Source organism: Pseudomonas sp. UV AK001, assembly GCF_046097675.1.
Lineage (GTDB): Bacteria > Pseudomonadota > Gammaproteobacteria > Pseudomonadales > Pseudomonadaceae > Aquipseudomonas > Aquipseudomonas kribbensis.
In genome coordinates this window covers 338,784-566,408 of sequence record NZ_JBJUVZ010000002.1, presented here as the reverse complement: position 1 = coordinate 566,408, position 227,625 = coordinate 338,784, and the positions used below count along the sequence as shown (strand labels likewise).

Sequence of the window (227,625 nt, the reverse complement as noted above, 5' to 3'; positions counted from 1 at the left end):
ACGCCAGCGCATCGGAATTGCGCAAACCTCTGGGCGTCACCACACAACCGGACGCCACCGGTTTGCCCGCCGCCGTACTCAGCCCCGCCGAGCGCGCAGCGTGCAGCAACCCGGCGGCGACGGTGGTCTTGCCAACGTCAGTGTCGGTTCCGGTGATGAAATAGGCTGCGCTCATAAGGGTTTCTCCAACACGGCGTAGACCACCTGATAAGTCGCCGGCAATCCCGCAAGCTGACGGAACTGCTCGTAGGCTTCGACCAGCTCCAGAATCCGCGCCCGACCGGTCAATCCGCCCGGTCGGCCAGGGTTCAGGTTATGCGCGCCCAAGGCCTTGAGTTCATGGGTCAGGCTGCGCACATCCGGGTAATGCAGCACATGCGGCCGGTTCTCCAGACAAACACTGCGCAAGCCACTGGTCGCACACAATTGCTCGTAGCGAGCGAACTCGCGGAAGCGGTTGACGTGCACCAGGCCATCGACCTGGCGCCAGCTGTCGCGCAGTTCGAACAGCGTCCCTACACAAAGACTAGCAAACGCGAAAATCCCCCCCGGTTTCAGCACCCGAAACGCTTCGCCGAGCACCGATTCGAAGTCCGCACACCACTGCACGGCGAGGCTGGAGAAGATCAGATCACACGTCGAATCCTGCAACGGCAAACGTTCGGCGTCGCCAGCAATGAAGTGTGTGGCCCCGCCCAACGGCCGCGCGTGATTGAGCATGCCCTCCGCGATATCGAGCGCCAGCCCCTCACCAAATCGCTCGGCCAGCGCCCGTGTGAAATACCCGGTGCCGCAGCCCAGATCCAGCCAGCGTGCCGGCCGAAAATCCACCGGCAAGCGATTCATCAACTGCGTACCGACATCGCGCTGCAACTCGGCGACGCTGTCATAGCTGGCCGCTGCGCGAGAAAAAGAAGCCGCGACCTGGCGCTTGTCAGGCAAGCCGCCCGGCAACGCCGCAACAGACGAATCAGTCATCACCGCACTCACTTAAAAACGCTTGGATCGCACCCGCTACACCGTGGGGGTCTTCCAGAAGAAACGCATGGCTGGCCTGCTCGATCAGACCCACTTCGACATCTGCCAGCAACGCGAACAATTCGCCCGCGGCCTCTGCCGGCACCAACCCGTCCAGCCCGCCGAACAGATGCAATTGCGGGCCACGAAACGCCTGCAAGGCTTCACGCGTATCGATCTGCGCCAACAATTCCAGACCGGCCATCAACGCGGCCGGCGAGGTATTCGGCGCGCCGCCGAGCAACAGCCGCGACAAGCCACGCGCATCTTGCGCGCCTTGGGCACAGAGCAGAGAGAATCGCTTGAGAGTCGTGTGCGGGTCGGCGCTGCAGCCGGCCAGAAACGCATCGAAGGTCTCGCCGGGCATCGCGCTCGGCCACTGTTCATGGGCGACAAACGAAGGATTGCTCGCCAGGGTCAGCAAGCCGCAGCAATGTTCGCCACGCCGCGCCGCCAGCTCGGAAGCAAGCATCCCGCCCAACGACCAGCCGCCGAGCCAGGCATCTTCAGGGATGCGCTCATCGAGTTCGTCGAGCCAGTCGTTCAGATCGCTGGAGTCCAGCTCCGGCAACGGCTCGATGTCGACCTGCAGGTGCTCGTCGAGTCCGTGCAACGCAGCGGCCAACGGCTCCAGCGGAGAAACTCCGAGGCCCCAGCCGGGGAGCAGAATCAGTCGATCACGCATGGCTTGGCTCCGACTTGAGTTGGGCAAAGCAATCGGCCAGTCCTTCTAACAATAGTTGCACCTGCGCCTCGCTGTGGGCGGCGGTCAAGGTGACCCGCAGCCGCGCACTGCCGGCAGGCACGGTCGGCGGGCGGATCGCGGTGACCATCAGCCCCCGCTCGCGCAGCATCTGCGACAAACGCACGGCACGGCCGGCATCGCCAATCATGATCGGCTGGATCGGTGTGAAGCTGTCCATCAGTTCCAGTCCGATCTGTTTGGCACCGTGGCGGAACTGGCGGATCAGCGTCTGCAGATACTCGCGGCGCCAGTGTTCGCTGCGCAGCAACTCCAGACTTTTCAGCGTCGCGCAGGCCAGCGCCGGCGGCTGGCTGGTGGTGTAGATGTACGGGCGGGCGAACTGGATCAGGCTTTCGATCAACTCTTCACTGCCGGCCACGAACGCGCCAGCCGTGCCGAATGCTTTGCCGAGCGTGCCGACCAGCACCGGCACGTCCTCCTGGCTCAAACCGAAATGCTCGACGATCCCGCCACCGTTCGCTCCCAGCGGACCGAAACCGTGGGCGTCATCGACCATCAACCAAGCGCCTTTGGCCTTGGCCTCTCGGGCCAGCGCCGGCAGGTCGGCAAGATCACCGTCCATGCTGAACACGCCGTCGGTGACCACCAGCGTATTGCCGGTAGCTTTCTCCAGACGCTTGGCCAGGCTGTCGGCGTCGTTGTGCAGATAGCGATTGAAGCGCGCGCCGGACAACAATCCGGCATCCAGCAACGACGCATGATTGAGCCGGTCTTCCAGCACCGTGTCGCCCTGCCCGACCAGCGCCGTGACCGCCCCGAGGTTGGCCATGTAGCCGGTGGTGAACAACAGCGCACGTGGCCGTCCGGTAAGGTCGGCCAGGGCTTCCTCCAACTCATGATGCGGGCCACTGTGGCCGATCACCAGATGCGAAGCACCGCCGCCAACGCCCCACTTGGAGGCAGCGGCGCGCCAGGCCTCGATCACTTGCGGGTGATTGGCCAGGCCCAGGTAATCGTTGTTGCAGAACGCCAGCAACGGCTGACCGTCGACCACCACTTCCGGCCCTTGTGGGCTTTCGAGCAGCGGTCGCTGGCGATAGAGATTTTCGGCACGACGGGCAGCAAGGCGTGCGGCGAGATCGAAAGACATGCAAGCCTCACGGGTAGCAAATGAATCAGCAGGCGCCACCCGAGGCAGCGCCTGAAAGAACGGGCGATCAGACCGCCGCGTTGTAGAACTGCTCGCTGCTCTTCTGCTCCACCAGCGCCTGCTCGATGGCGGCCTGATGCACTTCATCGGCATGTTCTTCACAGGCTTCCGGCTGAATGCCCAGACGTGCAAACAGTTGCATGTCCTTGTCGGCCTGCGGGTTGGCGGTGGTCAGCAGTTTGTCGCCGTAGAAGATCGAGTTGGCGCCAGCGAAGAACGCCAGGGCCTGCATCTGCTCGTTCATCGCCTCGCGGCCGGCGGACAGGCGCACGTGGGATTGCGGCATCAGGATCCGCGCCACGGCGAGCATGCGGATGAAGTCGAACGGATCGACGTCGTCAGCGTTTTCCAGCGGCGTGCCGGCCACTTTCACCAGCATGTTGATCGGCACCGACTCCGGATGCTCCGGCAGGTTGGCCAGCTGGATCAGCAGGTTCGCGCGGTCATCGAGGGACTCGCCCATGCCGAGGATGCCGCCGGAGCAGATTTTCATACCGGCATCACGTACGTAGGCCAGGGTCTGCAGACGCTCGCTGTAAGTGCGGGTAGTGATGATGCTGCCGTAGAACTCCGGCGATGTATCGAGGTTGTGGTTGTAGTAGTCGAGGCCGGCCTTGGCCAGCGCTTCGGTCTGGTCCTGATCGAGACGACCGAGGGTCATGCAGGTTTCCAGGCCCATGGCTTTCACACCTTCGACCATCTTCAAGACGTAGGGCATGTCCTTGGCCGACGGGTGCTTCCACGCCGCGCCCATGCAGAAACGGGTCGAGCCGATGGCCTTGGCGCGTGCAGCCTCTTCGAGGACTTTCTGCACTTCCATCAGCTTTTCTTTTTCCAGGCCGGTGTTGTAGTGACCGGACTGCGGACAATATTTGCAATCTTCCGGGCAGGCGCCGGTCTTGATCGACAGCAGGGTGGAAACCTGGACGCGGTTGGCGTCGAAATGCGCGCGGTGCACCGTCTGCGCCTGGAACAGCAAGTCGTTGAAAGGCTGAACGAAGAGTGCTTTGACTTCGGCCAAAGTCCAGTCGTGACGCAGGGTGGCAGTGGTGCTGGCGCTCATGGGCGATTCCTTGGTTATGCTTGGCTTGCGCCTGGGGAAACGGAATACCCACAGGCACGACACGGATGTTCGGCATATTTAAGGAAGAGCCATGCACTGTCAACCACATCAAGATAGACCGGTTTACATCTGGTTAAATAACAACCAGCACTGTTTGATTTGCGATGAGCCGGGGGAAACCGAAACACCGCTCTGCGTAGCCTGCGAAACCGACCTGCCCTGGCTTGCCGATCAATGCATGACTTGCGCATTGCCGCTGCCCGCAGCAGGCCTGACATGCGGTGGCTGCCTGAAAGATCCGCCCGCCTTCGAGCAGGTGGTAGCACCCTGGTCCTACGGCTTCCCGGTGGACAGCCTGATCACCCGGTTCAAGCACAACGCAAAATGGCCGTTTGGCCGCCTGTTGGGCGAGGTTCTCGGGCAATTCCTGCAACATCGCTTCGACGAGGGCCTGCCACGCCCGGACGCCCTGCTGCCGGTGCCGTTGGCGAACAAGCGTCTGCGGCAGCGCGGATTCAATCAGGCAGCCATGCTGGCGCAATGGCTCGGCAAACAACTGGATCTGCCCTGTGAAGAAAATGCCCTGCGTCGTATCCAGGACACCAGTGCCCAGCAGGCACTCGACGCCAAGGCGCGCAAACGCAATCTGTGCAACGCCTTCGATCTTTTGCCAGACGCTCATGTACAAGGTCGGCATCTGGCCTTGGTCGATGATGTGTTGACCACCGGTGCCACCGCCCAGGCGTTGGCCCGGCTGCTGGTGGACGCGGGCGCCACGCGGGTCGACGTCTACTGCCTGGCCCGAACACCGAAACCTGGCGACGCGGCTTGACTCACACGCGCCAAGCGGCCAACTTCCTCCTTCATCAACCCAGCACAAAGCACCCGACATGTCCTTGCCTTCCCTGTTGTCCCAGCACATCGTCCGCCGCCCGCAGCGCATCGCCCTGCTGCAACACATCGCCGAACAGGGCTCGATCACCCGCGCCGCGAAAAGCGCGGGCCTGAGTTACAAAGCGGCGTGGGATGCCATCGATGAGCTGAACAATCTGGCGCAAAAACCCTTGGTCGAACGGGCTGTCGGCGGCAAGGGCGGCGGTGGCGCAAAACTGTCCAGCGAAGGCGAACGGGTGCTGCGTCTTTATCAGAAGCTGCAGGCCTTGCAGGCGCAGGTGCTGGAAGCCGCCGAAGACGCCAGCGATCTGGATCTGCTCGGTCGCTTGATGCTCCGGACCAGCGCCCGCAACCAATTGCACGGCAAGGTCGTCAGCATCGAGCATCAGGGCCGCAATGACCTGATCCGCCTCGAACTGGCCGAAGGCCTGTGCATCGACGCGCAGATCACCCACGACAGCACCGTGCATCTGGAGCTGCAACCGGGCACCGAAGTGGTGGCACTGATCAAGGCTGGCTGGCTTGAATTGTTGGGCAACGGACAGGCCGCAACATCTGGTCACAATCTTCTCGAAGGCACACTCGAGGCGATTCTCGACGCCGAAGACGGCCCCAGCGAAGTACGCATCGCCCTGCCCAATGGCCAGACACTCTGCGCCCTGGCTGAGCCGCTGCACCTGCGCACCCACAAACTGACCGTCGACCAGCCGGTACAAGTGCAGTTCTCGCCGTCCAATGTGCTGATCGGCACACCGCTCTAGCCCGGTTCCCTGCAACAAAAGCTTCATCGCCTCTCATTAAGGTGGCTGCCAAAACCAAGCAGGGAGCCTGATGTGAGCCTATTAGAAGAAAACCAATCCACTGACCTGGAAAAAATGGTCGGCATGAGCCGTCGTGGTTTCATCGGTGCCGGCGCACTGTGCGGCGCGGCGATGTTCCTCGGTGGCAGCCTGTTGAGCCGCAGCGCCTTGGCCACCGGTATCAGCGCCGGCAACAGCCGCCTGCTGGGCTTCGACAGCATTCCGGCCGCCACCACCGACGTCATCAGCCTGCCCAAGGGCTACAAGTCGTCGGTGCTGATCAGCTGGGGCCAGCCCCTGCACAAGAACGGCCCGGCCTTCGACCCGAGCGGCAACGGCACCGCGGCTGCACAGGAAGTGCAGTTCGGCGACAACAACGACGGCATGAGCCTGTTCGCCTTCCCGGACGACAAGAATCGCGCGCTGATGGCGATCAACAACGAATACACCAACTACCGCTACCTCTACCCCCACGGCGGCCTGCCGCAGTCGGCGGAAGACGTGCGCAAGGCGCTCGCCTGCGAGGGTGTGTCGGTGATCGAAGTGGCACGCAAGAACGGCCAGTGGCAGTTCGTCCAGGGCTCGCGCTACAACCGCCGCATCCACGGCAACTCGCCGCTGCGCATCAGCGGCCCGGCGGCCGGCCATGAGCTGATGAAAACCAGCGCCGACAAGCACGGCAAGAAAGTCCTCGGCACCTTCCAGAACTGCGCCAACGGCAAGACTCCGTGGGGCACTTACCTGACCTGCGAAGAGAACTTCACCGACTGCTTCGGCAGCAGCAACGCCCAACAGCAATTCGACCCGGCGCAGAAACGCTACGGCGTGACAGCCGCCAGCCGCGAGATCAACTGGCATCCGTTCGATCCGCGCTTCGACATGGCGAAGAATCCGAACGAACTCAACCGTCACGGCTGGGTGGTGGAAATCGACCCGTTCGACCCGCAATCGACGCCGGTCAAACGTACCGCCCTCGGTCGCTTCAAGCACGAAAACGCTGCCCTGGCCGAGACCGACGACGGTCGTGCCGTGGTGTACATGGGCGACGACGAACGTGGCGAGTTCATCTACAAGTTCGTCAGCCGCGACCGCATCAACCACCGCAACGCCAAGGCCAACCGCGACATCCTCGATCACGGCACCCTGTACGTGGCGAAGTTCGACGCCGGCGACGGCAACCCCGATCACCCGAAAGGCCAGGGCCAGTGGATCGAACTGACCCACGGCAAGAACGGCATCGACGCCAGCAGTGGTTTCGCCGATCAGGCCGAAGTGCTGATTCACGCGCGCCTCGCCGCCAGTGTGGTCGGCGCCACGCGCATGGACCGCCCGGAATGGATCGTGGTCAGCCCGAAGGACGGCCAGGTTTATTGCACCCTGACCAACAACGCCAAGCGCGGCGAAGACGGTCAACCGGTGGGCGGCCCGAACCCGCGCGAGAAGAACGTCTACGGGCAGATTCTGCGCTGGCGTACCGACCGCGACGATCACGGTTCGAAGACCTTCGGCTGGGATCTGTTCGTGGTGGCCGGCAACCCGAGCGTGCACGCCGGGACGCCGAAGGGCGGTTCGTCCAACATCACCCCGCAGAACATGTTCAACAGCCCGGACGGCCTCGGTTTCGACAAGGCTGGCCGACTGTGGATTCTCACCGACGGTGATTCGAGCAACGCCGGAGACTTTGCCGGGATGGGCAACAACCAGATGCTCTGCGCCGACCCCAAGACCGGCGAGATTCGCCGGTTCATGGTCGGGCCGATCGGTTGCGAAGTCACCGGGATCAGCTTCTCGCCGGACCAGAAAACCCTGTTTGTCGGGATTCAGCACCCGGGCGAGAACGGCGGCTCGACCTTCCCCGAGCATTTGCCGAACGGCAAGCCGCGCTCTTCGGTGATGGCGATTACCCGTGAGGATGGCGGGATCGTAGGCGCCTGATTCGGCGACGCGCTGATCGTTCCCGTGCCTTGCACGGGAACGATCCCCCTCAAGACAGCCCGTCTGCGCTACCATGCTGGGCCGGACGCGGCAGCCTGCCGCGCGCAGGAGTCAGCATGGCCCACCCGTTTGAAACCCTCACCCCAGACCTCGTGCTCGATGCCGTCGAAAGCATCGGCTTTCTGAGCGACGCGCGCATCCTGGCGCTCAACAGTTACGAAAACCGCGTCTATCAGGTCGGCATCGAAGACTCCGAGCCGCTGATCGCCAAGTTCTATCGCCCGCAGCGCTGGACCAACGAAGCGATTCTCGAAGAACACCAGTTCACCTTCGAACTGGCCGACGTCGAGATCCCGGTGGTGGCGCCACTGGTCCACAACGGCCAGACCCTGCACGAACACGCCGGTTTCCGTTTCACCCTGTTTCCCCGTCGAGGTGGCCGGGCGCCGGAGCCGGGCAATCTCGATCAGTTGTATCGCCTCGGCCAGTTGCTCGGGCGCATGCACGCGGTCGGCGAAACCAAACCGTTCGAACACCGCGAAGCATTGGCTGTGCAGAACTTCGGCCACGCGTCGCTGACCACACTGCTGGAAGGCAACTTCATTCCGAAAAGCTTGCTGCCGGCCTACGAGTCCGTCGCCCGCGACCTGCTCAAGCGTGTGGAAGACGTCTACGCCGCCACGCCGCACCAAAACATCCGCATGCACGGCGACTGCCACCCCGGCAACATGATGTGCCGCGACGAGATGTTCCACATCGTCGACCTCGACGACTGCCGCATGGGCCCGGCGGTGCAGGACATCTGGATGATGCTCGCCGGCGACCGTCAGGATTGTCTCGGACAGCTGTCGGAATTGATGGACGGCTACAACGAATTCCACGATTTCGACCCGCGGGAGCTGGCATTGATCGAACCGCTGCGCGCCCTGCGTCTGATGCACTACAGCGCCTGGCTGGCGCGACGCTGGGACGATCCGGCGTTTCCTCGCAGTTTTCCGTGGTTCGGCAGCGAACGGTATTGGGGCGATCAGGTGCTGGCGTTGCGTGAGCAACTGTCGGCGTTGAATGAAGAGCCGTTGAAGCTTTTCTGACACGACACGTCTATACAACTGCCCGTACAATCGCTGCTTTGTTAGCTGCCTAAGCAAGGATTCTGCATGCAAGCCGCCAACCCGCGTCGCGGGTACATTCTGGGCCTGAGTGCCTACATCATCTGGGGACTGTTCCCGCTCTACTTCAAAGCCATCGCCGAAGTCCCGGCGGTGGAAATCATCATCCACCGGGTGCTGTGGTCGGCACTGTTCGGCGGGCTGTTGTTGCTGGTCTGGAAGCATCCGGGCTGGTGGCAGGAGCTGCGCGACAACCCGAAACGCCTGGCGATTCTGGCACTGAGCGGCACCTTGATCGCGGCCAACTGGCTGACTTACGTCTGGTCGGTGAACAACGGGCGGATGCTGGAAGCGAGCCTCGGTTACTACATCAACCCGCTGGTGAACGTGCTGCTGGGCATGCTGATCCTCGGCGAACGCCTGCGGCGCATGCAGTGGCTGGCGGTCGGTCTGGCGGCGGTCGGCGTTGCGCAGCAGGTCTGGCAGGTGGGCAGTCTGCCGTGGGTGTCGCTGGTGCTGGCACTGACCTTCGGCTTCTACGGGCTGATCCGCAAGCAGGCGCCGGTCAAGGCACTGCCGGGGCTGGTGGTGGAAACCTGGATGCTGGTGCCGATCGCCCTCGCGTGGCTGCTGTTCAATCCGACCGCCACCAGTGCACAGGCCGCGTTCTGGACTACCTCTGAAGCCTGGTGGCTGGTGGCGGCCGGTCCGGTGACGCTGGTGCCGCTGGTGTGCTTCAACGCCGCCGCGCGGCATCTGCCTTACACCACCCTCGGATTCCTGCAATACCTGGCGCCGACCCTGGTGCTGCTGCAAGCCGTGCTGTTGTTCGGCGAGCATTTGTCGTCCAGCACGCTGATCGCCTTCATGTTTATCTGGGCCGGTCTGGCGGTTTACAGCGTCGATGCGTGGATAAGTCTGCGTCGGCGCAGCTGATCAAAAAACGCACAAACCTCCACAGGCCACGATTCTCGTGGCCTGCATCGTTCCTTCCCAAGGTTATCCACAGCGTGATCCCCGCCGTTTGTGCGCAAGTCACTGAATGCTGGCGGTTTTTTGATCAATCATCGCCAAGCCACGGTGGACGTGGCCTGGAAGGCAGTCTCTACAGGTTATCCACAGGCAGGTGCACGTTTAAACTGGATAACCCGATCCGTCTTCACAGGTCGGTGCGCAGCACCAATTCCACCATTAAGTCATCGGCCAGGGTTTCCAGGCGCGATTGCAGCACATCCAGTGAAAGAGTCAGGGGCACCGCCAGAATCGCCTCGGCATGAAACAGCGGCTCGCTGCTCATCGGCGCCGGACGTACTTCGGTCACCAGCCGTTCGAGGTTGACGCCCTGCTCGCTCAATAAGCGGGTGATATCACGCACGATGCCCGGACGATCATTACCTACCAGTTCCATGGCAATCGGCTTCCAGGTGCAGGCCTGCTCGATGCCGCTTTCGGCCACCAGCACGCGAATGCCCTGCGCCGACAGCGCTTGTAAGGCATCGACTAATTCGTCGTAAGCCTCCGCCGGCACACCGACTCGCAGAATCCCGGCGAACTGCCCGGCCATTCGCGACATGCGGCTTTCCAGCCAGTTGCCGCCGTGCTCGGCGATGCATTGGGCGATGCGCTCGACCTGCCCGGGCTTGTCCGGCGCGAAGACGGTGAGTACGAGGTGATCCATGGCGCAGCCCTCTTGTCATGACTTTTGTTATAGAAAAGCAAGTATAGGCAAGCCGGCCGGCACTGCCGTGATGACGGCAAACGAGGTGCCATAGCAGACGCATAGTATTTATGTGTACAACTTTTGATATTTAGCTGGAACAATCCATTGGTTTTTTGAGAACATCCCGTTCCGCGCCGTGACCGCAATGCGTCATGGGGTCGCAGAACGACGTAATTAGTCTGATTTTCACAACCGCAAGTCATCATGTAGTATGCCGCAGCGCGCACTACATAACGTTGGATCGATGTCTGCCCAAGGCACGTTCGCAACCCTGAAAGCCCCGTCAGCAAGGCCCCCAAGCCGTTGATTGGTCCCAGCCCAGCCGCCAGCGATGGCATGTACTGGTCGAGGGGTTTGTGGTTTAAATGGCCAGAGGCTTCATTGTTAAATTGAAGAGCTGAAAAGCGAAATAGCTGAGCAGAGTGAGGCAAGCAATGACTGAACACGTTCAAGTCGGTGGCCTGCAGGTCGCCAAAGTCCTGTTCGACTTCGTGAACAACGAAGCCATTCCCGGTACCGGCCTCACCGCCGACAAATTCTGGGAAGGTGCCGACAAGGTCATTCACGACCTGGCGCCGAAGAACAAAGCCCTACTCGCCAAACGCGATGACTTCCAGGCCCGTATCGATGGCTGGCACCAGACCCGTGCCGGTCAGCCGCACGACGCCGTGGCCTATAAAGCCTTCCTGCAAGAGATCGGTTATCTGCTGCCAGAAGCGGCTGATTTCCAGGCAACGACGCAAAACGTCGATGACGAAATCGCCCGTACCGCTGGCCCGCAACTCGTGGTTCCGGTGATGAACGCCCGCTTCGCCCTCAACGCCTCGAACGCCCGCTGGGGCTCGCTGTACGACGCCCTGTATGGCACCGACGCCATCAGCGAAGCCGGCGGCGCGGAAAAAGGCAAAGGCTACAACAAGGTGCGCGGCGACAAAGTCATCGCCTTCGCTCGTGCATTCCTCGACGAAGCGGCGCCACTGGCGGCCGGCTCCCACGTCGACTCCACCGGCTACAAGATCGCTGACGGCAAACTGGTCGTCACCCTCAAGGGCGGCAGCAACAGCGGTCTGCGCAATGATGCGCAACTGATCGGCTTCCAGGGCGATGCGTCGGCACCGATCGCGATCCTGCTGAAGAACAACGGTCTGCATTTCGAAATCCAGATCGACGCCAGCACCCCGGTCGGCCAGACCGACGCCGCCGGCGTCAAAGACATCCTGATGGAAGCGGCACTGACCACCATCATGGACTGCGAAGACTCCGTGGCCGCCGTCGATGCCGACGACAAGGTGGTGATCTACCGCAACTGGCTGGGCCTGATGAAAGGCGACCTGGCGGAATCCGTGTCCAAGGGCGGCCAGACCTTCACCCGCACCATGAACCCGGATCGCACCTACACCAAGGTCGACGGCAGCGAACTGACCCTGCACGGCCGCTCGCTGCTGTTCGTGCGTAACGTCGGTCACCTGATGACCATCGACGCGATCCTCGACAAGCACGGCAACGAAGTGCCGGAAGGCATCCTCGACGGTCTGGTGACTTGCCTGGCGGCGATGCACAACCTGAGCGGCAACACTTCGCGCAAGAACACCCGCACCGGTTCCGTCTACATCGTTAAACCGAAGATGCACGGCCCGGAAGAAGCGGCGTTCACCAACGAGCTGTTCGGTCGCATCGAAGACGTGCTGGGCCTCAAGCGCAACACCCTGAAAGTCGGGATCATGGACGAGGAGCGCCGCACCACGGTCAACCTCAAGGCCTGCATCCAGGCCGCCAGCGAGCGCGTGGTGTTCATCAACACCGGTTTCCTCGACCGCACCGGCGACGAAATCCACACCTCCATGGAAGCCGGCCCGATGGTACGCAAGGCAGACATGAAGGCTGAAAAGTGGATCGGCGCCTACGAGAACTGGAACGTCGATATCGGTCTGAGCACCGGCCTGCAGGGTCGTGCGCAAATCGGTAAAGGCATGTGGGCGATGCCCGACCTGATGGCAGCGATGCTCGAACAGAAAATCGCTCACCCGCTGGCCGGCGCCAACACTGCCTGGGTTCCATCGCCGACGGCTGCCGCGCTGCACGCGCTGCACTACCACAAGGTCGACGTGTTCGCCCGTCAGGCCGAGCTGGCCAAGCGTGCCCGTGCTTCGGTCGATGACATCCTGACCATCCCGCTGGCGGTCAATCCGAACTGGACGCCTGAGCAGATCAAGAACGAACTGGACAACAACGCCCAGGGCATTCTCGGTTACGTGGTGCGCTGGATCGACCAGGGCGTGGGCTGTTCGAAAGTGCCGGACATCAACGACGTCGGCCTGATGGAAGACCGTGCGACGCTGCGTATTTCCAGCCAGCACATCGCCAACTGGCTGCGCCACGGCATCGTGACCGAAGCGCAAGTGATGGAAAGCCTCAAGCGCATGGCGCCGGTGGTGGACCGTCAGAACGCCAACGACCCGCTGTACCGTCCGCTGGCGCCGAACTTCGACAGCAACATCGCCTTCCAGGCGGCGGTCGAGCTGGTGATCGAAGGCACCAAACAGCCGAACGGCTACACCGAGCCGGTCCTGCACCGTCGTCGTCGCGAGTTCAAGGCTGCCAACGGCCTGTAACCTGCGGTTGATGCCGGACATGAAAAAGCCCTGATCTTTCGATCAGGGCTTTTTTGTTTGTACCGGAACAACTAAGGCTCTATGCCGAGCTCATGTTTGACCAACCCCAGCAACTTCGCCGTATCAATCGGCTTGAGCAGAAAATCCACCACGCTCAAATGCATCGCCGCAATCGCATCCTTCACGTCCGCATCGCCCGACACAATGATGATCGGCATCGCCGCCCGCGCCGACTCTCGCACCTGGCGAATCAGGTCCAGCCCGTCGACATGGCCCATCCGCAGATCGGTGATCACCAGGCCGATTGAAGGTTTTTCCTCGATCATCTTCAGCGCGGATTCGCCGCTGGCCGCGGTCATGCAACGAATGCCGTCCAGGGCCAGGATCTCCGACAGCAGCTCGCGGGCGTCCTTGTCGTCATCAACGATCAGTACCCGCTGCGGCGGCAGGTCGGGTTCCAGCATGACGGCGCTGAGCGCTTCCCGCTCGGCGTCGCTCAAAATATCGTGGTCGGACATGGCATTCTCTACGTTTTCAAAATCGATCCCCTGGCACAGTGGTCAGACATCGCTGGGCAGAGCTTCAATGTGCACTTCGTCGGATTTTTTTCCAAGGGGCGAATCCGAGAATTTCCGACTGTTTGTGTAGGGCATATCCGAAAACTACCCAACGGCATGCCAAACCTAGACTTACGTCCAATGGGCACCCTGCGCGCCGGGGTCGACCATGGCTGCAACGATCCAATAACAACAATTCGAAAAAGACTGCGGTAATGGTTATGAGTAAAGCGGACGCCTTCACCCAGGCAGGGAAAACCGCGGTGTTGCAGAACATTCAGGGCACATTGCAATTCCTCCAGCGCTTCCCCCCTTTCAATCAGATGGAACACGCCCACCTCGCCTATCTGGTGGAACAATGCCAGCTGCGTTTCTACGGTCAGGGCGAGAGCATCATCAAACCCGCCGACGGGCCGGTTGAACACTTCTACATCGTCAAGCAGGGCCGGGTGGTCGGCGAGCGTCCGCACACGGCCAAGGGCGGCACCGAAACCACGTTTGAAATCACTACCGGCGAGTGTTTCCCCCTCGCCGCGCTGCTTGGCGAACGGGCGACCCGCACCGAACACCTGGCCGGCGAAGACACCTTCTGCCTGCAACTGAACAAACTGGCGTTCATCAAGCTGTTCGCCCTCTCCAACACTTTCCGCGACTTCGCCCTGCGCGGGGTGAGCAGCCTGCTCGATCAGGTCAACCAGCAAGTCCAGCAGAAAGCCGTGGAAACCCTCGGCACTCAGTATTCGCTGAACGCCCGCCTCGGCGAATTGGCCATGCGCCATCCAGTCACCTGCAGCCCGACCACACCGTTGCGCGAAGCGGTGAAGCTGATGCACGAACAACAGGTCGGCAGCATCGTCGCTGTGGATGAACACAAGTCACCGCTTGGGATTTTCACCCTGCGCGACCTGCGTCATGTGGTGGCTGAAGGTGTCGGCGATTTCAACGAACCCATCGAACGACACATGACGCTCTCGCCGTTTTATCTGTCGCCGGATCACAGCGCCTTCGACGCGGCAATCGCCATGACCGAGCGGCACATCGCCCACGTCTGCCTGGTCAAGGATCAGCGATTGTGCGGCGTGGTTTCCGAACGCGATCTGTTTTCGCTGCAACGGGTCGATCTGGTGCACCTGGCGCGGACCATCCGCAGTGCCCAGCGGGTGGAGCAACTGGTAACCCTGCGCGGCGAGATCGGCCAACTGGTGGAGCGCATGCTCGCTCACGGTGCATCGTCGACCCAGATCACCCACATCATCACCCTGCTCAACGATCACACCGTGTGCCGGGTGATCGAGCTGACCCTCGCCGAGAAAGGCGACCCCGGCGTGCCGTTCAGTTGGCTGTGCTTCGGCAGCGAAGGCCGGCGCGAGCAGACCCTGCACACCGATCAGGACAACGGCATTCTGTTCGAAGCCCGGGATGCGGCCCATGCGGCGGAGATTCGCGGCAAGTTGCTGCCCATCGCCCAGCAGATCAATAACAGCCTGGCGCTATGCGGCTTCACCCTGTGCAAGGGCAACGTCATGGCCGGCAATCCGCAGCTGTGTTTGTCCCGTGCAGAATGGGCCCGGCGCTTTGCCGCGTTCATCCGCGAGGCAACGCCGGAGAACCTGCTGGGCTCAAGCATCTATTTCGACCTGCGGGTAGTCTGGGGCGATGAACAGGGTTGCGAGCAATTGCGCCGGGGGATTCTCGATCAGGTCGGCGACAATCGACTGTTCCAGCGCATGATGGCCGAGAACGCCCTGCGCAACCGCCCGCCAGTGGGGCGTTTCCGTGAATTCGTACTGACGAAAAAGAACGGCGAGAAAGCCTCGCTGGACCTGAAGATCCAGGGCCTGACGCCGTTTGTCGATGGCGCACGTCTGTTGGCACTGGCCAACGGCATCGATGCGAACAACACCCTCGAACGTTTCCGCCAGTTGGTCGATAAAGAAGTCATCGAGCGGCTGGATGGCGCCGCGTACGAAGAGGCCTATCACTTCATCCAGCAGACGCGCATGCAGCAGCATCAACTGCAGACCCGGGAAAACCTGCCGTACTCCAACCGGGTCGATCCGGACAGCCTCAATCATCTGGACCGGCGCATCCTGCGTGAATCCCTGCGCCAGGCCCAACGCCTGCAAAGCAGCCTGACCCTGCGGTATCAGCTATGAGCCTGTTCTCGTGGCTGCGTCCGGCCAGCCCCGTTCTGCCGGACGATTTGCGACAACGCCTGGCGCAACTGCCGGCGGTCCGCGAACTGAGCGAGTGCAGCCTGCGGGAACAGCGCTGGGTGGTGCTGGATCTGGAAACCACCGGGCTCAACCTGAACAAGGACCGGGTGCTGTCGATTGGCGCGGTGGTGATCGAAGACGGCGCCATCGACTTCAGCCAGCAGTTCGAGCGCACGCTGCAATGTCGTGAACTCAAACTCGGCCCCAGCGTGTTGATCCATGGGTTGGGGCCGAATGCGATTGCCGCCGGCAGCGAGCCGGCCGAGGCATTGCTCGAGCTGCTGGAGTTCATTGGCGACAGTCCGGTGCTGGCATTCCACGCGCCATTCGATCAACACATGCTTGGCCGGGCGGTGAAAGAACACCTGGGGCACAAATTGCAGCAAGTGTTTCTCGATGTCGCCGACATTGCACCGCTGGTTTGCCCGCAGGCGCACATTCGCGAAGCAGGTCTGGACGAGTGGATCAACTGGTTCAAGCTCGAAGTGTTCGAGCGTCACCACGCCAGCGCCGACGCACTGGCAACGGCGGAACTGGCGTTGATTCTGTTCAGCCGGGCACGGCAGCAGCAGATTCACAGCCCACTGAATTTGCAGCAACGCCTGAGCCAGTGGAAGCGCCGCCAGCAGACGCATTCGTTCTGAGCCCCGGGTTGTCGCCCGACAACCCGACCGGTGGCCAATTGCTAACCATTCCCACCTCTGCCACAATCGCGAACAATTCTCGTTGGTTAACATTTCCCAGTCGGTGTCTTCGTGTCGTCAGCCCAAAGCCCTCACAGTGAGCTCGTCGGTGCGTTGTATCGCGACCATCGCCGCTGGCTGCTGGCCTGGCTGCGGCGCAACGTGGCTTGTCCGCAACGCGCCGAAGACCTGAGTCAGGACACCTTTGTCCGCCTGCTCGGTCGCGAGGAACTGTTGACACCCCGCGAGCCTCGGGCCTTTCTGGTGGCCATCGCCAAAGGCCTGCTGTTCGACTACTTCCGTCGCGCCGCACTGGAGCAGGCCTATCTCGCCGAACTGATGCTGATCCCCGAAGGCGAGCAGCCGTCGGTCGAAGAGCAACAACTGATTCTCGAAGACCTCAAGGCCATCGACCGAATGCTCGGCCAGTTATCGACCAAGGCTCGCGCCGCTTTTCTCTATAACCGTCTCGACGGTCTGACCCACGCAGAGATCGCCGACAAACTCGGCGTGTCGGTGCCGCGCGTACGCCAGTATCTGGCCCAGGGCATCCGCCAGTGCTACATCGCCCTGTACGGTGAGCCGACATGAATCCGGCCAGTTCCAGACCGGTGCCAGCCCACGTGCTGGACGCGGCAATTGCCTGGCAATTGACCCTCGATTCCAGCACGCCACTGGAGCGCGAAGAATTCGCCAAATGGCATGCGGCCAACGAAGAACATGCCCGGGCCTGGCGCCAGTTGGGCATGCTCGACCAGCGTTTCAGCGTGGCCAGCGGCCCGGCCCGCGCCGCGCTGCTGCAGTCGCGCGAAGGCATTCGCCGGCGTGTACGCAAGCTTGGCAGTGGTCTGGCCAGTGTTGTCGCGGTGATTGGCCTGTCGCTGTTTGCCGCAGAACACTATCTGCCGCTGGATTACTGGCTCGCCGACCAGCGCACCGCCACTGGCGAACAACGCACCGTGCGGCTGGCGGACGGCACCGTGATCAATCTCAACACCCACAGCGCCATGGACGTGCGGTTCGATGACAAGCAGCGGCTGGTGGTGTTGCAGGAAGGCGAAATCCTCATCGAGACCGGCCATGGCGATGCGCGACCGTTCATCGTGGAAACCCGCGAAGGCCGCATGCGTGCGCTGGGCACGCGGTTTCTGGTCAAACGCGAAGAACAGGGCACGCGCCTGAGTGTGCTGCAGTCTGCCGTCGCGGCGCATCCGCAATCCGATCCGCAGGAACAGATCCTGCGTGAAGGCCAGCAGGTACTGATCCGCAATAACGGCCTGGACGCAGTCGTCGCGCTCAACCCAGGCGCCGATGCCTGGACCCGCGGCATGCTGGTGGTAGACAACGCCCGTCTGGAAGACCTGGTGCACGAGCTCGGCCGCTATCGTCGCGGCCATCTGGGCATTGCGCCGGAAGTCGCCGACCTGCGCATCACCGGCAGCTTCCCGCTGCACGATACCGACAAAGCGCTGAGCGCCCTGCTCCCGACCCTGCCGGTGCAGATCGAGCAGCACACGCCGTGGTGGGTCACCGTGGCCAAGGCTGATCCGAAGCCCTGACACACCGCGTTACCTGCTCGCCCCCCATGAAAACGGACTTTCTGCTGACTTCAGCCGCCACGCCGTCCGTTAATCGAAATTATTTTCATCCAGCCCTATCACTTTTCGAATCTCGTCCGGCACACAGGCAATTGAGAAATATTTCCATTCAGGAGCCGCCGTATGTCCCGTTCGCTAGACACCTTGTTGCGCCCCAGTTTGCTGGCGGTCGCCATTGCCCTCTGCACCCCGCTGGCCAGCAGCCAGTTGATCGCCGCTGAACAGGCGTCGAGCGTACGCGCCTACAACCTGCCGGCCGCGCCGCTGTCCACCACCCTGAACCAGATCGCCAGCCAGGGCGGCCTCACGCTGTCGCTGAACCCGTCGCTGGCAGCCGGCAAGACCTCGGCACCGGTCAACGGCCAATATGACGCCGCTGGAGCCCTGCGCGCAGCCCTGCATGGCACCGGCCTGCAACTGCAACAGAGCGATACCGGGACTTACACCCTGGTCGCCGTGCCGGATGGTGTGGTGGCGTTGCCGGAAACTTCGGTGATCGGTGTGGAAAACACTGAAAGTGCCTGGGGCCCGGTCGAAGGCTACACCGCTACCCGCACCGCTGCCGGCACCAAGACCGACACCGCGCTGGTCGAAGCGCCGCGCTCGATCTCCGTCGCCACCCGCCAGCAGATGGACGACCGCAGCGTGCACAGTCTCGATGACGCCGTGCGCTATATGCCGGGCATCACCGCCAGCAGCTATGGCAGCGATACCCGCGCCGATTGGCTGCGCGTTCGTGGCTTCGAACCGACCCAGTTCCTCGACGGCCTGCCGCTGCCAAAAGGCGTGTACGCCAACCCGAAACAGGAAACCTGGAACCTCGACCGCCTCGCCCTGCTGCGCGGCCCGGCCTCGTCGGTTTACGGCCAGACCCCACCGGGCGGCTTGCTGGACATGGTCAGCCGTCGCCCGAGCGATGTGCAGAGCAGTGAAATCCAGCTGCAATACGGCAGCGACAACCACCGTCAGATCAACTTCGCCAGCACCGGCAAGATCGACGACGCCGGGCAATTCCTCTACGGCCTCAGCGGCGTGGTACGTGACAGCGGCACGCAGGTCGATCACGTCGACAACAAGCGCTACAACATCGCGCCGAGCCTGACCTGGAACATCGATGACGACACCAAATTCACCCTGCTGACCCAGTTCACCCGAGACGATACCGGCATCACCAGCCAGTTCCTGCCGGTGCAGGGCACCAAGATCGACATGCCGTTCGGCAAGGTTTCCCATCACAAGAACCTCGGCGATCCGGACTGGGAATACTACGACCGCACCTACTACGCGCTCGGTTACGCCTTCGAACATCGCCTGAACGATGTGTGGCAGTTCAAGCAGAATCTGCGCTACACCAAGTCGGAGCTGTCGTTCCAGAGCCTGACCCCGGGTTCGTACCCGTACACCCAGGTGGACAACGCCGGTAACGTCGGCCGCACCAGCACCAGTGTCAATGAAGACATCAGCCAGTTCGCCGTGGACAACAACTTCCAGGCCGACTTCGCCACCGGTGACATCCGCCACACCCTGCTGCTGGGTCTGGATCACCAGCGCAGCAACAACAACTACACCTCGATCTTCGGTGACGGCCTGACCACCAACGTGCTCAACCCGATCTACGGTCAGCCGATCGTGCGTCCGGCGCGCTCCACCGCCTTCTACGACTATGAGCAGAAGACCAACCAGACCGGCCTGTACGTGCAGGACCAGATGGCCCTCGACCAATGGCGCCTGACCCTCGGTGGCCGTGAAGACTGGGTGCACACCGGTACGAAGTTCATCAACAAGGCCGACGCGACCAACACCGACCGCGACAAGGCCTTCAGCGGCAACGCGGCACTGAGCTACGTGTTCGACTCGGGTTTCGTGCCGTACATTTCCTACGCCGAATCCTTCCAGCCCACCAGTGGCGCCGACGCCTCCTCCACGGAATCGCTCAAGCCGACCGAAGGCAAGCAGTGGGAGCTGGGCATCAAGTACCAGCCGCCCGGCAGCAAGACCCTGCTGTCCGCCGCCGTGTATGACCTGACCCAGAAAAACGTTTCGGTAAGCTCTTTCGTCAACGGCGTATCGATCACCAGCCAGACCGGCGAAGTGAAAGTCAAAGGCCTGGAGCTGGAAGCCACCTCCGATGTCACCGAAAACCTGAAAGTCATCGCCGCCTACACCCTGGCCAAGTCCGAAGTACAGAACGGCGTCGACAAGGGCAACCGCCTGCAACTGATGCCGAACCAGCAAGCCTCGCTGTGGACCGATTACACCTGGCACAGCGGCGTGCTCGACGGCTTCGGTATCGGTGGCGGTGTGCGCTACACCGGCAACACCTACGGCGACAAGGCCAACACCTGGCTGGGCAAGGCTGACGCCTACACCGTGTTCGATGCCAGCGTGCATTACGACCTCGGTCGCCTGGACAACAGCCTCAAAGGTGCATCGGTGGCAGTCAACGCCACCAACCTGTTCGACAAGGACTACATTTCCACCTGCGACAGCTTCTACTGCTACTACGGCGACCAGCGCAGCGTCGTCGCCAGCGCCACCTACAAGTGGTAATTGCTTGAGCTGAAACAGGCCCTGCAACCAGGCCGTCCCTCGTGGACGGCTTTGGTGTTTTTGAAGGTCATGAAATGAAAAGTAAAACAATCCGTCGCTGGTCGTTCATCCACACCTGGACCAGCCTGATCTGCACCGTGTTTTTGCTGCTGCTGGCCCTGACCGGCCTGCCGCTGATTTTCCATCACGAAATCGAGCACCTGCTCGGTGACGCCCCGGTGGTGCGCGAGATGCCGGCCGACACGCCGCACCTGAATCTGGCGCAACTGGTACAAGCCGCCGAGGCCCATCGCCCCGGCGAAGTCGTGCAGTACTTCGGCTTCGAAGACGACGAGCCGAACACCGTGCTGACGATCATGGCGAAGACCGCCGGCACCGAGCCGAATTCATCGCACACCTTCATGCTCGACGCGCGCACCGGCGAAGCCCTGGAAACACCGTCGGCCAATGGCGGCCTGATGCTGTTCATCCTGCGCCTGCACGTCGACATGTTTGCCGGTCTGCCGGGCAAGTTGCTGCTGGCGTTCATGGGTGTGCTGTTCGTGGTGGCGATCGTGTCCGGGACGGTGTTGTACCTGCCGTTCATGCGCCGTCTCGATTTCGGCACCGTGCGCCGGGACAAATCCACTCGCCTGCGCTGGCTCGACCTGCACAACCTGATCGGCGTGGTGACCCTGACCTGGGCGCTGGTGGTGGGAGTCACCGGAGTAATCAGCGCCTGTGCCGATCTGATCATCGCAGCCTGGCGCAACGATTCACTCAACGCCATGATCGCGCCCTACCGCGATGCACCACCGCTGACGCACCTGGCCCCGGCCACCCGCCTGCTGGATATCGCCGGCGAAGTCGCGCCGGGAATGAAACCGGACTTCATCGCCTTCCCCGGCACCCGGTTTTCCAGCGAGCACCATTATTCGGTATTCATGAAGGGCGGCACCCATCTGACTTCGCACCTGCTGACGCCGGTGCTGATAGACGCCAGCACCCTGCAGGTTACGGCGGTCGCTGAACGGCCGTGGTACATGGACGCCATGGGCATGTCGCAGCCGCTGCACTTTGGCGACTACGGCGGCATGCCGATGAAAATCCTCTGGGCCACTCTCGATGTACTGACCATCATTGTCCTCGGCAGCGGCGTGTACTTGTGGGTGGTGCGGCGCAAGGCCGCGAAACCGGTGCTGGAAACGGCGGAGGCTTCGGCATGAAACCGCGTCAGTCGAACTTCTGGAAAGTCTTCAGCACGCCGCTGGTGATCGCGTTGCTCAGTGCGGCGGGGCTGTTCGCCGCGCTGCTGGGCGACGGGATCTGGGACGGGTTGAGCTGGATCGGTCTGGGTGTGCCGGCCGCCCTCGCCTTGCGCGGTCTGTTGCAACGGCGCTGATTGGCTTGAGCCTGACGGGCAACGCGCTATGCTGCCCGTTCATTGCCCTTGACCGAGACCCTGCCGATGTCCGCTCCCAGCATGACCCTGTTCCACAACACCCTGTCCCCGTTCGTGCGCAAAGTCATGGTGCTGCTGCACGAGACCGGCCAGCAGGATCGCGTCGCCCTGCAGGACTGCGTCCTGACACCGGTCAGTCCCAACGCCGCGCTGAACGAAGACAACCCGCTGGGCAAGATCCCGGCCCTGCGCCTGGCCGACGGCAACGTCATCCATGACAGCCGGGTGATCCTCGACTATCTCGACCACCAGCATGTCGGCAACCCGCTGATCCCTCGCGACGGCTCGGCCCGCTGGCGGCGCCTGACCCTGGCCTCGATGGCCGACGGGATCATGGACGCCTCGGTGATGGTGCGTTACGAGCAAGTGCTGCGCGCCCCGGAGAAGCACTGGGACGAGTGGCTCGAGGCCCAGCGCGACAAGATCCGCCGCACCCTCGCGCTGCTGGAACACGACGCCATCGCCGAACTGACCAGCCATTTCGACGTCGCCGCGATCAGCGTGGCCTGCGCCCTGGGTTATCTGGATCTGCGCTTCCCGGATCTGGGCTGGCGCGAAGCCAACCCGCAACTGGCCAACTGGTTCTTTGAAGTGAGCCAGCGCCCGTCGATGATTGCGACGATGCCGAAGGTTTGACGCTCGGGGCGGGAGGCAACGACGCAAAGATCAGCGTCATCAACACCTCGGCCTCCCGCTGCTCCTCACGCAACCCCACGAACCGGCTCATTGCACTGCTCCGAGATCAAACTCCAGGGGCTTGGCCGGTTTCTGCCCGACGCCATACCAGTCCAGATTACGGGTCAGCACCATGAACACACCCAGCAGACCGAACAGCAGCAGCGAGCCCATCAGCAGCGCGTAATCTTCGGCGCTCAGCAAGCCGAAGAGCAGGCCATACAACGCCGCCAGCCCCGCGGAAAAACTCAAGCCGTGACGCACACTGCGCAACACATGGCAGACATAAAAACCAATCAGCAACACACAACCACTGGCCGACAGCAGATACGCCAGGGCAAACCCGATGTGTTCCGACAGCGACAGCAACAACAGGTAGAAAAACGCCAGCGCCACACCCACCAGCGCGTATTGCACCGGGTGCACCGCCAGGCTTTTCAGCACTTCGAACAGGAAGAAACCGGCAAACGTCAGGACGATGAACAGCAGCGCATATTTGATCGCTCTGTCACTTTTCAGGTACTGATCCACCGGATCGATGAAACTCACCCCGAAACTACGCCCGTTGAACGCCTCGCAATCGTTACCCGAAGCGCAGCGGTTCATGGCCTCTTGCAGGTTGGTGGAGAAAAACGAGGTCTGCCAATCCGCGGTGAAACCCTGATCGGTGACTTCACGCTTGGCCGGCAGGAAGTTGCCGATGAAGCTCGGGTGCGGCCAGTTGGCAGCCAGGTTCACGCGACTGGTCTTGCCCACCGGCAGCACCTGTAACGAGCCGGTGCCCTGCAAGCGCAGGTCGAAACCGAAGGCCAGTTCCGTGGGCTGATGGGTATCGAGTGCCGGCAGCGTTGCTCGCACGCCTTCGCCGAGCCAGCCCACTTGCGTGCCGGGCACGAAGTCCAGGCGTTGCGAACCGAGTTCCAGTTTCAGGGCATTTTCGATCCCGCGAATGTCGCTGATACCGATCGCCAGAAACGGTGCATCGAAGTGGTAATCGGTGAAGTCTTCGGTGATGCCCAACTGCGCCGGCAGCGAGAAATGCCCGCTGATGCGGTTTTCTGCATGGAACAGCCGCGCCTCGTAGATGCCCCGGGAGCGCAGCTCGGTCTGCACCTGGCCGTCGAGTTCGAAGCGCTCCGGCAGGAAGTACAGGCGGCCACGTTCTTCGCTGACTTCCTGATAACGCTCGTCACTCTTCTCTTTGGTCTTCCAGGTGCGTACCACTTTGCGGTACGGCACCACCATCACCGGCCCGCTGATCTGCTGGCTGTAGCTGGAGCTGCGGGCAATATCTTCAAGTACGCCGTCGCGCCGCTGCTGGCGATCGTCGATGATGCCGTCGATCATCAACAGCGGCACCAGCAGTAACAGGATCAACAGGGCAATCGCCCCGAGCTTGAATGTCAGATTACGGTTCATCGGAACGCTCCCTTTTTGGAATGGAGCAAGTCTGCGAACGCTGTGTGGGTTTGTGATGGAGGTTTTGTGGGCTTTGTGTGGAAATACCTGTAAAACGCTTTTCCCGTCATCGAGTACAGGAACATTCCGAGCCGTACGGGCCGGATTTGAACAAGGATTACTCCGTTGAGAAACAACTCATTCGACTTGATCAGGCATTTTGCCGCGCTGATGGTGCTGATCAGTCACCACTTCGTACTTTCGGGCCAGGAAGAGCCAGGCATCGCCGGCTACAACTCATTGGGGGGCATCGCCGTCATCGCCTTCTTCTCGATCTCCGGCCTGCTGATCACCCACAGTTTCCTCAATGCCAACAGCCTCCCCGACTATCTGGCCAAACGTGTCGCGCGAATTTTCCCGGCACTGATCGCCTGCGCCTTCATCATGACGTTTGTGGCGGGGGGGATATTCGCGCAGGGTTACATCACAAGCCCTTCGGCGCTGTTCGACTTCCTGCGCATATCCTTGTTCGGCCGCGCGGAAATCGATGAAATCACCAATGGCTTTATCTTCAGCGAGTCGTTCAATGGCAGCCTGTGGACGCTGAAGATCGAATTCGCCTTTTATCTGCTGGTGGCGGCCGCACTGACTCTGTACCGCCATGCTGCGACAGCCGTTGCAATGCTTGTCGCGTTCTGCATTGCGACCTTCGTGCTGGGCAACGCTCCCGCCACGGCGCTGACGCAGAAGCTGGCCGTTTACGGCGGTGCCGGTATCGCCTTTTTTGCCGGATCGCTCCTGGCTTTCTACAAGCAATACCTGGGCGCCAGACATCGATTGGCAATGACGCTGGTGGCCTGCCTCGGCCTGATTCCGTTTGCAACGGGAACACCAGTGGCCGGCGTCATCATCACGCTGTGCATCTGCCTGGCGACGCTGAGCCTGGGCCTGCTGTATGTCGATCACACCATCCGGGGCCGGTTCGATCTGTCATACGGGATCTACCTGTATGCGTTTCCCGTACAGCAATTGGTGATCAACAAAACGTCGCTGGCATTCGTGCCGTCCATGATCGTGTCGGCGCTGATAGTGATCGTGCTGGCCGCTGCCTCCTGGATCTGGATTGAACGGCCAGCGCTGCAGTGGGTGCACCGTCGCAGCAAGGCCAGAATCAACCAGGTGACGACGCCGTCCTGAGCAGGAGGCGGCTCGCTCGTGTGTTCATGGCAGGTGCAATTGCACCTGTACGCCACCTTCAAGGTTGTCGATGCGCAGAGAACCACCGTGCAACTTGACTACTTCTTCGACGAAATTAAGCCCAAGCCCGGTGCTTTTGCGACCACTGTCCGGGCGCGGCAATGAGTAAAAACGCTCGGTCAGACGCGCCAGCGCGTAATCGGGAATCGGCGCCGCTTCGTTGAACAGCCGAAACTCGATCTGTTCGCCAACCCGCTCGGCGTCAAATCGCAACACTCCCCGTTGCGGCGTGAAATCCAGGGCGTTCTCCAGCAGATTGCCCAAGGCCTGACGCAGCAGGAACGGCTCGCCGATCAACGACAGGTCGGCCGCGATGGTGCACTCGATCCGCAGCTGTTTACCTTCAGTGCGTGCGGCCTGTGCCTGCAACACTTCCTCGACCAGCGCCGCAAGCGGCACGGCGACGCGTTCCTCAAGCGCCTGACGCTGCTCCACCTGGGCCAGATCGAGCAGTCGTTCGATCAACTGCTGCATGCGCGCACTTTCGCTGTCGATGTTGCCGACGAAACGCTGGCGTTGCGCCAATGGCATTTCGCTCTGCAACAGCTCGGCGGCACCGCGAATCGCCGCCAGCGGGCTTTTCAATTCATGGGTCAAGGTGTGGACGTAGCGTTCGACGTAGGCCTTGCCTTCAAGCTGGGTACGCATCTGTTCCACGGCGCTCGCCAGTTGTTCCAGCTCGCCACCGCGATAATGCGGCACTTCCACCCGGCGCCCTTCGCTCACGGCCTCGGCATAGCGGGTCAAACGGTGCAGTGCCCGGCTCAGCCACCATGACAACAGCGCACCGAACAGCAAACCCAGAATGATCAGTCCGGCGCCATACCCCAGCAAGCGGCGCTCGGTACGGTCGACATAGGGTTGCAGCGAGCTGTTGGGTTTGGCCACGGTGACCACGCCGATGATCTGGCCATCGTCGCGGATCGGCGCACCGACGTGCATGACCGAAGAGTTCGGATCATTCGGATCGCTGCGGCTGGAGCGCGCGCCGTATTCGCCGCGCAGGGTCAGGTAGACGTCGTTCCAGCGCGAGTAGTCCTGACCAACCGCGAGGCCACTGGAATCAAGCACCACGATGCCCTTGGCATCGGTGACGTAGATGCGGTGGTTGACCTGGTTTTTCGGCAGGCCCCAGATCGTCGCTTTCGGCTGGCGCTCGCCATAGGCGCGGAGCAGTTCCGGCCAGCGATTCTGGCTGAGGGTGCCGGCCTTGAAATCATCTTTGAGGATTTCCGCCATCAGGTTGGCGGTATCGACCAGGGTCTCCTCGGTGGACTGGCGCACACCGGGGCGGATTTCCTCCATCACGGTGTTGAGCACGAAATAACCGGTGAGGCCGATAAACAGCACGTACACCAGGAAAATTCGTAGCCCCAGTGACATCAGCTGTGCCCCGGACTGTAGCTGTAGCCGAGGCCGCGATGGGTCTGGATCGGCTCGGCCTCGGCGCGAATCAGGCGCAACTTGGCGCGCACACTCTTGATGTGGCTGTCGATGCTGCGCTCGTAGCCGGCGTCGGCTGCCACACCCAGCGCATCGAGCAGTTGCTCGCGACTGAACACCCGCTCGGGTTGTTCGAGCAGGCATTGCAGCAAACGGAATTCGTGACGGGTCAGGCTCAAGGCCTGGCCGCGATAGCTGATCTGCACGCGTTCGGGGTCGATGCGAAACACCCCCGACCAGGCTTCGGCCGGTGGGCGCGGGGCCATGCGCTTGAGAATCGCCCGGACCCGTGCAGCCACTTCCCGTGGGCTGAACGGTTTGACCACGTAATCGTCGGCGCCGATTTCCAGGCCCACCACCCGGTCGATCTCCGCATCCCGGGCGCTGAGGAACAGCACCGGCACTTCGCTGAACCGGCGCAGTTGCTTGCAGGTTTCAAAGCCGCTGATGTCCGGCAGGCCGATGTCGAGGATGATCAGGTCGGCCGGTGTCTGGCGCTGATGCTCCAGCGCTTGCGCGCCGAGGCTCAGCCAGGTCGTGGTGAAGCCCTCGCCCTGCAAGGCAAAAATCAGCGTGTCGGCAATCGCCGCTTCGTCTTCGACAATCAGGATATGAGGCATGGCGTCCGAGCCTGTGGATTAAGTGCGCGAACGGTGCCCCAAGCCTGACGTTACGTCAATGAGACCACCAGCGTCGCGTCTCACAAATGCGTTCCTTTTTTGACGAGTGACTGTTGTCGTCAGGCAAGGCGCCGCGACGAGCCATAGCTGGCTATGGGGAGGAGCGGCAACGCAGCATGACGGCAACAGGCACCGTCAAAAAGGAACAGCATTTGCGAGACGCGACGCTCGATCAGCAGTCCGGTTTATCCGCAGTAAAGCGACGCGCCGGGTTTACCGCTGCGCCGAACTCACGCAAGGCCTTGGCACCGATCAGCAGCGGGTAGTTGAAATGGCTGCGGTCGGTCAGGTTGACCTCGACGGTACGCTTGACGTTGCCCAGGCACAGCTCCAGATCGACCACCGGACGCTTGGCAACTTCCGTGGTGTCGCGATCCTCGTCGTCCTCGTCGGAGCGGCTCTTGATCTTGCTGATTCGCGCAATCTTGTGTTCGAACACCTTGTTGCTGGCGTCCTTGGTGGCGAGGCGGAAACGCACCCAGTCTTCACCGTCGCGGGTGAAGGTCTCGATGTCCTTGGCCGACAGCGAGGCGGTCAGCGCACCGGTGTCCATTTTCGCCTTGAGCACTTGCCCGCCGATTTCCGGCAGCGCGATGTATTCGTAGCGCCCGTACAGGGTCGGCTCGGCGGCCAGCACCGGCAGGGCAACGAGGGAAAGCAATGCAAGGAGGGATTTCACGTAATGGGCTTCCTTGGGAAATGGGGGCGTCTGACGCGAGATTTTAGACCGCTGTTCGCTTGATCGTTCCCGCAAGGCTAACGCGCCAAAGGTGAAACATTCGTAACCCATGATTTGGCCTGTCGCCCGAAGCCACTTATCATGGCGCGCCCATCCGCTTTCAAGAGTTGCTTATGCGCCGCCTGCTCACCGGCTGTCTCGTCACCCTGCTGCTGTTGCTCAACACCCTGATGCTGTTCGGCCCGCTGATGGTGTTCGCCCTGCTCAAGCTGATCCTGCCGGGACGCTTTCGCGATTACGCCTCGTGGGCGGTGATGTGGATCGCCGAGACCTGGGCGGAGATCGACAAACTGATCTTCCGCCTGTGCATCCCGACGCAATGGGACATCCGGGGCGGCGATGATCTGCGTGGCGACACGTCGTATCTGGTGATCAGCAACCATCAGTCCTGGGTCGACATCCCGGCGCTGATCCAGACCCTCAACCGGCGTACGCCGTTCTTCAAGTTCTTCCTCAAGAAGGAACTGATCTGGGTACCGTTCCTCGGCCTGGCCTGGTGGGCGCTGGATTACCCGTTCATGAAACGCTACACCAAGGCGTTCCTGGCGAAGCACCCGGAACTGGCGGGCAAGGATCTGGAAATCACCAAAGCCGCGTGCGAGCTGTTCAAGCGTCAGCCGGTGACGGTGGTGAATTATCTGGAAGGCACCCGCTACACCACGGCCAAAAGCAAGCAGCAACAGTCACCGTTCAGCCATCTGCTCAAGCCCAAGGCCGGCGGCGTGGCGTTTGTACTGGCGGCGATGGGTGAACAGCTGGACGCGATTCTCGATGTGACCGTGGTTTATCCACAGCCGAAGATTCCGGGGTTCTGGGACCTGATCAGCGGCAACGTGCCGCGGGTGATCATCGATATCCGTACTCGTGAACTGGACCCGGCACTGTGGCAGGGCGACTACGAAAACGATCCGGTATTTCGCGAGAAGGTCCAGAGCTGGGTCAACCAGCTCTGGACCGAGAAAGACCAGCGCATCGCCGAACTGCGCGGCGAGCGCGGCTGATCAACGGGGGTCGGTCAACCGCCGACGCCCCAGACACCGCCGAGGGTTTTCAGCAGCGAACCGCCGACGCCCTGGTCACCGAGGTATTTAAGAATGACCGGGGCGAACTGGCCGACCATGCTGTCATTCATCCCCAGCGCACCGAACGCACTGTTCAGGTCACTGGTGCTCTTCACATTGCCCAGTGCGTTATCCAGTCCCGCCGACTTGCCGGAAGAACCGAGCACGCTGCTCAGCGCGCCCAACTGACCGGCACCGCCCGACAGCTTGTCGAGACCCGGCACGCTCTTGGCCAGTTCCGAATAGTCGCTGCCGCTGAGCTTGTTCTTCGCCAGGCCGAACATTGCACTGGTGCCACCGACGGCTTGTTGTGGTGTAACCCCAAGACCGGTGACCGCTTGCAGCAGACCGGCCGTTTCCGAGGTCGGCGCCGCGGCGGTGGCGGCGTTGCCGCCCTGCATGCTTGAGGCTGCCTTGGTCACGTCATCCAGGCTGAAACCTGCGAAAACCGGGCTCGCCACAACCGTCATCAGCGAAGCCAGTGCGAAACCGCGTGAAATCTTCATCCAGACATCCTCTTTCGTCATGAAAACCGCCCGTCACGGGTGGCAAAACTGTCGGTTTGACCGGCAATTCGCCAGCCTGTTCCGAGCGTAGTGCATCCATCTTGAGCCGGCTCGCGTATAGGAAATGTGAAACCCCGGAAATCGAACCATGAATGGCACGAGCGCTGTCGCTGAACTAGCCTGTGAACTACCCGAAACCAGCGCCCGTCCTGTCTGGAGACTTGCCATCACCCTCGCCGACACCGATCAGCTCCGGCAATTGCTGGCCCAGTGTTCACTGGGCGACCGCCGTGCCTTCGAAACGCTGTACCGCAGCGTGGGCCCGCGCCTGCATGGCGTGGCCCTGCGGTTCATGGGCCGCCCGGATCTGGCCGAAGAAGTGTTGCAGGAGAGCTTCGTGCGGATCTGGAACAACGCCTCGCGCTACGAATCGCACCTGTCGGCACCGATGACCTGGATGATCAACATCACCCGCAATCAGGCCATCGATCAACTTCGCAAGCATCGCGACCGGCCTTTGACTGATTTCGAGCAGGAAGCCCTGGTGGATGAAAATCCTTCGGCCCATGACCTGTTGAACAGCGCCCGCGAAGCCACAGCCCTGAACCGCTGCCTGGAAACCCTCGAAGGCATGCAGCGCCAGTCGATCACCGTGGCCTACTTTCAGGGTTTGTCCTGCTCTGAACTGGCCGAACATCTGGCGGCGCCGCTGGGCTCGGTCAAGTCGTGGATTCGCCGTGGAATGGAACGCCTGCGCCGGTGCCTTGAATCATGAACTACCAGACCCCCGCCCTGCGCCGCGCCCTCGCCGCCGATTACGCCATCGGCTTGATGGCTGCGCCGGCCCGTCGGCGTTTCGAGCAATTGCTGCTGGAAGACGCCGCTCTGCGTGCCGAACTGGCGCACTGGCAGGAAAGCCTCGCCAGCCTCACCGGAACACTGCCGGAGGTTCCGGTGCCGGAGCGCGTGTGGCATGGCGTTACCGCGCGGATCGAACCGCAAGAACTGCATGTGCCGGAGAAACGTCCGTTCTGGAACTGGCTGCGGGTGACAGCAGCACTGGCCTCCATCGTGGTGCTGGTCTTCCTCGGCTCGCTGTACACCCACGACGACGCCCGCCACCGCGCCACCCTGCTGAGCGCCGATGCGCAACCGGCGCTGAAGGTCGAGGCCCATGACGATTACCTGCAAGTCGAGCCACTGACACTGGCGGCGGTCGATCCTCAGCGCAGTCTGGAACTGTGGGCGATTCCGGTCGATGGCAAACCGGTCTCGCTAGGTGTGATCCCGGCGGGCGGCAAAGGCAAGGTTGAATTGAGTGAGGCGCAGAAGGCGCTGATCGGCAAGCCGATTGCGCTGGCGGTGAGTCTTGAGCCAAGGGGTGGGTCGCCGACCGGGCAGCCGACGGGGCCGGTTCTTTATCAAGGGGCGTTGGCGAAGTTGTAGTTTGCCTGAATCACCTGACTCAGAAATCGATAAGCAACCGCCCGTCTATTCCAAATTGATTTAAAAAACTGTCAGATATGACAGTGGTGCAAAACAGCCAATGGAATGAACATTGATGCTCCATTCAAGTCAGGGAGTATGCAAAATGCTGAAAAAAGCTGCCTTTGGAGTTCTAACCACCATGATTCTTGTAAGCACTGCTTATGCAGAAACATGCCCTTCCGCTTCTTCATTTCATAAACTTGGGGACGGCGATTACATCGTATCCGGCCCGACAGGTGCGAATTTAAAAGTTAATGTCGATCCCGATGTCGACGATGCCACGCTTAAAAGCCTCCAGTTCACGTCTGCACGACTTCAAGACAAAGACTCCAGTAATGCCAAGGTCATCTGCCGCTATGAAAACTCTACTGCAGGCGGGTCATTGGGCTGGCCGACAGGAAAACCCGTTCAAGGTGCAGGCAATAACTGGAAGGGCGATGATTGTGTAGGCAATGACCCTTCCAAATGCCCGTTCAATTAATCATTTCTGAATGCTTTGAGTACAAATACAAGTTCAATGAAATAGGGCAACCCGACGAGTTGCCCTTTTTCATTGTGGAATTTACGCCGCACTACACAACTCAGGCGAATCAGTCACAAACTTCTTCGGCACACCCGCATCGAACTCGGCATAACCTTCCGGCGCCTGGTCGAGGCTAATGACCTGCACGCCCACCACGTCGGCGATGTTGAGTAAGTCGCCAGGATTTTGTTATCCACAAGGTCAAGTCAAGTGAATCGAAAGCCGATTGCACTGGCAGTGAGTCTTGACCCGGAGAGTGGGGCGCCGAACGGGAAACCGGCGTATCAAGGGGCTTTGGCGGAGTTATGAACACTGCCCCGCTTGAAAAACGTTGCTTATTCCCAGACTTTATAAACATCCCACCCGTTAATTCAAACAAATCCAAAAAACTGTCAGATCTGACAGTTACCCGAAAACTCCATGTGGAATACGGTGGTGTTGCGTCAACGATTCGGAAACAGCGAGGTGCAAACGCCGGCCATTTCAATGGGAGATACGGTGATGGAAAAGCAATGCGTTCAGCGCAATGAAATACCAGACTCAAAAGTCTCGCCGATCATCTTCTGCATCGACCGGGGCCATCCGGACTTCAAAAATATCAAAGCGGGGCGGAAGGTCACTTATGACCTTGTGCGTAGTGATAAAGGTCAGCTATATGCAATCAATATCAGGCTGGCTCAAGACGAGGGTCTGGCCGAACTTCCCAATACACTGACTCAATGAAGCGTTAACCAATCAATTAATCGAAGCAGGAAGTACGAACATGTCGAATCGTCAAATGGGCACAGTCAAATGGTTTAACGAAGAAAAAGGCTTTGGGTTCATTACTCCAGAAGGTGGAGGTGAAGACCTTTTTGTTCATTACAAAGCCATTGAGTCGGATGGATACAAAAATTTAAAAGAAGGACAGACTGTTAGTTTCGTAGCAGAAAAAGGACAAAAGGGAATGCAGGCAGCGCAAGTTCGTGTTGAGTAGCTGTTACCCCGACTGACGTCCCTGATTAAAACCGATAAAAAACGGCGCTCGAAAGCGCCGTTTTTTTTACTTGCGAGCGCTTACGCCGCACTAAACAACTTATGCGGATCAATCACAAACTTCTTCGGCACGCCCGCATCGAACTCGCCGTAGCCTTCCGGTGCCTGGTCGAGGCTGATGACCTGCACACCCACCACTTCGGCGATGTTGATGCGGTCCCACATGATCGCCTGCATCAGCTGGCGGTTGTACTTCATCACCGGGGTTTGCCCTGTGTGGAAGCTGTGGGATTTCGCCCAGCCTAGACCGAAGCGAATGCTCAGGCTGCCCATTTTTGCGGCTGCGTCCACGGCACCCGGGTCCTCGGTCACGTACAGGCCCGGGATACCGATCTTGCCGGCGACGCGCACCACGCCCATCAGCGAGTTGAGCACGGTGGCCGGGGCTTCGGATTTGACGCCGTCGTGACCATGGCCGCGAGCTTCGAAGCCCACGCAGTCCACCGCACAATCCACTTCAGGCTCGCCCAGCAGCGCGGCGATCTGTTCGTGCAGCGGGGTGTCTTTCGACAGGTCGACGATTTCAAACCCCTGAGCCTTGGCGTGGGCCAGGCGGATGGTGTTGACGTCACCAACGATCACCACCGCCGCGCCGAGCAGACGGGCGGATGCTGCAGCCGCCAGACCGACAGGACCTGCGCCCGCGATGTAAACGGTGCTGCCCGGGCCAACGCCAGCAGTGACGGCGCCGTGGTAACCGGTCGGCAGAATGTCGGAGAGGCAGGTCAGGTCACGGATTTTCTCCATGGCCTTGTCGCGGTCCGGCAGTTTCAGCAGGTTGAAGTCGGCATACGGCACCAGCACGTATTCGGCCTGGCCGCCGGTCCAGTCACCCATGTCTACGTAACCGTAGGCACCGCCGGCGCGGGCCGGGTTGACGGTCAGGCAGACGCCGGTGTGTTGCTCCTTGCAGGAACGGCAGCGCCCGCAAGCCACGTTGAACGGAACGGACACCAGGTCGCCGATTTTCAGGCTTTCGACGTCGCTACCCTTCTCGATCACTTCACCGGTGATCTCGTGACCCAGCACCAGACCGACCTGGGCGGTGGTACGGCCGCGCACCATGTGCTGGTCGGAGCCGCAAATGTTGGTTGAAACCACACGCAGGATGACACCGTGCTCGATCTTCCTGCCGCGCGGATCCTGCATTTTCGGATAGTCGATTTTCTGTACTTCGACCTTGCCAGCGCCGAGATACACCACACCACGATTGCCAGACATGCTTTCACCTCGCTGTTGTTTTTATGGAACCGCGCCGCCCAGGCAGGCAGCGCGTTAAGTGCTCGGGTTATTGCTTGTTGGTTTTGCGTTGCTTGTGAATCAAAGAACGACGGTGCGGTTGGCGTTCAGGAACACCCTCCGCTCAATGTGATACCCAACGGCCCGAGCCAGGGTCAGGCCTTCGATGTCGCGGCCCTTGGCAATCAGGTCTTCGGGGTAATGACTGTGATCCACCGCCTCGACGCCCTGGGCAATGATCGGCCCCTCGTCGAGGTCGTTGTTGATGTAGTGCGCGGTCGCGCCCACCAGTTTTACGCCCTTGTTGTAGGCCTGGTGATATGGCTTGGCGCCCTTGAAGCCCGGCAGCAGCGAGTGATGAATGTTGATCGCCTTGCCATCGAGCTTGCGGCACAGCTCCGGCGACAGCACCTGCATATAGCGGGCGAGGATCACCAGTTCGGCGCCTGCTTCCTCGATCACCTGCCACACCTGCCGCTCCTGGGCCGGTTTGTCGTTGGGGTCGAGGGGGAAATGGTAGTAGGGAATCTGGTGCCAGTCGGCCAGCGGCTTGAGGTCCGGGTGGTTCGATACCACCGCCGCCACGTCCATCGACAACTGGCCGATGCGCTGGCGGTAGAGCAAGTCGTTGAGGCAGTGATCGGCCTTGGAGACCATGATCACCACTTTCGGCCGGTAGTTCGGCGCGGTCAGCTCGAAGATCATGCCGAACGCCTGACCGCGTTCGGCGAGGCCGGCGCGGAAGGATTGCTCGTCAAATCCGTCGGGCTGACGGAATTCCACACGAATGAAAAAACGGCCCGAGAGTCGGTCGTCGAACGAGTGGTGTTCGGTGACGTAACAGCCCTGCTCGAACAGAAAACGCGTCACCGCGTCCACCGTGCCGAGAACGCTGGGGCAGTCGGCGGTCAGAATCCATGTATCCGGGGCGCGGCTCATTGTTGTTTTTCTCCTCTACTCGTCCCCACGCACAGCGTGGGAACGATCATTACGCCTGAACGCTAAGGCCGTATTCGGCGGACGCATCCTGCAACCACAACCACCAGTAATCCGAGAAGCTGCGACGAATCAGCAGTTCCCAGGTGTCTTCGGCGGTATGGCGAATCATCAGCTGCGACTTGGCGAACACCGTGCCCACGGCCTTGCCGACCGGGAAGTTGTTCGGGTGCACGTCGTAGCTGGTGGACTTCATCAGCACCTGACGTACGTTCGGGCCGCTCAGTTCGAGCACCTGCTGGCCGCCGCTGACGTTGACGACTGCGATGTGCAGATCGCCCAGCGCTTCGCGCAGTTTCTGCTCGGCGGCGAACTCTTCGCCGCTCGGCACGATCAGCAGCCACTCGTCCGGGCCCATCCACTGCAAGCTGGTTTCGCCTTTGACGATCACGCTCAGGGCACCCGGCAACTCGATGCCCAGGGCCTTGTGCACCCCGGCGGCGAACGCGGCATCGTGGCCGTCACCACGAATGGTCAGATGGCCGAGGAGTTTCTTTTCACGCACGATCACGCCGGCGCTTTTGCGGCCCTTGCCGACCAGGCTGGCGAGGTCGGCGTGATGCAGCGACGACTCGGCCTTGGCCCCGGTGGTCGGGCGTTGTTGGTAAACATTGGCTGCGGTCATAAAGCACCCTTCCTGAATTCGGTGTCGCTCCCGCGCCAGGCACGGGAGCGATCAATTAGATGTTCTGGCGATCGCCTTTCGGATCGAAGAACACCGAAGAAACGATTTCCGCCTCGATCACGCTGCCGTCCGCCAGCGGTGCGAACACCCGCTCGCCCAGACGCTTCAGACCGCCCTTCACCACGCCCATGGCAAACGAATAGCCGAGGGAGTTGTGCGCGTAGCTGGAGGTCACGTGGCCGACCATGGTCATCGGGATCGTCTGCTTGGTGTTGAACACCAGCTGCGCGCCTTCCGGCAGCCAGACGTTCGGATCGATCGGCTTCAGGCCCACCAGCTGTTTACGCTGGTCACGCACGCAGTCTTCACGGTTCATGCCGCGCTGGCCGATCCACGAGAACGGTTTGGTGCGACCGACACACCAGCCCATGTTCAGGTCGTCCGGCGTCATCGAGCCGTCGGTGTCCTGACCGACGATGATGAAACCCTTCTCGGCCCGCAGGACGTGCATGGTTTCGGTGCCGTACGGAGTCAGGTTGTACTGCTTGCCGGCCTCGACGATTTTTTCCAGCACACCCATCGCATAGTCGGCCTGGACGTTGACTTCGTACGACAGTTCACCGGTGAACGAGATGCGGAACACCCGCGCCGGCACACCGCCGACCAGACCTTCTTTCCAGGTCATGAACGGGAAGGCTTCGTTGGCCAGATCAATGTCGGTCACGGCGCTGAGCAGCTTGCGGCTGTTCGGGCCGGACAGGGTCATGGTCGCCCAGTGGTCGGTGACGGAGGTGAAGTACACCTTCATTTCCGGCCATTCGGTCTGGTGGTACAGCTCCAGCCACTGCAGTACGCGAGCCGCGCCGCCGGTGGTGGTGGTCATGACGAAATGGTTGTCGGCCAGACACGCCGTCACACCGTCGTCGAAGACCATGCCGTCTTCCTTGCACATCAGGCCGTAGCGGGCCTTGCCCACGTCGAGCTTGGTCCAGGCGTTGGTGTACACGCGGTTGAGGAATTCACGGGCGTCCGGGCCCTGGATGTCGATCTTGCCCAGGGTCGAAGCGTCCAGCAGACCGACGCTGTCGCGCACAGCCTTGCACTCGCGTTTGACCGCGGCATGCATGTCTTCGCCGTTTTTCGGGAAGTACCACGGACGTTTCCACTGCCCGACGTCTTCGAACTCGGCGCCGTTTTTCAGGTGCCATTGATGCAGTGCGGTGTAACGCACAGGTTCGAAGATGTGCCCGCAGTGACGGCCGGCGACCGCGCCGAATGTCACCGGCGTGTAGTTCGGACGGAACATCGTGGTGCCCATCTGCGGGATGGTCACGTTCAGCGAACGGGCGGCGATGGCCAGACCGTTGACGTTGCCGAGCTTGCCCTGATCGGTGCCGAAGCCCAGTGCGGTGTAGCGTTTGACGTGCTCGACCGACTCGAAACCTTCGCGGGTCGCCAGTTCGATGGCGGCGGCGGTGACGTCGTTCTGCAGGTCGACGAATTGCTTCGGCGCCCGGGAAGTGCCCTTCTCGTGCGGCACCTGGAACAGCGCCAGCGTTGGTTCTTCGTGGCGGCTCAGAGCCTTCGGCAATACACCTTCGACGGTCTGGAAACCAGCTTCAGCTGCGGCGCGCACGCCACCTTCAAAACCGTCGGCCAGGGAATCGCCGAGACCGTAGACGCCGTTGATGCCGCCGACGCACACGCGTTTCTGCGGTGCTTCGCCCGGTACGAAACCGAGGATGTCTTCACGCCAGATCGGCTTGCCGCCCAGGTGCGAAGCCAGGTGCACCACCGGGCTGTAGCCGCCGGAGCTGGCAATCACGTCGCAGTCCAGCCATTCGCCGGGACTGGTCACGGCATGGCCTTTCACATCGATGGCGGCCACACGGGCAGCGGTCACACGCTTGCTGCCACGGGCCTCGATCACGGCGCTGCCGGTGAGGATACGAATGCCTTTGGCGCGGGCTTCTTCAACCAATGCGCCACGCGGATTGCTGCGGGCATCAGCGATGGCCACCACTTGCAGGCTGGCGTCGAGCCAGTCCAGCGCCACGCGATAGGCGTGATCGTTGTTGGTGGTCAGCACCAGTTTCTTGCCCGGCGCCACGCCGTAACGGCGCACGTAGGTCGAAACCGCACCGGCCAGCATGTTGCCCGGCACGTCGTTGTTGCCGTAGACCAGCGGACGCTCGTGAGCGCCGGTGGCCAGCACCACACGCTTGGCGCGGACGCGGTGGATGCGCTGACGCACCTGGCCGATCGGCGCGCGGTCGCCGAGGTGATCGGTGAGACGCTCGTGAATGGTCAGGAAGTTGTGGTCGTGGTAACCGTTGACCGTGGCGCGCGGCAACAGCAGCACGTCCGGGGTGTTCTTCAATTCGGCAACCACACTGGCGACCCACTCCACGGCAGGCTTGCCGTCGAGGCTTTCGCGGGAGTCGAGCAGGCTGCCGCCGAACTCTTCCTGTTCATCAGCGATGATCACCCGGGCACCGCTGCGCGCAGCGGCAAGGGCTGCAGCCAGACCGGCCGGGCCGGCGCCGACGATCAGTACGTCGCAGTGCTGGTTCATGTAGTCGTAGGTGTCCGGATCGACTTCGGTCGGCGAACGGCCAAGACCTGCGGCCTTGCGAATGTACTTCTCGTAGGTCATCCAGAACGATTGCGGGTACATGAAGGTTTTGTAGTAGAAACCCGGCGGCATCAGCTTGCCGCCGACCTTGCCGAGAATCCCCATCATGTCGTTGTTGACGCTCGGCCAGCCGTTGGTGCTGGTGGCGACCAGGCCCTGATACAGCGCCTGTTGCGTGGCCCGCACGTTAGGAATCTGGGTGGCTTCGGTGGCACCGATCTGCAGCACCGCGTTCGGCTCTTCGGCACCGGCGGCGAAGATGCCGCGAGGGCGCGAATACTTGAAGCTGCGGCCGATGATGTCGACGCCGTTGGCGATCAGCGCCGAGGCCAGCGAATCGCCCTCGAAGCCTTTGTAGCTCTGACCGTTGAAGGTGAAGCTCAGCACTTTGTTGCGGTCGATCCGTCCACCGTTGGACAGGCGATTGGTCTGGCTCATACCTTCTCTCCCAGCGCCGGCGTGGCTGTTTTCGCAGGGTCAGCCTTGTCGGTGAATTGCGGCTTGGTGCCGATCTTGTAGGTTTCGAGAATCTCGTAGGTCACGGTGTCGCGAGTGACGTTGAAGTACTGGCGGCAACCGGCGACGTGATCCCACAACTCGTGGTGCAGGCCGCGAGGGTTGTCGCGGAAGAACATGTAGTCGCCCCACTCCTCGTCGGTGCAGCTGTTCGGATCCAGCGGACGCGGGATGTGCGCCTGGCCGGATGCGTGGAATTCCTCTTCGGAGCGCAGTTCGCCGCAGTGAGGACAGAAGATATGCAACATGGAATTTCTCCTGTTAGTGGGCGACAGCCGCAGCGCCGTGTTCGTCGATCAACGCACCGTTGTGGAAACGGTCGATGGAGAAAGGTGCGGCCAGCGGGTGCATTTCACCCTTGGCCAGGCTCGCGGCAAACACGTTGCCCGAGCCCGGCGTGGCCTTGAAGCCGCCGGTGCCCCAACCGCAGTTGAAGAACATGTTCGGCACCGGGGTTTTCGAGATGATCGGGCAGGCGTCCGGCGTGGTGTCGACGATGCCGCCCCACTGACGGTTCATGCGTACCCGCGACAGCACCGGGAACATCTCGACGATGGCCTGGATGGTGTGCTCGATCACCGGGTACGAACCGCGCTGGCCGTAGCCGTTGTAGCCGTCGATACCGGCGCCGATCACCAGGTCGCCCTTGTCGGACTGGCTGATGTAACCGTGCACGGCGTTGGACATGATCACGCTGTCGATGATCGGCTTGATCGGCTCGGATACCAGCGCCTGCAGCGGATGGGATTCGATCGGCAGACGGAAACCGGCAAGCTTGGCCATGTGCCCGGAGTTACCGGCGGTGACCACACCGACGCGCTTGGCGCCGATGAAGCCCTTGTTGGTTTCGACGCCGATGCACACGCCGTTTTCCTTGCGGAAACCGATCACTTCGGTCTGCTGGATCAAGTCCACGCCGAGTGCGTCGGCGGCACGTGCAAAGCCCCAGGCCACGGCATCGTGACGGGCCACGCCGCCGCGACGCTGAACGGTTGCGCCCATCACCGGGTAGCGGGTGTTTTTCGAGCAGTCGAGGTACGGAATTTCGTCCGCGACTTGCTTGGCGTTGAGCAGTTCGCCGTCGACGCCGTTGAGGCGGTTGGCGCTGACCCGACGCTCGGAATCACGAATGTCCTGCAGGGTGTGGCACAGGTTGTAGACGCCGCGCTGGGAGAACATGACGTTGTAGTTCAGGTCTTGCGAAAGGCCTTCCCACAGTTTCATCGCGTGTTCGTACAGGTGCGCCGACTCGTCCCACAGGTAGTTGGAGCGAACGATGGTGGTGTTGCGCGCGGTGTTACCGCCGCCCAGCCAGCCCTTCTCGACCACAGCCACGTTGGTGATGCCGTGCTCTTTCGCCAGATAGTAGGCAGTCGCCAGACCGTGCCCGCCACCGCCGACGATGACCACGTCGTAGACCTTTTTCGGGGTCGGCGTGCGCCACATGCGCTGCCAGTTTTCGTGGTGGCTGAGGGAGTGCTTGAAGAGGCCGAAGCCCGAATAGCGTTGCATAGTCATTTACTCCAGAACGCTCAGCGATAAACCGGGAAGTCTGCGCACAGGGCCGCAACCTGCTGGGCGACGTTGGCCTCGACATCGGCATCGCCGAGGTTGTCGAGGATGTCGCAGATCCAGCCGGCCAGCGTCACGCACTGCGCCACCTTGAAGCCGCGGGTGGTCACCGCCGGGGTGCCGATGCGCAGGCCGGAGGTGACGAACGGCGACTGCGGGTCGTTCGGTACGGCGTTCTTGTTGACGGTGATGTGGGCGCGACCGAGGGCGGCGTCCGCGTCTTTACCGGTGAGGCCCTGACGGATCAGGCTGACCAGGAACAGATGGTTGTCGGTGCCGCCGGACACTACATCGTAGCCACGTTTGATAAAGACGCTCGCCATCGCCTGGGCGTTGTCGATTACCTGTTGCTGATAAGCCTTGAAGCCAGGCTCCAGCGCTTCCTTGAAGCACACGGCCTTGCCGGCGATGACGTGCATCAGCGGGCCGCCCTGGGCGCCGGGGAATACCGCCGCGTTGAGCTTCTTCTCGATCTCTTCGTTGGCCTTGGCCAGGATCAGCCCGCCACGGGGACCGCGCAGGGTCTTGTGGGTGGTGGTGGTGACCACGTCGGCGTACGGCAGCGGGTTCGGGTACAGGCCGGCAGCCACCAGACCGGCGACGTGGGCCATGTCGACGAACAGCAGCGCACCGACCTTGTCGGCGATCTGACGGAAGCGCGGGAAGTCGAGGGTTTTCGAGTAGGCCGAGAAACCGGCGACGATCATTTTCGGTTTGTGCTCGACGGCCAGGCGCTCGACTTCGTCGTAATCGATCAGACCGGTGTTGGTGTCGATGCCGTACTGCACGGCGTTGTACAGCTTGCCCGAAGACGAGACCTTGGCGCCGTGGGTCAGGTGACCGCCGTGGGCCAGGCTCATGCCGAGAATGGTGTCGCCAGCCTGGATCAGTGCCAGATAAACCGCGCTGTTGGCCGAAGATCCGGAGTGCGGCTGGACGTTGGCGTAATCGGCGCCGAACAGTTGCTTGGCGCGTTCGATGGCCAGCGCTTCAACCTTGTCGACGTGCTCGCAGCCACCGTAGTAGCGCTTGCCTGTATAACCTTCGGCGTACTTGTTGGTCAGGCCGCTGCCTTGCGCTTCCATGACGCGTTTGCTGGTGTAGTTCTCCGACGCGATCAGCTCGATGTGATCTTCCTGACGTTGCTCCTCGGCATTCATCGCCGCCAGCAGTGCATCGTCGTAACCCTGGATCCGGTCTTGCTTGCTGAACATCGCGTCTCTCCCAGCGGCATCTGTGCGCCATTCGTCTCGGTAAGGCACTGGCAATGATGGCAGTGCCCTTTGATGCCGATGGTATGGCCGGCGCAGGGAGGTCAAATGCCTACGGACGCCACGCAAAGGTGCGTTTACGACATGGCGACAGCGACGGACTCAAACAAGCAGCTGGCGCAAGGCCAGAAGAACGAGGAAATGCGCGGGATAGAGCGCATACGCCCAGCGCCGCAGGGGTGGCGCATGGAGGTAAGTGGCATGTCGCAACAGGAACATTCCGGCCACTGGCGCGATCAGGCAGGTCGCAATGCCGAGGACCGCCACGCGGTTGCCGAACTGCGCGGATTCGAAGAGCACCTGCCACTGATTCGCCGCCAGACACACCAGCCCCGGCAGCAGGCTGAAATACCAGGGTTTGCGAAACACCAGCAACGTCGCCAGCGGCAGCAGGACGCCGAACACACCGAACATCAGTCGCTCCGGGAACAGCGCGGCCACCAGCAAGGCAACTATGCCCAGCAGTCGCGAAATCGCTGTTCGATCCTGCCAGCCCCGCGCCACCAGCAAGCCCAGCGCCAGCGTGGGCATCACGTTCAGGGTGTCGGGATCGGGGATGTACAAACGGTAGGGAATCTCGCTGAACAGACTGAACAGCAGCAACCAGCCCAGATAACGCCATTCGGTCTTGCGCGCACCGTCCCGCGTCAGGTTCGCCGCCATCGCCAGACAGAACCACGGGAACGCCAGCCGCCCCGGTACATACAGCCAATCGGCGCTGATCCCGACATATCGCAGGTGATCGAGCAGCATGCTCAGCAGCGCCAGCCACTTGAGCAGATCGAGTGCGCCGTCGCGCCGGCTCAGGTGCATAATCGGCTCGCATCCTTGTAAAGTTCTGACAGCGACATCCCGTGTGCTCCCCGGATGATCTTCGGTACAGTGCGCACCATCATTGACCCCACGAAGCGCCACAAGCGCCTCGATCACGGAAGCCGGCCATGACCGACAAGAGCCAACAATTCGCCAGCGACAACTACTCCGGTATCTGCCCTGAAGCCTGGGCTGCCATGGAACAGGCCAACCACGGCCACCAGCGCGCCTATGGCGACGATGAGTGGACAGCACGCGCCTCGGATTATTTCCGCAAGCTGTTCGAAACCGACTGCGAAGTGTTCTTCGCTTTCAACGGCACCGCCGCCAACTCCCTCGCCCTGTCGTCGCTGTGCCAGAGTTACCACAGCGTGATCTGCTCGGAAACCGCCCACGTCGAAACCGACGAATGCGGCGCACCGGAGTTCTTCTCCAACGGCTCGAAACTGCTGATCGCCGGCACCGAAAACGGCAAGATTACCCCGGCCTCGATCCGCGAAGTCGCCCTCAAGCGCCAGGACATCCACTACCCGAAACCGCGCGTCGTGACTCTGACCCAGGCCACCGAAGTCGGCAGCGTCTACACCCCGGAAGAAGTCCGCGCCATCAGCGACACCTGCAAGGAACTGGGCCTGAACCTGCACATGGACGGCGCGCGTTTCTCCAACGCCTGTGCATTTCTCGGCTGCTCGCCGGCGGACCTGACCTGGAAGGCCGGCGTCGACGTGCTGTGCTTCGGCGGCACGAAAAACGGCATGGCGGTGGGTGAAGCGATCCTGTTCTTCAACCACAAACTGGCCGAAGACTTCGACTACCGCTGCAAACAGGCCGGGCAACTGGCCTCGAAGATGCGCTTCCTGTCGGCGCCGTGGGTCGGCATCCTGGAAAACGACGCCTGGCTCAAATACGCCCGCCACGCCAACCACTGCGCGCAATTGCTGGCCGAACTGGTCAGCGACATCCCGGGCGTGGAACTGATGTTCCCGGTCCAGGCCAACGGCGTGTTCCTGCAACTCTCGGAACCGGCCATCGCCGCCCTGACCGCTCGCGGCTGGCGCTTCTACACTTTCATCGGCAAGGGCGGCGCGCGCTTCATGTGCTCGTGGGACACAGAAGAAGAACGCGTGCGTGAACTGGCCCGCGACATCCGCGAAGTCATGTCGGCCTGATCGCCTCCCCGTGGCGCGGGAGCCTGCTCCCCGCCACAGCTCGTCCCCTCCCGTATCAGCTCCATCGTCTACATTGTCTGTCGAGCCATCGCTCACATAACAATAAGCAGGAGCTTGCGCATGTCGCTAAAAGGCAAAACCTTGTTCATCACCGGCGCCAGCCGTGGCATCGGGCGCGAGATTGCGCTGCGGGCTGCGCGGGACGGGGCCAACATCGTGATCGCCGCCAAGAGCGCCGAACCCCACGCCAAGTTGCCCGGCACCATCCACAGCGTCGCGGCGGAAGTCGAAGCCGCTGGCGGCAAGTCTTTGGCGCTGCAACTGGATGTGCGTGATGAGGACGCAGTGCGTCAGGCACTGGCCCAGGCCAACGAACACTTCGGCGGGATCGATGCGCTGGTGAACAACGCCGGGGCGATCAAGTTGACCGGTGTGCAACACATCGAGCTCAAGCGCTTCGACCTGATGCACCAGATCAACACCCGCGCGGTGTTGCTGTGCAGCCAGGCAGCCCTGCCCTATCTGAAAAAGTCAGGCGGGCACATTCTCAACCTGTCACCGCCGCTGAACATGGCCAGTAAATGGTTCGCCCAGTACAGCCCCTACACCGTGACCAAATACGGCATGAGCATGCTGACCGTCGGGATGAGCGAGGAATTCGCCAACTACGGGATCAGTGTGAATTCGCTGTGGCCGCAAACCATGATCGCCACCGCCGCCATCGAGTTTCAGCTGGGCAACCGGGAGTCGTTCAAACATGCGAGGACGCCGGCGATCATGGCGGATGCGGCGCATGTGATCCTGAGCAGCAGCGGACGGCGGATTACCGGGCGGTTGTTGATTGATGAGGAGATCTTGCGGGAGAGCGGCGTGACCGGGTTTGATCATTACCGTTTTGAGCCGGGGAGTGATGCAAAGTTGATGACAGACCTGTTTATCGACTGAGCATTTTCAGAAACGACCTACGCCAGGTCCTACATAACTCAAACAAACCTCGCCATAGACTGCCGACTCCATTTTCGAGGAGCGCAGACTATGGCGAACCCTGCCTACATGACCATCACCGGCAAGATCCAGGGCCTTATTTCAGCCGGATGTTCGACGCCAGAATCGGTCGGCAACAAATACCAGACGGCCCATACCGATGAAATCATGGTGTTCGCCCTGAGCCATGAAATGCGCCGCGACGCCAACCTCGGCAAACCCGTCCACCAGCCGGTCATCATCACCAAAGCGGTCGACAAATCTTCCCCATTGCTGGCTCAGGCGCATTCGAACAGTGAAGAACTGGACTGTACGATCAGCCTCTACCGCACTTCGCCCCAGGGGCAGCAGGAAAAATTCTATTCGATCACCCTCGACGGGGCGGTTCTCGCTGAACTGTCGCAGGATGTGCCCCACGTGATCCTGCAAAACGATGCCCAGCCTCAAGAACAACTGGCCATTCGTTACCGCGGCATCGGTTGGGTACACCACATTGCAGGCACCACTGGCTATACCTCGTGGGGCGAAGCGGGTTGAGTTCACGGCAGCATGATCTGTGCGATGTGCAGGACGCCGCCGGCAATCTGCTTGGACAGGCACTGACCATCGGAAACCGTCATCTGGCATATGGCATTGCACGTGTGCAATTCCATCAACAAGTCGCGCACTTCGCCAAGCGAATTACCGAGGAGGTAGCGGACGGACGCCTGACGCCGCAGCAAGGGATCAATGCGCTTGCGCAGGAACAACGAAACTTGTTGAACCAGTCCCGGGCCCTGCAGCAAAACAGACACGGCACGCTCACCGGCGCGGCCAGGACACCACGCCTGTCGATGCTTCCACAGGCCGCAGCGAACCCCGATCCGCAACGTTTACTGCGGGCCGTTCGCCAGCAGAATCTGAGAGTGACACGCCTGAACTCAGCCCCGCTCTCTTCTGCGCATCCGGTCAACGACTTGCGATTTTTCCCCCGCGAACACTGGCCCCAGGAATTGCCGGCACCGGAGGAGCCAGGGTTCTACATCGTGCCGAAAAGTCTGTCCGCCGAGAAACTGCAGGCGCAACTGTTTCCGTCGCCCAACGCGAATGTCATCGCCAAATTCAAAAGCCTCAATCCGCTGGAAGACGTGGTGAAAGCCGGAACGCTGATTGTCCTGAGCGACCCGGACAATCAGCAATGCACCTATGAAGAATCACTGCTGATGGAAACCGCGCACATCGTCAGCATGGCGCTGGCGCCGTTGACGCTGGAAGAGGCGGACTTTTTTGCGCAGCACTATGAGGTCATCAGAAGGACGCTTTCAGATGGCTCGAAAGTTATTGGGGTTGGGACTGCCATGGCGGCTAATCATCTGGATGGCATAAAAGCCGCTTTGAAAGACATTGAGGCATTACATATCAGCACTATCGAGACCAATGGCAGCCTGAACTCAAAGGCATTCAAAAAGCGGCGCGCCGAATTACTTCAACGGCTGGACGGACAACTCACCGGACTGACGAAGAAAGTCATTGGCCTCCCTGATCACCCAAACCTCAAGATCGCTCTAGGGATCGAGCATCCGCACCTGGTGCACCGCTGGAGGAAGGCTGGCGGCATCGGCCAGGCACCCGGATACGCCACTCACATTCAAGGCGTGGTGAAAGCCTCGCAATACGTAAAATATGGCGGATGGATTGGTACGGCCGTGGGCGGCGGAGCCTCGGTAATGAAGGTTCAGGATGTCTGTACGAACGAGAACGCCGAGGCGTGCGAAAAGATTAAATTCACCGAAACCGGAAGTTTTCTGGGTGGAGCTGTCGGTTCTGCTGTAGGTGCAAGCACGGCCTCCACCATTTGCGTAGCACTCGGGGTAACCAGTGCAGGAATCGGTGGGGCACTGTGCGGGATCGTGGTTGCGGGAGCCGGATCCTTTGCGGTCGGCTATATGGGCGAAAAAGGCGGCGAAATCGCCGGTGAATTGATTTACGAGAAAACCCGATGAGTTATGAAACTGCAAGAGATGCTTTTATCATTCTAAACATCATAAACTTCGCCGCACTCATAATTATCAACTGCATCGTTTTATATATCGCAAAAACAAAAATAGAACTAATAATGAACAGCCTTAAAAACAGCTTGATCGCCGGAGGCCTTATGATGCTATGGCACGGAGGCGTGCGGGGGCGGATCTACATGATGGGGGAAATCTTTAGCTTCCTGAAACGTCCAGAAATCTACCTTTATCAAGGAAAACTGAGCGCAAAAGATATTAAAAATTTTCCGCCAGACTTCAAGCGCACGCTACTTACACTATATAAATACCAGAGAATTACCGGCTTGACTTTTTTGTTCTTTGGACTTCTCGCCGCATTGGAAGTTATTTAAAAACAGCAACTAATGACTTCATACGATCTCCCCTACGAGAGATCGCCCCCAAGCCTGCAAACTGAATTCAATATTCGATACGAACATCCCCCTTCGGCACACTGCAGCAAGAAAGAATGTACCCCTCCGCCTCGTCGTCCTCGGTAATCCCGCCGTTGTGATCCATCTCCACTTCGCCACCGAGCTTGAGCACCTTGCACGTCCCGCAGATCCCCATCCCGCAGGCTTTCGGAATCATCAGGCCGACTTTCGCAGCCGCCGCATGCACGGTCTCGCCCGGGGCCACGCGGATGCTCTTGTCCGATGAGGTGAATTCCACCAGATGCAGATCCGCCGCCGGGATTTCCGGTGCTTCGGCGGCTTGTTCAGCCTGTTCCACTGCGTCGGCGCGGGCTTCCGGTGGCGTGGCGCCGAAGGATTCCTCGTGGTAGCGCTTCATGTCGTAGCCGGCGTTTTCCAGCAGGCGCTTGACCGCCGTCATGTACGGCGTCGGGCCGCAGCAGAAGACTTCGCGCTCGAGGAAGTCCGGTACCATCAGCTCCAGCATTTTGTGGTTGAGGTAACCGCGATAGCCGGCCCACGGCTCGCCCAGCCCGTGTTTCTCGCAGATCAGGTGCAGGCTGAAGTTGTCGATCCGCGACGCCATGTGTTCCAGCTCGCGGTGGTAAATGATGTCTTTCGGCGAGCGGGCGCTGTGGATGAACGTCATGTCGACGTTGCCGTTGGTGTCGTAGAACCAGCGCGCCATGGACATGCATGGCGTAATGCCGACGCCGCCGCTGAGGTACAGCACTTTCGGGCTCGGAAAGTCGATGGCGTTGAACAGCCCGACCGGGCCGTGCACCGCCAGCTCCTGGCCTTCGTGCAGCGTGTCGTGCAGCCAGTTGGACACCTTGCCCCCCGGCACGCGTTTGATGGTCACCGAAAAGCTGTACGGCACCGACGGCGAGCTGGAGATGGTGTACGAACGCATGATCGGCTGGCCTTCGATCTCCAGCTCCAGGGTCACGAACTGCCCGGGCTTGAAGAAGAACAGGATCGGCTGGTCGGCCATGAAACAGAAGGTGCGCACGTCCCAGGTTTCCTGGATGACTTTGACGCAACGGACGATGTGTCGGCCATTGGCCCAGGTCTGGGTGGTGACCGGATTCAGGAAGCTGTTCGACATGCTGTTCTCCACGGCCGACTGTCGGCCTTCATGTGGCGATTCTGCGTATAGCGCGATCGGCCCGTTTACCTATCCGCGACATTCACATACTTATCGCGACCAGCCCCCAACCACCGGGGGTTGCGCGTCGGGAACAGATTGCACCATGTCGCCCATGGATAAGGTTCCGGGCAGCGCCGGCCCCACACTCGCCCCCAACACAAACAGATTCTTTACACCTTGCGCTGCAACCCTGATCAGCCACTTTCGCGGCCACGCAGATGGCCTTGAGGAATTCATCGATGGACACCGCAAAACTCAGCCTGGGCGACACGCTGGAACCCGCACGCAAGGCCACCGCACAAATGCTGCAGGAACGCGAGCGCACCTATTCGCTGCCGCAACCGTTCTACAGTGACGAGCGCCTGTTCGATATCGACATGCAGGAGATCTTCCAGAAAGAGTGGTTGATCGCCGGCATGACCTGCGAGATCCCGGCCAAGGGCAACTACATCACTCTGCAGATCGGCAAGAACCCGATCATCGTCATTCGTGGCGCCGAAGGCGTGGTGCATGCGTTCCACAACGTCTGCCGCCACCGTGGCTCGCGCCTGTGCACCAGCGACAAGGGCAAGGTCGCCAAACTGGTCTGCCACTACCACCAGTGGACGTACGAACTGGACGGTCGCCTGCTGTTCGCCGGCACTGAAATGGGCGCTGATTTCGACATGAAGCAGTACGGCCTCAAACCGGTGAACGTGAAGACCGCCGGCGGCTATATCTTCATCAGCCTGGCGGAGAACCCGCCGGCCATCGATGACTTCCTGTCGACCCTGAACCACTACATGGAACCCTACGACATGGAGAACACCAAGGTGGCGATCACCACCACCTTGATGGAAAAGGCCAACTGGAAACTGGTGCTGGAAAACAACCGCGAGTGCTACCACTGCAACGGTTCGCACCCCGAGTTGCTGAAAACCCTGCTGGAGTGGGACGACGTCACCGACCCGCGCGCCGACCAGGCGTTCAAGGATCATGTCGCCGCCTCTGCTGCCGCGTGGGAAGCCGAAAAGATCCCTTACGCCCACGCCAGTTTCGGCCTGCGCAACCGCATCGTGCGCATGCCGCTGCTCAAGGGCACCGTGTCGATGACCATGGACGGCAAACAGGGCTGCGCCAAACTGATGGGCCGGATCAAGAACCCGGACCTGGGCTCGATGCGCATCCTGCACCTGCCCCACTCGTGGAACCACTGCATGGGCGATCACATCATCGTGTTCACCGTGTGGCCGATCAGCGCCCAGGAAACCATGGTCACCACCAAATGGATCGTGCACAAGGATGCCGTGGAAGGCGTGGATTACGACGTCGAGCGCATGCGCAAAGTGTGGGACGCGACCAACGACCAGGACCGCCGCCTGGCCGAAGAGAACCAGCGCGGGATCAACTCCACCGCGTACCAGCCGGGGCCGTACTCCAAGACTTATGAGTTCGGCGTGGTCAACTTCGTCGACTGGTACAGCGAGCGGATGCTGAGCAACCTGGGGGCCGAGCCTGCGCCGTACCTCAAGGGTGTTCCGGTTCAGGGCTGATTCGCGTCATTGATCGTTCCCGCGTCCTGAGCGGGAACGATCAAACGGATCACTTCGATGACCACCTCACACTGCCATCCTCACCAATAAACTCCTCGAAAATCTCCTCCCCCACCAACCTGATCTTCGCGTAGCCATTCAACACCCGCAGCGGATAGTCCGGATCCTTCGCATCCTGGGTCTCGGAAAACAGTATCCGCGAATGCCCGTTCAGCTCGCTGGTGGTGCCATAGGGAATCGCCCCGTGCCCGGCGCAGCGCGCATGCAGTCCGCCCTGGGTGGCGTAGACGATGCCGTTGTGCAGATGCCCCCAATACCAGTAATCCGGCTCCCGCCCCAGTGCATCGCACACCGGTTGATACAGCGCGGTCTTGTTGTGCCCGGTGATATCGAAACCCTGATGGTGACTGAGCACCATGAGCTTCTTGCGTTTGGGCAGCGCCTTCATCCAGGCGATCTGCGGCTCGTTCAGCGTGCCGTCCATGTACAGGTTCAACACGTCCGAGGCATAGGCCGTATCCAGCCCGACAATCAGCCAGTCGTCGTTGATCAAGGCAAAGTAGCTGGTGCCCTGCTGCCCCGGAAAACGCGCGGCCAGTTCCTTGAAATAGCCGTGGGCGCCGCTGTACATCTCGTGGTTGGAATTGAGGGTAAACGAACCGTGGGTGCCCATCGGCCAGCCGGACATGTCGGTGTCTTCCTGGGAGTGAGTGCCCGCGTAATAGACATCCCCCAGGTGAATGGTGAAGTCGGCATTGGCCAGTTGCATCTGGTTGGCCACCGACACTGCCGGCGCATGGCTGTTGAACGGTCCGGTGCCCCAGTCGCCGGCAATCGCCAGCGTGACTTCGCGCTCCATGGTCACCAGCGCCGGGTCGGTGCCGAAGGTCGCGTGATGGCGCAGGTTTTCGATCCACTTGAGCAGCGCCTCGCTCCACAGCAGATCCAGCAGTTCCCACTTGCGGCAGCCGAGCAGCGTGCCGTCCTTGAGCACTTTGGTTTGCAGTTGATCAGGGGACTGCGGCAACGGCGTTGCATTGCCGATGCGCAGGATCGACAACCCGTGGGACAACTCCCAGGGCACGGCCGGCTCATCATCCGGCAACTCGCCGTTTTTCAGCACGTACTGCGCCTGATCGTGACCACGCTGGAGCAGCTTGATGATGGCCTGGAACTCTTCGGGTTCCAGTTCGCTGATGAGCTTCATCCAGGCCATTTCCACCCGCGTGACCAGACCGTGCAGACGCACTTTGACCTTGTCGTATTCGTGCTTCAGGTTACCGACCGCTGACATGGCGTAATCCTCTATCCGTAAGGGTTCACAGGGTTTTCATGAATTCGATCAGCGCGCGTTTGTCGTCGTCCGACAGCGTCGTGCCGTACAGGTGGCCGGTGTTGTGATTGCCCTCCAGGCGCGTGTCGTACTTGAAGTCCGCCGAGGCTTTCGCCTGCGCGCCGCTGGTCACGAAGCCGACGTTGACCGGGTCGTACACATCGGAGCCGGTGATGAACACCTGCGGACGTTTTTCCGGTGGTTGCAGCAAGTCCCACAGGGTCGGCACCGAGCCGTTGTGCAGATACGGGGCCCGCAGCCAGATGCCGTCGGTGGGCGTGTTGCTGTAGCTCTGGGTCTTGCGGTAGGCGCCGAAATCGAACGGCGGTTTCTTGAAGGTGTGGAACGCCGCCACCAGCCCGGTGGTGAACGAGTCGAGGCGATGCGGATCGGTGCCGAGCTGGTCGATGTTGGTGGTGACCTGCCCGGTGTCGGCGCGCCCGAAGTCGTGGCAACCGGCGCAATTGGCTTCCCAGATAGGTTTGCCCTGGGCGACTTTGGCCTGATCCAGCGCCCAAGGCCACGCGGGTGCCTTGTGCCCGAGCAGCCAGTTGGTCACGCGGTTGAAACTCGGCGGCAGCACCGATTCCGGCGTTGCACCCACGGCCATCGCGGCGGCGTAATTGCGCTCGTGGATCTTGTTGTTATTGCCGTCCCAGTGCAGGTACATCGATTCCCGGGGTTTCTGGTTCCACACTTGCGGCAGGTCGACGGTGCCGATGGTCGAGTCATCCGGGAAGCCGAACACCACCATTTTCGTCGGGTTGAAGGTGTCGGTACGCCCCGGCCCCTGCGGCGGACGCAGCTTTTGCCAGGCGTAGGCCTGCTTCTGTTTGAGCAGCGCGGTCTTGGCCATCGGGATGATCAGGTAACGGTTGTAGAGCCGCTCGAAGAAGCCGAGCTGGAACTTGCTGTTGATCGCCGCCATCACCGCGTCGGTGGTGAATTTCGGGTCGCTGGCGCAATCGTAGGCGAACCACTGGAAGGCTTGCAGTTGCAGGGTGTTGGCCGGTGCGCTCGGCACATTGACCGCAACGTCGCTGGCATTCGCCCGGTAGGAACCGGTGTGACACAAAGCGCAGTTCGGCTCGACAGTCGGGTAACCGATCTGCCGCTTGGCCATGCCGATGGGCAGATCCTTGCCGTTCTCGAACAGGAATCCGAAAACCTCCCAGCCGCCGGGCTTCGGCATCTTCTCGGGGCATATCTGCGGCAGCACGGAGAACAGGTAATACGGGATCCGCGCTTCGATGCCGAGGCCAATGGCGGCGTATTTGTAGTGATCTTCGTCGGAGGCATATTCCTGCTCCGGTACCACACGCAGCATCTGATACCAGGTCTGGTAGCCGATGAACGCCAGCAGCGCGACCACCACCAGCGTACCGACCTTGAACCCGTGACCCTGCCAATGCCGCGCCCACGCCGCCCGCCATTCGCGCCAGCCGTCACAGAGGAGCGCCAGCGGACGGTTTTCCGGGGTGGTGCCGAGGTACAGCAGGATGCCGAGGATCAGGAAAAAGCTCAGGTCGCCCATCAGCATCGGCACGAACACCGAGCCCTGGCTGCTGGTGTTGATCAGGTAGATCCAGAACGCCACGGCGATCAGCCGCGTCAGCACGCACAGCCAGGAATGCACCACGTAGCGCGGCGCGTTGAAGCCCGACGGCATGTAGAACACGCTGATGCCCACCAGCAGCATCCCGGCGTTTTCCAGCCACGGGTCGGAGAGTTGCGGCGGCAGGCCGACCACCGATGTCAGCAACCCCGGCGCGAACAGCGCCGGGATCGCGAACACCATGTTCATCGCAATGCCGAGCCAGATGAAGCGTTGAAACCAGCGGATGTAGCTGTCCATGTCATCCATTTCCTTGTGCAACCCGAGAGATGTATTGCCTGACCTGTCGCCATCGCGAGCAAGCTCGCTCCCACAGAGAGCGCAGCCATGCTCAGAATTTGTGCTCGACACAGTCCCCTGTGGGAGCGAGCTTGCTCGCGATGGCAGTCGACTCGGTCCGAAATCAACCGAGGGCCGTTTTCTCCAGATGTTCAAGGATGATCGGATACACATCGACCACCGCGTTTTTGCCGAACATGCAATCGATGTGGCCATAGCCCGGCACCACATGCCGGCTGTAGCGCTCCGGCCCGTGTTTATCGCAGACCCGCTGGTAGGTCTTGAGTGTGCTCTCCGGCAGGTAGCACTGGTTTTCCGCGCCGCTGATGAAACAGATCGGCATGGTCAGCCGGTCGAAGTGCGGCATGTAGACATCGTTGCCCTTGAAGTCCACCAAGTGCCCTTTGCGTACGATCAGCGCGAGGTGTTCGAAGGTCTCGATGTTCGACTCGCCGAACAGTTCGTGCAGGTTGTCGTGCAGCGTCTCGTTGAGGGTGTCGTGGCGGTACAGCGAGGCGTACATGAAGGTGATGCGGTGGCACACCGGGTTGGTGCAATAGCCCTGGGCTTCGATCCGCGCGTAGCCGTTGAGGGCTTTGTCGTAGAGGCGGTTGAACCAGTTCTCCTTGCTGTCGGCGTAGGCGGTCATGGATTTGATGCCGATGGCGTCGAGCATCCCCGGCAAGTGCAGACCAGCCTTCAGCCCCGTCGCCGTCGCAACCACCGTGTCCGCGGCAATCTGCGAGCAGACCACCGAACGCACGCCCTGCAAACCGGCGAGCAACGACATGAAGAACGTGGTCGCGCCGTAGCAATGCACCACGCACTGCACGTCCTTCGCGCCGGTGTTTTGCTGGATCTGCCCGATGGCAGCCTTGAAGTCGTACTGGGCGATCTGGTCGCCATTCCATTCCTTCTTGCTCGCCGGCAGCAGGATGCTCACGCGGAAATCCAGCAGCCACACGTCGTAGTCGTGCTTGCACAAAAATTCGAGCAGGTTGGTCTGGATGGTGTCGGTGGAGAAAATATTCGAGCCCACACCCAACCCGTGCACCAGCATCACCGGGCCTTTGCTGCCGGCCTGATAGCGGCTCAGGCGCAATTCCACGCCATCCTCGGTGGGGAAGAAATGCACCTCCGGCGTCGGCGCATCCAGCGGCCGTTTCAAGCGTGGCGGTGCGTCGGGGTTGAAGTATTTGTCACCGGCAAACACCCCGCCGTAACTCTCCCAGAGAATCCCGGCGAAGAACTTGCCGAACCGCGCCAGCCCTTCGATGCGCTCACGCTCGTTGCGCGCATTGAGGACTTTCATGGTGGTCATCTGCTTGGCGAAATCCGCCGGTTTGATGTGCATCACACCCGAGCCGATCACCTCGCCGGATTTGTCCGGGCCGCGATACAGCGTGACGTAGAGGGTGCTGGTGTCATGCCAGATGTTCAGCACGCCGTTGTCTTCCGGCACGGTTTTGAAGGCGCTGAAGAAATAGTCGTTGCCGTCCTCGGCGGTCAGTTTCATGTCGTATTTCATGTGGCGTGTGTCGACCTGCTGCTCGAATTGCTCGAACAGGTTGAACACACCATTGCTGGCAGTCAGCGGCTGCGGCGACAGCGCCGGGGCGATCACCGTGCCGACGATGGTCGCGGCGTGCTCCGGCTCCTTGATCATCCGGTTGAGGTCGTTGGCGGTGATGGTCAGGGTGAAGTCGATCGGCGAGTTGTCCGCTTCGCCGCGTTTGGCCGCCGCTTCGTAAACCTTCAGATCCGTACTCTGCGCAGCGGTAAAGGCCCGGGAGAAGTAGCCCTTCATGGTCTCGGTGAATTGCACGCCGAGGGTCGGTGGCACCGGTTGTTTGCGCGGTGCCGAGGGCAACGTGTAATCGATTTTCCAGCCCCGGTCGGCGGCCAGCAGGCCCATGTTGCGCTCGCTGACGGCGGAGATGGTCAGCAGCGGGTTGACCGCCAGTGAGGTCGGAATCACCGCGCCGTCGGTCACGTAAAGGTTGGCGTAGACATCGCTGCCGCTCGCGCCGCTGAACACCTGGCCCTTGTGGTTGACCACGCCTTGCGCGGCGTCTTCACCCATCACGCAACCGCCCAGCGGATGCACCGAGACGATGCTGTGCCTGAGCAATTTGGTCCAGATCGGGTTCTCGACCCAGATCCCGCCCAATGCCTTGGTGCTCTGGTGCAGGCGTTCGTTACCGATCTTGAAGTTTTCCTGCTCGCCGACGCCCGGCCAGTCGATGCGCAGTTGATCCTTGCTGTCGAGGACCATGCGTCCCTGGCCGCTGTCGTGGCTCATGATCAGGTAGGTCTGCATATTGTGCAGGGCGCCGTAGTAAGGGCCGCGCAGGAAGCTTTCGGCTTCGCGCTCCTTGGACTTCACCTTGCCGCTGAAGCTGTCATCGGTGGGCACCCCGATCATCTCGGCGAACCCGGCCATCGCCGGCACCATCGGCCGCCCGAGGGCGCCGGGAATCGAGCCCTCCTCGATGACCATGCGACTGCTGCGATCACCCTCGTTGCGCATGTCGATGATCGACGTGATGCACGGGCCGACCGGTTTCATCTCCTTGGCCGAGTGCGTGCCGAAACCGATGCCGTTGATGGTCTGCTCGCAGTTGTGGCCAAAGCCGAGGATGTCGCCGTTGCCGCTCATGTTCTCGCCGAGCTGGCCGGACATCGCCAGGCCCTTGTCCCGCGAGCGCAGCAGAATCTCTGTGGAGCCGAGGGTGCCGGCAGACACCACGACGATGTCGGCTTTCACGAACAGCGTCGGCGCGTCGAACTTCTCGCGGCCGCTGTCCAGGTACTGAAAGTGCACGATCCAGCCATTGCCATCGCGCTCCAGATGTCGCACCTGGGCCTGGCAGAAAATCTCCGCGCCGTGATTGGTGGCGTCCGGCAGATAGTTCATCAGCGTGGTGTTCTTGGCCTTGTTGTTACAGCCCGACACGCAGTCGCCGCAGTGGTTGCACGGCAGTTGCTCGACGCCGACGTGGTTGAGGTTGTTGGGCAGTTTGTCGAAGGTCACGTTGATCGGCGGCTTGTAGAAGTTCACGCCTTGCTTGAGGAAGTCCGCGGACTTTTTGTTGGCATCGAGCTTGGGCAGGTTCGGTGCGTTGTCCGGATAAGCGTTGGGTTTGAGCATCTCCCGGGTCTTTCTGTAGCCCTCCTTGAGCAAGCCATCCTGGTCCTCACGCACCGCCAACGGCCAGCGTGGATCCTTGAACACATCGGCTGTCGGTTCCAGCGAAACGTTGGCATTGATCAACGACGTGCCACCGAGGCCACAGCCGACCACCACGTTCTGCTGCGCGTTGACGTGCAGATCGAACAACCCGGTGCGCGAGCCGATGTGGCCGTCCGGGTCGTGCACCTGCAACTCTTCGGTCGCGGCGATCATGGTGTTGGGGTATTCGCCGGGCTGGATTTCCCGACCGCGCTCCAGCAGGCACACCTTTTTACCGGCCCGGGACAGGCGCGAAGCGGCAATGCCGCCGCCGTACCCGGAGCCGATGACGATCACGTCGTAGTGTTCCTTGATGTCGCTGATGGGCGTTGCGATCCGTGTCATGAGGTGGTTCCTCTCTCAGGCAGATGGGGCAACTCTGCGGTTGCCTGCAATCAATGGGCGAACGGGCACCTGGCCCCCGGGCAGGCCCGGCGGCAGTACAACGGCGTGGCAGGATTCAGGCGCTACAGACGGGCATGCTGATTGGCGGCACGGCGCAAGGTGCGCGTGCGCGGCTTCGGGGCTGACAGCAAGCGGGGATTGAGGGGTGAGCGATGTGGCTGGGTATCCATCACGCGTTCTCCCTGAACCAGATGTGGATAAGTGACGGCGGTCCTTGTGCCATTGGAGTGAAGACAGCGGCCGGTTTGAAGTCAAGGCACGCTCTTAGAACTGTATGAAATCTGATCAATTGCCATTTGGACTATAGCCGGCGGGCCTTGCAGGGTTTGGCGAACAAGTTATCCACACAGCCACCCACAGCAAATGGGGACAACTGTGGATGACGCGGAAAAATAAACGGGCTTTTGTGAAGAAAAACCGTGACTTATCCAGAAGCACGGTTTTCGCTGATGATTGTCTGTTTTTTGATCAAAGCCTTGAAGAGCACGGAATACATGACCTGCAGAGGATGGCGAACACCTTATCCACAGAAGCGCCAACAGAGTTCGGGGGTAACTTGGCGGGTGCTGTGGAAAAGCGCTGGAGGGCTTGATAAATCGCGGTTTGCGTGGGGTCTGGTGGGTTAAAACGCTGAACTGATCGTTTTTTGACCAATCCTGCGCGAGCCACGTTTTATATGGCTCTCAGCGGATAGCAAACATCTTATCCACAGAAGGGCCAACAGAGATTGGGGGCAACTTGAGGAGTTATCCTTGGGAAAAAGCCCGAAAAAACCGCGAGTTAGGCTGATCGTTTTTTGACCTGAGGGCTGGAGGGCTTGATTTGCGTGGGCTTCAGAGAGGGGCGAACACGTTATCCACAGATCAGCCAACAGGGATTGTGGGTAATTAACAAATTGGGAATGGCCAACGATCGCTACCCTCACCCCAGCCCTCTCCCGGGGGGAGAGGGAGCCGACCGAGTTGCCCTCCTGAACTACTTCGACCTGAACGATCATCGCAACCTCAGGTTCGATAAAACCAAGGCGAGATACTATTTAATGCTTGGCGAACCAAGGCCACCGCTGAAGTCGCAGGTCGATGTAAATAGCCAGTTCAACTCGGTCAGTCCCCTCTCCCTCCGGGAGAGGGCTAGGGTGAGGGGCTTCTAGCGGACAACACCTTCTTCGATCAGCAGCTTGAGAATGGCTTCAGCACCAGCCTGCGCCGTCACACCTTTAAGCACCTGCCCCCCACCCCCACTGGCCTTGGCCGTCGCCGCCTTCATCCGGTCCGCCCCGCTCTTGGCCTTGATCACCTTCAAGCGTTTCGGCCGGGGCTTGGCCGGTTGCAGGGTCGCTACCGCAAGCAATTCGTCATCCACCACTTCCACATCTTTTGCCTGAAGAACGCCACGCCGCGCCGGGCCGTAAGCACTTTGCCGAGGCTTGGGCGCGGCGTTATCCACAGTCGCGAGAAACGGCAGGCGCACCTTCAGCCGGCGCCGCTGGCCACGGGGCAACGCTTGCAGCACCAGCGCCGAGCCATCGTTGATCGATTCGACCTGCGCCAGCCCCACCACCAGCGGCCAGCCCAGCCCTTCGGCCAGCAGGAACGGCAGCATCCCCGAACCCTCACCGGTTTCCGCCTGACTGCCGGTCAACACCACCTGAGCCCCGGCATCCCGCAAATAGTCGGTCAACGCCGGCAACGCATCCGCACCGGCCGGTTGTTCCAGCACATGCATCTGTTCCAGGCCCATACCCAGATAGGCGCGCAACGCAGGTTCTGCAATGTCGCCGGCGTGCAGCACTTGCAGGTTATCCCCAGCCAGTTGCAAGCCGAGTTCCACCGCGCGTGCATCCTGTTCGGCACGACGCGGGCGGCCCGAGGTCGGGTGGGCGCCGATTGAAACCAGACTGATGATCTTTGTGCTCATAACCGTTCCTTAAGCCGCATCGCGCTTGGCTTCGTTGCGGTAGGCCTCTACCGCCGCGATCAAGGCCTGAAGAATTTCCGCGCTTTCGCCGATCACCGACAGGTCGGCACGCTTGATCATGTCACAGCCCGGATCGAGGTTGATCGCCACCACCTTGTCGCAGGCGCCGATGCCCTGCAGATGCTGGATCGCCCCGGAAATCCCCACGGCCACGTATACCCGCGCGGTGACCCAGGTGCCGGATGCGCCGACCTGGCGGTCGCGGGTCATGAAGCCGTCGTCCACGGCCACCCGCGAGGCGCCTTCGGTGGCGCCGAGAGCGGCGGCGGTCCTGTGGAAAAGCTCCCAGTCCTTGACGCCGTTGCCGCCGGAGAAGATGAACTCGGCTTCGGCCATCGGAATCGCTGCCGGGTCCACTGCCACCGCGCCCAGATCCTCGATCCGCGACAGGCTGCGCGCCACGGGTGTGGATAACTCCACCGGCAGCGCTTCGTGACGGGTTTCGCTGACCGGTTCGGCGCATTCGGCCGAGGCCAGAATCAGCCGTGCGACCGGACGGGCAAGATCCTGCAACCCGGCACCGGCGCGGCCGATGCACTCCTGATCCTTGACCTGCCACACCCGTGTGGCCGGGCGTTCGCCCAGTGCAGCAGCAAAACGCCGACCGAGTTCGCCGCCACCGCTGCGGCTGTCCGGCAACAACCAGTGACGCGGGTTGAACTGGTTATCCACAGCCCGCAGGCCCTGGATGCGTTGCTCCGGTGCATAACCGCTGAATTCTTCACCTTCGAGCACCAGCAAGCGGTCAACGCCCGCCGTGGCGAAAGCGTTTTCCTTGTGCTCGCCGAACACCACCGCCAGCACCGCGCCGTCGCTGCCGGCCAGTTGATGAGCCAGTCCGAGCAGGTCGCGGTCGTGGCTGCTCAAGCGGCCGCCGACCATGTCGGGCACCACGCTGATGTAGAACGCCGGGGCCGGCACCTGATGCAGCGGCAATTGCACTTCGACCGCGGCCGAACGCTTGACCGCCCCACCCTGCTGGGCACCGCTGCGGTCGATGCGCTTGATGCCGTTCGGCCCGATGAAGCCGATGCCGTGCAGGTTCTTGCGGACGATCCCGTTGGGGCCCATCCAGCTGTGTTGCGCCGGTTGCATGGCCGCGTGCAGCGGGTGCAGGCGGTTGCGTGCGATCCATTCGGCGCGGGGGTCGCGGCGGATAATGTCGCTCATCAGTGGGCCTCCGCAGGTTCACGTTTGGCCGGGGTGGCAGGCTTGTTCGGCGCGGCGTCTTCGAGCAGCGCGTCGGCCACCAGTTCGGCGATGTCCTTGATCAATGGACGCGGTTCGACCACACCTTCGAGCATCGCCGTGCACTGTGGACAACCCACCGCCACCAGTTCGGCGCCGGTCTCGCGAATGTCTTCCATGCGCATGTCGGGGATCCGCTGCTTGCCCGGAATGTCGGTGATCGGCGCCCCGCCACCACCGCCGCAGCAGCGCGAACGGAAGCCGGAACGTTGCATCTCTTTCACCTCAATGCCGAGGGCTCGCAGCACTTCGCGCGGCGCCTCGTACTCGCCGTTGTAACGGCCGAGGTAGCACGGATCGTGATAGGTCACGCGGTTGCCCTTGTGCTGACCGAGATTCAGCGCGCCAGCCTGGATGATTTCCGCCAGATAAGTGCTGTGGTGCTGCACGAGGTAGTTGCCGTCGAACGCGCCGTACTCGTTTTTCAGCACATGGAAGCTGTGCGGATCGCAGGTGACGATGCGGTTGAAGCTGTATTTGGCCAGGGTCTGGATGTTGCGCTTGGCGAGCAACTGGAATGTCGCTTCGTCACCCAAACGTCGGGCTACGTCGCCGCTGTCGCGCTCTTCCAGCCCCAGCACCGCGAAGTCGACCTTGGCCGCTTTCAGCACTTTGACGAAGGCACGCAGGGTGCGCTGGTTGCGCATGTCGAAAGCACCATCGCCAACCCAGAACAGCACGTCGGTGGATTTCTTCTCGCTGAGCAGATTGAGGTTCAGGTCCGCCGCCCAGTTCATCCGCCCGCCCGGGGCAAAACCGCCCGGGTTGTCGGTGGCGATCAGGTTTTCCAGGACTTCGGCGCCCTTGTTCGGGGTCGCGCCTTTTTCCAGGGTCAGGTGACGACGCATGTCGACGATGGCATCGACGTGCTCGATCATCATCGGGCATTCCTCGACGCAGGCACGGCAGGTGGTGCACGACCACAGGGTTTCGGCATCCACCAGACCGTTGACGATCGGTTGATGCGGATTGCCTGAGTGTTCGCCCACCGCTTTGCCCGGATAAGGGCTGCCGGCGAACTGGGCATCGGTGCCGCCGGCAAGGCCGACGACCATGTCCTGAATCAGTTTTTTCGGGTTCAGCGGCTGGCCGGCGGCGAACGCCGGGCATGCCGCTTCGCACTTGCCGCACTGCACGCAGGCGTCAAAACCGAGCAATTGGTTCCAGGTGAAATCCTTGGGTTTTTCCACACCCAGCGGCGCGGTCGGATCATTCAGATCCAGCGGTTTCAAACCGGTGGAACGACCGCCACCAAAACGTTCCGCGCGACGGTGCCAAGCCAGGTGCAGGGCACCGGCGAAGGCGTGCTTCATCGGGCCGCCCCAGGTCATGCCGAAGAACAGTTCCGACACGCCCCACAACACACCGACCCCGAGAATCGCCGCCAGCACCCAGCCGCCGAAGTTCTCCGGCAGGATCCCCGCCACCGGCAAGGTCACCAGAAAGAACGACGCCGAGAATGCCAGCAGGCTTTTCGGCAGGCGCATCCACGGGCCTTTCGACAGCCGCGACGGCGGGTTGAGCCGACGCCGATAAACGAAGATCGCCCCGACGAACATCACCGCCGTCATCAGCAGCAACGCGTAGCCGAGGATGCGGTTATGCAGGCCGAAACCGTGGACCAGAATCGCCAGCACGATAGACGCCACCGCCCCGCCCGCCGTGGCGACGTGGGTGTTGGCGATGTATTTGTCCCGCGCCACCACATGGTGCAGATCGACCATGTAACGCTTGGGCATGGCGAACAGGCCGCCGATCAGATCGACCTTCGAGGCCCGGCCCCGACGCCACATGGCCACCCGCCGCAACGCCCCCAGCACCGCGAGGGCCAGGGCTGCGAACAACAGGATTGGAAGAAGGGTGTTCAACATGGTGAAGCTCCCACCAGTACAGCCTGGAGAAACACGTTCGGCGTGTTCCTGTGGGAGCGAGCTTGCTCGCGAAAGCGCCGGGTCAGTCGATGCAGCAGTGACCGACAGAATGCATTCGCGGGCAAGCCCGCTCCCACAGGGTCATGTGCAAACCTTTAGAAGTCTTTGCACAACCGCAGGGCGTCATAGATCGCAGCATGGGTATTACGCTGCGCCACGCAGTCACCGATGCGGAACAGCAGGTAACCGTCGCCGTTGCTGCTCAACGAAGGTTGCGGCTGGATCGCGAACAGCGCCTCGACATCGATCTGGCCCTTGTTGCGCGAGCCGTCCTTGAGCGCGTAGTAGATTTCTTCGTCCGGGCGCACGCCGTTCTCGACGACCACCTGATCCACCACCCGCTCCTCTTTGGCGCCGGTGTATTCGTTCTCCAGCACGGCGACGAGTTTGTCGCCTTCGCGGTAGACCTTCTCCAGCATCATGTCGCCGGTCATGATCACTTCTTTCGGGTACATGCTGCGGTAGTAAGTCGGGAACGACGTACCGCCGATGGCCACGCCCGGCTTGATGTCGTCGGTGACGATCTCGACCTGGCTGCCCTTGTCGGCAAGGAAGTCGGCCACCGACATCCCGGTGAACTCGCAAATGGTGTCGTAGACCAGCACGTTCTTGCCCGGCGCCACTTTGCCGTCGAGCACGTCCCAACTGCTGACCACCAGCCCTTCGGCGGCGCCCCAGTGTTCGTTCTGTTCCAGGTACGGATGCCCGCCAACCGCCAGCACCACGATGTCCGGACGCAGGTCCATGATGGTGTCGGCATATGCGGCAGTGCCCAGACGCAGGTCGACTTTCAGCCGCGCCAGTTCCAGCTGGAACCAGCGGGTGATGCCGGCGATCTGGTCACGCTGCGGCGCTTTCGAAGCCGTGGTGATCTGCCCGCCGATGAATTCCTTCTTCTCGAACAGGGTCACGTCGTGGCCACGTTCGGCTGCCACGCGCGCAGCTTCCATCCCCGCCGGGCCGGCACCAACGATCACCACCTTGCGTTTCGGCCCGGTGGATTTCTCGATGATGTGCGGCACGCCCATGTACTCACGGGAAGTCGCGGCGTTCTGGATGCACAGCACATCCAGCCCCTGATATTGGCGGTCGATGCAATAGTTGGCGCCGACACACTGCTTGATCTGGTCAATCTGGCCCATCTTGATCTTGGCGATCAGGTGCGGGTCGGCGATGTGGGCGCGTGTCATACCGACCATGTCGACGTAACCGCCCTCCAGAATCCGCGTGGCCTGGTTCGGGTCCTTGATGTTCTGCGCGTGCAGCACCGGAACCTTGACCACTTCCTTGATCCCGGCCGCCAGGTGCAGGAACGGCTCCGGCGGGTAACTCATGTTCGGAATCACGTTGGCCAGGGTGTTGTGGGTGTCGCAACCCGAGCCGACGACGCCGATGAAATCGAGCATGCCGGTGTCGTCGTAATACTTGGCGATCTGCTTCATGTCTTCGTGAGACAGACCGTCCGGGTGGAACTCGTCACCGCAGATGCGCATGCCGACGCAGAAGTCGTCACCGACCTCGGCACGTACGGCTTTCAGGACTTCCAGACCGAACTTCATCCGGCCCTCGAAAGTGCCACCCCATTCGTCGGTACGCTTGTTGACGCGAGGGCTCCAGAACTGGTCGATCATGTGCTGGTGCACGGCTGACAGTTCGACGCCGTCCAGACCACCGGCCTTGGCGCGGCGCGCCGCTTGCGCGTAGTTGCCGATCACCCGCCAGATTTCTTCCGGCTCGATGGTCTTGCAGGTGGCGCGGTGCACCGGTTCGCGGATGCCCGACGGCGACATCAGGGTCGGCCAGTGGAAACCGTCCCAACGGGAGCGACGGCCCATGTGGGTAATCTGGATCATGATCTTGGCGCCGTGCTTGTGCATGGCGTCGGCGAGATTCTGGAAGTGCGGGATGATCCGGTCGGTGGACAGGTTCACCGAACTCCACCACTGCTGCGGGCTGTCGATCGCCACCACGGACGAACCGCCACAGATCGCCAGGCCGATGCCGCCCTTGGCTTTCTCTTCGTAGTATTTGACGTACCGTTCGGTGGTCATGCCGCCGTCGGTCGCGTAGACCTCGGCGTGCGCGGTGCTGAGCACGCGGTTGCGGATGGTCAGTTTGCCAATTTGAATTGGCTGAAACATTGCTTCGAAAGCCATGGCGGGTTCCTCGACTTACAACGGCTTGACGGTGAACAGGCCGTCGTCGTGGCCTTCTTCGGAGCCACCGTAGACCTGCTCGGCCACGGTGCGGATCTTGCTGCCGCGAGCGGCGAGGATCTGGTCCATGGCACCGGCGAACCAGCCGGTGAACATGTAGTCGACCTTGCGTCCGACCTTGCCGTAGACGTAGACGAACGCCGAGTGTTCGAGCTTGACGCTGGCGGTGCCTTTGTCGAGGTCGATGTCCTGGATCTTGAACAGGCCCCAGCCGCGCTGCGACAGGCGCTTCATGTAGTGCTCGAACACCGCGACGCCTTCCAGGCCGTGGCACTCGGCTTCTTTTTCACACCAGTGCCAGGCGGACTTGTAGCCGGCCTTGTAGAGGATTTCGGCATAGGCGTCGGCGCCCAGCACTTCCTCGATGCCCATGTGGTTGTTGACGAAGAAATGCCGCGGCACGTACAGCATCGGCAGGGCGTCGGAGGTCCAGACACCGGTCTCGCTGTCGACTTCGATTGGCAATTGCGGGGCGATCTTGGCCATGGAAACTTAACTCCAGAAAAATTTGGGTGTTGCCCCCGGCGCGGACGGCCGGGGGAAAGTATTCGGGAAGCGGCGGCTTATTCGCCCCAGACGTCCTTGAGGACGTTGACCCAGTTTTCGCCCATGATCTTGCGCACGACTCGCTCGGAGTGGCCGCGCTTGAGCAGGGTTTCGGTCAGGTTCGGGAACTCGCCGACGGTGCGGATGCCCAGCGGGTTGATGATCTTGCCGAAGTTGGTCAGACGGCGGGCGTAGCCCTTGTCGTGGGTCAGGTATTCGAAAAAGTCCTGACCGTGACCCTGGGTGAAGTCGGTGCCGATGCCGATGGCGTCTTCGCCGACGATGTTCATGGTGTATTCGATGGCTTCGGCGTAATCGTCGATGGTCGAATAGATGCCCTTGGCGAGGAACGGCGCGAACATGGTCACGCCGACGAAACCGCCGTGGTCGGCAATGAACTTAAGCTCTTCATCGGACTTGTTGCGCGGGTGCTCCTTGAGCCCCGACGGCAGGCAGTGGGAATAGCAGACCGGTTTTTTCGATTCGAGGATGACTTCCTCGGAAGTCTTGGAGCCGACGTGGGACAGGTCGCACATGACGCCGACGCGGTTCATCTCGGCGACGATTTCGCGACCGAAGCCCGACAGGCCGCCGTCACGTTCGTAGCAACCGGTGCCCACCAGGTTCTGGGTGTTGTAGCACATCTGCACGATGCCGACGCCGAGCTGCTTGAACACCTCGACATAGCCGATCTGGTCTTCGAACGCATGGGCGTTCTGGAAGCCGAAGAGGATGCCGGTCTTGCCCTGCTCCTTGGCCTTGCGGATGTCGGCGGTGGTGCGGACGGGGATCACCAGATCGCTGTTTTCGCGGATCAGTTTCTGGCTGGCGGCGATGTTGTTGACCGTGGCCTGAAAGCCCTCCCACACCGACACGGTGCAGTTGGCCGCCGTCAGACCGCCCTTGCGCATGTCTTCGAACAGCTCGCGGTTCCATTTGGCAATGATCAGACCGTCGATAACGATGCTGTCGGCGTGTAATTCGGCTGGGCTCATCAGGCGTCCCCTTATTGGCGATTCATGCGCCGAATCGTCTGCCGGCGCTTTGGGGCCAGCATATGCCTCGGTGCGCGACCAGCCGGGTGCAAAAACGACAGGGGAATTGCCGAAAGCGTCAATCCGCGACAAAGCGTCGCCAACCGGTCCGACCAGCCACCTGTTCAAGCCCGCGAGCTTGAGCCAGAATCTGGCGCATCTCGGAAACACCACTGGATTAGAGCGGCGACATCAATGAAATCGATCTTCCTGGCTTTGGCACTGATTGCGACCGGCGTACACGCCGCCGAAGAGTCCGACAACAACCCGTGCGACGCGGTGGAAAACGACGTCCAGACCCTGGAATGCTCGACCTACAGCCGCACCACCGCCGAAGACCTGCTCAAGGACAACTACAAAAGCCTGAACGAGCGCATGCAGGCGACCTACGGCAAGAACCCTGCGCAACTGGCCGACATCACCGCCAAACTCAAGACCGCCCAGCAACAATGGCTGAAAACCCGCGACGCCGACTGCGCCGTCGAAGCCTTCCCGGCGACGGATGGCAGCAAGGCGTTCAAGATTGCGCAGAACGATTGCGTGGCGCGGATGAGCGATGAGCGGTCGGAGTTTTTGGAGTCGATCGGACAGGAGTGAGGAGTGTTCCTGCACGAGTCGTGCAGGAACGTTGACGCGTCATGACGCCGTGAAGGGCGACTTGAATGGACTCTTCTGCAACGGCTGGATGGGTGCGTATTCATAGCCCAATGCACGGATATCCATGACATCTCTGATGGTTCTCGTCCACGGCGCTAGCGCATCATCAAAGTTATGACCGGGCGGCCCGCCACGGATCGGCGTGTAATGCGGAGCCCATTGCGGATTGTCCAGAGCCATTTGTGCCTGCCACTGCGCCCAGATCCTGTCGATATTGCAGTGGTGCAGGAAGAACACCGGGTCTTCGGGGGAGGTCATTGCCAGCATGTTGCCCCCTATCCACAGATGGACGCGGTTGTGTAGCTGCGAACCCGGGGTGGTGACTTGAGGATCACCTCGTTGTGTGATCCAACCCTCCAGTCGATTGCGAAATCCCCTGGTGTATGGACCGGAATCGTAAGGCGGCGTGTCGTACAACCACTCTCGCATCGCCATGCCTACATCTGCCGACGTCGGAAGCGAGGTCACAAGAACGCCGAACTGACGCTTGAGACCGGGTTCCGTCTCACCGTTTTCCGGGTAGGCCGGAACCGGCCAGTTTCCGTACTGGTGAGCAAAAGGTCCGGTCTGTACTCGGTCATGATCACCTTGACTGCCATTGCCGCCCATCCATTGATCCGTCCAGACGGGTGAGCTTGTCGGATCCGACGCATCTTCAGTCCAGTCCCAATATGGCAGAGTTACTTGTGGATCAATCGTGCGCAAATCCGTTTCGAACTGCATCAGCATTTCTCGGTGCCATGGCAGAAATGCCGGACCAAGGTGGGCCCCGTTTCGATACTCAGGATCTTGCGGCTCCCAGGGATGCGTAGTGGGCACCATCACTTGGTGATGCCAGTGCACATATTTGTCGTACCCCCCCTTACGCTTGAGAGCAAGCAGACAGTTGATGAACGCTGCCCGCTCGACAGCCGTATGCGAGCGAATGTTTTTCCTGACGATCATTGTGCGACTCCTTTGCCGGAACAGTCGTTCTTGGGTTCAGAGCCGGTGATGGCCCTCGCATCAATCTTCGAGGCAATGTCGATAAGGGTCTACTGTCAGAAATAACAGGTTGCCTGCGGTTTCGGATGAACGGTATATCGACTGCGTGTCGGTAATTACCGAGTCATGTTCGACTGGGATGGCGCGATCAAAGTGGTCAGTATTCAAGAGGTAAAAACGCGATGAACGCACTTACTGACATCCAAATCATCAATCATTCCGAGGGCAAGCCCGCTTTCGTGGTCATTCCCTACGCACAGTATGTCGCGCAGAAAATGGCGCCTGACCTGATTCCCCATGAGGTGGTCAGTCGCATTGTCGACGGGGCAACTCCGATCAGGGCCTGGCGCGAACATCTCAACCTGACCCACGAAGAAGTGGCGAAACGCATGGGCATTTCGCAGCCAGCCTTCGCCCAGCAGGAAACGGTTGCAAAGCCGCGCAAGGCCACTCGCGAGAAGATTGCAGCGGCATTTGGCATCACCGCCAACCAGCTTGGGCTGTAAGCTGCACCTCTCCAACCAATCAAGGGATTCACATGAACATCTGCGGTATCGAAATCAAAGGCAGTGAAGCGATCATCGCCGTGGCGTACCTCGACGGTTCGGCGCTGGGCCATGTCGCTCTGAGCACCAAGAAAATCGCGCTGGACGATGACGACGAGGCGGCCAACGTCAAACTGTTCGCGGCTCAGGTGGCGTCGTTCGTGCGCGAGAACTCTATCGATCGCATCGCGATCAAGAAGCGCAGCAAGAAGGGCGAATTTGCCGGTGGGCCGACCACGTTCAAGATCGAGGGCGTGTTTCAGTTGCTGGACGGTTGCGAGGTAACGCTGCTGTCGCCGCAGACGATCAATGCCCAGACCAAGAAGCACAATTTCGAGCTGCCGGGCACGCTGAACAAGTATCAGCATGAAGCCTACAAGGCAGCGTGCTCGGCATTGGTTAAGAAGTAACTAGCCCGCTTTGCGCGCGCTCAGCCAGTCGCCGAAGGACTTGTCTTCCAGCGCATAGCCACCACGGCTCGACTTCCACACCAGCTCCTTGTCCCGCAGGGCATCGATGCAGGCCTGAATGGTCTGGGTGCCCGGCACCACGTCGCTGCCCAGATTTTCCAGTGCCTTGCTGACGGCCATAAGCGTGCTGTCGGTGAACGGCGCAAAAGGCTCGTTGTTCTGTGAGCGCGCCACCATCACTTCCAGCACGGCGCGCTGAGGGATGGTCAGTGCGTTCCAGGCGCTCTCGAACTCGCTCCACACACCTGCGCGCAACAATTCGGCGCGGCTCTGCAGCAACTGCCCCAGATTGCTGGCCTCGCCCAGCTCCAGCGCGACTTCGCCAATGATGGTGCGCAACATTTCCGGGCGCCGCCCCACCAACTCAAAGGCATCGTCAATATCAGCCGCACTGAACTGGTTGGTCTCGGCCAGATGGGCGTTGAGGTGCAAGGTGTACGCCTGGGTGAACTCTTTTCCCAACAACGGAAAGGGTGTGATGCTCGAACCGAAGAACGGTTGGCTCTTGCCCAGCACCAGGTGGGCGAGTTTGTCGCGATTGGAACCGGTGAACACCAGATGCAAACCGCTGCCCTCGCCTTCGCGCCCCTGATTGAGCTGATCACGCGCAGCTTTCAGGGCAAACATCGCGTTGATGCCCGCTGCAGTGGTGAGGGCATGCTGGGCCTCGTCGATCACCAGCACCACGGGTTTCTCGGCGGCGCTGTGGAGCAGTTCCAGTGCTTGAGTCAGGGTAGCGCCCGCCGGCAGTTGCGGCTTGGTGAAATCCCAGGACAAGGTGCGCAGAAAGCTGAGTTTTTCGATGCCGATGTTCTTCGCCAGTTTGCGGATGCCCTTTTCGAAGGGGACCAACGCGCCTGCAATGGCACTGGCGATCAAGTCAGCGGGGTCTTTTTCCTTGTCGGCCCACAGGTCGACGTAAACCGTCAGCCAGCCTCGGGCCTGGCATTCCGGGATCAGGTCCTCGCGCAGAAAGGTACTTTTGCCTGTGCGACGCGGCGCTGCCAGAAAAAGGCCGGAGGTGAAATCCTGCAGACCTGCACCCACCAGACCATCGGCAACGCTGCGTGCCAGAGCGGGGCGGCGGAAGACGAAGCCGTTGTTTCTGGACATGGTTTTACACTCAATTATTCAAACGACTGTAATTTATACCTGAAAGTATAATTAACTATAATCGCTCGTCAAACAGCCTCCCGTCGTCGGTCCTCTCGTGGACACCGGGCAAACTTCGCCCGGTAGCTGCGGGTGAAATACGACGGTGATTCAAACCCGCAGGCGATGCTGACTTCCAGCACGCTCATGTCGGTCTGGCGCAACAGTTGCCGGGCCTTTTCCAGTCTTAAGCGCAGATAGAAGTTGCTCGGCGTGTCGTTCAGGTGCAGGCGGAACAACCGCTCCAGTTGCCGGCGCGTCACCTTGATCGATTCCGCCAGCTCCAGCGTGGTCAGCGGCGGTTCGCTGTGCTGCTCCATCTCGCCGATCACATGCACCAGTTTCTTGTTGCTGATGCCATAGCGCGTGGCGACTTCCATGCGCTGGTGGTCTTTGCGCGGACGAATCCTGCCCAATACAAACTGCTCGCTGACCTGGATCGCCAGTTGCGGGCCGTGGGCCTGGGCGATCAGGTCGAGCATCAGGTCGATGGAGGCGGTGCCGCCAGCGGAGGTGATGCGCCGGCGGTCGATCTCGAACAGTTCCTGGGTGACGCTGAGCTGTGGATAGGATTCCTTGAAAGCGTCGATGGCTTCCCAGTGCAGGGTCAGGCGATGACCATCGAGCAGACCGGCCTCGCCGAGGACGAAGCTGCCGGTGTCGATGGCGCCGAGGGTCACGCCTTCGTTGTCCAGGCGTCGCAGCCAATGCTCCAGCGCCGGGGTGGCGAATTTCAGTGGCTCGAACCCGGCGACCACCAGCAGCGTCGCCCCTTTCTTCAGCGGTTCCAGCGCCGCATCGGCGTTGACCGACATCCCGTTGCTCGCCAGCACCGCCCCGCCGTCGGCGCTCAACACGTGCCAGCGGTACAGCTCGCCGCGAAAGCGGTTGGCCACCCGCAGCGGTTCGATCGCGGAGATGAAACCGATGGCGGAAAAACCCGGCATCAACAGAAAGTAGAAATCCTGGGACATGGTGCGCACTCGGTCAGCGGGTAGCGTGCAACGTTGATACGCCGTTTGCCGTCGGCGTTCAAGAGCACAGGTCGCTACAGTGCAAGAGCCAGTCGCCGCAGTGCGTTTTCACAGGGGCATTGCTGCGTAACTTGGCATCACCGGCGCGACAGACGCCGGGACCCACAATAACGACCTGCCGAGGAACCCGACATGAAACGACTGATCAGCAGCTGTGTTCTCGCACTCAGCGGTACCGCGTTTTTAAGCGCCAGTGTCATGGCGGCCGAACCTGCGTCGTGCCAGAACGTGCGCATGGGCGTGGTGAACTGGACCGACGTGATCGCCACCAGCGCCATGACCCAGGTTCTGCTCGACGGCCTCGGCTACAGCACCAAACAGACCAGCGCGTCCCAGCAAATCATCTTCGCCGGGATCCGCGACCAGCGTCTGGACCTGTTCCTCGGCTACTGGAACCCGTTGATGACCCAGACCATCACCCCGTTCGTCGACGCCAATCAGGTCAAAGTCCTTCAGGCCCCGAGCCTCAAGGACGCCCGCGCCACCCTCGCCGTACCGACGTATCTGGCGAACAAGGGCCTGAAAACCTTCGCCGACATCGCCAAGTTCGAGAAAGAACTGGGCGGCAAGATCTACGGCATCGAGCCAGGCTCCGGCGCCAACACCCAGATCAAGGCGATGATTGCCAAGAATCAATTTGGCCTCGGCAAGTTCCAGCTCGTGGAATCCAGCGAGGCCGGCATGCTCGCCGCCGTCGATCGCGCCGTGCGCCGCAAGGAAGCCGTGGTGTTCTTCGGCTGGGCGCCGCACCCGATGAACGTCAACGTGCAGATGACTTATCTGACCGGTAGCGACGATGCCCTCGGCCCGAACGAAGGCATGGCCACCGTGTGGACCGTCACCGCGCCGAAATACGCCGAGCAATGCCCGAACGTCGGCCGCCTGCTGAGCAACCTGACGTTCACCGCCGAAGACGAGAGCCGGATGATGCAGCCGCTGCTCGATCACAAGGACGCTTTCGAATCGGCCAAGCAATGGCTCAAGGATCACCCGCAGGACAAACAGCGCTGGCTCGAAGGTGTCACCACTTTCGATGGCAAACCGGCGGCTGAAAACCTCCAGCTCACCAGCAAATAAACCGCAACGAACGAACCACTTCGCAGCCCGCCCCGGGCTGCGAACAGACCCATCACGCCTGAAGGAAAACGCACCATGAACCACGACGTCATCATCACCTGCGCACTCACCGGTGCTGGCGACACGACCGCCAAGAGCCCTCACGTGCCGGTCACCCCGAAACAGATCGCCGCCGCCGCGGTGGAAGCGGCCAAGGCCGGCGCCACGGTCGTGCACTGCCATGTTCGCGACCCGCAGACCGGCAAGTTCAGCCGTGACGTGGCGCTGTACCGCGAAGTCATGGAGCGCATCCGTGAAGCCGACGTCGACATCATCGTCAACCTCACCGCCGGCATGGGCGGCGACCTGGAAATCGGCCCGGGCGAGAGCCCGATGGAGTTCGGCCCGAACACCGATCTGGTCGGCCCGCTGACCCGTCTGGCTCACGTCGAAGAACTGTTGCCGGAAATCTGCACGCTGGATTGCGGCACCCTGAACTTCGGCGACGGCGACACCATTTATGTCTCGACTCCTGCGCAATTGCGCGCCGGCGCCAAACGCATTACCGAGCTGGGCGTGAAGGCGGAGCTGGAGATTTTCGACACCGGTCACCTGTGGTTCGCCAAACAGATGATCAAGGAAGGCCTGCTCGACAACCCGCTGTTCCAGCTGTGCCTGGGCATCCCTTGGGGCGCGCCGGCCGACACCACCACCATGAAAGCCATGGTCGACAACCTCCCCGCCGACGCCGTGTGGGCAGGCTTCGGCATCGGCCGGATGCAGATGCCGATGGCCGCACAAGCGGTGCTGCTTGGCGGCAACGTGCGGGTCGGTCTGGAAGACAACCTGTGGCTGGACAAAGGCGTACTGGCGACCAATGGCCAACTGGTCGAACGCGCCACCGAAATCCTCAGCCGCCTCGGCGCCCGGGTGCTGACCCCGGCGGAAGGTCGCAAGAAAATGGGCCTGACCCAGCGCGGCTGAAATCACCCTTTCCCCCGGTAGGCGGGCCATTGGCGCCCACCGTTTTTTTGCCTCATTCCAGGAAGTGACCATGAGCTTTATCACCGAAATCAAAACCTTCGCAGCACTGGGCAGCGGCGTCATCGGCAGCGGCTGGGTCGCCCGCGCCCTTGCCCATGGCCTCGACGTGGTGGCCTGGGACCCGGCGCCAGGTGCCGAAGCGGCCTTGCGCAAACGCGTGGCCAACGCCTGGGGCGCACTGGAGAAAAACGGTCTGGCGCCGGGTGCTTCGCAGGATCGCCTGCGCTTTGTCGCGACCATTGAAGAATGCGTGCGCGATGCGGATTTCATCCAGGAAAGCGCCCCGGAACGCCTCGAACTGAAACTCGAGCTGCACAGCAAGATCAGCGCGGCGGCCAAGCCCAATGCCCTGATCGGCTCCAGTACCTCGGGCCTGTTGCCGAGCGAGTTCTACGAGAGCTCGACCCACCCGGAACGTTGCGTGGTCGGTCACCCGTTCAACCCGGTTTACCTGCTGCCGCTGGTGGAAGTGGTCGGCGGCAAGAACACCGCGCCGGAAGCGGTTCAAGCGGCAATGAAAGTCTACGAATCCCTCGGCATGCGCCCGCTGCATGTGCGCAAGGAAGTGCCGGGCTTCATCGCCGACCGCCTGCTCGAAGCGCTGTGGCGCGAGGCGCTGCATCTGGTCAACGACGGTGTGGCGACCACCGGGGAAATCGACGACGCGATCCGCTTTGGCGCGGGCCTGCGCTGGTCCTTCATGGGTACGTTTTTGACCTACACCCTGGCCGGTGGCGATGCCGGCATGCGCCACTTCATGTCGCAGTTCGGCCCGGCGTTGCAGTTGCCGTGGACGTATCTGCCGGCACCGGAACTGACGGACAAGCTGATCGACGATGTGGTGGATGGCACCAGCGATCAGCTGGGCCGCCACAGTATTTCGGCGCTGGAGCGCTATCGTGATGATTGCTTGCTGGCGGTGCTTGAGGCGGTGAAGACCACCAAAGAGAAGCATGGAATGAGTTTCAGCGAGTGATGTGTCTGGCTTGAGACCGCTGCCCTCACCCTAGCCCTCTCCCAGTGGGAGAGGGGACTGACCGAGGTGAATGTACGAGCTACACCGACCTGAACGACCGAGCCGAACACAAGCTTTGAAAAGCCCCCGATCTGCTCCCTTTCCCCTCTCCCCCTTGGGGAGAGGGCTGGGGTGAGGGGTGGCTTTTGATCTTGATGACCATTCAACTGCCGGAACCAACATCATGCCCACCCTCACCACCTACCAGACCCGCATCATCCCCGACTGGGTCGACTACAACGGCCACCTGCGCGACGCCTTCTACCTGCTGATTTTCAGCTACGCCACCGACGCCCTGATGGATCGCCTCGGCATGGACAGCAACAACCGCGAAGCCAGCGGAAACTCGCTGTTCACCCTCGAACTGCACCTCAACTACCTGCACGAAGTGAAGCTCGATGCCGAAGTGGAAGTGCGCACGCAGATCATCGGCCACGACCAGAAACGCCTGCACCTCTATCACAGCCTGCACCTGGCCGGTGGTGACAAGGAACTGGCCGGCAACGAACAGATGCTGCTGCACGTCGAACTCGCCGGGCCGCGTTCCGCACCGTTCACCTCGGACACTCTGAGCCGCCTGCAAGCCATCGTCGCCGAGCAGGCCGACCTGCCCGCCCCGGCTTACATCGGCCGGGTCATCGCCCTGCCCCCAGCCCGGTAAATCCATCCATCGCAAGGAGCCGCCATGCAAACCGCCGCCGCAGTTGCCGATTTCCGTACTTATCCGTTGATCAGCGCGCTGAACGGCGTGCAGAGCCTGGCGGATCGCGTCCTGATCGAATGGGCCGACGGGCGCGTCAGCCCGTTCCACCACGTGTGGTTGCGGGACAACTGCCCGTGTCCGCAGTGCGTCTACAACGTTACCCGCGAGCAAGTGTTCGAGATCGTCGATGCGGCGCCGGACCTGTCGCCCTCCGCCGCGCATATCGACACCGATGGCTGCCTGCGCATCGACTGGCAGGACGGTCACCTCAGCCGCTTCGATGCCGGATGGCTGCGGGCCCACGCCTATGACGATGAATCCCGCGCCGAGCGCCTCGCCACCAAGCCAAAACCGTTTCTGTGGCGCAGCGATCTGCAACTGCCGGTTTTCGACTACGCGGCGCTGATGAACGACAACGCGGCACTGCTGCAATGGCTGCTGGCGGTACGCGACATCGGCCTGACTCAGGTCTGCGGCGTGCCCACCGAACCCGGCTCGCTGAAGCTGATCGCCCAACGCATTTCGTTCATCCGCGAGAGCAATTTCGGCGTACTGTTCAACGTGCAATCCAAGGCCGACGCCGACAGCAATGCCTACACCGCATTCAACCTGCCGTTGCACACCGACCTGCCGACCCGCGAGCTGCAACCGGGGCTGCAATTTCTGCATTGCCTGGTGAACGATGCCGAGGGCGGCGAGAGCATTTTCGTCGACGGTTTTGCGATTGCCGAAGCGTTGCGCCTGGAAGATCCCGCGTCGTTCAAGGCGCTGTGCGAGATCCCGGTAGAGTTTCGCAACAAGGACCGCCACAGCGACTATCGCTGCCTCGCGCCGATCATCGCCCTGGATGCATTGGGCCGGGTTGCGGAAATCCGCATGGCCAACTTTCTGCGCGGCGCATTCGACACGTCCGTGGAGCAAATGCCAGTGCTGTATCGCGCGTATCGGCGCTTCATCGCCATGACCCGCGAGCCGCGATTCCGGGTGTTGCAGCGGCTCAATCCGGGCGAGCTGTGGTGCTTCGACAACCGCCGCACCCTGCATGCCCGCAATGCCTTCGACCCGACCACCGGGGCCCGGCATTTCCAGGGCTGCTACATCGACCGGGATGAATTGCTGTCACGGATTCTGGTGTTGCAGCGCTAGACCGCGCCAGCGTTATTGCAGGCAAAAAAAGCCCCGATGCAAGCCGTGACAGGATCGGGGCGAGGGTACTGTTGAGGAGCTGCCATGCCGAGGGTGACCAAACCTTCGTGAAGCGAGCTGAGGCCAGTGTGCCCACTCCCCTGGCCGGCGAGTTAGCCGAAAACGACCTGTTCATAGTCGTCGCGGCCACTGCGACAAATCGCCCTTGCCGTGCCTGTACGGGCCTACCAGAATCGAGTCACGACCTCCGTTGCCAAAGAAGGATTCGCGTCATGATGTATGCCGATTTGATCGATCAGGAAGACCTGTTGGGCCAACTCAAGTCGTTGGGATTCGAAGTACCGTCGGGCTCCACGGCCCAGCAGGCCTGCGAGTGCGCCGTGCGCGGTCTGGACGATGTGCGGGCCAACACGCTGCGCACCATGGTCAAGCAGATGTACACCAGCAGCGCGAGCATCCAGCCGATCGTGCGTGAAGCCATCGACAAGCAGTTGCTGCCGGCCCTGGCGCAGTACCAGCAGACCCGCGTCTGATATCTGACCGAAGAAAAAGATCGCAGCCTGCGACAGTGCCTTTTCTGAAGGCGCTGTCGCAGGCTGCGATCTTTCGTTTTAGAGACGCACGCTGGCGAAGGTCGACTCGTTGCGCGCCTGGCTCAGCGCCGACATCGGCCCGGACAGCGGCGACATCACGATGGCCTGCGGCAGCGGCAGCATCGCCACCTGCTGGGTGGTGTTGGAGCCGACGCGCTCGTCACGCGGCGGAATGCCGAAGTATTCGCGGTAGCACTTGGAGAAGTGCGGCGTTGACACGAAGCCGCAGACCGACGCCACTTCGATGATCGACATCGGCGTCTGCTTGAGCAGTTGCCGGGCGCGGATCAAACGCAGCTTGAGGTAGTAGCGCGACGGCGAGCAGTGCAGGTATTTCTGGAACAGGCGCTCGAGCTGGCGACGGGACACGGCGACGTACACCGCCAGTTCGTCGAGGTCGATCGGCTCTTCCAGGTTGGCTTCCATCAGCGCGACGATTTCCTGCAGTTTCGGCTGGTTGGTGCCGAGCATGTGCTTGAGTGGCACGCGCTGGTGATCCTGCTCGTTGCGGATGCGCTCGTAGACGAACATTTCCGAGATCGCGGCGGACAGTTCACGGCCGTGATCGCGGCTGATCAGGTGCAGCATCATGTCCAATGGCGCGGTGCCGCCGGAGCTGGTGAAACGGTTGCGGTCGAGGGTGAACAGGCGGGTGCTCATCGCCACGCGCGGGAAAGCTTCCTGCATCGCCGCCAGACATTCCCAGTGCACGCTGCAATCGAAGCCGTCGAGCAGGCCGGCGCAGGCCAGGGCCCAACTGCCGGTGCACACGGCGCCGAGGCGACGGGACTGGCGTGCCTGGCTTTGCAGCCACGAGACGTGTTCACGGGTAACGGTGCGTTGAATGCCGATCCCGCCGCACACGATGATCGTGTCGAGGGCCGGGGCTTTGTGCATGGAGGCGTCGGGGGTGATCTGCAGACCGTCACTGGCCCAGACCTGGCCACCGTCGACGGTGAGGGTGGTCCAGCGATACAGCTCGCGACCGGACAACTGGTTGGCCATACGCAGCGGTTCGACTGCGGAAGCCAGGGAAATCAGCGTGAAATTGTCCAGCAGCAGAAAGCCGATGGATTGAGGCGCACGGTTCTGGGGTTGAGCCCCGGAGTTGAACGACGTCATCGCGGTATCTCCTCACACAAAGCAGGTGATGGCCTCAGGCGGAGGCTCTTGTTATTGCCATCGTTCTCTTGCGTGAGACGGGGCTTTGTTATGACAGAGCAATTGCCATGCCTAAAATTGAATGGCTGTTCAATAACTCCTGAAAACGACGTCGCGACGCGTCTATACAAGCCGTCCGACGAAAGGTTGTTCGAAGTGCCATCAACGGCGGTGAAAGCCCTGCCCCGGCGTGCGTGAGCAGATCGGTAGCACTTGTGGGAACAGGGCTGCGGGGGATTGTCCTATAGTGTCACCGCTGGCACGGATGACGGACGGTAGCCGGCGCGAATCCGGCCATGCGGGTGGGAAACACTCTTATCTGATTGCGACGCGCCAAAAGGTGGCGCGTTTTATTGTCGATGCTCACTTGGTGCGCAGTTTTGACTGGTCTGGCGCTGTCGGCGTATCAGCACTCGACCGCACTGACCGCCAATCCACCGCGCGATGTCTCTTTATATTTGTCATGCATGTCGGCGCCGGTATCCCGCATGGTGCGGATCACCCGGTCCAGCGAAATGAAATGCTGACCATCGCCGCGCAAGGCCATCTGCGCGGCGTTGATCGCTTTCACCGCCGCAATCGCATTGCGCTCGATGCACGGCACCTGGACCAGACCGCCCACCGGATCGCAGGTCAGGCCGAGGTTGTGCTCCAGGCCGATTTCCGCCGCGTTGCACAATTGCTCCGGGCTCGCGCCGAGGATTTCCGCCAACCCCGCCGCCGCCATTGCACAGGCCGAACCGACCTCACCCTGACAACCGACTTCGGCGCCGGAGATCGAAGCGTTCTTCTTGCACAGAATCCCCACCGCCGCCGCGCCGAGGAAATAGTCGACCACGTTGGCGTCGGTCACCGCTTCGCTGAACTTCATGAAGTAGTGCAGCACCGCCGGAATGATCCCGGCCGCGCCGTTGGTCGGCGCCGTGACCATGCGCCCGCCGGCCGCGTTCTCTTCGTTCACCGCCAGGGCGAACAGGTTGACCCACTCCATGGCGCTGAGGGTCGAGCCGATCACGTTGGGCTTGTTCAATTCCTGAAGACTGCGGTGCAACTTGGCCGCACGCCGACGCACATTGAGGCCGCCGGGCAGGATGCCTTCGTGCTTGAGGCCCTGCTCGACACAATCCTGCATCGCCCGCCAGAGCTTCATCAGCCCGGCGCGGATTTCCTCTTCGCTGCGCCAGACTTTCTCGTTGGCCATCATCAGTTCGGCCACGCGCAGGTTGTTCTGCTTGCATAGCTCCAGCAGTTCGACGGCGCTGGAGAAGTCATAGGGCAATTCGGTGCGATCCAGATCCACCACACCGCTGGACGCCTGCGCCTCATCGACGACAAAACCGCCGCCAACCGAATAGTAGGTATCGCGATGAATCTCGCCGTGATCGCCTTCGGCAACCAGGGTCATGGCGTTGGGGTGGAACGGCAGGTTCTCGTCGATCAGGCGCATGTCGCGGGCCCATATAAAAGGCACCGACAAACGACCATCCAGTAAAAGGGTGTGGGTTTCGCGCAGGGCCTGGATCCGCGGGCCGATCTGCGACGGGTCGATTGCGTCCGGCCACTCGCCCATCAGGCCCATGATTACCGCGTTGTCGCTGCCGTGACCGACACCGGTGGCCGACAACGAACCGAACAGCTGCACTTCGATCCGCCGAACCTGCTCCAGCAGGAATCTGTCGCGCAGCGACTCGACGAACAGCGCCGCGGCGCGCATCGGCCCGACGGTGTGAGAACTGGAGGGACCAATGCCGATTTTGAACAGGTCGAAAACGCTGATAGCCATTGATGCAGAGCTCCTGAGAGTGCCGGTCCGGGGCGTGAAGCGCCCGCTGGCGGAGCTGCTACGCTCAAGCTGCGATCCGCCGGAATGCCCGCATCATCAGGCTTTTCCCGGGTCGCACGGCGTCTGACACCGACGCACTCATGCCCACGAACGCCGTGCCGGTTTTCGCCCGTGTTTTCGCCGTTTTTATGCGGTTCAGATGGCCAAACAGGGCTGAAAAAAGCTGTAAACGACGTCACTGACACTGGATGCGACCATCCCTGTACTGGATACGACGCACCCTGTAGGCGTCAGATTTTCACTGGTACATGATCGTATCGACTCGATTGCAAGGCGCCGTGACAGAGCTGTCTCCAGAACGCCATCCAACCGCAACCTATAAGTGCGGTGGTCCAGTCGGAACACTGCCAAAAAAAACACCAAGGAGTCCATCCATGAAAGGTTCCCCGTCGTTGTTGTTGGCCGCCATGCTGAGTCTGCCGTTACTGGCTCAAGCCGCAGAACCGGCGCAGTGCAGTACCGTTAACTTCTCCGATGTCGGCTGGACCGACATCACCGCAACAACCGCGACCACCAGCGTGGTGCTCGACGCCCTCGGCTACAAGACCAAGACCACCATGATCTCCGTGCCCGTGACCTACAAGTCGCTGGCCGACGGCAAGAACATGGACGTGTTCCTCGGCAACTGGATGCCGACCATGGAAAACGACATCAAGGCCTACCGTGATGCCGGCACCGTGGAAGTGGTGCGCACCAACCTCAAGGGCGCCAAATACACCCTCGCCGTACCGCAGGCGCTGTACGACAAGGGCCTGCATGACTTCGCCGACATCGCCAAATTCAAGAAAGAGCTCGACGGCAAGATCTACGGCATCGAGCCTGGCAACGACGGTAACCGCCTGATCCAGAGCATGATCGACAAGAACGCCTTCGGCCTGAAAGACGCCGGTTTCAAGGTCGTCGAATCGTCCGAGGCGGGCATGCTCTCGCAGGTCGACCGCGCGCAGAAACGCGACACCGCCGTGGTCTTCCTCGGCTGGGCGCCGCACCCGATGAACAAGCGCTTCAAGATTCAATACCTGACCGGCGGCGACGACTTCTTCGGCCCGGATTTCGGCGCCGCCACCGTCGCGACCAACACTCGCAAGGGCTACGTCGAGGAATGCAGCAACGTCGGTCAGTTGCTGAAAAATCTGGAGTTCACCGTCGACATGGAAAGCACCCTGATGGGCAACATCCTCGACGACAAGATGAAGCCTGAAGCGGCCGCCAAGGCCTGGCTGAAAAAGAATCCACAGGTGCTCGATACCTGGCTCGCTGGCGTGACCACCATTGACGGTAAACCTGGCCTGGAGGCCGTGAAAGCCAAACTTGCTCAGTAATCGCTTATGCCGGGCGGGCCAGTCCCGCCCGGGCTGTTATTTCCTTGCATGCGGACGTTCACTACCATGCTGATTGATCAGAAAATCCCTTTAGGCCAGTACATCGCGGGCTTCGTTGAATGGTTGACGCAACACGGCGCCAGCACCTTCGACGCAATCGCCGTGACCCTGGAAACGATGATCCACGGCGTGACGTTTGCGCTGACCTGGTTCAACCCGCTGGTGTTGATCGGCCTCATCGCTCTGCTCGCGCACTTCATTCAACGCAAATGGGGCCTCACCGCCTTCGTGATCGCCTCCTTTCTGCTGATCCTCAACCTGGGGTACTGGCAGGAAACCATGGAAACCCTCGCCCAGGTCATGTTCGCGACCCTGGTCTGCGTGGTCATCGGCGTGCCGCTGGGCATCGTCGCCGCGCACAAACCGATGTTCTACACTTTGATGAGGCCGGTGCTCGATCTGATGCAGACCGTACCGACCTTCGTTTACCTCATTCCTACCCTGACCCTCTTCGGGCTGGGCGTGGTCCCGGGCCTGATCTCCACGGTGGTGTTCGCCATCGCTGCGCCGATCCGCCTGACCTACCTGGGCATCCGCGATGTCCCGGAAGAACTGATGGACGCCGGCAAGGCCTTCGGCTGCTCGCGTCGCCAACTGCTTTCACGGATCGAACTGCCCCACGCCATGCCGAGCATCGCAGCCGGCATCACCCAGTGCATCATGCTGTCGCTGTCGATGGTGGTGATCGCGGCACTGGTGGGCGCCGACGGACTCGGCAAACCGGTGGTCAACGCACTGAACACTGCTGATATCGCCCTGGGCTTCGAAGCGGGCCTGGCGATCGTACTGCTGGCGATCATGCTCGACCGTATCTGCAAACAACCCGACGCCAAAGTAGGGGGTGACGCATGAGCATAATCCGCTTCGACAACGTAGACGTTATCTTCGCCAAGGATCCGCGCGAGGCACTCAAGCTGCTGGATCAGGGCATGACCCGTAACGAGATCCTGAAAAAGACCGGGCAGATTGTCGGCGTTGAAAAAGCCAGCCTGGACATCGAGAAAGGCGAAATCTGTGTACTGATGGGCCTGTCCGGCTCCGGCAAGTCCAGCCTGTTGCGCTGCATCAACGGCCTCAACACCGTGAGCCGTGGCAAGCTGTTCGTCGAGCACGAAGGCAAGCAGATCGACATCGCCTCCTGCAGCCCGGCCGAACTGAAAATGATGCGCACCAAGCGCATTGCGATGGTGTTCCAGAAGTTCGCCCTGATGCCCTGGCTGACCGTGCGCGAGAACATCAGCTTCGGTCTGGAAATGCAGGGCCGTCCCGAGAAAGAACGGCGCAAACTGGTGGATGACAAACTTGAGCTGGTGGGTCTGACCCAGTGGCGCAACAAGAAACCCAACGAACTGTCCGGCGGCATGCAGCAGCGTGTGGGCCTGGCCCGCGCCCTGGCGATGGACGCCGACATTCTGCTGATGGACGAACCGTTCTCGGCCCTCGACCCGCTGATCCGTCAGGGCCTGCAGGATGAACTGCTGGAACTGCAACGCAAGCTGAGCAAGACCATTGTGTTCGTGAGCCACGACCTCGACGAGGCGCTGAAACTGGGTAGCCGCATCGCGATCATGAAAGATGGCCGGATCATCCAGTACAGCGTGCCGGAAGAGATCGTGCTCAACCCTGCGGACGACTACGTGCGCACCTTCGTCGCCCACACCAATCCGCTCAACGTGCTCTGCGGTCGCAGCCTGATGCGCACCCTGGACAACTGCAAACGCATCAACGGCTCGGTATGCCTCGATCCGGGCGGCGACTCATGGCTGGACCTGGCCGAAGGCAACACCATCAAGGGTGCACGCAAGAACGGCTCGGTACTCGACTTGCAGAACTGGGTACCGGGGCAAGCGGTGGAAGGTCTGGATCGCCGTCCGACGCTGGTGGACTCGAACATCGGCATGCGTGACGCGCTGCAGATCCGTTACCAGACCGGCAACAAACTGGTGCTGCACGACAACAACCATGTGGTGGGGATTCTCGGGGACAGCGAGCTGTATCACGCGCTGCTCGGGAAGAACCTGGGGTAAAGAGAGCAGACACAAAAACGCCGCGAGAGGATCGCGGCGTTTTTGTTTTCATCATTCCCACGCAGAGCGTGGGAATGAACAATCGCTTTTAGCTGTACACCCGGCCAAGGAGCTGCCGATGGCTTTCAAACTGATCGAGCACATCGCGTGTGATCTGATCCTGCGTGAAGCCCATCAGGTCGTAATCCTGGCTGCCGTTGTGCAGGTACACCTCGGCGCGGTAGTAACGCTGGCGCGCTTCATCGGACTGGGCCGATTCGGTCGGGGTCGCCAGATAGCCGTCGAGGCTCACTTCGTAGACAAAAGGGTTGCCCTCTTCCATCTCGACGCGCACGCCCATGCAACGCTTGGATTTACCCAGCAGCGTCTGCACTTCCAGGCCCTGGGCACGCAACTGGGCAGCCGCATCGTCCAGCGCCGGCGTGACGTGTTTGTCCATGAAGCGCTGCACCACCGACTGGCTCGGTTGCAGATCCAGTTGAGTCAGGCGCTCGCTGAAACCACGACGACCGCGCTCAGCCAGTTGCGCTTGCTCCTGTTCGATCTGCATGTCCTGACGCATCGCCTTGTGCAGGCCGAACATGAAGCACACCAGCACCACCGAGAACGGCAGACCGGCCAGCACCACCATGGTCTGCATGGCTTCGAAGTTGCCGGCGAACAGCAGGCCGATGGTCACCAGGGTGATCACGACCGACCAGAAGATTCGCAGCCAGTGCGGCGCGTCTTCGTCGACGGTGCCGCCCTTGCAGGAAAGGTTGGCCATCATCACCGCGCCAGAGTCGGCCGGAGTCAGGAACAGCACGAAACCAACAAAGATCGACACACCGATGACGACTTTCGACGCCGGGTAGTGTTCCAGCAACTGATAGATCGCCATCGACGGCTGTTCCAGCGCCGTCTTGCCGAGTTCCACCGCACCGTGGTTCATCACCAGGTCCAGTGCCGAGTTACCGAAGATCGACAGCCACGCCAGGGTGAAGCCCAGCGGAATCAGCAGCACGCCGGCAACCAGTTCACGCACGGTACGGCCACGGGAAATACGCGCGATGAACATGCCTACGAATGGCGCCCAGGAAATCCACCAGGCCCAGTAGAACAGAGTCCACAGGCCCAGCCAGCGGTCGGACTTGGCACTGTCGCCTTCATAGACGTACAGGTCGAAGGTCTTCATGACCACACCGTTGAGATAGTCGCCGATGTTCTGCACGAAGCCGTTGAGCAGGTGCAGGGTCGGGCCGAACAGCAGCACGAAAATCAGCAGGCCGCTGAACAGGATGATGTTGAGGTTGGACAGACGACGGATGCCGTTTTCCACACCGGACACGGCAGCGATGGTCGCCACGGTGCTCATCACGATGATCACGATCAGCAGGTTGGTGTTGCTGTGTTCCATGCCGAACAGGTTTTCCAGGCCCGAGGACACTTGCAGCGAGCCGATCCCCAGGTTGGTCACCAGACCCAGCAGGGTCACGAACATGCCGAAGCCGTCTACCGCATGACCGGCAGCGCCCTTGACCCAACGCTCGCCCACCAGCGGGTACAGCGCCGAACGCAGTGCCAGCGGCTGGTTGTGACGGTAAGCGAAATAAGCCACGGCCAGACCGACCAGTGCGTAGATCGCCCAGCCGTGCAGGCCCCAGTGCAGGAAGGTCAGTTGAACAGCCTGACGCGCCGCCAGGTTGGTGGCCGATGCGCCTTCCGGCGGATTGAAGTAGTGATCCAGCGGCTCGGACGCGCCGAAGTACAGCAGCGAAATACCGATACCCGACGAGAACAGCATCCCCGCCCAGGCGCCATAGCTGAAATCAGGGGTGTCGTCCTTGCTACCCAGTTTGAGTTTGCCGTAGGAGGAAAACGCCAGGCCCACCACGAAAACCAGGTAAGCGGCGATCACCACCATGTAGTACCAGCCGAAGCTGCGGGACAACCAGGCCTGAGCCACTCCCAACATTCTGCCGGCCTCTTGCGGGGCGATGATCAGAATGGCGGTCAACAACAGAATCAGCACGGTAGAGGTGTAGAACACCCAACCGTTGACCGTCACCTTCTCGGGCGGGGTCTTTATAAGCGAGGCAGAACTCATGGCACAAATGCTCCAGGCAGTGCGAGAGAAGAACACAAGGCAACACGGAACCCGACCAATCGGTTAGTTGGCAGCCGACCGGCGGGTGATATAAAGACACCCCGAAAAAAGCCCGAACCTGCAGAGATGGCACCGCGAATCGCCGTCGTGGCCGAGGTCCGGACGTTCATCCGAAACCTGGCCTCGAGCGTCTTGCCCATTCAACACGTCCATCGAACGTCGAACCGCGCCTTGCCCCGCGCAGGTTTCGAGCATTTTCGGATGTCGGTTTATCGCCACTTACTCGTAGGAAAAATCTGTAGGCAGCGACGATTTGTCGCAGATCTTATTCTTTGTTGATTGAACGTTCAATCAAAACAAAATAGACTGGCCCTCAATCCGATCGGCGTTCATCGCCCGTCGGAAGGCCTAAGGAGATGTGCAAGATGCCCAAGGTCGGTATGCAACCCATCCGCCGCCAACAACTGATCGAAGCCACTTTGCAGGCCGTCGATCAGGTCGGAATGGGGGACGCCAGCATTGCGCTGATCGCCCGTCTGGCCGGTGTCTCGAATGGCATCATCAGTCACTATTTTCAGGACAAGAACGGCCTGATTGCCGCCACGATGCGGTATCTGATGAGCGTCCTCAGCGAGAACGTCACCGCGCGCCGTCAGGCGCTGGCAGACAGCAGCCCCCGGGCGCATCTGCAGGTGATCATCGAAGGCAACTTCGACGCCAGCCAGGTCAATGGCCCGGCAATGAAAACCTGGCTGGCCTTCTGGGCCACCAGCATGCACCAGCCGTCTTTGCACAGGTTGCAGCGGATCAACGATCACCGTCTGTATTCCAACCTGTGCTGCGAGTTCCGCCGTGTGTTGCCGCTCGAAGATGCGCGCACCGCCGCCCGTGGACTGGCAGCTCTCATCGACGGCTTGTGGTTGCGCGGCGCACTGTCGGGAGACGCTTTCGACACTGCGCAGGCGCAACAGATCGCTTACGAATACATGGATTTCCAATTGGCCAAGAAGGTGAGCTAGAGCACACAGAAAACGCTCGGCCCCTGAACGCCACCGCAGCCTGATCGCGGTGGTCAACGCCAACCACTTATGCACTTGCGAGGACACTATGGCCCGTTTCGAACTGCAAAAACTCTACATCGATGGCGCGTACTCCGACGCCGGCAGCGATGCCACCTTCGAAGCCATCAACCCGGCTAACGGTGAAGTCCTCGCACAAGTGCAACGTGCGACCAAGGAAGACGTCGAGCGCGCAGTAGTCAGCGCCGAAAAAGGCCAGAAAATCTGGGCTGCGATGACCGCCATGGAGCGTTCGCGCATCCTGCGTCGCGCCGTCGACATCCTGCGCGAGCGCAACGATGAACTGGCTGCCCTGGAAACCCTGGACACCGGTAAAGCCTTCTCCGAAACCAAATACGTCGACATCGTCACCGGCGCCGACGTGCTGGAATACTACGCAGGCCTGGTACCCGCCATCGAAGGCGAGCAGATCCCGCTGCGTGACACTGCATTCGTCTACACCCGTCGCGAGCCGCTGGGCGTTGTCGCTGGTATCGGCGCGTGGAACTACCCGATCCAGATCGCGTTGTGGAAATCCGCTCCAGCCCTGGCGGCCGGTAACGCGATGATCTTCAAGCCAAGCGAAGTCACCTCGCTGACCACCCTGAAACTGGCCGAGATCTACACCGAAGCCGGCGTTCCAAACGGCGTGTTCAACGTACTGACCGGCAGCGGCCGTGAAGTCGGCACCTGGCTGACCGAGCACCCGCGCATCGAAAAAATCTCCTTCACCGGCGGCACCGACACCGGTAAGAAGGTAATGGCCAGCGCTTCGGCTTCGTCGCTCAAAGACGTGACCATGGAACTGGGCGGCAAATCCCCGCTGATCATCTGCGACGACGCCGACCTGGATCGCGCCGCCGACACCGCCATGATGGCCAACTTCTACAGCTCCGGTCAGGTCTGCACCAACGGCACTCGCGTATTCGTGCCGAGCCACCTGAAAGCCGCTTTCGAAGCCAAGATCGTCGAGCGCGTTGCCCGCATCCGCGTTGGCAACCCGGAAGACGAAAACACCAACTTCGGCCCGCTGGTCAGCTTCGCGCACATGGAAAACGTGCTGGGCTACATCGCCAAGGGTAAAGAAGAAGGCGCCCGCGTTCTGTGCGGCGGCGAGCGCATGACCGACGGCGAATTCGCCAAGGGCGCGTTCGTGGCTCCGACCGTGTTCACCGACTGCACCGACGACATGACCATCGTTCGTGAAGAAATCTTCGGCCCGGTCATGGCGATCCTGACCTACGAAACCGAAGAAGAAGTGATCCGCCGCGCCAACGACACCGACTTCGGCCTGGCCGCCGGTATCGTCACCCGCGACCTGAACCGCGCCCACCGCGTGATTCATCAACTGGAAGCCGGTATCTGCTGGATCAACGCCTGGGGCGAGTCCGACGCGAAAATGCCGGTTGGCGGTTACAAGCAGTCGGGCGTTGGCCGTGAGAACGGCATCAGCTCGCTGAACAACTTCACTCGCATCAAATCGGTACAGGTCGAGCTGGGCGATTACGTCTCGGTGTTCTAAGGCCCGCCATCGTGCGCTGCCCGCGAAGCCGCCTTCGCGGGCATGTCTGATCGCCGCTCCCGCAAGGGAAGCGCCGGCTGTCTGACCTGACCAACTTTCAAAGAGGGTGCATTCAATGTCCCAGGAATTCGATTACATCATTGTGGGTGCCGGTTCTGCCGGTAACACCCTGGCGACCCGTCTGACTGAAGACGAAGGCGTCACCGTCCTGCTGCTCGAAGCGGGCGGCCCGGACTACCGCATGGACTTCCGCACGCAGATGCCGGCCGCGCTGGCCTTCCCGCTGCAGGGTCGTCGCTACAACTGGGCGTACGAAACCGATCCGGAACCGTACATGGACGGTCGTCGCATGGAATGCGGTCGCGGCAAGGGCCTCGGCGGTTCCTCGCTGATCAACGGCATGTGCTACATCCGCGGCAACGCAATGGACTACGACGGCTGGGCAAAACTGCCAGGCCTGGAAGACTGGACCTACCTCGACTGCCTGCCGTACTTCCGTAAAGCGGAAACCCGCGACATCGGTCCGAACGACTACCACGGTGGCGAAGGCCCGGTCAGCGTGACCACGCCGAAGGCAGGCAACAACCCGCTGTTCCACGCCATGGTTGAAGCCGGCGTGCAGGCCGGTTACCCGCGCACCGAAGACTTGAACGGCTACCAGCAGGAAGGCTTTGGCCCGATGGACCGCACCGTGACGCCGAAAGGCCGTCGTGCTTCCACCGCCCGTGGTTACCTGGACGTGGCCAAGAAGCGTTCGACCCTGACCATCGTCACACACGCCCTGACTGACAAGGTTCTGTTCGAAGGCAAGCGCGCCATCGGCGTGCGTTACCTGGTCGGCGCGGCCGAAGAGCGCGTTGAAGCCCGCGCCCGCAAAGAAGTCATCGTCTGCTCCGGCGCAATCGCCTCGCCGCAACTGCTGCAACGCTCCGGCGTCGGCCCGGCGAAACTGCTGGAAAGCCTCGACATCCCGGTCGTTCACGATCTGCCGGGCGTCGGCGAAAACCTGCAGGATCACCTTGAGCTGTACCTGCAATTCGCCTGCACCCAACCGGTCTCGCTGTACCCGTCGCTGCTCTGGTACAACCAGCCGGCCATCGGTGCCGAGTGGCTGTTCAACGGCACCGGCATCGGCGCCAGCAACCAGTTCGAAGCCGGCGGTTTCATCCGCACCCGTCCGGAATTCGAATGGCCGAACATCCAGTACCACTTCCTGCCGGTAGCGATTAACTACAACGGCAGCAACGGTGTGAAAGAGCACGGTTTCCAGGCGCACATGGGTTCCATGCGTTCGCCGAGCCGTGGTCGCATCCAGGTCAAGTCGAAAGACCCGCGCCAGCACCCGAGCATCCTGTTCAACTACATGGCCACCGAGCAGGACTGGCAGGAATTCCGCGACGGCATCCGCCTGACCCGTGAAATCATGCAACAGCCTGCACTGGACGCCTTCCGTGGCCGCGAAATCAGCCCGGGCATCGAAGTGCAAACCGATGAGCAACTGGACAAGTTCATCCGCGAGCACGCCGAAACCGCGTTCCACCCGTCCTGCTCGTGCAAGATGGGCACCGACGAGATGGCGGTCGTGGACGGTCAGGGCCGCGTGCATGGCATGCAGGGTCTGCGCGTGGTCGATGCCTCGATCATGCCGATCATCACCACCGGCAACCTGAACGCGCCGACGATCATGATGGCCGAGAAAATCGCCGACAAGATCCGTGGTCGTCAGCCACTGCCACGCAGCAAGGCGCCGTACTACGTCGCCGGCGATGCGCCGGTGAAAGGCAAGGCACTGCGTGATGTGAGTGCGGTTGCTCAGTAAGTCGTAATACCGGGCGGTGATCGTTCCCACGCAATGTGGGAACGATCAGCCGACTCAAAGCAGTAAATCCTCCTACACCCCCTCTTCACTTGATCCTACCCCCACGCAGGCCTACTCTAGTCCTCGCGCAATCGTTTCACCCCTCCCCGCCGAATCCGCTTCGCCGCTACTCCCATAACAAGGAGGTTTCCTGATGTTCGATTTCCACCCCCAGCTCAAGCAGCGCTTCGCTGCCTTGCGCACGGGCGCCGAGTTTTTTTCCCTGCGGTATGTACGCGAATCCGGCCAGTACCTGTCGGTGCGCAAAAACGTCGCCGAGCCGCCGAGTCTGAGCCGCGACGAAGGCGCGATGCTCACCGTTCGCGTCAACGGCGTCGAAGCCTACGCCGCGACCAATGACCTGTCGCAACAAGGCCTGCAAGCCGCCCTCGAGCGCGCCGAACAGCAAGCCCGGCGGATCAAGCCCCACGCCCTGCTCGACCTGAGCCAGCAGCCGGTGTCCAGCGACCGCGCCGACTACTTTTCACCCAATCTCGAACAACCCTTCCCGTCCCTGAGCGAATGCTTCGAGCTGCTCGGCGCGGAATCCGCCTCGGTGCCAAAGGATGAGCGCCTGGTGAATTGGGAAGTGAGCATCGGCATCACCCACGTCGAACAGATCTACCTGAGCAGCGCCGGGGCCGAATTGCGCCAGGTCCAGCGCTTCGTCTATCCGGGCCTGGACGTCACCGCCTACGACGGCAACGACAGCCAGACCCGCAGTCTCGGCCGCGAGAACTTCGGCCAGCAGGGCGGCGCCGACGTGATCAGCCGTTGCGGCCTGATCGGCGCTGGCCCGCAAGTCGCCGATCATGCGCTGCAACTGCTGCTCGCGCCGAACACCCCGCAAGGCCCGCGAGACCTGCTGCTGATGCCCGACCAGATGATGCTGCAGATCCACGAATCCATCGGCCACCCGCTGGAACTGGACCGGATTCTCGGCGACGAGCGCAATTACGCTGGCACCAGTTTCGTCAAAGCCTCGGATTTCGGCAGCCTGCAATACGGCTCGAAACTGCTCAACGTGACCTTCGATCCGGACATTCCCGAAGAGCTGGCGAGTTACGGCCACGATGACGACGGCTCCATGGCCAGCAAACAATTCCTGATTCGCGAAGGTCTGCTGGTGCGGCCGTTGGGCGGTGCGTTGTCGCAGTTCCGCGCGGGGCTCGACGGCGTCGCCAACAGCCGTGCCTGCGGCTGGAACCGACCACCGATCGACCGTATGGCCAACCTCAACATCGAGCCGGGCGACCAGTCGCTGGAGCAACTGATCGGCGGCATCGAAAACGGCATCCTGATGAGCACCAACCGTTCGTGGTCGATCGACGACGCGCGGAACAAATTCCAGTTCGGCTGTGAGTGGGGCCAGTTGATTGAAAACGGCGAACTCAAAGGTGTGGTGAAAAACCCCAACTACCGGGGCATTTCCGCGCACTTCTGGAAGAGCCTGCGCGCGGTCGGCAACGCCGGCACCACCCGGGTGCTGGGCACGCCGAACTGCGGCAAGGGCGAACCGAACCAGGTGATCCGCGTCGGCCACGCTTCACCGGCCTGCGTGTTCAGCAATGTTGATGTGTTTGGGGGAGACGCCTGATGAGTATTTCCAAGAGCCAGGTCGAGGCCTTCAAGGTGCTGGTCAACTGGCTGCGCGATGCCGTGCGCGAGCCGGAACAGTTCACGCTGAGTTACGACGCCGAATCGTCGGCCTTCGTGCGCTTCAACCACGCCAAGGTGCGTCAGGCCGGGCAAGTGCAACAAGCCGGTATCGGTCTGAAACTGATCGACGACGGGCGCCATGCCGACCTGCACATCACCCTTTCCGGCGAACAGGCTACCGACCTGCAACGCCTCGCCGAAGGCCTGCAACAACTGCGCGAAACCCTGCCGCTGCTGCCGCAGGATCCGTACCTGCTTCTCAACCACAACGGCTGGCAGAGCCAGAATGTGCAGGAACATCCGCTGCCGGACACCGAGCAGGTGGTGGCTGAAATCGCCGAGGCGGCCGAAGGTCTGGATCTGGTCGGTTTCTATGCCGCCGGCCCGATCAGCCGTGGTTTCGCCAGTTCTTCCGGCGCGTTCGGCTGGCATCAGGCCAACAGTTTCAACTTCGACTTCAGCCTGTTCCACGCGAACGGCGAAGCGGTGAAAGCCAGCTATGCCGGACACGAGTGGAGCAGCGAAGGTTTCGCCAAGCGTTTCCAGCAGGCTCGCGAGCAACTCGAGTTTCTCGGTCGACCGTTGCGCACCCTGCCACCGGGACAATACCGCGCCTATCTGGCACCGGCAGCCCTGGAAGAAATCATGGGCATGCTGTGCTGGGGCGGTTTCTCGGCGCAGTCGATTGCCAGCAAGAGCAGCCCGTTGCAGAAACTGTATGCCGGCGATCAGACGTTCAGCCCGCTGGTGTCCCTCGACGAGAAAGTCAGCGGTTCGCTGAGCCCGGCGTTTTCCGGTGAAGGTTATCCGCGCAGCGATTTGCGGTTGATCATCGAAGGCAAAGCGGGTGACCAGTTGGTAGGTTCGCGCAGTGCTGCCGAATACGGCCTGACGGCCAACGGTGCCGGCGGTGGCGAATCGCCGAGCGCGCTGAACATGGGCGCCGGTGATCTTCCACAAGCGGAGATTCTCAAGCAACTGGGCACCGGCCTGTACATCAGCAACCTGTGGTACCTGAACTTCTCCGATCAACCGGCGGCGCGCCTGACCGGCATGACCCGGTTTGCCACGTTCTGGGTCGAGAACGGCGAGATCCAGGCGCCGGTCAGCACCATGCGTTTCGACGACAGTGCCTACAGCCTGCTGGGTTCGCAGCTGGAAGCGTTGACTGCCGAGCGTGAGTTGCTGCTGTCGGCAAGCACCTACAGCCAGCGCAATACCTCGTCGGCGCTGTTGCCGGGAGCGTTAGTGAGCCGTCTGACCCTGACCCTCTGATACAAATCGTTCCCGCGCCTGGCGCGGGAACGATTATTCAAAGCCCCACACCACAAGAGGTTCCATGCCCAACCGCCCGCCTCTCGACGCCATCACCGCCCGCTGGTTGCCGTGGGTCGTCGCCATCGCTTTCTTCATGCAGTCCCTCGACGGGACCATCCTCAACACCGCCCTGCCGGCCATGGCCCGGGATCTGGCCGAAGACCCGTTGCGCATGCAGGGTGTAGTCATCGCCTACATGCTCACCGTGGCGTTGCTGATTCCGGCCTCGGGCTGGATCGCCGACCGCTTCGGCACCAAGAAGATCTTCTTCGGCGCGATCCTGCTGTTCAGCATCGGTTCGCTGCTCTGCGCCCTGTCCAGCAGCCTGACCATGCTGGTCGGAGCCCGGGTGATTCAAGGCCTCGGCGGTGCACTGATGCTGCCGGTCGGGCGATTGGTGGTACTGCGCGCCTACCCGCGTTCGGAGCTGGTGCGGATCATGGGTTTCATCACCATTCCCGGCCTGCTCGGCCCGCTGATCGGCCCGACCATGGGCGGCTGGATGGTGCAGTACCTGACGTGGCACTGGATCTTTCTGATCAACCTGCCGGTCGGCGTCATCGGCTGCTACGCGGTGTGGAAGTTCATTCCCGACCTGCGCGGCACCGAGCGCACGCGTTTCGATAGCCTGGGTTTTCTGCTGTTCGGCGCGGCGATGATTCTGATCACCATTGCCATGGAAGGCCTTGGCGAATTGCATCTGCCGCACTTGCGGGTGATGTTGCTGCTGTTCGGCGGCATGGCCTGTCTGGCCGCGTACTGGTTACGCGCCGGGCGGGTCGAGAATCCGCTGTTCGCGCCTTCGCTGTTCAAGACCCGGACGTTTGCGGTGGGGATCATCGGTAACCTGTTCGCCCGTCTGGGCAGCGGCGCGTTGCCGTTTCTGGTGCCGTTGCTGCTGCAAGTGGCGCTGGGTTATTCACCGTCGCAGGCCGGGATGAGCATGCTGCCGCTCGCTGCTGCAGCGATGTTTGCCAAGTGGATGGCGCGGCCGCTGATCGAACGTCTCGGTTATCGCATCGTGCTCACCGGCAACACGCTGGCGTTGGGGATCATGCTGGCGAGCATGGGCCTGGTCAGCGAGCAGACGCCGTATTGGCTGCTGTTGTGCCTGCTGGCGATTCTCGGCGCGATCAACTCGCTGCAATTCACCGCGATGAACACCGTGACCCTGATCGACCTCGACGACGCCAGCGCCAGCAGCGGCAACAGTCTCCTGTCGGTAGTCGCACAGTTGTCGCTGAGTCTCGGGGTAGCCTGCGCCGGTGCCTTGCTCGGTGGTTTCACGGCGGAAATCGGCAATGATGGCGTTGAAACCGTGCTGGGCGCGTTCCAGCTGACGTTCGTGACCGTGGGTGTCATGGCGATGCTGGCGGCGACCATCTTCTCGCAACTCTCGAAAGAAGACGGGCGACGCGTCAAACGTCCCGATGAACATCCGGACGAACACATCGAACATTAACCACTGTTCGTCCAGAACTTTCGAGGAAAGTGGCACGGGGCTGCTACACTGCGCGACATTTTGTTTTGCAGGCCAGTCCCGTGACCACCATCGCCACCGCTTTTAATACTTTGCCGCTGTCCGCCGCCATGCTGGCTAACCTCGAATCTCTCGGTTATGCCCAGATGACGCCGATCCAGGCGCAGAGCTTGCCGGTGATCCTCAAGGGGATGGACCTGATCGCCCAGGCCAAGACCGGCAGCGGCAAGACCGCCGCGTTCGGCATCGGCCTGCTGAACCCGATCAATCCGCGCTACTTCGGTTGCCAGGCACTGGTCATCTGCCCGACCCGCGAGCTGGCCGACCAGGTCGCCAAGGAAATCCGTCGTCTGGCCCGCGCCGAAGACAACATCAAGGTCCTGACCCTGTGCGGCGGCGTGTCGTTCGGCCCGCAGATCGCCTCGCTGGAGCACGGCGCGCACATCATCGTCGGCACCCCGGGGCGCATCCAGCAGCACCTGCGCAAGGGTTCGCTGGTGCTCGACGGCCTGAACACGCTGATCCTCGACGAAGCCGACCGCATGCTCGACATGGGTTTCTACGACGCCATCGAAGACATCATCGAGCAGACCCCGACCCGCCGTCAGACCCTGCTGTTCTCGGCCACCTACCCGGTGGGCATCAAGCAACTCGCTTCGAAGTTCATGCGCGATCCGCAGACGGTCAAAGCCGAAGCATTCCACGACGACACCCAGATCGAACAACGCTTCTACGAGATCTCCCCGGAAGAGCGCATGAGCGCGGTGACCAAGGTCCTGCACCACTTCCGTCCGGCCTCCACCGTGGCGTTCTGCTTCACCAAGCAGCAAGTGCAGGAAACCGTCGATCACCTGACCTCCAAAGGCATTTCCGCCGTCGGCCTGCACGGCGATCTGGAACAGCGTGACCGCGACCAGGTACTGGCGATGTTCGCCAACCGCAGCACTTCGGTGCTGGTGGCCACTGACGTCGCGGCCCGTGGCCTGGACATCGACTCGCTGGACATGGTGATCAACGTCGAGCTGGCCCGGGATTCGGAAATCCACATTCACCGCGTCGGCCGTACCGGTCGTGCCGGCGAGAAAGGCATCGCGGTCAGCCTGGTGGCGCCGTCGGAAGCGCATCGCGCCCAAGCCATCGAACAACTGCAGAAAACCCCGCTGAACTGGGATCAGGTGGACAACCTGAAATCCCAGGGCGGTGCTCCGCTGCAACCGCCGATGAGCACGCTGTGCATCGCCGGCGGGCGCAAGGACAAGGTGCGTCCGGGTGACATTCTCGGTGCACTGACCGGTGAAGCCGGGATTCCGGGCACCCAGGTCGGCAAGATCGCGATCTTCGACTTTCAGTCCTACGTGGCCGTCGAGCGCACCGTGGTCATGCAGGCGCTGCAGCGCTTGAACAACGGCAAGATCAAGGGTCGTTCGCTGCGCGTTCGCGTCCTCTGACCTGAGCGTTACCGAAACCGATACTGATCGTTGTGTGAGGACACCGTTTTGCGCTCTACCGAAGTCGTGATCATTGGCGCTGGCGCCGCAGGGTTGATGTGTGCACTGACCGCCGCCGGGCGCGGGCGCCAGGTGTTGCTGCTCGACCACGCGAACAAGGCCGGCAAGAAAATCCTGATGTCCGGCGGTGGGCGCTGCAACTTCACCAACATGTACACCGAACCGAGCAATTTCCTCTCGCAGAATCCGCACTTCTGCAAATCCGCGCTGGCCCGCTACACCCAGTGGGATTTCATCGGCATGGTCGCCAAGCATGGCGTGCCGTATCACGAGAAGAAACTCGGCCAGTTGTTCTGCGATAACAAATCCAGCGACATCCTCGGTATGCTGCTGGACGAGTGCGATCAGGCCGGCGTCAACCTGCATCTGGACACCTCGATCCAGACCATCGAGAAAGTCGAGGGCGGTTACCTGCTCGACACCACCCTTGGCCAGATCCAGTGCCAGTCGCTGGTGATCGCCACCGGTGGCCTGTCGATCCCGACGCTGGGCGCCACCGGTTTCGGTTATCAGGTCGCCAAGCAATTCGGCCACGACCTGCTGCCGACCCGCGCCGGTCTGGTGCCGTTCACCATCACCGATCAGCTCAAGGATTTGTGCACCGAACTGTCCGGCACCTCGGTGGATTGCCTGGTCAGCTGCAACGACCAGAGCTTTCGCGAGAACATCCTGTTCACTCACCGCGGCCTCAGCGGCCCGGCGATCCTGCAGATTTCCTCGTTCTGGGAGCCGGGCGATACCGTCGAGATTAACCTGCTGCCCGATCACGATGCCGCAAGCTGGCTGCAACAGCAGACCGCCGAGCGCCCGAACAGCGAACTGAAAACCCTGCTCGGGGAAATTTTCACCAAGAAGATGGCCAACCTGCTGGCGGACAACTGGTTCGTCTCCAAACCGATGAAGCAGTACACCCACGCCGAACTGGCGGACATCGCCGAAAAGCTCGGCAGCTGGAAAGTCGTCCCGGCCGGCACCGAAGGCTACCGCACTGCCGAGGTAACGCTCGGTGGCGTCGACACCCGCGAAGTGTCGTCCAAGACCATGGAATCGCTGAAAAGCCCGGGCCTCTACTTCGTCGGCGAAGTGCTGGATGTCACCGGGCATCTGGGCGGCTTCAACTTTCAGTGGGCCTGGGCATCGGGTTACGCGGCGGCGCAATACGTCTGACCTGAAGGCCGTGCGGAACACTTTTTGCTGTCAGATGTGATCGGCGCCATTGCGTCGGCGTCATTACTGGCTCAATTTAGCGGCATCGCCTCGGAAGGCCTTCGCACTTCATGTCCTCGACCTCGTTTCGTCAGTCTTTGCGGCGCCTGTGGGCGCTGGATAAATTCAGCTACAGCGTGCGGGTGTTCATCGCCCTGACCGGCAGCATGGCGCTGTGCTGGTATCAGGATGAAATGGGGCTGCTGATCCCGCTGTTCCTCGGGATCATCGCCAGCGCCCTGGCCGAGACCGACGACAGTTGGCAGGGCCGTCTCAACGCGCTGGCGGTGACGCTGGTGTGTTTCAGCGTTGCGGCGCTGTCGGTGGAATTGCTGTTCCCCTACCCCATCGTGTTCGTCATCGCTCTGGCGCTGGCCAGTTTCGGCCTGACCATGCTCGGTGCGCTCGGCGAGCGTTACGGGGCGATTGCTTCGGCGACGCTGATTCTTTCCGTCTACACCATGATCGGCGTGGACCAGCGCGGTGGCGCGGTCACGGATTTCTGGCACGAACCGATGCTGCTGGTGGCCGGTGCCGCGTGGTACGGCTTGCTGTCGGTGCTGTGGCAGGCGATGTTTTCCAACCAGCCGGTGCAGCAGAGTCTGGCGCGGCTGTTCCGAGAACTGGGTTATTACCTGAAGCTGAAAGCCTCGCTGTTCGAGCCGATCCGTCAGCTGGACGTCGAAGCGCGGCGCCTGGAACTGGCCCAACAAAACGGCCGGGTCGTCGCAGCCCTGAACAGCGCCAAGGAAATCATCCTGCACCGCGTCGGCAACGGGCGCCCCGGCTCGAAAGTCAGCCGCTACCTGAAGCTTTACTTCCTCGCCCAGGACATTCACGAACGCGCCAGTTCTTCGCACTACCCCTACAACGCGCTGGCCGAGGCGTTTTTCCATAGCGACGTGCTGTTCCGCTGTCAGCGCCTGCTGCGCCAGCAAGGCAAGGCCTGCCGGGCGCTGGCCGAATCGATCCAGATGCGCCAGCCGTTCATCTACGACGCGACATTCGCCGAAGCCCTGAGCGATCTGCACGCCTCCCTCGAACACCTGCGCATCCAGAGCAACCCGGCCTGGCGCGGGCTGCTGCGTTCGCTGCGGGCACTGGCGGCCAACCTCGGCACTCTTGACCGCTTGCTCAGCGACGCCAGTAACCCCGACGCGCTGGCCGATGCCACCGACAGCAGCCTGCTCGACCGTTCGCCGCGCAACTTCAAGGATGTCTTGACCCGTCTGCGCACGCAGCTGACGCCAACCTCATTGCTGTTCCGCCATGCCCTGCGCCTGCCGCTGGCGCTGAGTATCGGTTACGGCATGGTGCATCTGATTCACCCGTCGCAGGGTTACTGGATCATCCTCACCACGCTGTTCGTCTGTCAGCCGAACTACGGCGCCACACGGCGCAAACTCGGCCAGCGGATTCTCGGCACCGCCATCGGCCTGACCATCGCCTGGGCGCTGTTCGATCTGTTCCCGAGCCCGCTGGTGCAGTCGTGCTTCGCCATCGCCGCCGGCGTGGTGTTCTTTACCAACCGCACCACCCGCTACACCGTGGCGACCGCCGCGATCACGATCATGGTGCTGTTCTGCTTCAACCAGGTCGGCGACGGCTACGGGCTGTTCGTGCCGCGCCTGTTCGATACCCTGCTCGGCAGCCTGATCGCAGGCCTGACGGTGATCCTGTTCCTGCCGGACTGGCAGGGTCGGCGCCTGAACAAAGTGCTGGCCAACACCCTGACCTGCAACAGCATCTACCTGCGCCAGATCATGCAGCAATACGCTGCCGGCAAGAGCGACGACCTCGCCTATCGCCTCGCCCGGCGCAACGCGCACAACGCCGACGCGGCGCTGTCGACCACGCTGGCGAACATGCTGATGGAGCCGGGGCATTTCCGCAAAGAGGCCGATGTCGGTTTCCGCTTCCTGGTGCTGTCGCACACCTTGCTCAGTTATCTGTCGGGCCTTGGCGCACACCGGGAAACCCAGCTGCCGGCCGAAGTGCGTGAACATCTGATCGATGGTGCCGGGGTGAAACTGGCCAGCAGCATCGACGAGATCGCCCAGGGCCTGGCGAGCAAACAGCCGATTGCGATCCAGAGCGATGAGGAAGAGGCGCTGGCCAATGAACTTGAGCAAATGGCGGACGAGATCGATGAAGGCCAGCGGCTGGTGCAGACACAACTGGCGCTGATCTGCCGTCAGCTAGGCCCGTTGCGGACGCTGGCGGCGCACTTGATCAAGGACACCGCCGAGGATTGAGCCGCTTCACATGCCATGCTGCCTGAGCAACTTGTCATAGCTGCCATCGGCCTTCATCGCCGCAATCGCCTTGTCGAACCCGGCCACGATCTGTTCGTGCTCCGGGTTCTTCAGGCTGACCAGAATATGCAGGCTGTTTTCGCTCAGGGGCTTGGGCAGGAACTCCACGGCGTTGCGCACTTTCGGTGATTCACGGGCCAGGTAATAGCGGGCGACAAACTCGTCTTCCAGGGTCAGCTTGACCCGGTCCGCCGCCAGCATGCGCACGGCCATGGCGAAGTTATGCACAGGGACTTTCTGCAGCGCGGTGTCAGCATCGAACGGCGCCGAATAGGCGTAGCCGCGCACCACTGCAATCGGATAGGTGTGCAGTTCCTGCAGGTTGTTGTATTCGATGGGCGTGTCTTTGCGCTTGAGAAAACGCACGCGGTTGAGCAGGTACTCGTCGGAAAACTGCCCCAGCTTCGTACGCTCGTCGTTGTACCAGGCGTTGACCAGCACGTCGTAACGCCCCTCGCCAACCCCGAGCAACGCCCGCGCCCACGGTACCTGTTCGTAATCGCTGGCATAACCGGCCCGGGCCAGGGCCGTGCTGACGATGTCCGTGGCCAACCCGCCGTTGACCAGTGTGTCATCGGTAAAGGGTGGCCAGACATCGAAGACCAGACGCAGTTTCTCCGCTGCAGCGCTTTGACCCAGCAACAGCAATCCGATCAAAGCCAACGCTCGATGCAATCGCGGCATGCTTGAAAATCCTTAGCGGGCGGGCCGCCCGGCGTGTTTTCAGTCAAAACCCCAAGGCCCCGTACCGGCGAATCCCAGGCCCTAACATTAGCTCATTGAAGCCGTTGCACAGCGCTTCTCAGCAGATTACACAAAGATGTCGGCGCCGCCAGAAGGGAATGATGGCATTTTGGCCTTTGTCACAGATTTCTCAGCCATACAGACATATTTCGACGTGGCGCTTAGTATCGGGCGACGTAGTTCAAGGAATCGGAAGATGACAATCGAGTGGGTCTGCAAACATCACAGCGATCTGGGACTGGAGCAGCTGTACGCCATTTTGAAATTGCGCTCGGAAGTGTTCGTGGTTGAACAGCGCTGCGCGTACCTGGACCCGGACGGGCAGGATCTGGACGGGGACACCTGCCATTTGATGGGCTGGGACGGTGATCAACTGGTGGCTTACCTGCGTCTGCTGGACCCGGAATCCCAGGGCGGCGACGTGGTGATCGGCCGTGTACTGACGGCGCCGGCCGGGCGTGGCAAAGGGCTGGGGCATGAAATGATGGAGCAGGCGCTGAAACAGGCCGGGAAGCGTTGGCCAGAAGTGCCGATCTATCTGTCGGCCCAGGCGCATTTGCAGGGGTATTACGGGCGGTACGGGTTTGTGGTGGCGGGTGAGGAATATCTGGAGGATGACATTCCGCATATCGGGATGCGTCGGTCTTGAGACTTCCCCTTCGCGGGCGTGCCCGCGAAGGGACTACATCGGTCAGGGATACTCAAGCACAGCCTTGATCTGCCGCAAATTGCGCTCGATCCAACCCCGATCAATCGCCCCCCACTCGCGAATCCGATAGCGCCCCGCATGGTTGCGCGCGCCCTCTTCCTGTTCGAACTCGCAGACGATATCCAGATCCGCCAACGCCGCAATGGTGTCCTGCGCCGTGCGCCGGGGCATGCCGGTGACGTCGGTCAGCGCCGGTACGCTGCTGGCCAGGCCGCTGTCGATCAGATACGCCACGTACAAGCGCCGGTAGAAACTGCTCTTGGTCTTGCTCACGTCCATGCATGCGCTCCGTTGTTTGATGTCTTATTGCATGTCCCGCCACGTCAGGTACACCCGCAGATCGAACTCGATCTGGTGATAGCCCGGCAGCATGTGCTCACATAATTTATAGAACGCCTTGTTGTGATCCGACTCCTTGAAGTGCGCCAGTTCATGCACGACGATCATCTTCAAGAACTCGGGCGCGGCCTCCTTGAACAGCGAGGCGATGCGAATCTCTTTCTTGGCCTTGAGCTTGCCGCCCTGCACTCGCGACACCGTGGTGTGCAGGCCGAGGGCGCGGTGGGTCAGGTCGAGGCGGTTGTCGAACAAGACCTTGTCGATGGCCGGGGCGTTGCGCAGGTATTCCTGTTTCAGGTCCAGCGCGTAGCCGTACAACGCCTTGTCGCTCTGCACATCGTGGCGGCCCGGATAACGTTGGCTCAGGTAATCACCGAGGCGATCGTCGGCAATCAATTGGCGCACCTGATCCTGCAATTGCGCGGGATAGGCCTGGAGGTATTTCAACGCGGTCATGGGCGGCACGGGTCATGAAAAGGCCGCCAGTGTAGCGAATTCAACCGGCCAACGCGCTCCAGTCGAACGGCTCGGCAAAGCGCGTCGCGTCCTCGGCGACCAACGGCCGCGCCACCAGGAAGCCTTGCACATACTCACAGCCATGGGCTTGCAGCCATTGATATTGCTCGACGGTTTCCACGCCTTCGGCAATCACCAGCAAGCCGTATTCCTTGCACAGCTCGATGACCGTGCGCACCAGCGAAGCATCACGCGACGAGTCCGGCAATCGGGCGATCAGGTGGCGATCGAGTTTGAGCGTATCCAGCTCCAGATCCCGCAGATGCGACAGCGAGCAGGACCCGGAGCCAAAATCGTCCAACGCTACCCGCACCCCGAGATTGCGCAGCAGCTTCAGTTGTTTGCGGGTTTCGTCCGGGTTGATCGTCAGCGCCTCTTCGGTCACTTCCACTTCCATCTGATGCGGTTGCAAGCCATGGCGCTCCAGCACCTGGCGCAACTCGGTGACCAGATTTGGCAGGCCGAACTGGGTGTTGCTCAGGCTCACCCCAAGCACCAGATCCCTGGAAAACTCGGACTCCCAGGCCTTACGCTGCCCGGCGCTGCGGTGATAGATCCAGCTGCCGAGCCGACTGATCAGCGTCGCCTCCTCCAGCAACGGCAGGAACAGCCCCGGCGGTACATCACCGACACTCGGATGCTGCCAGCGCAGCAACGCCTCGAAACCACGAATCCGGCCGTCACCAATTGCCACTTGCGGCTGATACACCAGATTGAAATCGCGATTCTCGATGGCGTTGCGCACGCTCTCTTCCAGCATCAGTCGCGAGCGTGCGCGGCCATTCATTTCATGATCGTAGAAGCGATATTGCTGACGCCCGGCGCGCTTGGCTTCGTACATGGCGATGTCCGAAGCACGCATCAAACCGTCGAGGTTGTTGCCGCAATCCGGGTACGTGGCGATGCCGATACTGGCGCCAAGGGCGATGTCCATGCCTTCGATCTGCTGACAGATCGACACGCGCTCGATGAGCTTCTCGGCGATCTTCGCCGCTTGTTCGGGGAATTCCAGATCCAGCAACGCGGTGAACTCGTCACCGCCCATCCGCGCCAGAATGTCGAACGGCCGCAGGCAGGCTTTCAGTTGTTCGGAGACCCAGCGCAACACCCGGTCGCCGGCATCATGCCCGAGGGAGTCGTTGACCCGTTTGAAGCCGTCGAGATCGAGGTACATCAACACCCAACTGCTGTCACTGCGTTCACCGCGCAACAGCAAGTTTTCCACAGTCTGGTAAAAGCCACGACGATTGAGCAGCCCGGTCAACGGATCGGTGACAGCCTGAAATTCCAGCTGCTGATGCAGATGCCGAACCACCGACATGTCCAGCACCGTCACCACCATCGCGTGCTGTTCGCTCGGCAGCGGCGCGCAGGACAAGGCCACCGGCACTTGCTGGCCCGGCGCGGTACGCAGCAACGCATCGTGTAAGCGCAGCGTCTCGCCGCGTTTGTAACTGGCATAAAACTCGGAATCGGCCCACAGCGGAATGTGCGGTTTCTGCAGGAAATCGAGAAACTCCTGCCCTTCCAGTTCCTTCACCGGCGCGTTGAGCAATCGGGAAATCGCCGGGTTGGCGAAGCGGATCAAGCCATCCTCGGCCAATACCAGAATCCCTTCGGCGGCGTTATCCAGCACCGATGCATTGAAGGCCCGCGCCGATTCCAGATCCTGACTCAAGCGCTGCAAGGCCCGACGATTGCGCTGGTGTTCCAGCAACGCCTGGACCTTGGGCTTGAGAATCTGCGGGTCGAACGGTTTGAACAGGTAATCCACCGCACCACTGGCATAGCCCTTGATCACGGCGTCCTGGGACTGTTCGTTGGCGGTGAGGAAAATGATGGGGGTCAGCCGCGTTCGCTGGCTGCCGCGCATCAGGCGTGCGACTTCGAAACCGTCCATGCCCGGCATCTGCACATCCAGCAGCACCAGATCGATGTCGTGTTCAAGCAACAGGCTGAGGGCTTCGAAACCGGAAGCCGCGGTCATGACCTGCCAGTCCTGGCGCTGCAGCAACGCGCGCATGCTGATCAGATTTTCAGGGTAATCATCAACGATCAAAAGGACGGAGCTGCCTTCACCTGGCTGGGTTTGCGCGCATTCCATGCTGCTTCTCTTGTCGGGACATCCAATCGGGACGCGGCCGGTTTCTCGTGAAAACCGTACTGTTTCTGAGCCTTCACTCTAGTCCTGGATCCGAAAAAGCAGTAGCTGTCATCAGGCCATCATTTAACCAAACCGGTAAGTAGCCGACTAACGGTCATCGCTGCAGCCCCCGAAAACCGGGAAACATGGCATTTCGACAGGATGTTGGCGCCAATCATCCGCCAGACGGCCGTTAACAAAAAATCCCTCTACGCTTATAAAGGCCGCCCCCAAGAGGCGCGGGCTAGAGCTTCTGGCACGCGCGTGCAGCAGAAACAGAGTGGAAGAACCGACATGATCGACCTCGCAACCTGGAACCTCAGCGTTCCCGTTGGCAGCCCGCCACACACCGTCGAAACCTCCAGACTGGTGAACGGCTTCAAGGATCAGTACTTCCATTCCGACACCGGCACCCTGTTCTTCTGGTCCCCGGTGACCGGTTCGAAAACCGAAAACGCGATCTACCCGCGCACTGAACTGCGCGAAACCTACAGCAACGGCACCCTGCGCAACTGGTACTACCCCGACGCCGACAACCTGCTGCGCGCGACTCTTTCGGTCAACAAGGTGCCCAGCTCCGGGAAGATCGTTATCGGGCAGATTCATGCCTATGAAAGCCAGAAGCCGATGCTCAAGCTTGAGTACCAATACAAAGAAAAAACCGAGACCGGCAACCTGGTAATCAAACTGCGCACCCATCCGGATCAGGACGAAAGCCGCGTCATCACCCTCGCCACCGGAATCAAACTGAATAGCGAATTCAATTACCTCATTCACCTGAGCCCCGGCGGTGCGCTGGGTGTTAGTGCGGCCGGGTATCAGTGGGACTCGCAGATCAGCGCGACCTGGCGCAACAAGCCGCTGTATTTCAAGGCCGGCGTGTATGTGCAGGACAACACCGGATACACCAGCGAGGGTGGGCAGGTGACGTTCAGCAAGCTGGATATTGATCACGATAAATAACGGTGACGCGCACGTTTAAGGCTGCTGTTTAAAGGCAGTGCGCGTAACGTCCCGAAGCCTACAACGGCTTGCGTCGCTGCCTACCACTACGCCAGAATCCGCCGGCTTGTGCGCCTGGAGGGCCATCGGTAACTTGATTCGGGTCACTGATTCGCAGTGATCGGGTTTAGTAGCCTGTGGTGTTTTCAGCTAGGTGCAACGCGCTGTCCATCAGACATTCCAGTCTGACTGCGATGGTGGCTGTGCGCAGGGCGCTTCGGCGCGCCGGTCAATGCTGAATACTCCCCGGTCTACTAACCTGCGCACAGCTGCCACCCTTCTTTTAGTAGGGAAGGACCGGCAGCTCCTTACAGGAGTTTTCAGCATATGTTCAAACCTACGCCTAACTCGCCAGAAACAGATCTGGCCTCCCCCTACGATTCCCTCGACCCCAAAAAACTCAACGAAGCCGCCGAACGCGCCCTCGACCACTACCTCTGCCCCGGCGCCCGCATCATGGCCACGGTCAACGAACCCGACCCCATGTACTTCGCCAACCCCGCCTGCAACACCGAGTCCCTGCTGGCCAACGCCAGCGAAACCCTCAGCTCCGCCAGCGAAATGCTCAACAACTTCGCCGCGATACTCCCGACATCCCACCGCAAAACCGCGCTGGGTATTGCACAAGTGGTGATGCTTGGTGAATTGGCGGTGAATCAGGCGCTGGATAATGTCGAGCCGAAAAACTAATCGACGGCTGGGACGCGCAACCTTAAGAAAGAGGAACCCGCCAAAGGCGGGTTCTTTGGCAATATCCGCAAAGGGTTAGAATATGCCTTCACGAAGCGCAATAAACTGACATAGCCTCCTAGCAACTAAAAAACTGATCTTTTAAGAGCCCATCGAAATAAAACCTAAAGCTACAAACCATAAAAAACTGTCAACTTTGACAGTTGCCACCAATCTAAAAAAAAACAAACCATAGACTCATATCCAGATGGAGAGTCTTGAAATGCCAACTACTATCACACCCGTGGGATCCCAAAGCCCTATACCTACAAACGGCCCAGTCAACAGCTTACCTTTACCGACCTCCATCGTTAGTAGCGCAGCAGTCGCGCCCGCCCCTCATCTTGAAGCTTATATAGAAAACGGCCAGGAATGCTTCAGAGCCATAGCAGTATTGCCAAAAAACACAAGACCACTCGACACTATTTGCTTTTCATTGAAGAGTAACACCCAGCCCACAAAAAATTTTAACTTTGGAGGCGGATTAGTCGACGGCTACTTCGAGACCAGGGAAATCATTAACAACAAAGGCCTGTGCATTTCATCCTACTCCATAGACAACATGAAAAACATGGGCGTCACAAACGGAACTTATAGACTAACTTTCACACAAAAAAACTCTACCGGAACCACGGTAGTTTCATCCTTAGCCAATAGCTATTCGATCACTGTATAACTTAAAAATCAAAAACCTGGGAAATCTACGACCACGTCTTGTCAATGCATCCAGCTCTGGGAGCAAAAACACCTGACAACCCAGCATAATCACGAGCAAACCAAATAAAACTTCCACTTAACTCAATAAATAACTACACCAGCGAAAGGAATTACGAAATGAAATCTTTTATCGAAGAGAACGACTTAGCATGGATTGAGCTAGACCAGTATATTATTTCCGGAACAGTAAAAAAAATATCCAATGAAGGCATAATTATACAAACCGCCTCTGATGAGACTGAGGCAGTTTCTTCAGACACCATAATCCGCATGCATTCAATACACAAAGAACCTTTCGAAATCATAACCAAATATCCCTACGAAGAATTTATCGATATAGATGGATTTTTTTCTAGCGATACTAATAAAGCCATTCCCATCGGACACTTACTAACGAAAAAACCTGGGTACCCCGACTCCATCCCACCGACATGGAATGATAATATTAAATTATGGTTCCACTCATCCGGAGGCAAATGCCCATGCGGATGCGGAGGAGGTCTTAGTTCATCAGCAGACTCTCTACAAAAATAATTCTAAAAAACCTTAAAGGGAAGGAGTTGTGAATTAATTGAATCAATTGGGAACTGCAAAAAAACGGGACAAATCCTGGAAACTTAAGGGGACAACTTAAGGGGACAGATTTATTTATCTGCTGATCGATTAAATTAACCTGCCCCCCGCTTTACTTTAGTTTCAACTCAGCCGACAGCTATCAAATAAGGGTCGTGCCGATTGGCTTTCGCTTCATTCCTGTGCCAACGGAGTCATTCAGCGCCACTACCCGACCCGCATCCCATTCCCGCTTCATATCAGTAAACAACTCACCGTTCACTCGCGCCTGATGATTCGCCAACGCTTGAGTCATCGCCTCGGCAATACGCTCGATAATCAAGGATGGCTTTTCCACTAAATAAAAACGGGACAATAAAAACGGGACAGATTTATTTATAATCAAAGGGGACAGATTTTATTTAACCGCCACCTCACTCCGAAACTGCTACAAGCTGCGCAGTTCATGGAAATGTCACCCATATCGGACTTCGGCCAAGCCAATCCGGATTTTGTCCGTTATAGGTGACATTTCATGCAGCAGAAATATGAGCTCGCCATGAAAACTCAGGCAAAAAGAAACCCGCCTCTCGGCGGGCTTCTTTTAAATCATCTCAATACCCAGTCTCAATTGACCTTGGCGTTCAACTCCCCCTTCAAATAACGCTGATACATACTTTCCAGCGAGATCGGCTTGATCTTCGAAGCGTTGCCGGCAGTACCAAAAGCTTCGTTAGGTTTCTTTGATGTCACCGCCGTACTGGTTGATGATCGCCAGCCACTCTTGTGGAGCCGACGAGAAACCGTGCATCACCAGGTGGGTGTTCGGGATGCGTTTGTGGATTTCATTGATGCAGTCGTTGCCACACGTCTACGTTAGGCCCACGAAACAACACGATCACTAGAATGTTGTGCTAACGTAACATCTATCTATTTATGTTCCGGTAAAAGCACATGGATTATTTTCTGCTGATCGCTCGCCTTGGCAGCCAGTTGCGCGAAAAACGCATCGGCCGAGGCCTGACCCAAGCTCAGCTTGCCGACCTCGCCGGGCTGACACGTTACAAGGTCATCGCCGTAGAAAAAGGCACCCTTTCTGTCGGCATGATCGCCTATGCGCGCGTCCTGGGTGCTCTGGATTGCGAACTCGCTGTCGTTCCTGCCGCCATGCCGACCCTTGAAGAACTTGGGGACTTATTCGAATGAAAATGACCTCTCTCAAAGTCAGCACACCTGAGGGGCATAGCGGCAGGCTTTTCAGCGACAAAGAGGACTTCACGTTCCGTTATCACGAAGACGCATCGCCAGAAATGGCGATCAGCCTGTCGATGCCGGTACGTCATGACGAGTTTCGCCGGCGCGAGCTCCATCCTGTTTTTCAGATGAACCTGCCGGAAGGCTACGTGCTGGAGCAGTTGCGCAATCGCTTGGCCAAGACTGTGAATGTCGACCCGATGCTGTTATTGGCGCTTTCCGGCAGCACTTCGCCCATCGGCAGGGTTCAAGTGCGCTCTGAAACGGTTGATGCCTTGCTGGAAGAGCAACAATTTCCAGGAGAGAAACTTGAGGAGATTCTGACGTGGGACGGCACGGAGGATATCTTCGCCGGCCTTATGGATCGCTACATCCTGCGGGCGGGTATCTCAGGTGTTCAGCCAAAATTACTGGTTCCGGAACAACAAGAAACCGCGTTACCCCGCGTGACCTCGAAAACTTCGGACTTGATTATCAAAAGTGGCCGAGACGAGTTTCCGGGTCTGGCGGTCAACGAATTCCTTTGCATGTCCATGGCAAAGGAGGCGGGTATTCCTGTTCCGCCGTTTTACCTTTCCGACAATGCCAAGCTGTTTGTCATGCGCCGCTTCGACCGCGACGATCAGCTCAACCCGATCGGGTTTGAAGACATGGCGGTGTTGATGGGGTTGTCGGCCAGCCAGAAGTACAGCAAAAGCTATGCGGCCATTGCCAAGGCCATCCGCGTGTACTGCCCGGCCGAGCATGTACGCGCATCACTCGATCAACTTTTCGATAGCGTTGCCCTGAGCTGCATTGTCGGGAATGGCGACGCTCATTTGAAAAACTTTGGATTGCTTTACTCCGAACCGACTCAGCGCGACGCGCGCCTGGCGCCGGCTTACGACATCGTCAACACCACGGCTTATATTCCGGAGGATGTATTGGCTCTGGATCTGGCGGGCAACAAATCGATGTTTGCCTCGCGACAGGGTTTGCTGGAGTTTGCCCACACTTGTGAGATCGAGCGGCCTCGGGAGCGAATTCAGCGATTGCTTGCCTCGGTTGAAGCCGTGCTTGCGCGCTATCCCCAGTATCGGGAACAGGCGCCTCATGTGGTCAGTGCCATTGAGCAGGCAGCAGCGCCGTTTGCTCTGATTTTTGAATAACCTCGAAGATATCGTCACTCATAAAAAATCCGCCTCTCGGCGGATTTTTTATTCAATCAGCTCAACACCCAGTCTCAATTGACCTTGGCGTTCAACTCACCCTTCAGATAACGCTGATACATGCTTTCCAGCGAGATCGGCTTGATCTTCGAAGCGTTGCCGGCAGTGCCGAAAGCTTCGTAACGAGCGATACATACATCGCGCATCGCCTTGACGGTTTCGCCGAAGAATTTACGCGGGTCGAATTCGCTCGGGTTGGTGGCCATCAGGCGACGCATGGCGCCGGTGGAAGCCAGACGCAGGTCGGTGTCGATGTTGACCTTGCGCACGCCGTGCTTGATGCCTTCGACGATTTCTTCAACCGGTACGCCGTAGGTTTCTTTGATGTCGCCGCCGTACTGGTTGATGATCGCCAGCCACTCTTGTGGAACCGACGAGGAACCGTGCATCACCAGGTGGGTGTTCGGGATGCGTTTGTGGATTTCCTTGATGCGGTCGATGGCCAGCACGTCACCGGTAGGTGGCTTGGTGAACTTGTAGGCACCGTGGCTGGTGCCGATGGCGATGGCCAGGGCGTCGACCTGAGTCTTCTTGACGAAGTCAGCGGCTTCTTCCGGGTCGGTCAGCATCTGGCTATGGTCCAGAACGCCTTCGGCACCGATGCCGTCTTCTTCACCGGCCATGCCGGTTTCCAGCGAACCCAGGCAACCCAGCTCGCCTTCAACCGAAACGCCGCAGGCGTGAGCCATGGCGACGGTTTGTTGGGTTACGCGGACGTTGTATTCGTAGTCGGTCGGGGTCTTGCCGTCTTCGCCGAGGGAGCCGTCCATCATCACCGAGCTGAAGCCCAGTTGAATGGAGCGCTGGCAGACGTCAGGGCTGGTGCCGTGGTCCTGGTGCATGCACACCGGGATGTGCGGGAATTCTTCGATCGCGGCCAGGATCAGGTGACGCAGGAACGGCGCGCCGGCGTATTTGCGGGCGCCGGCCGAAGCCTGAACGATCACCGGGGAGTCAGTCTTGTCAGCGGCTTCCATGATGGCGCGCATCTGCTCAAGGTTGTTGACGTTGAAGGCTGGAACGCCGTAGCCGAACTCGGCTGCGTGGTCCAGCATCTGGCGCATGCTGATAAGTGCCATTGTGTGTGTCTCTCCCGGTTTGGGTCGTTAATCGTGCCAGCCTGCCGGAGCGGCGGCGGCTATTCAAGTGATTGCAGATCGGGGGTTGAGGCCCGGCCTGGTGATTCGATAAAGCAAATTCTGTTTTATTCGGCTTTGCAGCCCCGGCCGATCAGATCATTGGTTGCGACCCAGTAAACCAGTCCTTCATTACCTTTGATGTGAAACGCCAGCATGTCGTCGCTGTACAACGTGCCCGAGGCGCCCGGCTCTTCTTTCAGGCGATAGACCTGATCGCCACCGCCCAGTCGCACATCGACTGCCTTCTGGCCGGCGTCGGTGTAGCGCCACAGCACCTTGGCCTGACTGTCGCAGGTCCAGGTGGTCCAGTTATCCACAGGGGCGGACGACTGGAACGGGTTCCACTGCGCGCAACCACCCAACAATCCCAGTGCCGCAACGGCGATCAAGCCTTTCATCCGTGTTCCTCGACCGGCAGCGCACGCCGCCGGCCCTGAGTTAAAGAGTCAGACCGGTCAAGGGCAACCATGTTCCTTGGCCGGGGTTTGCGTCTCGTATTTGTCCAGGCCTTCCGGCCCCGAGCGCTTGTTCAGCACCGGGTTGGTTTCGGCCTGCCAGTCGGCCTGGTAGCAGCCTTTCTGTGCCTCGCCGGGGGCCGGCTCCGGCGCAGCCTTCGGGTTACTCCCGCAGGCTGCCAATGTACCGGTCAGCAACAACAGCGCTAACGACTTGACCATCTGAACACTCCTTTGCCTGGCCAATCGGGCGGCCTCAGGCCTTGGCCCGGCTTTCCAGGACTTCAACGGCCGGCAGCACCTTGCCTTCGACGAATTCGAGGAACGCGCCACCGCCGGTGGAAATGTAGGAGATCTTTTCCGCCACGCCATATTTATCGATGGCCGCCAGGGTGTCGCCACCGCCGGCAATCGAGAACGCCGCGCTATCAGCGATGGCCTGGGCCAGCACTTTGGTGCCGTTGCCGAACTGGTCGAATTCGAACACCCCGACCGGGCCGTTCCACAGAATGGTTTTCGAGGACTTCAGCAGTTCGGCGAAGTTGGCGGCGGTTTGCGGGCCGATGTCGAGGATCATGTCGTCAGCAGCCACATCAGCGATCAGCTTCACGGTCGCTTCAGCGCTTTCAGCGAATTCCTTGGCAACCACCACGTCCACCGGCAACGGCACGCTGACCTTGGCGGCAATGGCGCGCGCGGTGTCCAGCAGGTCTGGCTCGTACAGTGACTTGCCGACCGGGTGACCGGCAGCGGCCAGGAAGGTGTTGGCGATGCCGCCGCCGACGATCAGTTGATCGCAGATCTGGCTCAGGCTGTTCAGCACGTCGAGTTTGGTCGAGACCTTGGAACCGGCAACGATGGCCGCCATCGGCTTGGCCGGTGCGCCCAGAGCCTTGCCCAGTGCGTCGAGTTCAGCGGCCAGCAGCGGGCCGGCAGCGGCGACCTTGGCGAACTTCGCTACGCCGTGGGTCGAACCTTCGGCGCGGTGAGCAGTACCGAAAGCGTCCATCACGAACACGTCGCACAGGGCAGCGTATTGCTGGGCCAGTTCGTCGGCGTTCTTTTTCTCGCCCTTGTTGAAGCGCACGTTTTCGAACAGCACGATGTCGCCGGCCTTGACGTCAACGCCGCCCAGGTAATCGGCCACCAGCGGCACTTCGCGGCCCAGGGCCTTGCTCAGGTAGTCGGCGACAGGCTTGAGGCTGTTCTCGGCGGAGAATTCGCCTTCGGTCGGACGACCCAGGTGCGAGCAGACCATCACGGCCGCGCCTTTTTCCAGGGCCAGCTTGATGGTCGGCAGCGAAGCCAGGATACGCGCATCGCTGGTGACAACACCGTCCTTGACTGGGACGTTGAGGTCTTCGCGGATCAATACGCGCTTACCTTGCAGATCGAGGTCGGACATCTTCAACACGGTCATGGGTCGCACTTCCTACGGTTTTTTTGAAGTCGCTGTCTGCAGATAGTGTTCTGCAACATCCAGCATTCGGTTGGCAAAACCCCATTCGTTGTCGAACCAGGCCAGGATGTTCACCAGCCGAGGGCCGGAAACGCGGGTCTGACTGGCATCGACGATGGCCGAATGTGGGTCATGGTTGAAATCACAACTTGCGTGGGGCAGCTCGGTGTAGGCCAGCAGACCTTTGAGCGGGCCGCTGGTGGCAGCCTCGCGCAGGATCCGGTTGACCTCGCCGGCGTCGGTGTCGCTCGCGGTCTGCATCGTGATGTCGAGGCAGGACACGTTGACCGTCGGCACGCGTACGGCTTTGGCTTGGATTCGCCCGGCAAGTTCCGGCAGCAGGCGCTCGATACCACGAGCCAGACCGGTGGACACCGGGATCACCGACTGGAACGCCGAACGGGTGCGGCGCAGGTCTTCGTGGTGATAGGCGTCGATCACCGGCTGATCGTTCATCGCCGAGTGAATCGTGGTGATCGACACAAATTCCAGGCCGATCGCCTTGTCCAGCAGACGCAACAGCGGCACGCCGCAGTTGGTGGTGCAGGAGGCGTTGGACACCAGCAGTTCGTCGCCGGTCAGGCAATCCTGATTGACGCCGTAGACGATGGTGGCGTCGACATCCGCCTCGCTGGCCATCGGCTGCGAAAACAGCACCCGCGGCGCGCCGGCGTCGAGGAAACGCTGGCCGTCTTCACGCGTGTGGTAGGCGCCGGAGCATTCGAGCACCAGATCGACGCCAAGGGACGCCCAATCGATGCCTTCGGGGGTGGAACTGCGCAGGACTTTCACGCAGTTGCCATTGATATGCAGACAATCGCCGTCGACCTTCACCTCGCCCGGGAACCGGCCGTGGGTGGAGTCGAAGCGTGTCAGGTATTCGATGCTGGCCATGTCGGCCAGATCGTTGATCGCGACAATTTCAAACCCGGCCTTATCGCCTCGCTCGAACAACGCACGCAAGACGCAACGACCAATCCGGCCGTAGCCGTTGAGTGCAACTTTGTAGGGACGCGGTTGAGGCATGGGGTTCTCGATTACCGTGCAGATTCAGTTACAGCATTGCCTGAACCTCCGCTTTCGCGAGCAAGCCCGCTCCCACAGGGGAATGCATTCCAATGTGGGAGCGGGCTTGCCCGCGAAGACGTCAGTTCAGACGACATCCTTTCTGGATCAGTCTCAGTCTTCCAGCAGCTCTTCAGCCTGACCCAGGATGTTTTCCAGGGTGAAGCCGAACTCTTCGAACAGTGCCGAAGCCGGAGCCGATTCGCCGTAGGTGGTCATGCCGATCACGCGACCTTCCAGACCCACGTACTTGAACCAGAAGTCGGCGTGGGCCGCTTCGATCGCGATACGTGCGCCAACCTGCAACGGCAGGACCGATTGCTTGTAGCTGGCGTCCTGAGCGTCGAACGCGCTGGTGCACGGCATGGAAACCACGCGCACCTTGCGGCCCTGCTCGGTCAGTTTGTCGTAGGCCTGAACGGCCAGACCGACTTCCGAACCGGTGGCGATCAGGATCAGCTCAGGCTCGCCTGCGCAGTCCTTCAGCACGTAACCACCACGGCGGATGTCGGCGATCTGGCCGGCATCACGGGTTTGATGCTGCAGGTTCTGACGGGAGAAGATCAGCGCCGACGGGCCGTCCTTGCGCTCCAGAGCGTTTTTCCAGGCCACGGCCGATTCAACGGCATCGGCTGGACGCCAGGTGTCGAGGTTCGGCGTGCTGCGCAGGCTGGTCAGTTGCTCGATCGGCTGGTGCGTCGGGCCGTCTTCGCCCAGACCGATGGAGTCGTGGGTGTAGACGTGGATCACACGCTGCTTCATCAGAGCGGACATGCGCACCGCGTTGCGGGCGTATTCCATGAACATCAGGAAGGTCGCGCCGTAAGGCACCAGACCGCCGTGCAGGGCAACGCCGTTCATGATCGCGGTCATGCCGAATTCGCGCACGCCGTAGTACATGTAGTTGCCGCTGGCGTCTTCGGCGCTGACGCCTTTGCAGCCTTTCCACAGAGTCAGGTTGGAACCGGCCAGGTCAGCCGAACCGCCCAGCACTTCCGGCAGCAGCGGGCCGAACGCGTTCAGGGCGTTCTGGCTGGCTTTACGGCTGGCGATTGTTTCGCCCTTGGCCGCGACTTCGGCGATGTAGGCATCGGCCTTCTCGGAGAAGTCAGCCGGCAGTTCGCCGCTCAGGCGACGGATCAGTTCGTTGGCTTCGGTCGGGAATGCGGCGGAGTAGGCAGCAAAACGCTGGTCCCACTCGGACTCGACGGCGCGGCCCTTTTCCTTGGCATCCCACTCGGCATAGATGTCGGCCGGGATTTCGAACGGACCGTGGTTCCAGTTCAGCGCCTGACGGGTCAGGGCGATTTCCGCGTCACCCAGCGGGGCGCCGTGGCAATCTTCCTTGCCCTGCTTGTTCGGCGAACCGAAACCGATGGTGGTCTTGCAGCAGATCAGGGTCGGCAGCGGGCTCTTGCGAGCGGTCTCGATGGCGGTCTTGATCTCTTCCGGGTCGTGACCGTCGACGTTGCGGATCACCTGCCAGTTGTAGGCTTCGAAACGCTTCGGCGTGTCATCGGTGAACCAGCCTTCGACTTCGCCGTCGATGGAGATGCCGTTGTCATCGTAGAAGGCGATCAGCTTGCCCAGGCCCAGGGTACCGGCCAGGGAAGCGACTTCGTGGGAAATGCCTTCCATCATGCAGCCATCACCCAGGAACACGTAGGTGTGGTGGTCGACGATGTTGTGGCCAGGACGGTTGAACTGCGCGCCCAGTACCTTTTCAGCCAGGGCGAAGCCCACGGCGTTGGCCAGACCCTGACCCAGCGGGCCGGTAGTGGTTTCAACGCCCGGGGTGTAACCGAATTCCGGGTGGCCCGGGGTGCGGCTGTGCAGTTGACGGAACTGTTTCAGGTCGTCGATCGACAGGTCGTAGCCGGTCAGGTGCAGCAGCGAGTAGATCAACATCGAGCCGTGGCCGTTGGACAGCACGAAGCGGTCACGGTCGGCGAAGGATGGATTGCTCGGGTTGTGCTTGAGGTAGTCGCGCCAAAGCACTTCGGCAATATCTGCCATACCCATAGGGGCACCGGGATGGCCGCTGTTGGCTTTTTGCACGGCATCCATGCTGAGGGCACGAATGGCGTTGGCACGCTCACGACGGCTAGGCATCGCTGATCTCCTGGGTGTGAATAGATTGAAACGGAAAAAAGGAGGGCATTTTCCCTCACCCGAGCGCCTCGGGGCAATGACAGATAGTCATCCGGAGGCGTTTTTCCAATGGATAACATCGGTTTCGGCTGGTGAAACCTTTCCGCTGTTCGTCTGTAGAGTTAACCGGTCAGTGAGAAGTGCAATAAAAAGTGCCACCCATCGAGCAATATCAAAACTTTTTGATATTGGCCTTGCGGTGTTTTCCGGCCGTCTCTAGACTGCTGGCCCTATGAACTTACGCGTGCCTTCCATTCGCCATGACGATTGCGACGAGCTGGCGGCCCTGTGCAAGGCCGGCGGTGATCCGCTGCGGCTGAATGTATTGCGCGCCCTGGCCAACGATTCGTTCGGCGTTCTGGAACTGGCGCAGATTTTCGATATCGGCCAGTCCGGCATGAGCCATCACCTCAAGGTGTTGGCACAGGCGGATCTGGTGGCGACTCGCCGCGAAGGCAATGCGGTTTTCTATCGCCGCGCCCTGCCCCACACCGAGTTGCTGGGCGGCAAGTTGCACGCGGCGTTGTTAGAAGAAGTCGACAATCTGGCGCTGCCGGCCGACGTGGAAACACGAATCGCACAGGTCCATGGGCAGCGTGCTGCCAACAGCCAGGACTTTTTCGCTCGGGTCGCGGAGAAATTCCGCGCCCAGCAGGATTTGATTGCCGGCCTGCCGCAGTACCGTGAAAGCGTGCTGGCCCTGCTCGACAAACTGAACTTCAATGGCGCTGCCACGGCCATTGAAGTCGGCCCCGGCGATGGTGCATTCCTGCCGGAACTGGCGCGTCGCTTCGGCACCGTAACCGCACTGGACAACAGCGCGGCGATGCTCGAACTGGCCCGCCAGGTATGTGAACGTGAAACGCTGACTAACGTCAGCCTGCAATTGGCCGATGCATTGAATGGCGTGAGCCTTCAGGCCGATTGCGTGGTGTTGAACATGGTGTTGCACCATTTCGCCGCGCCGGCCGAAGCGCTCAAGCACATGGCCAGCCTGCTGCAACCGGGCGGTAGCCTGCTCGTGACAGAGTTATGTAGCCACAACCAGAGTTGGGCCAGGGAGGCCTGCGGTGATCTGTGGTTGGGGTTTGAACAGGACGATCTGGCCCGTTGGGCCACCGCTGCGGGACTCGTTCCCGGGGAAAGCCTCTATGTAGGCTTACGTAATGGTTTCCAGATCCAGGTCCGCCACTTTCAGCGGCCGGCTGGCGACACTCACCATCGGTAAATTCAGGAAAACATCGAGATGAGCGAATACTCCCTCTTCACCTCCGAGTCCGTGTCTGAAGGACACCCGGACAAAATCGCCGACCAGATTTCCGATGCAGTGCTGGACGCCATCATCGCCCAGGACAAACACGCACGCGTTGCGGTGGAAACCCTGGTCAAGACCGGCGTGGCCATCGTTGCCGGTGAAGTGACCACCAGCGCCTGGGTCGACCTGGAGCAGATCGTTCGTGACGTGATCTGCGACATCGGCTACACCAGCTCCGACGTCGGCTTCGACGGCGCTACCTGCGGCGTGATGAACATCATCGGCAAGCAGTCCCCTGACATCAACCAGGGCGTTGACCGTGCCAAGCCTGAAGATCAGGGCGCCGGCGACCAGGGCCTGATGTTCGGCTACGCCAGCAACGAAACCGACGTGCTGATGCCAGCACCGATCACCTTCTCGCACCAGCTGGTGCAGCGTCAGGCCGAAGCCCGTAAATCGGGTCTGCTGCCTTGGCTGCGTCCGGACGCCAAGTCGCAAGTGACCTGCCGTTACGAAGGCGGCAAGGTTGTGGGTATCGACGCTGTTGTTCTGTCGACCCAGCACAACCCTGAAGTGTCGTACAACGACCTGCGCGAAGGCGTGATGGAGCTGATCGTCAAGCACGTACTGCCTGCCGAACTGCTGAGCAAGGACACCCAGTTCCACATCAACCCGACCGGCCAGTTCATCATCGGCGGCCCGGTGGGTGACTGCGGTCTGACCGGTCGCAAGATCATCGTCGACAGCTACGGCGGCATGGCCCGTCACGGCGGTGGCGCGTTCTCCGGCAAGGATCCATCGAAGGTTGACCGTTCGGCTGCCTACGCTGGCCGTTACGTTGCCAAGAACATCGTGGCTGCCGGCCTGGCCGAGCGTTGCGAGATCCAGGTTTCCTACGCGATCGGTGTGGCTCAGCCTACTTCGATCTCGCTGAACACCTTCGGCACCGGCAAGATCAGCGATGACAAGATCATCAAGCTGGTCCGCGAAGTGTTCGACCTGCGTCCATACGCAATCACTACCATGCTCGACCTGCTGCACCCGATGTACCAGGAAACCGCAGCCTACGGCCACTTCGGCCGTGCTCCGCAGACCAAGACTGTTGGCGAAGACACCTTCTCCACTTTCACCTGGGAAAAAACCGACCGCGCCGACGCTCTGCGTTCCGCTGCCGGCCTGTAATTTTCCTGTCGGTACAAAAAGCCCCGCACGGTTCGCCGTGCGGGGCTTTTTCATGGCCGCGAAACACCCGGCAAAACAGCCGACCGGCCCGCCGGAAAATCCCGGCTAGCCTTCAGGTATCTCCCTGAGCAAGGACGCTCACGATGCTTGCCACACTGCGCCTGTTTTGCATTTTCCTGCTGCTCTGCGCCCACCTCAGCGCCTTCGCTGGCGATTGCCCCACTTGGCCAGCCGACCGGGCCCAAAGCGAAATCACTGCCCTGCAACAGCAGATCGATCAATGGGACGACGCCTATCACCGCGAAGGCCGGTCACTGATCGCTGATGAACTCTACGATCAGTCCCGCACCCGGCTCGGCGAATGGCGCCAGTGCTTCAAACTTCCATCACCGGCCAAGCCGTTACGCACCGCATCAGGCCCGGTCGCGCACCCGATCGTCCACACCGGCCTCGACAAACTTCACGAGGCTACAGACATCGAAGCCTGGCTGCGCGACCGCAAGGACGTCTGGGCACAACCCAAGGTCGATGGCGTGGCCGTCACGCTGATCTATCGCGCCGGGCGGTTGCAGCAGGCGATCAGTCGCGGCGACGGCATTCGCGGGCAGGACTGGACCGCATCGGCACAGAAGATCAACGCCATTCCCCGGCAACTGTCCCAACCGCTGGATCTGTCGGTGCAGGGCGAACTCTATTGGCGACTGAACGACCATATCCAGGCCCGAGCAGGCAGCGCCAACGCCCGCGCAACAATTGCAGGCCTGATGGGGCGCAAGGATCTCAGTATCGAACAGGCAGCGGGCATCGGGCTGTTTGTCTGGGACTGGCCGCTGGGGCCGAACAGCCTGACAGAGCGAATCACGGGGCTGGCAACACTGGGCTTCACCACGACAGAACCTTACAGCCAACCCGTCAGTGGCCTTGCCGATGCGCAGCAGTGGCGCGACCACTGGTATCGCTCGCCACTGCCTTTCGCCAGTGACGGTGTCGTATTGCGTCAGAGCCAGCGTCCTGCTGCCGAACGCTGGCAGGCGCGCTCGCCTTACTGGGCCGTGGCCTGGAAGTATCCGTTCGCCCAGGCGCTTGCCGATGTGCGGAAGGTCGATTTCAAGGTCGGCCGCACCGGACGTATCACCCCCGTACTGGAACTGGCGCCGGTCATGCTCGATGACCGCCAGATCAGACGGGTCAGCGTCAGCTCGCTCAAACGCTGGCAGGAACTGGACATTCGTCCCGGCGATCAAGTGGCGATCAGCCTGGCCGGTCTGACGATTCCGCGACTCGACAGCGTCGTGCTGCGCAGCACGGAACGCGTCGAATTGAACGTTCCTCTCGCCAGCGACTTTCACCCGCTAAGCTGCTGGCAACCGACGCCCGGGTGCGAAAGTCAGTTCCTCGCGCGCCTGACCTGGCTTGGCGGCAAGCAAGGGCTGGCACTGCCCCATGTCGGTCGCGGTACGTGGGAGAAACTTCTGGATACAGGCCGCCTGAACAACCTGCTGGATTGGTTGGCCCTCGACGAGCCAGAGCTTGCTAAGATTGCCGGCCTCGGCGAGCGCAGCAGCGCCCGCCTGCTCCACAGTTTTCACAGCGCTCGCCAGCGGCCGTTCACCCAGTGGCTCAAGGCCCTCGGGCTGCCGCCGACCGGTCAGGCCTCTTTGGCTGATTCATGGCAAGCGCTGGCACAACGAAATACCGAACAATGGCAGGCAGAACCCGGAATCGGCCCCGGTCGCGCGGCGCAATTGAGCGCTTTTTTCCGCGACCCGCAGGTGCTGGCCCTGAGTGAAACCTTACGCGCCGCCGGAATCGACGGTTTCTGAACATGCATCCCGGCAAGCCGGGAACCCAACGGTCGCCGAAGCGCTCCAACAGCGCAGTGCTTTCCCGACCCGATTGCCTTTGCACATGGAGCTTTTATGAAATTTCTCGCACCGCTCGCCATGCTGACTCTTTGCGCCGTAATGGCCACCCCCGCAATGGCTGGCGAAGACGCCCCGGGCCTGACCGGCTGTGCCGCCAAGAAGCAAGGCATCATCAATCAGATCGAACAGGCCAAATCCCGTGGCAACGCCGACCAGCAGGCCGGCCTCGAAACGGCCCTGCGCGAAGTCACCGAACACTGCACCGACGCCGGCCTGAAGAAGGAACGTGAAAACAAGGTGCTCGACGCCAAGCACGAAGTGAGCAAGCGCCAGGCCGATCTCGACAAGGCCATGAAGAAAGGCGACCCGGAGAAGATCGACAAGCGCAAGAACAAGCTCGCCGAGTCGCGCAAGGAATTGCAGGACGCGCTGGACGAACTGGACAAGTAATCCGGCAGGCAATGTGCGGTGAAAGAGTCCTCTCCGTCACCGCACCTGAGGATCAATGATCCCGAAACTCTTTATGACAGGCACTGCAGGCATCTTCGACCTTCTGCACCGCCGGCCCCAGGTTGCTGGCCTTGTACGGTTGAACCTTGCTGGCGACTACCAGTTCACCGGTGGCCGCCTCGAGGGTACGGGCCATTTCCTGGAAACGTGCCTGTCGCTGCCAGACATCGTCCTTGGCGCTGGTGTGATCTTCTTCGCGCACCGACGGGAAATGCTTCCACGGCTCATGGGACAGCGCATCGAGCTTGACCGCGCCTTCCGTGAATTTCGGCCCGTCGAAGGGGATGCGCCCGCGCAGCATGCCGCCCAGGTCTTCGCCGGTCTTGAGCATCTGTTTGAAGATCGCCTTGCGCTGACCCAGTGGGGAATTCGGGTCGACACCGCCGCAGGCGGACAAGGTCAGACAGGCCAGCAATACAACAGAAAGTCTTTTAAGAGTCATGGTGGCTTCAGGTCACGGAATTCGGCGGCCAGTATCCTCGCGTCACCGCCAAACACCAATAGCCCTATTAATAATATGGGTTGCTGGCGCGCATGGAGCACGCCTGCAACCGACACAGGAAATTCTCCATGAACAGCCGTTTCAAGGCCTGGCGTCACCCACTCATCGCAACCCTGCCGCTGCTGGCGATCCTTGCCGGCTGCACCGGGGGCGACAGTGCCAAGCCGAAAACCCACGCCCTGGCCACTTACTCCAGCGCCACCTGGGAAGCCCTGCCTGCGGTTTCCGACAACGATCTGGTGGCCGGATTCGGTTCATGGCGCAGCGCCTGCACCCGGCTCAAGGCTGACCCGGTCTGGGGCGCCACCTGTGCGGCGGCGGCCAATGTGCCGCAAAGCGCCGGCGACATCCGCAGCTTCCTCAAGCAGCACCTCGACGTCTTCGGTCTGCGCGCCGAGCACGACAATCCCAACGGTCTGATCACCGGTTACTACGAACCGGTCTACCCCGGCAGCCTGACGCAAACCGCGACCGCCAACGTGCCGGTGTACGGCGTGCCTGAAGACATGATCATCGTCTCCCTGGACAGCATTTACCCGGAGCTGAAAGGCAAGCGCCTGCGCGGACGCCTTGAGGGTCGCGTACTGAAACCTTACGACGACGCCGCGACCATCGAGAGCAAAGGCGTCAAGGCACCCGTGGTGGCGTGGCTGACCGACCCGATGAACCTGCAATTCCTGCAAATCCAGGGTTCAGGGCGGATTCAGACCGATGACGGCCGGCAACTGCGCATCGCCTACGCCGACCAGAACGGCCACCCGTACCGGCCGATCGGCCGCTGGCTGGTAGAACAGGGCGAGCTGAAGAAAGAAGACGTGACCATGGGCGCGATCAGCAACTGGGCCAAGGCCAACCCGTCGCGCATTCCGGAATTGCTCGGCAGCAACCCGAGCTATGTGTTCTTCACCCGCAACCCGGACAGCAACGAAGGCCCGCGCGGCTCGTTGAATGTGCCGCTGACCGCCGGTTACAGCGCGGCGGTGGATCGCAAGGTGATTCCGTTGGGCAGCCTGTTGTGGCTGTCGACCACTCGCCCTGACGGTACGGCACTGGTACGCCCGGTGGCTGCGCAGGACACCGGCGGCGCGATTGCCGGCGAAGTTCGTGCGGATCTGTTCTGGGGCACCGGCGATGCCGCCGGGCAATTGGCCGGCGACATGAAGCAGCAAGGGCAGATCTGGATGCTCTGGCCAAAAGGCGCAGCATTGCCGCAAGTACCGCAGGTGGCCGACAAGCAGTAAGCGAAACGCAAAGGATCGCAGGCCTCGTCAGCCTGCGATCCTTTCAGCGTCAGATTGAAACGAAGAAGAAACTGGCAATCAGCCCCATCCCGACAAACCACACCAGCGACCGCAGAATCGCCCAGTCCGCCAGATAGCAGATGATGTACAGCAGGCGACTGGTGATAAACAGCACTGCCAGCACATTGACCGTCACCAGCTGCGCCGTGCCCACCAGGTGCGCGACGATCACCGCCGCCGCAAAGGCCGGCGTCACTTCAAAACTGTTCAGTTGCGCCGCATGAGCCCGCCGGGCCACACCGTTCAGGCTTTCAAGAAAATCCCGGGGATCGTGATTGTCGCTGAGCCGGTAACCACCGACAGCCTTGGCCACGCCCGTGCACACATAGGGCAGAAAGATCGCAATGAAAACGCACCACAGAGCCACCGTCATAACGCCGTCCTTTTTCAGTTTTTAGAGTTGGCGGGTCAGAACTTCATCACCAGCATGCCGATCAGCACCAGCCCACAGGCTAAGAGCCGTGGCCGGCCGAAAGGTTCTTTCAGGTAGCGCATGCCGAACAGCACCACCAGAATCACGCTGATCTCGCGCAACGCCGCAGCCTCGGCAATCGAGCCCAACTGCATCGCCCACAGCACCAGAGCGTAGCTGAACAACACGCAGAACCCGACCGCCAGCCCCAGCTTCCATTGTTCGCGCCAGAACTGCAGGAACGCCGGCCGTTTGGCCACCCACGCCAGCAGCGGGAACGGCCAGGCGCTGAGCAGCGTGACCCAGACCAGGTAATCCAGCGGATGCGACCAGCGCCGCAACGCCTGGCCATCGATGTAGGTGTAGCAGCCGATGCACAGCCCGATCAGCGCCACCACCGGCAACATCGACCACGGCAGGTGTTTTCCGCCGCCGCCCTGCCAGAGCAGACAGGCCATGCCCAGCGGAATCAGCATGATCCCGAAGATCTGCTGGGTGGTCAGCACTTCGCCGGCGAAGATCAGGGTCAGCGCCAGTACCACCAGTGGCGACAAGCCGCGCATCAACGGATAGACCAGCCCCAGGTCGCCGACCCGATAGGCCTGGATCAACAGGTAGCGATAGAGCAACTCGAACGCCGCCGACGCCAGAATCCACGGCCAGATTTCCTGCGGCGGCAGGCTGATGAAAGGAAACGCCAGCGCGACGAACAACAGCGCCACGGTGTCCATGCAGGCCACCACCAGCAACCGCTCGGCGCTGAATTTGATCAGGGTATTCCACGCGGCGTGCAACAGCGCCGCCACCAACACCAGAGCTGTCGCCAGCACGTGTCACTCCTTCATTCTTGTTTTTGAACCCGAGCCATTTGATCAGGTCTTTGATTCGCGATGTGTCAGGCGCTGTTTATACGTCAAGCGACCTCACCGCACCCGGTTGCGCACAGACAAATGCCAAAAAAATCCTGCCCGGGCCACACAATTGTGCCCCCACCCGGTGTCTACCCATCCAACCCTTGCGCCCATGAACAGGCGCGCTGTCTTTTCACCCCCATCCAAAGGACCCCGGATGCTTGAACTTGTCGCCGCTTTCATCTGCCTCACCACCCTCCTCACTTTCGTGAATTTCCGCTTCATCGGTTTGCCTCCGACCATCGGCGTGATGGTTACCGCACTGATGTTTTCCCTGTTGCTGCAAGGCCTGAGCCTGCTGGGTTATCCCGGCCTCGAAGAGCGCGTGCAGCAACTGATCGGCCAGATCGACTTCGGTGATCTGCTGATGAACTGGATGCTGTCGTTCCTGCTGTTCGCCGGCGCCTTGCACGTCAACCTGAATGACCTGCGCAGCTATCGCTGGCCCATCGGCCTGCTGGCGACCTTCGGCGTACTGATCGCCACCGCCGTGATCGGCAGCCTCGCCTACTACATCTTCGCCCTGTTCGGCTGGCACGTGAGCTTCCTGTACTGCCTGTTGTTCGGCGCACTGATTTCCCCGACCGACCCGATCGCGGTGCTCGGCGTGTTGCGGACGGCCAACGCCTCGAAGCCGTTGAAGACCACCATCGTCGGCGAGTCGCTGTTCAACGACGGCACCGCCGTGGTGGTGTTCACCGTGTTGCTGGGCATCGCGCAACTGGGTGAGACCCCGACCGTCGGCGCCACCGCCATGCTGTTTGCCCATGAAGCCATCGGCGGCGTGCTGTTCGGCGGGCTGATCGGTTATCTGGTGTACCTGATGATCAAGAGCATCGAGCAACACCAGATCGAAGTCATGCTTACCCTGGCGCTGGTCATCGGCGGCTCGGCGATGGCCACCGAACTGCACGTCTCGGCGCCGATTGCGATGGTGGTCGCCGGTCTGATCATCGGTAACCTCGGTCGCAACCTGGCGATGAACGACATGACGCGCAAATACCTGGACGGTTTCTGGGAGTTGCTCGACGACATGCTCAACGCCCTGCTGTTCGCGCTGATCGGCATGGAGCTGTTGCTGCTGCCGTTCAACTGGCTGCACGTGGCGGCGGCAAGCCTGCTGGCGCTGGCGATTCTGCTGTCGCGCCTGCTCACCGTGGCCCCGGCCATTGTCCTGCTGCGGCGCTGGCGAACGGTGCCGCGCGGCACCATCCGCATCCTGACCTGGGGTGGCTTGCGTGGCGGGGTTTCGGTGGCGTTGGCGCTGGCCCTGCCGCTGGGCCCGGAGCGCGATCTGCTGCTGAGCATCACCTACATCGTGGTGCTGTCGTCGATCCTGCTGCAGGGGCTGACCATCGGCAAACTGGTCAAGCATGCGACTCGCAACGAGCCGGCCAACGTGGCCGAGCCCGCGCACCACTGATCATTTCCTGATCCGCTGCGGGTCGGGCTTTTCCGCCTGATCCGCAGACTCTTTCGGTTTGCCACTTTCGCTGCGGATCTGCGCATGGCTGATCAGGGCGAAGATGAAACTGCCTCCGATGATGTTCCCCGCCAGAGTCGGCCCGGCAAACACCGCCCAGAAATCACTCCACGGCAACTCGCCGGCAAACACCAGATACGACACCTCCGCCGAACCCACCACGATGTGGGTGAAGTCACCCAGCGCCATGAGGTAGGTGATGAGGATGATGATCCACATCTTCGCGCTCTCCATGGACGGGATCATCCAGACCATGGTGGCGATCATCCAGCCTGAAACGATGCCCTTGGCGAACATCTGGCTGGCGTGGTTTTCCATGACCTTGCGGCCGATTTCGAGGAAGGCGGCGTCGGTCTTGCTGTCGAAAATCGGCAGTTCGAGCATCACGTAGGCCACCAGAATCGTCCCGCACAGATTGCCGAACAGCACCACCGTCCAGAGTCGGATCAAGCGGCCGAAATTGCCGAGCGTCGGTTTGGTCATGACCGGCAGCACGGCGGTCAGGGTGTTTTCGGTGAACAGTTGCTGGCGAGCCAGAATCACCGCGAGGAAACCTGCGCAGTAGCCAAAACTGGCAATCACCTTGAATTCGTCGCCCTCGGGCAGACGGGAATTGAGCAGGCCCATGCCCATCAGTGACAAGCCCATGGTCAGCCCGGCTGCCAGCGCCGACCACCACAGCGCGGCGATGCTGCGCTCCAGTTCCTGATCACCCTGTTTGCGGATGATTTCATGCAGGACCGCCGCCCGGGGCGGCTGGTTTTTTTCGACTTCGTGTTGTTCCTTGGCCGAGAGGTCGGGGGTCTTGCCGTCTGTTGGCGTGGTCATGGCGGGAAACCGGTGGCGGGGTCATAAAGCTACGACACGCGCCGCTCGGCTTCCGTTCTGTGGGGTGCGCCGATTACTCGGTAACGGGCACGTCATCCTTGAACTGGTCTTTGACGTATTTGATCTCGGTCCGCCCGTGCGGTGCCGGCAGGCCGTCTTCGCCGAGGTTGACGAAGACCATCTTCTCGACGGTCAGGATGCTCTTGCGGGTGATCTTGTTGCGCACCTCACAGGTCAGGGTGATCGAGGTGCGGCCGAACTCGGTGGCGGTGATGCCCAGTTCGATGATGTCGCCCTGACGCGAGGCGCTGACGAAGTTGATCTCGGAAATGTACTTGGTCACCACGCGCTGGTTGCCCAGTTGAACGATGGCGTAGATCGCCGCTTCTTCGTCGATCCAGCGCAGCAGGCTGCCGCCGAACAGGGTGCCGTTGGGGTTGAGGTCTTCAGGTTTTACCCACTTGCGGGTGTGGAAATTCATCTTCACTCCTGAGCGTCTTGCCGAATGATGGCGCCATCTTGGCAGACTGAGCGGTCATGCTCCATGAGGCTTCTACTATGGTCGCGATTGGCGATCTTCATTTGGCCGACAGAAACCCTTTGGAAGATCAGTCTAGACGGCTATAATCGCCCCCGTTTCAAAACGGTAACGTTCACTTGATACCGTTTTCCCGCCACCTGTCCGAGGGGCGCTGCAGCAGGTTCAACCTGTCAGGCTCGGATGGGGCGTTGACTGGCTCAGGCCGGACACTAAACGCACAACGGCGCCCATTCGCATACATTACGAATGGAGGCTCTCATGAGCGCTGTTATCACGCCTGCAGATTTTAACGATTACAAAGTTGCCGACATGTCCCTGGCTGCCTGGGGCCGTCGCGAAACCATCATCGCCGAGTCGGAAATGCCGGCCCTGATGGGTCTGCGCCGCAAGTACGCTTCCGAGCAGCCGCTGAAAGGCGCAAAAATCCTCGGCTGCATCCACATGACCATTCAGACCGCCGTGCTGATCGAAACCCTGGTTGCCCTGGGTGCCGAAGTTCGCTGGTCGTCCTGCAACATCTTCTCGACTCAGGATCAGGCCGCCGCTTCCATCGCCGCTGCCGGCATCCCGGTTTTCGCCTGGAAAGGCGAGACTGAAGAAGAGTACGAGTGGTGCCTGGAGCAGACCATCCTGAAGGATGGCCAGCCATGGGACGCCAACATGATCCTCGACGACGGCGGCGACCTGACCGAGCTGCTGCACAAGAAATACCCACAGGTTCTGGACCGCGTTCACGGCGTGACCGAAGAAACCACCACCGGCGTACACCGTCTGCTGGACATGCTGGCCAAGGGCGAACTGCGCATCCCGGCCATCAACGTCAACGACTCGGTGACCAAGTCCAAGAACGACAACAAGTACGGCTGCCGTCACAGCCTGAACGACGCCATCAAGCGTGGTACCGACCACCTGCTGTCCGGCAAGCAAGCGCTGGTCATCGGCTACGGTGACGTGGGCAAGGGCTCGGCTCAGTCCCTGCGTCAGGAAGGCATGATCGTTAAAGTGTCCGAAGTCGACCCGATCTGCGCCATGCAGGCCTGCATGGACGGTTTCGAACTGGTTTCGCCGTTCATCGAAGGTATCAACGACGGCACCGAAGCGAGCATCGACAAAGCGCTGCTGGGCAAGATCGACCTGATCGTGACCACCACCGGTAACGTCAACGTTTGCGACGCAAACATGCTCAAAGCCCTGAAGAAGCGCGCCGTTGTCTGCAACATCGGTCACTTCGACAACGAAATCGACACCGCTTTCATGCGCAAGAACTGGGCATGGGAAGAAGTGAAGCCACAGGTACACAAGATCCACCGTACCGGCCCGGGCGCTTTCGACGCTCAGAACGACGACTACCTGATCCTGCTGGCCGAAGGCCGTCTGGTGAACCTGGGCAACGCCACTGGTCACCCGAGCCGCATCATGGACGGTTCGTTCGCCAACCAGGTTCTGGCGCAGATCTTCCTGTTCGGCCAGAAGTACGCCGACCTGTCGCCAGCCCAGAAAGCCGAGCGCCTGACCGTTGAAGTACTGCCGAAGAAACTCGACGAAGAAGTGGCCCTGGAAATGGTTCGCGGCTTCGGTGGCGTGGTCACTCAACTGACCAAGCAACAGGCTGACTACATCGGCGTGACCGTCGAAGGCCCGTTCAAGCCGCACGCTTACCGCTACTAAGAGCAGCTGCGAGCTTCAAGCTTCAAGCGGCAAGCAAGGCCACAAGCCGGGCTTGCCGCGCGAAGCTTGAGAGCTCTGCCCCTATTTCAAAACAGTTTCAGGCAGCAGGAATCACGCACGAGAGATCAGCGCACCTCCGCTTCTCTCGAAGCTTGTAGCTTGCCGCTCGTGACTGGAGGTCCCCCGATGTCCCAAGACCGTCGCTACAGCTTCGAGTTCTTCCCGACCAAGACCGATGCTGGGCATGAAAAACTGCTCGCCACTGCCCGTCAGTTGGCCACCTACAACCCTGACTTCTTTTCCTGCACCTACGGCGCGGGCGGCTCGACCCGTGACCGCACGCTGAACACAGTGTTGCAGCTGGAAAGCGAAGTCAAAGTACCCGCCGCCCCGCACCTGTCGTGCGTCGGCGACAGCAAGGACGACCTGCGCGGCCTGCTGAACGAGTACAAGGCTGCCGGCATCAAGCGCATCGTCGCTTTGCGTGGCGACCTGCCGTCCGGCATGGGCATGACCAGCGGCGAGCTGCGTCACGCCAATGAGCTGGTTGAGTTCATTCGTGAAGAAACCGGCAATCATTTCCACATCGAAGTCGCCGCTTACCCGGAGATGCATCCGCAAGCGCGCAACTACGAAGACGATCTCGCCAACTTCGTGCGCAAGGCCCGTGCCGGCGCCGACAGCGCGATCACCCAGTACTTCTTCAACGCCGACAGCTACTTCTACTTCGTCGACCGTTTGCAGGCGCTGGGCGTGGACATTCCGGTGGTGCCGGGGATCATGCCGATCACCAACTACAGCAAACTCGCGCGCTTCTCCGATGCCTGCGGTGCGGAAATCCCGCGCTGGATCCGCAAGCAACTGGAAGCCTACGGCGATGACAGCCAGAGCATTCAGCGCTTCGGCGAACAAGTCGTCACCGAAATGTGCGAACGCCTGCTGCAAGGCGGCGCGCCTGGCCTGCACTTCTATTCCATGAACCAGGCCGAACCTAGCCTGGCAATCTGGAACAACCTGAAGTTGCCACGCTGAGACCGCTGTACGCTTCAAGCTGAAGGCTTCATGCAACAACAGAAGATCGCAAGTTTCGACAGCTCCCGCGGGGGTGTCGCAACTGCGATCTTTTGCTTTTAAGGCCCGATACAGAGCTTCTGCAGCCAGTTTCTGGCTCTTTGGCGTTTCTCGTCGTAATCTCAAGTCATGCCTTTGATCACGCAGTTATTCGCCGTGCTGGTTTTTGCTTGCCTGAGCTTTGCGGCTCGAGGCGAGAAGCTGCGTATCGTCACCGAACCGTGGGCGCCGTACGTTTACGAAGAGAACGGAAAGAACCTCGGGCTGGACTACGAAACCACTGCCATTGTGTTCAAACGTCTGGGCATCGATGTCGAGTGGCAGTTCCTGCCGTGGAAGCGTTGTCTGTCGATGCTCGAAACCGGCCAGGCCGACGGCGCGCTGGACATTTTTCACAGCGATGAACGCGACGCCACCCTGCTCTACCCGAGCGAACCGCTGTCGGACGTCGAGTTCGTGATGTTCTACGCCAACGACCGACCGCACCCTTTTCGCAGCCTTGAAGACCTCAAAGGCCTGACCATCGGTACCTCGCCGGGTTATCTGTACAGCCCGGATTTCAGTGAATCGACCCTGTTCAACCGGGAACCGGCCCCGACCCATGAAGCCAACTTCGGCAAACTGGTGCGCGGGCGCATCGACCTGCTGATCACCGATCGCCGCGTGGGTCAGCATTTGCTCGATGAACTGAATATCCGCGATCAGATCACCGAGAACCCCACGGTCATTAGCCGCCAGAGCCAGTTTCTGGCCGTGCGGCGCAATGCGGGGATGGATTTGCTGGTGCAACGCTTCGGCGCCGAGCTCAAGCGTTTCAAGCGTGAGCCGGCCTATGCCGAGTTGAGCGCGCGCTATGGTGCGGCCCCGGTTTCGGAAAAACCCTTGAGCAGCGCCACCGCCAGCGGCAAAACCGTTGAGCAGCAGGAAAGCGGCGCGCGGTGATTGCTCTGTTATACTCCGGCGTTCCCGCCAGGCTCACGCCCGGACGCCCGGAACCGTTACAGGCCTCCCGACCCGCTACAGCGCAGCTTTTCAGCCCGCGCGAGCGCTCCGGACGTGCCTTCGGAACCGCAGCAGGACCGGACGGGATTGCGTCCTCTTAAACGCCATTCGCGCCAGGCAAGACTCCCATTGGGCCAAGCCCTAACTAAAACAGGATTACTCATGTCCTTTGCTTCCCTCGGTCTCTCCGAGGCTTTGGTCCGCGCTATCGAAGACGCGGGCTATACCGAGCCTACTCCGGTGCAACAGCGGGCCATTCCCGCCGTGTTGCAAGGTCGCGACCTGATGGTTGCGGCACAGACAGGTACCGGTAAAACCGGCGGTTTCGCCCTTCCGATCCTGGAGCGGCTGTTCCCCAACGGTCACCCGGACAAATCCCAGCGCCACGGCCCGCGCCAGCCGCGCGTCCTGGTCCTGACCCCGACCCGCGAACTCGCGGCCCAGGTACACGACAGCTTCAAGATCTACGCCCGTGACCTGAAATTCGTCAGCGCCTGCATCTTCGGCGGCGTCGGCATGAACCCGCAGGTTCAGGCCATGTCCCGTGGTGTGGACGTACTGGTTGCCTGCCCGGGTCGTCTGCTCGACCTGTGCGGCCAGGGCAGCATCGATCTGTCCCACGTTGAAATCCTCGTGCTGGACGAAGCCGACCGCATGCTCGACATGGGCTTCGTCCATGACGTGAAGAAAGTCCTCGCGCGCCTGCCGGCCAAACGCCAGAACCTGCTGTTCTCGGCGACCTTCTCCAAAGACATCACCGACCTCGCCGGCAAGCTGCTGCACAACCCGGAACGCATCGAAGTGACGCCGCCGAACACCACGGTCGAGCGCATCGAACAACGCGTCTTCCGTCTGCCGGCCAGCCACAAGCGTGCGCTGCTGGCCCACCTGATCACCGCCGGCGCGTGGGAACAGGTGCTGGTGTTCACCCGTACCAAGCACGGCGCCAACCGTCTGGCCGAGTACCTGGACAAACACGGCCTGCCGGCTGTGGCGATCCACGGCAACAAGAGCCAGAACGCCCGGACCAAAGCCCTGGCCGACTTCAAGGCCAACCAGGTACGCATCCTGGTTGCCACCGACATCGCGGCGCGCGGCCTGGACATCGACCAGTTGCCACACGTGGTCAACTTCGAACTGCCGAACGTCGATGAAGACTACGTGCACCGCATCGGCCGTACCGGCCGCGCCGGTCGTTCGGGCGAGGCGATCTCGCTGGTCGCGCCGGACGAAGAGAAACTGCTGAAAAGCATCGAACGCATGACCAAGCAGAAAATCGCCGACGGCGACCTGATGGGCTTCGACGCCAGCACCATCGAGGCCGAAAAGCCTGAAGTGCGCGAGCGTCCGGACATGCGCAACCCGCGCAATTCCCGTGGCCCACGCGGCGACGGCCCGAATGGCGGCGGCGGTGGCGGCGGACGTAAAGACAAAGGCAAAGACAAAGGCAAAGAAAAACCTGCCGGCGAACGCGGTGAGCGTGGCGAGCGTCCAGCTCGTCAACAGAAGCCGCGCGAAGGCACCCCGGCCCGCGAACAGCGCCAGCCAAGCCAGCCGCCACGTGCTGCGGCTGATCGTGCACCGGACGAGTTCCTCGACGACGATATCGATAACTTCGGTAACCGCGTTGACTACGTGCCGAAGCAGGCACCTGCAGGTGGTCGCAACCGTCGCCCGGGCGCTCCGGCGCAAGGCGCAGGTTCGGGCGCTCCACGCGGCGGTCAGTCGCAAGGTCGTCAGAACGGCCCGCGCAACAGCAACGGTTCGAGCACCGGCACCCCGCCGGGCAAACGCAACGGCCCGCGCAACGGTGCCCCGCGTGACGGTCAGGGTCGTCGCGACGAAAACTCGCGCAACCGCCGTCCGGCCCGTGACGATCAGCAACGTGCCGAACCGGCCGTGCAGAATCCGCGCAGCAGCGGCCCGAAGATCATGCACAAGGAATCGAAAGCCGACCGCTTCCCGACGCCTGAGCAGCTCGATCAACTGCCAAGCCGCCCACGCGGTGAGAAACCGGCCTTGCTGACCCGCAATCGCTGAGTTTCGACAAGGCAATAAAAAACGCCCCCGGTCGCAAGACCGGGGGCGTTTTTGTATGTCTGGCGAAAATTACTTCGCTTTGACACCTTCGAACGAGATGTACAGGTCGACTTTGTCGGACTGTGGACCCAGGTCCATCATCTTGCCGAAATCAGAACGCTTGATGCTGGTGGTGCCTTCGAAGCCGGCACGGTAGCCGCCCCATGGATCCTTGCCTTCACCCAGGAAAGTGGCCTTGACCACGATCGGCTTGGTCACGCCGTGCAGAGTCAGGTCGCCGGTCACGTCGGCAGTGTCTTTGCCATCGGCGTTCTTGCCGGTGGATTTGACGCTGGTGGAGACGAACTTGGCGTCAGCGAATTTGCCCACGTCCAGGAAGTCTTTGCTGGCGATGTGCTTGTCACGCTCGGCGTGGTTGGTGAACACGCTGGCGGTCTTCACGTCGAACTCGATCTTGCTGTCTTCAGGCTTGGCAGCATCGAAGCTGAACTTGCCGCTGATGTCCTTGAAGGTACCGGTGATGTAGCTGTAGCCCAGGTGGCTGATCTTGAAGTCGACGAAGGCGTGCTGACCTTCCTTGTCGACGGTGTAGTCAGCAGCCATTACGTTGGCGGACAGCACGGCAGAACCGATTGCCAGAGCGGCCAGAGTCTTTTTCAACATGCTTTCTTTTCCTTTGAGTCGAGGTTGAGCTTCAGGCTTTGCGACCGAGCATTCGAGTGAGGGTCGCATCACGATCGATAAAGTGGTGCTTCAATGCTGCCAACGCATGGAGGCCGGAAAAAATTACCAGCGCCCACGCCAGGTACAAATGAATCACCCCGGCGGTATCTGCCTGATCCGGTAGTCCGGAAACCAGTGCAGGAACTTCAAACAGGCCAAACACCGGAATCCCGACACCGTCTGCGGTGGAAATCAGGTAACCGGCAATCATCACGGCGAACAGCGCGAGGTACAGAAACCCGTGGCCGAACCTGGCGCCGATGCGGGTCATGCGGCTGTAGCTCTGCAGCGTTGGCGGCGGTGGGCTGACAAAGCGCCACAGCACCCGCAACACCATCACAGCCAGCAGCACCAGACCGATGCTCTTGTGCAGATCCGGCGCGTCTTTGCGCCAGGTGCTGTAGTAATCCAGCCCCACCATCCACAGACCGAGCGCGAACAGCCCGAAGACCGCCAGCGCCACACCCCAGTGCATGAAGATGCTGACCCAACCGTAGCGCGAAGAAGAATTACGTAGCTGCATTGCCCAAATCCTGTGAGAACTGCGAACCAAGACTAGCGAGTTATCTATCGAATTAAAGCGGAAAATTTCGCTTTGAAATATCGAGAAATACGATCAAGAGTCTTGAACAAGGGAGTTAAGGAAAGATTAAAGGGAAAAGTGTGACGGGAGATTAGCTGGCGAACGAGCAAACACAGGATGCTCGCTGTTCCACAGGCAATAAAAAAGCGCGGCCTGAAAGCCGCGCTTTTTCATTCACCGCAAAGCCTTACTGCGCTTTGGTATCGGTCGCTGCTGCCGGGGCCGCAGCCGGTTTTGCGGCTGGCTTCTTCGCCGGTTCAGCCTTTTTCGCTGCCGGTTTGGCCGGGGCTTTTTTCGCCTCGGTTTTGGCTGCAGGTTTCTTCGCTGCTGGCTTGGCCGGCGCTTTCTTGGCTGGCTCGGCTTTCACCGGAGTCGCTGGCTTCGGCGCTTCCACCGGGGCTGGCGCAGGTGCCGGAGTCGGTGCAGGCGCCGGAGCGGCTGGAGCTGGTGCCGGCTCTGGGGCTTTTACTGGCTCCGGTTTCTTCTCGTCATCCGAACCACCGAACAGATTGGTGAAGAAATTGCCTTTCTTCGCCGCCGTTGCCGCACCCGCTGCACCCGCTGCCGCTGCTGCGGTGGCCGCCGCCGGGCCGACCTTGATCGGTTCGAAGGATTTGCCTGCCGCCAGGTCTTCAACCTGACTGGCTGCACGCTGACCGGTGCGCAGCGCGCCTTCCAGGGTTCCCGGATAAAGGGTGTCGGTGTGCTCGCCGGCAAACGCTACGCGCTGCAGCGGACGCTCCCACAGGCGCCAGTATTTGCTGATCTGGCCCGGGCCGAAGGCCAGGTACGAACCACCGGTCGACGGGTCGGTGCTGTAGCGACGGATTTCATAACCGGTGAACGCGCCACGGGCCTGTGGATAAAACGCGTGCAGACGGATCAGCACCTGATCGACCATCTGCTTGTCGCCGAAGGCCTGCATGACGCGGGCGTTGTCGCCGGACAGGTTGATCACCACGTTGGCGCCGCCCTTCAGGGCCGGCTCGATCCACAACATGCCCAGGCCGGTGTTGCTGTAGATCTCACCGGACATCCGCGCCTTGCTTTCCCAGACCGGCGTCTTGAACTTCAGCATGATCTGGTCGCGCCAGCCGTAGTTGGTGCCCTTGATCGCGGCCAGGTGCTGGGCATCCAGGGCCGGGGTCAGCTGGATCTTGTCGAGGGCGCGCAATGGCACCGCCAGCACGACGTAGTCTGCCTGGTAGCCCACGCTGCCGACCTTGACGGTCACACCGTCCTTGTCCTGAACGATCGCGGAAACCGGCGAGCTGGTCTTGATGGTTTTCAGCTGTTTGACGAAGGCCTGAGCCAGCACCGGGCTGCCACCGACCAGACGCGAAGCGCGCATGTCACGGTCGGACACACCGCGATAAACGCGGCTCTGCTGTGCGTAGTACAGCAGCGACAGACGCGACGGTTCGTCGTAATGGGTGCGGATATCCTGGTTGATCAGCTGACGCGCGGTGGCAGGCAGGTTCTGCTTGTCGAGCCAGCTCGACACGTTGATCTGGTCCAGCGCGTGCAGGGTGTTGGTCGCCGCCGGGTTTTGCGGATCGTCGATCGAACGCGCCAGATCGTCACGGGTTTTCTCGAAGGTTTTCAACGCCTGGGCGGTGGCCGGTTGCTTGGTGGCCAGGTCGGCGGCGGAGAAATACTCGCCATCGATCAGATAACCAGGGGTACGCACGAATTCAGGGGCCGGCGTGGTGCTCAGCTTGAAAGTCGAGACGTACTTGTTCAGCACCGGCTGCGACTTGTCGTTGCCGATCCACTCGCTGGTGGCCATGCCCGAGCGGCCGCCCAGGCTCGGCTTGGCTTCCAGCAGCGTGACCTGCCAGCCCTTGTTCTGCAGTTCGTAAGCCGCGGTCAGGCCTGACAGGCCGCCGCCGATCACGATCGCGGTTTTTTCCTTGGCCAGCGCCGTAACGCTGAAAAGCCCCAACACCACAAGCGCACAGGCGCGCAGCCAACCGACAGACATTCAGCGAACTCCGGAAAAACACGTAGGAAAAAGCAGTTTTGCGGGTCAGACGACCCAAAGAACCGCGAAGAATACGTCAGCCATCAAAACGCCGCCAGCGACGTCTATCGGCCCATACAAAGTAGCTCAATCGACGCAATGGGTTGTCCCGGCGCGACGCATTGCATAGGCTTGCGCGATTGTTTGCCCGCGCCTGACGCGAGCCGCCTCGAGGAGACTGAACATGGGCCTGAACAACCAGTGGATGCAACGCGATCTCGCGGTGCTGTGGCATCCCTGCACCCAGATGAAAGACCACGAACAGCTGCCGCTGATCCCGATCAAGCGCGGTGAAGGCATCTGGCTGGAAGACTTCGAAGGCAAGCGCTACCTGGATGCCGTCAGTTCCTGGTGGGTCAACGTATTCGGCCACGCCAACCCGCGCATCAACCAGCGCATCAAGGATCAGGTCGATCAGCTGGAACACGTGATTCTGGCCGGTTTCAGCCATCAGCCGGTGATCGAGCTGTCCGAGCGTCTGGTGAAGATGACGCCGGAAGGCCTGAACCGGGTGTTCTACGCCGATAACGGTTCATCCTGCATCGAAGTCGCGCTGAAAATGAGCTTTCACTACTGGCTCAACCGCGGCCAGCCGAACAAGAAACGCTTCGTCACCCTGACCAACAGCTACCACGGCGAGACCATGGCGGCGATGGCGGTAGGCGACGTGCCGCTGTTCACCGAAACCTACAAAGCCCTGCTGATGGACACCATCAAAGTGCCGAGCCCGGATTGCTACCTGCGCCCGCAAGGCATGAGCTGGGAAGAGCATTCGCGCAACATGTTCGCCGCCATGGAACAGACACTGGCGGAAAATCATGACAGCGTCGCGGCCGTGATCGTCGAACCGCTGATCCAGGGCGCCGGCGGCATGCGCATGTATCACCCGGTGTACCTCAAACTGTTGCGCGAAGCCTGCGACCGCTACGGCGTGCATCTGATCCACGACGAAATCGCCGTCGGCTTCGGCCGTACCGGGACGATGTTTGCCTGCGAACAGGCCGGCATCCGCCCGGACTTCCTGTGCCTGTCGAAAGCCCTGACCGGCGGTTATCTGCCGCTGGCGGCGTGCCTGACCACCGACGAGGTGTACAGCGCGTTCTACGACGATTACCCGACCCTGCGCGCCTTCCTCCACTCGCACAGCTACACCGGCAACCCGCTGGCCTGCGCGGCGGCATTGGCGACCCTGGATATTTTCGAGCAAGACAACGTGATCGAGAACAACCGGGCGCTGGCGCAACGCATGGCGTCTGCGACTGCGCATTTGGTGGATCATCCGAACGTCTCCGAAGTCCGTCAGACCGGCATGGTGCTGGCCATCGAGATGGTCAAGGACAAGGCCACGAAAGAGGCCTACCCGTGGCAAGAACGTCGCGGCCTGAAAGTGTTCCAGCATGCTCTGGAGCGTGGCGCGCTGCTGCGTCCGCTGGGCAGCGTGGTGTATTTCCTGCCGCCGTACGTGATCACCCCGGAGCAGATCGACTTCCTCGCCGAAGTCGCCAGCGAAGGCATCGACATCGCCACTCGTGACAGCGTCAGCGTGACGGTGCCGAAGGATTTCCATCCCGGGTTCCGTGATCCGGGCTAAGCGTCACTCGCCGCAACAGCGATCCTGATTCAATTTTCTAGAGAACCACCATGAGACTGTCCCGCTTCTTTATCGACGCCCCGCTCAGCACCGGCGAACACGAACTGCCGGAAGCCCAGGCGCATTACATCAGCCGCGTGCTGCGCATGGCCGAGGGCGATGCGGTGCAGTTGTTCGACGGTTCCGGCCACGAGTTTCGCGGATCGCTGGTGGAAGTCGGCAAGAAGCGTGTCGTGGTGCAGATCGACGAGCAGTTCGCCGGTCAGGTTGAATCGCCGTTGCACATCCATCTCGGCCAGGGTCTGTCCCGGGGCGAGCGGATGGACTGGGCGATCCAGAAAGCCACCGAACTGGGCGTGAATGAAATCACCCCGATCTTCAGCGAACGCTGCGAAGTCCGCCTCAAGGACGAACGCGCCGACAAACGCCTGCTGCATTGGCGTCAGGTAGCGATCAGCGCCTGCGAGCAATGCGGTCGCTCGCGCGTACCGGTGATTCATCCACCGGTGCTGCTGGCCGACTGGCTGAAACAGACCGAAGCCGAACTGAAACTGGTCCTGCACCCAGTGGCTGAGCCTTTGGTCAGCCATGCCAAGCCATCGACCCTGGCGTTCCTGATCGGCCCTGAAGGCGGTTTGTCCGACGCCGAAGTCGAGCAGGCCAAGGGCAACGGCTTCCACGCCGCCCGCCTCGGCCCGCGCGTGCTGCGTACCGAGACCGCGCCGGTTGTGGCGCTGGCAGTGGCGCAGCAACTGTGGGGTGATTTCTAAGCCGTCACTGCACCGGATCACTGATCGGTCTGGCAATGATTGCCTTGAGTTCGCTGGTCATCGGGAACTCAAGGTTCAAGCCCTTCGGCGGGATCGGTTGTTCGAACCACTTGCGGTAGATCCCGTTGATCTCCCCCGAGCTGTACAGATCGGCCAGCGCGCCGTTCACCAGCGCGAGGAATTGCGGATCATCCTTGCGCACCATGCAGCTGTAGATTTCCCGCGATTGCTCCTCCCCCACCACGACCCAGTTGTGCGGGTCGCGCGCCTTGGCCCGCTCGCCGTAGAGCAATGCGTCGTCCATGTAGAACGCTGCCGCGCGCCCCGATTGCAGCATCTGGAACGCCTCGCCGTGATCCTTGGCGCTGATCACGAACATGTTCAATTTGTGGTCGAGGTTGTAGCTCTTCAGATAGCGCTCGTTGGTAGTGCCGGCGGTGGTCACCACGTTCTTGCCGCGCAGATCGTCGAAGCTGTGGATGCCGCTGTCCTTGGCGGTCAGCAACTGCCCTTTGACGTAGATGAAACCGTAGGAGAACGCGACCTGTTTCTGCCGCTCGGCCGTCACCCCGGTGGAGCCACACTCAAGATCAACCGTGCCGTTCTGCACCAGCGGAATCCGAGTCTGCGACGTCACCAGGTTGTACTTCACCTTCAGATCCGGCAACGCCAGTTGCTGCTTGATGCGCTCGACAATCTTGCCCGCCAGCTCCACCGAATACCCCATCGGCTGCCCGGTGTGATCACCGACATACGAGAACGGCACCGACGCATCGCGATAACCCAGGGTGATGCTGTTGGCGCTGGCGATCTTGCCAAGCGCGCCGGTCAGCGGCACTTCATTGGCCTGAGCCTGAGCACCGAAAACCAGCGCCAGTGTGCAGCCGAGCAACGTGATTTTTTGCATTGTTATTCTCCGTTGTGGGTGGGGTGTTTTAGCAGAAACCGTCACGCCGCACGGGGATTGAACCCGTGTAGATCAATGGATGTGCGCTGCTGGCCGATCAGCTCGCTGAGCAACTGCCCGCTGCCGCAGGCCAGGGTGAAACCGAGCGCGCCGTGGCCGAGGTTGAGCCACAGATTGCGGTAGGCCGTGGCGCCCAGCAGTGGTACGCCGGTGGGGGTGGCCGGGCGCATGCCGGCCCACTCCACGGCCTCGTCGTAGTTGCCAGCGTCGGGAAAGGTGTCGCGGGCCTGACGTTTGATCAGCGCCAGTCGCTCGGGGTCCACCGCCGGGTCGAAACCGACGATGTCGACCATTGCCGCCACGCGTAATTGTTCGCCGATGCGGGCGTAGACGATCTTGCGGTCGTAGTCGGTGATGCTCACGTCCGGCGCCCGATGCTCGCTGCCGATCGGCACGGTCAGGCTGTAGCCCTTCAGCGGATACAGCGGCAGGCGCAGGCCGGGCAGCGCCAGCGACGGGCTGCGATGGCCGGCGGCGATCACCAGTTGCTCGACCGGCAGAGTTTCGTCGCCAAGCTCAATCGCTGTGACGGTGCCGACGTTGTGGCGAATGCCGGTGACTGCCTGACCGAGGCGAAACGCGCAGCGGCCCGAAGCCTTCAATCGCGCCGCCAACTGTTGGCAAAAACCGTGGCAGTCGCCGACTTCTTCATCCGGCGTGTAGATCGCGCCCACAAACGGCGCATCGGCCAGTGCCGGCTCCAGTTGCGCACATTCGGTGGCGGACAACACCTGCTGTTGCTGCGGATCGGCCAGGCCCTTGCGCGCATGATCGAAGCTGGCGGCGTTACGGAAGGTCACCAGTTTGCCGTTACGCCGCCAGTTGAAACCGACGAGCCCGTCGTCCTCGCGCCAGCGTTTCAGCGTGCTCTGGCTGAACAGCGCCAGACGCAACAGATGCGCCGCGTTTTCCCGGTTGACCGAGGTGCGGCACGCAGCAAGAAACGACGCCATCCAGCGCCACTGCGCCGGGTCCAGACGCGGGCGCAGCTTCAGCGGTGAATCGCCGCGCAACATCCAGCCGATTGCCTGCAACGGCACGCCGGCATCGGCCAGCGGCGCCACATAGCGGTAGGACAACTGGCCGCCGTTGGCGAAACTGGTTTCGCTGCCCAGCGACTGCCGCGCCTCGACCACCGTCACCTCGAAGCCGTCGCGCACCAGCGCCCAGGCCGTTGCCAACCCGATCACGCCGCCGCCGATGATGCACACACGCTGAGCCATGTCCGTCCTTAACCGTTCTTGAAGACGAGGCCGAGGTTAGGGTGAGGTGACAGGCGCCGAACAATGAATAAAGATGCCAAACCTATAAACAAAGGTTATGGGATCGTCATGCGCCTTCGTCATATCGAGATTTTCCAGGCCATTCGCCAGACCGGCTCGGTCAGCGCCGCTGCGCAATTGCTGCACGTCTCGCAACCGGCGGTGACCAAAGTGCTGCAGCACGCCGAGCAGCAGTTGGGCTTTCCGTTGTTTCTGCGGGTGCGCGGCAAATTGCAGGCGACCCCGGAAGCGCTGGAGCTGGAACGCGAAGTCGACAAGGTCACCGAAAGCCTGCAAGGCGTGCGACGCCTGGCCCAGAGCCTGCGTCGCGAGCCCGGCCACAGTCTGCGTGTCGGTGCGACCCCTGCGCTGGCGCTGTCGTTGCTGCCGCCGGCGATCCGGCAATGGACGGCGCAGTTCCCGGACATCGCCTGCGAACTGTCGAGCGCCCACAGCCGCGAGCTGATGCAGAACCTGCTGATGCGCGAAGTGGACGTGGCCCTGACGTTGCAGCTGCCGGATCATCCGGGGCTGAAGGCGCAGGCATTGGCTTCGGGGGTTCTGGTGGCGCTGGCGCCGAAAGATTACTGGCCCGAGGAAGACGCCGGTCAGCCGTTGTCGTTGATGGCGTTGGCCGGAGCGCCGCTGATCGGGCTGTCCAGCGCCGATCCGCTGGCCGCCCGCCTCGACAGTTATTTGGAAGCGGTCGAGCCGCCACCTCGCGTGCGGATCGCCGTGCAGACGTATTCGCTGGCGCGGGCGATGGTTGAATCCGGAGCTGGGGTGGCGGTGATTGATCCGTTCACTGCGCTCGGTGCCTCATCGACCACCACCACTATCCGCCCGCTCGCCCCGCCGCTGCCGATCACTCTGTACGCCGTGACCCGCGCCACCGAGCCACCGCCCCACACCCTGAATGATTTGCTGCAGATCTTCAGTCAGCGCGCCCGGGAACAACTCGAACGATTGATGCGCCCTTAAAGGACGTAAAACAGAATTGCCACAAAATGCAGCAGGCTCCCGGCAATCACGAACAGATGCCAGATCCCGTGGGCATGTCGCAACCGATGGTCGAGGGCAAAAAAGATGATCCCCACGGTGTACAGCACGCCGCCCGACGCCAGCCAGGCAAACCCCGCCGTCCCCAGCGCGTCGATCAGCGGCTTGACCGCCACCAGCACGATCCAGCCCATCACCGCGTAGATCACGATCGACAGGATCCGCGCCTCGGAGCGCGGCTTGATCTCTTGCAGGATGCCGATCAGCGCCAGGCCCCAGACAATCCCGAACAGCGTCCAGCCCCACGGCCCGCGCAGGGTCACCAGACAAAATGGCGTGTAACTGCCGGCGATCAGCAGGTAGATCGAAAAGTGATCGACCTTCTTCATGATCGCTTTCTTGCGCCCGCGCACGCTGTGGTACACGGTCGATGCGCTGTAAAGCACCAGCAACGTAAAGGCGTAAATCGCCACGCTGACGATCTTCCAAGGGCTGCCGTCGAGACTGGCGATCACCAGCATCCAGACGCCCCCGACAAACGCCGCTACCGCCCCGACCAGATGCGTCCAGGCGTTCAGTTTTTCTCCGTGATACATGTGTCGCACACCTCGATTTCATTACCGCAGCGCGCAAGGCTCGGGCCTTGAGCGTAAAAGCGCAATGTTTCCGTTCAACGCGGGCCTGCACCTGTCCTGATATTTGGGCACAATCGAGCGATACCAAGAAGAGTCCGCGCCATGCTGATCGACGAAGAATTGACCCTGAAGAAACTCGAGGTGTTCCTCGCCTTCATGCGCACCGGCAACCTTGCCCGCGCCGCCGCCGAATTGCAGACCAGCAACGTCAGCGTGCACCGCGCGATCCATTCGCTGGAAAGCGCCCTGCGCTGCCCGCTGTTCAAGCACGAAGGCCGCAACCTGACGCCGCTGGAGAGCGCCTACGTACTCGAAGAACGCGCACAGAAGCTGATTCAGGATGTGGTCGAAAGCGTACGCCTGACCCGCGAAGCCGCCGGGTTCTCGGCCGAGCGCTTCAAGCTCGGCTCGCTGTATTCGCTGACGGTGAAGACCGTGCCGCAGCTGATCATGGGTTTGAAGATCCGCCGCAGCGAACTCAACATCGACCTGATCCTCGGCTCGAACATCGACCTGCTCTACAAGCTGAAAAACATGGAAGTCGACGCGATCCTGGTGTCGCTGGACGACAGCGTCAACGACCCGGACTGCGAGCAGATTCCACTGTTTTCCGACGACATCTTCCTCGCCACCCCGGCCGATTCCCGCTTCGCCCAACGCAGCGAAGTGGATCTGGCGGAGGTGCGCGATGAGACCTTCATCACCCTCACCCAAGGCTTCGCCACCCATCAGGATGGCATCCGGGTGTTCAGGCAGGCGGGGTTCGAGCCGAAGGTGGCGATGCAGGTCAACGACATCTTCACCCTGTTGAGCATGGTCAGCTCCGGGGTCGGTTATGCGTTGCTGCCGGGGAGGATTGCAGCGGTGTACGAGAACCGGGTGAAGCTGATTCCGTTGCAGGAAAAGTACCGGTTGCAACAACACATTGGCGTGGTGTTTTTGAAGGCCAAGGAGCGGGATCCGAATTTGCTGGCGTTGTTGGCGGAGTGTCGGATGTATGCGAATCGCCAGTTGGCGGTGTGATTAAAAGCAGATCAACAGCAAATCAAAAGCCTACCCCCTCATCGGAACGCCGCCCGCCCAGCCCTCTCCCCCAAGGGGGCGAGGGGGAAAGGGAGCAGATCGGGGGCTTTTCAAGACCTGAGTTCGACTCGGAACTATCAGGTCGGCGTACCTCCAACATCCAACTCGGTCAGTTCCCTCTCCCTCCGGGAGAGGGCTAGGGTGAGGGGCTTTTGATCTTTAACCCACAATCCCGCGAACAATGAAGAACAGCAGCGAAGGCCCCAACAAGCACCCAAGCCCGGTGTGGAAAGTAGCGGTCAACGCCCCATAAGGCACCAGCCGCCGATCCGTGGCCGCCAGCCCCGCCGTCACGCCACTCACGGTCCCGGCCAACCCGCCAAACACCATCGCCGAGCGCGGGTTATCCAGGCCCATCCAGCGCGCCGCCACCGGGGTGCCGACCATCACCAGAATCGCCTTGATCAACCCGGTGGCAATCGACAGCGCCATCACATCCGACGTCGCGCCAATCGCCGCCCCAGTCACCGGCCCGACGATGTACGTCACCGCGCCCGCGCCGATGGTGGTCATGCTCACGGCATCGCGATAACCGAACGCGTAAGCCATGCACGCGCCAACAATGAACGGCAGGATCGTGCCCAGCAGCAGCGCAATCACGCCAATCAACCCGGCCTTCTTCGCCTCGGTCGCCTGCACTTCAAACGCGGTAGCAACAATGGCGAAATCCCGCAGCATCGCGCCACCCATCAAACCGATGCCGGAGAACAGCGACAGATCCGCCAGGCCTTTCTGGCCACCGGTCATGGTCCCGCCGACCCACGCCAGCACCAGGCCAATGACGATGGCAATCGCCGAGCCGTGAATGCGCCCGAACGTCAGGCGTTTCGAGAGAATCACCGAGACCCACATGATCACGCCGACGAAGGCGAATGCGGTGATAAGACCGTTGTGTTCCAGACCCTTTTCAATGAGATCCCACATGTCAGCGACCTCCTACGGGTGTGCCGACCGGGGAGATTTCCGCCGGTTCATCGGGCAACGGCTCGCCCTTGTGGGTGCGGCTGATCAGGGCAATGGTGCAGCCACAGACCACCACCGAACCGATTGCCGCCAGCACCGCCACCGGGCCGCCGTGCAGGGCGGTGACGACGTTCTGTTGCGCGGCCATCGCCACCACCACCGGAATGTACATGGCGCCCCAGAAGCCGACGCCCATCTCGCAATCCTTGGTCATGCCGCCGCGTTTTTGCATCCACAGCCGCGCGCAGATCAACAGGATCATGGCGATGCCGACCCCGCCGACGTTGGATTTGACCCCCAGCAACACGCCGAGCAGGTCACCCATGATCACCCCTGCCAGCGTACAGATCGCCAGCAGCGCCACACCGTAAATAATCATTGTTGTAGTCCTCAAAGTGCATCGTCGAATGTTGTTTTTGTTGTTCGAAGCCTGAGTCGCGGCGGTCTAGAGTCGGCGGCCCTCCTCTTCACGCAACAGCGCCTGCAAGGTGTCGAGCCGGGCACTGTCGAAGGCAGTGACAGTCCCCTGCTCGAACACCCGGCGCGCCAGCCCGGTCAGCACCGCACCGGGCGGCAGTTCGATCTGTAGTCGCACGCCGCGCTCGTAGGCGCTTTGCACGGTGCCGCGCCAGTCCACCACGCGGCACATATTGAAGGCGAGGTCGTCGCGCAGCGCTTCTACCTTGGTCACAGGCCTCGCGCGACTGCCGCTCAGGTAAGCGATTTTTGGTGATTTCAGTTCTACCTTGGCGAAGGCTTCGACGAGTGTTTGCGCAGGTTCATCCAGCAACGGGCAGTGCGACGGCACGCTGACCGCCAGACGTTTTGCCAGCCCGGCGCCACGACTGCGGGCCAGCTCGGCGACCGCTTGCATCGCCTTGTCGCTACCGGCAATCACCACCTGGTTATCGGCGTTGATATTGGCCAGGTACACCGGTGTTTCTGCGCCGTGCACCTGCGCCAGCAGCGTTTCGACTGTGGATAATTGCAGACCGATGATCGCGGTCATGCCGAAGCCCTGTGGATAAGCCTGCTGCATCAACTCGCCGCGCAGGCTGACCAGATGCAACGCATCGCTGAAACTCAACGCGCCGGCGACCACCGCTGCCGGGTAGGCACCGATGGACAGGCCGGCGACGTAATCGGCGGTGAGTCCGTCCCTCAGCAACTGCCGCGAGGCCGCGACGCCGGCGATCAGCAAGCAAAGCTGAACCGCCCGGGTGCTGCGCAAGGCTTCGCTGGAATCCAGGCGCAAGACATCCTCACCGAGGCTATCGCAGGCCTCGATCAACGTTTCCCGAGGCAAACGCTGGAGCATGCCGGGCTGCTGCGCGCCCTGGCCGGGAAACACCAGCAGGCTGCTCACGCTGCCTGCTCCTGCGGATTCCACGGATCGCTGACCAGACAGGCTTCATGGGCGTTTTTCAGCAGCACCCGCGAAGCGTTCCCGGCCCATTCGCGCAGGGCGACGGCACCCAACGGCGTCTGCAATTGCAGGTCGACCCGGCAGATCGCCTGATCGAAAACCGCGACCAGTTTGCGTGCCTGATTACGGGTGATGAGTTGCGGTGTACGCAGGATCAGATCGAGATCGCTGGTCTCGTGCATCGCTTTAAAACCGCTGGCCAATTCAAACCCGACACTGCCACTGACGCCCCAGATCCAACCACAATCATCGAGCACCGGCCGCAGTTGTCGGAGCGCCTGCATGACTGGCAGATCACGCTCGCTGTCAACATGACAAAGCGCTTCGGGACTGACCCGACAAGTAATCGAATCGGCAGACATGAACGCCGCCAGCCGCTGCTCGCGCAACCGACCGCGCACGCCCATCGCCACGAAACCGTCTTCACTCACCGCCCGCCGCACCACCACCGGTTGCCCGGCCGCCAGCGAATCAATTGCCCACTGCGGCGCATCCGCCGGCAACTGCGCTGGCGTCATGCCCCACAGCAAATCGTGGGCGAGAACGCTGTTCACCACTGCGCCCTCAGCAGTTCACGCACGCGGCTTGAGGCTTCGCGATTTTTAGCGCCGAGACGGTTGCTCAAATCCGTCGCGCCAATATCGCCGATGGCCTGCTTCAGGCATTCGCCGACTCGCGCCAGATCCTCCGCTGTCGGCTGTTCGATCTGCTGCACCGACAGGGTTTCCCAGAGCAATCCGAGGCTGGCATAACTGTCGATGTCATAGGCCATCGGCGGCACGCTGGAGGCCAGGGCTTCCAGCTCTTCGACGCTGCGCAAGGTCACCCGCGCCGCCGACGCCTTGCCCATCGCATGCACCATCACCCCCGGATCACGCAGGGCGATCAAGCGGTTGGCCTGATAACCATGAGCCAGAAACGCCCCCGACATGGCCTTGCCCACCAGCAGTGCAATCACCGGATGCCCGGCCAGGCGAGCGCGGGCATAAGCGTCCGCCGAACCAGCCAGAGCCTGATGAATGCCGAGGGCTTCTTCGCGGCGGCCATAGGCCTGGCTCGGCACATCGACGATGGCGATCAGTGGGCGCTTTTGCGTTTTGTCCTGGTCGGCGGTGATCGCATCATCCACAGCCTTGGCCAGGCCCCAGCCTTCGAGCAAACCGACTTCGCCGTTGCGAGCGCGAGGGAAACGGTTTTGCGGATCGGCGACCACGGCGATAAAACGCCCGAGTGCCCCGTCAGCGACCTTCAGCGATGGCGGCAAACCCTCAACGGCATTCGCCCCGGCACTCAAGGCGTTGAACCAGTTCAAACCGCGCATGGAATAACCGCTCATGAGCGCTCTCCTTGATACAGATCGCGAACCACCGAAGGCTCGATTTGCTTGTCAGTGTCCAGGCTCGTCAGGCGTTGCAGAAACCACTCGGCCCGCTGACTGCGCGGTTGCGCCGGTAGGCCTTGTTGCAACAACTCGCCGACCTGCTGGCGAATCTGCGCCACGTCATCGGCGACATAACGGTCCACCAGACCGCTGGCGAAACGTTGCTCGCCGCCGGTCAGGCTCCAGATGAACGGCCGGTCGCGGGAGTCGTATTCCTCGATCCCGGCTTCCTGCTCGATCACCTGCGGGCCGTTCAGGCCGAGGCGTGCTTCCTGGGTCACCAGCAAGTAGCTGCACAGGGCGGCGGCAATCGACATGCCGCCAAAGCAACCGACGCTGCCGGCGACCACGCCGACCACCGGTTGGTACTGCTGCAGATCGACAATCGCTGCGTGGATGTCGGCAATCGCCGCCAGCCCGAGGTTGGCTTCCTGCAAGCGCACGCCGCCGGTTTCCAGCAGCAGGATGGCGCGGGTCGGGATGCCTTTGCGGTTGTCTTCAGCGGCCAGTTCCAGCGCGCCGGCGATTTTGGCGCCGCCGACTTCACCGAGGCTGCCACCCTGAAACGCGCCTTCAATCGCGGCGATCACCACCGGCAAACCGTCGAGGCTGCCTTTGGCGATCACCACACCGTCATCGGCCTGCGGCACCACGCCTTGGCGTTCCAGCCATGGCGACATGACGCGTTGGAACGGGTCGAGCAGTTCGCGAAAGGTGCCGGCGTCGAGCAAGGCTTTCGCCCGCTGCCGTGCGCCGAGTTCGACGAAGCTGTGTTTGTGCAAAAGTGCCGAGGTGTCAGTCATGGCCGATCTCCTCGAAACCTTGTTCCAGACGCAGACGAACCACACCGGGGGTCGCGCCGAAATCATGAATATCGATGGCCATCGCCGGTGGCGTGGTGCCGTCGAACATCCGCGCAAACAGATGCTGCCAGCGCTGCTGCGCGCCGTTGACCGAGGTCTGCACATTGATGGTCAGCTTGCCGGCCAGGCCCGGTTCGATCAGCACTTCCAGATCGCCCGAGCCGACACAACCGACCAGCGCCCGACCGCGTGGCGGCTGCCCGGCGGGGAATTCAAAGGATAAGGTTTCCATCAAAACGCTCCCTGAAGGATGCCGTCGCGCTCGATACGGTCGAGCAGCAGCGTGGCGGCGAGCAAGTCGGCGGCGCCACCGGGCGAGGCATTCAATGCGATGAGTTGTTGATCCAGTTCGTGCAGGCGGCGGCGACCGGTAAGGCTGGCACTGCCCCCGGAGTCGAGCACCGCTCGGGCGCCGTGCTGCATGGCGTGCAGACCCGGTTCGCCGGCGCGGTACAGCACGCAGGTGTCGGCGAGGTCGGTCATGATCGCCAGCAAGGCATCGAGCCGGGCGTTCTGTTCGCCATGGCCGGCGGCGCGGCTACGTTTGAGCTGTGGCAGGCCACGTTGCACCACGGACGGGAAGCCGAGTTGCGCTTCTTCCCGGGCACCGCGAGCGCCGTAGCGTTGGGCGACTTGCGCGCCATGGCTCAGTGGACGCGGTGCATCACGGTCATCGAGCAACGCCAGACGTGCGGCGCGCAGAGCAACGGCGCCAGCGCTGGTGGATTTCGTGTCCAGCGCAGCGGCCGTGACCAGCAGGCCCAAGGCCCAGATCGCCCCGCGATGGGTGTTCACGCCGTGGGTGGTGGCGAGCATCGCTTGTTCGCCTTCCCGGCCGATGCGGCCAATGGCTTCGCGCAGCGGCAAGCCGACCTCGCCAAACTCCAGCGCGGCCTCGGCCATTTCCTTGAACGCCGGCCACAACGCCAGCGCCGAGGCGTGCATCAATCCCAGGTGGAGGTCGGTGTGCGCACCGTTGCCGCGACGGTCGACCAGCGCCGGTTTCGGCGACAGGTCGGCCTCGTCGATCAGCGCATCCACGGCCAGGTCCGCTAACCGGTCAGCCAAGGAAACAGGTTTCGCTTTCAGGTTGAGTGCGTGCATTACCAGCTCCTGAACTTGGCGGGCGGGTTGTAGAGGCCGCCGGACCACTCGACCAGATCGGCCACGCTCTTCGCCGCGAGCAATTCGCGAGTGGCGTCGGTACGGCGGATGCCGAGGTCTTCGGGCAAGGCGATCAGCCCTTCGCGGCGCATGCGTTCGGTGTCTTTCGGGTTGTGGCGCAGGCCGATGGCAGTGACACCCGCAACGGCGGCGATCATCGCCTGACGCTCTTCCAGCGAACGCGCCTTGTACAGGTAGGCGATACCTTCTTCGGTCAGCAGGTGGGTGACGTCGTCGCCGTAGATCATGATCGGTGCCAGCGGCATGCCGCTTTTCTTCGCTACTTCCACCGCGTCGAGGGTTTCGACGAAGGTCGGTTTGCCGCCCTCCTGGAAGGTCTCGACCATTTGCACCACGAGTTTCTTGCCGCGCTCGAGCATCGGTTGCTGCGAATCGTCATGGCGCATGTCGAGCCACGCCGGGGTGCCGTGACGCCGGCCGCGCGGGTCGTGGCCCATGTTCGGTGCGCCGCCGAAACCGGCGAGGCGGCCTCGGGTAACGGTTGAAGAATGGCCATCGCCATCGACTTGCAGGGTCGCTCCGATGAACAGATCCACCGCGTATTGCCCGGCCAGTTGGCAGAACATCCGGTTGGAACGCAGCGAGCCGTCACGGCCGGTGAAGAACACGTCGGGACGGGCGGCGATGTAGTTTTCCATGCCCAGTTCGGTGCCGAAGCAGTGCACGCTTTCGACCCAGCCGCTTTCAATCGCCGGGATCAAAGTCGGGTGCGGGTTGAGGGTCCAGTTGCGGCAGATCTTGCCCTTGAGGCCGAGGGATTCGCCGTAGGTCGGCAGGATCAGTTCGATGGCGGCGGTGTTGAAACCGATGCCATGGTTCAGCGACTGCACGTTGTGTTTTTCGTAGATCCCGCGAATCGCCATCATCGCCATCAACACGTGCACAGGCTTGATGTGCCGGGGGTCGCGGGTGAACAGCGGTTCGATGTAGAACGGCTTGTCCGCCACCACCACGAAATCGACCCACGACGCGGGAATGTCCACGCGGGGCAGTTCGCTGACGTCGTCCACCAGTTGATTGACCTGGACAATGACGATGCCGTCGCTGAACGCCGCCGGTTCGATCAGCGCCGGGGTGTCTTCGGTGCTCGGGCCGGTGTAGATGTTGCCGGCACGGTCGGCCATGAACCCGGCCGAAAGCACGACGTTGGGGATCAGGTCCACCACCAGCCGGGCGTAGAGTTCGATGTAGGTGTGGATCGCGCCCACTTCCAGCAGCCCGTCTTCGAGCAACTGGCTGATGCGCAGGCTCTGGGTGCCGGCAAAGGAGAAATCGAGCTTGCGGGCGATGCCGCGTTCGAACAGGTCCAGATGTTCGGAGCGACCGACACTGGGCATGATCATGTGCAGGTCGTGGAGCTTTTCAGGGTCGGCCTTGGCCAAAGCACGGGAAAGGAAATCCGCCTGCTTCTGGTTGTTGCCCTCCAGCACCACACGGTCGCCGGGCAGGATCAGCGCCTCAAGCGCCGCGACGATCCTGTCGGTGGGCAACACCGCACCGTCGGCCAGCCCGCGCACCTTGTCGAGGCGCCGCTGCTTCTCGTCGCGCCGCCGCGTCCAGCGCGAGTCGGGGGAAATTGTTGTTGTCATGCTCACTCCACGGGGTTCGCTGTCGTGGAGCTACCTTAGGAGTGTCGGGTGGGGGCATCAATCAAGCGCGGCGTGTGATCGTTACGCCTGGAGTAACGATCAAGAGCCCCCCTCACCCTAGCCCTCTCCCGGAGGGAGAGGGGACCGATTGGGGAATATTGGAGAGTTTCGCCGACCTGATCTTGCTTTACCGAATCCATAATCGACTGTTTTTTTCAGGTCGATGGATAGCGCCAGACACCTCGGTCGGCCCCCTCTCCCTCCGGGAGAGGGCTGGGGTGAGGGCTAAGCGTCTAAACCAGCCCCGCATCCACCAACAACGTCTCCAGCGCCAACAGATCCGGCACCTTCGCCACCTGTTCCCCCACCTGCACCGCCGCCTGCTCCAGCGCACACAGCGGCACGTCGACATAACTCAACTGGCTGTCGAGCTTGTACGAGCGTGGAATCCCCTGCACCAGCAAGGCAATGAAGCGCAGCGTCGGCAATCCGCCGAGGGCGTTGAGGATGACGATCCGTGCCCGTTCGCCGATGACGATCTTGTTGCCGCACGCCGACTCGAAACTCAGCAGCGGAATCTGCCGCTCGCGCCAGGTCACCCGGCCCAGATACCACGGCGGTGTATCGAGATCGAAGGCGCTGGACTGATAGTCGATCAGTTCGGCGACGGCGACGTTGGGCAGGATCAGGTTTCGATCAGCCAGCGGCAGCAACAGCCCGGTGAGTTGGCTGCTGCGTTGGTTATGACGCCGCTCATGCATGTTTTTTGCTCCACAGGGCAATGCTTTCGAGCAGCACCGATTCCTGGTACGGCTTGCCGAGGTAGTCGTTGACGCCGATGGCCATGGCGCGGTCGCGGTGTTTCTGCCCGGTGCGCGAGGTGATCATGATGATCGGCAGGTGTTGCAGGCGTTCATCGTGGCGCACCTGGGTCGCCACTTCGAAGCCATCCATGCGCGGCATTTCGATGTCGAGCAGCATCAGGTCGGGCATGTGTTCTTCGAGCAGCAGCATGGCGTCGACCCCGTCCTTGGCGGTCAGTACGTTCATGCCGTGGCGTTCGAGCAGGCGGCTGGTGACCTTGCGCACGGTGACCGAGTCGTCGACCACCAGCACCAGCAACGGCTTCTGCGGTTCGCTCTCGATTTCGTGACCGGCCGGACGCTGCGGCAACCGCGCCTGCATCGCACGGATCGGCGCCAGCAGATCGAGGATCAGCACCACCCGGCCATCGCCGAGAATCGTTGCCCCGGACACGCCCTGCACCGCCGCGAACTGCGGGCCGAGGCTCTTGACCACGATCTCCCGGGTGCCGGCCATGGCGTCGACCTGCACCGCGATGTGCCGGTCGTTGCACTGCACCAGCAGCACCGGCAGCGGCAGGCTCTGGCCGAGCAGTTTCGGCCGTGGCGCGGTTTTCAGCAGCTCGCCCAGATAACACAGTTCATAACGCTGGCCGCCGTACTCGTAACGCGGCGGATCGTGACGGAAATGCCCGTCGAGTTCATTCGGCAGGACGCGGACGATGCCGTCGATGGTGTTCAGCGGAATCGCGTATTGATCCTCGCCGCACTGCACCATCAGCGCACGGTTGACCGACACGGTGAACGGCAGGCGAATGCGGAAATGCACGCCCTGCCCCGGCACCGAGTCGATGCTCATGGTGCCGCCCAGTTGCCGGACTTCTTCGTGGACCACGTCCATGCCCACGCCGCGCCCGGAAATCTGGGTGATTTTCTCGGCGGTGGAGAAGCCCGGCTGGAGGATGAACTGCAACACTTCGCGGTCGCTGATTTCCGCGTTCGGCGCCAGCAGGCCGCGCTTGATCGCCTTGCGCCGCACCGCGTCCAGCGGCACACCGGCGCCGTCGTCGCGGATGTCGAAAACTATGTCGCTGCCCTCACGGGACAGGTCGAGGGATATCTGACCTTGAGCTGGTTTGCCCGCCGCCAATCGTACGTCGGCCGGTTCCAGACCATGGTCAACGGCGTTGCGCAGCATGTGTTCCAGCGGCGCCGCCATGCGTTCGAGCACGTTGCGATCCATCTCGCCTTCGGCGTTGCCGACGGTGAACGCCACGTCCTTGTTCAGCTCTTCGGCCACCTGACGGACGATGCGCTTGAGTCGCGGCAGCATGCGCTCGAACGGCACCATGCGCGTGCGCATCAGGCCTTCCTGCAATTCGGTGTTGATCCGGCCCTGTTGCTGCAACAGGTTCTCGGCGTCGTGGGTGCGCCGGTCGAGGGTTTCCTTGAGGTCGAGCAGGTCGGAGGCGGATTCGAACAGCGCCCGTGACAGCTGCTGCAACTGCGAATGGCGATCCATTTCCAGCGGATCGAATTCTTCGTAGCCCAGGCGTTCGGCGTCCACTTGCTGACGGCTGAGGATCCGCCCCTGGGTTTCGGTGTCGAGCCGGCGCAACTGGTCGCGCATGCGCTCGATGGTGGTTTCCATTTCGTTCAGGGCGGTCTGCGCATCGCTGACTTGCTGCTCGATACGCCCACGGAAAATCGAGGTTTCGCCGGCAAGGTTGACCAGTTCATCCAGCAGTTCGGCGGAGACCTTGACCATGTCCGCGCCGGCCTCCGCAGCGGGCGCGGCGGGTTCGGTCTTCAAGGGCACCGGCAATATCGGCGCGGGCGTTTCCACCGCCACCGGGTGGCTGAAATTCTGGATCGCGCTGATCAGTCGATCCGCCGGCGGGCATGGCTGGCCGGCGCGCACCGCATCGAGCATCTGCGCCAACCGGTCATGGCCGCGCTGCAACAGGGCAAACAGTTCGACGCTGCTTTGCAGGGTGCCGGAGGACAGGCTTTCGTAAAGGTATTCGAGCTCATGGGCGAGGTCGCCGATCGGGCCGATTTCCACCATCCGCGCGCCGCCCTTGAGGGTGTGAAGATCGCGCAGCAGGGTTTCCACTTCCTGGCGGTTGCCGGGTTCGGCCTGCCAGCGCAGCAGCGCGGCGCCGGAGTTTTCGATGATGTCGAAACCTTCTTCGAGGAAGATTTCCAGCAGCTCCGGGTCGTGCCCTGCGCCTTCATGGCTGGCGGCCTCCGGCGGCGTCTCGGGACTGCCGGCCTGGCCCTGACGGAACTGGCGGATCGCGTCGATCAGGTCCGGCGCCGGTTTCAGCGGCTGATGGTCATGCAGTTGATCGAGGAACAACGCCAGGCGCTCATGGCTTTGCAGCAACAGTCGGCCCAGTGAGTCACTGTGGTTATAGCGGCGATCCACCAGTCCTTCGTAAAGGTTTTCCAGCTCCTGGGCCAGGTCGCCGACCGCCTCGACCTCGGCCATCCGCGCACCGCCCTTGAGGGTGTGCAGATCCCGTTGCAGCGACGACAGCGGCGCGCCGTTTTCCGGGTCGTTCAACCAGCGCTGCAAGGCTTGCCCGGCGCTGTCGAGGATGTCCACCGCCTCTTCGAGGAAGATCTCGACGATCTCGTCATCCGCGCCGATTGCGTTGGTGCTTTTTTGCAGTTCGGCAGTGGCGCTGCCTAGCTCGGAAATGCTCAGGGTTCGACTGCCGTCGCTGCGGATCAGGCCCATGGCCGACGGGTCGAGACCGTCGTCGAGCAGTTCGTGCAGCGCACGGATGCGCTGGGGTTGCGGGGTAATTTCCTGGCCGGCGGCCAGTTCGTCGAGCATGTTGATCAGCGCTTCGTGGGCCTGCTGCGCCTCATGGAAAAACCGCTCGCTGACCGCCAGGCTGCTTTCTTCCACCGCGCCATACAAATCCAGCAAGGCTTCGCACAACACGTCCACCGGCAGCAGATCCGCCAAGTGCGCGGCCTCGCCAAGGGTCGTCAGTTCATCCAGCAGCGCACTGAGCTCCTGGCGCTCGCCGGGATGCTGCTGCCAGCGCTGCAAGAGGTTTTCGGCGTCGAGCAGGATGTCCATGCCCTGGGCGAGGAAGTTGTTGATCAGTTGCGGATCACGCTTGACCCGCAGGGCGCTGCTCGGTGCATTGAGGATGGATTCGAGGCGTTCGCTCAGCAGGGTTTCAGTACGTTTGATCAGCGACTGCGCACCGACAATCGGTGCCAGCGGGTCGTGCTTGAGCTGGCGCAGGCCGACGCGGAACAGGCCCTCGGCTTCCAGCAGCAATTCAACTTCGTCCAGGTCCAGCGCCAGTTGGTGGGCCTTGAACTCCCGGGCCAGTTTGTCCAGCGGCGCCGCCAGTTCGGCGATCGGCAATACGCCGGCCATCGACGCACTGCCCTTGAGGGTGTGCAGCGCACGTTGCAATTCATCGCTGGCCTGCAACGGCACGTGTTCGGCGGCCTGATCGAGGAAGCGGTTGAGGCTGGCGAGGTGGGTTTCGGCTTCGTTGCGGAAAATCTCCAGCAGCAGCGGATCGAGCGCCGCGACGTCTTCCACGTCTTCGGCCGGCAGCGGCGTGTCGCCCTTGGCCAGGGTGTGGGCCCGGGCCGCGAGGTGATCGACATCCTGACGCTGACGCTGACCATTGATGGCGAATTCGGCGATCAGGTCCGGCAGCAACAGCAGCGTATCGGCCAGCAATTGCTGCACCGCCGGCGCCGGTTCAACGCTGTGCTCCAGCACACGGTTGAGCAGGTTTTCCACCGCCCAGGCCAGTTCGCCGAGCACCAGCGCCCGCACCATGCGTCCGCTGCCTTTCAGGGTGTGAAAGGCCCGGCGCAGTTCGCTCAGGGCTGCGCGGTCCTGCGGATCGGCGGTCCAGCGCGGCAGGTAGTCACGCAGCACATCGAGTACCTCCTCGGTCTCTTCGAGGAACACTTCACGCAACTCGTCGTCCACCGGTTCTTCATCGGCGGGCGGCGGCAGCAGGCTGCCGGGCGTGGTCAACGCGGGCGGGTTGACTGCCGACACCGGGCTGGCCAGCACATCGGCCAGCGACTGGGCGATTTGCGGGTCATCGAGTTCCTGCAGGTCCTGCATCACCAGCGCTTCGCTGGGACTGAGCACATCCTCGAGCACGGGTACATGCTGCTCGCTGGGCGGCTCGTCAGGAAAGTAGCCGAGACGGGCCAGACTTTTCTGCGCGACATCCAGCAATTGCTCGCCCGGTGCCTGTGGGTCATCGGTCAGGCGTTCGAGGTAATACTCGAGACTGGTGATGACATCGGCGAGGTTGTCCAGTTGCTGCCAGCCCGGCTCGTGGGGATCGAGCAGCAGGTGCTCGCGGATGAAACCGTTGCAGGCTTCCAGCAGGCTCGCCGCACGGGTCAACGGAATCATCGCCAGCGCGCCACGCACCTGGGTCAGCAGCGCCGGCAACGGTTGCAGTTGCTGGCGATCCCAGTCGGCGTCGATGTAGTCGACGATCATGTCCTTGGCCTGTTGCAGGCAGATGCGTGCTTCCTTGATCACGATCTGGTGGATCTGCGTCAGGTCGGTGGTGGGCAGGCGCGAGTCTTCCGGGCTCTCCGGTTCCACCGTGCCGACCATCCCGGCCAGCGTCGCTTCGACGTAGAGCAAGGCGCCGGCGACATCCATCAGCGTGGCGTCGTTCGGTTCGCGCTGGCCCTGAGCGAGGCTGAGCACCACCGCCAGCTGATCGATGATGACCTTGCGCGGCTGGCCGAAACCGAGCACCGCGAGGGTGTCGGCGATCTGACGCAGCGGCGCCAGCAGGCTGTCCAGATCCGAGGTGTGCTGGCGGTCGCTGCGCACGAACAGGTCGAGGCGCTCCTTGACCCGCACCAGCTCTTCGCACAACGCCGCGAGCACCGAGCGCATGGCATCGCGGTCGGGGCCGGCCAGGCGTGCGCGTTCTTCGTCGACCATCGCGCTGTCGGGCAACGCGTCGTCCAGAGAGTAGCGATCTTTCATGGTCAGCATCTGCCCGGTGGGATGTTCGGCTTTGGCAATGTAGAACAGCAGGCTTTTGAACAGCTCGGGCGGCGGTGGTTGGTTGAGGCCGGCCATGCCTTGTTCGAGCAGGCGCTTGAGTTCCTTATCGGCGTCCTTGAACAGGCTGCGCAGGGCCGGGCTGTTGGCAATCCGCCCTTCGCGCATGCCTTCTACCAGTGCCGAGGCGACTTGCCACAACGGACTCAACGGGGCCTCGCCGCTCAAGGCTTCGAGGCGAGTGAAGACCTTGCTCAGGTAACCGAGGTGCGTCTGGTCGTCCTGTTCGCGGAGCAGGCCTACCAACGCCATCTGCAACATCTGCCGCAACTTGCGCAGCACATTGGGCAGTTCCGCCGGTTCCAGCAGGGCCAGTGCTTCAGGGCTCAGCGGCGGCAACTCCGGCAATTGCGGGCTGAACAGGCTGGTCTCGGACAACAGGCTTTCGCCCCGGGCGCTGCGCAGATCATTGATCAACGGCAGCACCACCAGCGGCAAGTCACGGCGAGCACTTTGCACGCGGTCGAGGTAGGTCGGCAGTTGGCCGAAGGCCTGCAACAGCAGGTGCAAGGCTTCGTCGCGGTGGCTGACGCGGTCGTTCTGCAGGGCTTCGACCAGATGCTCCATCTCTTCGGCGAGCAAGGCCGCGCCGTAGAACTCGACCATCTGCAGACTGCCGTGGACCTGATGGATGCATGCCAGGCACTCGTCCAGCCCGGGCACCGACTGCGGATCGTCGAGCACGGCTTCGATGGCCTGATGCGCCTGCCTCAGCGTTTCGGCAATTTCGCCCTTGACCCATTCAAGGGCCACGTAGTCGTGCCGGTCGCCCATAACCACTCCGCTCGACATGATCTCGCCCGCAGGCCTCACGCCTTGCCCGTGGCGGGCGTTGCCGCCGCCGGCAAGGTGAACCCGGACACCGAACGCCGCAATTGGCTGGCCATTTTCGTCAGGTTGCCGATGCTTTCGGCGGTGGCCGTGGAGCCGGACGAAGTCTGCGAGGTGATCTGCTGGATCACGTTCATCGTCAGGGAAATCTGCCCGGCGGAAGACGTCTGCTGCTGCGCCGCGTTGGAAATGCTCTGGATCAGCGCCGCGAGGGTCTTGGACACGCCTTCGATTTCTTCCAGGGCCACACCGGCATCCTGCGCCAGCCGCGCGCCGCGCACCACTTCGGTGGTGGTCTGTTCCATGGAAATCACGGCTTCGTTGGTGTCGGTCTGGATCGCCCGCACCAGCGTCTCGATCTGCCGGGTGGCGGCGGACGAGCGTTCCGCCAGTCGCTGCACTTCGTCGGCAACCACGGCGAAACCGCGCCCGGCGTCACCGGCCATCGACGCCTGAATGGCCGCGTTGAGGGCAAGGATGTTGGTCTGGTCGGCAATGTCGTCGATCAGGCTGACGATGTCGCCGATTTCCTGGGACGACTCGCCCAGGCGCTTGATGCGTTTGGCGGTGTCCTGGATCTGTTCGCGAATGTTGTCCATGCCGTGGATGGTGTTGTGCACCACCTCGTTGCCCTTGTTGGCGATTTCCACCGAACGCTCGGCCACCGCCGAGGATTCGGCAGCGTTGGCCGACACCTGGTCGATGGACTGGGCCATGTCGTTGATCGCGGTCGAGGCTTCGGAAATCTGCTGGGCCTGATGCTCCGAGGCCTGGGCCAGGTGCATGGCGGTGGCCTGGGTTTCCTGCACCGCGGCGGCAACCTGGCCGGCGGTGAGGTTGATGGTCGCCACCAGGTCACGCAACTGGTCGACGGAATAGTTGATCGAGTCGGCGATGGTTCCGGTGAAGTCTTCGGTCACCGAGGCGGTCACCGTCAGGTCGCCGTCGGCGAGGTCTTCGATTTCGTCCAGCAGGCGCATGATCGCGTTCTGGTTGCGCTCGTTCTTCTCGGCGGTCTCGCGCAGCTGACGATTGGTTTCCCGGACCATGACCATGCCGATCAGGATGATCGACGCCAGTGCCAGCAGGCCCAGCACGTAGCCGCCGATGGTGTCGGTGCTGCGCCCGCCGGCGAGGTTTTCGAAACCTGTGGCCAGGTGCGAAGCTTCGTCGAGCAGGGTCTGCGACAGGCTGAAGATGTTGGTGGCGGACTCGCGGACCTTGAACAGCTCCGGCGAGGTTTCGAGGATTTCATCCACCGAACCGGAGACGAACTGGAACAGCTCGGCGATTTCGCTCAGACGCGCACGGGCATCACGGTCCTCGACCTGGCTGATCTTCAGCGTCGGGTTGCCTTGCAACATGCCGTTGAGCACCTGACCAAAACGTGTGGCGTCACGGCCGAAGGCATCGGCGGCCTGTTGCGAGTTTTCATCGCCGGAGAGCACGGTGTTGACCGCGCCGAGAATCCTTTCAGCCAGCAGCGATTGCCGCTGGGCCATCGCCACCTGCGCCGCCGGGGCGCCGCGTTGCAGGAGGATTTCGACGACTTTTTCGTATTCGATCTGCAACTGCGGCACGGTTTCGGCGAGGGTCGCGGCGACCTGATGCAGCGACAGCACAGTCTGTTCGCTGGACAGGATGGCGTCGGTGTTTTTCAGCAGGCGTTCCCAGTCCAGCTGCACGGCGCGCATTTCCGGGCGCACGGTGGACGGTGCCGGCGGCAGGCCGGTGGCCGGGTCGCCCTTCTTCAGATAACCCCAGCGCTGGGCGAAATCGTTGCGCGCGTCGCTAAGCAACTTGAACGCGGCGGCCTTGCCGGCGGCGGCTTCGGTGGCGTTCTTGGCGATCCGCTGGGACAGCACCCGTAGCTCGCCGGCGTGACCGATGTACTGTTTGTCGTAGTTGGCCTGGGTGTTGAGGTAAGCGAAATTGGCGAACAGCAGCATGATGAACACGATCAGCGCGATGAACAGCACGATGATCTGCGAGCGGCTGCGCGAGCCTTCTGCGGGCTTGCTGGTTTTTGCTTTGATCATCGGTCCTCGCCTGTTAAACCGCGACGTGCATGAAACTCGGTGACTGCGCCAGCGCAAACAGGCTGAAAACCCGCCAGTTCTGCTCGCGCCGGAAATAGCCTTTGACGAACTCGCCCTTGGAGCCTTGCCGCTTGCGGATCGAGACGGGTTCGAAGCTGTCCTGCTCGAAGTGCTGCAAGCCGAAAACCTCATCGACCAGCACCCCGGCAAACACGTCCTGATGCTCCACGACCAAGACCCGCCGCTGCTTGCGCATCGGTGACAGCTCATGGCCGAAGAATCCGCACAGGTCCATGATCGGCAGCAACCGCCCGCGCAGATTGGCGACGCCCTTGACCCAGGGCTTCACCCCCGGCATCTGGGTGAAGCGCGGTTCGGGCAGCACTTCGCTGACTTCGCCCATCGGCGCGACATACCAGTGCTCGCCGAGGCGAAAGCCGATGCCGCTCCAGCGATCCTGGCGCGCCGGTTGCGACGGCAGGTCCGCCGCCAGCAGGCGACAGCGCTGGTCGATCTGCCACAGCAGTTCGAACGCGGTCAGCGACTCGCTCATGGCGGCGCGATCAACCGGCCAGCACGTTGTTCAGGGTCTTGATCAGCGTGTCTTCGTCGACCGGTTTGGTCAGGTAATCCCTGGCGCCCTGGCGAGTGCCCCAGACCTTGTCGGTTTCCTGATCCTTGGTGGTGATGATGATGACCGGAATGTGGCTGGTTTCAGCGTCCTTGGTCAGTTGGCGGGTCGCCTGGAAACCGTTGAGTCCGGGCATGACGATGTCCATCAGCACCGCGTCGGGTTTTTCCTGACGGGCCAGGGCCACGCCGTCGGCGCCGTTTTCGGCTTTCAACACTTCGTGGCCGTGCTTTTCCAGCATCCCGGTCAGTTTGTACATTTCGGTCGGCGAGTCATCGACGATCAGAATACGTGCCATGGTCTTCCCCATTTTTTCTTGTCGACACCGGGCCCGCTGGCCGAGCGTCACTGTGCGTGTCTTACTGCGGCAAATCAGCGGCAAAGCCCGGAACATGGGCCGCAATCGCGTCGAGCAGTTCTTCCTTGCTGAAAGGCTTGGTCAAAAATTGATCGGAACCGACAATCCGCCCCTTGGCCTTGTCGAACAGCCCGTCGCGGGACGACAGCATGATCACCGGTGTTGCCTTGAAGGCACTGTTGTTCTTGATTAAAGCGCAGGTCTGATAACCATCCAGACGCGGCATCATGATGTCGACAAAAATGATCCCGGGGTGGTTGTCGGCGATCTTCGCCAGGGCGTCGAAACCGTCGATCGCCGTGATGACTTCGCACCCTGCATTTTTCAACAGGGTCTCGGCGGTGCGACGAATCGTTTTCGAGTCGTCGATCACCATGACCTTCAAGGCGCTGGACTGCTGTTCCATAAGGGGGCTCTACCGTCGCCTTTGCGAATCAATTTGTCCGTTTTGCGATGACTGATGGCTGGAAACCCTTGATGTTCAAGGGCCAACACGGCTGGGAGCCTTTTTAGCACAGTCTCCTGACGCAATCTATCGACGGGTTTTTCCTTGACCGAAAACCCGCCCGGAGCCACTCTGGCGGCACTTTTTTCATACCGATCCGGTAGCCAATTTTCGAGGAAAACCCAATGAGCGTTCGCGTCGGGATAGTCATGGACCCAATCGCCAGCATTTCCTATAAAAAGGATAGCTCGCTGGCCATGCTGCTGGCGGCGCAGAAGCGCGGCTGGGAACTGTTCTACATGGAACAGAAGGACCTTTATCAGGGCGAAGGTCAGGCCCGGGCGCGGATGAAGCCGCTGAAAGTCTTCGCCAACCCGGAAAAATGGTTCGAACTGGGCGCCGAACAGGATTCACTGCTCAGCGACCTGAACGTGATCCTGATGCGCAAGGATCCGCCGTTCGACATGGAATTCGTCTACTCCACCTACCTGCTCGAACAGGCCGAAACCGCCGGCGTACTGGTGGTCAACAAACCGCAGAGCCTGCGCGACTGCAACGAGAAACTGTTCGCTACGCTGTTCCCGCAGTGCACGCCGCCAACCGTGGTCAGCCGCCGCGCCGACGTGCTGCGTGAGTTCGCCGCCAAGCATGGCGACGTGATCCTCAAGCCGCTGGACGGCATGGGCGGTACTTCGATCTTCCGTCACCGCGTCGGCGATCCGAACCTGTCGGTGATTCTGGAAACCCTGACCGCCCTCGGCACCCAGCAGATCATGGGCCAGGCCTATCTGCCGGCAATCAAGGACGGCGACAAGCGCATCCTGATGATCGATGGCGAGCCGGTGGATTACTGCCTGGCGCGGATTCCGGCCCAGGGCGAAACCCGTGGCAACCTCGCCGCCGGCGGTCGAGGCGAAGCCCGTCCGTTGACCGACAAGGATCGCTGGATCGCCGCTCAGGTCGGCCCGACCTTGCGCGCGAAGGGCCTGCTGTTCGTCGGCCTCGACGTGATCGGCGAGCACCTGACCGAAATCAACGTCACCAGCCCGACCTGCATCCGCGAGATCGACAATGCCTTCGGCACCGACATCGGCGGGATGCTGATGGATGCCATTGAAAGCAAGCTGCAAGCTACGAGCCGCAAGCCGCAAGCTTGAAGCCTGTGGTGTGCAGCTTGTCGCTTGAAGCTAGCCGCTTGCAGCTAAAAACCAACATTGCGTTATCATGCCGTGCCTTTAAAAACGCGATGTTGGTTTTTCTGTCATGACACTTCCGTCCGATCTGCCTGCTGAACTCGCCCACCGCGGCGTGCGCCCGGTCGATCGCCTCGGATTTACCCTGTTTCTCGCGGCGCTGATCCATTTGGCGCTGCTGCTCGGCGTGGGATTCACCATGGTCGAGCCCAAGCAAATCAGCAAAACCCTGGAAATCACCCTCGCTACCTTCAAGAGCGAGACCAAGCCCAAGAAGGCCGATTTCCTCGCCCAGGAAAACCAGGAAGGCAGCGGCACCCTCGACAAGAAGGCGATCCCCAAGACCACCGAGGTCGCGCCGTTCCAGGACAATCAGGTCAAGAAAGTCACCCCGCCACCGGCCGCCAAGCCGGAAGTGCAGGAAGCCGCGCCCAAGGCTGCGGTGACCACCGTCGCGCCGAAGCCGAAAAAGGCGCCGACCAAAAAAGAAGAAGCCAGGACCGAGACCAAACCGACGGTCGACGCCCCGACTTTCGACAGCTCGCAGCTCTCCAGCGACATCGCCAGCCTGGAAGCCGAACTGGCCAACGAACAACAGCTGTACGCCAAGCGCCCGCGCATCCACCGCCTGAGCGCGGCCTCGACCATGCGCGACAAGGGCGCCTGGTACAAGGACGAATGGCGCAAGAAGGTCGAGCGCATCGGCAACCTCAATTACCCCGAAGAAGCCCGGCGCCAGCAGATTTACGGCAATTTGCGTCTGATGGTGTCGATCAACCGCGACGGCTCGCTGTATGAAGTGCTGGTGCTGGAATCTTCCGGCCAGCCACTGCTGGATCAGGCGGCGCAGCGCATCGTGCGGCTGGCCGCGCCTTTCGCACCGTTTACCGGCGACCTGTCGGACATCGACCGACTGGAAATCATCCGCACCTGGAAATTCGCCCGGGGCGACCGGTTGTCCAGCAACTGAGCCGATCTTTTGACCGCTCCAGCTTGTCAGTTCGCCCCCTGAACGCCACACTACCGCACATGAAAAACGTCAGCCCCAGCTACCTCAAGCATCACTTCCTGATCGCCATGCCACACATGGCCGACCCGAACTTTGCCCACACCTTGACCTACATCGTCGAGCACACGGCCAATGGGGCCATGGGGCTGGTGGTCAACCGACCGCAAGAGCTGAATCTGGCCGACATCCTCGAGCAACTGCGCCCGGACATCGATCCGCCAGCGCTGTGCCAGCATGTGCCGATCTTCATCGGCGGCCCGGTGCAGACCGATCGCGGTTTTGTCCTGCATCCAGCGGGCAAGACGTTCCAGGCCACCGTCGAGCTGGACGGCGACCTCGCACTGTCCACCTCGCAAGACGTGCTGTTCGCCATCGCTGACGGCGTCGGCCCGGCAAAAAGCCTGATCACCCTCGGTTACGCCGGTTGGGAAGCCGGGCAACTGGAGGCTGAAATGGCCGACAACGCCTGGCTGACCTGCCCGTACGACGCCGACATCCTGTTCAACACCAGCAGCGAACTGCGCCTGGAAGCGGCGGCCAAACACTTGGGGATCAACCTCAATCTGCTGACCAGCCAGGCAGGGCACGCCTGATGGCCCTGCGCCTGATCCTCGGCTTCGACTACGGCACCAAACAGATCGGCGTGGCGGTCGGCCAGGTGATTACCGGCCAGGCCCGCGAACTGTGCACTTTGAAGGCACAGAACGGCGTGCCGGACTGGAATCAGGTCGAAGCCCTGATAAAGGAATGGAAACCCGACGCCGTGGTGGTCGGCCTGCCGCTGAACATGGACGGTACGCCCAGCGAGATGTGTGCCCGCGCCGAGAAATTCGCCCGCCGCCTCAACGGCCGCTACAACCTGCCCTTCTATACCCACGACGAGCGCCTGACGACCTTCGAAGCCAAGGGCGAGCGACTGGTGCGCGGCGGACAGAAGGGCAGTTACCGCGACAACCCGGTGGATGCCATCGCCGCTGCCCTGCTGCTGCAGGGCTGGCTCGATGAAAACACCGCACTGTTTGAATCCTGACAAGCGCTACGGCGCTTTTCTTTTGGCTACAACCCGAGCCCCGGTTCGCGAGAACCGGCTCGACCCCGAGAAGGAGCAACCATGAGCCTGCCCAATCCCGCCGATCTGATCAGCCAGATGGCGACACGCCTCAAGGCGCACCTTGCCCAGCGTGGTATCAGCGAACCGCGTTACATCGGCATCCGCACCGGCGGTGTCTGGGTCGCCCAGGCCCTGCTCGCAGAGCTGGGCAGCGACGCGCCCTTGGGCACGCTGGACGTTTCCTTCTACCGCGACGACTTCAGCCAGAACGGCCTGCACCCGCAAGTGCGCCCGTCCGCCCTGCCCTTCGAGATCGAAGGCCAGCATCTGGTGCTGATCGATGACGTACTGATGAGCGGCCGGACCATCCGCGCCGCCATGAACGAACTGTTCGACTACGGCCGCCCGGCCAGCGTGACGCTGGTCTGCCTGCTGGACCTGGACGCCGGCGAACTGCCGATCCGCCCGAACGTGGTCGGCGCGACCCTGTCGCTGGCCGCCCACGAACGGGTCAAGCTGTCCGGCCCGGAGCTGGCCCTCGAACTGCAAGACCTTGCCCTTTAATCCGCCCTATTGAGAGTCCCCTTCGCGATGACGCCTCTAGATACCAAGCGCCCGCTGCAGCTCAATGATCAGGGCCAGCTGCGCCACTTCCTCTCGCTCGACGGCCTGCGCCGCGAGTTGCTGACGGAAATCCTCGACACCGCCGACTCGTTCCTCGAAGTCGGTGCCCGGGCCGTGAAGAAGGTCCCGTTGCTGCGCGGCAAAACCGTGTGCAACGTGTTCTTCGAAAACTCCACCCGTACCCGCACCACCTTCGAACTGGCGGCCCAGCGGCTGTCGGCGGACGTGATCACCCTGAACGTATCGACCTCGTCGGCCAGCAAGGGCGAAACCCTGCTCGACACCCTGCGCAACCTCGAAGCCATGGCCGCTGACATGTTCGTCGTGCGCCACGGTGATTCGGGCGCCGCGCACTTCATCGCCGAGCATGTCTGCCCGCAGGTGGCGATCATCAACGGCGGCGACGGCCGTCATGCCCACCCGACCCAGGGCATGCTCGACATGCTGACCATTCGTCGGCACAAGGGCAGCTTCGAAAACCTTTCGGTGGCCATCGTCGGCGACATCCTGCACTCGCGGGTGGCGCGCTCGAACATGCTCGCCCTGAAAACCCTCGGTTGCCAGGACATCCGCGTGATCGCGCCGAAAACCCTGCTGCCGATCGGCATCGAGCAATACGGCGTGAAGGTCTACACCGACATGACCGAAGGCCTGAAAGACGTCGACGTGGTGATCATGCTGCGCCTGCAGCGTGAGCGCATGACCGGCGGCCTGCTGCCGAGCGAGGGCGAGTTCTACCGCCTGTTCGGCCTGACCACCGCGCGCCTGGCCGGCGCCAAGCCCGATTGCATCGTCATGCACCCGGGGCCGATCAACCGCGGCGTGGAGATCGAATCGGCAGTGGCCGACGGCCCGCACTCGGTGATCCTCAATCAAGTCACCTACGGCATCGCGATCCGTATGGCCGTGCTGTCCATGGCCATGAGCGGACAAACCGCGCAGCGTCAATTCGAGCAGGAGAACGCCCAGTGAAGCTCAGCATTCTCGGCGCCCGCGTCATCGATCCAAACAGCGGCCTGGATCAAATCACCGATATTCACGTTGAAGCCTGCAAGATCGTAGCCCTCGGCGCGGCACCGGCCGGCTTCACCGCTGTGGAAACCATCGACGCCCAAGGCCTTGTCGCCGCTCCGGGCCTCGTCGACCTGAACGTTGCCCTGCGCGAGCCGGGCTACAGCCGCAAAGGCACCATCGCCAGCGAAACCCGCGCTGCGGCGGCCGGCGGCGTGACCAGCCTGTGCTGCCCGCCGAAGACCAAACCGGTACTCGACACCTCCGCCGTGGCCGAGCTGATCCTCGACCGCGCCCGCGAGGCCGGCAACACCAAGGTGTTCCCGATCGGCGCCCTGAGCAAAGGCCTGGACGGCGAGCAACTGGCCGAGCTCGTTGCCCTGCGCGACGCCGGTTGCGTGGCGTTCGGCAACGGTCTGGAGAGCTTCCGCAACACCCGCACCCTGTGCCGGGCGCTGGACTACGCGGCAACGTTCGACCTGACGGTGATTTTCAACTCGCAGGATCACGACCTCGCCGACGGCGGCCTGGCCCACGAAGGCGCCACCGCCAGTTTCCTCGGCCTGCCGGGTATCCCGGAAACCGCTGAAACAGTGGCCCTGGCCCGGGACCTGCTGCTGGTCGAGCAGACCGGCGTACGCGCGCACTTCAGTCAACTGACCAGCGCTCGTGGCGTTGCGCTGATTGCCCAAGCCCAGGCCCGTGGCCTGAAAGTCACGGCGGATGTCGCCCTGTATCAGCTGATCCTGACGGATGAAGCGCTGATCGACTTCAGCAGCCTGTATCACGTGCAACCGCCGCTGCGCACCCGCGCCGATCGCGACGGTCTGCGTGAAGCGGTGAAGTCCGGGGTGGTTTCGGCGATTTCCAGCCATCACCAGCCCCATGAGCGCGATGCCAAACTGGCACCGTTCGGCGCGACCGAGCCGGGCATCAGCAGCGTCGAACTGCTGCTGCCGCTGGCGATGACGCTGGTCGAGGATGGTCTGCTGGATCTGTCGACCCTGCTGGCCCGCCTGAGCGCCGGCCCGGCCGAGGCCCTGCGCCTGCCGGCAGGCAAGCTGGCAGTGGGCGGCGCGGCGGATATCGTGCTGTTCGATCCGAAGGCTTCGACCGTGGCCGGCGAGAGCTGGCTGTCGAAAGGCGAGAACTGCCCGTTCCTCGGCCACAGCCTGCCGGGTGTGGTGCGTTACACCCTGGTGGATGGCCGGATCAGCCACCAGGCTTGATACCGAGTTGCCCCCAATCGCGAGCAAGCTCGCTCCCACAAGGTCACCACTGACCCTGTGGGAGCGAGCTTGCTCGCGAAGCTTTATTGGAAGGCGCCCCGCCCTTCGGCATTACGCACCGACACCTGATCGTTCAGCGTCCAGAAGTCATACAGCACCCCCAGAAAGAACAACCCGCCGGTCAGCAGGTACAGCAAACCTGTGATCCACTTGCCCTGATACATCCGGTGCACGCCGAACGCGCCGAGAAATGTCAGCAGAATCCACGCCACGTTGTATTCGATCGGCCCCGCCGCAAAGCGCAGGTCCGCTTCCCGGTCCATCGCCGGGATCAGGAACACGTCGATCAGCCAGCCAATTCCCAGCAGGCCGAAGGTGAAAAACCAGATCGTGCCGGTCACCGGCTTGCCGTAATAGAAACGGTGCGACCCGGTAAAACCGAAGATCCACAACAGGTAACCGATCACCTTGCTATGGGTGTCCTTTTCCTTCACTTGTGGCAGTTGATAGCGGTTCATGAAGACCTCGATTCACGCGATAGATAAATTTTCTTTAATTCTTTGTGACTTTTTTACAGGTACCCGACGTACGGCAAATGCTACCTTGTGGTCCGTCAAAGCCTTATAGCACCTGACTTCTGTCCGACAATTGCGTCTATTTGCCGCTTGTTTGGTTCCGTTGCCCGCCTTTTGAATCGACCAACGGCCTCGGAAGGGACAAAAAAGCTGTTATAAAGTTGCGCGCTAACACATAAGAGCCCTGCCTAATGCGTCCATTTTTCAAGACATGGCTAACTATTTGCCTATTAATGCCACTGGCCGCCCACGCCACCAATCGTGAGCAACGTCTTCCCAACGTCAACGGCTTCACTCCCAAATCCCATGCCTCTGCTCCCTCGAACAAAGGCAAGCAAACGAAACACACCACGCTCGCCAGCAAGAGTCACGGCAAGCTGGTTCCACCGATGGCAACCAAGGAAAGCAGCAACGTCCTCAGTCGCGCGGTGAACGTCCTCGGTACACCTTACCGTTGGGGCGGCAGCAGCCCGAGTAAAGGCTTCGACTGCAGCGGCCTGGTGAAATACGCGTTCAACGACGCGACTTTCGACCTGCCGCGCACCTCGAATGCCATGGCCAGCGGTCATGGCGAGAAAGTCGAGCGCAAGGATCTCAAGCCTGGCGACCTGATTTTCTTCAACATCAAGAGCCGTCGGGTCAATCACGTTGCCATCTACCTGGGCAACGACCGCTTCATCCACGCACCGCGCCGTGGCAAAGCAGTGAGCATCGATACGCTGAACAAGCCGTATTGGGAACAGCATTACGTGGTTGCCAAGCGCGTGCTGCCGAAAGAACCGGGCGGCAAGCAGATGCGCGTCGTACAGCGCTGATCCTTGCAGATCACAAAAAACGCAGCCCTCGGGCTGCGTTTTTTTTCACCACTAGAAATTATCCGGCGTCCGCGCCTTCTCCCGCGCGTGTTCGCGACTGATCAGGCCCTTGGTCACCAGATCCTTCAGGCACATGTCGAGTGTCTGCATCCCCAGCGACCCGCCGGTCTGAATCGCCGAATACATCTGCGCCACCTTGTCCTCGCGGATCAGGTTCCGGATCGCCGACGTGCCCAGCATGATCTCGTGGGCCGCCACCCGGCCGCCGCCGATCTTCTTGATCAGCGTCTGCGAGACTACGGCCAGCAACGACTCGGACAACATCGAGCGCACCATGGACTTCTCGTCCCCCGGAAACACGTCCACCACCCGGTCGATGGTTTTGGCCGCCGACGTGGTGTGCAGCGTGCCGAACACCAGATGCCCGGTTTCCGCAGCGGTCAGCGCCAGGCGGATGGTTTCCAGGTCGCGCATCTCGCCCACCAGGATCACGTCCGGGTCTTCCCGCAGCGCCGAGCGCAATGCCGTGGCGAAACTGCGGGTATCGCGGTGGACTTCACGCTGATTGATCAGGCATTTGCGCGATTCGTGGACGAATTCGATGGGGTCTTCGATGGTCAGGATGTGGTGATGACGGTGGGTGTTGAGGTAATCGATCATCGCCGCCAGGGTGGTGGACTTGCCGGAGCCGGTCGGCCCGGTCACCAGCACCAGCCCGCGCGGGGCGTCGGTGATCTTGCGAAAGACGTCACCCATGGCGAGGTCTTCCATGCTCAGCACTTTCGACGGGATGGTGCGGAACACGGCGCCGGCGCCACGGTTCTGGTTGAAGGCATTGACCCGAAACCGCGCCACGCCCGGCACTTCGAAGGAAAAGTCGGTTTCCAGATGTTTCTCGAACTCCACCCGCTGGGTGTCGTTCATGATGTCGTAGATCAACTCGTGCACCTGTTTGTGATCCAGCGCCGGCAGATTGATCCGCCGCACATCGCCATCCACGCGGATCATCGGCGGCAGTCCGGCCGACAGGTGCAGGTCGGAAGCGCCCTGTTTGGCGCTGAAGGCCAGCAGTTCAGTGATATCCATAGCGTCCCTCAATTCCAGTAGAATGCCGCGAACCTTCAGACCGCTGGCGCCTCTTGATGTCCACGATAGCAGACAACATTCTCCAGGTTAGTTCGCGCATTAAGGCAGCCGTCAAAGCCGCTGGCCGCGACGAAAACAGCGTCCAGCTGCTGGCCGTGAGCAAGACCAAACCCGCCGAAGCCCTGCGCGAAGCGTACGCCGCCGGCCTGCGCGACTTTGGCGAGAACTATCTGCAGGAAGCCTTGGGCAAACAGCTCGAACTGGCCGACCTGCCCTTGATCTGGCACTTCATCGGCCCCATTCAGTCGAACAAGACCCGCTCGATTGCCGAGCACTTCGCCTGGGTGCACTCCGTGGATCGCCTGAAAATCGCCCAACGTCTGTCCGAACAACGCCCGGCGGATCTGCCGCCACTGAATATCTGCATTCAGGTCAATGTCAGCGGTGAGGCCAGCAAATCCGGCTGCACCCCGGCCGACCTGCCGGCCCTGGCCCAGGCGATCAGCGCCCTGCCGCGCTTGAAGTTGCGCGGGCTGATGGCGATTCCCGAGCCGACCGAAGATCGCGCCGAGCAGGATGCCGCATTCGCCGCCGTCCAGACATTGCAGGCCGGCCTCGATCTGCCGCTCGACACACTTTCCATGGGCATGAGCCACGACCTCGAGTCGGCCATTGCCCAGGGCGCCACCTGGGTCCGTATCGGTACGGCCCTGTTTGGCGCTCGCGACTACTCCCAATCTTGATGATTTCCAGATAAGGACCTGACATGAGCAACACGCGTATTGCCTTTATCGGTGCCGGCAACATGGCCGCCAGCCTGATCGGCGGCCTGCGGGCCAAGGGTCTGGAAGCCGCACACATCCGCGCCAGTGATCCGGGCGAAGAGACCCGCAACCGGGTCAGCGCCGAGCACGGTATCGAAACCTTCGCCGACAACGCCCAGGCCATCGACGGCGCGGACGTAGTGGTACTGGCGGTCAAGCCGCAGGCCATGAAGGCCGTGTGCGAAGCCATCCGCCCAAGCCTGAAACCGAATCAACTGGTGGTGTCCATTGCCGCCGGCATCACCTGCGCCAGCATGACTGCATGGCTTGGCGAGCAGCCGATCGTACGCTGCATGCCCAACACCCCGGCGCTGCTGCGTCAGGGCGTGAGCGGTCTGTATGCCATCGGCGACGTCAGCGCCGAACAGCGCCAGCAGGCTGAAGAGCTGCTGTCCGCCGTGGGCATCGCCCTGTGGCTGAACGAAGAGCAGCAACTGGACGCAGTCACTGCCGTCTCCGGTTCCGGCCCGGCCTACTTCTTCCTGCTGATCGAAGCCATGACCGCCGCCGGCGTCAAACTCGGCCTGCCGAAGGAAACCGCCGAGCAACTGACCCTGCAAACCGCGCTGGGCGCCGCGCACATGGCGGTTTCCAGCGACGTCGACGCCGCCGAACTGCGCCGCCGCGTGACCTCACCAGCGGGCACCACTGAAGCTGCGATCAAATCGTTCCAGTCCGGCGGCTTCGAAGCCCTGGTGGAAAAAGCACTCGGCGCCGCCGCGCACCGCTCGGCCGAGATGGCCGAACAACTGGGCAAATAAGGAGCCTTACATGATTGGATTGAACACCGCAGCGGTCTACGTGCTGCAAACCCTCGGCAGCCTGTACCTGCTGATCGTGCTGCTGCGCTTCGTCCTGCAACTGGTACGGGCGAACTTCTACAACCCGCTGTGCCAATTCGTGGTCAAGGCCACTCAGCCGCTGCTCAAGCCACTGCGCCGGATCATCCCGAGCCTGTTCGGCCTCGACATGTCGTCGCTGGTACTGGCAATCCTCGTGCAACTGGCACTGATGGCACTGACCCTGCTGCTGACCTACGGCACCACCGGCAACCCGCTGCAACTGTTCATCTGGTCGATCATTGGCGTGACCGCGCTGTTCCTGAAGATTTTCTTCTTCGCCCTGATCATCAGCGTCATCCTGTCGTGGGTCGCCCCGGGCAGCCATAACCCGGGCGCCGAACTGGTGAACCAGATCTGCGAACCGGCCCTGGCACCGTTCCGCCGCTTCCTGCCGAGCATGGGCGGTCTCGACCTGTCGCCGATCTTCGCCTTCCTCGCGCTGAAGCTGATCGACATGCTGGTGATCAACAACCTCGCGGCGATGACGATGATGCCGGAAATCCTGCGCCTGTTGATGTGAGCTGGTTCCGTTGGGACGGTGACGACTTGATCCTCGAGTGTCACCTGCAACCGGCAGCCCGCAGCGATGACTTCGCCGGGCTGCATGGCGACCGCCTGAAGATCCGCCTGACCGCGCCGCCGGTCGAAGGCAAGGCCAATGCCTATCTGATGGGGTTTCTGGCCAAGGCTTTTGGGGTTTCCAAGAGTCAGGTCAGTTTGCTCAGTGGTGAGTTGAACCGGCAGAAGCGGGTGAAGATTTGCTCACCGAAGAAGTTGCCGGATTTGCCCGGTTTAGCTCTTCCTTGATCGTTCCCACGCTCCGCGTGGGAACGAGCACAAATCAGGCCTGATCGTTGCTTGCCGCTGGGGGCAGCGGTCTTTAGACTTACGCCTCATTTCAACGAGAGCAGGGTCGATGCCAGCTGCCTTTCCCCCCGATTCTGTTGGTCTGGTGACGCCGCAAACGGCGCACTTCAGCGAACCGCTGGCCCTGGCCTGCGGCCGGTCGCTGGCCGCTTATGACCTGATCTACGAAACCTACGGCACGCTGAACGCACAAGCGAGCAACGCCGTGTTGATCTGCCACGCCTTGTCCGGCCACCACCATGCCGCCGGTTATCACAGCGTCGACGACCGCAAGCCCGGTTGGTGGGACAGCTGCATCGGCCCCGGCAAACCGATCGACACCAACAAGTTCTTCGTGGTCAGCCTGAACAACCTCGGCGGCTGTAACGGCTCCACCGGCCCGAGCAGCCTCAACCCGGACACCGGCAAGCCGTTCGGCGCCGATTTCCCGGTGCTGACCGTGGAAGACTGGGTGCACAGCCAGGCACGCCTGGCCGACCTGCTCGGCATCGGCCAGTGGGCGGCGGTAATCGGCGGCAGCCTCGGCGGCATGCAGGCGCTGCAATGGACCATCACCTATCCGGATCGCGTGCGCCACTGCCTGGCCATCGCCTCGGCCCCCAAGCTGTCGGCGCAGAACATTGCCTTCAACGAAGTGGCGCGTCAGGCGATTCTCACCGATCCGGAATTCCACGGCGGCTCGTTCCAGGAACAAGGCGTGATTCCCAAGCGCGGTCTGATGCTGGCGCGGATGGTCGGGCACATCACCTACCTGTCCGACGACTCCATGGGCGAGAAATTCGGTCGTGGCCTGAAGAGCGAAAAGCTCAACTACGACTTCCATAGCGTCGAGTTCCAGGTCGAAAGCTACCTGCGCTATCAGGGTGAAGAGTTCTCCGGGCGCTTCGATGCCAACACCTATCTGTTGATGACCAAGGCGCTGGACTACTTCGATCCGGCGGCGAACTTCGACGATAACCTGGCGAAAACCTTCGAAGGTGCCAAAGCCAAGTTCTGTGTGATGTCGTTCACCACCGACTGGCGCTTCTCCCCGGCCCGCTCTCGGGAACTGGTGGACGCGCTGATGGCTGCACGCAAGGACGTCAGCTACCTGGAAATCGACGCGCCCCAGGGCCACGACGCCTTCCTGATTCCGATCCCGCGTTATTTGCAGGCGTTCGGCAATTACATGAACCGAATTACGGTGTGAACAAGCCATGAGAGCTGATCTGGAAATCATCCAGGAATGGATCCCCGCCGGCAGCCGCGTGCTCGACCTCGGTTGCGGTGACGGCGAGTTGCTGACCTGGCTGCGCGACCACAAGCAGGTCACCGGTTATGGCCTGGAAAACGACCCGGACAACATCGCCGAGTGCGTGGCCAAGGGCATCAACGTCATCGAACAGGACCTGGACAAGGGCCTGGGCAACTTCGCCAGCAACAGCTTCGACGTGGTCGTGATGACCCAGGCCCTGCAGGCCGTGCACTACCCGGACAAGATCCTCGACGAAATGCTGCGGGTCGGTCGCCAGTGCATCATCACCTTCCCCAACTTCGGCCACTGGCGCTGCCGCTGGTATCTGGCGAGCAAGGGCCGGATGCCGGTGTCCGAGTTCCTGCCGTACACCTGGTACAACACGCCGAACATTCACTTCTGCACCTTCGAAGACTTTGAAGAACTTTGTCGCGAACGTGAGGCGAAGGTCATTGATCGGCTTGCCGTGGATCAACAGCACCGCCACGGGTGGGCCAGTAAGCTATGGCCTAATCTGTTAGGTGAGATCGGTATCTACCGCGTCAGCAGCCCGGGGCTGCAGGATCACAAAATCGCGGTCTGAACCACGACATTGCGAGGAGAACGAACATGGGACGCCTGATTACCACGCTGCTGGCCGCCTGCCTGAGCCTGTCGGCCGTGGCAGCCGATGCCATCAAGAGCGAGCGCCAGGAAACCTTCGGCGACGTGACGGTGCACTACAACACTTTCAACTCGACCTACCTGCAACCGGACATCGCCAAGGCTGCCGAACTGATCCGCAGCAAGAATCAGGGCGTGATCAATGTCTCGGTGATCAAGGACGGCAAGCCATTGATCGCTAATGTCACCGGCACGGTGAAAGATCTGACCAGCCAGACCGTGACCCTGAATTTCCGCCAGGTTACCGAACAGGGCGCGATCTATTACATCGCCCAGTACCCGGTGGAACAGCAGGAAACCCGCACCTTTGAAATCAAGGTGCAGAACGGTGACAAGATCAACACCATCAATTTCAACCAAGAGCTTTTCCCCGGCGAATGATGAACCTCAAGCAACTCGTACTGGCCAGCCATAACGCCGGCAAACTCAAGGAACTCCAGGCCATGCTCGGCGAATCGGTGCAATTGCGCTCGATCGGCGAGTTCAGCAGCGTGGAGCCGGAAGAAACCGGTCTGTCGTTCGTCGAGAACGCGATCCTCAAGGCCCGCAACGCCGCGCGCATTTCCGGGCTGCCGGCGCTGGCCGACGATTCGGGTCTGGCGGTGGACTTCCTCGGCGGTGCGCCGGGCATCTACTCGGCGCGCTATGCCGATGGCAAGGGCGACGCGGCGAACAACGCCAAACTGCTCGACGCCCTGAAGGATGTGCCTGAAGCCGAGCGCGGCGCGCAGTTCGTCTGCGTGCTGGCCTTGGTGCGTCACGCTGACGATCCGCTGCCGATTCTTTGCGAAGGTCTGTGGCACGGGCGCATCCTGACCGCCGCCAGCGGTGAGCACGGTTTCGGCTACGACCCGCTGTTCTGGGTGCCGGAGCGTAACGTGTCCAGCGCCGAACTGAGCCCGAGCGACAAGAACCAGATCAGTCACCGCGCCCGTGCAATGGATCTGCTGCGCCAGCGTCTGGGCTTGAAATGACCGATAGCTCCTCCGCGTCGCCACTGATCATCGGCGGCGCCGCCTCTTCGCCTCGGGCGCCGTTGCCGACGCTGCCGCCCCTGGCGCTGTACATCCACATCCCGTGGTGTGTGCGCAAATGCCCTTATTGCGACTTCAACTCCCACACCGCCAGCCCGGTGCTGCCGGAGCAGGAATATGTCGACGCGCTGCTCGCCGACCTGGATCAGGATCTGCACGCGGTGTACGGCCGTGAGTTGAGTTCGATCTTCTTTGGCGGCGGCACGCCGAGCCTGTTCAGTGCCGAAGCCCTTGGTCGCTTGCTGGAAGGCGTCAAACAACGCATCCCGTTTGCCGAGGACATCGAAATCACCCTGGAAGCCAACCCCGGGACCTTCGAGCAAGAGAAGTTCGTCGCCTACCGCAAACTGGGCATCAATCGCCTGTCGATCGGTATCCAGAGCTTCCAGCAGGAAAAGCTCAAGGCCCTCGGCCGCATCCATAACGGCGACGAAGCGGTGCGTGCCGCCGGCATGGCGCGCCAGGCCGGGTTCGATAACTTCAACCTCGACCTGATGCACGGCTTGCCGGACCAGTCGCTGGACGATGCCCTGAGCGATCTGCGCCAGGCCATCGAACTGAAGCCGACGCACATTTCCTGGTATCAGCTGACACTGGAGCCGAACACCGTGTTCTGGAACCAGCCGCCAGTGCTGCCGGAAGACGACACGTTGTGGGACATTCAGGAAGCCGGGCAAGCGCTACTGGCCGAGCACGGTTACGCGCAGTACGAGGTTTCGGCCTATGCGCAACCCGGTCGCCCGGCGCGACATAACCTCAACTACTGGAGTTTCGGCGACTTCATCGGCATCGGCGCGGGCGCCCACGGCAAGCTCAGCCATCCGGACGGGCGCATCGTACGCACCTGGAAGACGCGCTTGCCGAAGGACTACCTCAACCCGGCCAAAAGCTTCCAGGCCGGCGAGAAAGCCCTGACCAACGACGAGATGCCCTTCGAGTTCCTGATGAACGCCCTGCGCCTGACTGCCGGTGTCGAATCACACCTGTATCCCGAGCGCACCGGCCTGCCGCTGGAAAGCCTCGATGAACACCGGCGCGAGGCCGAACAAAGCGGTCTGTTGCAGGTCGAACCGTCACGTCTGGCGGCCACCGAGCGCGGACAACTTTTTCTCAACGATTTGCTGCAGAAATTTCTGAGCTGAATGGCTCCCGGGGAAACCGCATGGATTTGATACTCGACCTGCTCGCCACTGTCTCCCGCTGGAGCCGCAGCAACCTCTCGGAAATCGCGCTGGCCCTGGTGGGCTGCCTGCTCGTGCTGTTCGGCGCCGACTTCAAAGGCTGGGTCGAGCAACGCCTGGGCAGCATCGCCGGCGCCCTGCGCGTCCCGCTGATGGCCCTGTTGTGCATGGTCGGCAGCGGCGCGGCGCTGATCTACGCCACACCGTGGGTGGTGAAGGGGCTGAGCCAGTTCAACAACTACAGCCTGGCGCCGGTGTTGTTGGTGGTGCTGGTTTTGATCGGCGTAGTCGCCGACCGACGCTGAATACAGACAGGGAAGTTCATGAGCAAGAAACTGCTGGACGAAACAAGCAAATTTCTCAGCTTCGTGCTGCGTCATGAGCCACAGGCGATTGGCCTGACGCTGGACTCTGAAGGCTGGGCGAACATCGACGCCTTGATCGATGGCGCGGCACGGGACGGCAGAACGCTGGATCGCACGCTGATCGAAAACGTCGTGGCCAGCAGTGACAAGAAACGCTTTTCGATCTCTCCAGACGGTCAGTCGATTCGCGCCGTACAGGGCCACTCGACGAAAAGCGTGGAGCTGCAGTTCGAAGAAAAGCAGCCTCCGGAAACGCTCTATCACGGCACCGCGACGCGCTTCATGGACTCGATCAACGAACAGGGATTGATCCCGGGATCACGTCATCACGTGCATCTTTCCCAGGAAACCGCCACGGCTTCGGCGGTCGGGCAACGTTACGGAACGGTCGTGATTCTGCAGGTCGCCGCGTGGCGGATGCAGGAACAGGGGTTCAAGTTCTATCAGGCCGAGAATGGTGTCTGGCTGACAGAGCGGGTACCGGCGGAATTCCTTTCTACGATGTAATGACCGAGTACTGCTAAAACAACTGTGGGAGCCATTGGCTCCCACAGTTTTATTGCATAAGGCTTAAGCGAGTTTCTCGAACTTCAGATCCCACACGCCATGCCCAAGACGTTCGCCGCGGCGTTCGAACTTGGTGATCGGGCGTTCGGCCGGGCGTGGCACGCACTTGCCGTCTTCGGCGAGGTTGCGATAGCCCGGCGCGACGTTCATCACTTCCAGCATGTATTCGGCATACGGTTCCCAGTCGGTGGCCATGTGCAGAATGCCGCCAACCTTCAGCTTGCTGCGCACCAGTTCAGCGAAGGACGCCTGGACGATGCGGCGCTTGTGGTGACGGCTCTTGTGCCACGGATCCGGGAAGAACAGCATCAGGCGATCGAGGCTGTTGTCGGCGATGCAGCGGTTGAGCACTTCAATCGCGTCGCAATCGTAGACCCGCAGGTTGGTCAGGCCCTGAGTCAGTACGCCGTTGAGCAGCGCGCCGACACCCGGACGGTGAACCTCGACACCGATGAAATCCTGTTCCGGCGCAGCGGCTGCCATTTCCAGCAGCGAGTGGCCCATGCCGAAACCGATCTCCAGCGAACGCGGCGCGGAACGGCCGAACACCTGATCGTAATCCACCGGCGCATCGGCCAGCGGCAGGACGAACTTCGGCGCGCCCTGATCCAGGCCGCGCTGCTGGCCTTCGGTCATGCGCCCGGCGCGCATCACGAAACTCTTGATGCGGCGGTGTTGGCGCTCGTCGCCTTCTTCCGTCTGGATTGGCGTGTCGTTCGATTCAGTCATCAATAGCTCTTACTTGATCAGACCATCCAGCGGCGAAGAGGCGCTGGCATAGAGTTTTTTCGGCATGCGGCCGGCGAGGTAGGCCAGGCGGCCCGCGACGATCGCGTGTTTCATGGCTTCGGCCATCATGATCGGCTGCTGGGCGTGGGCGATGGCCGAGTTCATCAGCACGGCGTCACAGCCCAGCTCCATGGAGATGGTGGCGTCGGAAGCGGTACCGACACCGGCATCCACCAGCACCGGGATCTTGGCTTCTTCGAGGATGATCTGCAGGTTGTACGGGTTGCAGATCCCCAGGCCCGAACCGATCAGACCGGCCAGCGGCATTACCGCGATGCAGCCGATTTCCGCAAGCTGCCGGGCGATGATCGGGTCATCACTGGTGTAAACCATCACATCGAAGCCTTCCTTGACCAGCACTTCGGCGGCCTTGAGGGTTTCGATCACGTTGGGGAACAGGGTTTTCTGGTCGGCCAGCACTTCCAGCTTCACCAGGTTGTGGCCATCGAGCAGCTCACGGGCCAGGCGGCAGGTGCGCACGGCTTCGACCGCGTCGTAGCAGCCAGCGGTGTTCGGCAGGAAGGTGTAGCGATCCGGCGACAGCACTTCGAGCAGGTTCGGCTCGCCTTCGATCTGGCCCAGGTTGGTGCGGCGCACCGCGAAGGTGACGATCTCGGCACCCGAGGCTTCGATGGCCAGGCGGGTTTCTTCCATGTCACGGTACTTGCCGGTACCGACCAGCAAACGCGACTGGTAAGTACGACCGGCCAGAACGAAAGGCTTGTCGCTACGAACGATGCTCATGGGAAGTCCTCTGTTGGGGTGAGGGTCTTGCAGAATTCCTTAATAGCCAAACGCTGTGAAAACGTCGCGAGCGAAGGAAAGACAAGGCAAAAACAGGCGAGGAAGCGGAGTTTACGGGTTGTAAATGAGCATTCCGAGCCTGTTTTTAACGCAGTATTTCCGAGCGCAGCAGTTTTCACAGTGTTTGGGGCTAGCCGCCGCCGATGGCGTGCACCACTTCGACGTTGTCGCCGTCATTCAAAGTGGTGTCGGCGTGCTGGCTGCGCGGGACGATATCCAGATTGAGTTCGACCGCGACGCGGCGTCCGGTCAGGTCCAGACGGGTCAGCAGGGCCGCAACGGTTTCACCGTCGGGCAGTTCAAAGGATTCACCGTTCAACTGAATGCGCATGCGCAACGCCGCCATCACTTTTTAGGGGGTGGCATTCTAGCCCGATCATGACCTAAAGGTCAGCACCAAGCGTCAAGCGGTTGGCTGCAGGCGCCAGGCGGCGAGTCCGAGGCACAGCCAACCGATCAGGAACGCCAGGCCGCCGAACGGGGTGATGATGCCGAGCTTGCCGATGCCGATGGTGGTCAGCAGGTACAGACTGCCGGAGAACAGCAGGATACCGACGGTGAACGAGATGCCGGCCCAGGCGACCAGACGCCCCTGAAGCTGCGTGGCCAGCAGTGCCACGCCGAACAGCGCCAGCGCGTGCACCAGTTGATAGGTGACGCCGGTGTGGAAGATCGCGAGGTACTCGGGGGTCAGGCGGTTTTTCAGGCCATGGGCGGCGAATGCGCCAAGGCCGACACCGGTGAAACCAAAGAAGGCAGCCAGCATCAGAAAGCTACGCAGCATGTAGAACTCCACTCAGACTCGATCGGCAGGGTCTGTATAATGGCCCGCTCAACCGGTTCGGCCAAGCCATCTCTATGCTGCGTTTATTTCTCCGTCGTTTCACGAAGGCCCTGCTCTGGTTCGCGGGCGGCAGCGTATTGCTGGTGTTGGTGTTTCGCTTTGTGCCGCCGCCGGGCACGGCGCTGATGGTCGAGCGCAAGATCGAATCCTGGGTCGACGGCGAGCCGATCGATATGCAACGCACCTGGAAGCCGTGGGACGAGATCTCCGATGACCTGAAGGTCGCGGTGATTGCCGGCGAAGACCAGAAATTCCCCGAACATTGGGGTTTTGACCTGAGTGCGATCAAGGCCGCACTGGCCCACAACGAACTCGGCGGTTCGATTCGCGGCGCCAGCACCCTGAGCCAGCAAGTGTCGAAAAACCTGTTTTTGTGGTCCGGCCGCAGCTATCTGCGTAAAGGTCTTGAGGCGTGGTTTACTGCGCTGATCGAAGTGTTCTGGCCCAAGCAGCGGATTCTTGAGGTATATCTGAACAGCGTCGAGTGGGATGACGGCGTATTTGGCGCTGAAGCAGCGGCACGGCATCACTTTGGCGTAAGCGCCAAGTCTTTGTCCCGCCAGCAGGCGAGTTATCTGGCGGCCGTGCTGCCCAATCCCCGGGTCTGGAGCGCCAGTCACCCGACTTCCTATGTTTCGCGCCGGGCCGGCTGGATTCGCCAACAGATGAGCCAGTTGGGTGGCGACAGCTATTTGCTGACACTCGATGATTCACGCCGCGCGCCCTGGGCCCAATGAGTTTCTGAAGCGCATACAAAAACGCCCCGATCATCACTGATCGGGGCGTTTTTTATTGCCGGTTCACCGGTTACGCGGCAATCGACAACTTGAGCTTGTTCATCGCGCTCTTCTCGAGCTGACGGATCCGCTCGGCCGACACGTTGTACTTCTGCGCCAGGTCGTGCAGCGTGGCTTTCTCTTCTGCCAGCCAGCGCTGGTAGAGGATGTCGCGGCTGCGTTCGTCCAGCACTTCCAGCGCTTCGTGCAGGTTGTGATTGGAGTTGTCGCTCCAGTCGGCATCTTCCAGCTGACGCGCCGGGTCGTACCGGTGGTCTTCCAGGTAGTTGGCCGGCGACTGGAAAGCACTGTCATCGTCGGCTTCGGCAGCCGGGTCGAAGGCCATATCATGCCCGGTCAGGCGACTTTCCATCTCACGCACTTCACGCGGCTCGACGCCGAGGCTTTCCGCCACACGGTGGACTTCCTCGTTGTTCAGCCAGGCCAGACGTTTCTTCTGGCTGCGCAGGTTGAAGAACAGCTTGCGCTGGGCCTTGGTGGTCGCGACTTTCACGATCCGCCAGTTGCGCAGGATGAACTCGTGAATCTCGGCCTTGATCCAGTGCACCGCGAAGGACACCAGACGCACGCCCATTTCCGGGTTGAAACGCTTCACGGCCTTCATCAGGCCGACGTTACCTTCCTGGATCAGGTCAGCCTGAGCCAGACCGTAGCCGGAATAGCTACGGGCGATGTGTACGACAAACCGCAGGTGGGCGAGCACCATCTGCCGAGCCGCCCCCAGATCCTGCTCATAGTAGAGACTCTCGGCCAGTTCACGCTCCTGCTCCGGCGTCAGCAATGGAATGCTGTTGACGGTGTGCACGTAGGCTTCCAGGTTTGCGCCTGGAACCAATGCATACGCAGGTTGCAAAGAATTGGACATACGGAAAAACCTCCGACTTACATACTCATGCTTTTCAGCATTGCGAAAAATTGACCGGAAACTCAAATGAAAGTTTCCTTAACCACTGAAAGGTCAATCACGCGCAAAAAAAGATTCTACTTCGGCGCCAGCTCCCTGAGATGACGTGCGACTGCAATCCATGCACCGATATAACCCAACAGCACCGCGCCAAGCAAGAGCGACAGACCGTCGGCAACTGGCACGCCGGCCAGTGCGAAATCGCTGCCGTACAAGCCGGCCAGCCCGACCACCGCATCGTTCAGCCAGTTCAGGCCGAACGCCAAAACACCCCAGGACAGCAGCCCCGCACCGAAGCCATACAGCGCGCCCATATAAAGGAAGGGACGACGCACATAACTGTCGGTGCCGCCGACGAGTTTAATCACTTCTATCTCGGTGCGGCGGTTTTCAATATGAAGACGAATGGTATTGCCTATCACCAAAAGTAATGCAGAAACCAGCAACACCGTCAGACCGAACACGAAACGGTCACCGAGCTTGAGGATGGCGGCCAGACGCTCGACCCAGACTAGATCAAGTTGCGCCTGTTGTACCTTGGGCAGCTCGGAAAGTTTTTGTCTTAATGCTTCCAGGGTCGACTTGTCGACCTCGTTCGGCGTCACCAGCACCACGCCCGGCAGCGGGTTCTCCGGCAGTTCGCGCAGGGCTTCGCCCAGTCCCGACTGCTGCTGGAACTCTTCCAGCGCCTGATCGCGGCCGACATATTCAGCATCAGCTACGCCCGGCATGCCTTTGATCTGTTCACGCAACGCTTCACCCTGAGCCGGAGTCGCCTCCAGCTCCAGGTACAGCGAAATCTGCGCCGCGCGCTGCCACGAGCCGCCCAGACGCTCGACGTTGCTCAGCAACAGCGAAAGGCCCATCGGCAGACTCAGCGCAACCGCCATCACCATGCAGGTGAAGAAGCTGCCGATCGGCTGCTTGCCGAGACGGCGCAGGCTGTCGATCCAGCTGGCGCGATGGCTTTCGATCCAGGCACGGAACAACGTGGCGAAGTCCGGGCCGTCGTCATCGTCGTGCTTTTTCTTCTTTGGCGGTTGCGGGTCGGCGGCCTTCGGGGCCACGCGCTCGGAAACCTTCGGACTGCGTGTCGCACTCATACGCCGGTCTCCCCGTCGCCGATCAATCGGCCGCGTTGCAGGGTCAGCATGCGATGGCGCATGCGCGCGATCAGCGCCAGGTCGTGACTGGCGATCAGCACGCTGGTGCCCAGACGGTTGATGTCTTCGAACACGCCCATGATCTCGGCCGCCAGACGCGGGTCGAGGTTACCGGTCGGTTCGTCCGCCAGCAGCAGGGCCGGACGGTGAACGATGGCGCGGGCAATGCCGACGCGCTGTTGCTGACCGGTGGACAGGTCGCCCGGATACAGCTCGGCCTTGTCCGACAGCGCCACGCGCTCCAGCGCCGAATCGACGCGCTTGGCGATCTCGACCTTGGACAGCCCGAGAATCTGCAACGGCAGCGCGACGTTGTTGAACACCGTGCGATCGAACAACAGTTGATGGTTCTGGAACACCACGCCGATCTGCCGGCGCAGGAACGGAATCTGCGCATTGCTGATGGTGCTCAGGTCCTGCCCGGCCAGCAGCAGCTTGCCGCTGGTCGGACGTTCCATCGCCAGCAACAGGCGCAACAATGTGGATTTACCGGCACCGGAGTGGCCGGTGACAAACAGGAACTCGCCGCGACGGACTCGAAAGCTCAGCTCATGCAAGCCGACGTGACCGTTCGGGTAGCGCTTACCGACCTGTTCGAAACGAATCATGAACGCTCCCGCTCGGCAAACAGTGCCTGGACAAAGGGTTCGGCTTCAAAAGTACGCAGATCGTCGATGCCTTCACCGACGCCGATGTAGCGGATCGGCAGGCCGAATTGCTTGGCCAGGGCGAAAATCACCCCGCCCTTGGCGGTGCCGTCGAGCTTGGTCAGCGCCAGGCCGGTCAGTTCGACGGTCTGGTTGAATTGCTTGGCCTGGTTGATGGCGTTCTGGCCGGTGCCGGCATCGAGCACCAGCAGCACTTCGTGCGGCGCATCGGCGTCGAGCTTGCCGATCACCCGGCGAACCTTTTTCAGTTCTTCCATCAGGTTGTCTTTGGTGTGCAGACGACCGGCGGTGTCGGCGATCAGCACGTCGATGCCACGGGCCTTGGCGGCCTGCACGGCGTCGAAGATCACCGAAGCCGAATCCGCGCCCGTGTGCTGGGCGATCACCGGAATCTTGTTGCGCTCGCCCCAGACCTGCAACTGCTCCACAGCCGCAGCACGGAAGGTGTCACCGGCGGCCAGCATGACTTTCTTGCCTTCGAGCTGCAGTTTCTTCGCCAGTTTGCCGATGGTGGTGGTCTTGCCGGCGCCGTTGACGCCAACCACCAGAATCACGAACGGCTTGTTCTGCGAAACGATCTTCAGCGGCTGCTCGACCGGTTTGAGCATTGCAGCCAGCTCGGCCTGCAGGGATTTGTACAGGGCGTCGGAATCGGCCAGCTCTTTACGCGCGACCTTCTGGGTCAGGCGCTGGATAATCACCGAAGTCGCTTCGACGCCAACGTCGGCGGTCAGCAGGCGGGTTTCGAGATCGTCGAGCAGATCGTCATCGATGGCTTTCTTGCCGAGGAACAGGCTGGCCATGCCTTCACCGATGCTGGCGCTGGTCTTGGACAGGCCCTGCTTGAGGCGGGCGAAGAAGCCGGCCTTGGTTTCTTCGGTGCGCGGGGCCTCGACCGGAGTTTCAACCTGGATTTCCACAGGAGCGACTGGCGCTACGGCGACCGGTGCAGGTGCAGGTGCAGGTGCAGGTGCAGGTGCAGGTGCAGGTGCAGGTGCAGGTGCAGGCTCGGGGATTTCGATAACCGGGGCAACTGGAGCAACCGAAATAGGCTCGGCAAGAACTGGCGCGGCCTCGATCAGAGGTTCAGGTTCAGCCACAGGAGCCGCAACTACAACCGGCTCGGGGGCGAACGCAACCGGCGCAGGAATCGGCGGCGTAACGTGCGGCGCAGCCTCTTCAACCAGCGCCACCGGCTCCTCCGCCACTGGCAAGGTCAACCACGGCTCACTGGCCGGAGTCAGCGGCAATTCGGCGGCAGCCGGCGCTTCAGGCTCGGCCTCGGCCACCGGTTGCAGCACCGGCTCGGCGATCGGCAGCACAACCGGTGCCGGCGCTTCTTCTATTACGGGAGCGGGCGCAGGGGCCGGCTCAGGAATGGCGGTCGGCTGTTCGACGACGGGCTCCTGCGGTTTCTTGCGCAGCCATCCGAACAGGCTTTTCTTCTCGCCAGCCGCAGCTGGGGTCTTCTTGTCGTCGTTGGAACCAAACATGGAGGACGGCTATCTCACGGTAGCGACGCGCCACAGGGGCGCCCCGGCAAATAAATATTCGATGCAGAACAGACTGTGTTTCACCCAGCTTGTTCACGCGCAACATTTTGTCGAGGCGCCAAAAGCACCTCAAAGGTCATTAAATACGAAGGACTGGAACGGCATCGTCGGCGAAAACGCAGAGTTTAGCTGAGAAACTCAAAGCTTCTGCCGGTAACCCGTACAACCTATAGACCGATCAGTGGCCTGATAGGCGTGGCCGCCAGTAAAACGGATCAGTATCCTAGCACCCTCTCGCCCGCCGACGCTAAGACCAAGCGGGCAGCCCAACAGGTTTAAAAACGAATGAATGCTCTAGCCCGCCGCGCCGCAGGCCTGCTGCTCAGCACAGTCTGCCTGCCCCTTTCGGCCCTGGCGGCCGACCCGCAACCGACCCACGAATTCACCCTCGACAACGGCCTGAAGGTCGTGGTGCGCGAAGACCATCGCGCGCCGGTGGTGGTGTCGCAGGTCTGGTACAAGGTTGGTTCCAGCTACGAAACCCCGGGCCAGACCGGTCTGTCCCATGCTCTCGAGCACATGATGTTCAAGGGCAGCGAGAAAGTCGGCCCCGGCGAAGCCTCGCTGATCCTGCGCGACCTCGGCGCCGAAGAGAACGCGTTCACCAGCGACGACTTCACCGCTTATTACCAGGTGCTGGCCCGCGACCGTCTGGGCGTGGCCTTCGAACTGGAAGCCGACCGCATGGCCAACCTGCGCCTGCCGGCCGACGAGTTCGCCAAGGAAATCGAAGTCATCAAGGAAGAACGCCGCCTGCGCACCGACGACAAGCCGATGTCCAAGGCCTACGAGCGCTACAAGGCCATGGCCTACCCGGCCAGCGGTTATCACACGCCTACCATCGGCTGGATGGCCGACCTTGAGCGGATGAAGGTCGAAGAGCTGCGTCACTGGTACCAGTCCTGGTACGTGCCGAACAACGCCACACTGGTGGTGGTCGGCGACGTGACCCCGGACGAGGTGAAGACCCTTGCCCAGCGCTATTTCGGGCCGATCGCGAAACGCGACGTGCCGCCGGCGAAGAAGCCGCTGGAACTGGCCGAGCCCGGCGAACGCCAGATCACCCTGCACGTGCAGACCCAACTGCCGAGCCTGATGCTTGGTTTCAACGTTCCGAGCATCGCCACCGCCGAAGACAAACGTTCGGTCAACGCCTTGCGCCTGATTTCGGCCCTGCTGGACGGCGGCTATAGCGGTCGCATCCCGACACAACTGGAGCGCGGTGAAGAGCTGGTCTCCGGCGGCTCGTCGAGCTACGACGCCTACACCCGCGGCGACAGCCTGTTCACCCTGTCGGCCACGCCGAACACCCAGAAGAAAAAGACCATGGCCCAGGCTGAAGCCGGTCTGTGGAAACTGCTGGAACAACTGAAAACCACCGCACCGTCCGCCGAAGAGCTGGAGCGCGTGCGTGCGCAGGTCATCGCCGGTCTGGTTTTCGAGCGCGACTCGATCACCAGCCAGGCCACCGCCATCGGCCAGCTGGAGACCGTCGGTCTGTCGTGGAAGCTGATGGACACCGAACTGGCCGATCTGGAAAGCGTCACCCCGCAAGACATCCAGAACGCCGCCAAGCTGTATTTCACCCGCGAACGTCTCAGCGTCGCCCACGTCCTGCCACTGGAGACGACTCATGAGTGAGCGCAAAACCCCACGCCTGCTGCTCGGCCTGATCGCCGTGGCCGTCATCGGCTCCGCAGCGTTCTACCTGGTACCAAGCGACAACACCAAGGCCAGCGAAGCACTGGATAACGCCAAGTCCAGCCAGAAGCTGCAATCGCTGGCCGAACTCGACGGCAAGGCCCCGGCCAGTCGCAAGCTCGACGTGCAGACCTGGAACACCGCCGAAGGCGCCAAGGTGCTGTTTGTCGAAGCCCGCGAACTGCCGATGTTCGACATGCGCCTGATCTTCTCCGCCGGCAGCAGCCAGGACGGCAACGCGCCGGGCCTGGCCCTGCTGACCAACGCCATGCTCAACGAAGGCGTGGCGGGCAAGGATGTCGGCGCCATCGCCCAAGGTTTCGAAGGCCTGGGGGCGGATTTCGGCAACGGCGCCTATAAAGACATGGCCATCGCGTCGCTGCGCAGCCTCAGTGCTGCCGACAAACGTGAGCCAGCGCTGAAACTGTTCTCGGAAGTGGTGGGCAAACCGACCTTCCCGGCCGACTCCTTCGCGCGCATCAAGAACCAGATGCTCGCCGGTTTCGAGTACCAGAAACAGAACCCCGGCAAACTCGCCAGCCTGGAGCTGATGAAGCGTCTGTACGGCGATCACCCGTATGCCCATTCCAGCGATGGCAACGCGCAAAGCGTGCCGAAGATCACGCTGGCGCAATTGCGTGAGTTCCATGCCAAGGCCTATGCCGCCGGCAACGTGGTGATCGCGCTGGTGGGCGATCTGTCCCGCAGCGAAGCCGAGGCGATTGCCAATCAGGTCTCCGCTGCGCTGCCAAAAGGCCCGGCACTGGCGAAAGTCGAGCAACCGACCGAGCCGAAAGCCGGCATCGGCCACATCGAGTTTCCGTCGAAGCAGACCAACCTGATGATCGCGCAACTGGGCATCGATCGTGATGATCCGGACTACGCCGCCCTGTCGATGGGCAACCAGATCCTCGGCGGTGGCGGTTTCGGCACCCGGCTGATGAGCGAAGTGCGCGAGAAGCGCGGCCTGACCTACGGCGTCTATTCGGCCTTCAGCCCGATGCAGGCTCGTGGACCGTTCATGATCAATCTGCAGACCCGCGCGGAAATGAGCGAAGGCACCCTGAAACTGGTGCAGGACGTGCTCGCCGACTACCTCAAGACCGGCCCGACCCAGAAAGAACTCGACGACGCCAAACGCGAACTGGCCGGCAGCTTCCCGCTGTCCACCGCGAGCAATGCCGATATTGTCGGTCAACTGGGTGCCATGGGTTTTTACAACCTGCCGCTGAGTTATCTGGACGACTTCATGCGTCAGTCCCAGAGCCTGACGGTCGAGCAGGTTCGCGACGTCCTGAACAAACACTTGAGCACGGATAAACTGGTCATCGTCAGCGCTGGCCCGACCGTGCCGCAAAAGCCGTTACCGGCCCCATCTGATAAACCTGCCGAGCAGCCGCTCGGGGTTCCGGAGCATTAATGGCCAGTCCAAAGAAACCTGTACAAAAACTGCACAACGGTGTGAACCAGTTGCGCATCATCGGCGGCGAATGGCGCAGCCGAAAGCTGAGCTTCCCTGATGCGCCGGGCCTGCGTCCGACGCCGGACCGGGTGCGCGAAACCCTGTTCAACTGGCTCGCGCCCTATGTCGCCGGGGCCAAGGTGCTCGATCCGTTCGCCGGCAGCGGCGCGTTGTTTCTCGAAGCGCTGTCCCGTGGAGCGGCCATGGGTCAGGCGCTGGATGCCAGCCACGTCGCGGTCTCCAGCCTGAAAGAACACCTCGGCACCCTGCGCTGCACCAACGGCCACGTACAGACCGCCGATGCCCTGCGTTATCTGGAAACCCAGACCGCGACCGCGTTTGACCTGGTGTTCCTCGATCCGCCGTTCAACCAGAACCTGCTGCCCACCGTGTGCACATTGCTGGAAGAGCGCCAATGGCTGGCCGACGATTCGTGGATCTACACTGAAAGCGAAACCGCGCCATCGACCCTCGGCCTGCCGGGCAACTGGCGCCTGCACCGCGAGCAGAAATCCGGGCGGGTGTACTACGCGTTGTGGCAACGTATGGCAGTGATCGCCGGTTAACCGACCGGCCTGAAAAAGCGGCGAGTCTCAGCCGAGGCTCGCTGCGCTGCATCGAGAGCAATCGTGTCCCCTTCGTCAAAACCGTTCATCCCCGCCTTCGGCCTCGGCAATCCGCACCTGCAGACCTTGTGGGGGCCGCTGTGGCGTAAAACCGTGCACCTTGATCGCCAGCGCGAACGGCTGTGGCTGGACGACGGTGACTTTCTCGACCTCGACTGGCACGGCCCGCACAGCGCCGAAGCGCCTCTGGTGTTGGTGCTGCATGGTCTGACCGGTTCTTCCAATTCGCCCTACGTCGCCGGGATCCAGGCAGCGCTCGCCGCCCAAGGCTGGGCCAGTGTTGCGCTGAACTGGCGTGGTTGCTCAGGCGAACCCAATCTGTTGCCGCGCAGCTACCATTCCGGCGCCAGCGAAGATCTCGCCGAAGCCATCCGCCATCTCAAAGCCAAGCGGCCATTGGCGCCGCTGTATGCAGTCGGTTACTCCCTCGGCGGCAACGTGTTGCTCAAGCACCTGGGGGAAACCGGCAGCGCCAGCGGCGTGCTCGGCGCAGTGGCGGTGTCGGTGCCGTTTCGACTGGATCAATGCGCCGACCGTATCGGCCAGGGTTTTTCGAAGGTCTATCAGGCGCACTTCATGCGCGAGATGGTGGCCTACATCAAGAACAAGCAGCGCCAGTTCCAGCACGACGGGCGCGAGGATGGTCTTGCCGCACTGGCCGCCCTCGGCTCGCTGGAAAACATGCGCACCTTCTGGGATTTCGACGGCCGGGTGACCGCGCCGCTGCACGGTTTTGCCGATGCCGAGGACTATTATCGCCGGGCATCGAGCCGCTACTTTCTGGGCGAGATCCGCACGCCAACCCTGATCATTCAGGCGGCGGACGATCCGTTCGTGTTTCCCCACAGCCTGCCGCAGGCCAGTGAGCTGTCGAGCTCGACCGCGTTTGAATTGCAGGCCCGGGGCGGACATGTCGGCTTCGTCGATGGCTCGTTCCGCCAACCGGGTTATTACCTGGAACGACGCATTCCCCAATGGCTGGCCGACACGGGGCGCGGGTGAGGTCATGAGCGAACAGGGCGAGTCGATCCGTTTCTGGCAAACCGCGCCATTGGCCGGCGTCGAGCTGCTCTCGGCGCGTTACATCGAGCACCGCTTCGCCCCGCACGTCCACGACGGCTACGTGATCGGCATGATCATGGCCGGCGCCCAGCGCTATCGTTATCGCGGTGCCGAGCACCTGGCCAGCAGCGGCACGCTGGTACTGATCAACCCGGATGAATTGCACACCGGCCACAAAGGCACCGAGGACGGCTGGCTGTACCGGGCGTTCTACCCGGACACCGACAAGATTGTCTCGCTGCTTGAAGAACTGGAACTACCAACCGCGCCAATGCCGGCCTTTGGCGCGACGCTGTATCGCGACCCGGATCTGGTCAACGGCTTCAGCCAGTTGCACCGTTTGCTGGAAAGCCCCGCCACCGCGCTGCAACAGCAGACGGTGTGGCGCGAAATGATGATGCTGCTGTTGCAACGCCACGCGGCGGTGCAGATCAACGGCAAACCCGGAAAAGAGCACCGCGCAGTAGTAATGGCCAAGGAGTTGCTCCACGCACAACTGGCGGCGCCCCCCTCGCTGGAAGAACTGGCGGCAGCGGTGAACCTGTCGCCCTTCCACTTCGCCCGGGTATTCCGCCGCGCCACCGGCATGCCGCCGCACACCTGGCTGATGCAACAGCGGATCGCCTGCGCGCGGGGTTTGTTGCAGAGCGGCTGCCTGCCGGTGGAAGTTGCCACGCAACTGGGCTTTGCCGACCAGAGCCATCTGAGCCGGCAGTTCAAACAGGTTTATGGCGTGGGACCGGCGGCCTATCGCAGTGCGCGACTGGACCGCTGAACGCGCTTACTCACCCGTGGCAACACCACGCGAAGGCTCGTTGATCCACTCGCTCCACGATCCGGCATACAGCGTACCCAACGGATAACCCGCCAGGCACAGGGCGAACAGGTTATGGCACGCCGTCACCCCGGAACCGCAATACGCCACCAGATCGCTCGGCGAACGCTCACCGAGTTTCGCGGCAAAGCGCTGCTTGAGCTGATCGGCCGGCAGGAAACGTCCGTCGCTGCCCAGATTCTCGGTAAACGCCGCGCATTGCGCGCCGGGAATGTGCCCGGCGATCGGATCGATCGGCTCCACTTCACCCTTGAAGCGTGGCAAGGCGCGGGCATCGAGCAGGGTCAGGGCCGGCTGGCCGAGGCGCTGCTGCAATTGCTCGGCGCTGAGCAGCAGATGTTTGTCCGGCTGACCGCTGAACGTCCCGCGCGCCACCGAAGGCGCATCCAGGCTCAGCGGCAGGCCGGCCGCATGCCAGGCCTTGAGCCCGCCGTCGAGAATGAACACGCCGTCGCGCTTGCCCAGCCATGCCAGCAACCACCAGGCCCGCGCCGCGTAGGCACCGGGGCCGTCGTCATACAGAACCACGTCGCTGTCGTTGTTGATGCCGAACGCTTGCAGGCGCTCGATCAACGCCGCCGGCTCCGGAAGCGGATGGCGCCCGGTCACACCCTTGGTCACCGGCCCGCTCAGGTCACGTTCAAGATCGGCGAAACTCGCCCCGGCAATGTGCCCTTCGGCATAGCTGCGCTGGCCGTAATCCGGATCTTCAAGGGCAAAACGGCAATCGAGAATCACCAGCCCCGGTTGCTCCTTGCGGGCATCCAGCGTGGTCGGGCTGATCAGTTGCGCAATCGGCATAGCGAACGACTCCTGTGAGCGGATGGGTCAGGACCTTTCTTCGAGGGCCTGGGCCAACGGTACGTAGAACTCTTCGAACAGTGCATTGACCTCATCGCGGGACTGCTCGGTGACAAACCCGGCCTCCAGCACCAACACCTGATACACACCACGTTTAATGGCCTGCTCGCTGAGGTAATTGGAGTTTTCCCGGGTGGTGCACAGAAAGCGCACCCAGGAGGTGAGGATGATCCACGCGTTGAGGGTCAGGGATTCGATCTGCACCCGGTCCATTTTCAGGATGCCGGCAGCGACGAAGCCTTCATAGATTGCCGCGCCCTGAATCACGCAGCGCTGGGAAAAGCGCCGGTAACGTGCGGCCAGGTCCGGATCGCTGTCGAGCAGATGCTCGAGATCCCGGTGCAGAAAGCGGTAGCGCCACATCGCCGACAGCAGTTCCTTGAGATAGAAGCGCTTGTCTTCGACCGTCGCCGCACGCCCCTGAGGCGGGCGCAGGAAGCTGTCCACAAGGCTTTCGTACTCACTGAACAACACGGCGATGATCGCCTGCTTGTTGGGGAAGTGGTAGTACAGGTTGCCCGGAGAAATCTCCATGTGGGCAGCGATGTGATTGGTGCTGATGCTGCGCTCGCCCTGCTGATTGAACAGCTCGAGGCTGTTCTGCACGATGCGCTCGCTGGTTTTGATCCGTGGGGCCATGGCTTGAGCTTTAATTCAGAGTGCGTTGGGGGGCATCTTACGACCTAACCGGAATGGGATAAAACCATGATGCCCGAGGAAGTCATTTGACTTTCTAGAGCATAGACTCTAGAAAGTTCCTCACGACAACAAATCCGGAGCCGACAATGACCGCCGATATTGCCTACCTGCAATCGTTGCAACAGCCGCTGGAAGAGCTCAACCGGTTGTTCGACGCGCAGCGCGCCGCCTATGCCGCCAACCCGATGCCGCCTGCCGCCCAGCGTCAGCAATGGCTCAAGGCCTTGCGCGATCTGCTGAACAGCGAACGGCAGGCGCTGGTCGAGGCGATCAGTTCGGATTTCAGCCACCGCAGTGCCGACGAAACCCTGCTCGCCGAGCTGATGCCGAGCCTGCACGGCATTCATTACGCCAACCGGCATATCAGCCAGTGGATGAAACCTTCACGGCGCAAGGTCGGCGTCGCCTTCCAGCCGGCATCGGCGAAAGTCGTGTATCAGCCGCTGGGCGTGGTCGGCGTCATCGTGCCGTGGAACTACCCGTTGTTTCTGGCCATGGGCCCGTTGACCGGTGCCCTCGCGGCGGGCAACCGGGTGATGCTCAAGCTCAGCGAATCGACCCCGGCCACCGGCCTGTTGCTCAAGGAATTGCTGGCGCGGATTTTCCCCGAAGACCTGGTGTGCGTGGTGCTCGGCGAGGCCGATGTCGGTGTGGCGTTCTCGAAACTGCGCTTCGATCACCTGCTGTTCACCGGTGCCACCAGCATCGGCAAGCATGTGATGCGCGCGGCGGCGGAAAACCTCACGCCGGTGACCCTGGAGCTGGGCGGCAAATCCCCGGCCATCGTCTCCCACGACGTGCCGCTCAAGGACGCCGCCGAGCGCATCGCCTTCGGCAAGACCCTCAACGCCGGCCAGACCTGCGTGGCGCCGGACTACGTCTTGGTGCCGGAAGAACGGGTCGGCGGTTTCGTCGAAGCCTATCGTCAGGCCGTGCGCGGGTTTTATCCGACTCTCGCCGACAACCCGGACTACACCGCGATCATCAACGAACGCCAACTGGCACGGCTCAACAGTTACCTCAGCGACGCCACCAGCAAGGGCGCGCTGCTGATTCCGCTGTTCGAGCAGAGTCAGGGCCGACGCATGCCACACAGTCTGCTGCTGAATGTCAGCGACGAGATGACGGTGATGCAGGACGAGATCTTCGGCCCGCTGCTGCCGATCGTGCCGTATCAGGATCTGGATCAGGCATTTGCTTACATCAATCAGCGGCCACGTCCTCTGGCTCTTTACTACTTCGGCTACGACAAACGCGAACAGAACCGCGTGCTCCACGAAACCCATTCCGGTGGAGTCTGCCTCAACGACACGCTGCTGCATGTGGCCCAGGACGACATGCCGTTCGGCGGTATCGGGCCGTCGGGGATGGGGCATTACCACGGACACGAAGGCTTTCTGACCTTCAGCAAGGCCAAAGGTGTGCTGGTTAAACAGCGCTTCAACGCGGCGAAGCTGATTTACCCGCCGTACGGCAAATCCATTCAGAAACTGATCCAGAAACTGTTCATTCGCTAACGTCACCGCCGGGTAATAACAACAATGCACCCAAGCCTGACCGAAACACCCGCCCTCTCGCGCCGTGGCCTGCTGAAATTCAGCCTCGGCGCCACGGCTTTCCTCGCCACTGCCGGCCTTGGCGCCAGTCTGAGCGGTTGCTCATCGAGCGTATCGGCCAACGGATTCGCCGCGTTGCGCAGCGGTGACCTGCTGTTTCTGCGCGCACTGATTCCGGTAATGCTCGATGGCGCCGTCGCGTTGGAAAAGATGCCCGCCACTGTTGATGGAACGCTGAAGTCCCTGGATTACAGCCTCGATCACCTGTCGCCGGAAATGCTCAAGCTCACCCGACAGCTGTTCGATGTGCTGGGCATGGCCGTGACCCGTGGGCCGCTGACCGGCATCTGGGGCAGTTGGGAAAACGCCAGCCCCGAGGCGATCCGGCACTTTCTCGAGCGCTGGGAAAACAGCTCGTTGAGCCTGCTGCGCATGGGTCACAGCTCCCTGCTGCAAATGGTGATGATGGCCTGGTACACCCGCGCCGAATCCTGGGCCCATTGCGGTTACCCCGGCCCGCCCACGGTTTAAGACTCGCGCCTTCCCCGAACAATAATAAGAGAGCCTGATTGATGCCCGTACCCGACCCGTTTCGCGAAGGCCTTGCCCGTGGCTGGAAAACCTACAACGGCGCGCAACTCACCGATGACCTGACCCTGGAAACCGACGTGGCAATCATCGGCAGCGGTGCCGGCGGCGGCACTACGGCGGAAATAATCAGCGCCGCCGGCTACAAAGTGTTGCTGATCGAAGAAGGCCCGCTCAAGACCAGCAGCGACTTCAAGATGCTGGAGGACAAGGCCTACAGCAGCCTCTATCAGGAAGGCATCGGCCGCATGAGCAAGGACGGCGCGATCACCATCCTTCAGGGCCGCGCGGTCGGGGGCACCACCCTGATCAACTGGACCTCGAGTTTTCGCACCCCCGAGCCGACCCTCGAACACTGGGCCAAGGAACACAACGTCAAAGGCCACAGCCCCGTCGACATGGCGCCGTGGTTCGAAAAAATGGAGCAACGCCTCGGCGTCGCGCCCTGGATGGTGCCGCCCAACGCCAACAACGACGTAATCCGCAAAGGCTGCGAACAACTCGGCTACAGCTGGCACGTGATCCCGCGCAACGTGCGCGGCTGCTGGAACCTCGGTTACTGCGGCATGGGCTGCCCGACCAACGCCAAGCAGTCGATGATGGTTACGACCATTCCGGCGACCCTGGAAAAGGGCGGCGAGCTGCTCTATCTGGCCCGCGCCGAAAAACTGCTGATCAACGGCGACAAGGTCACCGGCCTGCAATGTGTGGCGATGGACGAACGTTGCGTCGAACCGACCGGGCGCAAGATCACGGTCAAGGCTCGCCATTACGTGCTGGCCGGCGGCGGCATCAACAGCCCCGCCCTGCTGCTGCGCTCGGACGCACCGGACCCGCATCAACGCCTCGGCAAACGCACGTTCCTGCACCCGGTGAACATGTCCGCCGGGCGCTTCGACGAGGTCATCAACCCGTTTTACGGAGCGCCGCAGTCGATCTACTCCGACCATTTCCAGTGGAAGGACGGCACCACCGGGCCGATGGCCTTCAAACTCGAAGTGCCGCCGCTGCACCCGGCGCTGGCCGCCACCCTGCTCGGCGGATTCGGCCAGGAAAACGCGCAGCACATGGCCGACCTGCCCCACACTCACGCCATGCTGGCGTTGCTGCGTGACGGGTTTCACCAGGACAGCCAGGGTGGCAGTGTCGAATTGCGCGGGGATGGTTCGCCGGTGCTCGATTATCAGGTGTCGTCCTACGCCTGGGACGGTTTGCGCCGGGCCTTCCACGTCATGGCCGAGATCCAGTTCGCCGGCGGCGCCAAAGCGGTGATGCCGATGCACGCCGATGCGCGTTATGTGAACAGCCTGGCCGAGGCACGCAAAATGATCGACGGTTTGAGCCTGGAGCTGTACCGCACCCGCCTGGGCAGCGCCCACGTCATGGGCGGTTGCGCGATGGGCGAAGACCCGAAAAGCGCCGTCACCGACAGCCTGGGGCGCCATCATCAGCTGCGCAATCTGTCGATTCACGACGGCTCGTTGTTCCCCACCAGCATCGGCGCCAACCCGCAATTGTCGGTGTATGGTCTGACGGCGCAACTGGCGACATCCCTCGGCGAACGGCTGAAAAACCCGTGAAAAAGCCGAAGATTCGTACCGTCCTTAGTGCTTTCTTACCCAAAAGGCGACTTGGCCGACCGGGACGGCTGCGATACCATCCGACTCCCCAACGGATTCCCGCCAGGACGACGCGATGAACCGAGTGTTGTACCCAGGTACCTTCGACCCTATTACCAAGGGCCATGGCGATCTGGTCGAACGCGCCTCGCGCCTGTTCGACCATGTGATCATCGCCGTCGCCGCCAGCCCCAAGAAGAATCCGCTGTTCCCGCTGGAACAACGGGTCGAGCTGGCCCGCGAGGTCACCAAACACCTGCCGAACGTGGAAGTGGTCGGCTTCTCGACGCTGCTGGCGCATTTCGCCAAGGAGCAGAACGCCAATGTGTTCCTGCGTGGTTTGCGCGCGGTGTCGGACTTCGAATACGAATTCCAGCTGGCCAACATGAACCGCCAGCTGGCGCCGGATGTGGAGAGCCTGTTTCTCACCCCGTCCGAACGTTATTCGTTCATTTCCTCGACCCTGGTGCGGGAAATTGCAGCCCTGGGCGGCGATATCAGCAAGTTCGTCCACCCGGCAGTGGCTGACGCCCTGACCCTGCGCTTCAAGAAGTAACGACCGTTCAAACGGCGCCCGCGTGCACTGCGGGCGCCAATGCGGCACAATTGCGCGCATTGATTTATTGCGCCCGGGCCCGCCGCCCCGGCTGGAGTTAGCATGTCCCTGATCATCACCGACGATTGCATCAACTGCGACGTCTGCGAACCTGAGTGCCCGAACGCCGCCATTTCCCAGGGCGAAGAGATCTACGTGATCGACCCGAACCTGTGCACCCAGTGCGTCGGCCACTACGACGAACCGCAGTGCCAGCAGGTCTGCCCGGTGGATTGCATTCCACTGGACGAAGCCCATCCGGAGACTGAAGAACAGTTGATGGAGAAGTACCGCAAGATTACCGGCAAGGCTTGAGTCGCTGACCGTGATCGCAGCGCCAGGCTGCGATCACGTCATTCACGCTGCTCGAATCCTTCCCCGGTACAGCCCAGGCAACGCACGAACGCCGCTTTCGCCGGCGCCACCACCAGCGCCTCCCCCGCATCGCCGACACCGCCACCCAGCGCGGTAAACGGCAACGACACCACAAACACGCCTGCACCGATCACTGTCGCCGCCACCAGCAAGGGGCGGGCAATCAGCAGATCGCCGATCATGGCGTAGGCCGGTGGGTTCTGGATGGCGTAACGCGGATCACCGCTGCCGCCCTCCGTGGCCTGAACAGTCAGGCTGGAACACAGCAGCAGTGCGAGGAGCAGGGCTTGCGAGGACTTCATGGCACGATCCTTCGGGCTGAACAGTGAGACAACTCACTATAGACCGTAGGACTTTTTCAGCTTTTCGTCAGGTCTGGCAGCGCGGGCAGAAGACGCTGGCCCGCTGCCCCAGCTTCACTTCCCGCAGGCCCGTGCCGCAGATCTTGCAGTGTTCGCCACCGCGGCCGTAGACAAACAGCTCCTGCTGGAAATACCCCGGCTGCCCGTCGCCGCCGATGAAATCGCGCAACGTGGTGCCGCCGCGCTCGATGGCGGCGGCGAGGATTCGTTTGATCTCGATCGCCAGCTTCAGATAACGCGCCCGGGAAATACCCTTGGCTTCGCGGCGCGGATCGATTCCGGCGGCGAACAGCGCTTCCGTCGCGTAAATATTGCCGACCCCTACCACCACCGCGTTGTCCATGATGAACGGCTTGACCGCCATCGACCGGCCGCGTGACAGCTGATACAACCGCTCGCCATCGAACAGATCGGTCAACGGTTCCGGCCCCAGGCGAATCAACAATTCGTGATTGAGCGGGTCGTTGCTCCAGAGCATCGCGCCGAAACGTCGCGGATCGGTGTAACGCAGGGCCAGGCCCGACTCCAGTTCGATATCCACATGCTCATGCTTGGCCGCCGGCATCCCGACCTCGACCAGCCGCAAATTGCCCGACATGCCCAGATGGCTGATCAGCGTGCCGACTTCGGCATTGATCAGCAGGTACTTGGCGCGCCGCTCGACCAGCACGATGCGCTGCCCGGACAGGCGCACATCGAGGTCTTCGGGAATCGGCCAGCGCAGCCGCCGGTCGCGCACGATCACCCGGCTGACGCGCTGGCCTTCCAGGTGCGGGGCGATGCCGCGGCGGGTGGTTTCGACTTCCGGCAATTCAGGCATGGGGGTCTCGAATCTTGAGTGTCTTGATCAGTGTGCGCCGAGTTCGCGGATCGTCTGCTTCAGGGTTTCGAAGTCGTAATCCGAAAGACCGATGTACTCCAGCACCAGCGGCCCGACAGCCTGCCACTCGAAATCCTCGCTCTGGTTGCCCAGCACCCGGTACGACGCGCAGATGTGCTCGGCCATTTTCAGGATCGCCAGCAGGTTTTTCATCTGGCTGTTACGCGAAGTCTCGTCGCTGAAGATCGCCATGGCGTTGTGGTGATTGGCGATGGCCGCACTGACATGCTCTGGCAGGCGCCAGGACTTGGCGGTGTAGTAACCGACCACCGAGTGGTTGGTGTTGTAGACATCGTTCTCGGTGTCCACGACCCGGCGTTCGGCACTTGCGTTGGCGTAGGCCTTTTCGAGCGTCGTCATGTAATCCGGGAAACGCTGAAGCATCAGCGGCACGCCGCAGTCATGGAACAGGCCCAACGCATAGGCCTCGTCGCTCGCCTCGGTACCGACGCGCTTGGCCAGGGTCAGGCAGGTCATGGCCACGTCCTGGGCGGTGTCCCAGAAACGGTTGAGCGTGACGATGGTGTCGTCGTTCATCTCGCCCTTGATCGACTGCGCGTTGATCAGGTTGATGATCGAGCGGCTGCCCAGCAGGTTTACCGCGCGCTTGATCGAGGTGATCTTGTTGCTCAGGCCGTAATACGGCGAATTGACGATTTTCAGCAACGAGCCGGACAGGCCGGGATCCTGGGAGATCAGCTTGGCGATCGTCTCCAGGTCCGGGTCGGGCATGTACTGCTCCATTTGCAGATCCACCATGATCTGCGGTTGCGCCGGCACGCTGATGCCTTGCAGGGATTGTTGAATCTGTTCGGTGGTCAGCTCTTGGGACATAAGTACATACTCTTGGACAGGCGGCGATTCTAACCCCTAAAAACCGACGAACGACACATCGGGGGCAGATCGGCGGAAACTTTCATTCAAGACCATGGACAGAATTCTGCCTTCGTCCGTTTGCGCGCCGCGCCTGTGCGCCACATGTCCAGCACCGAACCCGCCTGCGTCGCAACACGGTATACTCCCGCTCTTTTTTCCGGAGCGACGTCATGTCCCTGCCTAGCTTGCGCCTCAAAGCCAACGCCGACCGTCGCCTGCGCGCCGGCCACCTGTGGGTCTACAGCAACGAAATCGACGTGGCCGCCACCCCGTTGCACGGCTTCAAGGCCGGCGACCAGGCCGTCCTCGAAGCCGCCGGCGGCAAGCCGCTGGGCATCGTGGCCATGAGCCCGAACAACCTGATCTGCGCTCGCCTGCTGTCGCGCGACATCAAGCTGCCGCTGGACAAGTCGCTGCTGGTGCACCGCCTGAACGTCGCGCTGTCCCTGCGTCAGCGCCTGTTCGACAAACCGTTCTATCGCCTGGTCTACGGCGACTCCGACCTGCTGCCGGGTCTGGTGGTCGACCGTTTCGGCGACATCCTTGTGGTGCAGATCGCTTCCGCCACCATGGAAGCCCATAAAGATGACGTGATCGCGGCACTGACCCAGGTGCTCAAACCGAGCGGCATTCTGTTCAAGAACGACTCCGCCGCCCGTGACGCCGAAGGTCTGGAGCGCTACACCGAAACCGTGTTCGGCCTGGTGCCGGAGTGGGTTGCTCTGGAAGAGAACGGCGTGAAGTTCGAAGCCCCGGTGATCCAGGGCCAGAAGACCGGCTGGTTCTACGACCACCGCATGAACCGCGCTCGCCTGGCGCCTTACGCCAAAGGCAAACGCGTGCTGGACCTCTACAGCTACATCGGTGGCTGGGGTGTGCAGGCTGCCGCATTCGGCGCCAGCGAAGTGTTCTGCGTCGATGCCTCGGGCTTCGCCCTCGACGGGGTCGAGCGCAATGCCGCGCTGAACGGTTTCGCCGACAAGATGACCTGCATCGAAGGCGATGTTTTCGAAGCCCTGAAGGAACTCAAGGCCAGCGAAGAGCGCTTCGACGTGATCGTGGCCGATCCGCCTGCGTTCATCAAACGCAAGAAGGACATGAAAAACGGTGAAGGCGCCTACCGCCGCCTGAACGAGCAAGCCATGCGCCTGCTCAACAAGGACGGCATCCTGGTCAGCGCTTCGTGCTCGATGCACCTGCCGGAAGACGATCTGCAGAACATCCTGCTGACCAGCGCCCGCCACCTGGACCGCAACATCCAGCTGCTGGAACGCGGCGGTCAGGGCCCGGATCACCCGGTGCACCCGGCCATTGCGGAAACCCGCTACATCAAGAGCATTACCTGCCGTCTGCTGCCGAACAGCTGACAGACGCACGGCACTGACGCTATCGAAAGGGGAGCCCATGGGCTCCCCTTCTTTTTGTCTTGCACTTTGCTGTCCTACATTTACCGTCCTGCCGGCGTGCAGGATATTTCCTTAACTACTTTATTTAATGGAATTTAACTTACACACTTACCTTCAGCCAAAGATCACTCCGACAAAATTACTGGATTATTCCTACTTAATATTTGCTTGCGATTAATCCATTACAAACTATTATTAAGTCGTCACCACGAAGGTGGCACCAACTAACCACGAAGCAATAATGAACAAGGAGTTCAATCATGAAAGCAATTACTCTGGAATCCCGCGCCCTCGCAAACCTGGCTTTTCTGGTCGCAACTAAAGGCCGTTAAGTAAGGCGGGCGCTGGGTATGCCGGCTACCCAGCGCCTCTGGCAAAAAACCCATCCAGAGCAGCGTGCCCCAACATGCATATAAATCCTTATTTATTCATACTGCCACAAACGCCCGGCCAGATAGTCTGGAATTACAAAAACCATACTCAGCACGAACTTGATCTAGAATACTCTTCTCGACTGGCACAACTTATCCACGACCCGAATTTATATGACAGCAACAACACAATAGACACGCAACTTCTAAATGCCGGAATACTGACTTCTTCAAAAATCGAAGCGCCTGTCTGGGGCTGGGATGAACTGTCCAGGATCTACCATATCGGTACCCGGAATATTCCCTGCGAACACGCGCCCCGAAATATTCAGGAATGGTCCAGGCAATACCTCGAACACTGCAACACCGTGCTTGCCACGTCGCCTCCGGCGGACGCCCCTGTGGACACCGCCCCGAACGCACTCATCGCCCTGCCCGCACCACTGACACTGACACTGAATGACGACAGCCTGTCGGGCTCACTGACCCGGCGAAAGACCTGCCGATCCTTCACCGGTGCCCCCCTGTCGCTGGACGATGTCGGCACCTTGCTTTACCTGTCCCTCGGTTACCTGCGAGAACGCGAAGCCGACCGCGACGACAGCATTGCCGAAGGGCTTGGCGCGCGGCGCAGCAGCCCTTCCGGGGGCGGTCTCAATGCCTGTGCCGGTTTTGTGCTGGTGCAGAACGTCGACGGACTGCCACACGGCGTATACGCCTACCACCCGGCCGAACACGCCCTGAGCTTGGTCAACCCCTTGCCCGACACAGCTCTGGGCAATCTGCTGGGAGGTCAGCACTTCATCAACAACCTGCCACTGGGCCTGTTCATCACCGCCCGCTTCGACAGGCTCTGGTGGAAATACCCGCACTCGCGCGCCTATCGAATGGCATTCGTCGAAGCCGGGCACCTCTCGCAGACGTTTCAACTGGTGGCCACTGCCCTGGGCATGAACACCTGGCTGACCGGTGCGTTTTCCGACGACCAGGTCGAGAGCTTGCTGAAACTCGAAAACAGTGCGGAACAACCTTTGTTCTTCGTCGGTTGCGGGGAAAGCGACGGTCAGGCGATGTGCCAGGAAATGCGCGATCTGCTGCGTGAGACGCAAGCATGAGCCTTCTCTCCCAGGCCCCGGTCTTCGAGTTTTCGCTGGGTGACTGGAACACTCGCGCATCCGTGCGTGCCAGTGCCCACGATTACCGCTTGCCGGATGACGTAGCGCAACAACTGGAAACCCGTCACTGGTTCCCGCCGGCATTTCTGCCCTACCTCGCCCACCCGGCCATCGAAGCTGCGGGCCGGTCGGTCGTGCATCGACTCACGGCCAATCATCTGGTGCACTTTCTCGATTACACCACCCTGCTCGAACACCGCATCGTCAATCGCGCCGTGGAAGTCATCGTCCACGGCGAACTGCCGGTCGATGTTCCGCCCCCCATGAAAACCGCCGCGCTGCAGCTCTACACCGATGAGGGCTACCACGCCCTGTTCTCAAATCAGGTCGCGGAACAGATCGCCGGGTTCTACGGCATCACCGGGCGCCCGGTGATGCCCAGGCGGGTCACTCGCATGATCAGGCTGATCGACGAAACCTTACCGCAGCAGCGACCGCTGACATGGTTTCTGCTCGGTTTCGTCTCGGAAACCATCATTGCCCGGGAACTGCTCGACGTCTGCCGGGACAGCCTGGTGTCCGGGGTCAACGACATGCTGCGCGATCACCTCACCGACGAGGCGCGACACAGTCGCTACTTCTCCGAAGTGTTCCATTACCTCTGGCTGCATCTGGGACAACAGCAACGAACGTTCGCCGCCACCACCCTGCTCGAGATCATCGGGATTTTCTTCGAAACCGATGAACAGTGGCTGCGGCAAAGCCTGTGCGATGCCGGAATTGCCGACGGTGCCGTGCTGGAAATACTCGACAGCCTGACAACACTGCAAGCCTCCCGACGACGCGCCCGCACAGGCGGCATCGCCACATTGAATGCACTGAAGAAAGCCGGATTTTTCGCTGAACCTTACAACCAGATACTTTTCGCCAGGGCGGGATTGATCGATGGATAAAGGAAAATCCGGGGTGACGACCCGACAGCGTCGCGGGGCCGTCAGCCTGTTGCTGGCGATGGTGTTGCTGGGTGTATTTCCGCTGGATGTCGTGCTGCCTTCGTTTCCGGCGCTGGCTGAGCACTTTCGCAGCACCCCGGCGGACATCGCGCTGTCCATCAGCCTGTTCGCCGTCGGCATCGCCTTCGCCCAGTTGCTGATCGGGCCGCTGTCGGATGTGATCGGGCGCAAGGGTTTGCTGCTCGCCGGCATGAGCGTTTCCATACTCGGCGCCCTCGGCTGCGTGATGACCACTGACTATTCGCTGTTCCTGATGTTCCGGGTCGTGCAGGCGCTGGGCTGCGGTTGCTTTGTGCTGTCCCAGGCGCTGGTCCAGGACCTGTTCGAAGGCGAGGAACGCGATCGCCTGCGAATCCTGATGGTCACCGCCGGCGGGATTTTCATCTCGGTATCGCCTCTTGCCGGTACTTTCCTGCAGGCAACCCTCGGCTGGCGTGGCAGCTTCTGGGTGTTCATCGCATTATCGGCCGTGGTACTGCTCAAGGCCTGGCTGTTTCTGGAAAGCAGCCGACCGACCACCCGTGGCACTCGCACGAACTTCCTCACGGCTTACCGACGGGTGCTGGGAGATTTCGACTTCGTCGGCTACTGGCTGATTTCGGCATTCGCATTCGCCTGCCACTTTTCATTCATCGTGATATCGCCGCTGATCTTCATGGACCGGCTGCAATTGTCCGCCTACGAGTTCTCCTTGATCCTGCTGATCTACGGTGCGGCTTACGTCACCGGAGGCATTCTCGCCAGCGTGCTGAGCAGGCGCATCAGCAGCGGCCGGCAGATGGTCGTCGGCCTGAGTCTGATCCTGTTCGCCGGCATAACCATGTTGTACCTGTCGTCGAGTTTTGCACTGGCACCGGCAACCGTGCTGATCCCGATGCTGATCTGCACCGCCGGCACCACCATTGCCCGGCCGGCCGCCACCTCCCGGGCCATGAGCCTGTTTCCGGACAACGCCGGCACCTCGGCTTCGGCCGGCAGCACGATCATCTTCATCTGCGGCGGGTTGATCAGTGCCTTGATCAGCCTGAGCCCGACCAATCTGCAATCCACTCTGGGCTACGCCTTTGTCTTGCTCAGTGGTGTGGCGCTCGCCTTGAACAACCGGATCAGCCGTCGCGCCAAAGTCCTGCAAGCCGACGCCATCGCACAGCCGGGTGGCGATTAAACCTGCCGGTCGTCATTCCGCACGCCGCGTCAGCACTGGAACAACGTTTTGCGCCATTCCCTCCTGACGCCAGCGGTGTAGAATCGCGAGATTCATCGCCATTCATCCCCGGCGGGTTTATGAGCTCAGGCTGAGACCAGCGGCGATCCCGCAACGTCATCGGCAACTTCAGGACACACGGCCATTTCTGAGTGTTCCAGACGTCAATAGAAGCTCACTCCCTTTTGATACCTGATTAGCCGCCCGGAGTGCTCCATGCCAGATTACCGCTCGAAAACATCCACCCACGGCCGCAACATGGCCGGCGCCCGCGCACTGTGGCGCGCCACCGGGATGAAGGATGACGACTTCAAGAAGCCGATCATCGCCATTGCCAACTCCTTCACCCAGTTCGTACCGGGCCACGTACACCTGAAGGATCTGGGCCAGCTGGTTGCCCGTGAAATCGAACGCGCCGGTGGCGTGGCGAAAGAATTCAACACCATTGCCGTGGACGACGGCATCGCCATGGGCCACGACGGCATGCTGTATTCGCTGCCGAGCCGCGAGATCATCGCCGACTCCGTCGAGTACATGGTCAACGCCCACTGCGCCGACGCCATCGTCTGCATCTCCAACTGCGACAAGATCACCCCCGGCATGCTGATGGCCGCCCTGCGCCTGAACATCCCGGTGATTTTCGTTTCCGGCGGCCCGATGGAAGCCGGCAAGACCAAACTGGCCAGCCACGGTCTCGACCTCGTCGACGCCATGGTCATCGCCGCCGACTCCAGCGCTTCTGACGAGAAGGTTGCCGAGTACGAGCGCAGTGCCTGCCCGACCTGCGGTTCGTGCTCCGGCATGTTCACCGCCAACTCGATGAACTGCCTGACCGAAGCCCTGGGCCTCGCATTGCCGGGCAACGGTTCGACCCTGGCCACCCACAGCGACCGCGAACAGCTGTTCCTGCAGGCCGGCCGCACCATCGTCGAACTGTGCAAACGCTACTACGGCGAGAACGACGAGTCGGTACTGCCGCGCAACATCGCCAACTTCAAGGCGTTCGAAAACGCGATGATGCTCGACATCGCCATGGGCGGTTCGACCAACACCATCCTGCATTTGCTGGCCGCCGCCCAGGAAGCCGAGATCGACTTCGACCTGCGCGACATCGATCGTCTGTCGCGCAAGGTGCCGCAACTGTGCAAGGTCGCGCCGAACATCCAGAAGTACCACATGGAAGACGTGCACCGCGCCGGCGGCATCTTCAGCATCCTCGGTTCGCTGGCCCGTGGCGGCCTGCTGCACACCGACCTGCCGACCGTGCACAGCCGCAGCATGGAAGAAGCCATCGCCAAGTGGGACATCACCCAGACCGACGATGAAGCCGTGCACCACTTCTTCAAGGCAGGCCCGGCCGGCATTCCGACGCAAACCGCGTTCAGCCAGTCAACCCGCTGGGAAACCCTGGACGACGACCGTGAAAACGGTTGCATCCGCAGCTTCGAACACGCCTATTCGAAAGAAGGCGGCCTGGCCGTGCTGTACGGCAACATCGCCCTGGACGGCTGCGTGGTGAAAACCGCCGGCGTCGACGAGTCGATCCACGTCTTCGAAGGCAACGCGAAGATCTTCGAAAGCCAGGACAGCGCCGTACGCGGCATCCTCGCCGACGAAGTGAAGGAAGGCGACATCGTCATCATTCGCTACGAAGGCCCGAAAGGTGGCCCGGGCATGCAGGAAATGCTCTACCCGACGTCGTACCTGAAGTCCAAGGGCCTGGGCAAAGCCTGCGCGCTGCTGACCGACGGCCGTTTCTCCGGCGGCACTTCCGGTCTGTCCATCGGCCACGCTTCGCCAGAGGCTGCAGCCGGCGGCGCGATCGGTCTGGTGCAGGACGGTGACAAGGTGCTGATCGACATTCCGAACCGCTCGATCAACCTGTTGATCAGCGACGAAGAACTGGCGGCACGCCGGGTCGAGCAGGACAAGAAGGGCTGGAAACCGGTCGAGAAGCGTCCACGTAAAGTGACTACGGCACTCAAGGCCTACGCCCTGCTGGCGACCAGCGCCGACAAGGGTGCGGTGCGTAACAAGGCGATGCTCGACGGCCTGTAAGCGTCAAAACTCAGAAACAAAAATGCCCCGCCAAGTGCGGGGCATTTTTTTGCCTTGAGGATTACTGGATCTCTTCCGGCTTCACGATCACCCAGTTCTTGTCCGCCGTCACCGGCAAACCTTCTTTCGCCTGGGCCGCTGCGTGCTTGGCCATCATGCCGTTGAGCTGGGTCATGTACTTGTCCTTGCGGTTGACCCACAGGTGAATGCCGCCCTTGGCCACGTCGACGCTGTGGAACAGCATGTAGCCGTCGCTGCTCGGGGTGTCGCCGCCCACCAGCACCGGTTTTTTCCATTCGTCGATGTAGGTCAGGATCGCCGCGTGCTTGCCGGCCATCCAGGTCGCCGGGGTCCACAGGTACGGGGTCAGTTCGAGGCCGAGGTTGGCCTTCTCGTCATACTTGCCGGCGGTGATCTGCTTGCGTGCGGTGGTCAGCTCGCCGGTCTCGCGGTTCTTCAGCAAGGTGGTCACACCGATGACGTTCTGCGGTTTGACGTTGTAGCCGTACTTCGGATCGGCCGCGACCATGCGCACCAGTTCTTCGGAGGCGGCGGTCATCACGTAGACCTCGATGCCGTTCTCCATCAGTTTGTTGTACAGCTCGGCCTGACCGGCGAAGACTTTCGGCGGCTGCACATCGATGTTCTTCACCACATCGCCTTCGTAATAGGTCGCCGGTACCGGTTTGCCCGAGGCCATCAGTTCGTCGACGTAGCCTTTGAGTTCCTTGAGGGTGAAGCCGGAGAATACCTGCGCCACCCATGGGTAGCAGACCATGTCGTCGACTTCGCAGAGACGGTAGTAGTAGCTGAACAGGCTTTCCTTGTGGTCGGCGGTGTCCTTGAACGGGATCAGTTTCAGCGACGGGTCGAGCTTGTCACGGGTGATCAGGCCCTTGTTTTCCATGAACGGCAGCAGCGACTCTTCGAGGTCGTAGCGGTAACTGGTGTTGTCCATGTCGAACACCGCGTAGTTACCCTTGTTGGCGTTGGCCGCGATCATCGCGTCCAGTGCCTTGGCCTGGTCCGCCGGCCAGTGCTTGAGGTCAGTGGCGAACGCTTGGCCAACAAGGCCGAAGCAGAGTGCGGCAGCCAGCAATTTAGGTGCGAACTTCATTCTGCGTTTCTCCCCGATTGAAAGAGATCGACGCTAACAAATCAGTGTGACAGTTACCGTCTGTCAGCGACCGTCCACGTCCCTTTTGCGCCAACTGCATCCCCGAGAGCGACACCCGCTTATTCCAAAAACGACGGACGACCTTTGATTTCGGTATTAAATCATTGGAAATCAAACTGTTAGGCTTGCCGGTTCGCAACAGCCCCGGAAGGTTGTTGGCACAGTCTTTTCTGGAGTCCTCATGAATCTGCCTCTGATTCTCAACTTGCTGGTGTTCCTCGCCCTGCTCTTCGGTCTGGCACAGACCCGTCACACCTCGTGGAGCCTGGCGAAAAAAGTCCTGCTCGCCCTGGTGCTGGGCGTGGCGTTTGGCGTCGCGCTGCACACGATCTACGGTGCCGGCAACCCGGTGCTGAAAGCCTCGATCGGCTGGTTCGATCTGGTGGGCAACGGTTACGTGCAGCTGCTGCAGATGATCGTGATCCCGCTGGTGTTCGCCTCGATCCTCAGCGCCGTGGCCCGTCTGCACAACGCGTCGTCGCTGGGCAAGATCAGCTTCCTGACCATCGGCACGCTGCTGTTCACCACGGCGATTGCGGCGCTGATCGGCATCGGCCTGACCAACCTGTTCGGCCTGACCGCCGAAGGTCTGGTCGCCGGCACGCAGGAAATGGCCCGTCTGCAAACCATCCAGACCGACTACGCCGGCAAGGTTGCCGACCTGAATGTGCCGCAACTGCTGCTGTCGTTCATCCCGCAGAACCCGTTCGCCGACCTGGCCCGGGCCAAGCCGACCTCGATCATCAGCGTGGTGATCTTCGCCGCGTTCATGGGGGTTGCCGCGCTGCAACTGCTCAAGGATGACGCCGAGAAAGGTCAGAAAGTGATCAACGCCATCGACACCCTGCAAGCCTGGGTGATGCGTCTGGTGCGCCTGGTGATGAAGCTGACCCCGTACGGTGTATTGGCGCTGATGACCAAAGTGGTGGCCGGTTCCAACCTGCAGGACATCATCAAGCTCGGCAGTTTCGTGGTGGTGTCGTACCTCGGTCTGGGCCTGATGTTCGTCGTGCACGGCCTGCTGGTGTCGGCCGCCGGGATCAACCCGCTGCGTTTCTTCCGCAAGATCTGGCCGGTACTGACCTTCGCATTCACCAGCCGCTCCAGCGCCGCAAGCATTCCGCTGAGCATCGAAGCGCAGACCCGTCGTCTGGGCATTCCGCAATCGGTGGCAAGCTTCGCCGCCTCGTTCGGCGCGACCATCGGCCAGAACGGCTGCGCCGGCCTGTACCCGGCGATGTTGGCAGTGATGGTTGCGCCAACCGTGGGCATCAACCCGCTGGATCCGCTGTGGATCGCGACGCTGGTGGCAATCGTGACCCTGAGTTCGGCCGGTGTGGCGGGCGTGGGTGGCGGTGCGACCTTCGCCGCGCTGATCGTGCTGCCGGCCATGGGCTTGCCGGTTTCGCTGGTGGCGTTGCTGATTTCGGTCGAGCCGCTGATCGACATGGGTCGTACGGCGCTGAACGTGAGCGGTTCGATCACCGCTGGTGCGATTACCAGCCAGGTGATGCAGCAGACCGACAAGGCCCTGCTGGATGCCGATGAGCATGCGGAGCTTGCTCAGGCTTGATTGACGCTGTGGCGAGGGAGCGTGCTCCCTCGCCACGGATTCAGGCTTTTTCCCAGACTTCGAAGTGGTAAGCCGGCTTGTCGCCTTCAGCCGGATTCGGCACGTTCGACACCAGTTTCCACTGGTTCAGATCGAACTCCGGAAACCACGCATCGCCTTCCGGGCTCAGTGCCACACGGGTCAGATACAGACGATCCGCCTGCGCCAGCCCCTGCGCATACAGTTGCGCCCCGCCAATCAGCATCAACTCGTCGACGCCCTGCTCTTTCGCCCATTCTTCGGCGCGCACCACGGCGGCTTCCAGCGACGGATAGACTTCCGCACCTTCCAGCACCAGATCGGCCTGACGGCTGACTACGATGTTTAAACGGCCCGGCAATGGACGACCCAGCGAATCCCAGGTCTTGCGACCCATGATGATCGGCTTGCCGAGCGTCGTCGCCTTGAAGTATTTGAAGTCCCCCGGCAAGTGCCAGGGCATGCTGTTGTCGACGCCGATCACGCGGTTTTCACCGAGGGCTGCGATCAGGCTGAGGGGGAGTGATTTAGTCATGCCGGCGAGGATACCAGAGCCGCGCTTACCCCGATAAGCGCCACAGCGGTTATGCTCACGGCTCAATCAAGCATCGGGATGCCGCGTGACTGAACTGACTCCACTGCAAAACCTCTGGCTCACCGAAACCGTGCGCCTGCGCGAAGAACACGCAGGCCCGCTGGACGATCAGGAAGCCAATCGCCTGGCCCGCGCGGCCGGCGGCGACCTGCCGGGACGCATTCAACGCCGCGCCCTGTGGCTGGCCGAGCGCGATGGTCTGACCTCGGCGCTCAAACACTGGCTGCAAGGCGCGCGCCTGGCGCTGGTGTTGCTGGCGATCTTCGCGGTATTGAGCGGCGCCGGCCTGGCCTTCGCCGCTTTGGGCCAGACGCCGGTCAATGTGTTCTGGGCGCTGGGCAGTCTGCTTGGGCTGAATCTGATTTTGCTGTTGAGCTGGGTGCTGGGGCTGGTCTTTGCCGGCGAACACGGCGCTACTCTTGGCCGCTTGTGGCTGTGGCTCAGTGAAAAACTCGCCCGCGATGCCAAGGCGGCGCAACTGGCGCCGGCCCTGCTGTTGATACTGCAACGCCAGAAACTCAATCGCTGGGCGCTCGGCACGCTGGTCAATGGCCTGTGGTTGCTGGCGATGGTCAGCGCGCTGGTTTTGCTGCTGACGCTGATGGCGACCCGGCGCTACGGCTTCGTCTGGGAAACCACGATTCTCAGCGCCGACACCTTCATCAACATGACCCAGGCCCTCGGCACATTGCCGGCGCTGCTGGGTTTCAACGTGCCAACCGTCGAAATGATCCGCGCCAGCGGCGACACCGCGCTGAACATCGAAAGCGCCCGTCAGGCCTGGGCGACCTGGCTGGTCGGCGTGCTGGTGGTGTACGGCGTGCTGCCGCGTCTGCTGCTGGCGCTGTTCTGCTTCTGGCGCTGGAACAGTGGCAAAGCGGCGTTGCGTCTGGACCTGAACCTGCCCGGTTACGCCCAACTGCGCGAACGCCTGATGCCGACCAGCGAACGCCTTGGCATCACCGACCCTGAGCCTGCGCAACTGCACCGCGTCGAAAGTGCCGTCGGCGAACACGCCAGTGACGGCGCATTACTCGTAGCAATCGAACTGGACAATCAACACCCGTGGCCACCGACGCTGCCGAAAAACGTCAGCAACGCCGGCATCCTCGACAGCCGTGAATCGCGCAACAAACTGCTCGAACAGCTCAGCCGTTTTCCGCCGGCGCGCCTCGCGATTGCCTGCGACCCACGGCGCTCCCCGGATCGAGGCAGCCTGGCGCTGATCGCCGAGCTGGCGCGCAATGCCGCCGCGACCCGGGTCTGGCTGTTGCAGGCGCCGCAAGGACAGGCATTGGACGCCGAGCGCCTCGGCGACTGGCACGTGGCGCTGCAACAACTGGAGCTGCCGTTTGCCGATTGCGCCCCGTTGAACTGGCTGGAGCACGGACATGACTGATGCCTGGAAAGCGCCGCTGAAACTGGCGGTGGTCGGCCACACCAACGTCGGCAAGACGTCGCTGTTGCGCACCCTGACCCGCGACGTAGGCTTCGGCGAAGTCTCCCATCGCCCGAGCACCACCCGGCATGTCGAAGGCGCGCGGTTATCGGTGGATGGCGAGCCGTTGCTCGACCTCTACGACACGCCCGGCCTGGAAGACGCCATCGCCCTGCTGGATTTTCTCGAGCGTCTGGAACGACCCGGCGAACGCCTCGACGGCCCGGCTCGATTGGCGCGGTTTCTCGACGGCAGCGAAGCACGCCAGCGTTTTGAACAGGAAGCCAAGGTACTGCGACAACTGCTTGAGTCCGATGCCGGCCTGTACGTGATCGACGCCCGTGAACCGGTGCTGGCCAAGTACCGCGATGAGCTGGAAGTGCTGGCCAGTTGCGGCAAGCCGTTGCTGCCGGTGTTGAATTTCGTCAGCAGCGCCAACCATCGCGAGCCGGACTGGCGTGAAGCGCTGGCGCGTCTCGGCCTGCATGCGCTGGTGCGCTTCGACAGCGTCGCCCCGCCGGAGGATGGCGAGCGGCGGCTGTACGAAAGCCTCGCGTTGCTGCTGGAAAATGCCCGCCCGCAGCTTGAGCGACTGATCGCCGATCAACAGGCCCAGCGCCTCGCCCGCGAGCAAAGCGCCGCGCGCCTGATCGCCGAACTGTTGATCGACTGCGCCGCCTGCCGACGCAGTGTGGCGAGCATCGCCGAACAGGAACAACAGGCCATCAGTGAACTGCGCAAGGCCGTGCGCCAGCGCGAACAAAAATGCGTCGAAGCGCTGCTCAAGCTCTACGCCTTCCGCCCGCAGGACGCCGCCGCCAGCGATCTGCCGCTGCTCGATGGGCGTTGGGGCGATGACCTGTTCAACCCGGAAACCCTCAAGCAACTGGGCGTGCGGGTCGGCGGCGGGATTGCGGCCGGTGCAGCCGCCGGTGCGGGGGTGGACTTGCTGGTGGGCGGCATCACCCTTGGTGCCGCCGCACTGGCCGGCGCGATTGCCGGCGGCGCCCTGCAAACCGCCCGCAGTTATGGCAATCGTCTGCTGGGCAAGATCAAAGGGCAGCGGGAACTGACGGTCGACGACAACGTGTTGCGCCTGTTGGCCCTGCGCCAGCGGCAACTGCTGCAAGCGCTGAATGCCCGGGGTCATGCGGCGATGGATGCCGTTCAGGTGGCGACGCCGCAGGACAAGACCTGGCGCGAAGGAAAGTTGCCCGAAGCGTTGAGCAAGGCCCGGGCGCATCCGCAGTGGTCTTCGCTGAATCTGCATCCGAAACTGAATCAGGCGGAACGGCAGGAGCAGATTGAGTTGTTGGTGGAGAAGGTGCTTGAGCTTTAAACCCCAGACCCTCACCCGGTCGACAACAGAACTTCAGCCTTGCGCTTGAGAACAGACAAATCCATCACCGGCACCGCCATCTCCTTCGCCAGTTCATCCCACTGGCGCATCCTCAGACTGACGGCACACAGCGGATCCCGCTCGAACGCATCGGCTTCAGCCTCGGTCATCACCCCGCCCTGATACTCCAGGGTGCGGCGGCTGGCTTCGCTCAAGCGCTCGTAATAATCCGGCTCCCTGAGCGTCAGATAGCGCTTGGCCTGGACGTGATATTCCACCAGCCGCGCCAGGCGCTCGCTGAATCCGGCTTCTCGCAAATAATCGGCACCGAGGCGTTCGTGGCTGACCACGCCGTAACCGCCCATGTTCTCCGCGCCTTCGGCACACAAGTGGCCGATGTCGTGGAAGAACGCGGCGAGTACCACTTCATCGTCAAAGCCTTCGGCAATGGCCAGTTGCGCGGCCTGGGACATGTGCTCGATCTGCGACACCGGTTCGCCGATGTAGTCGCTGGCGCCGAAACGCTCATAGAGGCCGAACACCCGCTTGATGACTTGCTCATGACTCAACATCAGTTCCCTCCAAAAAGCTGTGCAACATTGCGCTCGGCCATGGCCGGGCCGACGCTCATGCCGACGCCGCTGTGCATCAGCGCCACGCTCAGCCCCGGCGCCGGACGCAGGAACGAAAATGGCCCCGGTCCCCGGGAACCATAGACACCCTGCCAGCGCTCGACCACCTGCACCTTGCAGCCGAGGGTCTGTTCGGCCAGTTCGAGCATCCAGTTGTCGACCTGCTCGGCGTTGAACGGTGACGGATCGCTGCCGTAATGGTGCGAGTCGCCGATGATCAGTTCGCCATAAGGTGTCGGGCTGATCAGCAGGTGAATGCCGTTTTCCTGCAAGTGCGGTTGCTCACGCAGGATCTGCGCCTGCACCGCCGCCGCTTCCGGCAAGTCGGCGAAGGCACCGTAATGCACGCAGCTGAGACCGGTGAGCAAGGCGTGTTGCAGGTTCAGGTCAATCTGCGGCCGGGCGCGGAGCATTTGCAGGCGACAGATTTGCGGGTCGAGGGCGGCAATCGGCTCGGCCAGCAAAGTCTGATAATCGTGGCCGGAGCAGACGATGATCTGCTCGGCGGTGAAGATCCCGGCGGTGCTGTGCAGGCGCCCCGGTTCGACGTCACGCACCAGCGTCGAGAAGTTAAACTCGACGCCGAGTTCGCGGCGCAGGTAATCGATCAGAGCCGGAATCGCTTCCCGGGAATACAGCTGTTGATCGTCCATGCCGTGCAGCGCGGCGCGGTGATGGCTGAACTGGCCGCCATACAGATCACGCAATGCAGCGCCGCGCAGCAGCTCGACGCGGTAATCGTGCTCAACGGCGCGCCCGGCGCAGAAGGCTTCGAACAGGTGCTCTTCCGCCTCGGTGCGAGCAAACAAATACGAGCCGTTGCGCTTGAGTTGCAGGCCGGCGAGCTGCGCCCACTGGCCCCAGATTTCGCGGCTGGCCTTGGCCAGTTCGAGCATCGGGCCCGGTGGCTGGCCGGTGACCAGTGCCTGGCCGAAGTTGCGTACCGACGCGCCGATTGGCGTGGCGGTGCGCTCGAAAACCACGACCTTGAGACCGCGCCTGGCGGCGGCATAAGCGTGGGACAGGCCCAGAATGCCGGCGCCGACGATCAGCAAGTCTTTGTGTTGTGTCATCTAGAGGTGCTCTGAAAAAGAGACCGCCATCGCTGGCAAGCCAGCGATGGGGCCCTGTCAGTCGATGAAGATCTTACTTGGCAGCGACTTTCTCGGACTTGCCGTCATAGCGCTTGCGCCATTCGGTCAGGATCTCGTCACGGTTCTTCGAAGCCCAGGCAAAGTCGTTCTTGATCAGGCGCTGTTCGTAGTCGGCCGGCAGTTCGGTCTGCGGCTTGGCGATGCCCGGCTGAGCGAGGACGGCAAAGTTTTCCTTGTACAGATCCATCGCCGGGGCGCTGGCGGAGAAGTCGGCCAGTTTCTTCGCGGCCTCTTCATGCGGCGTGCCTTTGATCACGGCAGTCGCTTCGATCTCCCAGCCAAGGCCTTCCTTCGGCAGGATGATGTCCAGCGGCGCGCCCTGACGCTTCAGCTGAACGGCCGGGTACTCGAAGGAAATCCCGATCGGGAATTCGCCAGCGGCCGCCAGTTTGCAAGGTTTGGAACCGGAGTGAACGTACTGGCCGATGTTCTGGTGCAGACCGTCCATGTAGGCCCAGCCCTGCTTCTCGCCGAAGGTTTGCAGCCAGGCGCTGACGTCGAGGAAACCGGTGCCGGACGAGGCCGGGTTCGGCATCACGATCTTGCCTTTGTACTCAGGCTTGGTCAGGTCCTGCCAGCTCACCGGTTTGGTCAGGCCCTGCTTCTCGGCCTCGACAGTGTTGAAGCAGATGGTCGCGGCCCAGACGTCCATGCCGACCCAGGCTGGCGGGTTGGCGGCGTCGCGATAGTTCGCGCCGATCTTGCCCAGATCCTTCGGCGCATAGCTTTGCAGCATGCCTTGCTGATCGAGGATCGCCAGGCTCGAAGCGGCCAGGCCCCACACCGCGTCAGCCTGCGGGCGGTCCTTTTCGGCCAGCAGTTTGGCGGTGATGATCCCGGTGGAATCACGCACCCACTTGATTTCGACGTCCGGGTTGGCCTTTTCGAACGCCGCCTTGTAGGCGGTCAGCTGTTCGGCTTCGAGGGCGGTGTACACCGTCAACTCGGTTTTTGCCGCGAAGGCATTCAGGCTGAAAGTAGCGAGCACAGCAGCGGCCAGGGCCATAGGCTTGAACATGATCGTTTTCCTGTAGGTGAGTTGAGGCTAAAGGGACAAGTCGTGGATCAGTGGCCGGGCGCCGTTTGCCGCCAGGCCTGGGAACGGCGCAGCAAGCCGCGCGAAGCCCACGCCAGCAGCAAGGACACGCCCGCCGAGGTGAACAGAATCAGGGTCGACATCGCTGCCGCGCCGCCGACGTTGCCGGCGTCATCCATGTTCAGCACCGCCACCGCCGCGAGGATGGTGTCGGGGCTGTAGAGGAAGATCGCGGCGGAAACGGTGGTCATGGCCGAGACGAACAGGTAGCGCACGATGTCCAGCAGCGCCGGCAGGCAGATCGGCACGGTGACTCGCAGGTAATGCCGGTACAGCGGCGCCTTGAGCGACAGCGCAGCGGCTTCGAATTCGGCGTCGAGCTGGCGCAACGCGGTGGTGGCGGTCATCTGCGCAGTGGTCAGATAGTGAGCAATGGTGCAGACGATCAGCAGGGTCATGGTCCCGTACAGCACATGCAGCGGGTTGCCGGTGAGGTTGAAGAAGAAGACATAACCCAGACCCAGCACCAGCCCCGGCACCGCCATCGGTACGAAACTGAGCATGCGCAATGTCAGATTGAGGCCGCGCTGGCTGCGGGTCTTTTCCATCAGGTAGGCGCCGGTGAAGATCAGCACGCTGCCGATCAACGCCGTGCCCAGCGCCATTTTCAGACTGTTGCCGTAGGCCAGCCAGCCACCGCCAGCGGTCTCGTTGAACTGGTAGTGATTGAGCGACAGCGACAGGTTGTACGGCCAGAACTTCACCAGCGACGAGAACACCGCCATGCCGAACACCAGCAGCAACGCCGCGCTGATCAGCAGAACGATGGCCAGATAACAGGCGTCGCGCTTCTTCGACGGCGCCGGTTTGAACACCTGGGCACGGCCGCTCATGGAGTCGCCGTGACGACGACGCAGCCAGGCATCGACACCGAAGCTGAACAGTGCCGGCAGCAACAGAACCATACCGATCAACGCACCGCGACCGAACTGCTGTTGGCCGACCACCGCTTTGTAGGCTTCCAGCGCCAGCACTTGATAGTCGCCACCGACCACCACCGGCACACCGAAATCGGTGATGGTCAGGGTGAAGACGAGGCAGAACGCGGCGAACACAGCCTGACGCGTCGCAGGCCAGGTGATGCTGCGGAAGGCTTTCGCCGGACTGGCGCCCATGCTCGACGCGGCGTCGAACAGTCGCGCATCCGCCAGCGACAGGGCTGACAGCAAAATCATCAAGGCGTGTGGGAAGGTGTAGATCACCTCACCCAGAACAATCCCCCAGAAGCCGTAGATGTTGTCCGACAGCAGCCCGCGCAACATGCCCTGATTGCCGAACAGATAGACCAGCGCAATCCCCGGCAGCATCGACGGCGCCATCAGCGGCAGCAGGGAAATCCCGCGCCAGATGCCTTTTGCCGGAATCAACGTGCGCTGCAAGGCGTAGGCAAACAGGTAGGCCAGCGGTACGACGATCGCCGCCACGCTGAGGGAAACTTTCAGGCTGTTGCCGAGCAACCAGTGGAAGTTGTCGCTGGTCACCAGTTCTTTCGCGGCGAGCCAGCCACCGCCCTGCCCGGCTTCGCTGCTGAAGCCGCGCCAGAAGATCGCCAGCAAGGGCAACAGCACCGCCACACCGAGCAGCACCAGCAGCAGGAGTTTGCCGCCGAGGACGAAGATCCGGTCGCCGACCTCGGCCCCGGACACCTGCCGCGCCTGCTTTTGCGGTAGCGGCAGTGCGAGGTTGCTGTTCATCAGGCAAACACCTGCAGGCTGCGGGGCGGCAAGGCGACCATGATCTGCTGGGCGCCGAGGCGCGGCATGGCTTCCGGTGCCAGTTCGGCGAGCAAGGCATGGCCTGGCAATTGGTCGAGTTCGAAGCTCATGCGGCAGCGGTTACCGAGGAAGGTGATCTCGCGGACCTTGGCCGGGAACAGGTTTTCCTCATGCACCAACGGATTGACGTTGATCGCTTCCGGGCGGCAGAACAGTCGGCCCGACGGGCTGTGGACGCTGCCGTCGGCCAGACGCAGGTTCATCCCGCCGACCTTGGCGTGGCTGTCGCTGCTGCGCTGGAACGGCAGCCAGTTGCCCTGGCCGACGAACTCGGCCACGAACGGCGTGGCCGGGCGGTTGTAGATTTCCTGCGGGGTGGCGTATTGCTCGACCTTGCCGTTGTTCATCACGGCGATGCGGTCGGCCATCAGCATGGCTTCGTCCTGATTGTGGGTGACCATCAGGGTGGTGATGCCGAGGTTGCGCTGCAATTGGCGCAGCTCGGTGCACAGATGCTCACGGACCCTGGCATCAAGCGCCGACATCGGTTCGTCGAGCAACAGCAGCGACGGCGCCGGCGCCAAGGCACGGGCCAGGGCCACCCGTTGTTGCTGGCCGCCGGACAACTGGCCCGGGTACTTTTTCTCACTGCCGCTGAGGCCGACCAGTTCCAGCATCTGACCGACACGACGGCGCACTTCATCGCGACCACCGCCGGCGAGGCCGTAGGCAATGTTCGCTTCGACGGTCAGATTGGGGAACAGCGCGTAAGACTGGAACAGGATGCCGTAGTCCCGGGCCTGGGGCGCGAGGTGGGAAACATCGCGATCGCCGAGGTACAACTCGCCGCTGTCCTGCTTCTCCAGACCGGCGATGCAGCGCAGCAGCGTGGTCTTGCCGCAGCCCGACGGGCCGAGCAGGCACACCAGCTCACCGGCCGCGACATCGAGGGAGACGTTATCCAGCGCCGTGAAGGCGCCGAAGCGCTTCTGCACGCCGCGCACTTTCATCGGAGCGCCGGGGTTGGTCAGGGCAGTTGCGATTGCAGGGTTCATGGACAGGCCTCATCAAGCAGATGAGACGAATCCTAGAGTTGTAATGCGTCGGTCATATGGCAACAAGGCAAAAACGACCGATAGTGGTATTCAGGGATTTGGGTTGGTCAGGCCGGAGACATTTCCTGCGCCAGCCCGAGAAACGCCGCCGGCAACCGGGCGTTCTTGCGTTCCTTGAGGCAGTAGAGGTATTCGGGGATCTGCGGCGCATTTTCGAGGGTCAGCACCCGCAACTGCGGATCGTGCGGTACTTCCTGGCGGGCAATGATGCTGATGCCGATGTTGCGCAGCACCGCTTCGCGGATCGACTCGCGGCTGCCGATTTCCAGCAACGGGCCGAAACTGACGCCTGCACCGGCCAGCAATTCTTCGGTCAGGCGACGGGTGGTCGAGCCCGGTTCACGCATCAACAAGGTATGCCCGGCCAGCGCGTTCAGCGTCACATGGTCGTGCGCCGCCAGCGGATGATTGCGATGCACCGCCAGCACCAGCGGATCGCTGCCGAGCACCCGGCGGATCAGCCGCGCATCGTCGAGCAACTGCGACGACGCCGCGACATCCACCCGGTAATCCTCCAGCGCTTCCAGCACTTGCTGTGAATTGCCGATTTCCACCGAGACTTCCACCTGCGGCAGGCGCTCGCGGAAGGTCTTCACCAGATCGAGGATGTAATACGGAGCGGTGGCAGCAATGCGCAGCGTGCCCTGCACCTGGCCGCTGTTGCGCAGGAAGAACTCGATATCGGCTTCCTGCTGCAACAGCGCCTTGACCATCGGCAACAGCCGCGCGCCTTCGTCGCTGACACTCAGGCGCCGGCCGCCACGGTAGAACAGCTCCACCGAATACTGGCTTTCCAGATTGCGGATCTGGGTGGTCACGGTCGGTTGGCTGAGGCCGAGCTTTTTCGCCGCCAGCGTGATGCTGCCCAGGCGGGCCACCATGTAAAACGCTTTCAGCTCGGCACTCAGCACAACCGTCCCTCTTCCTCTATTTGCGCAACAGGCGCAAACCGTTGAACACCACCAGCAGGCTCACGCCCATGTCGGCAAACACCGCCATCCACATGGTGGCGAGCCCGGCGAAGGTTACCCCAAGAAAGATAGCCTTGATCACCAATGCCAACGCAATGTTCTGTTTCAGGATGCTGGCTGTGTTGCGGGACAGGCTGATGAACGCGGGAATCTTGCGCAGATCGTCGTCCATCAGGGCGACATCGGCAGTTTCAATCGCCGTATCGGTGCCGGCAGCTGCCATCGCAAAACCGATCTCGGCCCGCGCCAGTGCCGGCGCATCGTTGATACCGTCGCCGACCATGCCGACCCGACGGCCCTGCGCATACAGGTCTTCGATGGCCTGCAGTTTGTCGGTCGGCAACAAGTCGCCCTTGGCCTGATCGATCCCGACCTGCGCCGCAATCGCCTGCGCGGTGTGGACGTTGTCGCCGGTCAGCATCAGGGTTTTCACGCCCAGATCGTGCAACTGGCGGATCGCCTCGCGGCTGGTTTCCTTAACCGTGTCGGCCACGGCGAACAGCGCCAGCGGGCCGGAGCTGTCGAGCAGTAACACCACGGACTTGCCCTGTTTCTCCAGCGCAAACAGCTTTTCTTCCAGTTGCGGCGAGCACAGGCCCAGTTCTTCCACCAGTCGGTGGTTGCCCAGGTGATAGGCCTGACCGTTGACCTCACCTTTCACACCACGCCCGGCCAGCGCTTCGAAGTTATCCACAACCAGCGGCGCGAAACCTTTATCCACAGCCGCATTGGCGATGGCCAGCGACACCGGGTGATCGGAGCGCCCGGCCAGCGCCGCGGCAATGGCCGGAGCCGTGGCGTCGGCGGTCGGGTCGAGGGACAGGTAATCGGTCTGCACCGGTTTGCCGTGGGTGATGGTGCCGGTCTTGTCGAGGGCCAGATAGTCGAGCTTGAAACCGCCCTCCAGGTACACGCCGCCCTTGACCAGAATGCCTTTGCGCGCCGCCGCCGCGAGGCCGCTGACGATGGTCACCGGAGTGGAAATCACCAGCGCACACGGGCACGCGACCACCAGCAGCACCAGAGCGCGGTAGATCCAGTCGAACCATACGGCGCCCATGAACAGCGGCGGGATGATCGCCACGGCCAGGGCCAGAACGAAGACCACCGGGGTGTAGATCTTCGAGAACTGATCGACGAAGCGCTGGGTCGGCGCCCGCGCGCCTTGCGCCTGTTCCACGGCGTGGATGATCCGCGCCAGGGTGGAATTGTTCGCCGCTGCGGTCACTGTGTATTCCAGCGAACCGGCCTGGTTGATGGTGCCGGCGAAGACTTTGTCGCCAACGGTTTTTTCCACCGGCAGGCTCTCGCCGGTAATCGGCGCCTGATCGATAGTCGAACTGCCGCTGACAACTTCACCGTCCAGCGCAATGCGCTCGCCGGGTTTCACCCGCACCCGGGCGCCGAGATCGATGCTTTTCACATCCAGCTCGACCCAGTTGCCGTCCGCCTGCAACACCGTCGCCTGCTCTGGCGTCATCTGCATCAAACCGCTGATGGCGTTGCGTGCGCGGTCCAGCGAGCGCGCTTCGATCAGCTCGGCCACAGTGAACAGGAACATCACCATCGCCGCTTCCGGCCACTGGCCGATCAACACCGCACCGGTCACGGCGATACTCATCAGGGCGTTGATGTTGAGGTTGCGGTTCTTCAGGGCGATCCAGCCCTTCTTGTAAGTGGTGAGGCCGCCGCTGAGGATCGAGATCAGCGCGATGATCGCCACCACCCAGGTCGGCGCGGCGCTGGTGAAGTGGATCACTTCGGCAGCGAGCGCACCGACGCCGGACAGCGCCAGTGGCCACCAGTGTTTTTTCACCGGCGCGGCGGCCGGGGCATCAACGCCCGCTTCCAGCGGCTCGGCCTGCATGCCGAGGGATTTGATTGCGTCGATGATCGGCGCGGTGTCCGGCAGGTTGTGGGTCACGCCGAGCACGCGATTGATCAGGTTGAACTCCAGCTGCTGGATCCCGGCCAGTTTGCCGAGCTTGTTCTGGATCAGCGTCTGTTCGGTCGGGCAGTCCATCGCTTCGATGCGGAAACTGCTCAACCGGGCGTCGGCGCTCTTCGCCTCGCTCAGTTGAATCAGCGACGGCGCCGCGGCTTTTGATGCACAGCAGGCATCAGCGCCGTGGTCATGATTATGCACAGGCTGCAATTTGTGGCTGTGGTCGTGTCCCGCGTGGGATTTGTGGGTGTGCTGGGAATCGCTCATTGGTCGCGTCCATGAAGGTGCCTGTTGCCAAGTAAAGACCCTGTAGCCACTATAGGGTCAAGCACCCTTTTGGAGATTGCCGTCATGAAGATCGGAGAACTGGCGAAACAGACCGATTGCGCCGTGGAAACCATCCGCTACTACGAGCGCGAAAACCTGCTGCCGGAACCGGCCCGCAGCGACGGCAACTACCGCGTCTACACCCAGGCCCACGCCGAGCGCCTGACCTTCATCCGCAACTGCCGCACCCTCGACATGACCCTCGAAGAAATCCGCAGCCTGCTCGCCTTGCGCGACAGCCCGCAGGATCAGTGCGAGAGCGTGAATGCGCTGATCGACGAGCACATCCAGCACGTCAAGGCGCGGATCGACGGGTTACTGGCCTTGCAGACGCAACTGCTCGACCTGCGCCAGCGTTGTGGCGAAGGGCCGGAGGCGGATCAGTGCGGGATCCTGCAGCGGCTGGAGGTGAGTGGCGGGGTTGTGGCGACGGAGGTCGAGCATTCGCATGTGGGCCGCAGCCACGGCCATTAAGAACGCCAGAAACGACTGAGGGAGCCATCTGGCTCCCTCAGTGTTTTGTCACTCGTGCTTCAGACCGCCATCGGCGCGGTCATCGGTGCATGGTGCTCGTAGCCTTCCAGCGAGAAGTCGCTCGGCTCCACCAGCTCCAGCCATTCCGGCTGGTAAACACCGGTCTTGGCGAACTCCGGCACACGATCCGAAATCTTCAGCTTCGGCATGGCGAACGGCTCGCGCTTGAGCTGTTTGTTGAGCATGTCGAGGTGGTTTTCGTAGACGTGGGCATCACCGATGAAATAGGTGAACCAGCGCGGCGTGTAGCCGGTCAGGCGACCGATCAGGCTCAGCAGCGCGGCGCCTTCGGTGAGGTTGAACGGCGTGCCCAGGCCCAGATCGTTGGAGCGGATATAGAGGGTCAGAGAAATCTCTTTGGTCTCGACATTCGGGTGGAACTGGTACAGCAGATGGCACGGCGGCAGGGCCATTTCATCGAGCTGGGCGCAGTTCCAGCCGTGGAACAGGATGCGGCGGCTGCCCGGGTCCTTGATGATCGTGTCGACGCACTGGCGCACCTGATCGATGGCTTTGTACAAGACCACGTAGGCCTGGCCGTCTTCTTCGCCCTGGGCAATCTGCTTGTAGCCGTTGCTCAAGGTTTGTTCGATGGCGGCGGTGTTGCTCAGCGGGATCTGCTTGTACGCCGGCCATTTGCGCCATTGCACGCCGTAGATTTCGCCGAGGTCGTCTTCGCCCTGGCGGAACGGGTTGGCCAGCCACTGGGCGTTTTCGTTGGCGTTCTGATCCCAGACCTTGCAGCCCAGCGCACGGAATTCGGCGGCGTTGTTCACGCCACGCAGAAAGCCGCACATCTCGCCGATGGCCGATTTGAAGGCCATCTTGCGGGTGGTGATCGCCGGGAAACCTTCCTGCAGATCGAAGCGCAGCATGGCGCCCGGAAAGCTGATGGTGTTCACGCCGGTACGGTTGGCCTGTTTGGTGCCGTTGTTGATAACGTGCGACACCAGATCGAGATATTGCTTCATGAGTTACCTGTGTCCTTGAACCCCGGCCAACTGCGCCGGGGTTCGAATATTTAAGCTGTCGGTGCAACCGGCGCCGACGGCGCACGGCGGTAGGCCAGCCAGATCAGGAACAGCCCGCCGATGATCATCGGTACGCAGAGGATCTGACCCATGGTCAGCCAGTTCCAGGCCAGGTAGCCCAGCTGCGCATCCGGCACGCGGACGAATTCGACGATGAAACGGAAGATGCCATAGAACAACGCGAACATGCCCGAGACCGCCATGGTTGGTCGCGGCTTGCGCGAGAACAGCCAGAGGATCAGGAACAGCGCGACGCCTTCGAGCGCGAACTGATACAGCTGCGACGGGTGACGCGGCAGTTGCGCCGGGTCGCTGAACGGCGGGAACACCATGGCCCACGGCACGTCGGTGGCCTTGCCCCACAGCTCGGCGTTGATAAAGTTGCCGATACGCCCGGCACCCAGCCCGATCGGCACCATCGGCGCCACGAAGTCCATCAGCTGGAAGAACGACTTGCCGTTACGCTTGCCGAACCACAAGGCCGCCAGCATTACGCCGATGAAGCCGCCGTGGAACGACATGCCGCCCTTCCACACTTCGAAAATCAGTGTCGGGTTGGCGATGTAGGCGCTCAGATCGTAGAACAGCACATAGCCCAGTCGCCCGCCGACAATCACCCCCATCGACAGCCAGAACACCAGGTCGGAGAGTTTCTCCTTGGTCCATGTCGGGTCGAAACGGTTGAGCCGGCGCGACGCCAGCAGCCACGCACCGCCGATGCCGACCAGATACATCAGGCCGTACCAATGGATTTTCAGCGGACCGATGGCCAGGGCCACCGGGTCGATCTGCGGGTAAGGCAGCATTGCGACTCCTCGTTAGAGTTCAAATCTTCAAAATTCCCGGGCGACGCTGCCACCTCAGGATTAAGCCAGGATTGTGGCCTGCTCGGAACAAACGCCTCAGAACAAAAAGCTCAGCCCCACGCAGAACAGCAAAGCGGCGAACAGCCGTTTCAGCAACTTCGGCGACAACTTGTGCGCCAGCCGCGCACCGATCCGGGCGAACACCATGCTGGTCAGCGCAATGCCCAGCAGCGCCGGCAGATACACAAACCCGAGACTATGGGCCGGCAGCAACGGATCATGCCAGCCCAGAATCATGAAACTTATTGCACTTGCCAAAGCGATCGGCAGGCCACAGGCCGACGAGGTCGCCACGGCCTGCTGCATCGGCACGCTGCGCCAGGTCAGGAACGGCACGGTCAGCGAGCCGCCGCCAATGCCGAAAATCGCTGACGCCCAGCCGATCACACTGCCGGCCACGGTCAGACCGAGTTTGCCGGGCACCGTTCGGCTGGCCTTGGGTTTGACGTCCAGCGCCAGCTGCGCCGCGATCACCAGGGCGAACACACCGATGATCTTCTGCAGGTTGGGCCCGGAGATCGCTTCAGCGGTCAGTGCGCCGAAACCGGCCCCGAGCAGGATCCCGACGGTCATCCAGGCGAAAATCGGCCAGCGCACCGCACCGCGTCGATGATGTTCACGCACGGCGTTGACCGAGGTGAAGATGATCGTCGCCAGCGACGTGCCGACGGCCAGGTGGGTCAGGATCGACGGATCGAAACCCTGCAAGGTGAAACTGAACACCAGCACCGGGACGATGATGATCCCGCCGCCAACCCCGAACAGCCCCGCCAGTACGCCTGCACAGGCACCCAGCGCCAGATAGAGCAGAAATTCCATGACTGCCTCCAGAGGCGCATCCCAAAACCGGAGCGGCATGGTAACGGATGGATACCCTTCGGCTCCACTGGCGATGGATGCACGGACGATGTCTGCGTAGAGTGGGCAAAAAACACACAAGGACCACCTTATGTGCCTGATCGTTTTCGCCTGGCGGCCGGGGCATGCCCAGCCGCTGATCGTCGCGGCCAACCGTGACGAATTCTACGCCCGGCCCAGCCTGCCGCTGGCCCAGTGGCCCGAGTCGCCACAGGTTCATGCCGGACGGGATCTGGAGGCCGGCGGCACCTGGCTCGGCCTCGGCGCCAACGGCCGCTTTGCCGCGCTGACCAACATCCGCGATCCGCATCAGCCTCCGGCCCGGCGCTCCCGGGGTGAACTGGTGGCGGGATTTCTCACCGGGAACCTGTCGATCGATGACTATTTGTCCGACGTTGTCGCCCGCTCGCCGGAATATGCCGGGTTCAATCTGCTGCTGGGCAATGCCAACGAGATGTGGCATTTCAACGTGCGGTCTTCGGAACCGGTGATGTTGCAGCCGGGCATTTATGGACTTTCAAACGCGGGGCTGGATACACCGTGGCCGAAACTGCTCAAGGCCAAGGCGGCATTGAGTGCGGTGCTGGATGATCCGCAACCCGAGCAATTGCTCGCGCTGTTGGGGGATGCGCAGACGGCACCGTTTGCCGAACTGCCGGACACCGGTGTGGGGCTGGCGACCGAGTCGCTGCTGTCGAGTGTGTTTATTGCCAGCCAGAGTTACGGGACGCGGGCGAGTACGGCGTTGATCGTGCAGGCGGACGGGACGCGGCGGATGGTGGAGCGCAGTTTCGGGCCGTATGGCGGGCATCTGGGGGAAGTGGAGATCAATCTCTGAAAATCGCAGCCCGAAGGCTGCGATCTTCTGTTCAGAGCGGTTTGACCATCCGCGACAACCCGAGACTCTTCAGCGCGAGTTGCAGCGAGCTGTGGATAACTTGCGGGTTGTCGATGGTCATCAGTTCCGCCAGCAGATCCTTCGCCTTGCTCAGGTTGATCTGACGCAGCATCCACTTCACCTTCGGCAAGTTGGTGGCGTTCATCGACAGGCTGTCGAAGCCCATCGCCATCAACAGCACCGCTGCCGCCGGGTCACCGGCCATCTCGCCGCAGATGCTCACCGGCTTGCCTTCGGCATGGGCGTCACGCACGACGATCTGCAAGGCTTGCAGCACCGCCGGGTGCAAGTAGTCATAGAGGTCGGCCACGCGCGGGTTGTTGCGGTCCACGGCCAGCAGATACTGGGTGAGGTCGTTGGAACCCACCGACAGGAAGTCCACCATCCGCGCCAGTTCTCTGGTCTGGTAGACCGCCGCCGGAATCTCGATCATCACGCCCACCGGCGGCATAGGCACATCGGTGCCTTCGTCGCGCACTTCGCCCCAGGCCCGGTGGATCAGGTGCAACGCTTCTTCGAGCTCATGGATGCCGGAGATCATCGGCAGCAGGATCCGCAGGTTGTTCAGGCCTTCGCTGGCCTTGAGCATCGCACGGGTCTGCACCAGGAAGATTTCCGGGTGGTCGAGGGTGACGCGGATCCCGCGCCAGCCAAGGAACGGGTTGTCTTCCTTGATCGGGAAGTACGACAGCGCCTTGTCACCGCCGATGTCCAGCGTACGCATGGTCACCGGTTGCGGGTGGAACGCGGCGAGCTGCTCGCGGTAGATCGCCAGTTGTTCCTTCTCGCTCGGGAAGCGCTGGTTGATCATGAAGGGCACTTCGGTGCGGTACAGACCGACACCTTCGGCCCCACGCTTCTGCGCCCGCGCCACGTCCGCCAGCAGGCCGGTGTTGACCCACAGCGGCATGCGGTGACCGTCGAGGGTCACGCACGGCAAGTCGCGCAGGGTATCGAGGCCCAGCGCCAGTTGTTTCTCTTCTTCCACCACGTCGGCGAATTGCTTGATCAGCACTTCGCTCGGGTTGGTGTAGATTTCGCCCTTGATCCCGTCGACGATCATCGGGATGCCATCGACCTTGGCGTACGGCAAGTCGACGACACCCATCACCGTCGGGATACCCATGGCCCGGGCCAGAATCGCGACGTGGGAGTTACCCGAACCCAGTACCGAGACCAGCCCCACCAGCTTGCCTTCCGGCACTTCACCGAGCTGGGTGGCGGTCAGCTCTTCACTGACCAGGATGGTGTTGTCGGGGAAAACCATGTTGGTCGTGCGGTCTTCCTGCAGGTAGGCCAGCAGACGGCGACCGAGGTCACGCACATCCGACGCCCGCTCACGCAGGTATTCATCGTCCATCAATTCGAAACGGTTGACGTGGTCGGTCACCACCTGACGCAGCGCACCCTGGGCCCACTGACCCGTCTTGATCACGGTTTTGACTTCGTTACCGAGGGACGCGTCATCGAGCATCATCTGATACACGTCGAACAACGCGCGTTCTTCGGGACGCAACTGGGTGGCCAGTTTGGTCGACAGGTTGCGCATGTCGGCGCGCACGCCTTCAAGCGCCTTCTTGAACAGTTTTATTTCGGCATCGATGTCGTCGACAGACTTGTCCGGCACGACATCGAGGTCGGCTGGCGGCAACATGACCACCGCCGTACCGACCGCCGCGCCCGGCGAACCCGGTACACCGACGAACTTGGCTTCCTGGATGCCCTTGCCCTGACGGCCCAGGCCACGGATCGACCCGGTGGCCTCGGCGTGGGCGATTACGCCGGCGAGCTGCGCGCTCATGGTCACGAGGAAGGCTTCTTCACCTTCATCGAACTGGCGGCGTTCTTTCTGCTGGATGACCAACACGCCGACGACGCGGCGGTGGTGAATGATCGGCGCCCCGAGGAACGAGGCGTAGCGCTCCTCGCCCGTTTCGGCGAAGTAGCGGTAGCGCGGGTGATCCGCGGCATTTTCGAGGTTCAGGGGTTCTTCACGCGTGCCGACCAGGCCGACCAGACCTTCGTTGGGTGCCATGCTGACCTTGCCGATCGAGCGCTTGTTCAAGCCCTCGGTGGCCATCAGGACGAAGCGGTTGGTCTCGGGATCAAGCAGATAGACCGAGCAGACCTGGCTGCCCATGGCCTCTTTGACGCGCAACACAATAATCCCCAACGCCGCCTTGAGATCCTTGGCGGAGTTAACTTCCTGGACGATCTTGCGCAGCGTATTGAGCATGGCTCGGGGTCGAACTCCGTCGTCAGTCGCGCGCTAAAAGGCGCGGGGCAAGCTCTTTGAGAGCGCGGCGATACACCTCGCGCTTGAATGTCACCACCTGGCCCAGCGGATACCAATAGCTGACCCAGCGCCAGCCATCGAACTCCGGTTTACCGGTCAAATCCATCCGCACCCGCTGCTCGTTGGAGATCAGGCGCAGGAGAAACCACTTCTGTTTCTGGCCGATGCACAGCGGTTGGCTGTGGGTTCGCACCAGACGTTGCGGCAAACGATAGCGCAACCAGCCCCGGGTACAGGCGAGAATTTCAACATCTTCGCGTTCCAGGCCCACTTCTTCGTTCAACTCGCGGTACAAGGCGTCTTCCGGCGTCTCCTCGGGATTGATTCCTCCCTGTGGAAACTGCCAGGCATCTTGATTGATACGGCGAGCCCATAGCACCTGTCCGGCGTCATTCGTCAGAATGATCCCGACATTAGGACGGAAACCATCGGGGTCGATCACGGCAACAACCTCGCAAACGCATGTCGCCGCATTGTTCCACAAAGCTTGTGAAGGCGGCAACGAAGGTTCCGAGCTTATGTGCACTCTTGTGAAAAGACCGTATTCTTGTGGCCTTTTTACTGACTTTTCAGCGGGTAACTGCAATGCGCCTGGCTTTATTCGATTTGGACAACACCCTTCTGGGCGGCGACAGCGATCACGCCTGGGGCGACTATCTGTGTGAACGCGGCTTCCTCGACCCGATCGCCTACAAGGCGCGCAACGACGAGTTCTACCAGGATTATCTGGCGGGCAAACTGGATAACGCCGCGTACCTGAACTTCTGCCTGGAAATCCTCGGCCGCACCGACATGGCCGTGCTCGAGCAATGGCACAGCGATTTCATGCGCGACTGCATTGAGCCGCTGATGTTGCCAAAAGCCGTCGAGTTGCTGAAAAAGCACCGCGACGCCGGCGACAAACTGGTGATCATCACCGCCACCAACCGCTTCGTCACTGCACCGATTGCCGTACGCCTGGGCGTTGAAACCCTGATTGCCACCGAGTGCGAGATGCAGGACGGCCGCTACACCGGGCGCAGCACCGACGTGCCGTGCTTCCGCGAAGGCAAGGTGACGCGCCTGAACCGTTGGCTGGAAGAAACCGGGCATTCGCTGGAAGACAGCTACTTCTACAGCGACTCGATGAATGACTTGCCGCTGCTGGAGCAGGTGGTGAATCCGGTCGCCGTCGATCCGGACCCGAATCTGCGGGCCGAAGCCGAGAAGCGTGGCTGGTCGGTCATTTCGCTGCGCGATTGATCTCGAGATCGGGCGCCGGGCTTTAAACCGGCTTGGCGCCCATCAACCCGGCAATCGCGACAAAGCAGACAAAACTGAACAGCGCCAGGGCAAAGCTGAACCTGCCCACACCGCCCGGCGTCTTGCGCAAGCGGTTCAAGCGCACCAGCAGCCAGAACCACGCCAGCGCCGCCACGGTGTACAGCACGCTGGAGGCCAGAATCCACGTCTGCCCCAGCGGCCAGCCCACCAGATGCACCATCCACCAGCCGGTGAAAGGCATGCTCAGCAGCGCCAGGCCCATCAGCAGCCAGACAAACACCCGTGGCCGCTGCAAGGTGCGGCTGCCCGCCGTCGCATCACCCTTGCGCCGGGCCAGTAAAACCCAGACGCCC

General features: G+C 61.6%; 213 protein-coding genes, 3 pseudogenes and 1 riboswitch (2 of these 217 running past the window's edge). Of the genes and pseudogenes, 111 read left to right on the top strand and 105 right to left on the bottom strand.

All coding sequences use genetic code 11. The features are described 5' to 3' along the window. The 5 genes from bioD to bioB all read right to left on the bottom strand — a co-directional run. On the bottom strand, positions 1-175 hold the start of the coding sequence (gene bioD / locus ACKLNA_RS10655) for a dethiobiotin synthase (RefSeq protein WP_408985828.1). Its footprint begins 506 nt before the window's first position; 175 of the gene's 681 nt are visible here — the first part of the coding sequence; its start codon is at positions 173-175; its stop codon lies beyond the left edge, outside the window. Then, positions 172-978 carry a malonyl-ACP O-methyltransferase BioC gene (bioC, locus tag ACKLNA_RS10650; protein WP_408985827.1) on the bottom strand — a complete coding sequence of 269 codons (807 nt, stop codon included), beginning with the start codon at positions 976-978 and terminating at the stop codon, positions 172-174. Before bioC ends, bioD begins: the two co-directional genes overlap by 4 nt. Then, complete coding sequence (locus tag ACKLNA_RS10645; RefSeq protein ID WP_408985826.1) at positions 971-1,702, bottom strand: alpha/beta fold hydrolase; 732 nt, start codon at positions 1,700-1,702, stop codon at positions 971-973. Before ACKLNA_RS10645 ends, bioC begins: the two co-directional genes overlap by 8 nt. Next, a complete protein-coding gene (bioF, locus tag ACKLNA_RS10640) occupies positions 1,695-2,873 on the bottom strand; it encodes an 8-amino-7-oxononanoate synthase (protein ID WP_408985825.1) in 1,179 nt (392 codons plus the stop codon). The genes ACKLNA_RS10645 and bioF overlap by 8 nt, the downstream gene beginning before the upstream one ends. A gap of 67 nt (positions 2,874-2,940) precedes the next feature. Then, positions 2,941-3,996, bottom strand: coding sequence for a biotin synthase BioB (bioB, locus tag ACKLNA_RS10635; RefSeq protein ID WP_408985824.1), 1,056 nt, complete (start codon positions 3,994-3,996; stop codon positions 2,941-2,943). Between the two features lie 91 nt (positions 3,997-4,087). On the opposite strand from bioB, the gene ACKLNA_RS10630 reads away from it, so the two are divergent. The 5 genes from ACKLNA_RS10630 (at position 4,088) to rarD (ending at position 9,670) form a co-directional block, all read left to right on the top strand. Continuing rightward, entirely contained in the window at positions 4,088-4,828 is a 741-nt protein-coding gene (locus ACKLNA_RS10630; RefSeq protein ID WP_408985823.1) for a ComF family protein, read from the top strand. A 58-nt stretch (positions 4,829-4,886) separates the two neighbouring features. Continuing rightward, positions 4,887-5,651 (top strand): TOBE domain-containing protein, encoded by a 765-nt coding sequence (locus ACKLNA_RS10625; protein ID WP_114885938.1) that lies wholly within the window; start codon positions 4,887-4,889, stop codon positions 5,649-5,651. A 72-nt stretch (positions 5,652-5,723) separates the two neighbouring features. Beyond that, a complete protein-coding gene (locus ACKLNA_RS10620) occupies positions 5,724-7,625 on the top strand; it encodes a PhoX family phosphatase (protein ID WP_114885940.1) in 1,902 nt (633 codons plus the stop codon). Between the two features lie 116 nt (positions 7,626-7,741). Beyond that, positions 7,742-8,716, top strand: coding sequence for a serine/threonine protein kinase (locus tag ACKLNA_RS10615; RefSeq protein WP_085709184.1), 975 nt, complete (start codon positions 7,742-7,744; stop codon positions 8,714-8,716). A gap of 66 nt (positions 8,717-8,782) precedes the next feature. After that, positions 8,783-9,670 (top strand): EamA family transporter RarD, encoded by an 888-nt coding sequence (gene rarD / locus ACKLNA_RS10610; protein ID WP_114885944.1) that lies wholly within the window; start codon positions 8,783-8,785, stop codon positions 9,668-9,670. Between the two features lie 223 nt (positions 9,671-9,893). Here the strand turns inward: rarD and ACKLNA_RS10605 are convergent, their stop codons facing one another. Beyond that, positions 9,894-10,412, bottom strand: a complete 519-nt coding sequence (locus tag ACKLNA_RS10605; RefSeq protein ID WP_011336250.1) for a glycine cleavage system protein R — start codon at positions 10,410-10,412, stop codon at positions 9,894-9,896. Between the two features lie 476 nt (positions 10,413-10,888). Between ACKLNA_RS10605 and ACKLNA_RS10600 the strand changes: the two genes are divergently transcribed. After that, positions 10,889-13,066, top strand: a complete 2,178-nt coding sequence (locus ACKLNA_RS10600) for a malate synthase G (RefSeq protein WP_408985822.1) — start codon at positions 10,889-10,891, stop codon at positions 13,064-13,066. Between the two features lie 71 nt (positions 13,067-13,137). Here ACKLNA_RS10600 and ACKLNA_RS10595 read toward each other — a convergent pair whose 3' ends face one another. Beyond that, positions 13,138-13,584, bottom strand: a complete 447-nt coding sequence (locus ACKLNA_RS10595) for a response regulator (RefSeq protein ID WP_134828326.1) — start codon at positions 13,582-13,584, stop codon at positions 13,138-13,140. Positions 13,585-13,838: 254 nt separating this feature from the next. Between ACKLNA_RS10595 and ACKLNA_RS10590 the strand changes: the two genes are divergently transcribed. The 8 genes from ACKLNA_RS10590 (at position 13,839) to ACKLNA_RS10555 (ending at position 22,747) form a co-directional block, all read left to right on the top strand. Beyond that, a complete protein-coding gene (locus ACKLNA_RS10590) occupies positions 13,839-15,779 on the top strand; it encodes a putative nucleotidyltransferase substrate binding domain-containing protein (RefSeq protein ID WP_408985821.1) in 1,941 nt (646 codons plus the stop codon). Continuing rightward, positions 15,776-16,483: a PolC-type DNA polymerase III gene (locus ACKLNA_RS10585; protein WP_408985820.1), complete on the top strand. Its 708-nt coding sequence runs from the start codon at positions 15,776-15,778 to the stop codon at positions 16,481-16,483. Before ACKLNA_RS10590 ends, ACKLNA_RS10585 begins: the two co-directional genes overlap by 4 nt. 111 nt (positions 16,484-16,594) lie before the next feature. Further along, a complete protein-coding gene (locus ACKLNA_RS10580; RefSeq protein WP_408985819.1) occupies positions 16,595-17,113 on the top strand; it encodes an RNA polymerase sigma factor in 519 nt (172 codons plus the stop codon). After that, positions 17,110-18,081, top strand: coding sequence for a FecR domain-containing protein (locus ACKLNA_RS10575; RefSeq protein WP_408985818.1), 972 nt, complete (start codon positions 17,110-17,112; stop codon positions 18,079-18,081). The genes ACKLNA_RS10580 and ACKLNA_RS10575 overlap by 4 nt, the downstream gene beginning before the upstream one ends. A gap of 162 nt (positions 18,082-18,243) precedes the next feature. Then, the gene (locus tag ACKLNA_RS10570) at positions 18,244-20,670 is read left to right on the top strand and encodes a TonB-dependent siderophore receptor (RefSeq protein WP_408985817.1); all 2,427 of its coding nucleotides are present in this window, start codon (positions 18,244-18,246) and stop codon (positions 20,668-20,670) included. A gap of 74 nt (positions 20,671-20,744) precedes the next feature. Beyond that, a complete protein-coding gene (locus tag ACKLNA_RS10565; protein WP_408985816.1) occupies positions 20,745-21,875 on the top strand; it encodes a PepSY-associated TM helix domain-containing protein in 1,131 nt (376 codons plus the stop codon). Next, positions 21,872-22,051 carry a hypothetical protein gene (locus ACKLNA_RS10560; RefSeq protein ID WP_085709174.1) on the top strand — a complete coding sequence of 60 codons (180 nt, stop codon included), beginning with the start codon at positions 21,872-21,874 and terminating at the stop codon, positions 22,049-22,051. Before ACKLNA_RS10565 ends, ACKLNA_RS10560 begins: the two co-directional genes overlap by 4 nt. Before the next feature lie 66 nt (positions 22,052-22,117). Then, positions 22,118-22,747, top strand: coding sequence for a glutathione S-transferase (locus ACKLNA_RS10555; RefSeq protein ID WP_085709173.1), 630 nt, complete (start codon positions 22,118-22,120; stop codon positions 22,745-22,747). Positions 22,748-22,834: 87 nt separating this feature from the next. Here ACKLNA_RS10555 and creD read toward each other — a convergent pair whose 3' ends face one another. Beyond that, on the bottom strand, positions 22,835-24,205 hold the full coding sequence (gene creD, locus ACKLNA_RS10550; protein WP_408985815.1) for a cell envelope integrity protein CreD: 1,371 nt from the start codon (positions 24,203-24,205) through the stop codon (positions 22,835-22,837). Between the two features lie 165 nt (positions 24,206-24,370). Here creD and ACKLNA_RS10545 point away from each other — a divergent pair, with 165 nt between their 5' ends. Beyond that, on the top strand, positions 24,371-25,381 hold the full coding sequence (locus tag ACKLNA_RS10545) for an acyltransferase family protein (RefSeq protein WP_408985814.1): 1,011 nt from the start codon (positions 24,371-24,373) through the stop codon (positions 25,379-25,381). A gap of 24 nt (positions 25,382-25,405) precedes the next feature. On the opposite strand, the gene creC is transcribed toward ACKLNA_RS10545, so the two are convergent. From creC to ACKLNA_RS10530, 3 genes are all read right to left on the bottom strand, one after another. Then, positions 25,406-26,824 carry a two-component system sensor histidine kinase CreC gene (creC, locus tag ACKLNA_RS10540; RefSeq protein ID WP_408985813.1) on the bottom strand — a complete coding sequence of 473 codons (1,419 nt, stop codon included), beginning with the start codon at positions 26,822-26,824 and terminating at the stop codon, positions 25,406-25,408. Beyond that, positions 26,824-27,504, bottom strand: a complete 681-nt coding sequence (gene creB, locus ACKLNA_RS10535) for a two-component system response regulator CreB (RefSeq protein WP_085709169.1) — start codon at positions 27,502-27,504, stop codon at positions 26,824-26,826. The genes creC and creB overlap by 1 nt, the downstream gene beginning before the upstream one ends. A 232-nt stretch (positions 27,505-27,736) precedes the next feature. After that, on the bottom strand, positions 27,737-28,243 hold the full coding sequence (locus tag ACKLNA_RS10530) for an ATP-dependent zinc protease (RefSeq protein WP_085709168.1): 507 nt from the start codon (positions 28,241-28,243) through the stop codon (positions 27,737-27,739). A gap of 173 nt (positions 28,244-28,416) precedes the next feature. Between ACKLNA_RS10530 and ACKLNA_RS10525 the strand changes: the two genes are divergently transcribed. Then, the gene (locus ACKLNA_RS10525; RefSeq protein ID WP_408985812.1) at positions 28,417-29,304 is read left to right on the top strand and encodes an acyltransferase; all 888 of its coding nucleotides are present in this window, start codon (positions 28,417-28,419) and stop codon (positions 29,302-29,304) included. 14 nt (positions 29,305-29,318) lie between these two features. On the opposite strand, the gene ACKLNA_RS10520 is transcribed toward ACKLNA_RS10525, so the two are convergent. Continuing rightward, complete coding sequence (locus ACKLNA_RS10520) at positions 29,319-29,870, bottom strand: DUF2780 domain-containing protein (RefSeq protein WP_085709166.1); 552 nt, start codon at positions 29,868-29,870, stop codon at positions 29,319-29,321. A gap of 148 nt (positions 29,871-30,018) precedes the next feature. Here ACKLNA_RS10520 and ACKLNA_RS10515 point away from each other — a divergent pair, with 148 nt between their 5' ends. The 3 genes from ACKLNA_RS10515 to ACKLNA_RS10505 all read left to right on the top strand — a co-directional run bounded on the left by ACKLNA_RS10515 (position 30,019) and on the right by ACKLNA_RS10505 (position 31,839). Continuing rightward, positions 30,019-30,645 carry a sigma-70 family RNA polymerase sigma factor gene (locus ACKLNA_RS10515; RefSeq protein WP_408985811.1) on the top strand — a complete coding sequence of 209 codons (627 nt, stop codon included), beginning with the start codon at positions 30,019-30,021 and terminating at the stop codon, positions 30,643-30,645. After that, positions 30,642-31,316, top strand: a complete 675-nt coding sequence (locus tag ACKLNA_RS10510; protein ID WP_408985810.1) for an anti-sigma factor domain-containing protein — start codon at positions 30,642-30,644, stop codon at positions 31,314-31,316. Before ACKLNA_RS10515 ends, ACKLNA_RS10510 begins: the two co-directional genes overlap by 4 nt. A 145-nt stretch (positions 31,317-31,461) precedes the next feature. Next, positions 31,462-31,839, top strand: coding sequence for a hypothetical protein (locus ACKLNA_RS10505; RefSeq protein WP_408985809.1), 378 nt, complete (start codon positions 31,462-31,464; stop codon positions 31,837-31,839). Between the two features lie 81 nt (positions 31,840-31,920). Here the strand turns inward: ACKLNA_RS10505 and ACKLNA_RS10500 are convergent. Next, positions 31,921-32,058 (bottom strand): annotated as a pseudogene (locus tag ACKLNA_RS10500) (formaldehyde dehydrogenase, glutathione-independent); the annotation flags it as partial. A gap of 243 nt (positions 32,059-32,301) precedes the next feature. Here ACKLNA_RS10500 and ACKLNA_RS10495 point away from each other — a divergent pair. Together ACKLNA_RS10495 and ACKLNA_RS10490 are read left to right on the top strand one after the other, a co-directional pair. Beyond that, positions 32,302-32,604 (top strand): hypothetical protein, encoded by a 303-nt coding sequence (locus ACKLNA_RS10495; RefSeq protein ID WP_408985808.1) that lies wholly within the window; start codon positions 32,302-32,304, stop codon positions 32,602-32,604. A gap of 40 nt (positions 32,605-32,644) precedes the next feature. Next, positions 32,645-32,857 carry a cold-shock protein gene (locus tag ACKLNA_RS10490; RefSeq protein ID WP_408985807.1) on the top strand — a complete coding sequence of 71 codons (213 nt, stop codon included), beginning with the start codon at positions 32,645-32,647 and terminating at the stop codon, positions 32,855-32,857. 80 nt (positions 32,858-32,937) lie between these two features. Here the strand turns inward: ACKLNA_RS10490 and fdhA are convergent, their stop codons facing one another. The 8 genes from fdhA to ACKLNA_RS10450 all read right to left on the bottom strand — a co-directional run bounded on the left by fdhA (position 32,938) and on the right by ACKLNA_RS10450 (position 42,583). Next, positions 32,938-34,137: a formaldehyde dehydrogenase, glutathione-independent gene (gene fdhA, locus ACKLNA_RS10485; RefSeq protein WP_011336270.1), complete on the bottom strand. Its 1,200-nt coding sequence runs from the start codon at positions 34,135-34,137 to the stop codon at positions 32,938-32,940. Positions 34,138-34,236: 99 nt separating this feature from the next. Continuing rightward, positions 34,237-35,094 carry a formyltetrahydrofolate deformylase gene (gene purU / locus ACKLNA_RS10480; protein WP_007959808.1) on the bottom strand — a complete coding sequence of 286 codons (858 nt, stop codon included), beginning with the start codon at positions 35,092-35,094 and terminating at the stop codon, positions 34,237-34,239. A gap of 49 nt (positions 35,095-35,143) precedes the next feature. Beyond that, positions 35,144-35,776, bottom strand: a complete 633-nt coding sequence (locus ACKLNA_RS10475; RefSeq protein ID WP_408985806.1) for a sarcosine oxidase subunit gamma — start codon at positions 35,774-35,776, stop codon at positions 35,144-35,146. Positions 35,777-35,831: 55 nt separating this feature from the next. Continuing rightward, positions 35,832-38,849: a sarcosine oxidase subunit alpha gene (locus tag ACKLNA_RS10470; protein WP_192552462.1), complete on the bottom strand. Its 3,018-nt coding sequence runs from the start codon at positions 38,847-38,849 to the stop codon at positions 35,832-35,834. After that, the gene (locus ACKLNA_RS10465) at positions 38,846-39,175 is read right to left on the bottom strand and encodes a sarcosine oxidase subunit delta (protein ID WP_085709160.1); all 330 of its coding nucleotides are present in this window, start codon (positions 39,173-39,175) and stop codon (positions 38,846-38,848) included. Before ACKLNA_RS10465 ends, ACKLNA_RS10470 begins: the two co-directional genes overlap by 4 nt. A gap of 13 nt (positions 39,176-39,188) precedes the next feature. Then, positions 39,189-40,439, bottom strand: a complete 1,251-nt coding sequence (locus tag ACKLNA_RS10460) for a sarcosine oxidase subunit beta (protein ID WP_003206307.1) — start codon at positions 40,437-40,439, stop codon at positions 39,189-39,191. 20 nt (positions 40,440-40,459) lie between these two features. Next, positions 40,460-41,713 (bottom strand): serine hydroxymethyltransferase, encoded by a 1,254-nt coding sequence (gene glyA / locus ACKLNA_RS10455; RefSeq protein WP_408985805.1) that lies wholly within the window; start codon positions 41,711-41,713, stop codon positions 40,460-40,462. A 159-nt stretch (positions 41,714-41,872) separates the two neighbouring features. Continuing rightward, a complete protein-coding gene (locus ACKLNA_RS10450; protein ID WP_408985804.1) occupies positions 41,873-42,583 on the bottom strand; it encodes a TraX family protein in 711 nt (236 codons plus the stop codon). A 128-nt stretch (positions 42,584-42,711) separates the two neighbouring features. Between ACKLNA_RS10450 and ACKLNA_RS10445 the strand changes: the two genes are divergently transcribed. From ACKLNA_RS10445 to ACKLNA_RS10425, 5 genes are all read left to right on the top strand, one after another. After that, on the top strand, positions 42,712-43,752 hold the full coding sequence (locus ACKLNA_RS10445) for a low specificity L-threonine aldolase (RefSeq protein WP_007959802.1): 1,041 nt from the start codon (positions 42,712-42,714) through the stop codon (positions 43,750-43,752). Between the two features lie 120 nt (positions 43,753-43,872). After that, the gene (locus tag ACKLNA_RS10440; protein WP_408985803.1) at positions 43,873-44,697 is read left to right on the top strand and encodes an SDR family oxidoreductase; all 825 of its coding nucleotides are present in this window, start codon (positions 43,873-43,875) and stop codon (positions 44,695-44,697) included. A 90-nt stretch (positions 44,698-44,787) separates the two neighbouring features. After that, complete coding sequence (locus ACKLNA_RS10435) at positions 44,788-45,273, top strand: Hcp family type VI secretion system effector (protein WP_408985802.1); 486 nt, start codon at positions 44,788-44,790, stop codon at positions 45,271-45,273. Positions 45,274-45,299: 26 nt separating this feature from the next. Continuing rightward, positions 45,300-46,718 carry a hypothetical protein gene (locus tag ACKLNA_RS10430; RefSeq protein WP_408985801.1) on the top strand — a complete coding sequence of 473 codons (1,419 nt, stop codon included), beginning with the start codon at positions 45,300-45,302 and terminating at the stop codon, positions 46,716-46,718. Continuing rightward, complete coding sequence (locus tag ACKLNA_RS10425) at positions 46,715-47,101, top strand: hypothetical protein (protein ID WP_408985800.1); 387 nt, start codon at positions 46,715-46,717, stop codon at positions 47,099-47,101. The genes ACKLNA_RS10430 and ACKLNA_RS10425 overlap by 4 nt, the downstream gene beginning before the upstream one ends. A 67-nt stretch (positions 47,102-47,168) precedes the next feature. Here ACKLNA_RS10425 and gbcB read toward each other — a convergent pair whose 3' ends face one another. Then, complete coding sequence (gbcB, locus tag ACKLNA_RS10420) at positions 47,169-48,269, bottom strand: glycine-betaine demethylase subunit GbcB (protein ID WP_119427598.1); 1,101 nt, start codon at positions 48,267-48,269, stop codon at positions 47,169-47,171. 281 nt (positions 48,270-48,550) lie between these two features. On the opposite strand from gbcB, the gene gbcA reads away from it, so the two are divergent. Beyond that, positions 48,551-49,843 (top strand): glycine-betaine demethylase subunit GbcA, encoded by a 1,293-nt coding sequence (gene gbcA / locus ACKLNA_RS10415; RefSeq protein WP_408985799.1) that lies wholly within the window; start codon positions 48,551-48,553, stop codon positions 49,841-49,843. A 49-nt stretch (positions 49,844-49,892) separates the two neighbouring features. Here the strand turns inward: gbcA and ACKLNA_RS10410 are convergent, their stop codons facing one another. The 9 genes from ACKLNA_RS10410 to ACKLNA_RS10370 all read right to left on the bottom strand — a co-directional run bounded on the left by ACKLNA_RS10410 (position 49,893) and on the right by ACKLNA_RS10370 (position 65,620). Continuing rightward, positions 49,893-51,137 (bottom strand): metallophosphoesterase family protein, encoded by a 1,245-nt coding sequence (locus ACKLNA_RS10410; protein WP_408985798.1) that lies wholly within the window; start codon positions 51,135-51,137, stop codon positions 49,893-49,895. A 25-nt stretch (positions 51,138-51,162) separates the two neighbouring features. After that, positions 51,163-53,031, bottom strand: coding sequence for a hypothetical protein (locus tag ACKLNA_RS10405; RefSeq protein ID WP_408985797.1), 1,869 nt, complete (start codon positions 53,029-53,031; stop codon positions 51,163-51,165). A 163-nt stretch (positions 53,032-53,194) separates the two neighbouring features. Next, the gene (locus ACKLNA_RS10400) at positions 53,195-56,647 is read right to left on the bottom strand and encodes a GMC family oxidoreductase N-terminal domain-containing protein (RefSeq protein WP_408985796.1); all 3,453 of its coding nucleotides are present in this window, start codon (positions 56,645-56,647) and stop codon (positions 53,195-53,197) included. Positions 56,648-57,853: 1,206 nt separating this feature from the next. Beyond that, positions 57,854-58,624 carry an electron transfer flavoprotein subunit beta gene (locus ACKLNA_RS10395; protein WP_408985795.1) on the bottom strand — a complete coding sequence of 257 codons (771 nt, stop codon included), beginning with the start codon at positions 58,622-58,624 and terminating at the stop codon, positions 57,854-57,856. A 9-nt stretch (positions 58,625-58,633) separates the two neighbouring features. Beyond that, the gene (locus ACKLNA_RS10390) at positions 58,634-59,854 is read right to left on the bottom strand and encodes an electron transfer flavoprotein subunit alpha/FixB family protein (RefSeq protein ID WP_408985794.1); all 1,221 of its coding nucleotides are present in this window, start codon (positions 59,852-59,854) and stop codon (positions 58,634-58,636) included. Continuing rightward, a complete protein-coding gene (gene dgcB, locus ACKLNA_RS10385) occupies positions 59,854-61,803 on the bottom strand; it encodes a dimethylglycine demethylation protein DgcB (protein ID WP_408985793.1) in 1,950 nt (649 codons plus the stop codon). Before dgcB ends, ACKLNA_RS10390 begins: the two co-directional genes overlap by 1 nt. 155 nt (positions 61,804-61,958) lie before the next feature. Further along, positions 61,959-64,019 (bottom strand): dimethylglycine demethylation protein DgcA, encoded by a 2,061-nt coding sequence (gene dgcA, locus ACKLNA_RS10380; RefSeq protein ID WP_408985792.1) that lies wholly within the window; start codon positions 64,017-64,019, stop codon positions 61,959-61,961. A gap of 15 nt (positions 64,020-64,034) precedes the next feature. Beyond that, complete coding sequence (locus ACKLNA_RS10375; RefSeq protein ID WP_007926354.1) at positions 64,035-64,565, bottom strand: DUF5943 domain-containing protein; 531 nt, start codon at positions 64,563-64,565, stop codon at positions 64,035-64,037. A 77-nt stretch (positions 64,566-64,642) separates the two neighbouring features. Further along, entirely contained in the window at positions 64,643-65,620 is a 978-nt protein-coding gene (locus tag ACKLNA_RS10370; RefSeq protein ID WP_408985791.1) for a dipeptidase, read from the bottom strand. A gap of 234 nt (positions 65,621-65,854) precedes the next feature. On the opposite strand from ACKLNA_RS10370, the gene ACKLNA_RS10365 reads away from it, so the two are divergent. Beyond that, positions 65,855-66,256, top strand: coding sequence for a lysozyme inhibitor LprI family protein (locus tag ACKLNA_RS10365; RefSeq protein WP_085709255.1), 402 nt, complete (start codon positions 65,855-65,857; stop codon positions 66,254-66,256). A 39-nt stretch (positions 66,257-66,295) separates the two neighbouring features. Here ACKLNA_RS10365 and ACKLNA_RS10360 read toward each other — a convergent pair whose 3' ends face one another. Continuing rightward, a complete protein-coding gene (locus ACKLNA_RS10360; RefSeq protein WP_408985790.1) occupies positions 66,296-67,261 on the bottom strand; it encodes a tyrosinase family protein in 966 nt (321 codons plus the stop codon). A gap of 135 nt (positions 67,262-67,396) precedes the next feature. Between ACKLNA_RS10360 and ACKLNA_RS10355 the strand changes: the two are divergent. The 3 genes and pseudogenes from ACKLNA_RS10355 to ACKLNA_RS10345 all read left to right on the top strand — a co-directional run. Beyond that, positions 67,397-67,499 (top strand): annotated as a pseudogene (locus tag ACKLNA_RS10355) (type II toxin-antitoxin system RelE family toxin); the annotation flags it as partial. Beyond that, positions 67,483-67,806: a helix-turn-helix domain-containing protein gene (locus tag ACKLNA_RS10350; RefSeq protein ID WP_408985789.1), complete on the top strand. Its 324-nt coding sequence runs from the start codon at positions 67,483-67,485 to the stop codon at positions 67,804-67,806. The pseudogene ACKLNA_RS10355 and the gene ACKLNA_RS10350, both read left to right, overlap by 17 nt. A gap of 32 nt (positions 67,807-67,838) precedes the next feature. Further along, complete coding sequence (locus tag ACKLNA_RS10345) at positions 67,839-68,255, top strand: DUF3010 family protein (RefSeq protein ID WP_408985788.1); 417 nt, start codon at positions 67,839-67,841, stop codon at positions 68,253-68,255. On the opposite strand, the gene ACKLNA_RS10340 is transcribed toward ACKLNA_RS10345, so the two are convergent. Further along, positions 68,256-69,428, bottom strand: a complete 1,173-nt coding sequence (locus tag ACKLNA_RS10340; RefSeq protein WP_408985787.1) for a hypothetical protein — start codon at positions 69,426-69,428, stop codon at positions 68,256-68,258. A gap of 68 nt (positions 69,429-69,496) precedes the next feature. Further along, complete coding sequence (locus ACKLNA_RS10335) at positions 69,497-70,441, bottom strand: GlxA family transcriptional regulator (protein ID WP_408985786.1); 945 nt, start codon at positions 70,439-70,441, stop codon at positions 69,497-69,499. A gap of 192 nt (positions 70,442-70,633) precedes the next feature. Here ACKLNA_RS10335 and ACKLNA_RS10330 point away from each other — a divergent pair, with 192 nt between their 5' ends. From ACKLNA_RS10330 to ACKLNA_RS10305, 6 genes are all read left to right on the top strand, one after another. Next, entirely contained in the window at positions 70,634-71,578 is a 945-nt protein-coding gene (locus tag ACKLNA_RS10330; protein WP_408985785.1) for a choline ABC transporter substrate-binding protein, read from the top strand. Between the two features lie 75 nt (positions 71,579-71,653). After that, positions 71,654-72,541, top strand: a complete 888-nt coding sequence (locus ACKLNA_RS10325) for a 3-keto-5-aminohexanoate cleavage protein (RefSeq protein WP_039768000.1) — start codon at positions 71,654-71,656, stop codon at positions 72,539-72,541. A 70-nt stretch (positions 72,542-72,611) separates the two neighbouring features. After that, the gene (locus ACKLNA_RS10320; protein ID WP_007959763.1) at positions 72,612-73,577 is read left to right on the top strand and encodes an L-carnitine dehydrogenase; all 966 of its coding nucleotides are present in this window, start codon (positions 72,612-72,614) and stop codon (positions 73,575-73,577) included. 223 nt (positions 73,578-73,800) lie between these two features. Then, positions 73,801-74,277: a thioesterase family protein gene (locus ACKLNA_RS10315; RefSeq protein ID WP_408985784.1), complete on the top strand. Its 477-nt coding sequence runs from the start codon at positions 73,801-73,803 to the stop codon at positions 74,275-74,277. Positions 74,278-74,301: 24 nt separating this feature from the next. Next, on the top strand, positions 74,302-75,465 hold the full coding sequence (locus ACKLNA_RS10310) for a gamma-butyrobetaine dioxygenase (protein WP_408985783.1): 1,164 nt from the start codon (positions 74,302-74,304) through the stop codon (positions 75,463-75,465). 272 nt (positions 75,466-75,737) lie between these two features. After that, positions 75,738-75,998, top strand: a complete 261-nt coding sequence (locus tag ACKLNA_RS10305; RefSeq protein WP_085580676.1) for a hypothetical protein — start codon at positions 75,738-75,740, stop codon at positions 75,996-75,998. 78 nt (positions 75,999-76,076) lie between these two features. Here the strand turns inward: ACKLNA_RS10305 and ACKLNA_RS10300 are convergent, their stop codons facing one another. Both ACKLNA_RS10300 and ACKLNA_RS10295 read right to left on the bottom strand, forming a co-directional pair. After that, positions 76,077-77,180, bottom strand: a complete 1,104-nt coding sequence (locus ACKLNA_RS10300) for a GlxA family transcriptional regulator (RefSeq protein WP_065260190.1) — start codon at positions 77,178-77,180, stop codon at positions 76,077-76,079. Positions 77,181-77,625: 445 nt separating this feature from the next. Next, positions 77,626-79,002 carry an L-serine ammonia-lyase gene (locus tag ACKLNA_RS10295; RefSeq protein WP_248739978.1) on the bottom strand — a complete coding sequence of 459 codons (1,377 nt, stop codon included), beginning with the start codon at positions 79,000-79,002 and terminating at the stop codon, positions 77,626-77,628. A 434-nt stretch (positions 79,003-79,436) separates the two neighbouring features. On the opposite strand from ACKLNA_RS10295, the gene ACKLNA_RS10290 reads away from it, so the two are divergent. The 3 genes from ACKLNA_RS10290 (at position 79,437) to choV (ending at position 82,471) form a co-directional block, all read left to right on the top strand. Beyond that, a complete protein-coding gene (locus tag ACKLNA_RS10290; RefSeq protein WP_114886006.1) occupies positions 79,437-80,384 on the top strand; it encodes a choline ABC transporter substrate-binding protein in 948 nt (315 codons plus the stop codon). A gap of 66 nt (positions 80,385-80,450) precedes the next feature. Next, positions 80,451-81,296, top strand: coding sequence for a choline ABC transporter permease subunit (gene choW / locus ACKLNA_RS10285; RefSeq protein ID WP_085709139.1), 846 nt, complete (start codon positions 80,451-80,453; stop codon positions 81,294-81,296). Beyond that, complete coding sequence (gene choV, locus ACKLNA_RS10280; RefSeq protein WP_085709138.1) at positions 81,293-82,471, top strand: choline ABC transporter ATP-binding protein; 1,179 nt, start codon at positions 81,293-81,295, stop codon at positions 82,469-82,471. The genes choW and choV overlap by 4 nt, the downstream gene beginning before the upstream one ends. Before the next feature lie 88 nt (positions 82,472-82,559). On the opposite strand, the gene betT is transcribed toward choV, so the two are convergent. After that, positions 82,560-84,557: a choline BCCT transporter BetT gene (betT, locus tag ACKLNA_RS10275; protein ID WP_085709137.1), complete on the bottom strand. Its 1,998-nt coding sequence runs from the start codon at positions 84,555-84,557 to the stop codon at positions 82,560-82,562. A 425-nt stretch (positions 84,558-84,982) separates the two neighbouring features. On the opposite strand from betT, the gene betI reads away from it, so the two are divergent. The 9 genes from betI to yccS all read left to right on the top strand — a co-directional run bounded on the left by betI (position 84,983) and on the right by yccS (position 98,420). Further along, positions 84,983-85,576, top strand: coding sequence for a transcriptional regulator BetI (betI, locus tag ACKLNA_RS10270; protein ID WP_085688616.1), 594 nt, complete (start codon positions 84,983-84,985; stop codon positions 85,574-85,576). An 88-nt stretch (positions 85,577-85,664) separates the two neighbouring features. Continuing rightward, positions 85,665-87,137 (top strand): betaine-aldehyde dehydrogenase, encoded by a 1,473-nt coding sequence (gene betB / locus ACKLNA_RS10265; protein WP_085709136.1) that lies wholly within the window; start codon positions 85,665-85,667, stop codon positions 87,135-87,137. 115 nt (positions 87,138-87,252) lie between these two features. Next, positions 87,253-88,956, top strand: a complete 1,704-nt coding sequence (gene betA, locus ACKLNA_RS10260; RefSeq protein WP_085709135.1) for a choline dehydrogenase — start codon at positions 87,253-87,255, stop codon at positions 88,954-88,956. A 193-nt stretch (positions 88,957-89,149) separates the two neighbouring features. Beyond that, positions 89,150-90,592 carry a TldD/PmbA family protein gene (locus tag ACKLNA_RS10255; protein WP_408985782.1) on the top strand — a complete coding sequence of 481 codons (1,443 nt, stop codon included), beginning with the start codon at positions 89,150-89,152 and terminating at the stop codon, positions 90,590-90,592. Further along, positions 90,592-91,929 (top strand): TldD/PmbA family protein, encoded by a 1,338-nt coding sequence (locus ACKLNA_RS10250; protein ID WP_408985781.1) that lies wholly within the window; start codon positions 90,592-90,594, stop codon positions 91,927-91,929. The genes ACKLNA_RS10255 and ACKLNA_RS10250 overlap by 1 nt, the downstream gene beginning before the upstream one ends. A gap of 64 nt (positions 91,930-91,993) precedes the next feature. Continuing rightward, positions 91,994-93,433, top strand: coding sequence for a multidrug transporter subunit MdtD (gene mdtD / locus ACKLNA_RS10245; RefSeq protein ID WP_085709132.1), 1,440 nt, complete (start codon positions 91,994-91,996; stop codon positions 93,431-93,433). 80 nt (positions 93,434-93,513) lie between these two features. Further along, positions 93,514-94,899 carry an ATP-dependent RNA helicase DbpA gene (dbpA, locus tag ACKLNA_RS10240; protein ID WP_085709131.1) on the top strand — a complete coding sequence of 462 codons (1,386 nt, stop codon included), beginning with the start codon at positions 93,514-93,516 and terminating at the stop codon, positions 94,897-94,899. A gap of 48 nt (positions 94,900-94,947) precedes the next feature. Then, positions 94,948-96,126 carry an NAD(P)/FAD-dependent oxidoreductase gene (locus ACKLNA_RS10235; protein WP_408985780.1) on the top strand — a complete coding sequence of 393 codons (1,179 nt, stop codon included), beginning with the start codon at positions 94,948-94,950 and terminating at the stop codon, positions 96,124-96,126. A 110-nt stretch (positions 96,127-96,236) separates the two neighbouring features. After that, positions 96,237-98,420: a YccS family putative transporter gene (yccS, locus tag ACKLNA_RS10230; protein WP_134828362.1), complete on the top strand. Its 2,184-nt coding sequence runs from the start codon at positions 96,237-96,239 to the stop codon at positions 98,418-98,420. Positions 98,421-98,426: 6 nt separating this feature from the next. Here yccS and ACKLNA_RS10225 read toward each other — a convergent pair whose 3' ends face one another. Beyond that, complete coding sequence (locus ACKLNA_RS10225; RefSeq protein ID WP_134828363.1) at positions 98,427-99,164, bottom strand: ABC transporter substrate-binding protein; 738 nt, start codon at positions 99,162-99,164, stop codon at positions 98,427-98,429. Positions 99,165-99,420: 256 nt separating this feature from the next. Between ACKLNA_RS10225 and ACKLNA_RS10220 the strand changes: the two genes are divergently transcribed. Then, entirely contained in the window at positions 99,421-99,873 is a 453-nt protein-coding gene (locus ACKLNA_RS10220) for a GNAT family N-acetyltransferase (RefSeq protein WP_408985779.1), read from the top strand. A gap of 42 nt (positions 99,874-99,915) precedes the next feature. Here ACKLNA_RS10220 and ACKLNA_RS10215 read toward each other — a convergent pair whose 3' ends face one another. The 3 genes from ACKLNA_RS10215 to ACKLNA_RS10205 are packed head-to-tail and all read right to left on the bottom strand — an operon-like array spanning position 99,916 to position 102,892. Next, complete coding sequence (locus ACKLNA_RS10215; protein WP_008033286.1) at positions 99,916-100,212, bottom strand: helix-turn-helix domain-containing protein; 297 nt, start codon at positions 100,210-100,212, stop codon at positions 99,916-99,918. Positions 100,213-100,236: 24 nt separating this feature from the next. Then, the gene (locus ACKLNA_RS10210; RefSeq protein ID WP_085709125.1) at positions 100,237-100,728 is read right to left on the bottom strand and encodes a M48 family metallopeptidase; all 492 of its coding nucleotides are present in this window, start codon (positions 100,726-100,728) and stop codon (positions 100,237-100,239) included. 40 nt (positions 100,729-100,768) lie between these two features. Continuing rightward, positions 100,769-102,892, bottom strand: coding sequence for a bifunctional diguanylate cyclase/phosphodiesterase (locus ACKLNA_RS10205; protein ID WP_134828364.1), 2,124 nt, complete (start codon positions 102,890-102,892; stop codon positions 100,769-100,771). A gap of 333 nt (positions 102,893-103,225) precedes the next feature. Between ACKLNA_RS10205 and ACKLNA_RS10200 the strand changes: the two genes are divergently transcribed. The 3 genes from ACKLNA_RS10200 (at position 103,226) to ACKLNA_RS10190 (ending at position 105,913) form a co-directional block, all read left to right on the top strand. Beyond that, positions 103,226-103,894: a polysaccharide lyase family 7 protein gene (locus tag ACKLNA_RS10200; protein ID WP_408985778.1), complete on the top strand. Its 669-nt coding sequence runs from the start codon at positions 103,226-103,228 to the stop codon at positions 103,892-103,894. 366 nt (positions 103,895-104,260) lie between these two features. Then, the gene (locus ACKLNA_RS10195; protein ID WP_408985777.1) at positions 104,261-104,623 is read left to right on the top strand and encodes a DUF6124 family protein; all 363 of its coding nucleotides are present in this window, start codon (positions 104,261-104,263) and stop codon (positions 104,621-104,623) included. A gap of 873 nt (positions 104,624-105,496) precedes the next feature. Beyond that, entirely contained in the window at positions 105,497-105,913 is a 417-nt protein-coding gene (locus ACKLNA_RS10190) for a hypothetical protein (protein WP_408985776.1), read from the top strand. 181 nt (positions 105,914-106,094) lie between these two features. On the opposite strand, the gene ACKLNA_RS10185 is transcribed toward ACKLNA_RS10190, so the two are convergent. After that, entirely contained in the window at positions 106,095-106,274 is a 180-nt protein-coding gene (locus tag ACKLNA_RS10185; RefSeq protein ID WP_408985775.1) for a hypothetical protein, read from the bottom strand. A 284-nt stretch (positions 106,275-106,558) separates the two neighbouring features. Continuing rightward, positions 106,559-106,784 (bottom strand): annotated as a pseudogene (locus ACKLNA_RS10180) (fructose-1,6-bisphosphate aldolase); the annotation flags it as partial. A gap of 101 nt (positions 106,785-106,885) precedes the next feature. Between ACKLNA_RS10180 and ACKLNA_RS10175 the strand changes: the two are divergent. Together ACKLNA_RS10175 and ACKLNA_RS10170 are read left to right on the top strand one after the other, a co-directional pair. Further along, a complete protein-coding gene (locus tag ACKLNA_RS10175; protein WP_408985774.1) occupies positions 106,886-107,137 on the top strand; it encodes a transcriptional regulator in 252 nt (83 codons plus the stop codon). Continuing rightward, on the top strand, positions 107,134-108,333 hold the full coding sequence (locus ACKLNA_RS10170) for a type II toxin-antitoxin system HipA family toxin (protein WP_408985773.1): 1,200 nt from the start codon (positions 107,134-107,136) through the stop codon (positions 108,331-108,333). The genes ACKLNA_RS10175 and ACKLNA_RS10170 overlap by 4 nt, the downstream gene beginning before the upstream one ends. A 74-nt stretch (positions 108,334-108,407) precedes the next feature. Here the strand turns inward: ACKLNA_RS10170 and fba are convergent, their stop codons facing one another. From fba to tkt, 6 genes are all read right to left on the bottom strand, one after another. Beyond that, entirely contained in the window at positions 108,408-109,472 is a 1,065-nt protein-coding gene (gene fba, locus ACKLNA_RS10165; RefSeq protein ID WP_007959708.1) for a class II fructose-bisphosphate aldolase, read from the bottom strand. 125 nt (positions 109,473-109,597) lie between these two features. Further along, positions 109,598-109,930 (bottom strand): MliC family protein, encoded by a 333-nt coding sequence (locus tag ACKLNA_RS10160; RefSeq protein WP_227233751.1) that lies wholly within the window; start codon positions 109,928-109,930, stop codon positions 109,598-109,600. A gap of 57 nt (positions 109,931-109,987) precedes the next feature. Further along, positions 109,988-110,209, bottom strand: a complete 222-nt coding sequence (locus ACKLNA_RS10155; RefSeq protein ID WP_085688661.1) for a hypothetical protein — start codon at positions 110,207-110,209, stop codon at positions 109,988-109,990. Between the two features lie 34 nt (positions 110,210-110,243). Continuing rightward, positions 110,244-111,407 carry a phosphoglycerate kinase gene (locus tag ACKLNA_RS10150; protein WP_102619725.1) on the bottom strand — a complete coding sequence of 388 codons (1,164 nt, stop codon included), beginning with the start codon at positions 111,405-111,407 and terminating at the stop codon, positions 110,244-110,246. Positions 111,408-111,419: 12 nt separating this feature from the next. Beyond that, positions 111,420-112,472 (bottom strand): erythrose-4-phosphate dehydrogenase, encoded by a 1,053-nt coding sequence (gene epd, locus ACKLNA_RS10145; protein ID WP_408985772.1) that lies wholly within the window; start codon positions 112,470-112,472, stop codon positions 111,420-111,422. Between the two features lie 153 nt (positions 112,473-112,625). Further along, positions 112,626-114,623 (bottom strand): transketolase, encoded by a 1,998-nt coding sequence (tkt, locus tag ACKLNA_RS10140; protein WP_265813014.1) that lies wholly within the window; start codon positions 114,621-114,623, stop codon positions 112,626-112,628. Positions 114,624-114,894: 271 nt separating this feature from the next. On the opposite strand from tkt, the gene ACKLNA_RS10135 reads away from it, so the two are divergent. The 4 genes from ACKLNA_RS10135 to ACKLNA_RS10120 all read left to right on the top strand — a co-directional run bounded on the left by ACKLNA_RS10135 (position 114,895) and on the right by ACKLNA_RS10120 (position 119,414). After that, positions 114,895-115,890, top strand: a complete 996-nt coding sequence (locus ACKLNA_RS10135) for an ArsR/SmtB family transcription factor (protein ID WP_408985771.1) — start codon at positions 114,895-114,897, stop codon at positions 115,888-115,890. 18 nt (positions 115,891-115,908) lie between these two features. Continuing rightward, complete coding sequence (gene metK, locus ACKLNA_RS10130; protein WP_011336330.1) at positions 115,909-117,099, top strand: methionine adenosyltransferase; 1,191 nt, start codon at positions 115,909-115,911, stop codon at positions 117,097-117,099. A 143-nt stretch (positions 117,100-117,242) separates the two neighbouring features. Further along, on the top strand, positions 117,243-118,922 hold the full coding sequence (ligB, locus tag ACKLNA_RS10125; RefSeq protein WP_408985770.1) for an NAD-dependent DNA ligase LigB: 1,680 nt from the start codon (positions 117,243-117,245) through the stop codon (positions 118,920-118,922). Between the two features lie 96 nt (positions 118,923-119,018). Beyond that, the gene (locus ACKLNA_RS10120) at positions 119,019-119,414 is read left to right on the top strand and encodes a DUF1090 domain-containing protein (RefSeq protein ID WP_408985769.1); all 396 of its coding nucleotides are present in this window, start codon (positions 119,019-119,021) and stop codon (positions 119,412-119,414) included. 52 nt (positions 119,415-119,466) lie between these two features. Here ACKLNA_RS10120 and ACKLNA_RS10115 read toward each other — a convergent pair whose 3' ends face one another. Further along, positions 119,467-119,916, bottom strand: coding sequence for a cytochrome c (locus ACKLNA_RS10115; RefSeq protein WP_248742267.1), 450 nt, complete (start codon positions 119,914-119,916; stop codon positions 119,467-119,469). Between the two features lie 128 nt (positions 119,917-120,044). Here ACKLNA_RS10115 and ACKLNA_RS10110 point away from each other — a divergent pair, with 128 nt between their 5' ends. Then, complete coding sequence (locus ACKLNA_RS10110; RefSeq protein ID WP_408985768.1) at positions 120,045-121,217, top strand: murein transglycosylase A; 1,173 nt, start codon at positions 120,045-120,047, stop codon at positions 121,215-121,217. Positions 121,218-121,266: 49 nt separating this feature from the next. On the opposite strand, the gene ACKLNA_RS10105 is transcribed toward ACKLNA_RS10110, so the two are convergent. Both ACKLNA_RS10105 and ACKLNA_RS10100 read right to left on the bottom strand, forming a co-directional pair. Beyond that, on the bottom strand, positions 121,267-121,650 hold the full coding sequence (locus tag ACKLNA_RS10105; RefSeq protein WP_134828375.1) for an MAPEG family protein: 384 nt from the start codon (positions 121,648-121,650) through the stop codon (positions 121,267-121,269). A gap of 35 nt (positions 121,651-121,685) precedes the next feature. Next, on the bottom strand, positions 121,686-122,519 hold the full coding sequence (locus ACKLNA_RS10100; RefSeq protein WP_408985767.1) for an EamA family transporter: 834 nt from the start codon (positions 122,517-122,519) through the stop codon (positions 121,686-121,688). A 238-nt stretch (positions 122,520-122,757) separates the two neighbouring features. Between ACKLNA_RS10100 and ACKLNA_RS10095 the strand changes: the two genes are divergently transcribed. After that, entirely contained in the window at positions 122,758-124,023 is a 1,266-nt protein-coding gene (locus ACKLNA_RS10095) for a cation:proton antiporter (protein WP_408985766.1), read from the top strand. On the opposite strand, the gene ACKLNA_RS10090 is transcribed toward ACKLNA_RS10095, so the two are convergent. Both ACKLNA_RS10090 and ACKLNA_RS10085 read right to left on the bottom strand, forming a co-directional pair. Continuing rightward, complete coding sequence (locus ACKLNA_RS10090) at positions 124,024-124,911, bottom strand: formate/nitrite transporter family protein (RefSeq protein ID WP_248742270.1); 888 nt, start codon at positions 124,909-124,911, stop codon at positions 124,024-124,026. 73 nt (positions 124,912-124,984) lie between these two features. Continuing rightward, complete coding sequence (locus tag ACKLNA_RS10085; protein ID WP_134334142.1) at positions 124,985-125,392, bottom strand: acyl-CoA thioesterase; 408 nt, start codon at positions 125,390-125,392, stop codon at positions 124,985-124,987. Between the two features lie 197 nt (positions 125,393-125,589). After that, positions 125,590-125,688: riboswitch (S-adenosyl-L-homocysteine riboswitch) on the top strand. 22 nt (positions 125,689-125,710) lie between these two features. On the opposite strand from ACKLNA_RS10085, the gene ahcY reads away from it, so the two are divergent. The 4 genes from ahcY (at position 125,711) to ACKLNA_RS10065 (ending at position 131,233) form a co-directional block, all read left to right on the top strand. After that, positions 125,711-127,120, top strand: coding sequence for an adenosylhomocysteinase (gene ahcY / locus ACKLNA_RS10080; RefSeq protein WP_408985765.1), 1,410 nt, complete (start codon positions 125,711-125,713; stop codon positions 127,118-127,120). A gap of 186 nt (positions 127,121-127,306) precedes the next feature. Continuing rightward, positions 127,307-128,152 carry a methylenetetrahydrofolate reductase [NAD(P)H] gene (metF, locus tag ACKLNA_RS10075; RefSeq protein WP_115079485.1) on the top strand — a complete coding sequence of 282 codons (846 nt, stop codon included), beginning with the start codon at positions 127,307-127,309 and terminating at the stop codon, positions 128,150-128,152. A gap of 168 nt (positions 128,153-128,320) precedes the next feature. Beyond that, on the top strand, positions 128,321-129,133 hold the full coding sequence (locus ACKLNA_RS10070) for an ABC transporter substrate-binding protein (RefSeq protein ID WP_085709105.1): 813 nt from the start codon (positions 128,321-128,323) through the stop codon (positions 129,131-129,133). A 222-nt stretch (positions 129,134-129,355) separates the two neighbouring features. Next, complete coding sequence (locus ACKLNA_RS10065) at positions 129,356-131,233, top strand: DEAD/DEAH box helicase (RefSeq protein ID WP_408985764.1); 1,878 nt, start codon at positions 129,356-129,358, stop codon at positions 131,231-131,233. 69 nt (positions 131,234-131,302) lie between these two features. Here the strand turns inward: ACKLNA_RS10065 and ACKLNA_RS10060 are convergent, their stop codons facing one another. The 3 genes from ACKLNA_RS10060 to ACKLNA_RS10050 form a co-directional block, all read right to left on the bottom strand. Beyond that, on the bottom strand, positions 131,303-131,896 hold the full coding sequence (locus ACKLNA_RS10060; protein ID WP_085731599.1) for a YceI family protein: 594 nt from the start codon (positions 131,894-131,896) through the stop codon (positions 131,303-131,305). Between the two features lie 31 nt (positions 131,897-131,927). After that, entirely contained in the window at positions 131,928-132,479 is a 552-nt protein-coding gene (locus ACKLNA_RS10055; protein WP_119427560.1) for a cytochrome b, read from the bottom strand. A gap of 247 nt (positions 132,480-132,726) precedes the next feature. Continuing rightward, entirely contained in the window at positions 132,727-134,523 is a 1,797-nt protein-coding gene (locus ACKLNA_RS10050; RefSeq protein ID WP_408985763.1) for a flavin monoamine oxidase family protein, read from the bottom strand. A gap of 223 nt (positions 134,524-134,746) precedes the next feature. Between ACKLNA_RS10050 and ACKLNA_RS10045 the strand changes: the two genes are divergently transcribed. Together ACKLNA_RS10045 and ACKLNA_RS10040 are read left to right on the top strand one after the other, a co-directional pair. Beyond that, entirely contained in the window at positions 134,747-136,153 is a 1,407-nt protein-coding gene (locus tag ACKLNA_RS10045; RefSeq protein WP_408985762.1) for an adenosylmethionine--8-amino-7-oxononanoate transaminase, read from the top strand. A gap of 50 nt (positions 136,154-136,203) precedes the next feature. Then, positions 136,204-136,923 carry a 16S rRNA (uracil(1498)-N(3))-methyltransferase gene (locus tag ACKLNA_RS10040; RefSeq protein ID WP_408985761.1) on the top strand — a complete coding sequence of 240 codons (720 nt, stop codon included), beginning with the start codon at positions 136,204-136,206 and terminating at the stop codon, positions 136,921-136,923. 4 nt (positions 136,924-136,927) lie between these two features. Here ACKLNA_RS10040 and ACKLNA_RS10035 read toward each other — a convergent pair whose 3' ends face one another. Together ACKLNA_RS10035 and ACKLNA_RS10030 are read right to left on the bottom strand one after the other, a co-directional pair. Further along, the gene (locus ACKLNA_RS10035) at positions 136,928-137,830 is read right to left on the bottom strand and encodes a transporter substrate-binding domain-containing protein (protein ID WP_408985760.1); all 903 of its coding nucleotides are present in this window, start codon (positions 137,828-137,830) and stop codon (positions 136,928-136,930) included. A gap of 41 nt (positions 137,831-137,871) precedes the next feature. Beyond that, positions 137,872-139,113, bottom strand: a complete 1,242-nt coding sequence (locus ACKLNA_RS10030; RefSeq protein WP_408985759.1) for a D-amino acid dehydrogenase — start codon at positions 139,111-139,113, stop codon at positions 137,872-137,874. Positions 139,114-139,221: 108 nt separating this feature from the next. Between ACKLNA_RS10030 and ACKLNA_RS10025 the strand changes: the two genes are divergently transcribed. Continuing rightward, complete coding sequence (locus tag ACKLNA_RS10025) at positions 139,222-140,133, top strand: LysR family transcriptional regulator (protein ID WP_408985758.1); 912 nt, start codon at positions 139,222-139,224, stop codon at positions 140,131-140,133. Here ACKLNA_RS10025 and trhA read toward each other — a convergent pair. Then, positions 140,130-140,747 (bottom strand): PAQR family membrane homeostasis protein TrhA, encoded by a 618-nt coding sequence (gene trhA, locus ACKLNA_RS10020; RefSeq protein ID WP_114886061.1) that lies wholly within the window; start codon positions 140,745-140,747, stop codon positions 140,130-140,132. The two genes, ACKLNA_RS10025 and trhA, sit on opposite strands and share 4 nt — an antisense overlap. Before the next feature lie 141 nt (positions 140,748-140,888). Here trhA and ACKLNA_RS10015 point away from each other — a divergent pair, with 141 nt between their 5' ends. Beyond that, positions 140,889-141,809, top strand: a complete 921-nt coding sequence (locus tag ACKLNA_RS10015; protein WP_085709096.1) for a LysR substrate-binding domain-containing protein — start codon at positions 140,889-140,891, stop codon at positions 141,807-141,809. A 219-nt stretch (positions 141,810-142,028) separates the two neighbouring features. Here the strand turns inward: ACKLNA_RS10015 and madM are convergent, their stop codons facing one another. The 15 genes from madM to pilG form a co-directional block, all read right to left on the bottom strand. Continuing rightward, positions 142,029-142,793, bottom strand: coding sequence for a malonate transporter subunit MadM (gene madM, locus ACKLNA_RS10010; RefSeq protein ID WP_085709095.1), 765 nt, complete (start codon positions 142,791-142,793; stop codon positions 142,029-142,031). A gap of 1 nt (position 142,794) precedes the next feature. Next, positions 142,795-143,211 carry a malonate transporter subunit MadL gene (gene madL, locus ACKLNA_RS10005; protein WP_007953315.1) on the bottom strand — a complete coding sequence of 139 codons (417 nt, stop codon included), beginning with the start codon at positions 143,209-143,211 and terminating at the stop codon, positions 142,795-142,797. Between the two features lie 66 nt (positions 143,212-143,277). After that, positions 143,278-144,198 (bottom strand): malonate decarboxylase subunit epsilon, encoded by a 921-nt coding sequence (gene mdcH, locus ACKLNA_RS10000; RefSeq protein WP_408985757.1) that lies wholly within the window; start codon positions 144,196-144,198, stop codon positions 143,278-143,280. Further along, positions 144,195-144,815 carry a malonate decarboxylase holo-ACP synthase gene (locus ACKLNA_RS09995; protein ID WP_408985756.1) on the bottom strand — a complete coding sequence of 207 codons (621 nt, stop codon included), beginning with the start codon at positions 144,813-144,815 and terminating at the stop codon, positions 144,195-144,197. The genes mdcH and ACKLNA_RS09995 overlap by 4 nt, the downstream gene beginning before the upstream one ends. Continuing rightward, the gene (gene mdcE / locus ACKLNA_RS09990) at positions 144,809-145,594 is read right to left on the bottom strand and encodes a biotin-independent malonate decarboxylase subunit gamma (protein ID WP_408985755.1); all 786 of its coding nucleotides are present in this window, start codon (positions 145,592-145,594) and stop codon (positions 144,809-144,811) included. Before mdcE ends, ACKLNA_RS09995 begins: the two co-directional genes overlap by 7 nt. Next, positions 145,591-146,442, bottom strand: a complete 852-nt coding sequence (locus ACKLNA_RS09985) for a biotin-independent malonate decarboxylase subunit beta (protein WP_064380119.1) — start codon at positions 146,440-146,442, stop codon at positions 145,591-145,593. The genes mdcE and ACKLNA_RS09985 overlap by 4 nt, the downstream gene beginning before the upstream one ends. After that, positions 146,435-146,734 (bottom strand): malonate decarboxylase subunit delta, encoded by a 300-nt coding sequence (locus ACKLNA_RS09980; protein WP_003229075.1) that lies wholly within the window; start codon positions 146,732-146,734, stop codon positions 146,435-146,437. The genes ACKLNA_RS09985 and ACKLNA_RS09980 overlap by 8 nt, the downstream gene beginning before the upstream one ends. After that, on the bottom strand, positions 146,734-147,606 hold the full coding sequence (locus ACKLNA_RS09975; protein WP_408985754.1) for a triphosphoribosyl-dephospho-CoA synthase: 873 nt from the start codon (positions 147,604-147,606) through the stop codon (positions 146,734-146,736). Before ACKLNA_RS09975 ends, ACKLNA_RS09980 begins: the two co-directional genes overlap by 1 nt. Beyond that, positions 147,606-149,276 (bottom strand): malonate decarboxylase subunit alpha, encoded by a 1,671-nt coding sequence (gene mdcA, locus ACKLNA_RS09970; protein ID WP_085689631.1) that lies wholly within the window; start codon positions 149,274-149,276, stop codon positions 147,606-147,608. The genes ACKLNA_RS09975 and mdcA overlap by 1 nt, the downstream gene beginning before the upstream one ends. Before the next feature lie 293 nt (positions 149,277-149,569). Beyond that, positions 149,570-150,037, bottom strand: coding sequence for a chemotaxis protein CheW (locus ACKLNA_RS09965; protein ID WP_408985753.1), 468 nt, complete (start codon positions 150,035-150,037; stop codon positions 149,570-149,572). Next, entirely contained in the window at positions 150,030-155,945 is a 5,916-nt protein-coding gene (locus tag ACKLNA_RS09960) for an Hpt domain-containing protein (RefSeq protein WP_408985752.1), read from the bottom strand. Before ACKLNA_RS09960 ends, ACKLNA_RS09965 begins: the two co-directional genes overlap by 8 nt. A 35-nt stretch (positions 155,946-155,980) precedes the next feature. Next, a complete protein-coding gene (locus ACKLNA_RS09955) occupies positions 155,981-158,041 on the bottom strand; it encodes a methyl-accepting chemotaxis protein (protein ID WP_085709085.1) in 2,061 nt (686 codons plus the stop codon). Positions 158,042-158,054: 13 nt separating this feature from the next. Then, a complete protein-coding gene (locus ACKLNA_RS09950) occupies positions 158,055-158,594 on the bottom strand; it encodes a chemotaxis protein CheW (RefSeq protein ID WP_085709084.1) in 540 nt (179 codons plus the stop codon). 10 nt (positions 158,595-158,604) lie between these two features. Then, positions 158,605-158,970, bottom strand: a complete 366-nt coding sequence (gene pilH, locus ACKLNA_RS09945; protein ID WP_011336365.1) for a twitching motility response regulator PilH — start codon at positions 158,968-158,970, stop codon at positions 158,605-158,607. A 61-nt stretch (positions 158,971-159,031) separates the two neighbouring features. Continuing rightward, positions 159,032-159,436 (bottom strand): twitching motility response regulator PilG, encoded by a 405-nt coding sequence (pilG, locus tag ACKLNA_RS09940; protein ID WP_085709083.1) that lies wholly within the window; start codon positions 159,434-159,436, stop codon positions 159,032-159,034. Between the two features lie 224 nt (positions 159,437-159,660). On the opposite strand from pilG, the gene gshB reads away from it, so the two are divergent. The 7 genes from gshB (at position 159,661) to ACKLNA_RS09905 (ending at position 165,592) form a co-directional block, all read left to right on the top strand. After that, the gene (gshB, locus tag ACKLNA_RS09935) at positions 159,661-160,632 is read left to right on the top strand and encodes a glutathione synthase (protein ID WP_408985751.1); all 972 of its coding nucleotides are present in this window, start codon (positions 159,661-159,663) and stop codon (positions 160,630-160,632) included. A 106-nt stretch (positions 160,633-160,738) separates the two neighbouring features. Continuing rightward, positions 160,739-161,638 carry an energy transducer TonB gene (locus ACKLNA_RS09930; RefSeq protein WP_192552493.1) on the top strand — a complete coding sequence of 300 codons (900 nt, stop codon included), beginning with the start codon at positions 160,739-160,741 and terminating at the stop codon, positions 161,636-161,638. 59 nt (positions 161,639-161,697) lie between these two features. Next, positions 161,698-162,270: a YqgE/AlgH family protein gene (locus ACKLNA_RS09925; RefSeq protein WP_134828394.1), complete on the top strand. Its 573-nt coding sequence runs from the start codon at positions 161,698-161,700 to the stop codon at positions 162,268-162,270. Then, a complete protein-coding gene (ruvX, locus tag ACKLNA_RS09920; protein WP_085709079.1) occupies positions 162,270-162,707 on the top strand; it encodes a Holliday junction resolvase RuvX in 438 nt (145 codons plus the stop codon). Before ACKLNA_RS09925 ends, ruvX begins: the two co-directional genes overlap by 1 nt. An 81-nt stretch (positions 162,708-162,788) precedes the next feature. After that, positions 162,789-163,292, top strand: coding sequence for a bifunctional pyr operon transcriptional regulator/uracil phosphoribosyltransferase PyrR (pyrR, locus tag ACKLNA_RS09915; protein ID WP_085709078.1), 504 nt, complete (start codon positions 162,789-162,791; stop codon positions 163,290-163,292). 27 nt (positions 163,293-163,319) lie between these two features. Further along, complete coding sequence (locus ACKLNA_RS09910) at positions 163,320-164,324, top strand: aspartate carbamoyltransferase catalytic subunit (RefSeq protein ID WP_025109148.1); 1,005 nt, start codon at positions 163,320-163,322, stop codon at positions 164,322-164,324. Continuing rightward, positions 164,321-165,592: a dihydroorotase gene (locus ACKLNA_RS09905; RefSeq protein WP_408985750.1), complete on the top strand. Its 1,272-nt coding sequence runs from the start codon at positions 164,321-164,323 to the stop codon at positions 165,590-165,592. The genes ACKLNA_RS09910 and ACKLNA_RS09905 overlap by 4 nt, the downstream gene beginning before the upstream one ends. A gap of 83 nt (positions 165,593-165,675) precedes the next feature. Here ACKLNA_RS09905 and ACKLNA_RS09900 read toward each other — a convergent pair whose 3' ends face one another. Then, complete coding sequence (locus ACKLNA_RS09900) at positions 165,676-166,110, bottom strand: TM2 domain-containing protein (protein WP_085709075.1); 435 nt, start codon at positions 166,108-166,110, stop codon at positions 165,676-165,678. 248 nt (positions 166,111-166,358) lie between these two features. Between ACKLNA_RS09900 and ACKLNA_RS09895 the strand changes: the two genes are divergently transcribed. Next, entirely contained in the window at positions 166,359-166,982 is a 624-nt protein-coding gene (locus ACKLNA_RS09895; protein WP_408985749.1) for a C40 family peptidase, read from the top strand. 51 nt (positions 166,983-167,033) lie between these two features. Here ACKLNA_RS09895 and ACKLNA_RS09890 read toward each other — a convergent pair whose 3' ends face one another. After that, on the bottom strand, positions 167,034-168,068 hold the full coding sequence (locus tag ACKLNA_RS09890; protein WP_114886090.1) for a type IV pilus twitching motility protein PilT: 1,035 nt from the start codon (positions 168,066-168,068) through the stop codon (positions 167,034-167,036). Between the two features lie 56 nt (positions 168,069-168,124). On the opposite strand from ACKLNA_RS09890, the gene ACKLNA_RS09885 reads away from it, so the two are divergent. The 11 genes from ACKLNA_RS09885 to ACKLNA_RS09835 all read left to right on the top strand — a co-directional run bounded on the left by ACKLNA_RS09885 (position 168,125) and on the right by ACKLNA_RS09835 (position 175,585). Beyond that, complete coding sequence (locus tag ACKLNA_RS09885) at positions 168,125-168,811, top strand: YggS family pyridoxal phosphate-dependent enzyme (RefSeq protein WP_408985748.1); 687 nt, start codon at positions 168,125-168,127, stop codon at positions 168,809-168,811. A gap of 23 nt (positions 168,812-168,834) precedes the next feature. Next, positions 168,835-169,653, top strand: a complete 819-nt coding sequence (gene proC, locus ACKLNA_RS09880) for a pyrroline-5-carboxylate reductase (RefSeq protein WP_408985747.1) — start codon at positions 168,835-168,837, stop codon at positions 169,651-169,653. Between the two features lie 10 nt (positions 169,654-169,663). After that, positions 169,664-170,254 carry a YggT family protein gene (locus ACKLNA_RS09875; RefSeq protein ID WP_085709070.1) on the top strand — a complete coding sequence of 197 codons (591 nt, stop codon included), beginning with the start codon at positions 169,664-169,666 and terminating at the stop codon, positions 170,252-170,254. Beyond that, the gene (locus ACKLNA_RS09870) at positions 170,251-170,541 is read left to right on the top strand and encodes a DUF167 domain-containing protein (RefSeq protein WP_134828400.1); all 291 of its coding nucleotides are present in this window, start codon (positions 170,251-170,253) and stop codon (positions 170,539-170,541) included. The genes ACKLNA_RS09875 and ACKLNA_RS09870 overlap by 4 nt, the downstream gene beginning before the upstream one ends. Before the next feature lie 109 nt (positions 170,542-170,650). Next, positions 170,651-171,790 carry a homoserine O-acetyltransferase gene (locus ACKLNA_RS09865; RefSeq protein ID WP_085731566.1) on the top strand — a complete coding sequence of 380 codons (1,140 nt, stop codon included), beginning with the start codon at positions 170,651-170,653 and terminating at the stop codon, positions 171,788-171,790. Positions 171,791-171,797: 7 nt separating this feature from the next. Further along, the gene (gene metW, locus ACKLNA_RS09860) at positions 171,798-172,418 is read left to right on the top strand and encodes a methionine biosynthesis protein MetW (RefSeq protein ID WP_085709067.1); all 621 of its coding nucleotides are present in this window, start codon (positions 171,798-171,800) and stop codon (positions 172,416-172,418) included. 26 nt (positions 172,419-172,444) lie between these two features. After that, positions 172,445-172,879: a DUF4426 domain-containing protein gene (locus ACKLNA_RS09855; RefSeq protein ID WP_085580861.1), complete on the top strand. Its 435-nt coding sequence runs from the start codon at positions 172,445-172,447 to the stop codon at positions 172,877-172,879. Continuing rightward, entirely contained in the window at positions 172,876-173,472 is a 597-nt protein-coding gene (gene rdgB, locus ACKLNA_RS09850) for an RdgB/HAM1 family non-canonical purine NTP pyrophosphatase (protein ID WP_085709065.1), read from the top strand. The genes ACKLNA_RS09855 and rdgB overlap by 4 nt, the downstream gene beginning before the upstream one ends. Next, complete coding sequence (gene hemW, locus ACKLNA_RS09845) at positions 173,469-174,674, top strand: radical SAM family heme chaperone HemW (RefSeq protein ID WP_408985746.1); 1,206 nt, start codon at positions 173,469-173,471, stop codon at positions 174,672-174,674. Before rdgB ends, hemW begins: the two co-directional genes overlap by 4 nt. Positions 174,675-174,694: 20 nt before the next feature. Continuing rightward, positions 174,695-175,018 carry a DUF3392 domain-containing protein gene (locus ACKLNA_RS09840; RefSeq protein ID WP_085709063.1) on the top strand — a complete coding sequence of 108 codons (324 nt, stop codon included), beginning with the start codon at positions 174,695-174,697 and terminating at the stop codon, positions 175,016-175,018. Between the two features lie 18 nt (positions 175,019-175,036). Continuing rightward, positions 175,037-175,585, top strand: a complete 549-nt coding sequence (locus ACKLNA_RS09835; protein WP_408985745.1) for an RNA 2'-phosphotransferase — start codon at positions 175,037-175,039, stop codon at positions 175,583-175,585. 63 nt (positions 175,586-175,648) lie between these two features. On the opposite strand, the gene trmB is transcribed toward ACKLNA_RS09835, so the two are convergent. The 4 genes from trmB to ACKLNA_RS09815 all read right to left on the bottom strand — a co-directional run bounded on the left by trmB (position 175,649) and on the right by ACKLNA_RS09815 (position 178,022). Continuing rightward, a complete protein-coding gene (trmB, locus tag ACKLNA_RS09830; RefSeq protein WP_085646976.1) occupies positions 175,649-176,374 on the bottom strand; it encodes a tRNA (guanosine(46)-N7)-methyltransferase TrmB in 726 nt (241 codons plus the stop codon). A gap of 9 nt (positions 176,375-176,383) precedes the next feature. Further along, positions 176,384-177,178: a thiazole synthase gene (locus ACKLNA_RS09825; RefSeq protein WP_007953385.1), complete on the bottom strand. Its 795-nt coding sequence runs from the start codon at positions 177,176-177,178 to the stop codon at positions 176,384-176,386. 190 nt (positions 177,179-177,368) lie between these two features. Next, complete coding sequence (thiS, locus tag ACKLNA_RS09820) at positions 177,369-177,569, bottom strand: sulfur carrier protein ThiS (protein WP_007953386.1); 201 nt, start codon at positions 177,567-177,569, stop codon at positions 177,369-177,371. Between the two features lie 72 nt (positions 177,570-177,641). Next, positions 177,642-178,022: a DUF423 domain-containing protein gene (locus ACKLNA_RS09815; protein WP_179693392.1), complete on the bottom strand. Its 381-nt coding sequence runs from the start codon at positions 178,020-178,022 to the stop codon at positions 177,642-177,644. A 74-nt stretch (positions 178,023-178,096) separates the two neighbouring features. Here ACKLNA_RS09815 and mtgA point away from each other — a divergent pair, with 74 nt between their 5' ends. After that, entirely contained in the window at positions 178,097-178,819 is a 723-nt protein-coding gene (gene mtgA / locus ACKLNA_RS09810; protein WP_408985744.1) for a monofunctional biosynthetic peptidoglycan transglycosylase, read from the top strand. Positions 178,820-178,889: 70 nt separating this feature from the next. Here the strand turns inward: mtgA and rpoH are convergent, their stop codons facing one another. The 4 genes from rpoH to ftsY all read right to left on the bottom strand — a co-directional run bounded on the left by rpoH (position 178,890) and on the right by ftsY (position 183,107). Continuing rightward, positions 178,890-179,744 carry an RNA polymerase sigma factor RpoH gene (gene rpoH / locus ACKLNA_RS09805; protein WP_007953393.1) on the bottom strand — a complete coding sequence of 285 codons (855 nt, stop codon included), beginning with the start codon at positions 179,742-179,744 and terminating at the stop codon, positions 178,890-178,892. Between the two features lie 116 nt (positions 179,745-179,860). Continuing rightward, complete coding sequence (gene ftsX / locus ACKLNA_RS09800; protein ID WP_408985743.1) at positions 179,861-180,886, bottom strand: permease-like cell division protein FtsX; 1,026 nt, start codon at positions 180,884-180,886, stop codon at positions 179,861-179,863. Further along, positions 180,883-181,554: a cell division ATP-binding protein FtsE gene (ftsE, locus tag ACKLNA_RS09795; RefSeq protein WP_408985742.1), complete on the bottom strand. Its 672-nt coding sequence runs from the start codon at positions 181,552-181,554 to the stop codon at positions 180,883-180,885. Before ftsE ends, ftsX begins: the two co-directional genes overlap by 4 nt. Further along, positions 181,551-183,107: a signal recognition particle-docking protein FtsY gene (ftsY, locus tag ACKLNA_RS09790; RefSeq protein ID WP_408985741.1), complete on the bottom strand. Its 1,557-nt coding sequence runs from the start codon at positions 183,105-183,107 to the stop codon at positions 181,551-181,553. Before ftsY ends, ftsE begins: the two co-directional genes overlap by 4 nt. Here ftsY and ACKLNA_RS09785 point away from each other — a divergent pair. From ACKLNA_RS09785 to ACKLNA_RS09760, 6 genes are all read left to right on the top strand, one after another. Further along, positions 183,106-183,300 (top strand): hypothetical protein, encoded by a 195-nt coding sequence (locus ACKLNA_RS09785; protein ID WP_085611983.1) that lies wholly within the window; start codon positions 183,106-183,108, stop codon positions 183,298-183,300. The two genes, ftsY and ACKLNA_RS09785, sit on opposite strands and share 2 nt — an antisense overlap. A 152-nt stretch (positions 183,301-183,452) precedes the next feature. After that, a complete protein-coding gene (locus ACKLNA_RS09780; RefSeq protein ID WP_150793210.1) occupies positions 183,453-184,808 on the top strand; it encodes a pitrilysin family protein in 1,356 nt (451 codons plus the stop codon). After that, positions 184,801-186,288 (top strand): M16 family metallopeptidase, encoded by a 1,488-nt coding sequence (locus ACKLNA_RS09775; protein WP_408985740.1) that lies wholly within the window; start codon positions 184,801-184,803, stop codon positions 186,286-186,288. Before ACKLNA_RS09780 ends, ACKLNA_RS09775 begins: the two co-directional genes overlap by 8 nt. After that, positions 186,288-186,896, top strand: a complete 609-nt coding sequence (gene rsmD / locus ACKLNA_RS09770; RefSeq protein ID WP_085605898.1) for a 16S rRNA (guanine(966)-N(2))-methyltransferase RsmD — start codon at positions 186,288-186,290, stop codon at positions 186,894-186,896. The genes ACKLNA_RS09775 and rsmD overlap by 1 nt, the downstream gene beginning before the upstream one ends. A gap of 63 nt (positions 186,897-186,959) precedes the next feature. After that, a complete protein-coding gene (locus tag ACKLNA_RS09765; RefSeq protein WP_408985739.1) occupies positions 186,960-187,958 on the top strand; it encodes a hydrolase in 999 nt (332 codons plus the stop codon). Between the two features lie 4 nt (positions 187,959-187,962). Further along, positions 187,963-188,793, top strand: coding sequence for an AraC family ligand binding domain-containing protein (locus ACKLNA_RS09760; protein WP_408985738.1), 831 nt, complete (start codon positions 187,963-187,965; stop codon positions 188,791-188,793). A gap of 6 nt (positions 188,794-188,799) precedes the next feature. Here the strand turns inward: ACKLNA_RS09760 and ACKLNA_RS09755 are convergent, their stop codons facing one another. Both ACKLNA_RS09755 and ACKLNA_RS09750 read right to left on the bottom strand, forming a co-directional pair. Continuing rightward, complete coding sequence (locus ACKLNA_RS09755) at positions 188,800-189,654, bottom strand: sulfurtransferase (RefSeq protein ID WP_408985737.1); 855 nt, start codon at positions 189,652-189,654, stop codon at positions 188,800-188,802. Between the two features lie 27 nt (positions 189,655-189,681). Further along, positions 189,682-190,353 (bottom strand): TetR/AcrR family transcriptional regulator, encoded by a 672-nt coding sequence (locus tag ACKLNA_RS09750; protein ID WP_408985736.1) that lies wholly within the window; start codon positions 190,351-190,353, stop codon positions 189,682-189,684. A 146-nt stretch (positions 190,354-190,499) separates the two neighbouring features. Between ACKLNA_RS09750 and ACKLNA_RS09745 the strand changes: the two genes are divergently transcribed. From ACKLNA_RS09745 to ACKLNA_RS09725, 5 genes are all read left to right on the top strand, one after another. After that, entirely contained in the window at positions 190,500-191,930 is a 1,431-nt protein-coding gene (locus ACKLNA_RS09745; RefSeq protein WP_408985735.1) for a coniferyl aldehyde dehydrogenase, read from the top strand. A gap of 24 nt (positions 191,931-191,954) precedes the next feature. Continuing rightward, positions 191,955-192,500, top strand: coding sequence for a twin-arginine translocation pathway signal protein (locus ACKLNA_RS09740; protein WP_408985734.1), 546 nt, complete (start codon positions 191,955-191,957; stop codon positions 192,498-192,500). 41 nt (positions 192,501-192,541) lie between these two features. Beyond that, the gene (locus tag ACKLNA_RS09735) at positions 192,542-194,137 is read left to right on the top strand and encodes a GMC family oxidoreductase N-terminal domain-containing protein (protein ID WP_408985733.1); all 1,596 of its coding nucleotides are present in this window, start codon (positions 192,542-192,544) and stop codon (positions 194,135-194,137) included. A 115-nt stretch (positions 194,138-194,252) separates the two neighbouring features. After that, the gene (gene coaD / locus ACKLNA_RS09730; protein ID WP_003229157.1) at positions 194,253-194,732 is read left to right on the top strand and encodes a pantetheine-phosphate adenylyltransferase; all 480 of its coding nucleotides are present in this window, start codon (positions 194,253-194,255) and stop codon (positions 194,730-194,732) included. A gap of 102 nt (positions 194,733-194,834) precedes the next feature. Continuing rightward, the gene (locus ACKLNA_RS09725) at positions 194,835-195,086 is read left to right on the top strand and encodes a YfhL family 4Fe-4S dicluster ferredoxin (protein ID WP_003195146.1); all 252 of its coding nucleotides are present in this window, start codon (positions 194,835-194,837) and stop codon (positions 195,084-195,086) included. Positions 195,087-195,124: 38 nt separating this feature from the next. Here ACKLNA_RS09725 and ACKLNA_RS09720 read toward each other — a convergent pair whose 3' ends face one another. The 3 genes from ACKLNA_RS09720 to ACKLNA_RS09710 all read right to left on the bottom strand — a co-directional run bounded on the left by ACKLNA_RS09720 (position 195,125) and on the right by ACKLNA_RS09710 (position 197,168). Next, a complete protein-coding gene (locus ACKLNA_RS09720; RefSeq protein ID WP_085731548.1) occupies positions 195,125-195,448 on the bottom strand; it encodes a multidrug transporter in 324 nt (107 codons plus the stop codon). Between the two features lie 67 nt (positions 195,449-195,515). Further along, entirely contained in the window at positions 195,516-196,328 is an 813-nt protein-coding gene (mutM, locus tag ACKLNA_RS09715; protein ID WP_408985732.1) for a bifunctional DNA-formamidopyrimidine glycosylase/DNA-(apurinic or apyrimidinic site) lyase, read from the bottom strand. 27 nt (positions 196,329-196,355) lie between these two features. Then, positions 196,356-197,168 (bottom strand): HDOD domain-containing protein, encoded by an 813-nt coding sequence (locus ACKLNA_RS09710; RefSeq protein ID WP_162803536.1) that lies wholly within the window; start codon positions 197,166-197,168, stop codon positions 196,356-196,358. 266 nt (positions 197,169-197,434) lie between these two features. On the opposite strand from ACKLNA_RS09710, the gene ACKLNA_RS09705 reads away from it, so the two are divergent. From ACKLNA_RS09705 to ilvD, 5 genes are all read left to right on the top strand, one after another. Next, a complete protein-coding gene (locus ACKLNA_RS09705) occupies positions 197,435-198,631 on the top strand; it encodes a class I SAM-dependent rRNA methyltransferase (RefSeq protein WP_408985731.1) in 1,197 nt (398 codons plus the stop codon). A 445-nt stretch (positions 198,632-199,076) separates the two neighbouring features. Next, positions 199,077-200,156 carry a SagB family peptide dehydrogenase gene (locus ACKLNA_RS09700; protein ID WP_408985730.1) on the top strand — a complete coding sequence of 360 codons (1,080 nt, stop codon included), beginning with the start codon at positions 199,077-199,079 and terminating at the stop codon, positions 200,154-200,156. Next, positions 200,153-201,109: a diiron oxygenase gene (locus ACKLNA_RS09695; protein ID WP_408985729.1), complete on the top strand. Its 957-nt coding sequence runs from the start codon at positions 200,153-200,155 to the stop codon at positions 201,107-201,109. The genes ACKLNA_RS09700 and ACKLNA_RS09695 overlap by 4 nt, the downstream gene beginning before the upstream one ends. Further along, on the top strand, positions 201,102-202,334 hold the full coding sequence (locus tag ACKLNA_RS09690; RefSeq protein ID WP_408985728.1) for a multidrug effflux MFS transporter: 1,233 nt from the start codon (positions 201,102-201,104) through the stop codon (positions 202,332-202,334). The genes ACKLNA_RS09695 and ACKLNA_RS09690 overlap by 8 nt, the downstream gene beginning before the upstream one ends. A gap of 255 nt (positions 202,335-202,589) precedes the next feature. Further along, positions 202,590-204,431: a dihydroxy-acid dehydratase gene (gene ilvD / locus ACKLNA_RS09685; protein WP_064380052.1), complete on the top strand. Its 1,842-nt coding sequence runs from the start codon at positions 202,590-202,592 to the stop codon at positions 204,429-204,431. Positions 204,432-204,492: 61 nt separating this feature from the next. Here the strand turns inward: ilvD and ACKLNA_RS09680 are convergent, their stop codons facing one another. After that, positions 204,493-205,548: a haloacid dehalogenase-like hydrolase gene (locus tag ACKLNA_RS09680; protein ID WP_408985727.1), complete on the bottom strand. Its 1,056-nt coding sequence runs from the start codon at positions 205,546-205,548 to the stop codon at positions 204,493-204,495. A 241-nt stretch (positions 205,549-205,789) separates the two neighbouring features. Between ACKLNA_RS09680 and ACKLNA_RS09675 the strand changes: the two genes are divergently transcribed. Beyond that, positions 205,790-207,181 (top strand): L-cystine transporter, encoded by a 1,392-nt coding sequence (locus ACKLNA_RS09675; protein ID WP_248742308.1) that lies wholly within the window; start codon positions 205,790-205,792, stop codon positions 207,179-207,181. 40 nt (positions 207,182-207,221) lie between these two features. Here ACKLNA_RS09675 and ACKLNA_RS09670 read toward each other — a convergent pair whose 3' ends face one another. Further along, positions 207,222-207,734: a dihydrofolate reductase gene (locus ACKLNA_RS09670; RefSeq protein ID WP_085709037.1), complete on the bottom strand. Its 513-nt coding sequence runs from the start codon at positions 207,732-207,734 to the stop codon at positions 207,222-207,224. 85 nt (positions 207,735-207,819) lie between these two features. Between ACKLNA_RS09670 and ACKLNA_RS09665 the strand changes: the two genes are divergently transcribed. Together ACKLNA_RS09665 and ACKLNA_RS09660 are read left to right on the top strand one after the other, a co-directional pair. Next, positions 207,820-209,193, top strand: a complete 1,374-nt coding sequence (locus ACKLNA_RS09665) for a DUF2868 domain-containing protein (protein WP_408985726.1) — start codon at positions 207,820-207,822, stop codon at positions 209,191-209,193. Then, positions 209,186-210,571, top strand: coding sequence for a GTPase/DUF3482 domain-containing protein (locus tag ACKLNA_RS09660; protein ID WP_408985725.1), 1,386 nt, complete (start codon positions 209,186-209,188; stop codon positions 210,569-210,571). The genes ACKLNA_RS09665 and ACKLNA_RS09660 overlap by 8 nt, the downstream gene beginning before the upstream one ends. An 11-nt stretch (positions 210,572-210,582) precedes the next feature. Here ACKLNA_RS09660 and ACKLNA_RS09655 read toward each other — a convergent pair whose 3' ends face one another. The 7 genes from ACKLNA_RS09655 to ACKLNA_RS09625 form a co-directional block, all read right to left on the bottom strand. Continuing rightward, entirely contained in the window at positions 210,583-211,143 is a 561-nt protein-coding gene (locus ACKLNA_RS09655) for a phosphonate degradation HD-domain oxygenase (RefSeq protein WP_408985724.1), read from the bottom strand. Next, positions 211,143-212,276: a TIGR03364 family FAD-dependent oxidoreductase gene (locus tag ACKLNA_RS09650; protein ID WP_408985723.1), complete on the bottom strand. Its 1,134-nt coding sequence runs from the start codon at positions 212,274-212,276 to the stop codon at positions 211,143-211,145. Before ACKLNA_RS09650 ends, ACKLNA_RS09655 begins: the two co-directional genes overlap by 1 nt. A gap of 73 nt (positions 212,277-212,349) precedes the next feature. Further along, entirely contained in the window at positions 212,350-213,375 is a 1,026-nt protein-coding gene (locus ACKLNA_RS09645) for a putative 2-aminoethylphosphonate ABC transporter substrate-binding protein (RefSeq protein ID WP_085709032.1), read from the bottom strand. A gap of 47 nt (positions 213,376-213,422) precedes the next feature. After that, positions 213,423-215,147: a putative 2-aminoethylphosphonate ABC transporter permease subunit gene (locus ACKLNA_RS09640; RefSeq protein WP_119427510.1), complete on the bottom strand. Its 1,725-nt coding sequence runs from the start codon at positions 215,145-215,147 to the stop codon at positions 213,423-213,425. Further along, positions 215,147-216,223, bottom strand: coding sequence for a putative 2-aminoethylphosphonate ABC transporter ATP-binding protein (locus tag ACKLNA_RS09635; RefSeq protein WP_408985722.1), 1,077 nt, complete (start codon positions 216,221-216,223; stop codon positions 215,147-215,149). Before ACKLNA_RS09635 ends, ACKLNA_RS09640 begins: the two co-directional genes overlap by 1 nt. A 107-nt stretch (positions 216,224-216,330) precedes the next feature. Next, positions 216,331-217,194, bottom strand: a complete 864-nt coding sequence (locus ACKLNA_RS09630) for a LysR family transcriptional regulator (protein ID WP_119427508.1) — start codon at positions 217,192-217,194, stop codon at positions 216,331-216,333. Between the two features lie 16 nt (positions 217,195-217,210). Then, a complete protein-coding gene (locus ACKLNA_RS09625) occupies positions 217,211-219,466 on the bottom strand; it encodes a heavy metal translocating P-type ATPase (protein ID WP_408985721.1) in 2,256 nt (751 codons plus the stop codon). An 84-nt stretch (positions 219,467-219,550) separates the two neighbouring features. On the opposite strand from ACKLNA_RS09625, the gene cadR reads away from it, so the two are divergent. Continuing rightward, a complete protein-coding gene (cadR, locus tag ACKLNA_RS09620; protein ID WP_064600182.1) occupies positions 219,551-220,000 on the top strand; it encodes a Cd(II)/Pb(II)-responsive transcriptional regulator in 450 nt (149 codons plus the stop codon). A 59-nt stretch (positions 220,001-220,059) separates the two neighbouring features. Here the strand turns inward: cadR and ACKLNA_RS09615 are convergent, their stop codons facing one another. The 3 genes from ACKLNA_RS09615 to ACKLNA_RS09605 all read right to left on the bottom strand — a co-directional run bounded on the left by ACKLNA_RS09615 (position 220,060) and on the right by ACKLNA_RS09605 (position 222,776). Then, on the bottom strand, positions 220,060-221,031 hold the full coding sequence (locus ACKLNA_RS09615; protein WP_408985720.1) for a thymidylate synthase: 972 nt from the start codon (positions 221,029-221,031) through the stop codon (positions 220,060-220,062). Between the two features lie 50 nt (positions 221,032-221,081). Further along, the gene (gene lgt / locus ACKLNA_RS09610) at positions 221,082-221,897 is read right to left on the bottom strand and encodes a prolipoprotein diacylglyceryl transferase (RefSeq protein WP_065258902.1); all 816 of its coding nucleotides are present in this window, start codon (positions 221,895-221,897) and stop codon (positions 221,082-221,084) included. A 96-nt stretch (positions 221,898-221,993) separates the two neighbouring features. Then, positions 221,994-222,776, bottom strand: a complete 783-nt coding sequence (locus ACKLNA_RS09605) for a sulfite exporter TauE/SafE family protein (protein ID WP_085709026.1) — start codon at positions 222,774-222,776, stop codon at positions 221,994-221,996. A gap of 130 nt (positions 222,777-222,906) precedes the next feature. Between ACKLNA_RS09605 and ACKLNA_RS09600 the strand changes: the two genes are divergently transcribed. Next, positions 222,907-223,653: an NRDE family protein gene (locus tag ACKLNA_RS09600; RefSeq protein ID WP_408985719.1), complete on the top strand. Its 747-nt coding sequence runs from the start codon at positions 222,907-222,909 to the stop codon at positions 223,651-223,653. Between the two features lie 31 nt (positions 223,654-223,684). Here ACKLNA_RS09600 and ptsP read toward each other — a convergent pair whose 3' ends face one another. Further along, positions 223,685-225,949: a phosphoenolpyruvate--protein phosphotransferase gene (ptsP, locus tag ACKLNA_RS09595; protein ID WP_085709024.1), complete on the bottom strand. Its 2,265-nt coding sequence runs from the start codon at positions 225,947-225,949 to the stop codon at positions 223,685-223,687. 22 nt (positions 225,950-225,971) lie between these two features. Continuing rightward, positions 225,972-226,451 carry an RNA pyrophosphohydrolase gene (locus tag ACKLNA_RS09590; protein WP_003229203.1) on the bottom strand — a complete coding sequence of 160 codons (480 nt, stop codon included), beginning with the start codon at positions 226,449-226,451 and terminating at the stop codon, positions 225,972-225,974. Between the two features lie 143 nt (positions 226,452-226,594). Here ACKLNA_RS09590 and ACKLNA_RS09585 point away from each other — a divergent pair, with 143 nt between their 5' ends. After that, positions 226,595-227,251, top strand: coding sequence for an HAD family phosphatase (locus tag ACKLNA_RS09585; RefSeq protein ID WP_085709023.1), 657 nt, complete (start codon positions 226,595-226,597; stop codon positions 227,249-227,251). Between the two features lie 22 nt (positions 227,252-227,273). Here ACKLNA_RS09585 and ACKLNA_RS09580 read toward each other — a convergent pair whose 3' ends face one another. Further along, positions 227,274-227,625 carry the 3' portion of a DUF2269 domain-containing protein gene (locus ACKLNA_RS09580; protein ID WP_119427503.1) on the bottom strand. The gene runs 74 nt beyond the window's last position, so only the last 352 of its 426 coding nucleotides appear in the window; its start codon lies beyond the right edge, outside the window; its stop codon occupies positions 227,274-227,276.

Bases quoted from the DNA above. Each gene is read 5' to 3' on its own strand.
- ACKLNA_RS10135 (WP_408985771.1), top strand. From the start codon at position 114,895: ATGAACTTACGCGTGCCTTCCATTCGCCATGACGATTGCGACGAGCTG.
- ACKLNA_RS09635 (WP_408985722.1), bottom strand. From the start codon at position 216,223: ATGAACCCTGCAATCGCAACTGCCCTGACCAACCCCGGCGCTCCGATG.
- ACKLNA_RS09975 (WP_408985754.1), bottom strand. From the start codon at position 147,606: ATGCACGCACTCAACCTGAAAGCGAAACCTGTTTCCTTGGCTGACCGG.
- ACKLNA_RS10525 (WP_408985812.1), top strand. From the start codon at position 28,417: ATGCGCCGCCTGCTCACCGGCTGTCTCGTCACCCTGCTGCTGTTGCTC.
- ACKLNA_RS10475 (WP_408985806.1), bottom strand. From the start codon at position 35,776: ATGACCGCAGCCAATGTTTACCAACAACGCCCGACCACCGGGGCCAAG.
- ACKLNA_RS09955 (WP_085709085.1), bottom strand. From the start codon at position 158,041: ATGATCAAAGCAAAAACCAGCAAGCCCGCAGAAGGCTCGCGCAGCCGC.
- ACKLNA_RS10190 (WP_408985776.1), top strand. From the start codon at position 105,497: ATGAAATCTTTTATCGAAGAGAACGACTTAGCATGGATTGAGCTAGAC.
- ruvX (WP_085709079.1), top strand. From the start codon at position 162,270: ATGGCCCTGCGCCTGATCCTCGGCTTCGACTACGGCACCAAACAGATC.
- ACKLNA_RS09980 (WP_003229075.1), bottom strand. From the start codon at position 146,734: ATGGAAACCTTATCCTTTGAATTCCCCGCCGGGCAGCCGCCACGCGGT.
- ACKLNA_RS10630 (WP_408985823.1), top strand. From the start codon at position 4,088: ATGCACTGTCAACCACATCAAGATAGACCGGTTTACATCTGGTTAAAT.
- ACKLNA_RS09750 (WP_408985736.1), bottom strand. From the start codon at position 190,353: ATGGCCCCACGGATCAAAACCAGCGAGCGCATCGTGCAGAACAGCCTC.
- creD (WP_408985815.1), bottom strand. From the start codon at position 24,205: ATGAACCGTAATCTGACATTCAAGCTCGGGGCGATTGCCCTGTTGATC.
- ACKLNA_RS10390 (WP_408985794.1), bottom strand. From the start codon at position 59,854: ATGAGCGACATTATCCGCCGCGACCCCCGCGCCGAATGGATCGCACGC.
- ACKLNA_RS10460 (WP_003206307.1), bottom strand. From the start codon at position 40,439: ATGCAACGCTATTCGGGCTTCGGCCTCTTCAAGCACTCCCTCAGCCAC.
- ACKLNA_RS10440 (WP_408985803.1), top strand. From the start codon at position 43,873: ATGTCGCTAAAAGGCAAAACCTTGTTCATCACCGGCGCCAGCCGTGGC.
- ACKLNA_RS09780 (WP_150793210.1), top strand. From the start codon at position 183,453: ATGAATGCTCTAGCCCGCCGCGCCGCAGGCCTGCTGCTCAGCACAGTC.
- ACKLNA_RS09725 (WP_003195146.1), top strand. From the start codon at position 194,835: ATGTCCCTGATCATCACCGACGATTGCATCAACTGCGACGTCTGCGAA.
- ftsY (WP_408985741.1), bottom strand. From the start codon at position 183,107: ATGTTTGGTTCCAACGACGACAAGAAGACCCCAGCTGCGGCTGGCGAG.
- ACKLNA_RS10320 (WP_007959763.1), top strand. From the start codon at position 72,612: ATGAGCTTTATCACCGAAATCAAAACCTTCGCAGCACTGGGCAGCGGC.
- creC (WP_408985813.1), bottom strand. From the start codon at position 26,824: ATGTCACTGGGGCTACGAATTTTCCTGGTGTACGTGCTGTTTATCGGC.
- ACKLNA_RS10585 (WP_408985820.1), top strand. From the start codon at position 15,776: ATGAGCCTGTTCTCGTGGCTGCGTCCGGCCAGCCCCGTTCTGCCGGAC.
- ACKLNA_RS10120 (WP_408985769.1), top strand. From the start codon at position 119,019: ATGAAATTTCTCGCACCGCTCGCCATGCTGACTCTTTGCGCCGTAATG.
- ACKLNA_RS10595 (WP_134828326.1), bottom strand. From the start codon at position 13,584: ATGTCCGACCACGATATTTTGAGCGACGCCGAGCGGGAAGCGCTCAGC.
- ACKLNA_RS10410 (WP_408985798.1), bottom strand. From the start codon at position 51,137: ATGTCAGCGGTCGGTAACCTGAAGCACGAATACGACAAGGTCAAAGTG.
- ACKLNA_RS10150 (WP_102619725.1), bottom strand. From the start codon at position 111,407: ATGACCGTGTTGAAGATGTCCGACCTCGATCTGCAAGGTAAGCGCGTA.
- ACKLNA_RS10175 (WP_408985774.1), top strand. From the start codon at position 106,886: ATGGATTATTTTCTGCTGATCGCTCGCCTTGGCAGCCAGTTGCGCGAA.
- ACKLNA_RS10625 (WP_114885938.1), top strand. From the start codon at position 4,887: ATGTCCTTGCCTTCCCTGTTGTCCCAGCACATCGTCCGCCGCCCGCAG.
- ACKLNA_RS10155 (WP_085688661.1), bottom strand. From the start codon at position 110,209: ATGGTCAAGTCGTTAGCGCTGTTGTTGCTGACCGGTACATTGGCAGCC.
- ACKLNA_RS10040 (WP_408985761.1), top strand. From the start codon at position 136,204: ATGAGACTGTCCCGCTTCTTTATCGACGCCCCGCTCAGCACCGGCGAA.
- bioC (WP_408985827.1), bottom strand. From the start codon at position 978: ATGACTGATTCGTCTGTTGCGGCGTTGCCGGGCGGCTTGCCTGACAAG.
- ACKLNA_RS10225 (WP_134828363.1), bottom strand. From the start codon at position 99,164: ATGCCGCGATTGCATCGAGCGTTGGCTTTGATCGGATTGCTGTTGCTG.
- rpoH (WP_007953393.1), bottom strand. From the start codon at position 179,744: ATGTCCAATTCTTTGCAACCTGCGTATGCATTGGTTCCAGGCGCAAAC.
- ACKLNA_RS10060 (WP_085731599.1), bottom strand. From the start codon at position 131,896: ATGTTGAAAAAGACTCTGGCCGCTCTGGCAATCGGTTCTGCCGTGCTG.
- betA (WP_085709135.1), top strand. From the start codon at position 87,253: ATGTCCCAGGAATTCGATTACATCATTGTGGGTGCCGGTTCTGCCGGT.
- ACKLNA_RS10330 (WP_408985785.1), top strand. From the start codon at position 70,634: ATGAAACGACTGATCAGCAGCTGTGTTCTCGCACTCAGCGGTACCGCG.
- ACKLNA_RS09660 (WP_408985725.1), top strand. From the start codon at position 209,186: ATGACTGATGCCTGGAAAGCGCCGCTGAAACTGGCGGTGGTCGGCCAC.
- fdhA (WP_011336270.1), bottom strand. From the start codon at position 34,137: ATGTCTGGCAATCGTGGTGTGGTGTATCTCGGCGCTGGCAAGGTCGAA.
- ACKLNA_RS09815 (WP_179693392.1), bottom strand. From the start codon at position 178,022: ATGCTGCGTAGCTTTCTGATGCTGGCTGCCTTCTTTGGTTTCACCGGT.
- ptsP (WP_085709024.1), bottom strand. From the start codon at position 225,949: ATGCTCAATACGCTGCGCAAGATCGTCCAGGAAGTTAACTCCGCCAAG.
- trmB (WP_085646976.1), bottom strand. From the start codon at position 176,374: ATGACTGAATCGAACGACACGCCAATCCAGACGGAAGAAGGCGACGAG.
- pyrR (WP_085709078.1), top strand. From the start codon at position 162,789: ATGAGCCTGCCCAATCCCGCCGATCTGATCAGCCAGATGGCGACACGC.
- ACKLNA_RS09930 (WP_192552493.1), top strand. From the start codon at position 160,739: ATGACACTTCCGTCCGATCTGCCTGCTGAACTCGCCCACCGCGGCGTG.
- choW (WP_085709139.1), top strand. From the start codon at position 80,451: ATGCTGATTGATCAGAAAATCCCTTTAGGCCAGTACATCGCGGGCTTC.
- ACKLNA_RS10015 (WP_085709096.1), top strand. From the start codon at position 140,889: ATGCTGATCGACGAAGAATTGACCCTGAAGAAACTCGAGGTGTTCCTC.
- ACKLNA_RS09740 (WP_408985734.1), top strand. From the start codon at position 191,955: ATGCACCCAAGCCTGACCGAAACACCCGCCCTCTCGCGCCGTGGCCTG.
- glyA (WP_408985805.1), bottom strand. From the start codon at position 41,713: ATGTTCAGCAAGCAAGACCGGATCCAGGGTTACGACGATGCACTGCTG.
- ACKLNA_RS10490 (WP_408985807.1), top strand. From the start codon at position 32,645: ATGTCGAATCGTCAAATGGGCACAGTCAAATGGTTTAACGAAGAAAAA.
- ACKLNA_RS10350 (WP_408985789.1), top strand. From the start codon at position 67,483: ATGAACGCACTTACTGACATCCAAATCATCAATCATTCCGAGGGCAAG.
- pilG (WP_085709083.1), bottom strand. From the start codon at position 159,436: ATGGAACAGCAGTCCAGCGCCTTGAAGGTCATGGTGATCGACGACTCG.
- ACKLNA_RS10365 (WP_085709255.1), top strand. From the start codon at position 65,855: ATGAAATCGATCTTCCTGGCTTTGGCACTGATTGCGACCGGCGTACAC.
- fba (WP_007959708.1), bottom strand. From the start codon at position 109,472: ATGGCACTTATCAGCATGCGCCAGATGCTGGACCACGCAGCCGAGTTC.
- ACKLNA_RS09745 (WP_408985735.1), top strand. From the start codon at position 190,500: ATGACCGCCGATATTGCCTACCTGCAATCGTTGCAACAGCCGCTGGAA.
- mdcA (WP_085689631.1), bottom strand. From the start codon at position 149,276: ATGACAACAACAATTTCCCCCGACTCGCGCTGGACGCGGCGGCGCGAC.
- ACKLNA_RS10205 (WP_134828364.1), bottom strand. From the start codon at position 102,892: ATGGAATGCGCGCAAACCCAGCCAGGTGAAGGCAGCTCCGTCCTTTTG.
- ACKLNA_RS09680 (WP_408985727.1), bottom strand. From the start codon at position 205,548: ATGAAGTTCGCACCTAAATTGCTGGCTGCCGCACTCTGCTTCGGCCTT.
- ACKLNA_RS10375 (WP_007926354.1), bottom strand. From the start codon at position 64,565: ATGGCCAAGATCGCCCCGCAATTGCCAATCGAAGTCGACAGCGAGACC.
- ACKLNA_RS09640 (WP_119427510.1), bottom strand. From the start codon at position 215,147: ATGAACAGCAACCTCGCACTGCCGCTACCGCAAAAGCAGGCGCGGCAG.
- ACKLNA_RS10465 (WP_085709160.1), bottom strand. From the start codon at position 39,175: ATGTTGCATATCTTCTGTCCTCACTGCGGCGAACTGCGCTCCGAAGAG.
- ACKLNA_RS09875 (WP_085709070.1), top strand. From the start codon at position 169,664: ATGATTGGATTGAACACCGCAGCGGTCTACGTGCTGCAAACCCTCGGC.
- ACKLNA_RS10425 (WP_408985800.1), top strand. From the start codon at position 46,715: ATGAGTTATGAAACTGCAAGAGATGCTTTTATCATTCTAAACATCATA.
- ACKLNA_RS10220 (WP_408985779.1), top strand. From the start codon at position 99,421: ATGACAATCGAGTGGGTCTGCAAACATCACAGCGATCTGGGACTGGAG.
- ACKLNA_RS10370 (WP_408985791.1), bottom strand. From the start codon at position 65,620: ATGAGCCCAGCCGAATTACACGCCGACAGCATCGTTATCGACGGTCTG.
- dgcA (WP_408985792.1), bottom strand. From the start codon at position 64,019: ATGGCTTTCGAAGCAATGTTTCAGCCAATTCAAATTGGCAAACTGACC.
- ahcY (WP_408985765.1), top strand. From the start codon at position 125,711: ATGAGCGCTGTTATCACGCCTGCAGATTTTAACGATTACAAAGTTGCC.
- ACKLNA_RS09585 (WP_085709023.1), top strand. From the start codon at position 226,595: ATGCGCCTGGCTTTATTCGATTTGGACAACACCCTTCTGGGCGGCGAC.
- ACKLNA_RS10600 (WP_408985822.1), top strand. From the start codon at position 10,889: ATGACTGAACACGTTCAAGTCGGTGGCCTGCAGGTCGCCAAAGTCCTG.
- mdcE (WP_408985755.1), bottom strand. From the start codon at position 145,594: ATGAGCGGTTATTCCATGCGCGGTTTGAACTGGTTCAACGCCTTGAGT.
- ACKLNA_RS09700 (WP_408985730.1), top strand. From the start codon at position 199,077: ATGCATATAAATCCTTATTTATTCATACTGCCACAAACGCCCGGCCAG.
- ACKLNA_RS10310 (WP_408985783.1), top strand. From the start codon at position 74,302: ATGCAAACCGCCGCCGCAGTTGCCGATTTCCGTACTTATCCGTTGATC.
- betB (WP_085709136.1), top strand. From the start codon at position 85,665: ATGGCCCGTTTCGAACTGCAAAAACTCTACATCGATGGCGCGTACTCC.
- ACKLNA_RS09670 (WP_085709037.1), bottom strand. From the start codon at position 207,734: ATGACTAAATCACTCCCCCTCAGCCTGATCGCAGCCCTCGGTGAAAAC.
- ACKLNA_RS10515 (WP_408985811.1), top strand. From the start codon at position 30,019: ATGAATGGCACGAGCGCTGTCGCTGAACTAGCCTGTGAACTACCCGAA.
- ACKLNA_RS10360 (WP_408985790.1), bottom strand. From the start codon at position 67,261: ATGATCGTCAGGAAAAACATTCGCTCGCATACGGCTGTCGAGCGGGCA.
- metW (WP_085709067.1), top strand. From the start codon at position 171,798: ATGAGAGCTGATCTGGAAATCATCCAGGAATGGATCCCCGCCGGCAGC.
- ACKLNA_RS09655 (WP_408985724.1), bottom strand. From the start codon at position 211,143: ATGTTGAGTCATGAGCAAGTCATCAAGCGGGTGTTCGGCCTCTATGAG.
- ACKLNA_RS10565 (WP_408985816.1), top strand. From the start codon at position 20,745: ATGAAAAGTAAAACAATCCGTCGCTGGTCGTTCATCCACACCTGGACC.
- ACKLNA_RS09835 (WP_408985745.1), top strand. From the start codon at position 175,037: ATGAGCAAGAAACTGCTGGACGAAACAAGCAAATTTCTCAGCTTCGTG.
- ACKLNA_RS10615 (WP_085709184.1), top strand. From the start codon at position 7,742: ATGGCCCACCCGTTTGAAACCCTCACCCCAGACCTCGTGCTCGATGCC.
- proC (WP_408985747.1), top strand. From the start codon at position 168,835: ATGAGCAACACGCGTATTGCCTTTATCGGTGCCGGCAACATGGCCGCC.
- ACKLNA_RS10025 (WP_408985758.1), top strand. From the start codon at position 139,222: ATGCGCCTTCGTCATATCGAGATTTTCCAGGCCATTCGCCAGACCGGC.
- ACKLNA_RS10250 (WP_408985781.1), top strand. From the start codon at position 90,592: ATGAGTATTTCCAAGAGCCAGGTCGAGGCCTTCAAGGTGCTGGTCAAC.
- ACKLNA_RS09895 (WP_408985749.1), top strand. From the start codon at position 166,359: ATGCGTCCATTTTTCAAGACATGGCTAACTATTTGCCTATTAATGCCA.
- ACKLNA_RS09690 (WP_408985728.1), top strand. From the start codon at position 201,102: ATGGATAAAGGAAAATCCGGGGTGACGACCCGACAGCGTCGCGGGGCC.
- ACKLNA_RS10345 (WP_408985788.1), top strand. From the start codon at position 67,839: ATGAACATCTGCGGTATCGAAATCAAAGGCAGTGAAGCGATCATCGCC.
- ACKLNA_RS10300 (WP_065260190.1), bottom strand. From the start codon at position 77,180: ATGACGTCGTTCAACTCCGGGGCTCAACCCCAGAACCGTGCGCCTCAA.
- ACKLNA_RS09625 (WP_408985721.1), bottom strand. From the start codon at position 219,466: ATGAGCGATTCCCAGCACACCCACAAATCCCACGCGGGACACGACCAC.
- mtgA (WP_408985744.1), top strand. From the start codon at position 178,097: ATGCTGCGTTTATTTCTCCGTCGTTTCACGAAGGCCCTGCTCTGGTTC.
- ACKLNA_RS09900 (WP_085709075.1), bottom strand. From the start codon at position 166,110: ATGAACCGCTATCAACTGCCACAAGTGAAGGAAAAGGACACCCATAGC.
- ACKLNA_RS10200 (WP_408985778.1), top strand. From the start codon at position 103,226: ATGATCGACCTCGCAACCTGGAACCTCAGCGTTCCCGTTGGCAGCCCG.
- ACKLNA_RS09985 (WP_064380119.1), bottom strand. From the start codon at position 146,442: ATGACTGACACCTCGGCACTTTTGCACAAACACAGCTTCGTCGAACTC.
- ACKLNA_RS09705 (WP_408985731.1), top strand. From the start codon at position 197,435: ATGTCCCTGCCTAGCTTGCGCCTCAAAGCCAACGCCGACCGTCGCCTG.
- ftsX (WP_408985743.1), bottom strand. From the start codon at position 180,886: ATGAGTGCGACACGCAGTCCGAAGGTTTCCGAGCGCGTGGCCCCGAAG.
- madM (WP_085709095.1), bottom strand. From the start codon at position 142,793: ATGTGGGATCTCATTGAAAAGGGTCTGGAACACAACGGTCTTATCACC.
- ACKLNA_RS09645 (WP_085709032.1), bottom strand. From the start codon at position 213,375: ATGTTCAAGCCTATGGCCCTGGCCGCTGCTGTGCTCGCTACTTTCAGC.
- ACKLNA_RS09755 (WP_408985737.1), bottom strand. From the start codon at position 189,654: ATGCCGATTGCGCAACTGATCAGCCCGACCACGCTGGATGCCCGCAAG.
- ACKLNA_RS10450 (WP_408985804.1), bottom strand. From the start codon at position 42,583: ATGCACCTGAGCCGGCGCGACGGCGCACTCGATCTGCTCAAGTGGCTG.
- ACKLNA_RS10160 (WP_227233751.1), bottom strand. From the start codon at position 109,930: ATGAAAGGCTTGATCGCCGTTGCGGCACTGGGATTGTTGGGTGGTTGC.
- mutM (WP_408985732.1), bottom strand. From the start codon at position 196,328: ATGCCTGAATTGCCGGAAGTCGAAACCACCCGCCGCGGCATCGCCCCG.
- ACKLNA_RS09605 (WP_085709026.1), bottom strand. From the start codon at position 222,776: ATGGAATTTCTGCTCTATCTGGCGCTGGGTGCCTGTGCAGGCGTACTG.
- ACKLNA_RS10295 (WP_248739978.1), bottom strand. From the start codon at position 79,002: ATGGCTATCAGCGTTTTCGACCTGTTCAAAATCGGCATTGGTCCCTCC.
- ACKLNA_RS10315 (WP_408985784.1), top strand. From the start codon at position 73,801: ATGCCCACCCTCACCACCTACCAGACCCGCATCATCCCCGACTGGGTC.
- ACKLNA_RS09855 (WP_085580861.1), top strand. From the start codon at position 172,445: ATGGGACGCCTGATTACCACGCTGCTGGCCGCCTGCCTGAGCCTGTCG.
- ACKLNA_RS09615 (WP_408985720.1), bottom strand. From the start codon at position 221,031: ATGAAGCAATATCTCGATCTGGTGTCGCACGTTATCAACAACGGCACC.
- ACKLNA_RS09785 (WP_085611983.1), top strand. From the start codon at position 183,106: ATGGAGGACGGCTATCTCACGGTAGCGACGCGCCACAGGGGCGCCCCG.
- ACKLNA_RS10590 (WP_408985821.1), top strand. From the start codon at position 13,839: ATGGTTATGAGTAAAGCGGACGCCTTCACCCAGGCAGGGAAAACCGCG.
- purU (WP_007959808.1), bottom strand. From the start codon at position 35,094: ATGAGCCGCGCCCCGGATACATGGATTCTGACCGCCGACTGCCCCAGC.
- ACKLNA_RS10405 (WP_408985797.1), bottom strand. From the start codon at position 53,031: ATGGACAGCTACATCCGCTGGTTTCAACGCTTCATCTGGCTCGGCATT.
- creB (WP_085709169.1), bottom strand. From the start codon at position 27,504: ATGCCTCATATCCTGATTGTCGAAGACGAAGCGGCGATTGCCGACACG.
- tkt (WP_265813014.1), bottom strand. From the start codon at position 114,623: ATGCCTAGCCGTCGTGAGCGTGCCAACGCCATTCGTGCCCTCAGCATG.
- ACKLNA_RS10305 (WP_085580676.1), top strand. From the start codon at position 75,738: ATGATGTATGCCGATTTGATCGATCAGGAAGACCTGTTGGGCCAACTC.
- betI (WP_085688616.1), top strand. From the start codon at position 84,983: ATGCCCAAGGTCGGTATGCAACCCATCCGCCGCCAACAACTGATCGAA.
- metF (WP_115079485.1), top strand. From the start codon at position 127,307: ATGTCCCAAGACCGTCGCTACAGCTTCGAGTTCTTCCCGACCAAGACC.
- ACKLNA_RS09885 (WP_408985748.1), top strand. From the start codon at position 168,125: ATGTCCACGATAGCAGACAACATTCTCCAGGTTAGTTCGCGCATTAAG.
- ACKLNA_RS10055 (WP_119427560.1), bottom strand. From the start codon at position 132,479: ATGCAGCTACGTAATTCTTCTTCGCGCTACGGTTGGGTCAGCATCTTC.
- ACKLNA_RS09775 (WP_408985740.1), top strand. From the start codon at position 184,801: ATGAGTGAGCGCAAAACCCCACGCCTGCTGCTCGGCCTGATCGCCGTG.
- ACKLNA_RS10290 (WP_114886006.1), top strand. From the start codon at position 79,437: ATGAAAGGTTCCCCGTCGTTGTTGTTGGCCGCCATGCTGAGTCTGCCG.
- ACKLNA_RS09960 (WP_408985752.1), bottom strand. From the start codon at position 155,945: ATGGGCGACCGGCACGACTACGTGGCCCTTGAATGGGTCAAGGGCGAA.
- ACKLNA_RS10215 (WP_008033286.1), bottom strand. From the start codon at position 100,212: ATGGACGTGAGCAAGACCAAGAGCAGTTTCTACCGGCGCTTGTACGTG.
- ACKLNA_RS10095 (WP_408985766.1), top strand. From the start codon at position 122,758: ATGCTTGAACTTGTCGCCGCTTTCATCTGCCTCACCACCCTCCTCACT.
- ACKLNA_RS09720 (WP_085731548.1), bottom strand. From the start codon at position 195,448: ATGAAGTCCTCGCAAGCCCTGCTCCTCGCACTGCTGCTGTGTTCCAGC.
- rsmD (WP_085605898.1), top strand. From the start codon at position 186,288: ATGGCCAGTCCAAAGAAACCTGTACAAAAACTGCACAACGGTGTGAAC.
- ACKLNA_RS10395 (WP_408985795.1), bottom strand. From the start codon at position 58,624: ATGAGCACAAAGATCATCAGTCTGGTTTCAATCGGCGCCCACCCGACC.
- ACKLNA_RS10555 (WP_085709173.1), top strand. From the start codon at position 22,118: ATGTCCGCTCCCAGCATGACCCTGTTCCACAACACCCTGTCCCCGTTC.
- ACKLNA_RS10090 (WP_248742270.1), bottom strand. From the start codon at position 124,911: ATGACCACGCCAACAGACGGCAAGACCCCCGACCTCTCGGCCAAGGAA.
- ACKLNA_RS10570 (WP_408985817.1), top strand. From the start codon at position 18,244: ATGTCCCGTTCGCTAGACACCTTGTTGCGCCCCAGTTTGCTGGCGGTC.
- ACKLNA_RS10340 (WP_408985787.1), bottom strand. From the start codon at position 69,428: ATGTCCAGAAACAACGGCTTCGTCTTCCGCCGCCCCGCTCTGGCACGC.
- metK (WP_011336330.1), top strand. From the start codon at position 115,909: ATGAGCGAATACTCCCTCTTCACCTCCGAGTCCGTGTCTGAAGGACAC.
- ACKLNA_RS10495 (WP_408985808.1), top strand. From the start codon at position 32,302: ATGTGGAATACGGTGGTGTTGCGTCAACGATTCGGAAACAGCGAGGTG.
- bioF (WP_408985825.1), bottom strand. From the start codon at position 2,873: ATGTCTTTCGATCTCGCCGCACGCCTTGCTGCCCGTCGTGCCGAAAAT.
- ACKLNA_RS10510 (WP_408985810.1), top strand. From the start codon at position 30,642: ATGAACTACCAGACCCCCGCCCTGCGCCGCGCCCTCGCCGCCGATTAC.
- gbcA (WP_408985799.1), top strand. From the start codon at position 48,551: ATGGACACCGCAAAACTCAGCCTGGGCGACACGCTGGAACCCGCACGC.
- ACKLNA_RS10335 (WP_408985786.1), bottom strand. From the start codon at position 70,441: ATGTCCCAGGATTTCTACTTTCTGTTGATGCCGGGTTTTTCCGCCATC.
- ACKLNA_RS09735 (WP_408985733.1), top strand. From the start codon at position 192,542: ATGCCCGTACCCGACCCGTTTCGCGAAGGCCTTGCCCGTGGCTGGAAA.
- mdtD (WP_085709132.1), top strand. From the start codon at position 91,994: ATGCCCAACCGCCCGCCTCTCGACGCCATCACCGCCCGCTGGTTGCCG.
- epd (WP_408985772.1), bottom strand. From the start codon at position 112,472: ATGCCTCAACCGCGTCCCTACAAAGTTGCACTCAACGGCTACGGCCGG.
- ACKLNA_RS09675 (WP_248742308.1), top strand. From the start codon at position 205,790: ATGAATCTGCCTCTGATTCTCAACTTGCTGGTGTTCCTCGCCCTGCTC.
- ACKLNA_RS10605 (WP_011336250.1), bottom strand. From the start codon at position 10,412: ATGGATCACCTCGTACTCACCGTCTTCGCGCCGGACAAGCCCGGGCAG.
- ACKLNA_RS09965 (WP_408985753.1), bottom strand. From the start codon at position 150,037: ATGCATGAGCGGCGTCATAACCAACGCAGCAGCCAACTCACCGGGCTG.
- ACKLNA_RS10560 (WP_085709174.1), top strand. From the start codon at position 21,872: ATGAAACCGCGTCAGTCGAACTTCTGGAAAGTCTTCAGCACGCCGCTG.
- ACKLNA_RS09925 (WP_134828394.1), top strand. From the start codon at position 161,698: ATGAAAAACGTCAGCCCCAGCTACCTCAAGCATCACTTCCTGATCGCC.
- ACKLNA_RS10445 (WP_007959802.1), top strand. From the start codon at position 42,712: ATGACCGACAAGAGCCAACAATTCGCCAGCGACAACTACTCCGGTATC.
- ACKLNA_RS10115 (WP_248742267.1), bottom strand. From the start codon at position 119,916: ATGACTCTTAAAAGACTTTCTGTTGTATTGCTGGCCTGTCTGACCTTG.
- ACKLNA_RS10435 (WP_408985802.1), top strand. From the start codon at position 44,788: ATGGCGAACCCTGCCTACATGACCATCACCGGCAAGATCCAGGGCCTT.
- ACKLNA_RS09865 (WP_085731566.1), top strand. From the start codon at position 170,651: ATGCCAGCTGCCTTTCCCCCCGATTCTGTTGGTCTGGTGACGCCGCAA.
- choV (WP_085709138.1), top strand. From the start codon at position 81,293: ATGAGCATAATCCGCTTCGACAACGTAGACGTTATCTTCGCCAAGGAT.
- ACKLNA_RS09650 (WP_408985723.1), bottom strand. From the start codon at position 212,276: ATGACACAACACAAAGACTTGCTGATCGTCGGCGCCGGCATTCTGGGC.
- dgcB (WP_408985793.1), bottom strand. From the start codon at position 61,803: ATGTTGAACACCCTTCTTCCAATCCTGTTGTTCGCAGCCCTGGCCCTC.
- ACKLNA_RS09695 (WP_408985729.1), top strand. From the start codon at position 200,153: ATGAGCCTTCTCTCCCAGGCCCCGGTCTTCGAGTTTTCGCTGGGTGAC.
- ligB (WP_408985770.1), top strand. From the start codon at position 117,243: ATGCTTGCCACACTGCGCCTGTTTTGCATTTTCCTGCTGCTCTGCGCC.
- rdgB (WP_085709065.1), top strand. From the start codon at position 172,876: ATGATGAACCTCAAGCAACTCGTACTGGCCAGCCATAACGCCGGCAAA.
- ACKLNA_RS09950 (WP_085709084.1), bottom strand. From the start codon at position 158,594: ATGAGCGAGTCGCTGACCGCGTTCGAACTGCTGTGGCAGATCGACCAG.
- gbcB (WP_119427598.1), bottom strand. From the start codon at position 48,269: ATGTCGAACAGCTTCCTGAATCCGGTCACCACCCAGACCTGGGCCAAT.
- rarD (WP_114885944.1), top strand. From the start codon at position 8,783: ATGCAAGCCGCCAACCCGCGTCGCGGGTACATTCTGGGCCTGAGTGCC.
- ACKLNA_RS10575 (WP_408985818.1), top strand. From the start codon at position 17,110: ATGAATCCGGCCAGTTCCAGACCGGTGCCAGCCCACGTGCTGGACGCG.
- cadR (WP_064600182.1), top strand. From the start codon at position 219,551: ATGAAGATCGGAGAACTGGCGAAACAGACCGATTGCGCCGTGGAAACC.
- betT (WP_085709137.1), bottom strand. From the start codon at position 84,557: ATGAGTTCTGCCTCGCTTATAAAGACCCCGCCCGAGAAGGTGACGGTC.
- bioB (WP_408985824.1), bottom strand. From the start codon at position 3,996: ATGAGCGCCAGCACCACTGCCACCCTGCGTCACGACTGGACTTTGGCC.
- ACKLNA_RS10170 (WP_408985773.1), top strand. From the start codon at position 107,134: ATGAAAATGACCTCTCTCAAAGTCAGCACACCTGAGGGGCATAGCGGC.
- ACKLNA_RS09600 (WP_408985719.1), top strand. From the start codon at position 222,907: ATGTGCCTGATCGTTTTCGCCTGGCGGCCGGGGCATGCCCAGCCGCTG.
- ACKLNA_RS10045 (WP_408985762.1), top strand. From the start codon at position 134,747: ATGGGCCTGAACAACCAGTGGATGCAACGCGATCTCGCGGTGCTGTGG.
- ACKLNA_RS09840 (WP_085709063.1), top strand. From the start codon at position 174,695: ATGGATTTGATACTCGACCTGCTCGCCACTGTCTCCCGCTGGAGCCGC.
- ACKLNA_RS10470 (WP_192552462.1), bottom strand. From the start codon at position 38,849: ATGAGCCAGACCAATCGCCTGTCCAACGGTGGACGGATCGACCGCAAC.
- ACKLNA_RS10070 (WP_085709105.1), top strand. From the start codon at position 128,321: ATGCCTTTGATCACGCAGTTATTCGCCGTGCTGGTTTTTGCTTGCCTG.
- ACKLNA_RS10195 (WP_408985777.1), top strand. From the start codon at position 104,261: ATGTTCAAACCTACGCCTAACTCGCCAGAAACAGATCTGGCCTCCCCC.
- ACKLNA_RS09760 (WP_408985738.1), top strand. From the start codon at position 187,963: ATGAGCGAACAGGGCGAGTCGATCCGTTTCTGGCAAACCGCGCCATTG.
- ACKLNA_RS10065 (WP_408985764.1), top strand. From the start codon at position 129,356: ATGTCCTTTGCTTCCCTCGGTCTCTCCGAGGCTTTGGTCCGCGCTATC.
- ACKLNA_RS10645 (WP_408985826.1), bottom strand. From the start codon at position 1,702: ATGCGTGATCGACTGATTCTGCTCCCCGGCTGGGGCCTCGGAGTTTCT.
- ACKLNA_RS10400 (WP_408985796.1), bottom strand. From the start codon at position 56,647: ATGACACGGATCGCAACGCCCATCAGCGACATCAAGGAACACTACGAC.
- ACKLNA_RS10520 (WP_085709166.1), bottom strand. From the start codon at position 29,870: ATGAAGATTTCACGCGGTTTCGCACTGGCTTCGCTGATGACGGTTGTG.
- ACKLNA_RS10110 (WP_408985768.1), top strand. From the start codon at position 120,045: ATGAACAGCCGTTTCAAGGCCTGGCGTCACCCACTCATCGCAACCCTG.
- ACKLNA_RS09890 (WP_114886090.1), bottom strand. From the start codon at position 168,068: ATGGATATCACTGAACTGCTGGCCTTCAGCGCCAAACAGGGCGCTTCC.
- yccS (WP_134828362.1), top strand. From the start codon at position 96,237: ATGTCCTCGACCTCGTTTCGTCAGTCTTTGCGGCGCCTGTGGGCGCTG.
- ACKLNA_RS10210 (WP_085709125.1), bottom strand. From the start codon at position 100,728: ATGACCGCGTTGAAATACCTCCAGGCCTATCCCGCGCAATTGCAGGAT.
- madL (WP_007953315.1), bottom strand. From the start codon at position 143,211: ATGATTATTTACGGTGTGGCGCTGCTGGCGATCTGTACGCTGGCAGGG.
- ACKLNA_RS10105 (WP_134828375.1), bottom strand. From the start codon at position 121,650: ATGACGGTGGCTCTGTGGTGCGTTTTCATTGCGATCTTTCTGCCCTAT.
- ilvD (WP_064380052.1), top strand. From the start codon at position 202,590: ATGCCAGATTACCGCTCGAAAACATCCACCCACGGCCGCAACATGGCC.
- ACKLNA_RS09825 (WP_007953385.1), bottom strand. From the start codon at position 177,178: ATGAGCATCGTTCGTAGCGACAAGCCTTTCGTTCTGGCCGGTCGTACT.
- ACKLNA_RS10505 (WP_408985809.1), top strand. From the start codon at position 31,462: ATGCTGAAAAAAGCTGCCTTTGGAGTTCTAACCACCATGATTCTTGTA.
- ACKLNA_RS10325 (WP_039768000.1), top strand. From the start codon at position 71,654: ATGAACCACGACGTCATCATCACCTGCGCACTCACCGGTGCTGGCGAC.
- ACKLNA_RS10030 (WP_408985759.1), bottom strand. From the start codon at position 139,113: ATGGCTCAGCGTGTGTGCATCATCGGCGGCGGCGTGATCGGGTTGGCA.
- trhA (WP_114886061.1), bottom strand. From the start codon at position 140,747: ATGTATCACGGAGAAAAACTGAACGCCTGGACGCATCTGGTCGGGGCG.
- ACKLNA_RS09910 (WP_025109148.1), top strand. From the start codon at position 163,320: ATGACGCCTCTAGATACCAAGCGCCCGCTGCAGCTCAATGATCAGGGC.
- hemW (WP_408985746.1), top strand. From the start codon at position 173,469: ATGACCGATAGCTCCTCCGCGTCGCCACTGATCATCGGCGGCGCCGCC.
- gshB (WP_408985751.1), top strand. From the start codon at position 159,661: ATGAGCGTTCGCGTCGGGATAGTCATGGACCCAATCGCCAGCATTTCC.
- ftsE (WP_408985742.1), bottom strand. From the start codon at position 181,554: ATGATTCGTTTCGAACAGGTCGGTAAGCGCTACCCGAACGGTCACGTC.
- pilH (WP_011336365.1), bottom strand. From the start codon at position 158,970: ATGGCACGTATTCTGATCGTCGATGACTCGCCGACCGAAATGTACAAA.
- thiS (WP_007953386.1), bottom strand. From the start codon at position 177,569: ATGCGCATTCAGTTGAACGGTGAATCCTTTGAACTGCCCGACGGTGAA.
- ACKLNA_RS10255 (WP_408985782.1), top strand. From the start codon at position 89,150: ATGTTCGATTTCCACCCCCAGCTCAAGCAGCGCTTCGCTGCCTTGCGC.
- ACKLNA_RS10035 (WP_408985760.1), bottom strand. From the start codon at position 137,830: ATGCAAAAAATCACGTTGCTCGGCTGCACACTGGCGCTGGTTTTCGGT.
- lgt (WP_065258902.1), bottom strand. From the start codon at position 221,897: ATGCTGCCTTACCCGCAGATCGACCCGGTGGCCCTGGCCATCGGTCCG.
- ACKLNA_RS10085 (WP_134334142.1), bottom strand. From the start codon at position 125,392: ATGAATTTCCACACCCGCAAGTGGGTAAAACCTGAAGACCTCAACCCC.
- coaD (WP_003229157.1), top strand. From the start codon at position 194,253: ATGAACCGAGTGTTGTACCCAGGTACCTTCGACCCTATTACCAAGGGC.
- ACKLNA_RS10050 (WP_408985763.1), bottom strand. From the start codon at position 134,523: ATGTCTGTCGGTTGGCTGCGCGCCTGTGCGCTTGTGGTGTTGGGGCTT.